This window comes from Synechococcus sp. MIT S9220 (genome assembly GCF_014304815.1).
In the GTDB taxonomy this organism is placed as follows: Bacteria; Cyanobacteriota; Cyanobacteriia; order PCC-6307; family Cyanobiaceae; genus Synechococcus_C.
Window position 1 is genome coordinate 112,772 of the sequence record NZ_CP047958.1, and the last position, 225,491, is coordinate 338,262.

General features: G+C 52.3%; 212 protein-coding genes, 3 tRNA genes, 1 other RNA gene, 1 pseudogene and 1 riboswitch (2 of these 218 running past the window's edge). Of the genes and pseudogenes, 116 read left to right on the forward strand and 101 right to left on the reverse strand.

Annotated features, from left to right (window positions below; all coding sequences use genetic code 11):
* Both lysS and SynMITS9220_RS00545 read left to right on the forward strand, forming a co-directional pair.
* A protein-coding gene (gene lysS / locus SynMITS9220_RS00540; RefSeq protein WP_186989987.1) for a lysine--tRNA ligase crosses the window boundary here: on the forward strand, nucleotides 1-569 show its end. It extends 901 nt beyond the left edge of the window; 569 of the gene's 1,470 nt are visible here — the last part of the coding sequence; the start codon falls outside the window, past its left edge; the stop codon is at nucleotides 567-569.
* A gap of 67 nt (nucleotides 570-636) precedes the next feature.
* Nucleotides 637-900, forward strand: a complete 264-nt coding sequence (locus tag SynMITS9220_RS00545) for a hypothetical protein (protein WP_006042532.1) — start codon at nucleotides 637-639, stop codon at nucleotides 898-900.
* A 12-nt stretch (nucleotides 901-912) separates the two neighbouring features.
* Here SynMITS9220_RS00545 and SynMITS9220_RS00550 read toward each other — a convergent pair whose 3' ends face one another.
* The 3 genes from SynMITS9220_RS00550 to egtB all read right to left on the reverse strand — a co-directional run bounded on the left by SynMITS9220_RS00550 (nucleotide 913) and on the right by egtB (nucleotide 3,648).
* On the reverse strand, nucleotides 913-1,398 hold the full coding sequence (locus SynMITS9220_RS00550) for a hercynine metabolism protein (protein WP_186989989.1): 486 nt from the start codon (nucleotides 1,396-1,398) through the stop codon (nucleotides 913-915).
* Between the two features lie 61 nt (nucleotides 1,399-1,459).
* Nucleotides 1,460-2,431: an L-histidine N(alpha)-methyltransferase gene (gene egtD, locus SynMITS9220_RS00555; RefSeq protein ID WP_186989991.1), complete on the reverse strand. Its 972-nt coding sequence runs from the start codon at nucleotides 2,429-2,431 to the stop codon at nucleotides 1,460-1,462.
* Entirely contained in the window at nucleotides 2,428-3,648 is a 1,221-nt protein-coding gene (egtB, locus tag SynMITS9220_RS00560) for an ergothioneine biosynthesis protein EgtB (protein ID WP_186989994.1), read from the reverse strand. Before egtB ends, egtD begins: the two co-directional genes overlap by 4 nt.
* Between egtB and SynMITS9220_RS00565 the strand changes: the two genes are divergently transcribed.
* Complete coding sequence (locus tag SynMITS9220_RS00565) at nucleotides 3,647-5,809, forward strand: protein kinase (protein ID WP_186989996.1); 2,163 nt, start codon at nucleotides 3,647-3,649, stop codon at nucleotides 5,807-5,809. The genes egtB and SynMITS9220_RS00565 overlap by 2 nt on opposite strands.
* Here SynMITS9220_RS00565 and smpB read toward each other — a convergent pair.
* Entirely contained in the window at nucleotides 5,803-6,297 is a 495-nt protein-coding gene (gene smpB, locus SynMITS9220_RS00570) for an SsrA-binding protein SmpB (RefSeq protein ID WP_067093316.1), read from the reverse strand. The two genes, SynMITS9220_RS00565 and smpB, sit on opposite strands and share 7 nt — an antisense overlap.
* A 64-nt stretch (nucleotides 6,298-6,361) precedes the next feature.
* On the opposite strand from smpB, the gene ruvB reads away from it, so the two are divergent.
* The 8 genes from ruvB to SynMITS9220_RS00610 all read left to right on the forward strand — a co-directional run bounded on the left by ruvB (nucleotide 6,362) and on the right by SynMITS9220_RS00610 (nucleotide 13,263).
* Entirely contained in the window at nucleotides 6,362-7,426 is a 1,065-nt protein-coding gene (ruvB, locus tag SynMITS9220_RS00575) for a Holliday junction branch migration DNA helicase RuvB (protein ID WP_186989998.1), read from the forward strand.
* 177 nt (nucleotides 7,427-7,603) lie between these two features.
* Entirely contained in the window at nucleotides 7,604-8,386 is a 783-nt protein-coding gene (locus tag SynMITS9220_RS00580) for a tetratricopeptide repeat protein (RefSeq protein ID WP_186991683.1), read from the forward strand.
* Nucleotides 8,383-9,555, forward strand: a complete 1,173-nt coding sequence (locus SynMITS9220_RS00585; protein ID WP_186990000.1) for an amidohydrolase — start codon at nucleotides 8,383-8,385, stop codon at nucleotides 9,553-9,555. The genes SynMITS9220_RS00580 and SynMITS9220_RS00585 overlap by 4 nt, the downstream gene beginning before the upstream one ends.
* On the forward strand, nucleotides 9,552-9,782 hold the full coding sequence (locus tag SynMITS9220_RS00590) for a DUF3188 domain-containing protein (protein WP_186990002.1): 231 nt from the start codon (nucleotides 9,552-9,554) through the stop codon (nucleotides 9,780-9,782). Before SynMITS9220_RS00585 ends, SynMITS9220_RS00590 begins: the two co-directional genes overlap by 4 nt.
* A gap of 4 nt (nucleotides 9,783-9,786) precedes the next feature.
* Entirely contained in the window at nucleotides 9,787-10,413 is a 627-nt protein-coding gene (locus SynMITS9220_RS00595; protein ID WP_186990004.1) for a HEAT repeat domain-containing protein, read from the forward strand.
* 31 nt (nucleotides 10,414-10,444) lie between these two features.
* A riboswitch (TPP riboswitch) is annotated at nucleotides 10,445-10,553 on the forward strand.
* Nucleotides 10,554-10,598: 45 nt separating this feature from the next.
* Entirely contained in the window at nucleotides 10,599-12,002 is a 1,404-nt protein-coding gene (gene thiC, locus SynMITS9220_RS00600) for a phosphomethylpyrimidine synthase ThiC (RefSeq protein WP_186990006.1), read from the forward strand.
* Nucleotides 12,003-12,245: 243 nt separating this feature from the next.
* A complete protein-coding gene (locus SynMITS9220_RS00605) occupies nucleotides 12,246-12,617 on the forward strand; it encodes a hypothetical protein (protein WP_186990008.1) in 372 nt (123 codons plus the stop codon).
* Nucleotides 12,610-13,263 carry a methyltransferase domain-containing protein gene (locus SynMITS9220_RS00610; RefSeq protein WP_255483259.1) on the forward strand — a complete coding sequence of 218 codons (654 nt, stop codon included), beginning with the start codon at nucleotides 12,610-12,612 and terminating at the stop codon, nucleotides 13,261-13,263. Before SynMITS9220_RS00605 ends, SynMITS9220_RS00610 begins: the two co-directional genes overlap by 8 nt.
* 13 nt (nucleotides 13,264-13,276) lie before the next feature.
* Here the strand turns inward: SynMITS9220_RS00610 and SynMITS9220_RS00615 are convergent, their stop codons facing one another.
* From SynMITS9220_RS00615 to acpP, 6 genes are all read right to left on the reverse strand, one after another.
* Nucleotides 13,277-14,410: a glycosyltransferase family 2 protein gene (locus tag SynMITS9220_RS00615; protein ID WP_186990012.1), complete on the reverse strand. Its 1,134-nt coding sequence runs from the start codon at nucleotides 14,408-14,410 to the stop codon at nucleotides 13,277-13,279.
* Nucleotides 14,411-14,490: 80 nt separating this feature from the next.
* Nucleotides 14,491-16,302: a hypothetical protein gene (locus SynMITS9220_RS00620; RefSeq protein ID WP_186990014.1), complete on the reverse strand. Its 1,812-nt coding sequence runs from the start codon at nucleotides 16,300-16,302 to the stop codon at nucleotides 14,491-14,493.
* A gap of 227 nt (nucleotides 16,303-16,529) precedes the next feature.
* Nucleotides 16,530-17,519, reverse strand: coding sequence for a UDP-glucuronic acid decarboxylase family protein (locus SynMITS9220_RS00625; RefSeq protein ID WP_186990016.1), 990 nt, complete (start codon nucleotides 17,517-17,519; stop codon nucleotides 16,530-16,532).
* Between the two features lie 79 nt (nucleotides 17,520-17,598).
* The gene (gene tkt, locus SynMITS9220_RS00630) at nucleotides 17,599-19,608 is read right to left on the reverse strand and encodes a transketolase (protein ID WP_186990018.1); all 2,010 of its coding nucleotides are present in this window, start codon (nucleotides 19,606-19,608) and stop codon (nucleotides 17,599-17,601) included.
* 87 nt (nucleotides 19,609-19,695) lie between these two features.
* The gene (gene fabF, locus SynMITS9220_RS00635) at nucleotides 19,696-20,943 is read right to left on the reverse strand and encodes a beta-ketoacyl-ACP synthase II (RefSeq protein ID WP_186990020.1); all 1,248 of its coding nucleotides are present in this window, start codon (nucleotides 20,941-20,943) and stop codon (nucleotides 19,696-19,698) included.
* A gap of 11 nt (nucleotides 20,944-20,954) precedes the next feature.
* Complete coding sequence (acpP, locus tag SynMITS9220_RS00640) at nucleotides 20,955-21,197, reverse strand: acyl carrier protein (RefSeq protein WP_066910276.1); 243 nt, start codon at nucleotides 21,195-21,197, stop codon at nucleotides 20,955-20,957.
* 168 nt (nucleotides 21,198-21,365) lie between these two features.
* Between acpP and psaC the strand changes: the two genes are divergently transcribed.
* Nucleotides 21,366-21,611: a photosystem I iron-sulfur center protein PsaC gene (psaC, locus tag SynMITS9220_RS00645; RefSeq protein ID WP_006850103.1), complete on the forward strand. Its 246-nt coding sequence runs from the start codon at nucleotides 21,366-21,368 to the stop codon at nucleotides 21,609-21,611.
* A 65-nt stretch (nucleotides 21,612-21,676) separates the two neighbouring features.
* A complete protein-coding gene (glmS, locus tag SynMITS9220_RS00650) occupies nucleotides 21,677-23,581 on the forward strand; it encodes a glutamine--fructose-6-phosphate transaminase (isomerizing) (RefSeq protein ID WP_186990021.1) in 1,905 nt (634 codons plus the stop codon).
* Here the strand turns inward: glmS and SynMITS9220_RS00655 are convergent.
* The 6 genes from SynMITS9220_RS00655 to rfbA all read right to left on the reverse strand — a co-directional run bounded on the left by SynMITS9220_RS00655 (nucleotide 23,568) and on the right by rfbA (nucleotide 29,624).
* Nucleotides 23,568-25,040 (reverse strand): mannose-1-phosphate guanylyltransferase/mannose-6-phosphate isomerase, encoded by a 1,473-nt coding sequence (locus SynMITS9220_RS00655; protein ID WP_186990023.1) that lies wholly within the window; start codon nucleotides 25,038-25,040, stop codon nucleotides 23,568-23,570. The genes glmS and SynMITS9220_RS00655 overlap by 14 nt on opposite strands.
* Nucleotides 25,041-25,104: 64 nt before the next feature.
* A complete protein-coding gene (gene rimM, locus SynMITS9220_RS00660; RefSeq protein WP_186990025.1) occupies nucleotides 25,105-25,686 on the reverse strand; it encodes a ribosome maturation factor RimM in 582 nt (193 codons plus the stop codon).
* A gap of 335 nt (nucleotides 25,687-26,021) precedes the next feature.
* Entirely contained in the window at nucleotides 26,022-27,134 is a 1,113-nt protein-coding gene (rfbB, locus tag SynMITS9220_RS00665; RefSeq protein WP_186990027.1) for a dTDP-glucose 4,6-dehydratase, read from the reverse strand.
* Between the two features lie 54 nt (nucleotides 27,135-27,188).
* Nucleotides 27,189-28,106 (reverse strand): dTDP-4-dehydrorhamnose reductase, encoded by a 918-nt coding sequence (gene rfbD, locus SynMITS9220_RS00670; protein ID WP_186990028.1) that lies wholly within the window; start codon nucleotides 28,104-28,106, stop codon nucleotides 27,189-27,191.
* The gene (gene rfbC, locus SynMITS9220_RS00675; protein ID WP_186990030.1) at nucleotides 28,103-28,693 is read right to left on the reverse strand and encodes a dTDP-4-dehydrorhamnose 3,5-epimerase; all 591 of its coding nucleotides are present in this window, start codon (nucleotides 28,691-28,693) and stop codon (nucleotides 28,103-28,105) included. Before rfbC ends, rfbD begins: the two co-directional genes overlap by 4 nt.
* Nucleotides 28,683-29,624, reverse strand: a complete 942-nt coding sequence (rfbA, locus tag SynMITS9220_RS00680) for a glucose-1-phosphate thymidylyltransferase RfbA (RefSeq protein ID WP_186990032.1) — start codon at nucleotides 29,622-29,624, stop codon at nucleotides 28,683-28,685. The genes rfbC and rfbA overlap by 11 nt, the downstream gene beginning before the upstream one ends.
* Nucleotides 29,625-29,815: 191 nt before the next feature.
* Here rfbA and SynMITS9220_RS00685 point away from each other — a divergent pair, with 191 nt between their 5' ends.
* Nucleotides 29,816-29,998: an NAD(P)H dehydrogenase subunit NdhS gene (locus SynMITS9220_RS00685; RefSeq protein WP_067093362.1), complete on the forward strand. Its 183-nt coding sequence runs from the start codon at nucleotides 29,816-29,818 to the stop codon at nucleotides 29,996-29,998.
* Nucleotides 29,999-30,003: 5 nt separating this feature from the next.
* Complete coding sequence (locus SynMITS9220_RS00690) at nucleotides 30,004-30,831, forward strand: ion transporter (protein ID WP_186990034.1); 828 nt, start codon at nucleotides 30,004-30,006, stop codon at nucleotides 30,829-30,831.
* On the opposite strand, the gene rnc is transcribed toward SynMITS9220_RS00690, so the two are convergent.
* Nucleotides 30,813-31,514: a ribonuclease III gene (rnc, locus tag SynMITS9220_RS00695; RefSeq protein WP_186990036.1), complete on the reverse strand. Its 702-nt coding sequence runs from the start codon at nucleotides 31,512-31,514 to the stop codon at nucleotides 30,813-30,815. The genes SynMITS9220_RS00690 and rnc overlap by 19 nt on opposite strands.
* Nucleotides 31,515-31,538: 24 nt before the next feature.
* An RNA gene (gene rnpB, locus SynMITS9220_RS00700) (RNase P RNA component class A) lies at nucleotides 31,539-31,924 on the reverse strand.
* Between the two features lie 22 nt (nucleotides 31,925-31,946).
* Between rnpB and SynMITS9220_RS00705 the strand changes: the two genes are divergently transcribed.
* The 3 genes from SynMITS9220_RS00705 to SynMITS9220_RS00715 all read left to right on the forward strand — a co-directional run bounded on the left by SynMITS9220_RS00705 (nucleotide 31,947) and on the right by SynMITS9220_RS00715 (nucleotide 33,080).
* Nucleotides 31,947-32,020, forward strand: a tRNA-Arg gene (locus SynMITS9220_RS00705).
* Between the two features lie 210 nt (nucleotides 32,021-32,230).
* The gene (locus SynMITS9220_RS00710) at nucleotides 32,231-32,587 is read left to right on the forward strand and encodes a hypothetical protein (protein ID WP_186990039.1); all 357 of its coding nucleotides are present in this window, start codon (nucleotides 32,231-32,233) and stop codon (nucleotides 32,585-32,587) included.
* A 37-nt stretch (nucleotides 32,588-32,624) separates the two neighbouring features.
* Nucleotides 32,625-33,080 (forward strand): hypothetical protein, encoded by a 456-nt coding sequence (locus tag SynMITS9220_RS00715; RefSeq protein WP_186990040.1) that lies wholly within the window; start codon nucleotides 32,625-32,627, stop codon nucleotides 33,078-33,080.
* A gap of 80 nt (nucleotides 33,081-33,160) precedes the next feature.
* Here the strand turns inward: SynMITS9220_RS00715 and SynMITS9220_RS00720 are convergent, their stop codons facing one another.
* Nucleotides 33,161-35,683, reverse strand: coding sequence for a glycogen/starch/alpha-glucan phosphorylase (locus SynMITS9220_RS00720; protein ID WP_186990042.1), 2,523 nt, complete (start codon nucleotides 35,681-35,683; stop codon nucleotides 33,161-33,163).
* Between the two features lie 189 nt (nucleotides 35,684-35,872).
* Between SynMITS9220_RS00720 and SynMITS9220_RS00725 the strand changes: the two genes are divergently transcribed.
* Complete coding sequence (locus SynMITS9220_RS00725) at nucleotides 35,873-37,267, forward strand: cation:proton antiporter (protein ID WP_186990044.1); 1,395 nt, start codon at nucleotides 35,873-35,875, stop codon at nucleotides 37,265-37,267.
* A 3-nt stretch (nucleotides 37,268-37,270) separates the two neighbouring features.
* Here SynMITS9220_RS00725 and SynMITS9220_RS00730 read toward each other — a convergent pair whose 3' ends face one another.
* The gene (locus SynMITS9220_RS00730) at nucleotides 37,271-37,579 is read right to left on the reverse strand and encodes a hypothetical protein (protein WP_186990046.1); all 309 of its coding nucleotides are present in this window, start codon (nucleotides 37,577-37,579) and stop codon (nucleotides 37,271-37,273) included.
* A gap of 70 nt (nucleotides 37,580-37,649) precedes the next feature.
* On the opposite strand from SynMITS9220_RS00730, the gene SynMITS9220_RS00735 reads away from it, so the two are divergent.
* The 3 genes from SynMITS9220_RS00735 to SynMITS9220_RS00745 are packed head-to-tail and all read left to right on the forward strand — an operon-like array spanning nucleotide 37,650 to nucleotide 41,008.
* Nucleotides 37,650-38,576: an alpha/beta fold hydrolase gene (locus tag SynMITS9220_RS00735; RefSeq protein WP_186990049.1), complete on the forward strand. Its 927-nt coding sequence runs from the start codon at nucleotides 37,650-37,652 to the stop codon at nucleotides 38,574-38,576.
* Between the two features lie 36 nt (nucleotides 38,577-38,612).
* The gene (locus tag SynMITS9220_RS00740; RefSeq protein ID WP_186990051.1) at nucleotides 38,613-39,470 is read left to right on the forward strand and encodes a galactose mutarotase; all 858 of its coding nucleotides are present in this window, start codon (nucleotides 38,613-38,615) and stop codon (nucleotides 39,468-39,470) included.
* Nucleotides 39,470-41,008: a four-carbon acid sugar kinase family protein gene (locus SynMITS9220_RS00745; RefSeq protein WP_186990052.1), complete on the forward strand. Its 1,539-nt coding sequence runs from the start codon at nucleotides 39,470-39,472 to the stop codon at nucleotides 41,006-41,008. Before SynMITS9220_RS00740 ends, SynMITS9220_RS00745 begins: the two co-directional genes overlap by 1 nt.
* A gap of 10 nt (nucleotides 41,009-41,018) precedes the next feature.
* On the opposite strand, the gene SynMITS9220_RS00750 is transcribed toward SynMITS9220_RS00745, so the two are convergent.
* The 3 genes from SynMITS9220_RS00750 to SynMITS9220_RS00760 all read right to left on the reverse strand — a co-directional run bounded on the left by SynMITS9220_RS00750 (nucleotide 41,019) and on the right by SynMITS9220_RS00760 (nucleotide 45,513).
* A complete protein-coding gene (locus SynMITS9220_RS00750) occupies nucleotides 41,019-42,194 on the reverse strand; it encodes an alpha-hydroxy acid oxidase (protein WP_186990054.1) in 1,176 nt (391 codons plus the stop codon).
* A 97-nt stretch (nucleotides 42,195-42,291) separates the two neighbouring features.
* Nucleotides 42,292-44,016, reverse strand: coding sequence for a D-lactate dehydrogenase (gene dld, locus SynMITS9220_RS00755; RefSeq protein ID WP_186990056.1), 1,725 nt, complete (start codon nucleotides 44,014-44,016; stop codon nucleotides 42,292-42,294).
* 72 nt (nucleotides 44,017-44,088) lie between these two features.
* A complete protein-coding gene (locus tag SynMITS9220_RS00760; RefSeq protein ID WP_186991686.1) occupies nucleotides 44,089-45,513 on the reverse strand; it encodes an NADP-dependent isocitrate dehydrogenase in 1,425 nt (474 codons plus the stop codon).
* Between the two features lie 91 nt (nucleotides 45,514-45,604).
* Between SynMITS9220_RS00760 and SynMITS9220_RS00765 the strand changes: the two genes are divergently transcribed.
* A complete protein-coding gene (locus SynMITS9220_RS00765) occupies nucleotides 45,605-46,543 on the forward strand; it encodes a glycosyltransferase family 2 protein (protein WP_186990058.1) in 939 nt (312 codons plus the stop codon).
* Here SynMITS9220_RS00765 and SynMITS9220_RS00770 read toward each other — a convergent pair.
* Entirely contained in the window at nucleotides 46,531-47,805 is a 1,275-nt protein-coding gene (locus tag SynMITS9220_RS00770; RefSeq protein WP_186990060.1) for a ChbG/HpnK family deacetylase, read from the reverse strand. The genes SynMITS9220_RS00765 and SynMITS9220_RS00770 overlap by 13 nt on opposite strands.
* 71 nt (nucleotides 47,806-47,876) lie before the next feature.
* On the opposite strand from SynMITS9220_RS00770, the gene SynMITS9220_RS00775 reads away from it, so the two are divergent.
* From SynMITS9220_RS00775 to SynMITS9220_RS00790, 4 genes are all read left to right on the forward strand, one after another.
* Entirely contained in the window at nucleotides 47,877-48,329 is a 453-nt protein-coding gene (locus tag SynMITS9220_RS00775) for a hypothetical protein (protein ID WP_186991688.1), read from the forward strand.
* 73 nt (nucleotides 48,330-48,402) lie between these two features.
* Complete coding sequence (locus tag SynMITS9220_RS00780) at nucleotides 48,403-49,116, forward strand: heme oxygenase (biliverdin-producing) (RefSeq protein ID WP_067093284.1); 714 nt, start codon at nucleotides 48,403-48,405, stop codon at nucleotides 49,114-49,116.
* Nucleotides 49,113-50,198 (forward strand): glycosyltransferase, encoded by a 1,086-nt coding sequence (locus SynMITS9220_RS00785; protein WP_255483164.1) that lies wholly within the window; start codon nucleotides 49,113-49,115, stop codon nucleotides 50,196-50,198. The genes SynMITS9220_RS00780 and SynMITS9220_RS00785 overlap by 4 nt, the downstream gene beginning before the upstream one ends.
* Nucleotides 50,199-50,266: 68 nt before the next feature.
* Complete coding sequence (locus SynMITS9220_RS00790; RefSeq protein ID WP_255483165.1) at nucleotides 50,267-52,096, forward strand: ABC transporter ATP-binding protein; 1,830 nt, start codon at nucleotides 50,267-50,269, stop codon at nucleotides 52,094-52,096.
* Between the two features lie 12 nt (nucleotides 52,097-52,108).
* Here the strand turns inward: SynMITS9220_RS00790 and SynMITS9220_RS00795 are convergent, their stop codons facing one another.
* Nucleotides 52,109-52,996, reverse strand: a complete 888-nt coding sequence (locus SynMITS9220_RS00795; RefSeq protein WP_186990062.1) for a glycosyltransferase — start codon at nucleotides 52,994-52,996, stop codon at nucleotides 52,109-52,111.
* Nucleotides 52,997-53,027: 31 nt separating this feature from the next.
* Nucleotides 53,028-53,876: a glycosyltransferase family 2 protein gene (locus SynMITS9220_RS00800; RefSeq protein ID WP_186990064.1), complete on the reverse strand. Its 849-nt coding sequence runs from the start codon at nucleotides 53,874-53,876 to the stop codon at nucleotides 53,028-53,030.
* A gap of 205 nt (nucleotides 53,877-54,081) precedes the next feature.
* Between SynMITS9220_RS00800 and SynMITS9220_RS00805 the strand changes: the two genes are divergently transcribed.
* Together SynMITS9220_RS00805 and SynMITS9220_RS00810 are read left to right on the forward strand one after the other, a co-directional pair.
* Nucleotides 54,082-55,365 (forward strand): O-antigen ligase, encoded by a 1,284-nt coding sequence (locus SynMITS9220_RS00805; protein WP_186990066.1) that lies wholly within the window; start codon nucleotides 54,082-54,084, stop codon nucleotides 55,363-55,365.
* 213 nt (nucleotides 55,366-55,578) lie between these two features.
* Nucleotides 55,579-56,826 carry a CCA tRNA nucleotidyltransferase gene (locus tag SynMITS9220_RS00810; RefSeq protein ID WP_186990068.1) on the forward strand — a complete coding sequence of 416 codons (1,248 nt, stop codon included), beginning with the start codon at nucleotides 55,579-55,581 and terminating at the stop codon, nucleotides 56,824-56,826.
* A 29-nt stretch (nucleotides 56,827-56,855) separates the two neighbouring features.
* On the opposite strand, the gene SynMITS9220_RS13235 is transcribed toward SynMITS9220_RS00810, so the two are convergent.
* The 3 genes from SynMITS9220_RS13235 to SynMITS9220_RS00815 are packed head-to-tail and all read right to left on the reverse strand — an operon-like array spanning nucleotide 56,856 to nucleotide 59,305.
* The gene (locus SynMITS9220_RS13235) at nucleotides 56,856-57,017 is read right to left on the reverse strand and encodes a DUF5989 family protein (RefSeq protein WP_222930434.1); all 162 of its coding nucleotides are present in this window, start codon (nucleotides 57,015-57,017) and stop codon (nucleotides 56,856-56,858) included.
* 24 nt (nucleotides 57,018-57,041) lie between these two features.
* Complete coding sequence (locus tag SynMITS9220_RS13240) at nucleotides 57,042-57,443, reverse strand: SxtJ family membrane protein (RefSeq protein WP_222930435.1); 402 nt, start codon at nucleotides 57,441-57,443, stop codon at nucleotides 57,042-57,044.
* Nucleotides 57,443-59,305, reverse strand: a complete 1,863-nt coding sequence (locus SynMITS9220_RS00815; protein ID WP_186990070.1) for a carbamoyltransferase — start codon at nucleotides 59,303-59,305, stop codon at nucleotides 57,443-57,445. Before SynMITS9220_RS00815 ends, SynMITS9220_RS13240 begins: the two co-directional genes overlap by 1 nt.
* Before the next feature lie 121 nt (nucleotides 59,306-59,426).
* Between SynMITS9220_RS00815 and SynMITS9220_RS00820 the strand changes: the two genes are divergently transcribed.
* The 3 genes from SynMITS9220_RS00820 (at nucleotide 59,427) to SynMITS9220_RS00830 (ending at nucleotide 63,327) form a co-directional block, all read left to right on the forward strand.
* Nucleotides 59,427-60,518, forward strand: coding sequence for an SGNH/GDSL hydrolase family protein (locus SynMITS9220_RS00820; protein WP_186990072.1), 1,092 nt, complete (start codon nucleotides 59,427-59,429; stop codon nucleotides 60,516-60,518).
* 362 nt (nucleotides 60,519-60,880) lie between these two features.
* A complete protein-coding gene (locus tag SynMITS9220_RS00825) occupies nucleotides 60,881-62,176 on the forward strand; it encodes a sugar transferase (protein ID WP_186990074.1) in 1,296 nt (431 codons plus the stop codon).
* Between the two features lie 14 nt (nucleotides 62,177-62,190).
* A complete protein-coding gene (locus tag SynMITS9220_RS00830) occupies nucleotides 62,191-63,327 on the forward strand; it encodes an SGNH/GDSL hydrolase family protein (protein WP_186990076.1) in 1,137 nt (378 codons plus the stop codon).
* 329 nt (nucleotides 63,328-63,656) lie between these two features.
* Here the strand turns inward: SynMITS9220_RS00830 and asnB (SynMITS9220_RS00835) are convergent, their stop codons facing one another.
* The 14 genes from asnB (SynMITS9220_RS00835) to SynMITS9220_RS00900 all read right to left on the reverse strand — a co-directional run bounded on the left by asnB (SynMITS9220_RS00835) (nucleotide 63,657) and on the right by SynMITS9220_RS00900 (nucleotide 79,636).
* Nucleotides 63,657-65,390: an asparagine synthase (glutamine-hydrolyzing) gene (asnB, locus tag SynMITS9220_RS00835; RefSeq protein WP_186990078.1), complete on the reverse strand. Its 1,734-nt coding sequence runs from the start codon at nucleotides 65,388-65,390 to the stop codon at nucleotides 63,657-63,659.
* 1 nt (nucleotide 65,391) lies between these two features.
* Complete coding sequence (locus SynMITS9220_RS00840) at nucleotides 65,392-66,447, reverse strand: glycosyltransferase family 4 protein (protein ID WP_370594351.1); 1,056 nt, start codon at nucleotides 66,445-66,447, stop codon at nucleotides 65,392-65,394.
* Nucleotides 66,444-67,565 (reverse strand): glycosyltransferase family 4 protein, encoded by a 1,122-nt coding sequence (locus SynMITS9220_RS00845; protein WP_222930436.1) that lies wholly within the window; start codon nucleotides 67,563-67,565, stop codon nucleotides 66,444-66,446. Before SynMITS9220_RS00845 ends, SynMITS9220_RS00840 begins: the two co-directional genes overlap by 4 nt.
* 71 nt (nucleotides 67,566-67,636) lie before the next feature.
* Nucleotides 67,637-68,500 (reverse strand): glycosyltransferase family 2 protein, encoded by an 864-nt coding sequence (locus SynMITS9220_RS00850; protein ID WP_186990082.1) that lies wholly within the window; start codon nucleotides 68,498-68,500, stop codon nucleotides 67,637-67,639.
* A gap of 25 nt (nucleotides 68,501-68,525) precedes the next feature.
* On the reverse strand, nucleotides 68,526-69,653 hold the full coding sequence (locus tag SynMITS9220_RS00855; protein WP_255483166.1) for a glycosyltransferase: 1,128 nt from the start codon (nucleotides 69,651-69,653) through the stop codon (nucleotides 68,526-68,528).
* 86 nt (nucleotides 69,654-69,739) lie between these two features.
* The gene (locus tag SynMITS9220_RS00860) at nucleotides 69,740-70,993 is read right to left on the reverse strand and encodes a hypothetical protein (protein WP_186990086.1); all 1,254 of its coding nucleotides are present in this window, start codon (nucleotides 70,991-70,993) and stop codon (nucleotides 69,740-69,742) included.
* 176 nt (nucleotides 70,994-71,169) lie between these two features.
* A complete protein-coding gene (locus tag SynMITS9220_RS00865) occupies nucleotides 71,170-72,276 on the reverse strand; it encodes a hypothetical protein (protein WP_186990088.1) in 1,107 nt (368 codons plus the stop codon).
* Between the two features lie 165 nt (nucleotides 72,277-72,441).
* Nucleotides 72,442-73,161: a class I SAM-dependent methyltransferase gene (locus tag SynMITS9220_RS13470; protein WP_186990090.1), complete on the reverse strand. Its 720-nt coding sequence runs from the start codon at nucleotides 73,159-73,161 to the stop codon at nucleotides 72,442-72,444.
* Complete coding sequence (locus SynMITS9220_RS00875; protein ID WP_186990092.1) at nucleotides 73,154-74,119, reverse strand: glycosyltransferase family 1 protein; 966 nt, start codon at nucleotides 74,117-74,119, stop codon at nucleotides 73,154-73,156. The genes SynMITS9220_RS13470 and SynMITS9220_RS00875 overlap by 8 nt, the downstream gene beginning before the upstream one ends.
* An 86-nt stretch (nucleotides 74,120-74,205) precedes the next feature.
* Nucleotides 74,206-74,901: a bifunctional 2-polyprenyl-6-hydroxyphenol methylase/3-demethylubiquinol 3-O-methyltransferase UbiG gene (locus SynMITS9220_RS00880; RefSeq protein WP_186990094.1), complete on the reverse strand. Its 696-nt coding sequence runs from the start codon at nucleotides 74,899-74,901 to the stop codon at nucleotides 74,206-74,208.
* Nucleotides 74,898-76,415, reverse strand: a complete 1,518-nt coding sequence (wzy, locus tag SynMITS9220_RS00885) for an O-antigen polysaccharide polymerase Wzy (protein WP_186990096.1) — start codon at nucleotides 76,413-76,415, stop codon at nucleotides 74,898-74,900. The genes SynMITS9220_RS00880 and wzy overlap by 4 nt, the downstream gene beginning before the upstream one ends.
* A gap of 19 nt (nucleotides 76,416-76,434) precedes the next feature.
* On the reverse strand, nucleotides 76,435-77,385 hold the full coding sequence (locus tag SynMITS9220_RS00890) for a glycosyltransferase family 2 protein (RefSeq protein ID WP_186990098.1): 951 nt from the start codon (nucleotides 77,383-77,385) through the stop codon (nucleotides 76,435-76,437).
* Nucleotides 77,385-78,587: a glycosyltransferase family 4 protein gene (locus SynMITS9220_RS00895; protein WP_186990100.1), complete on the reverse strand. Its 1,203-nt coding sequence runs from the start codon at nucleotides 78,585-78,587 to the stop codon at nucleotides 77,385-77,387. Before SynMITS9220_RS00895 ends, SynMITS9220_RS00890 begins: the two co-directional genes overlap by 1 nt.
* A complete protein-coding gene (locus SynMITS9220_RS00900) occupies nucleotides 78,584-79,636 on the reverse strand; it encodes a glycosyltransferase (RefSeq protein WP_255483167.1) in 1,053 nt (350 codons plus the stop codon). Before SynMITS9220_RS00900 ends, SynMITS9220_RS00895 begins: the two co-directional genes overlap by 4 nt.
* 41 nt (nucleotides 79,637-79,677) lie before the next feature.
* Here SynMITS9220_RS00900 and SynMITS9220_RS00905 point away from each other — a divergent pair, with 41 nt between their 5' ends.
* The 32 genes from SynMITS9220_RS00905 to SynMITS9220_RS01060 all read left to right on the forward strand — a co-directional run bounded on the left by SynMITS9220_RS00905 (nucleotide 79,678) and on the right by SynMITS9220_RS01060 (nucleotide 121,555).
* Entirely contained in the window at nucleotides 79,678-82,089 is a 2,412-nt protein-coding gene (locus tag SynMITS9220_RS00905) for a UvrD-helicase domain-containing protein (protein ID WP_186990102.1), read from the forward strand.
* Nucleotides 82,090-83,141: 1,052 nt separating this feature from the next.
* Complete coding sequence (gene pseB / locus SynMITS9220_RS00910; RefSeq protein WP_186990104.1) at nucleotides 83,142-84,161, forward strand: UDP-N-acetylglucosamine 4,6-dehydratase (inverting); 1,020 nt, start codon at nucleotides 83,142-83,144, stop codon at nucleotides 84,159-84,161.
* An 11-nt stretch (nucleotides 84,162-84,172) separates the two neighbouring features.
* Entirely contained in the window at nucleotides 84,173-85,354 is a 1,182-nt protein-coding gene (pseC, locus tag SynMITS9220_RS00915; protein WP_186990106.1) for a UDP-4-amino-4,6-dideoxy-N-acetyl-beta-L-altrosamine transaminase, read from the forward strand.
* A 5-nt stretch (nucleotides 85,355-85,359) separates the two neighbouring features.
* Nucleotides 85,360-86,442 (forward strand): N-acetylneuraminate synthase family protein, encoded by a 1,083-nt coding sequence (locus SynMITS9220_RS00920; RefSeq protein WP_186990108.1) that lies wholly within the window; start codon nucleotides 85,360-85,362, stop codon nucleotides 86,440-86,442.
* 6 nt (nucleotides 86,443-86,448) lie between these two features.
* The gene (locus tag SynMITS9220_RS00925) at nucleotides 86,449-87,411 is read left to right on the forward strand and encodes a Gfo/Idh/MocA family oxidoreductase (RefSeq protein WP_186990110.1); all 963 of its coding nucleotides are present in this window, start codon (nucleotides 86,449-86,451) and stop codon (nucleotides 87,409-87,411) included.
* Nucleotides 87,412-87,414: 3 nt separating this feature from the next.
* Nucleotides 87,415-89,475, forward strand: coding sequence for an aminotransferase class III-fold pyridoxal phosphate-dependent enzyme (locus tag SynMITS9220_RS00930; RefSeq protein WP_186990112.1), 2,061 nt, complete (start codon nucleotides 87,415-87,417; stop codon nucleotides 89,473-89,475).
* A 5-nt stretch (nucleotides 89,476-89,480) separates the two neighbouring features.
* Complete coding sequence (locus SynMITS9220_RS00935) at nucleotides 89,481-90,008, forward strand: GNAT family N-acetyltransferase (RefSeq protein WP_186990114.1); 528 nt, start codon at nucleotides 89,481-89,483, stop codon at nucleotides 90,006-90,008.
* Between the two features lie 178 nt (nucleotides 90,009-90,186).
* The gene (pseG, locus tag SynMITS9220_RS00940; protein ID WP_186990116.1) at nucleotides 90,187-91,299 is read left to right on the forward strand and encodes a UDP-2,4-diacetamido-2,4,6-trideoxy-beta-L-altropyranose hydrolase; all 1,113 of its coding nucleotides are present in this window, start codon (nucleotides 90,187-90,189) and stop codon (nucleotides 91,297-91,299) included.
* Entirely contained in the window at nucleotides 91,299-92,339 is a 1,041-nt protein-coding gene (locus SynMITS9220_RS00945) for an N-acetylneuraminate synthase family protein (RefSeq protein ID WP_186990118.1), read from the forward strand. The genes pseG and SynMITS9220_RS00945 overlap by 1 nt, the downstream gene beginning before the upstream one ends.
* A gap of 22 nt (nucleotides 92,340-92,361) precedes the next feature.
* Nucleotides 92,362-92,856, forward strand: a complete 495-nt coding sequence (locus tag SynMITS9220_RS00950; RefSeq protein ID WP_186990120.1) for a GNAT family N-acetyltransferase — start codon at nucleotides 92,362-92,364, stop codon at nucleotides 92,854-92,856.
* Between the two features lie 45 nt (nucleotides 92,857-92,901).
* Entirely contained in the window at nucleotides 92,902-93,966 is a 1,065-nt protein-coding gene (locus tag SynMITS9220_RS00955; RefSeq protein ID WP_186990122.1) for a DegT/DnrJ/EryC1/StrS aminotransferase family protein, read from the forward strand.
* Nucleotides 93,963-94,589 (forward strand): trans-aconitate 2-methyltransferase, encoded by a 627-nt coding sequence (locus SynMITS9220_RS00960; protein ID WP_186990124.1) that lies wholly within the window; start codon nucleotides 93,963-93,965, stop codon nucleotides 94,587-94,589. Before SynMITS9220_RS00955 ends, SynMITS9220_RS00960 begins: the two co-directional genes overlap by 4 nt.
* Nucleotides 94,586-95,275, forward strand: a complete 690-nt coding sequence (locus SynMITS9220_RS00965) for a WbqC family protein (protein ID WP_186990126.1) — start codon at nucleotides 94,586-94,588, stop codon at nucleotides 95,273-95,275. Before SynMITS9220_RS00960 ends, SynMITS9220_RS00965 begins: the two co-directional genes overlap by 4 nt.
* Entirely contained in the window at nucleotides 95,275-97,128 is a 1,854-nt protein-coding gene (locus SynMITS9220_RS00970) for an ABC transporter ATP-binding protein (protein ID WP_186990128.1), read from the forward strand. Before SynMITS9220_RS00965 ends, SynMITS9220_RS00970 begins: the two co-directional genes overlap by 1 nt.
* A 39-nt stretch (nucleotides 97,129-97,167) precedes the next feature.
* Entirely contained in the window at nucleotides 97,168-98,553 is a 1,386-nt protein-coding gene (locus SynMITS9220_RS00975; protein WP_186990130.1) for a hypothetical protein, read from the forward strand.
* 110 nt (nucleotides 98,554-98,663) lie between these two features.
* Nucleotides 98,664-100,013 (forward strand): hypothetical protein, encoded by a 1,350-nt coding sequence (locus tag SynMITS9220_RS00980; protein WP_186990132.1) that lies wholly within the window; start codon nucleotides 98,664-98,666, stop codon nucleotides 100,011-100,013.
* A 6-nt stretch (nucleotides 100,014-100,019) separates the two neighbouring features.
* The gene (locus tag SynMITS9220_RS00985; RefSeq protein WP_186990134.1) at nucleotides 100,020-100,679 is read left to right on the forward strand and encodes a hypothetical protein; all 660 of its coding nucleotides are present in this window, start codon (nucleotides 100,020-100,022) and stop codon (nucleotides 100,677-100,679) included.
* Nucleotides 100,652-101,704: a glycosyltransferase family 4 protein gene (locus SynMITS9220_RS00990; protein ID WP_186990136.1), complete on the forward strand. Its 1,053-nt coding sequence runs from the start codon at nucleotides 100,652-100,654 to the stop codon at nucleotides 101,702-101,704. Before SynMITS9220_RS00985 ends, SynMITS9220_RS00990 begins: the two co-directional genes overlap by 28 nt.
* A complete protein-coding gene (locus SynMITS9220_RS00995; protein WP_186990138.1) occupies nucleotides 101,701-102,759 on the forward strand; it encodes a hypothetical protein in 1,059 nt (352 codons plus the stop codon). Before SynMITS9220_RS00990 ends, SynMITS9220_RS00995 begins: the two co-directional genes overlap by 4 nt.
* Nucleotides 102,760-104,264: 1,505 nt before the next feature.
* The gene (locus SynMITS9220_RS01000) at nucleotides 104,265-105,365 is read left to right on the forward strand and encodes a glycosyltransferase (RefSeq protein ID WP_186990140.1); all 1,101 of its coding nucleotides are present in this window, start codon (nucleotides 104,265-104,267) and stop codon (nucleotides 105,363-105,365) included.
* 423 nt (nucleotides 105,366-105,788) lie between these two features.
* Entirely contained in the window at nucleotides 105,789-106,574 is a 786-nt protein-coding gene (locus tag SynMITS9220_RS01005; RefSeq protein ID WP_186990142.1) for a TylF/MycF/NovP-related O-methyltransferase, read from the forward strand.
* 12 nt (nucleotides 106,575-106,586) lie between these two features.
* Nucleotides 106,587-107,447 carry a class I SAM-dependent methyltransferase gene (locus SynMITS9220_RS01010; protein WP_186990144.1) on the forward strand — a complete coding sequence of 287 codons (861 nt, stop codon included), beginning with the start codon at nucleotides 106,587-106,589 and terminating at the stop codon, nucleotides 107,445-107,447.
* Nucleotides 107,448-107,496: 49 nt separating this feature from the next.
* Nucleotides 107,497-108,234 (forward strand): glycosyltransferase family 2 protein, encoded by a 738-nt coding sequence (locus SynMITS9220_RS01015; protein WP_255483168.1) that lies wholly within the window; start codon nucleotides 107,497-107,499, stop codon nucleotides 108,232-108,234.
* A 2-nt stretch (nucleotides 108,235-108,236) separates the two neighbouring features.
* Nucleotides 108,237-109,385, forward strand: a complete 1,149-nt coding sequence (locus tag SynMITS9220_RS01020; RefSeq protein ID WP_186990148.1) for a glycosyltransferase — start codon at nucleotides 108,237-108,239, stop codon at nucleotides 109,383-109,385.
* Between the two features lie 9 nt (nucleotides 109,386-109,394).
* Nucleotides 109,395-111,347, forward strand: coding sequence for an asparagine synthase (glutamine-hydrolyzing) (gene asnB / locus SynMITS9220_RS01025; RefSeq protein ID WP_186990151.1), 1,953 nt, complete (start codon nucleotides 109,395-109,397; stop codon nucleotides 111,345-111,347).
* A 47-nt stretch (nucleotides 111,348-111,394) separates the two neighbouring features.
* Nucleotides 111,395-113,461: a bi-domain-containing oxidoreductase gene (locus SynMITS9220_RS01030; RefSeq protein WP_222930438.1), complete on the forward strand. Its 2,067-nt coding sequence runs from the start codon at nucleotides 111,395-111,397 to the stop codon at nucleotides 113,459-113,461.
* Complete coding sequence (gene wecC, locus SynMITS9220_RS01035) at nucleotides 113,458-114,678, forward strand: UDP-N-acetyl-D-mannosamine dehydrogenase (RefSeq protein ID WP_186990155.1); 1,221 nt, start codon at nucleotides 113,458-113,460, stop codon at nucleotides 114,676-114,678. The genes SynMITS9220_RS01030 and wecC overlap by 4 nt, the downstream gene beginning before the upstream one ends.
* Before the next feature lie 116 nt (nucleotides 114,679-114,794).
* The gene (locus tag SynMITS9220_RS01040) at nucleotides 114,795-116,555 is read left to right on the forward strand and encodes a heparinase II/III family protein (RefSeq protein WP_186990156.1); all 1,761 of its coding nucleotides are present in this window, start codon (nucleotides 114,795-114,797) and stop codon (nucleotides 116,553-116,555) included.
* Nucleotides 116,555-117,781 (forward strand): glycosyltransferase family 4 protein, encoded by a 1,227-nt coding sequence (locus tag SynMITS9220_RS01045; RefSeq protein WP_186990158.1) that lies wholly within the window; start codon nucleotides 116,555-116,557, stop codon nucleotides 117,779-117,781. Before SynMITS9220_RS01040 ends, SynMITS9220_RS01045 begins: the two co-directional genes overlap by 1 nt.
* Nucleotides 117,778-118,662, forward strand: coding sequence for an SDR family oxidoreductase (locus tag SynMITS9220_RS01050; protein ID WP_222930439.1), 885 nt, complete (start codon nucleotides 117,778-117,780; stop codon nucleotides 118,660-118,662). Before SynMITS9220_RS01045 ends, SynMITS9220_RS01050 begins: the two co-directional genes overlap by 4 nt.
* Nucleotides 118,659-119,624 (forward strand): glycosyltransferase family 4 protein, encoded by a 966-nt coding sequence (locus tag SynMITS9220_RS01055; protein ID WP_255483261.1) that lies wholly within the window; start codon nucleotides 118,659-118,661, stop codon nucleotides 119,622-119,624. The genes SynMITS9220_RS01050 and SynMITS9220_RS01055 overlap by 4 nt, the downstream gene beginning before the upstream one ends.
* Entirely contained in the window at nucleotides 119,624-121,555 is a 1,932-nt protein-coding gene (locus tag SynMITS9220_RS01060; protein WP_186990160.1) for a nucleoside-diphosphate sugar epimerase/dehydratase, read from the forward strand. Before SynMITS9220_RS01055 ends, SynMITS9220_RS01060 begins: the two co-directional genes overlap by 1 nt.
* A 145-nt stretch (nucleotides 121,556-121,700) precedes the next feature.
* Here SynMITS9220_RS01060 and selD read toward each other — a convergent pair whose 3' ends face one another.
* Together selD and galE are read right to left on the reverse strand one after the other, a co-directional pair.
* Nucleotides 121,701-123,848: a selenide, water dikinase SelD gene (selD, locus tag SynMITS9220_RS01065; RefSeq protein ID WP_186990162.1), complete on the reverse strand. Its 2,148-nt coding sequence runs from the start codon at nucleotides 123,846-123,848 to the stop codon at nucleotides 121,701-121,703.
* On the reverse strand, nucleotides 123,845-124,909 hold the full coding sequence (gene galE / locus SynMITS9220_RS01070; RefSeq protein ID WP_186990164.1) for a UDP-glucose 4-epimerase GalE: 1,065 nt from the start codon (nucleotides 124,907-124,909) through the stop codon (nucleotides 123,845-123,847). Before galE ends, selD begins: the two co-directional genes overlap by 4 nt.
* Between galE and SynMITS9220_RS01075 the strand changes: the two genes are divergently transcribed.
* The 9 genes from SynMITS9220_RS01075 to SynMITS9220_RS01110 all read left to right on the forward strand — a co-directional run bounded on the left by SynMITS9220_RS01075 (nucleotide 124,903) and on the right by SynMITS9220_RS01110 (nucleotide 135,439).
* On the forward strand, nucleotides 124,903-125,109 hold the full coding sequence (locus tag SynMITS9220_RS01075) for a hypothetical protein (RefSeq protein WP_186990166.1): 207 nt from the start codon (nucleotides 124,903-124,905) through the stop codon (nucleotides 125,107-125,109). The genes galE and SynMITS9220_RS01075 overlap by 7 nt on opposite strands.
* Before the next feature lie 596 nt (nucleotides 125,110-125,705).
* Nucleotides 125,706-125,843: a hypothetical protein gene (locus SynMITS9220_RS13475; protein WP_370594384.1), complete on the forward strand. Its 138-nt coding sequence runs from the start codon at nucleotides 125,706-125,708 to the stop codon at nucleotides 125,841-125,843.
* 81 nt (nucleotides 125,844-125,924) lie between these two features.
* Nucleotides 125,925-127,421 carry a hypothetical protein gene (locus SynMITS9220_RS01080; RefSeq protein ID WP_255483169.1) on the forward strand — a complete coding sequence of 499 codons (1,497 nt, stop codon included), beginning with the start codon at nucleotides 125,925-125,927 and terminating at the stop codon, nucleotides 127,419-127,421.
* A gap of 1,039 nt (nucleotides 127,422-128,460) precedes the next feature.
* The gene (gene hisS / locus SynMITS9220_RS01085) at nucleotides 128,461-129,756 is read left to right on the forward strand and encodes a histidine--tRNA ligase (RefSeq protein ID WP_186990168.1); all 1,296 of its coding nucleotides are present in this window, start codon (nucleotides 128,461-128,463) and stop codon (nucleotides 129,754-129,756) included.
* A gap of 66 nt (nucleotides 129,757-129,822) precedes the next feature.
* A complete protein-coding gene (locus SynMITS9220_RS01090) occupies nucleotides 129,823-131,265 on the forward strand; it encodes a nucleotide sugar dehydrogenase (protein WP_186990170.1) in 1,443 nt (480 codons plus the stop codon).
* Nucleotides 131,262-132,284: an NAD-dependent epimerase gene (locus SynMITS9220_RS01095; RefSeq protein ID WP_186990172.1), complete on the forward strand. Its 1,023-nt coding sequence runs from the start codon at nucleotides 131,262-131,264 to the stop codon at nucleotides 132,282-132,284. The genes SynMITS9220_RS01090 and SynMITS9220_RS01095 overlap by 4 nt, the downstream gene beginning before the upstream one ends.
* A gap of 30 nt (nucleotides 132,285-132,314) precedes the next feature.
* On the forward strand, nucleotides 132,315-133,082 hold the full coding sequence (locus tag SynMITS9220_RS01100; protein WP_186990175.1) for a YdcF family protein: 768 nt from the start codon (nucleotides 132,315-132,317) through the stop codon (nucleotides 133,080-133,082).
* A gap of 183 nt (nucleotides 133,083-133,265) precedes the next feature.
* On the forward strand, nucleotides 133,266-134,423 hold the full coding sequence (gene gmd, locus SynMITS9220_RS01105; protein ID WP_186990177.1) for a GDP-mannose 4,6-dehydratase: 1,158 nt from the start codon (nucleotides 133,266-133,268) through the stop codon (nucleotides 134,421-134,423).
* Nucleotides 134,420-135,439, forward strand: coding sequence for a GDP-L-fucose synthase (locus tag SynMITS9220_RS01110; protein ID WP_186990178.1), 1,020 nt, complete (start codon nucleotides 134,420-134,422; stop codon nucleotides 135,437-135,439). Before gmd ends, SynMITS9220_RS01110 begins: the two co-directional genes overlap by 4 nt.
* A gap of 154 nt (nucleotides 135,440-135,593) precedes the next feature.
* Here the strand turns inward: SynMITS9220_RS01110 and SynMITS9220_RS01115 are convergent, their stop codons facing one another.
* From SynMITS9220_RS01115 to SynMITS9220_RS01140, 6 genes are all read right to left on the reverse strand, one after another.
* Nucleotides 135,594-135,794 (reverse strand): photosystem II reaction center protein J, encoded by a 201-nt coding sequence (locus tag SynMITS9220_RS01115; protein ID WP_115126958.1) that lies wholly within the window; start codon nucleotides 135,792-135,794, stop codon nucleotides 135,594-135,596.
* 10 nt (nucleotides 135,795-135,804) lie between these two features.
* Nucleotides 135,805-135,924 (reverse strand): photosystem II reaction center protein L, encoded by a 120-nt coding sequence (locus tag SynMITS9220_RS01120; RefSeq protein ID WP_066904825.1) that lies wholly within the window; start codon nucleotides 135,922-135,924, stop codon nucleotides 135,805-135,807.
* 23 nt (nucleotides 135,925-135,947) lie between these two features.
* A complete protein-coding gene (psbF, locus tag SynMITS9220_RS01125) occupies nucleotides 135,948-136,085 on the reverse strand; it encodes a cytochrome b559 subunit beta (protein WP_074160697.1) in 138 nt (45 codons plus the stop codon).
* Nucleotides 136,086-136,094: 9 nt separating this feature from the next.
* Complete coding sequence (gene psbE, locus SynMITS9220_RS01130; RefSeq protein ID WP_186990180.1) at nucleotides 136,095-136,343, reverse strand: cytochrome b559 subunit alpha; 249 nt, start codon at nucleotides 136,341-136,343, stop codon at nucleotides 136,095-136,097.
* 109 nt (nucleotides 136,344-136,452) lie between these two features.
* Nucleotides 136,453-137,463, reverse strand: coding sequence for a photosynthesis system II assembly factor Ycf48 (locus SynMITS9220_RS01135; protein WP_186990182.1), 1,011 nt, complete (start codon nucleotides 137,461-137,463; stop codon nucleotides 136,453-136,455).
* Nucleotides 137,464-137,541: 78 nt separating this feature from the next.
* Nucleotides 137,542-138,012 carry a rubredoxin gene (locus SynMITS9220_RS01140; RefSeq protein ID WP_186990184.1) on the reverse strand — a complete coding sequence of 157 codons (471 nt, stop codon included), beginning with the start codon at nucleotides 138,010-138,012 and terminating at the stop codon, nucleotides 137,542-137,544.
* Between the two features lie 102 nt (nucleotides 138,013-138,114).
* Here SynMITS9220_RS01140 and SynMITS9220_RS01145 point away from each other — a divergent pair, with 102 nt between their 5' ends.
* From SynMITS9220_RS01145 to SynMITS9220_RS01155, 3 genes are read left to right on the forward strand one after another with little or no spacing between them, the layout of a single operon-like run.
* The gene (locus SynMITS9220_RS01145; RefSeq protein ID WP_186990186.1) at nucleotides 138,115-138,477 is read left to right on the forward strand and encodes an NAD(P)H-quinone oxidoreductase subunit 3; all 363 of its coding nucleotides are present in this window, start codon (nucleotides 138,115-138,117) and stop codon (nucleotides 138,475-138,477) included.
* Between the two features lie 4 nt (nucleotides 138,478-138,481).
* Complete coding sequence (nuoB, locus tag SynMITS9220_RS01150) at nucleotides 138,482-139,255, forward strand: NADH-quinone oxidoreductase subunit NuoB (protein WP_186990188.1); 774 nt, start codon at nucleotides 138,482-138,484, stop codon at nucleotides 139,253-139,255.
* Complete coding sequence (locus SynMITS9220_RS01155) at nucleotides 139,252-139,800, forward strand: NAD(P)H-quinone oxidoreductase subunit J (protein ID WP_186990190.1); 549 nt, start codon at nucleotides 139,252-139,254, stop codon at nucleotides 139,798-139,800. The genes nuoB and SynMITS9220_RS01155 overlap by 4 nt, the downstream gene beginning before the upstream one ends.
* 49 nt (nucleotides 139,801-139,849) lie before the next feature.
* Here the strand turns inward: SynMITS9220_RS01155 and yvcK are convergent, their stop codons facing one another.
* Nucleotides 139,850-141,211 (reverse strand): gluconeogenesis factor YvcK family protein, encoded by a 1,362-nt coding sequence (gene yvcK / locus SynMITS9220_RS01160; protein ID WP_186991702.1) that lies wholly within the window; start codon nucleotides 141,209-141,211, stop codon nucleotides 139,850-139,852.
* Nucleotides 141,212-141,448: 237 nt separating this feature from the next.
* Here yvcK and SynMITS9220_RS01165 point away from each other — a divergent pair, with 237 nt between their 5' ends.
* Both SynMITS9220_RS01165 and SynMITS9220_RS01170 read left to right on the forward strand, forming a co-directional pair.
* A complete protein-coding gene (locus SynMITS9220_RS01165) occupies nucleotides 141,449-142,192 on the forward strand; it encodes an ABC transporter ATP-binding protein (RefSeq protein ID WP_255483262.1) in 744 nt (247 codons plus the stop codon).
* A gap of 3 nt (nucleotides 142,193-142,195) precedes the next feature.
* A complete protein-coding gene (locus SynMITS9220_RS01170; RefSeq protein ID WP_186990192.1) occupies nucleotides 142,196-143,125 on the forward strand; it encodes an MlaD family protein in 930 nt (309 codons plus the stop codon).
* Nucleotides 143,126-143,135: 10 nt separating this feature from the next.
* Here SynMITS9220_RS01170 and bchD read toward each other — a convergent pair whose 3' ends face one another.
* Nucleotides 143,136-145,265 carry a magnesium chelatase ATPase subunit D gene (gene bchD, locus SynMITS9220_RS01175; protein WP_370594352.1) on the reverse strand — a complete coding sequence of 710 codons (2,130 nt, stop codon included), beginning with the start codon at nucleotides 145,263-145,265 and terminating at the stop codon, nucleotides 143,136-143,138.
* 51 nt (nucleotides 145,266-145,316) lie between these two features.
* Between bchD and folK the strand changes: the two genes are divergently transcribed.
* Entirely contained in the window at nucleotides 145,317-145,826 is a 510-nt protein-coding gene (gene folK / locus SynMITS9220_RS01180) for a 2-amino-4-hydroxy-6-hydroxymethyldihydropteridine diphosphokinase (RefSeq protein ID WP_186990196.1), read from the forward strand.
* 157 nt (nucleotides 145,827-145,983) lie between these two features.
* Here the strand turns inward: folK and SynMITS9220_RS13480 are convergent, their stop codons facing one another.
* The 4 genes from SynMITS9220_RS13480 to SynMITS9220_RS01195 all read right to left on the reverse strand — a co-directional run bounded on the left by SynMITS9220_RS13480 (nucleotide 145,984) and on the right by SynMITS9220_RS01195 (nucleotide 147,749).
* Nucleotides 145,984-146,226, reverse strand: a complete 243-nt coding sequence (locus SynMITS9220_RS13480) for an SAF domain-containing protein (protein ID WP_370594353.1) — start codon at nucleotides 146,224-146,226, stop codon at nucleotides 145,984-145,986.
* Nucleotides 146,214-146,330, reverse strand: coding sequence for an N-acetylneuraminate synthase family protein (locus tag SynMITS9220_RS13485; protein ID WP_222930440.1), 117 nt, complete (start codon nucleotides 146,328-146,330; stop codon nucleotides 146,214-146,216). Before SynMITS9220_RS13485 ends, SynMITS9220_RS13480 begins: the two co-directional genes overlap by 13 nt.
* Before the next feature lie 88 nt (nucleotides 146,331-146,418).
* The gene (locus SynMITS9220_RS01190) at nucleotides 146,419-147,105 is read right to left on the reverse strand and encodes a PIG-L deacetylase family protein (protein WP_186990197.1); all 687 of its coding nucleotides are present in this window, start codon (nucleotides 147,103-147,105) and stop codon (nucleotides 146,419-146,421) included.
* Between the two features lie 380 nt (nucleotides 147,106-147,485).
* On the reverse strand, nucleotides 147,486-147,749 hold the full coding sequence (locus tag SynMITS9220_RS01195; protein ID WP_255483170.1) for a hypothetical protein: 264 nt from the start codon (nucleotides 147,747-147,749) through the stop codon (nucleotides 147,486-147,488).
* Between the two features lie 26 nt (nucleotides 147,750-147,775).
* Here SynMITS9220_RS01195 and SynMITS9220_RS01200 point away from each other — a divergent pair, with 26 nt between their 5' ends.
* Together SynMITS9220_RS01200 and SynMITS9220_RS01205 are read left to right on the forward strand one after the other, a co-directional pair.
* Nucleotides 147,776-148,336 (forward strand): NUDIX hydrolase, encoded by a 561-nt coding sequence (locus SynMITS9220_RS01200; protein ID WP_186990200.1) that lies wholly within the window; start codon nucleotides 147,776-147,778, stop codon nucleotides 148,334-148,336.
* A 14-nt stretch (nucleotides 148,337-148,350) separates the two neighbouring features.
* On the forward strand, nucleotides 148,351-149,829 hold the full coding sequence (locus SynMITS9220_RS01205) for an FAD-binding domain-containing protein (protein WP_186990202.1): 1,479 nt from the start codon (nucleotides 148,351-148,353) through the stop codon (nucleotides 149,827-149,829).
* A gap of 2 nt (nucleotides 149,830-149,831) precedes the next feature.
* Here SynMITS9220_RS01205 and SynMITS9220_RS01210 read toward each other — a convergent pair whose 3' ends face one another.
* Nucleotides 149,832-151,043 (reverse strand): DegT/DnrJ/EryC1/StrS aminotransferase family protein, encoded by a 1,212-nt coding sequence (locus SynMITS9220_RS01210; RefSeq protein ID WP_186990204.1) that lies wholly within the window; start codon nucleotides 151,041-151,043, stop codon nucleotides 149,832-149,834.
* A gap of 10 nt (nucleotides 151,044-151,053) precedes the next feature.
* Nucleotides 151,054-151,671 (reverse strand): thioredoxin family protein, encoded by a 618-nt coding sequence (locus SynMITS9220_RS01215; protein WP_186990205.1) that lies wholly within the window; start codon nucleotides 151,669-151,671, stop codon nucleotides 151,054-151,056.
* Nucleotides 151,672-151,743: 72 nt separating this feature from the next.
* Between SynMITS9220_RS01215 and SynMITS9220_RS01220 the strand changes: the two genes are divergently transcribed.
* Entirely contained in the window at nucleotides 151,744-152,301 is a 558-nt protein-coding gene (locus tag SynMITS9220_RS01220) for a hypothetical protein (protein WP_255483171.1), read from the forward strand.
* Here SynMITS9220_RS01220 and SynMITS9220_RS01225 read toward each other — a convergent pair.
* Together SynMITS9220_RS01225 and SynMITS9220_RS01230 are read right to left on the reverse strand one after the other, a co-directional pair.
* Nucleotides 152,259-152,687: a hypothetical protein gene (locus SynMITS9220_RS01225; protein ID WP_186990207.1), complete on the reverse strand. Its 429-nt coding sequence runs from the start codon at nucleotides 152,685-152,687 to the stop codon at nucleotides 152,259-152,261. The genes SynMITS9220_RS01220 and SynMITS9220_RS01225 overlap by 43 nt on opposite strands.
* 3 nt (nucleotides 152,688-152,690) lie before the next feature.
* Entirely contained in the window at nucleotides 152,691-153,632 is a 942-nt protein-coding gene (locus SynMITS9220_RS01230; protein ID WP_186990209.1) for an FAD-binding domain-containing protein, read from the reverse strand.
* Nucleotides 153,633-153,752: 120 nt separating this feature from the next.
* Here SynMITS9220_RS01230 and fabI point away from each other — a divergent pair, with 120 nt between their 5' ends.
* The 4 genes from fabI to SynMITS9220_RS01250 all read left to right on the forward strand — a co-directional run bounded on the left by fabI (nucleotide 153,753) and on the right by SynMITS9220_RS01250 (nucleotide 158,149).
* Nucleotides 153,753-154,535, forward strand: coding sequence for an enoyl-ACP reductase FabI (gene fabI / locus SynMITS9220_RS01235; protein ID WP_186990211.1), 783 nt, complete (start codon nucleotides 153,753-153,755; stop codon nucleotides 154,533-154,535).
* An 83-nt stretch (nucleotides 154,536-154,618) separates the two neighbouring features.
* Complete coding sequence (hisB, locus tag SynMITS9220_RS01240) at nucleotides 154,619-155,224, forward strand: imidazoleglycerol-phosphate dehydratase HisB (protein WP_115126944.1); 606 nt, start codon at nucleotides 154,619-154,621, stop codon at nucleotides 155,222-155,224.
* Between the two features lie 59 nt (nucleotides 155,225-155,283).
* Nucleotides 155,284-156,771 (forward strand): carotenoid oxygenase family protein, encoded by a 1,488-nt coding sequence (locus SynMITS9220_RS01245; RefSeq protein WP_186990213.1) that lies wholly within the window; start codon nucleotides 155,284-155,286, stop codon nucleotides 156,769-156,771.
* A gap of 124 nt (nucleotides 156,772-156,895) precedes the next feature.
* A complete protein-coding gene (locus tag SynMITS9220_RS01250) occupies nucleotides 156,896-158,149 on the forward strand; it encodes an MFS transporter (RefSeq protein ID WP_186990215.1) in 1,254 nt (417 codons plus the stop codon).
* Here SynMITS9220_RS01250 and SynMITS9220_RS01255 read toward each other — a convergent pair.
* From SynMITS9220_RS01255 to SynMITS9220_RS01280, 6 genes are all read right to left on the reverse strand, one after another.
* A complete protein-coding gene (locus SynMITS9220_RS01255; RefSeq protein ID WP_255483172.1) occupies nucleotides 158,064-159,638 on the reverse strand; it encodes a BCCT family transporter in 1,575 nt (524 codons plus the stop codon). The genes SynMITS9220_RS01250 and SynMITS9220_RS01255 overlap by 86 nt on opposite strands.
* Before the next feature lie 25 nt (nucleotides 159,639-159,663).
* Nucleotides 159,664-160,851 (reverse strand): FAD-dependent oxidoreductase, encoded by a 1,188-nt coding sequence (locus SynMITS9220_RS01260; protein ID WP_186990217.1) that lies wholly within the window; start codon nucleotides 160,849-160,851, stop codon nucleotides 159,664-159,666.
* Nucleotides 160,848-161,903, reverse strand: coding sequence for a Glu/Leu/Phe/Val dehydrogenase dimerization domain-containing protein (locus SynMITS9220_RS01265; RefSeq protein WP_186990219.1), 1,056 nt, complete (start codon nucleotides 161,901-161,903; stop codon nucleotides 160,848-160,850). The genes SynMITS9220_RS01260 and SynMITS9220_RS01265 overlap by 4 nt, the downstream gene beginning before the upstream one ends.
* The gene (locus SynMITS9220_RS01270) at nucleotides 161,903-162,940 is read right to left on the reverse strand and encodes an SAM-dependent methyltransferase (RefSeq protein ID WP_186990221.1); all 1,038 of its coding nucleotides are present in this window, start codon (nucleotides 162,938-162,940) and stop codon (nucleotides 161,903-161,905) included. Before SynMITS9220_RS01270 ends, SynMITS9220_RS01265 begins: the two co-directional genes overlap by 1 nt.
* Before the next feature lie 77 nt (nucleotides 162,941-163,017).
* Nucleotides 163,018-163,605, reverse strand: a complete 588-nt coding sequence (gene rdgB / locus SynMITS9220_RS01275; protein WP_186990224.1) for an RdgB/HAM1 family non-canonical purine NTP pyrophosphatase — start codon at nucleotides 163,603-163,605, stop codon at nucleotides 163,018-163,020.
* Between the two features lie 2 nt (nucleotides 163,606-163,607).
* Nucleotides 163,608-165,071 carry a phosphoglucomutase/phosphomannomutase family protein gene (locus tag SynMITS9220_RS01280; RefSeq protein WP_186990226.1) on the reverse strand — a complete coding sequence of 488 codons (1,464 nt, stop codon included), beginning with the start codon at nucleotides 165,069-165,071 and terminating at the stop codon, nucleotides 163,608-163,610.
* A gap of 53 nt (nucleotides 165,072-165,124) precedes the next feature.
* Here SynMITS9220_RS01280 and SynMITS9220_RS01285 point away from each other — a divergent pair, with 53 nt between their 5' ends.
* Nucleotides 165,125-166,690 carry a TM0106 family RecB-like putative nuclease gene (locus SynMITS9220_RS01285; RefSeq protein WP_186990229.1) on the forward strand — a complete coding sequence of 522 codons (1,566 nt, stop codon included), beginning with the start codon at nucleotides 165,125-165,127 and terminating at the stop codon, nucleotides 166,688-166,690.
* Here the strand turns inward: SynMITS9220_RS01285 and SynMITS9220_RS01290 are convergent.
* Nucleotides 166,591-167,445 carry a folate-binding protein YgfZ gene (locus tag SynMITS9220_RS01290; protein WP_186990231.1) on the reverse strand — a complete coding sequence of 285 codons (855 nt, stop codon included), beginning with the start codon at nucleotides 167,443-167,445 and terminating at the stop codon, nucleotides 166,591-166,593. The two genes, SynMITS9220_RS01285 and SynMITS9220_RS01290, sit on opposite strands and share 100 nt — an antisense overlap.
* Complete coding sequence (gene pyrE / locus SynMITS9220_RS01295; protein ID WP_186990233.1) at nucleotides 167,445-168,026, reverse strand: orotate phosphoribosyltransferase; 582 nt, start codon at nucleotides 168,024-168,026, stop codon at nucleotides 167,445-167,447. Before pyrE ends, SynMITS9220_RS01290 begins: the two co-directional genes overlap by 1 nt.
* A gap of 80 nt (nucleotides 168,027-168,106) precedes the next feature.
* On the opposite strand from pyrE, the gene SynMITS9220_RS01300 reads away from it, so the two are divergent.
* From SynMITS9220_RS01300 to SynMITS9220_RS01315, 4 genes are all read left to right on the forward strand, one after another.
* Entirely contained in the window at nucleotides 168,107-168,607 is a 501-nt protein-coding gene (locus tag SynMITS9220_RS01300) for an occludin/ELL family protein (RefSeq protein ID WP_186990234.1), read from the forward strand.
* Between the two features lie 13 nt (nucleotides 168,608-168,620).
* Nucleotides 168,621-168,693: transfer RNA gene (locus SynMITS9220_RS01305), tRNA-Ile, on the forward strand.
* Between the two features lie 13 nt (nucleotides 168,694-168,706).
* Nucleotides 168,707-170,020 (forward strand): hemolysin family protein, encoded by a 1,314-nt coding sequence (locus SynMITS9220_RS01310; RefSeq protein ID WP_186990236.1) that lies wholly within the window; start codon nucleotides 168,707-168,709, stop codon nucleotides 170,018-170,020.
* Between the two features lie 55 nt (nucleotides 170,021-170,075).
* The gene (locus tag SynMITS9220_RS01315) at nucleotides 170,076-171,080 is read left to right on the forward strand and encodes a Gfo/Idh/MocA family protein (protein ID WP_067093188.1); all 1,005 of its coding nucleotides are present in this window, start codon (nucleotides 170,076-170,078) and stop codon (nucleotides 171,078-171,080) included.
* Nucleotides 171,081-171,086: 6 nt separating this feature from the next.
* On the opposite strand, the gene SynMITS9220_RS01320 is transcribed toward SynMITS9220_RS01315, so the two are convergent.
* Complete coding sequence (locus SynMITS9220_RS01320) at nucleotides 171,087-174,275, reverse strand: glycoside hydrolase family 15 protein (RefSeq protein WP_186990238.1); 3,189 nt, start codon at nucleotides 174,273-174,275, stop codon at nucleotides 171,087-171,089.
* A 49-nt stretch (nucleotides 174,276-174,324) separates the two neighbouring features.
* Here SynMITS9220_RS01320 and SynMITS9220_RS01325 point away from each other — a divergent pair, with 49 nt between their 5' ends.
* The gene (locus tag SynMITS9220_RS01325) at nucleotides 174,325-175,071 is read left to right on the forward strand and encodes a WecB/TagA/CpsF family glycosyltransferase (RefSeq protein ID WP_186990240.1); all 747 of its coding nucleotides are present in this window, start codon (nucleotides 174,325-174,327) and stop codon (nucleotides 175,069-175,071) included.
* Nucleotides 175,072-175,076: 5 nt separating this feature from the next.
* Here the strand turns inward: SynMITS9220_RS01325 and SynMITS9220_RS01330 are convergent, their stop codons facing one another.
* Together SynMITS9220_RS01330 and tgt are read right to left on the reverse strand one after the other, a co-directional pair.
* Nucleotides 175,077-175,220, reverse strand: coding sequence for a photosystem II reaction center protein K (locus SynMITS9220_RS01330; RefSeq protein WP_067093186.1), 144 nt, complete (start codon nucleotides 175,218-175,220; stop codon nucleotides 175,077-175,079).
* Between the two features lie 29 nt (nucleotides 175,221-175,249).
* Nucleotides 175,250-176,368, reverse strand: a complete 1,119-nt coding sequence (gene tgt, locus SynMITS9220_RS01335) for a tRNA guanosine(34) transglycosylase Tgt (protein WP_186991710.1) — start codon at nucleotides 176,366-176,368, stop codon at nucleotides 175,250-175,252.
* Between the two features lie 34 nt (nucleotides 176,369-176,402).
* Between tgt and SynMITS9220_RS01340 the strand changes: the two genes are divergently transcribed.
* A complete protein-coding gene (locus SynMITS9220_RS01340) occupies nucleotides 176,403-177,218 on the forward strand; it encodes an adenosylcobinamide-GDP ribazoletransferase (protein ID WP_255483173.1) in 816 nt (271 codons plus the stop codon).
* Here the strand turns inward: SynMITS9220_RS01340 and SynMITS9220_RS01345 are convergent.
* Nucleotides 177,166-178,311 (reverse strand): sensor histidine kinase KdpD, encoded by a 1,146-nt coding sequence (locus tag SynMITS9220_RS01345; protein ID WP_186990242.1) that lies wholly within the window; start codon nucleotides 178,309-178,311, stop codon nucleotides 177,166-177,168. The genes SynMITS9220_RS01340 and SynMITS9220_RS01345 overlap by 53 nt on opposite strands.
* A gap of 390 nt (nucleotides 178,312-178,701) precedes the next feature.
* Here SynMITS9220_RS01345 and SynMITS9220_RS01350 point away from each other — a divergent pair, with 390 nt between their 5' ends.
* Nucleotides 178,702-179,070: a DUF3155 domain-containing protein gene (locus SynMITS9220_RS01350; RefSeq protein ID WP_067093332.1), complete on the forward strand. Its 369-nt coding sequence runs from the start codon at nucleotides 178,702-178,704 to the stop codon at nucleotides 179,068-179,070.
* Between the two features lie 26 nt (nucleotides 179,071-179,096).
* Here the strand turns inward: SynMITS9220_RS01350 and SynMITS9220_RS01355 are convergent, their stop codons facing one another.
* Nucleotides 179,097-179,738 carry an alpha/beta hydrolase gene (locus SynMITS9220_RS01355; protein ID WP_370594354.1) on the reverse strand — a complete coding sequence of 214 codons (642 nt, stop codon included), beginning with the start codon at nucleotides 179,736-179,738 and terminating at the stop codon, nucleotides 179,097-179,099.
* Nucleotides 179,739-179,761: 23 nt separating this feature from the next.
* On the opposite strand from SynMITS9220_RS01355, the gene purH reads away from it, so the two are divergent.
* Together purH and SynMITS9220_RS01365 are read left to right on the forward strand one after the other, a co-directional pair.
* A complete protein-coding gene (gene purH / locus SynMITS9220_RS01360; protein ID WP_186990244.1) occupies nucleotides 179,762-181,345 on the forward strand; it encodes a bifunctional phosphoribosylaminoimidazolecarboxamide formyltransferase/IMP cyclohydrolase in 1,584 nt (527 codons plus the stop codon).
* 81 nt (nucleotides 181,346-181,426) lie between these two features.
* Complete coding sequence (locus tag SynMITS9220_RS01365; RefSeq protein ID WP_186990246.1) at nucleotides 181,427-181,885, forward strand: DUF4079 domain-containing protein; 459 nt, start codon at nucleotides 181,427-181,429, stop codon at nucleotides 181,883-181,885.
* Between the two features lie 312 nt (nucleotides 181,886-182,197).
* On the opposite strand, the gene SynMITS9220_RS01370 is transcribed toward SynMITS9220_RS01365, so the two are convergent.
* The 9 genes from SynMITS9220_RS01370 to sfsA all read right to left on the reverse strand — a co-directional run bounded on the left by SynMITS9220_RS01370 (nucleotide 182,198) and on the right by sfsA (nucleotide 190,072).
* Nucleotides 182,198-182,416, reverse strand: a complete 219-nt coding sequence (locus SynMITS9220_RS01370; RefSeq protein WP_067093183.1) for a hypothetical protein — start codon at nucleotides 182,414-182,416, stop codon at nucleotides 182,198-182,200.
* Between the two features lie 593 nt (nucleotides 182,417-183,009).
* Entirely contained in the window at nucleotides 183,010-183,573 is a 564-nt protein-coding gene (gene fldA, locus SynMITS9220_RS01375; protein ID WP_370594355.1) for a flavodoxin FldA, read from the reverse strand.
* A 61-nt stretch (nucleotides 183,574-183,634) separates the two neighbouring features.
* The gene (locus SynMITS9220_RS01380) at nucleotides 183,635-184,051 is read right to left on the reverse strand and encodes a hypothetical protein (RefSeq protein ID WP_255483174.1); all 417 of its coding nucleotides are present in this window, start codon (nucleotides 184,049-184,051) and stop codon (nucleotides 183,635-183,637) included.
* Between the two features lie 142 nt (nucleotides 184,052-184,193).
* Complete coding sequence (locus tag SynMITS9220_RS01385; protein ID WP_186990248.1) at nucleotides 184,194-184,517, reverse strand: hypothetical protein; 324 nt, start codon at nucleotides 184,515-184,517, stop codon at nucleotides 184,194-184,196.
* Nucleotides 184,518-184,780: 263 nt separating this feature from the next.
* The gene (locus tag SynMITS9220_RS01390; RefSeq protein WP_186990250.1) at nucleotides 184,781-185,410 is read right to left on the reverse strand and encodes a hypothetical protein; all 630 of its coding nucleotides are present in this window, start codon (nucleotides 185,408-185,410) and stop codon (nucleotides 184,781-184,783) included.
* Between the two features lie 323 nt (nucleotides 185,411-185,733).
* Nucleotides 185,734-186,357, reverse strand: a complete 624-nt coding sequence (locus SynMITS9220_RS01395; RefSeq protein WP_255483175.1) for a DUF1997 domain-containing protein — start codon at nucleotides 186,355-186,357, stop codon at nucleotides 185,734-185,736.
* A 66-nt stretch (nucleotides 186,358-186,423) separates the two neighbouring features.
* Nucleotides 186,424-187,623, reverse strand: coding sequence for a 4-hydroxy-3-methylbut-2-enyl diphosphate reductase (locus SynMITS9220_RS01400; RefSeq protein ID WP_186990254.1), 1,200 nt, complete (start codon nucleotides 187,621-187,623; stop codon nucleotides 186,424-186,426).
* A 116-nt stretch (nucleotides 187,624-187,739) separates the two neighbouring features.
* On the reverse strand, nucleotides 187,740-189,212 hold the full coding sequence (locus tag SynMITS9220_RS01405) for an ammonium transporter (protein ID WP_186990256.1): 1,473 nt from the start codon (nucleotides 189,210-189,212) through the stop codon (nucleotides 187,740-187,742).
* 95 nt (nucleotides 189,213-189,307) lie between these two features.
* Nucleotides 189,308-190,072, reverse strand: coding sequence for a DNA/RNA nuclease SfsA (gene sfsA / locus SynMITS9220_RS01410; protein ID WP_186990258.1), 765 nt, complete (start codon nucleotides 190,070-190,072; stop codon nucleotides 189,308-189,310).
* Nucleotides 190,073-190,153: 81 nt separating this feature from the next.
* On the opposite strand from sfsA, the gene murJ reads away from it, so the two are divergent.
* Nucleotides 190,154-191,761 carry a murein biosynthesis integral membrane protein MurJ gene (murJ, locus tag SynMITS9220_RS01415; protein WP_186991719.1) on the forward strand — a complete coding sequence of 536 codons (1,608 nt, stop codon included), beginning with the start codon at nucleotides 190,154-190,156 and terminating at the stop codon, nucleotides 191,759-191,761.
* Here the strand turns inward: murJ and SynMITS9220_RS01420 are convergent.
* From SynMITS9220_RS01420 to SynMITS9220_RS01430, 3 genes are read right to left on the reverse strand one after another with little or no spacing between them, the layout of a single operon-like run.
* Nucleotides 191,748-192,011, reverse strand: coding sequence for a cytochrome-c oxidase (locus tag SynMITS9220_RS01420; RefSeq protein WP_115127034.1), 264 nt, complete (start codon nucleotides 192,009-192,011; stop codon nucleotides 191,748-191,750). The two genes, murJ and SynMITS9220_RS01420, sit on opposite strands and share 14 nt — an antisense overlap.
* 25 nt (nucleotides 192,012-192,036) lie before the next feature.
* Nucleotides 192,037-192,327 carry a DUF3181 family protein gene (locus SynMITS9220_RS01425; RefSeq protein WP_186990260.1) on the reverse strand — a complete coding sequence of 97 codons (291 nt, stop codon included), beginning with the start codon at nucleotides 192,325-192,327 and terminating at the stop codon, nucleotides 192,037-192,039.
* 30 nt (nucleotides 192,328-192,357) lie between these two features.
* On the reverse strand, nucleotides 192,358-192,612 hold the full coding sequence (locus SynMITS9220_RS01430) for a hypothetical protein (protein ID WP_115126921.1): 255 nt from the start codon (nucleotides 192,610-192,612) through the stop codon (nucleotides 192,358-192,360).
* 92 nt (nucleotides 192,613-192,704) lie between these two features.
* Between SynMITS9220_RS01430 and SynMITS9220_RS01435 the strand changes: the two genes are divergently transcribed.
* The 7 genes from SynMITS9220_RS01435 to SynMITS9220_RS01465 all read left to right on the forward strand — a co-directional run bounded on the left by SynMITS9220_RS01435 (nucleotide 192,705) and on the right by SynMITS9220_RS01465 (nucleotide 199,348).
* Nucleotides 192,705-192,778: transfer RNA gene (locus SynMITS9220_RS01435), tRNA-Arg, on the forward strand.
* Between the two features lie 105 nt (nucleotides 192,779-192,883).
* Entirely contained in the window at nucleotides 192,884-194,173 is a 1,290-nt protein-coding gene (glyA, locus tag SynMITS9220_RS01440; protein WP_255483176.1) for a serine hydroxymethyltransferase, read from the forward strand.
* Between the two features lie 88 nt (nucleotides 194,174-194,261).
* Nucleotides 194,262-195,407: an MraY family glycosyltransferase gene (locus tag SynMITS9220_RS01445; RefSeq protein WP_186990262.1), complete on the forward strand. Its 1,146-nt coding sequence runs from the start codon at nucleotides 194,262-194,264 to the stop codon at nucleotides 195,405-195,407.
* Entirely contained in the window at nucleotides 195,400-196,671 is a 1,272-nt protein-coding gene (locus SynMITS9220_RS01450) for a competence/damage-inducible protein A (protein WP_255483177.1), read from the forward strand. Before SynMITS9220_RS01445 ends, SynMITS9220_RS01450 begins: the two co-directional genes overlap by 8 nt.
* 43 nt (nucleotides 196,672-196,714) lie before the next feature.
* A complete protein-coding gene (leuC, locus tag SynMITS9220_RS01455; protein WP_186990266.1) occupies nucleotides 196,715-198,118 on the forward strand; it encodes a 3-isopropylmalate dehydratase large subunit in 1,404 nt (467 codons plus the stop codon).
* Nucleotides 198,119-198,179: 61 nt separating this feature from the next.
* Nucleotides 198,180-198,794 carry a 3-isopropylmalate dehydratase small subunit 2 gene (locus SynMITS9220_RS01460; RefSeq protein ID WP_186990268.1) on the forward strand — a complete coding sequence of 205 codons (615 nt, stop codon included), beginning with the start codon at nucleotides 198,180-198,182 and terminating at the stop codon, nucleotides 198,792-198,794.
* Between the two features lie 80 nt (nucleotides 198,795-198,874).
* Nucleotides 198,875-199,348, forward strand: a complete 474-nt coding sequence (locus SynMITS9220_RS01465; RefSeq protein WP_186990270.1) for a pentapeptide repeat-containing protein — start codon at nucleotides 198,875-198,877, stop codon at nucleotides 199,346-199,348.
* A gap of 12 nt (nucleotides 199,349-199,360) precedes the next feature.
* Here the strand turns inward: SynMITS9220_RS01465 and SynMITS9220_RS01470 are convergent, their stop codons facing one another.
* A complete protein-coding gene (locus SynMITS9220_RS01470; protein ID WP_186990272.1) occupies nucleotides 199,361-202,558 on the reverse strand; it encodes a DUF3769 domain-containing protein in 3,198 nt (1,065 codons plus the stop codon).
* A gap of 157 nt (nucleotides 202,559-202,715) precedes the next feature.
* Nucleotides 202,716-202,835, reverse strand: a complete 120-nt coding sequence (locus SynMITS9220_RS01475; protein ID WP_006172424.1) for a photosystem II reaction center protein I — start codon at nucleotides 202,833-202,835, stop codon at nucleotides 202,716-202,718.
* A 61-nt stretch (nucleotides 202,836-202,896) separates the two neighbouring features.
* On the opposite strand from SynMITS9220_RS01475, the gene SynMITS9220_RS01480 reads away from it, so the two are divergent.
* Nucleotides 202,897-205,887, forward strand: coding sequence for an alpha-mannosidase (locus tag SynMITS9220_RS01480; RefSeq protein WP_186990274.1), 2,991 nt, complete (start codon nucleotides 202,897-202,899; stop codon nucleotides 205,885-205,887).
* Here the strand turns inward: SynMITS9220_RS01480 and psbN are convergent.
* Nucleotides 205,875-206,015: a photosystem II reaction center protein PsbN gene (gene psbN, locus SynMITS9220_RS01485; protein WP_115126914.1), complete on the reverse strand. Its 141-nt coding sequence runs from the start codon at nucleotides 206,013-206,015 to the stop codon at nucleotides 205,875-205,877. The two genes, SynMITS9220_RS01480 and psbN, sit on opposite strands and share 13 nt — an antisense overlap.
* 86 nt (nucleotides 206,016-206,101) lie before the next feature.
* Here psbN and psbH point away from each other — a divergent pair, with 86 nt between their 5' ends.
* The 4 genes from psbH to SynMITS9220_RS01505 are packed head-to-tail and all read left to right on the forward strand — an operon-like array spanning nucleotide 206,102 to nucleotide 207,457.
* Nucleotides 206,102-206,302 (forward strand): photosystem II reaction center phosphoprotein PsbH, encoded by a 201-nt coding sequence (psbH, locus tag SynMITS9220_RS01490; RefSeq protein WP_066904734.1) that lies wholly within the window; start codon nucleotides 206,102-206,104, stop codon nucleotides 206,300-206,302.
* A gap of 22 nt (nucleotides 206,303-206,324) precedes the next feature.
* Entirely contained in the window at nucleotides 206,325-206,564 is a 240-nt protein-coding gene (locus SynMITS9220_RS01495) for a TatA/E family twin arginine-targeting protein translocase (protein WP_186990276.1), read from the forward strand.
* 6 nt (nucleotides 206,565-206,570) lie between these two features.
* On the forward strand, nucleotides 206,571-207,200 hold the full coding sequence (gene pth, locus SynMITS9220_RS01500) for an aminoacyl-tRNA hydrolase (protein ID WP_186991723.1): 630 nt from the start codon (nucleotides 206,571-206,573) through the stop codon (nucleotides 207,198-207,200).
* Entirely contained in the window at nucleotides 207,200-207,457 is a 258-nt protein-coding gene (locus tag SynMITS9220_RS01505; RefSeq protein ID WP_114993496.1) for a DUF3146 family protein, read from the forward strand. The genes pth and SynMITS9220_RS01505 overlap by 1 nt, the downstream gene beginning before the upstream one ends.
* Here SynMITS9220_RS01505 and SynMITS9220_RS01510 read toward each other — a convergent pair.
* The 4 genes from SynMITS9220_RS01510 to rph all read right to left on the reverse strand — a co-directional run bounded on the left by SynMITS9220_RS01510 (nucleotide 207,435) and on the right by rph (nucleotide 210,686).
* The gene (locus SynMITS9220_RS01510) at nucleotides 207,435-207,872 is read right to left on the reverse strand and encodes a resolvase (protein WP_186990278.1); all 438 of its coding nucleotides are present in this window, start codon (nucleotides 207,870-207,872) and stop codon (nucleotides 207,435-207,437) included. The two genes, SynMITS9220_RS01505 and SynMITS9220_RS01510, sit on opposite strands and share 23 nt — an antisense overlap.
* Nucleotides 207,869-209,080 (reverse strand): DUF3084 domain-containing protein, encoded by a 1,212-nt coding sequence (locus SynMITS9220_RS01515; RefSeq protein ID WP_186990280.1) that lies wholly within the window; start codon nucleotides 209,078-209,080, stop codon nucleotides 207,869-207,871. The genes SynMITS9220_RS01510 and SynMITS9220_RS01515 overlap by 4 nt, the downstream gene beginning before the upstream one ends.
* Nucleotides 209,081-209,138: 58 nt before the next feature.
* Nucleotides 209,139-209,873: a global nitrogen regulator NtcA gene (gene ntcA / locus SynMITS9220_RS01520; RefSeq protein ID WP_067098506.1), complete on the reverse strand. Its 735-nt coding sequence runs from the start codon at nucleotides 209,871-209,873 to the stop codon at nucleotides 209,139-209,141.
* Nucleotides 209,874-209,948: 75 nt separating this feature from the next.
* A complete protein-coding gene (gene rph / locus SynMITS9220_RS01525; protein ID WP_186990282.1) occupies nucleotides 209,949-210,686 on the reverse strand; it encodes a ribonuclease PH in 738 nt (245 codons plus the stop codon).
* Between the two features lie 143 nt (nucleotides 210,687-210,829).
* Between rph and SynMITS9220_RS01530 the strand changes: the two genes are divergently transcribed.
* Both SynMITS9220_RS01530 and dcd read left to right on the forward strand, forming a co-directional pair.
* Entirely contained in the window at nucleotides 210,830-211,438 is a 609-nt protein-coding gene (locus SynMITS9220_RS01530) for a cob(I)yrinic acid a,c-diamide adenosyltransferase (RefSeq protein ID WP_067098614.1), read from the forward strand.
* Nucleotides 211,438-212,031 carry a dCTP deaminase gene (dcd, locus tag SynMITS9220_RS01535; RefSeq protein ID WP_115126908.1) on the forward strand — a complete coding sequence of 198 codons (594 nt, stop codon included), beginning with the start codon at nucleotides 211,438-211,440 and terminating at the stop codon, nucleotides 212,029-212,031. Before SynMITS9220_RS01530 ends, dcd begins: the two co-directional genes overlap by 1 nt.
* A 28-nt stretch (nucleotides 212,032-212,059) precedes the next feature.
* On the opposite strand, the gene thyX is transcribed toward dcd, so the two are convergent.
* Nucleotides 212,060-212,785, reverse strand: a complete 726-nt coding sequence (gene thyX, locus SynMITS9220_RS01540) for an FAD-dependent thymidylate synthase (protein ID WP_067098514.1) — start codon at nucleotides 212,783-212,785, stop codon at nucleotides 212,060-212,062.
* Nucleotides 212,786-212,856: 71 nt separating this feature from the next.
* Nucleotides 212,857-213,399: pseudogene (locus tag SynMITS9220_RS01545) on the reverse strand (thioredoxin domain-containing protein); the annotation flags it as partial.
* Between the two features lie 121 nt (nucleotides 213,400-213,520).
* Between SynMITS9220_RS01545 and SynMITS9220_RS01550 the strand changes: the two are divergent.
* Entirely contained in the window at nucleotides 213,521-214,030 is a 510-nt protein-coding gene (locus tag SynMITS9220_RS01550) for a hypothetical protein (RefSeq protein ID WP_186990286.1), read from the forward strand.
* Here the strand turns inward: SynMITS9220_RS01550 and SynMITS9220_RS01555 are convergent.
* A complete protein-coding gene (locus SynMITS9220_RS01555) occupies nucleotides 213,992-216,073 on the reverse strand; it encodes a lytic transglycosylase domain-containing protein (protein ID WP_186990288.1) in 2,082 nt (693 codons plus the stop codon). The two genes, SynMITS9220_RS01550 and SynMITS9220_RS01555, sit on opposite strands and share 39 nt — an antisense overlap.
* Nucleotides 216,074-216,098: 25 nt before the next feature.
* On the opposite strand from SynMITS9220_RS01555, the gene SynMITS9220_RS01560 reads away from it, so the two are divergent.
* On the forward strand, nucleotides 216,099-216,302 hold the full coding sequence (locus SynMITS9220_RS01560) for a hypothetical protein (protein ID WP_186990290.1): 204 nt from the start codon (nucleotides 216,099-216,101) through the stop codon (nucleotides 216,300-216,302).
* A gap of 86 nt (nucleotides 216,303-216,388) precedes the next feature.
* Nucleotides 216,389-217,777, forward strand: coding sequence for a phosphoglucosamine mutase (gene glmM / locus SynMITS9220_RS01565; protein ID WP_186990292.1), 1,389 nt, complete (start codon nucleotides 216,389-216,391; stop codon nucleotides 217,775-217,777).
* On the opposite strand, the gene SynMITS9220_RS01570 is transcribed toward glmM, so the two are convergent.
* Genes SynMITS9220_RS01570 through SynMITS9220_RS01585 form a run of 4 tightly spaced genes read right to left on the reverse strand, consistent with a single transcriptional unit; the run spans nucleotide 217,764 to nucleotide 222,053 of the window.
* Complete coding sequence (locus SynMITS9220_RS01570) at nucleotides 217,764-218,747, reverse strand: BadF/BadG/BcrA/BcrD ATPase family protein (protein WP_186990294.1); 984 nt, start codon at nucleotides 218,745-218,747, stop codon at nucleotides 217,764-217,766. The genes glmM and SynMITS9220_RS01570 overlap by 14 nt on opposite strands.
* Entirely contained in the window at nucleotides 218,744-220,042 is a 1,299-nt protein-coding gene (locus tag SynMITS9220_RS01575) for an IctB family putative bicarbonate transporter (protein WP_186990296.1), read from the reverse strand. Before SynMITS9220_RS01575 ends, SynMITS9220_RS01570 begins: the two co-directional genes overlap by 4 nt.
* On the reverse strand, nucleotides 220,042-220,749 hold the full coding sequence (gene trmB / locus SynMITS9220_RS01580; protein WP_186990298.1) for a tRNA (guanosine(46)-N7)-methyltransferase TrmB: 708 nt from the start codon (nucleotides 220,747-220,749) through the stop codon (nucleotides 220,042-220,044). Before trmB ends, SynMITS9220_RS01575 begins: the two co-directional genes overlap by 1 nt.
* Nucleotides 220,749-222,053 carry an FIST N-terminal domain-containing protein gene (locus SynMITS9220_RS01585; RefSeq protein WP_186990300.1) on the reverse strand — a complete coding sequence of 435 codons (1,305 nt, stop codon included), beginning with the start codon at nucleotides 222,051-222,053 and terminating at the stop codon, nucleotides 220,749-220,751. Before SynMITS9220_RS01585 ends, trmB begins: the two co-directional genes overlap by 1 nt.
* Nucleotides 222,054-222,123: 70 nt before the next feature.
* On the opposite strand from SynMITS9220_RS01585, the gene SynMITS9220_RS01590 reads away from it, so the two are divergent.
* Both SynMITS9220_RS01590 and SynMITS9220_RS01595 read left to right on the forward strand, forming a co-directional pair.
* Nucleotides 222,124-222,735, forward strand: a complete 612-nt coding sequence (locus tag SynMITS9220_RS01590; RefSeq protein WP_115126898.1) for a DUF3177 family protein — start codon at nucleotides 222,124-222,126, stop codon at nucleotides 222,733-222,735.
* Between the two features lie 2 nt (nucleotides 222,736-222,737).
* On the forward strand, nucleotides 222,738-223,031 hold the full coding sequence (locus SynMITS9220_RS01595) for a hypothetical protein (RefSeq protein WP_186990302.1): 294 nt from the start codon (nucleotides 222,738-222,740) through the stop codon (nucleotides 223,029-223,031).
* Here SynMITS9220_RS01595 and ileS read toward each other — a convergent pair whose 3' ends face one another.
* On the reverse strand, nucleotides 223,032-225,491 hold the 3' portion of the coding sequence (gene ileS / locus SynMITS9220_RS01600; RefSeq protein WP_186990303.1) for an isoleucine--tRNA ligase. It continues 450 nt past the right edge of the window; 2,460 of the gene's 2,910 nt are visible here — the last part of the coding sequence; the start codon falls outside the window, past its right edge; the stop codon is at nucleotides 223,032-223,034.

Below are 225,491 nucleotides of genomic sequence, written 5' to 3' on the forward strand. Positions count from 1 at the left end.
AGATTGATCTGACCCCTCCCTGGAGGCGGGCAACCATGCATGAGCTGGTCCAGGACGCCACCGGCCTGGATTTTCATGCCTTCAGCACTCGAGAGGAAGCCGCAACAGCCATGGCGGCCAAGGGTCTGCACGTTCCTGCGTTGGCTGATTCCGTGGGACGGCTTCTGAATGAAGCGTTTGAACAGGCTGTGGAATCCACTCTGATCCAGCCCACGTTCGTGATGGACTATCCCTTGGACATTTCGCCCCTGGCTCGTCCGCATCGCAGTAAGCCCGGTTTGGTTGAACGTTTTGAACTGTTCATCGTTGGCAGAGAGCACGCCAATGCCTTCAGCGAGCTCACTGATCCAGTCGATCAGCGTCAGCGTCTGGAAGCACAACAGGAGCGCAAGGCCGCTGGAGATCTGGAGGCGCAGGGCTTGGATGAGGATTTCGTCAATGCTCTGGAGGTGGGCATGCCTCCCACAGGTGGTCTCGGCATCGGCATCGATCGATTGGTGATGCTGCTCACGGACAGCCCTTCCATCCGCGACGTGATCGCCTTCCCGCTGCTTCGCCCTGAGGTTTGAGTGTGTTGGGAGGTTGCCTTGTGCCCTCAGGGTGGATAATGGAGCACAGTGGCATGGTCCCTTTCCAATGAGTGGTGAGCGCGTAGGTTTCCGCTTCAAGCACGCCGATGCGGTGGTCAAGCGCAATCCCCAGGGGCGCTCCCGCCGCGGCTGGGTGATGGAGCCCGTTGAGCAGACCACCAGCCGAGGCACCAAGATGCCCGCTTATCGGATTCGCTGGCGCGACAGCGAGCGTCCTGAGATCGTGCTTCAGCACATGCTGATTGCCGATCCTGATCCGACCCCACCGCCCGAGAACGTCAGCCTTGAGCCTCCTGCTCCCAAGGCTTGATTGATCCAGGAATCAGCTCAGCCCTTGGCGTCGTCTGAGGTCCTCTAATTCTTGGTGGGCTTCAAACAAGGCCCAGTCCTCATCCAGGCTGCGATGTCCTCGTTGTTGTGACGCCCTCTGATTGAGACGGGAAATCTGTTGATCCAGATCTCGGAAATTCCGACCCAGCTCGTCAAGCTCATTCCAGAGATCTCTGCCCTGATCCATCAGGGTTTTGACATGCTGTTCAGCTCGCAATGCCAGGTCATCGGCTCCGGCATCGCGTGCCTTCTTGGTGCGTTCTCCCCAGGCCTGAACTTGCTCTGCCAGTGACAGCAGCTGCCGTCGCAGGTCTCTGGCCTGGATCTTCATCAGATCGCGCCGGCTGCTGAGATCGCGCTGTCGGTCCTGCAGATGCTGCTCCTGCAGCAGGCGGTCTTGATCGGGATTGGAGTGCAGAAAGGCATCCAACCGCTCTTCCAGGTTCTGTTCAAGCTGATCCAGCCAAGTCGGCGACATCAATCAGCCCTGGCAGCGTTGCTCATGCTCATGATGAAATCAGGGCTGAACGTGTCTCTGCTCAGTCTGCCGCTTCCAGCCAGTGCAGGGAAAGGTCATCAGCAGGATCATGCCAGCGCTGGCACCAGCGCCAGCCTGCGTCCTCGGCCAGCTCACGGGCCATCTTCACTGAGTATTTGACGCTGTATTCGGTCACAAGCGGTTGTCCTGCGCTGAAGGTCCATGGTTCACCAGCCACCGACACCGTTTGGTTGCCTTCGCTGATCAGGGCCATGCGCACTCGGCTCTCTGCTTCCTGCCAGACGGCCTCATAACGGAACATGTCTGGGTTGAAGTTTGCACCCAGATCCTTGTTCAGTCGTTGCAGCAGGTTATGGGCGAAGGCGGCGGAGATACCTGCGGCATCGTTGTAGGCGGCCTCCAGCCTGGACCTTGATTTGGGCTGATCAAGTCCCAGCAACAGCGGTCCTCCATCGAGCAGGTCCCGGAATCTGCACAGCAGTGCAATGGCTTCCTCACGAGTGAAGTTGCCGAGGGAACTGCCAGGAAAGAACCCCACACGCCTTGTCCCGCGGATCAACGGATGGTCTGGAAGCACATCAAGCTGACTGTGATCACAGCAGATTCCCAGCATCGGCACCCCGGGATGTTGGGTCTGAAGTGCCGACGTTGACTGGCGCAGGTGCTCGGAGCTGATGTCGAGGGCCACATAGGCGGAAGGCTGCATCGCCTCCAGCAGCGGACCCACCTTGCGGGCACTGCCTGCGCCGAATTCAACGATCACCCCTGATCCAATGGCACGGGCCATGTCCGCTGCTGCTGATTCCAGTAAGGCGATTTCCGTTCGGGTGAGGCTGTACTCCGGTTGCTGACAGATTTGATCAAACAGGCGCGAACCCTCGTTGTCGTAGAGAAACCACGCTGGTAGCTGACGTGGCTCGCGTTGCAGACCGTCCTGCACCAGTCGGCGCATGTCTGCGCTGGGCGGATGCAGATCGATCAGTTGAAGACGCGCAGGCGTTTGTGTTGTCATTGGGCCAGGCGTAGACCTGCCGCCATCCAGCGGCTGGCCGGGGTGAAAAAGTTCCGGTAAGTGTCGCGGGAATGGCCTCTGGGTGTGAGCTGGCTGCTGCCCCGCAGCACGAACTGGGAGGTCATAAATTTGCCGTTGTATTCGCCCACAGCTCCTGCTGCAGGTTGAAAGCCTGGGTATGGGCGATAGGGGCTTGAGGTCCATTGCCATAGCTGGCCATGGCTCTGTTGAAGTGATGCGCCGTGTTTATGGCTGGCTAATTCCCATTCCGCTTCGCTGGGCAAGCGGGCGCCGGCCCAGCGCGCATAGGCATCCGCCTCGAACCAACTGAGGTGTCGAACCGGTAGGTGATCCTCCAGTGGGCAGCGGCCAGCGAGGGTGAACTCCCAACGCCAGGGACCTTGGTCATCGGGATCACGTCGCCAGTAGCGGGGGGCTTCCCAGTTGCGCTGACTGCGCTCAGCCCAGCCCTCGCTCATCCAGAGCTCAGGGCGTCGGTAACCGCCATCGTCGATGAAGCAGCGGTAAGCACCGTTGCTCACCAGCCGAGACGCAATGCTGAAGGGCTCCAGCCAGGTTCGATGCCGCGGGCCTTCGTTATCGAAGTGGAAGGCATCACCGCTGTGGCCCACTTCCACCAGGCCCCCATGGCAGTCGAGCCAGGGTTCGTGCCGTTGGGATCCTGTCGTTTGGCCGGTTGTGATCGGCTGATCATCAAACGGTTCAGCCCAGTCGCTGCGATAGGCCGGTTCGAGCGGCTGACGGCTGAATCCATCCAGCAGGTCCATCAACATCAGTTCCTGATGCTGCTGCTCATGGTTAAGGCCCAGTTCCACCAGATCCAGCCACGGTGCTTCGCTGTGGCGCTTCAAAAGCTCTTCCAAAGCAAGATTCACCCGCTTCCGCCAGGCTGAGACTTCCTCCATCGGTGGTCGGCTGAGTAACCCTCGCTGAGGTCGCGGTTGGCGCGGGCCAACCGCGTCGTAATAGGAGTTGAACAGATAGCTCCAACGCGGGTCCGCGGGGACGTAGTCCGGATGGTTGGGCTTCAGCACAAAGGTTTCGAAGAACCAGGTGGTATGAGCCAGGTGCCACTTGGGTGGGCTGGCATCGGCCATGCCCTGCAGGTTGAGGTCTTCGGTATTGAGGGGCTCAATCAACGCCTCACTGGTCCGACGCACCTCCATCAGTCGATTCAGGAGTGAGCCGGAAGCCATGGAGGGGAATCATGCTGGCGGTGACGTTAGTGGGATCCCCGTCGGGTGTCAGCGCAAGACTGCCCCTACCATCGGCCCAAATCGCAACTCCTTTGTGATCGGCACGTTGCTGGCCGACCGGTATCGCCTAGACCGCTGTCTGTCGTCTGATCCAGATCATCCCCAGGGGACTCTCTGGTGTGCCGCTGATCAGTTGGCGGGTGATGCACCCGTTGCGTTGCGGCAACTCAACACTCAGGCGACTCAGGATCGCTTTCGCAGTTTGTGGCCGTCGATGCAGTCACTGCTGCATCCCCAGATTCCACGCTTTGGAGGCCTGCTTGAGCAACAGGGCAGTCTCTGGCTGGTGCGTGAGTGGCAGGAGGGTTCAACGCTGAGCCAGATCCAGACGCAACGCCTTCAGCGCCAGTTGGTGTTCGGCCCTGGAGAGGTGCTGCTGCTGATGAGGCAGCTGTTGCCACCTCTTGCTGTGCTGCACGGTCAGGAGCTGGTCCATGGCGATCTCAATCCCCGCAATCTGCTGCGGCGCGATCAGGATTGTCTGCCCGTGCTGTTGGATTTCGGCTTGCTGCAGCGCTGCGGTCAGCAGCCTCTCATCGCAGCCTCGCCGGCTTATGCGCCTCGCTCGCAGGTCCGGCAGGACCCTGCAGCTGCGTGGATGGATCTGCATGGTCTCGGTGTGTCGGCTCTGACCCTGCTCACCGGCCGTCCCCCTGCTCACTTGTTGCAGGCAGATGCAGAGGCATGGTTGTTCCCCAACGATCTCGATCTGGATCCTTCCTATCGAGAGGTATTGGAACGATTGCTGTCTGAACAGCCCGGGCACCGTTTTGAGCTGGCTGCTGATGCCCTCCAGGCTTTGCAGGCTGTGTCGATGCCTGAAACAACAGGGCCTCAGGCGCGGGCTGAGCGCACCCTGGTTCTGGCCCCAGTTGTTTCGGATGACTCGCCGCCCGTGGCAAGTGAGTCTCCGGATTTGCCGTCGTTCAACCCATCTCGCGCCACAGCTCGTGAGGAAGCACGGCGCCGACCTTCGGCGGAGCAGCGACAGCTTGCGGCGGAAGGCCGTCTCTGGCCTGTTGTCGGTGCCCTGTTGGTCTCGGCTCTGGTGGGAACAGCCATCGGTTGGTTTCTGCTCACTCGCGGCAATCCCCCCTCTGGGGCCCCCTCCACGGATCGCGATGTGATTGGGCGTTCCCCTTCCGCAAGCCTTCCTCCTGCGGAGGTTGATCAACGTCAGCAGCTGCTCAGTCGTCTACGAGCCCTGCAGGTTGATCGCAGTTGGTTTCTTCAGTTGGTGGATGCAAGCCTGATGGCCCGTTTCCCTGAGCGTGGCGGTCGCCTGCCCAGTGATTCCCTTGAAGACGCTCCTTTGAGGAGTGTCTGGAACGAACTCGCCGAGGAGTGGTTGGCCAGGGTGGAGCAACTGCCGCCGGCGCTGCGCAGTCGTCTAGGACAGCTCAAGCCTGCCGACTGGCAAAGGCAACGCCAGGCCCTTGTGTCGCAGGGTGTGAATAACAAGGTGGTGGAGCAGCTGGTCAGCGCTTCAGCTCAGGCGTTGCTTCCAGGAGTTCCGGCAGGGGTGAAGCCGCCTGATCCTTTCCGTCAGCTGTGGATCGCTGCCGCATTGCGCAGCCTTGAGGATGTGCAGATTGAACAGGTCAAAGCGCGTGCGCAGGCGCCCACGGTTCTGTCTAGCCGAGTCTCCGCTGGTGGTGCACGCCTGATCTCGATCTCGGTCCCAGCTGGTCGTCGCCTGGTGCTGGGCATCAACGGCACTCCTTTGATGCAGATGACTGTTTATGCCGCTGATGGGGAGGTCGCTGCCGATCGCGGACCGCTGCGTGTTGTGACCTTGCCTGTGGAAGCAGGTTCGCCTGTGCAGGTGCTGGTCACCAACGACGGCGTGTCGTCCGGCTTGTTGACGCTCTCCTGTCGCGCCGATGCGCCAGCACCGAAACCGTTGCCGGAGGTTGATCTCAACCCGATTCCCGATCCGGCCACTGGAGCTGAGGGCCCTGTTGAGGCGCTTCCGGAACCCCCCGGTCCCCGGCCTGCTGGTGCTGAGGATCCTCCCGGTGAAGAGGCTGATGCAGCCAATCCATTGACCAGTGACTCCCCCCCTGATTCCACTGCAGGACCCAATGAGGGCAGTCAGTAGCGGGCAATGGCAGCTCGGGTCTCTTTCTTGATCTGCTTGTCCTTTTCGGCAGCGCGCTTGTCGTGCAACTTGCGGCCTTTGCCGAGACCGATGGTGAGTTTGATCCAGGAGCCCTGCAGGTGCATGTTGAGCGGGATCAGCGTCAGCCCTTTTTGATCCAGTTGCCCACGCAGCTTGTCGATTTCGCGTCGGTGGGCCAGCAACCTGCGCACGCGCAGCGGATCATGGTTGTAGTACCCGCTTGCATGGGTGTGGGGTGAGATGTGCACGTTGTGCAGCTGCATTTCACCCTTGCGGATCAGACAGAAACCATCCCGGAGATTGGCTTGGCCAGCCCGAATGGATTTCACCTCTGTGCCCACCAGTTCGATGCCGGTTTCCAGCGTTTCCAGGATGTCGTATTGATGCCTGGCCAGCCTGTTGTCGGCCAGTAAGCGATTGGCCGCTGCGCGAGCTGCCGCGTTTTTCTTACCTCCACCTTTGGCCATTGCCTGTTTGGCCTTTCGGCCGCTTGATGCTCCGACCCTATCCAGGTCTCGGTACTCTTCCCACATGGCCATCGTTTCCTCAAGCGCAGGATCCCTACGTCCACGCAAGGAGCGTGAGCCCAATCGGGTGGTCGATGCGGCCAGGCAGCCAGGAGACGATCTCGATCCAGCGGCGCTGGCCTCTCGCGACGACGGCTTAAGGCCCAAGTGTCTGCAGGACTACATCGGTCAGCGTGAGCTCAAGCAGGTGCTTGGCATTGCGGTGCAAGCCGCGCTGGGCCGCGGCGATGCTCTTGATCATGTGTTGCTCTACGGCCCGCCTGGTCTTGGCAAAACGACCATGGCCATGGTGCTGGCCGAGGAGTTGGGAGTGAAATGCCGCATCACCAGCGCCCCGGCGCTTGAGCGCCCCCGCGACATCGTTGGTCTTTTAGTGAATCTGCAGCCTCGTGAGCTGTTGTTCATCGATGAGATTCATCGACTCAGCCGGGTGGCCGAGGAGCTGCTCTATCCGGCCATGGAGGATCGTCGACTCGACCTCACCGTCGGCAAGGGAAGCACTGCGCGAACCCGTGCACTGGACTTACCGCCGTTCACACTGGTCGGCGCCACAACCCGCGCAGGTGCTTTGAGCTCACCGTTGCGCGATCGCTTTGGCTTGATTCAGCGTCTTGAGTTCTACGGCTTGGACGACTTGCAGTCGATTGTCGAGCGGGCCGCCGGTTTGCTCGACCTCGATCTCACGGCCGATGCTTGCGCTGAGATTGCACTCCGCTGCAGGGGCACGCCTCGCATTGCCAACCGACTGTTGCGTCGGGTGCGAGATGTGGCCTGTGTCCGTGACTGCTCCGGAGCGATCGACCGCGGATTGGTCGATGAAGCCCTCACGTTGCATCGGGTGGATGGCCGCGGTCTGGACGCCAGTGATCGAAGGCTGCTGGAGCTGCTGCTCCAATCCCATGGAGGCGGTCCCGCCGGACTGGATACCCTTGCGGCGGCTCTTGGAGAAGATCCCACCACCTTGGAGTCAGTGGTTGAACCGTATTTACTTCAGCTCGGCTTTTTGCAGCGCACTCCACGTGGCCGGGTGGTGACGGCTGCTGGTCGTGACCATCTCGCTGCTGCTTGACAACTGTGCTGGGTGTTGTTCAGCTCTCTCGCAGAGGTGTTCACGCTCGATACGCTGACTGAAGACTTCGACGATTCAAGAAACGGTGACGCTGCTCTTTTGGTCGCAGCTTGATGGTCTTCAATGCACAGCGTGTTGACTGTGATGAAGACGAGGGCGTCATGGTGGTTGAGTTGGATGCAGGGCCTGATCGGTTGGTTCCTACCTCTTTGCTTGATCGCCTCTCCTGTCTCGGCATTGGCAGCCGAAGTTGATCACTTGCCGGAGCTGTTCGATCGTGCTCTTGCTCTCAGCCGTGCCGGCGATCCGCAGCAGGCACTTCCGGTCTGGGATCAGGTGCTCGATCTTGCTCCTAACGATGCGGCGGCTTGGAGCAACCGCGGCAACATACGTCTCATGTTGGGTGATCCAGAGGGAGCCATCGCCGATCAAACCCGCTCCATGGAGCTGGCCCCCAACGATGCTGACCCCCATCTCAATCGCGGTACCGCTGAAGAGGCCTTGCAGCGCTGGTCTGAGGCCGCAGCCGATTACGACTGGATTCTGGAACGAGACCCGAGTGATGCCTCAGCCCTCTACAACCTCGGCAATGTCCGTGGATCAGAGGGAGAATGGCAGGAAGCCCAGCGTCTTTATCGCTTAGCCGCTGATGCAAGGCCAGGATTTGCAATGGCGCGATCCAGTGACGCTCTGGCTCTCTACCAACTCAATGATCTGAAAGAAGCAGAACGAAATTTGCGCAATCTGATCCGGCGCTACCCCTTGTTCGCCGATGCCAGAGCAGCTTTGAGTGCTTTGCTCTGGAGTGAAGGTTCGCGCGGTGAAGCGGAAAGCCATTGGGCCGCTGCTTCAGGTCTTGATCCCAGTTATCGCGATGCCGCCTGGCTGGCCGAGGTGCGTCGCTGGCCGCCACGGCCGATTGCCGATCTCGAGCGCTTTCTCGCTCTGGAGGTGTCATGAATCTCACTGCTACCTGGTCCGAGCGTTTGGACGCGCTGTTGCCGGAGTTGATTGAGTTGCGTCGTCACCTGCATGCCCATCCTGAGCTCAGTGGAGAAGAGCATCAAACCGCTGCACTGATTGCAGGTGATCTGCGCCAGGCCGGTTGGCGTGTTCGCGAAGGCGTTGGACGCACGGGTGTGGTGGCTGATCTTGGCCCCGAGCAGGGTCCGAAACTCGGCTTGCGCGTTGATATGGATGCACTGCCGATTGAGGAGAAAACGGACTTGCCCTATGCCTCCCTGAGGCAGGGCGTGATGCATGCCTGCGGCCATGACCTTCACAGCACGGTTGGTTTGGGCGTGGCCAAGTTGTTGGCAGCTGAGTCGCACTTACCTGTTGGGATGCGCTTGTTGTTTCAGCCAGCAGAGGAAATCGCTCAGGGGGCTCGCTGGATGCGTGAGGCAGGAGCCACTGATGGTCTTCAAGCGTTGTTCGGTTTGCATGTGTTCCCCTCTTTGCCTGTGGGCAGCGTGGGTTTGCGTAGCGGCAGCCTCACAGCGGCGGCTGGCGAGCTGGAAATTGAGATCAACGGCCAGGCTGGCCACGGCGCCAGGCCTCATCAGTCGGTGGATGCGATCTGGATCGCCTCGAGGGTGGTCACCGGACTCCAGGAAGCGATCAGTCGCAGGCTTGATGCCCTGCATCCGGTGGTGGTGAGCTTTGGGCGTATCGAAGGAGGCAAGGCGTTCAATGTGATTGCCGACCGGGTCACTCTTCTGGGAACAGTGCGCTGTCTGTCCAACGATCTGCACGATCATCTCCCCCGTTGGATCGAGGAGACCGTGCGAGCTCTTTGTGAGGGTTTCGGTGCAACAGCAACGGTTCGCTATCGCTGTATTGCTCCACCGGTGGATAACGACACCAGACTCACGGCCCTGCTTGAGCGCTGTGCCATCGAGCAGCTTGGCCCAGATCAGGTCTTGCGCTTGGAACAGCCCTCTTTGGGTGCCGAGGATTTCGCAGAGTTGATCCGGGATGTGCCTGGCATGATGTTTCGACTCGGTGTGGCGGGCCCTGAGGGATGTGCCCCACTCCACAACGGTCACTTTCTGCCTGATGAACGCTGCCTAGGGGTCGGAATCCGGGTGCTCACAGCAGCGATGCTGGCTTGGGAACCGACGACATGAATCGTCCGCCTCGTACCCGTTTGCATGTGTTGTTGTCCTTGGCAGCGCCTCTGCTGGTGTGCCTTGGGGTTCTGGCGCTTGTCCAGCGAGAGGGTACCGAGCGTTGGCAGTCTGTTCCTGCCATCCTGGTTGGCTCTGGCTTGGTGATCCACGCAGTGGTGGGTCGTCGTCGACGGCGGCACAAGCTGCTGGTGGCCTTGCGAAGCAGTCGTTTTCTGGAGGATTGAATTGATGGCGTTCACACCGCAAAAGCCTCAGGGCGGTGAACCTGATCTCAAGGCCCTTAGAGAGGCGATCAGTTCTGGTGATCCTTTGCGAGCCATGCCGGCCCTCACCCAGTTGCGCTTCTGCAGTGATGAGGACGCTGTTCCTCTCTTGGTGCTGGGCAGTGAGCAGGAGGCTTTTCTCGTGCGTTCCTTGAGCTGCAGCGGTTTGGGCTACAAGCGCACCGAGCAGGGTTGGACCGTGTTGGAGCGGCGGCTGCGCAGTGATGGTGATGCGAATGTGCGTGCCGAAGCTGCCAATGCCCTTGTCAGCTATGGCGTTGCCCGAGCCTGGCCCTTACTCAAGGCAGCATTCGACGCCGACAGTGCATGGCTGGTGCGCTGCAGCATTCTTTCTGCTCTGGCGGAACAGCCTGAGATCGATTTCGGTTGGCTGCTCGACCTGGCCAGTGCCGCGATCATCGATGACGACGGAACGGTTCGTGTCAGCGGAGCCGAAATTCTGGGCCGGATTGTTCGTGAAAGGGCTGATCAGCAAATTGGTGAGCAAGCCAGAGCTCTGTTGTTGCCACTGCAGCAAGACGTAGACCATCGAGTCATTGCAGCTGCTCTGAACGGATTGCAGCTGCGTTGACGGTGTGTTCTCAATGGCGTTGCTAGTAATTGGGCACCACTAGGGGTGCCTTGGATCGTTCGCGATCCTTCTGGCTGAGATCACACCCTCTGAACCTGATCCGGGTCATTCCGGCGATAGGGAAGTGACCAATGTGATCCTCAGTTAGCTGGCTGGCCCCTGGCAGTTCCTTCGCTGAATGGATCATGCGTGCTTCCTGGGTTCAGTCCCGTCGCGGACAGTCCAACGTTTCCCAGATGCATTTCGCCCGTCAGGGCGTGGTGACCGAGGAGATGGTCTACGTGGCCAGGAGGGAAAACCTTCCTGAGACCTTGGTGATGGAGGAGGTGGCACGGGGCCGCATGGTCATCCCCGCCAATATCAACCATGAAAATCTTGAGCCCATGGCGATTGGGATCGCCAGCAAGTGCAAGGTGAATGCAAATATCGGCGCTTCACCCAATGCCTCGGACGCTGAGGAAGAGGTCAAAAAGCTGAATCTGGCTGTGAAATACGGTGCCGACACCGTGATGGACCTGTCCACCGGCGGTGTCAATCTTGATGATGTACGCACCGCGATTATCAAGGCTTCACCCGTGCCAATCGGCACCGTTCCTGTTTATCAGGCTCTGGAAAGTGTGCATGGGTCGATTGAACGTCTCTCGGAGGATGACTTTCTCCACATCATCGAGAAGCACTGTCAGCAAGGTGTCGACTACCAGACGATTCACGCTGGCCTGCTGATCGAACATCTGGTCAAGGTGAAGGGTCGCATCACCGGGATCGTCAGTCGTGGCGGCGGCATCCTCGCCCAGTGGATGCTTTATCACCATCGCCAGAACCCTCTCTACACCCGCTTCGACGACATCTGTGAGATTTTCAAGCGCTACGACTGCACGTTCTCGCTGGGTGATTCATTGCGGCCGGGGTGTCAGCATGATGCTTCGGATGCGGCGCAGCTGGCTGAGCTCCACACCCTCGGTGATCTAACGCGTCGTGCCTGGGAGAAAGATATTCAGGTGATGGTTGAGGGTCCAGGCCATGTGCCGATGGATCAGATCGAGTTCAACGTGAAAAAGCAGATGGAGGAGTGCAATGAGGCTCCCTTCTATGTGCTCGGCCCCTTGGTAACTGACATCGCACCGGGGTATGACCACATCACCTCGGCGATTGGGGCAGCCATGGCTGGCTGGCATGGCACGGCGATGCTCTGCTATGTGACTCCGAAAGAGCATCTGGGTCTGCCCAATGCCGATGATGTACGTGAAGGCTTGATCGCTTACAAGATCGCCGCACATGCAGCAGATATCGCCCGGCATCGCCCCGGTGCCCGTGATCGAGATGATGAGCTCAGCCGGGCGCGTTATGCCTTTGATTGGAATAAGCAGTTTGAATTGTCACTGGATCCCGAGCGAGCCAAGCAGTACCACGATGAAACTCTTCCTGCTGATATTTACAAGCAGGCTGAATTCTGTTCGATGTGTGGACCCAAGCACTGCCCGATGCAGACCAAGATCACTGATGAGGATCTTGAAGGTTTGGAGAAGGTGCTGGAAGTGAAAGGTGGTACCAGTTATATGGCAAGTGTGAAGCAACGTAAGGAACTTTGATGCAGAGGCGGATTATTCCCTGCCAGAATTTGTGTGCTTTGCTTTATGTTTTTTAAATCTAAAAGCCGCGTGCAATTAAATCACCTAATCTGTTCCTCGCCATGATTGTAGATTTTTATTTTTTTCAGGAAAAATTATCTGGAAATTTAACAATCTTTGATTTGCCGTTGTTCATGCTCATTGCGAGGGATTTTTCTATTACTTCTTGTGGTCAATACAATGGTTTTTTCAATGTTTAAAATAATGCCTTTCCTGTACCTTTTGTCTTATGGAATAGTTCTCGCCTTTGGGCAAGTTCTTTTTAAAATTTCATCCAATCAAGTAGATAATATTGATCTATTCTCGTTGGCTTCTATTAGTAAGATGGTTACTCAACCTTACTTTATTTTAGCATGTTTTGTTTATGGATTAAGTACACTGGCGTGGGTGGGAATTCTTGCACGTGTAAATCTTGCAATTGCATACCCATTTGTAATATCTACATCCATATTGGCAACATCTTTAATTGGAGTGTTCGCGTTTGGCGAAGAGGTAAACAGTTATACATTTGTATCCTATGGCTTGATTATCTGTGCTTTAGCAACTCTTTCGAAAGGCATTATTGGGAATGTCTAATTATATAGCCCCGAGACTAAATGGTATTGCAGAAAATCTTGCTCTTTATATAAGAAAAATTATTTATAAAAAAACCATAGGAGCTTTGTCGATCGATAAAACCTTAAAAGTTGGAGACCTAGGAGTGACAAGTGACAAAAGCAAGGATTCTAATTTCTTTGAGATGTTGTATCCTTACCCAGAGAATATTACTGCAATTGGTTTAGAAGATGCAAAGCATTTAGAGAAAATGTACCCTGGCCTGAAATTTGTTCATGCAGACGTGTGTAATTTACCTTTCCCCGATAAACTCTTTGATATTAGTTTTTGTTCGGCAGTAATAGAGCATGTTGGCTCTAGAGATAATCAATGCAAGCTTATTACTGAAGCCATGCGGACATCTCATATAGTTGTATTAACTACTCCTAACAGATACTTTCCAATTGAATTTCATACGTTAACACCTTTTTTGCATTGGTTGCCAAAAAGAATATTTCGCACATATTTACGCATAATAGGCAAAAAATTTTGGTCACTGGAGGAAAACCTGAATATTCTTTCTGATTTTGAAATAGTAAAAATGCTAGAATCCAATTCCATAAATTATACAAAATATCATGTTCGATTGCTTGGAATAGTTAGTAACTTGGTCTATATTTTAAGATAATCGCTAAAATATCTTATTTTTGCGAAATGAGGTAAAAAGATGAAAGTTTGCTTGCGAGTAAGTATATTGTTGCAGATACTATTATAAAGGAACACCCTAAAAATCCATAAGTTATAGACAATTGTCTTGAAAGTAAATCATTAAAGGCCTGAATCAATAGAAGTGAAAAGTTAAATAATGAAAACGTGAGGCTAATACCAGAAAGCTTGTAAAGGCGATCTGTTCCGCTTCTTAAGCCAAGCACTTTTCTCAATTTTTTGTAATGCTTGCTTCCGTAATTTAGTCTTGCGTATATCATTTCATTTGTAAATATGTAATCAGTAAACATTACGATCGATAGGGTTAAGCTGCAAGCTGAAAAAATTAGAGTATTAGCTCCTGTAAAAGGTTTTACTCCTGTTTGCTGAAATATAAACAATAAAACCGAGGCAAATAAAAATAATATTGAGGGAGATACTATATTATATTTAGGCGACAGAGAAAGCATAAATTTAAGATGGCGCCATCCATACCTCCATGTTTTTAAATGAGGCCTTCGCCCTGGAAAATCTTTTTGTAATGTTGTTGGTATTTCAGTCATTTTTAGATTTGATAGTCTTGCTTTGATGACCATTTCAGAAGCAAATTCCATGCCATTGGACTTTAAATTGAGGGATTCAATTGATGTTTTTCTAAATGCACGAATTCCACAATGAAAATCGCCAATTTTAATATCAAAAAACAGTCTTCCGAAAAAACTTAGGATTGGATTCCCAACGTAATAGTGTAGAAATGGCATTGCTCCTTTTTCTATATTGCCTTTAAATCTATTTCCCATAACTAAATCATACCCTTCTTCAATTTTACTTATAAATTCAGGGGCTTGTTGAAAGTTATATGTACAGTCCGCATCAGCCATGATTAAAAAATTCCCCTGCGCCTGTTGGATAGCAACTTTTAATGCTGCTCCATAACCTTTTATTTTCACGTGCTGCACTTTCGCTCCAGCCGACTCAGCAAGTTCAACTGATTTGTCAGTACTTCCATTATCTGCCACAATTATTTCATAATGTTTCTTACATAGGCGTCCGCCTTGATGACAATCAGAAATCACTGATTCAATTGTCTGTTCTTCATTGAGGCATGGAATCACAAATGAAATTTGCATGTAAATCTTGAACTAGGAAGTTAGTTAAATCTAGCATTGGCGCAAAATTTTTTTATCTTGAATTGTTTAAGTGCTTTATTTTACAGATCCTGATATTGACCGTTGATTTTTGTGGCATTGCAAATAAATATTATTTGCTTTCTGAGGTTGAAAGGATTACGCGAAGTTTTTTGCGTCATATGCTGATGGCATTGAAGGTTTTCATTGTTTTCGCTAAGATTATTTTGCGCTATAATATATTTTGTATTTAGCTTTTTCATGCAATTAAAATATGGCAATGTCTTATTAATGGTAGCCTGATTTTTTTGCGCTTGCCTTGATGGATTTCCTAGACATTTTTCAAATTTATCTTTGTCTACATAGTTTGCCCCTGAATAGTTTCTTAAATTTCTTCCTGCTAGATTAACGTATTGAGAATTTCCTATGTTTTTTTGGATTGTTTGATACAACGAAAATCCCCAAGCAAATCGATTCATAGCACTTTCATATTCAAGAATAGCATAGCTAGTTTGAAGTAAGCTTAAAGTTGAAAGCCCCAAGAATACAAGAATTTGGGTAGGGAGCAGGAAAAAATATAATAGCCTGTACCCTAGGCTCCTTACATGTTGATGAAAATTGATTGGTGAATAACTTTCGCAGTATATTAAAAGTAATATCGGTGTTGCGTAGTAATCAGCTCTTTTTGGGCCTAGGATTATCAAAAGTGTAATTTGCATTATAGCTACTATCCCAACGCTCTTTTGTGCGGAATACTTGATTGATGCTAAACATATAATGACTGCAACGACAATCGCTGGCCCAAGGACAATCCCTATATGCTGGATAGAAAATGGTATTGCTAATGATATTGGAAAATGAGCCGGATAAGAGTTGCTAGCTCCCAGCATATTCTCAAACCAACTTTTTTGCCAATCGTTAGGGGTAAATAATTTACTAAAGAGAGGATACATAGGGTTCCCTGTGATTTGATATCTAAATATTGCCAGAATTGTGATTGAGCTAAATGCATATATGAAGAGAAAGCCAGATGTGAATTTTCTTGTGAGTACCTTTGGCTTTTTGAAGTATTTAATGTTGGCCGAACATATATGTGTAAGTATCGGAAATATGATCAGTAAAGAGGTGATTTTGAACCCAAGACTTAATATGCAGCATGTGATTGCCAGTTTGGCATTTGATTGTGTCCGCGAGTCTATCCATGTTGCATAAGACACAAATAAAGATATATCTGTGAGTAGCAGGGGTTTTCCGATTGTCAGCCACTGCATAAATACAGGTAGCGATAAAAAGGTAATCAAAAGTGTTTTATTGCTTTTTCTTTGTATTAAAAATAAAATTGCTGGAAGAATATTTATAGCTTGCATTGTTCTTATGAGCCAGCCGTTGCTTTCTTGATAAAAAGAGTAATTTGATAAATCACCGAAGCCTAGTAAGCCCTCGGTTAATCCGCCATCTATTACCAATCTTTGTTGAAGCCAAAATTGAAATGCATAGCCTGTATGGTAATCAGCTGCGTCAGGGTGGTTTATTGGCCCAAATGAAGTGATTGCTAGAAGTAATAAGAGTAATAGGATTAGGGCATTAGCGATTGACTTTTCTTTTAGAGAGGAAGCATTAAGTAGTATTTGTTTTTTTGTAGCCTTTATTGCTGCATATAGATAATGTCTTTGATATATAATTATGTATATCAACAAAGCGAGACCTATGCTCCAGATGGGAGCCCATGCGAGCTTTAGGCTTAATGTAAGCAGTGATATTAGCCCGACTGCTGAAACCGAAATCAGCAATGATGTTGCAACTATTGAGTATATTGCCTGCTCGATTTTATTAGTATTTGTACTTGGAGTAAGTATTGCTATAGTTGAAATAGTAAATATAATTATTGCAAGCATTCTTAAATTGCTTTGATGGGCGATTCTAGCATTTCTTGCTTTATGCGCCTGTCGCCTCTTTTCTTTTTTTTATTATAGTCTAGGCACATGATGGTATGTTGGTGAATTTATTATTTGCATTTTGAATATAATGCCGGGTTCGATTCAGGCTATTGGGAAGCTTGGCTTTCCAAAAAACCACTTTCCTCAAAAGTAGTCTCCGGTCTTCCTTCGGTGAACATATCGGCTCATTCGCGGTTTTTATTGGGGTTTTTTTCTGGCTTTGACCTGCTTGCATTAATTTTTTGTGTTTTGGCGATTCCTTCGTTGAGTGAATTAATTGTCGGAGGAAGCCCTTCTCTAAGAGAAATCTTTGGCTCCCAGCCCAGTTCCTGTCTTGCAAGGTCAATGAACGGTTGTCGCTGGCGCGGGTCGTCCTTAGGTAGTGGCTTGAAAACAAATTTTAGATTGGGGTTGATTAGATCGCGTACGAGTTCAGCCAGCTGAAGGATGGTGAATTCATTGGGATTGCCAATGTTGATAGGACCGGTTTTGTCGCCATTCATCAGTAGCACCATCCCTTCGATCAGATCGTCCACATAGCAAAAAGATCTTGTTTGACTGCCATCTCCATAGAGCGTCAGTGATTTTCCCTGAAGAGCTTGAACAATGAAATTGCTTACAACACGTCCATCATCCGGAAGCATGCGAGGGCCATAAGTATTGAAGATCCGCATCACCCGGATTTCTGTTTCGTGCATGCGCTGGTAGTCGAAACAAAGGGTTTCGGCGATGCGCTTTCCTTCGTCGTAACAGCTGCGAATCCCGATTGTATTGACGCAGCCTCGATAGCTTTCCGGTTGAGGATGAACTTCTGGATCTCCGTAAACTTCACTAGTGCTAGCGAGTAAGAATCGCGCGCCAACGCGTCTTGCAAGCCCCAGCATATTGTAAGTGCCTAGAAAGCTTGTCTTCGCTGTTTTGATTGGGTTGAACTGATAGTGAATCGGAGAGGCGGGGCAGGCTAAATGCCAGATCCGATCGACTTCTAGCTTGATCGGTTCGGTGACATCGTGGCGAATTAATTCAAAGCTGGGATGCCCTATCCACTTGCTGATATTAGCTTTTCTTCCAGTGAAATAGTTGTCCAGGCAGATCACTTCTTCGCCGGCTTCCATTAAGCGATCAGTTAAGTGGGAGCCGAGGAACCCTGCGCCGCCAGTAATGAGATTGCGCATGTGATCGAAACGTCAATGTTGCTGATCAAAAAAAAGCGGAGGATGCATTCCTCCGCTTTTGCATTGGGCTGAATTGTGATTAGCCCAGCAGCGCTTTGGATTTAGCGACTACATTGTCCACGGTGAAGCCGAACTTCTCCATGCAGGTGCCGCCAGGAGCTGATGCACCGAAACGGTTCATCGTGACGCTGTCGCCATCGAGGCCGATGAAACGGTGCCAGCCAAAGGACTCTGCGGCTTCCACTACGATGCGCTTGCGAACAGAACCTGGAAGAACTTCTTCTTTGTAGGCATCACTTTGCTCGTCAAACAGTTCGACGCAGGGCATGGAGACGACGCGCACTTGTTTGCCCTCGGCGCTGAGCTGTTTGGCGGCTTGCACGCAGAGGTCAAGTTCGGTGCCGGTACCGATCAGGATCAGATCGGGCGTTTCATCGCAGTCTTCGAGAATGTAACCACCCAGTGCCACTTTCTCAATCGAGGAATTGGCTTGATTGGCCATGCCTTGCCGGCTGAGGCAGAGCGCACTGGGACGGTGACGGTTGCCGATCGCCAGTTTGTAAGCGCCACTTGTTTCGTTGCCGTCGCCAGGTCGGAACACCAGCAGGCCTGGCATGGCCCTTAATGAAGGGATGGTCTCGATCGGCTGGTGGGTGGGTCCGTCTTCGCCAACACCAATCGAATCGTGGGTGAGCACGTAGATCACACCCAGTTCACTTAGTGCCGAGAGGCGCATCGAGCCGCGCATGTAGTCGGCGAAGACCAGGAAAGTTCCGCCGTAGGGGATCAAACCACTGTTGTGATAAGCGATGCCGTTGAGTACAGCTGCCATGGCGTGCTCTCTCACACCAAAGTGCAGATAACGCTTCTCAGGGGTCTCTGGCTGGTAAGAACCTGTTTCGCCCTTGATGTCGGTGTAGTTGGAGTGAGTGAGGTCGGCAGATCCACCAATCAGTTCAGGCAGATTGGGGCCCAATGCACCCAGACAGATCTGGGAATGTTTACGGGTGGCAAGACCTTTGTCGTCGGCTGTGTAAGTGGGCAGATCTTTGTCCCAACCTTGAGGGAGTTCGCCGCGCAGCATGCGCTCAAACTCTGCTGATTCTGTCGGGTATTTGGAGCGGTAAGTCGCCAGGGTTTGATTCCACTCCGCCTCCAGGCTGGCGCCGCGATCGATGGCCTGACGGAACTGGTCGTACGCGTCCTGAGGCACTTCAAAGGGACCGTAGTTCCAGCCCAGTTGCTTGCGTGTCAGTTCGGTTTCTTCATCACCCAGGGGAGCGCCGTGCACCCCAGCGGTGTCGCTCTTGTTGGGTGAGCCGAAACCGATTGTCGTTGTGATCTTGATGATCGAGGGCTTGTCGGTAACAGCCTTGGCAGCTTCGATGGCCTTGGCGATGGCATCCACATCGGTGTTGCCATCAGCTACGTGCTGTACGTGCCAGCCGTAAGCCTCATACCGCTTGAGCACGTCCTCGGTGAAGGACACGTTCGTGCGGCCATCGATGGTGATGTGGTTGTCGTCGTAGAGGGCGATCAGTTTGCCCAGCTTCAGGTGGCCAGCTAAGGACGCTGCTTCGGAGGACACACCCTCCTGATTGCAGCCGTCACCCATGATCACGTAGGTGAAGTGATCAACAACAGTGGCGTCGGGCTTGTTGAACTTTGCAGCAAGGTGAGACTCTGCGATGGCCAGACCCACAGCGTTGGAAATACCAGCACCCAGGGGACCGGTGGTCACCTCGATACCGGGTGTTTCGAAGGTCTCAGGGTGTCCAGGCGTCTTGGAGCCCCATTGCCTGAATTGTTTAATGTCATCGATCGACACCGAGTCGTAGCCGGTGAGATGCAGCAATGCGTACAGCAACATGCAGCCGTGACCGGCCGACAGCACAAAGCGATCTCTGTTGAACCACTTGGGGTTCTTCGGGTTGTGATGCAGGAACTTGTCCCAGAGCGCATACCCCATCGGGGCACAACCCATGGGCAGACCTGGGTGGCCGCTCTTGGACTTGTTGATCGCATCAACGGCCAGCATGCGGATGCTGTTGATGCAGAGGGTGTCGAGAGATGCGGGCGCGGCGACCATGGCGTGAGATTCGAGAAGCAGTAAGGAGTTGGATCAGTCTGAAACAGCATGGTCAGAGTCACCGGTGGTGAACCTGACATCAGGGGTTCAATTCATGCGCTGGAAGGCAAGGCAGACGTTGTGGCCGCCGAAACCGAACGAGTTGGATAACACTGTTTCCAGTGTGTGCTCGCGGGCGGCGTTAGGCACCACATCCAGATCACAGTCGGGATCGGGATTGGTGTAATTGATGGTGGGGGGGACAACATTGTGTTGCAGCGCAAGCACGCAGGCCACGGCTTCGATGCCGCCGGAGCCACCCAAGAGATGTCCTGTCATCGACTTGGTTGAGCTCACAGGAATCTTCTGGGCGCGTTGGCCGAGAGCACTCTTGATCGCTGCGGTTTCGTTGCTGTCGTTTGCCGGGGTGCTGGTGCCGTGTGCATTGACGTAGTCGATGCTGTCAACATTCAGGCCTCCGTCCTCCAAAGCGAGGCGCATGGCGGCTGCTCCGCCGACACCACCGGGTGTTGGTGAGGTGATGTGGTGTGCATCACAGGTAGTTCCGTAGCCAACGATTTCGGCCAGGATCGTGGCGCCGCGGGCCTTGGCGTGACTAAGGGTTTCAAGCACTAATACGCCTGATCCTTCGCCAATTACAAAGCCGTCGCGTTCTTTGTCGAACGGTCGGCTGGCAGTTGCTGGATCATCGTTCCGGAACGACAGTGCCTTCGCACTGGCGAATCCGGCAACTCCCAGGGGAGTAATGGCGGACTCTGCGCCACCACAGATCATGGCGTCGGCTTTGCCCATTTGCAGCAGACGGAAGGCATCGCCGATGGCATTGGAACCCGCTGCACAGGCCGTGGCGACAGCTGAGCTTGGCCCTTTGGCTCCGAGGGCGATCGCTGCCAGGCCCGTGGCCATGTTGGGGATCATCATTGGCACCGTGAAGGGGCTCACTCGCCCTGGCCCCTTGCCCTCAAGCACATGGGCTTGGGTTTCCATGGTGAGTAGCCCGCCGACGCCGGAGCCGATGCTGACGCCAATCCGCTCCGCGTTGGTTTCGGTGATCTCCAGCCCTGCATGGGTAAGAGCCTGTTTGGCCGCAACAACACCGAACTTGCAGTATCGATCCCAACGCTTCGCTTCCTTGGGCTCAAGGAAACCAGTTGGATCGAAGTCTTTCACTTCTGCGGCAAACCGACAGGCGTGCCGAGAGGCATCAAACAATGAAATTGATGCCACCCCATTCCTGCCGGAGGTGAGACCGGACCAATAGTCGGCAACGCAGTTGCCGATCGGTGTCACCGCGCCGAGGCCGGTGACCACGACGCGTTGGAGACCCTCCACCATGCTGCCGATCCTCAGGCCTGCTTGTCTTCGATGTACTTGACGGCGTCGCCGACAGTGGCAATGCCTTCTGCGGCTTCGTCTGGGATTTCGATGTCAAAGGCTTCTTCCAATGCCATCACCAGCTCGACGGTGTCGAGTGAGTCGGCGCCGAGATCGTTCTGAAAATTCGATTCGGGCTTGACTTCGCCGGCATCGACGCTGAGCTGCTCAGCCACGATCGAACGGACTTTTTCGAGGATCGCTTCCTGGGACATGGCCGTGAAGACGGGACGCCGCATCTTACGGGCTGGCCAGAGTCTTTCAAATTTTTGGCTTGGAGAACCACCTGGCGTTAATAACGGTGACGGCCGAGAGCGCCCTCGGCCTCAGTGTCCCCAAGGCCCGTTACTTTGATACCAAGTCACCTGCTCCCAGAGGGATTCATGTCCCACGCTGTCAAGATTTACGACACCTGTATCGGCTGCACTCAGTGTGTTCGTGCCTGTCCTCTGGATGTTCTCGAAATGGTGCCTTGGGATGGCTGTAAGGCTGGCCAGATCGCATCCTCTCCACGCACGGAAGATTGTGTTGGTTGCAAGCGTTGTGAAACCGCATGCCCAACAGATTTCCTCAGCATCCGCGTCTATCTCGGTGATGAGACCACACGAAGCATGGGTCTGGCGTATTGATCATCAAAGTCGTTTTTTAGCTCAGTTACTCATAAGCTCGGCCTGGCATCGCCGGGCTTTTTTGTATGTGCGGAATCGTCGCGGTGATTGGCTCCCGAGAGGCAGCACCTCTCCTGCTTGAAGGGCTGCGGCAGCTGGAATATCGCGGATATGACTCCGCTGGCATCGCCACGATTGAAATGTCGGCGAACGATGCGACTGCAATGTTGCACTGCATTCGAGCCAAGGGCAAGCTCGTCAATCTCACCGCAAGGGTTGATCAGGAGGGTGCGCCCGGTTTCTGTGGTATCGGCCATACCCGCTGGGCGACTCACGGGAAGCCGGAGGTGCACAACGCTCATCCCCATTGCGATGGTGCTGGTGATGTGGCCGTGGTGCAGAACGGCATCATCGAAAACCATCGGGCCCTGCGTGAAGAGCTCACGAGCGGAGGGGTCAGCTTCCGCTCAGACACCGACACCGAGGTGATTCCGCATCTGGTCTCCGCGGAGCTGCAGCAACAGTGTGCCGCTGGCCAGCCTGCTGATGGCAACACGCTGTTGCGGGCCGTACAGGCCGTGTTGCCAAAGCTTCAAGGTGCTTATGCCTTGGCGGTGTTGTGGGCAGATGTTCCCGGTGCTCTGGTGGTGGCTCGCAAGGCTGCACCCTTGCTGATCGGTTTGGGGGAGGGCGAATTCATCTGTGCCAGCGATACGCCTGCATTGGCTGGCTTCACCCGCACTGTCTTGCCGATGGAGGACGGTGAGGTGGCCTTGCTTAGCCCGCTTGGCATTGAGCTCTACAACGATGTCGGTGAGCGTCAGCAGCGCAGTCCGTCGCTGCTCAGCGGCCAGGAGCATGTGGCCGACAAGCGCCAGTTTCGCCACTTCATGCTCAAGGAGATTCATGAGCAGCCTGAGACCGCCCGCTTGTGGGTTGAGAGGCACTTGCCGTTGCATTTGCAGGCTGCCAATCCCGTGGCTCTGCCGTTCGATGAAGGCTTTTACGCCGACATCGAGCGTGTCCAGATCCTGGCCTGTGGGACGAGCCGCCACGCGGCGCTAGTGGGAGCTCATCTTCTGGAGCAGTTTGCCGGTGTTCCAGCCAGCGTGCATTACGCCAGTGAATTCCGCTATGCCCCTCCACCATTGGCTGCCAATACGCTCACCATCGGCGTCACCCAATCCGGTGAAACGGCAGACACCCTGGCTGCTCTGGCCATGGATGCTGAACGGCGCCGGGCCCAGGTCGACCTGGCCTTCGCCCCGCGTCAGTTGGGCGTGACCAACCGGGTGGAAAGCTCTCTGGCTCGTCAGGTGCCCTACATCCTTGATATCGGTGCAGGTATCGAAGTGGGGGTTGCAGCCACTAAGACCTTCCTTGGCCAGCTTTTAGCGTTTTATGCCCTGTCCCTGGCCTTTGCTGCGCGGCGTGGCACCCGCAGCGAAGCTGAGATCGCTGCCTTGGTGAATGAGCTGCGCGGTTTGCCTGACCAGCTCAGTTCGCTTGTGGCTCAGCATGACCAGCTTTCTGAGGCGATGGCCCACCGTTTTGCTGAAACCCAGGATGTGATCTTCCTCGGGCGTGGCATCAACTACCCGATCGCATTGGAAGGGGCTCTGAAACTCAAGGAAATCAGTTACATCCATGCAGAGGGTTACCCCGCAGGTGAGATGAAACATGGCCCAATTGCCTTGCTCGACACGCATGTGCCGGTGATCTCCATTGCCGTACCAGGCTCGGTGTTCGAAAAAGTGCTCAGTAATGCCCAGGAGGCCAAGGCCCGCGATGCTCAGTTAATCGGTGTTGCCCCCATCTGCGCAGACACGGAATTGTTTGATGAACTGCTACCGGTGCCTGAGGTGAGCGAATGGATCAGCCCTTTGCTCACGGTGGTGCCGATGCAATTGCTCAGCTATCACATTGCTGCTCACCGCGGCTTGGATGTCGATCAGCCCCGCAACTTGGCTAAGAGCGTCACTGTCGAGTGATTGCAGCTCGAGCGGCTGCTTCCACATTGCTGCGCCCATAAACATCGTCGAAGCGCACGATGTCGTCTTCACCCAAATAGGCGCCGCTCTGGACCTCAATCAGCTCAACCGGTATCCGGCCGGGATTGGTGAGTCGATGCTTGCAGCCCATGGGGATGTAGGTGCTTTGGTTCTCGCCGATCAGCTGCGACTCGCCGTCTCGCTCAACGACGGCAGTTCCCTTAACCACAATCCAGTGCTCGGCGCGGTGGTGATGCATCTGCAGGGAAAGGCTGGCGCCTGGCTTCACTGAAATGCGCTTCACTTGCCAGCGGCTGTCTTCTACGACGCCTGTGTAGTGGCCCCAAGGACGATAGATCTTGCGGTGCGCTTTGCCTTCAGGGCTCCCATCAGCTTCCAGTTGCTTCACGATCGTTTTCACATTCTGTGCCTGATTGCGGTCAGCAATCAGCACCGCATCGTCGGTTTCGACCACGACAAGATTCTCCACACCGAGTCCCACCACCAGGCGGTGCTCGCTGCGCAGGTAGCAGTTGCGGCTTCCCTCACTGATCACTTTCCCGCGCAGCACGTTGCCGTCCTCATCGCGGTCGGCGGTTTCCCAGAGGGCACTCCAGCTGCCGACATCACTCCAGCCTGCAGCTAAGGGAATCACTGAACCGAGCTGGGTCTGCTCCATCACAGCCACATCAATGGCCACGTTGGGACACTTGGCGAAGGCTTCGCGCTCCAGTCGCAGGAAGTCGAGATCTGCCACATCCTGCTCAAGGGCGGCCCTGCAGCAGCTCACCACTTCCGGCGCCAGGCGTTCGAGCTCTGAGAGCATGGCGCTCGCCCTGAATAGAAACATGCCGCTGTTCCAGGTGAAGCATCCACTGGCCAGGAATTGTTCTGCGGTGGCCTGGTCTGGCTTTTCTACAAAGCGTGCGATCGGCACCGGCGTGAGGCTGCTCTTTTGCAGGGATTCGGCAGCCTCGATGTAGCCGTAGCCGGTTTCCGGAGCGGTGGGCACGATGCCGAAGGTCACCAGACGCCCTGCCTCGGCTGTACTGCGGCCGGCTTCGATGGCGCTGCGGAAGTGTGCGGCATCGCGAATCACGTGGTCAGCAGAGAGCACCAACAAAAGTGGATCTTCGCCGTCGGCTGTGGCTTGAAGAGCGGCCACCGCCACTGCTGGAGCTGTGTTGCGCCCCATTGGTTCGAGCAGGATGGCGCCCGGTTGGATGCCGATTTGGCGCATCTGTTCGGCCACGATGAAACGGTGGTCGTCGTTGCAGATCAGCAAAGGATCACCCAGTGCTTCGATGCCTTCTAAACGTTGCTGGGTCTGCTGCAGCAGGGTTTCATCGCCATTGCCGCCGAGTGCCCAGTACTGCTTCGGATAACTCGCTCGGGAGAGAGGCCAAAGGCGCGTTCCTGTGCCACCACAGAGGATCACCGGAATCAGAGAGGTGGTCACGGCACACGCTCGGTGTTTGGCGACATTGTTGCGCAGCTTTTTCGTTGCTGTCACCCATTAGGCGTCATAGGTCCAGCAGTCCTGGCGGTGGGGTGATCAGCAGCCAGCCTTCTGTTTGATGCACCTCTGGAACGATCTGCTCCACAAAGGGAATCAGCAACTTGCGTCCATCCGGCCGGGTGATTTCCAGCAGGTCGTTGCCTCCGCTGATCAGATCGCTCACGGTGCCGACCACAGCGTTGTCGTTTGCATTGAGACGAGCTTCCAGGCCCACCAGGTCGAGCAGGTGGAACTCTCCCTCCTCAAGCTCGGGTCGATCTGTGGAGCTCACGAGAAGCTTCTGACCCACCAGAGCTTCAGCAGCGCTTCGGCTGTCGATCCCTTTGAAACGCACCACGAACAGACTTCTGCCCGGGAGTTGGCGACCGCTGGTCAGCAGCATTGCCTGTGGAGTTGCGTCTTTGTGCCGAAGCCAACGAGGCCCTGGCTTGGTGAACCGTTCGGGGAAATCACTGGCTGGGTTCACGCGCAGCTCACCGCGCAGCCCCTGAGCACCCACCACCGTGCCAACGGCCAGCCACTCTTCCTTGGCTGATGCTGTTTGGGAATCGGAGTCTGAGGCCACGGATGACAGCTCTGGAGGCATTTGTCGATAATGACTCCACGACTGCCCCTTGATTCCATGGCCGCTCCGATCCTGCGGGGTGCCACGTTGACAGTGGTGGATGACCCCTCTAGCCAAGAAAGGTAATTGTTTTTTTGCCGTAAAATGTACGTATTTTGAGTTATTTATGAAGGCATAAGATGCGACAAGAAAGAATCTTTTTCTGCTAGTAATTTCCTCCTAATATTCCGCTGCAATGTTTTATGCGAATCAACGCAATGCAGTCTGCGGGAATAAGTTTCACATTAATGATGCAGGCGATTGTACTTAATTGGCTTTCCCGACGACTATTGCAACTGTTTAATTGGTAGTTAGTTTTATGCTAACCCTAGCCTTTCTCCATCGTAACCAGATTTTTTGAGAACAGTTTTGCACCAATCCTGATTGCTGAGATACCAGCGAATCGTTGTTGCTAGTCCTTCTATGAATTTGTGACGTGGCCTCCATCCCAGTTCTGTTGTGATTCGGGTTGGATCAATGGCGTACCGGTGATCATGGCCTGGCCGATCAGTGACGCGTTTGATCAGTTCAAGGTGGGAGTGTTCAACTCCTTGAAGTTGATCTAGCTGTTGACAAATCGTTTCGACAATGTCGCGATTTGTTTTTTCTCCATGGCCACCCACGCAGTAGCTGCGCCCATTCACTCCTTGGCATGCCGCCAGCAGGAGTGCATCCACATGATCTTCGACGAACAGCCAATCGCGGATATTTAAGCCATCGCCATAGAGCGGTATCTCCTCTCCCGATGAGGCTTTGAGGATCACAACAGGGATGAGTTTTTCAGGGAATTGCCAAGGCCCGTAATTATTCGAGCAGTTGGTGAGAATGACCGGCAAGTTGAAGGTGTGATGCCATGCCTGAACAAGATGATCACTGGCTGCTTTGCTGGCGGAGTAAGGACTTCGTGGGTCGTAGGGCGTTGTTTCAGAAAATCGTCCTTCGGCTTTTAGGGAGCCGAACACTTCGTCGGTGCTGATGTGGTGAAATCGAAAGTCATCCTTGCGATGACCATCGAGCTTTTCGTAGTGCTCTCGGGTGGCCTGCAGAAGGTTGAACGTGCCGATCACGTTGCTCTCTACAAACACCCCTGGCCCGGAAATGGAACGATCCACATGGCTTTCTGCAGCCAAGTGCATGACCATGTCGGGATCTGATGTGCGGACGGCTTGTCGGACGGCTTCGGCATCTGAGAGGTTTACCGTGAGGAGTTGGTGCCGCTGCTCTGCCCCTGCACCTAGCGACGCCAAGCTGCGTGTGATCGACGTGAGATCACTCGCATATCCCATCTTGTCGAGATTGAACACAGTCGCATCGCTCTCGCTTAGGAGTCGCCTAACGACCGCACCGCCGATGAAACCAGCTCCCCCCGTTATGAGAATGCGTTTGCGGCGTCCCAGGAGATCGCCGGCGGTGGGCATCGAGGTAGACATGAACGAGTTCGAGCAGGAGGGGGCGAAGGGACTGGGATTGGGCAATCAAGCGGATCAATGAGTTGCTTTTGCTGGTTGAGCGGTCGACCCCAAAACGGTTTTGAGGGCGTGTCGCCAGTGCTCTCCGTTGAGCTGTAGTGCTTTGCGTGTTCCGCTGCAATCCAGCAGTGAGTAGCTCGGCCGTGCAGCCGGTGTTGGATAGTCGCTGGTCTGGATTGGATGCACCAGCGCGGCAGTGTCGAGCAAGCCGAGTTCTTGCCCCAGTTCGCCTACAGCCACTGAAACGTCATACCAGCTGGCGGCGCCTGCATCAGACCAGTGCATCACCTTGGGCAGGTTGCCTTGAGAGGCCAATTTGATGCTTTGCCAGCAGGCGGTTGCCAGGTTGATTGTGCTGCTTGGGCAGCCAAGTTGATCGCTTACTACCCCGATGGTCTCGCGCTCACGGTGCAGTCGCAGCATCTTGAGCGCAAAGTTGTTCCCAACCGGGCCTATCACCCAACTGGTGCGAAGGATGAAGGCGCGAGCCTCGTCCTTGAACACGCGCAGGATTGCGTCTTCACCCGCTGCTTTGGATGCGCCGTAGACGCCGAGCGGAGTTTTGGTTTGACCAGGCTGATAAGGCGACCCTTGTGCCCCGTTAAACACAAAATCGGTGCTGATTTGGAGAAGGCTCCCCCCAATTTCTTTAAGGGCTGTTGCAAAGGCTGCCGGTGCTTCAGCATTGACGGCGTTGGCGAGCTCTGGTTCCGTTTCTGCCTTGTCCACAGCGGTGTATGCACCGGCATTGAGGACCCAGTCGGGACGATGTTCTTGCACAACGGCATGGCAGGCATCCGCATCGGCAAGATTGAGGGCGAGTCGACCATCCCCTCCGTTTCGACTCGTGGCAATGAGTGAGATCTCAGCTGGGGTAGACGCCCGTAGGGCCTGGCCCAGTTGTCCGGCCGCACCTGTGAGCAAGACCTTCATGAGAAGACATCTCCTGTCGTCGTTGCTGCTTGAAAACCTGGGGCATCTGCGTCTTTGCCGGAAAGACTTAGGCCTGCACCCTTGAGCCGTTCCAACGGCCAGGCAATCCCAAGATCGGAGTCGTTCCACAGAATGGCCCGTTCGCAGGCCTTGTTCCAGAAGCCTCGAGCCTTGTATTGCACCTCTGCAGTTTTGCTCAGGGTGAGGAAGCCATGGGCGAACCCTTCCGGGACCCAAAGTTGGGCCTTGTTCTCTGCATTGAGTTCGGCTCCCACCCATCGACCAAAGGTGGAGGAGCTTTGACGCAGGTCAATGGCCACATCGAAAATGGCACCGGCGCTAGCGCGAACGAGTTTGGCCTGAGGTTCTGGTGCCAGCTGGTAGTGCAGCCCTCTCAGAACGCCTTGGATCGAACGCGAATGGTTGTCTTGGGAAAAGACCACGCTCTCGCCAATGGCGTCGTTGAATTTGCGCTGGTTCCAGCTTTCAAAGAACCAGCCGCGACTATCGCCAAAGACGGAAGGTGTGATCAGTAATGGGCCTTCAACCGTTCCACCCACTTGGCTGCGCAGCTGTTCAACCTGCATGACTCGCTTTCAGGCTTCTTTGCAGAACGGTATGGTCGCTGACGCTTTCCTCCAGCATTTTCAGCAGATACGTTCCATAGCCACTCTTTTTAAGCGGAAGGGCGAGTGCTTCGAGGGTGCTGTTGCTAATCCAGCCCTGGCGCCAGGCCACTTCCTCTGGACAGCCGACTTTGAGCCCTTGACGGTGCTCGAGGGTGCGGATGTAGCTCCCTGCGTCATTCAGGGAGTCGCACGTCCCTGTATCAAGCCAGGCCATGCCACGGCCCATGAGCTCTACGCGCAGTAACCCGTCTTTCAAATACATCTGATTGAGATCGGTGATTTCCAGTTCTCCGCGGGGGGATGGTTTCACTCTTTTGGCGCGCTCCACCACGCTGGAGTCGTAGAAGTACAGACCCGTCACGGCATATCGGCTTTTGGGCTTGGCGGGCTTTTCTTCCAGGCTGAGAACCCTTCCATCCGAATCGAACTCAGCGACGCCATAGCGTTCGGGATCGCTCACCGGGTAGGCGAACACCGTGGCTCCTTCACCGCATTGATTACTGCTGACCAGTTGCGGGACAAGGTCATGACCATGGAACAGGTTGTCGCCCAGAACGAGTGCTGCAGCTGATCTGTTGAGGAAGTCAGCACCGATCAGAAAGGCCTGGGCCAGTCCATCTGGACTGAGCTGAACGGCATATTGAATCTCCATCCCCCAACGTGATCCATCGCCGAGCAGCCGCTCAAAGGCAGGTTGATCGTGGGGAGTCGTAATGATCAACACCTCACGGATTCCCGCCAGCATCAGCGTGCTGAGCGGGTAATAGATCATCGGCTTGTCGTAGACCGGCAGCAGCTGCTTGCTCACGGCTTGGGTGATCGGGTGCAGGCGAGTGCCGCTTCCTCCAGCCAAGACGATCCCCCGTCTTTTGTTTTCTGCGGAAACCATCTGATCGGCGATGACTGTAAGAGTCGTTGTTTCCTAAGACTCGCAAAGTAATTTCGCCACCTCTTTTTTTGCTCAGTGAAATCAAGCCTGATCGATGGACCTCGCAACGGCTGGATCAAAGGGGTTTGGGTTTTTCTGACGAACTATCCAGACGTTTGTCGATAATGACTCCACGACTGAAATGCGATTTCATGGCTTCCGCTGCTCCGATCCTGCCCGGTGCCACGGTCACGGTGGTGGATCAGCGCTCCATCTACAACGGCTACACCGGTTTCGTGCAGCGCATCAGTGGCGACAGGGCTGCCGTGTTGTTTGAAGGTGGCAACTGGGACAAGCTCGTCACGCTGCGCATCAAAGATCTCAGCGCTGACTGACGCCGATGCAGGTCGCTCTACGCCAGCGACTCCGGCGAGTCGTTCTCGATTCCGATACCCGTCCAGGCAGGCTCTACAACCTGGTGATTTTCGGCACGATCCTTCTGAGCGTTGCAGGACTGCTGGTTGAACCGCACCCGATGCGCGTGGCAATGCCCGGGGAAATTCCAGCCTGGGTGGACACGCTTGAACATTTCTGCCTGCTGGTGTTCATGGCGGATTACCTGCTGCATCTGTGGGTTTCGCCGAAGCCATTGGCCTATGCGCGCAGCTTTTACGGGCTGATTGATCTTTCAGCGGTTCTGTTTTTTTTCGTGCCGCAGATCCGCAGCGGCCTGGTGCTGTGGGTCTTCAAGTTCGCCCGTGTGCTGCGCGTGTTCAAGCTGCTGCGCTTTCTGGATGAGGCGCAGATGCTGGGCCGTGCACTGCGCGCCAGTGCTCGCCGCATCGGCGTGTTTCTGTTTTTTGTGGTGATGGCGCAGGTGGTGCTGGGTTATCTGATGGTGGTGATCGAGAGCGGTCATCCCGACACCCAGTTCCAGACCGTTGGTCAGGGCGTGTACTGGGCCATCGTCACCATGACCACGGTGGGCTACGGCGATTTCGTGCCCCAGACCGTGCTTGGCCGCTTGCTGGCGGCGGTGGTGATGTTGCTGGGTTTCGGGATCATTGCCATCCCCACTGGCATCGTCACGGTGGAATCGATTCAGCAGGCCCGGCAAGACAGGCGCCCCTGCAGCCGCTGTGGTCATCGCGACCATCGCCGCGAGGCCAGCCATTGCGATCAGTGCGGTGCTCAACTGCAGGGCTCCGCTCAGATGCCAGTCAGCTGATCCAGGGCGGCGCGGGCGGCCTGCTGTTCGGCGTCACGCCGTGAGCGGCCCCATCCCTCCGCTTTCAGCTGTGGCGGCAGGGTCACTCTGCAGCGAAAACGGAGCGGGTCACCATGGCGTTGGCTCATCTCTTCGCTGCTGTAGGTGGGCAGGCCCAGTCCCTCACCCTGACTCCATTCCTGCAGGGCGGATTTGCAGTTGCCGCGGTGCGGGTCGGAGAGAACCGCCTCAGCGCTGCGCTGCCAGTGGGGCGTCAGCCATTGCTGCACGGCGGTCAGCCCATTGATTCTGTACAGCGCACCGATCAGCGCTTCGCTGAGTTCTGCGCGGATGGTGGCTGCCGCAGTGGCGTCGCCGCTGGCTTTGGGGCCGATCTGCCACCAGCACTCGATCTCGATGGTTGAGCCCAGCTCCGCCAACCAGCGATCGCTCACCAGCTGGGCCCTGAGGCTGGAGCGTTCGCCCACGGGCATCTGGGGATAGGCAGAGGCGATGAATTCACTGGCGGTGAGCCGCAACACCGCATCGCCGAGAAATTCCAGCTGCTCGTGATGAGGGTTCAGACCGCTGGACGTGTGGGTGAGTGCTTCCTGTAATAGGGCCTTATCCCTTTGCTCGAGTGGCTTGGAGGGCTGGTTGAGCACATCCCAGAGCTCATCCAGTGGCCGTGGTGGTGGGCTCATGTGCTCTGAGCAGTTCCCTTAATAGTGTGAAAGCAGGTCATAAGCCGGGTTCTGTTCTCCTTCCCGAGGGAAGGGGGTGATCATCTATCTGGGACCGTCGTCTCCGGCGGCCTCTAGCGGCTCACTCATCGGAACGAGACAGATGGCCAGTCATCGTTCCTTGGCCTTGCTCCCGGCCGGGGTTTACCTAGCCAGCACCTCTCGATGCTGCTGGTGCGCTCTTACCGCACCCTTGCACCCTTGCCTGTGCCGGCGAACCAGCCATCGGCGGTGTGTTTCTGTGGCACTCTCCTCACGGTCACCCGCACTGGGCGTTACCCAGCAAGCCTGGCCATCGGGGAGCCCGGACTTTCCTCAACCGGATCTCAGCACTGGGCTGCAATTCGGTTGCGATCACCTCTCCTGCTTTCAAACCCCATAATGACTTCTAAAGGGGCTGTAGCTCAGCTGGATAGAGCGACGGTTTCCTAAACCGTAGGTCGTGGGTTCGAGTCCCGCCAGCCCCGTGATTCAGTCCTGCTTTTCCGGTCCTTGCGGGCGATTTGAGTGCCTGTTCAAGAGGTCTTGAGTTGCTTGGCGATCTGATCTTCGAGCTCTGATGCTTGTTAGGCGCTACACCTGGGTTCGCGCAAACGTATGGTGGTAGTTAGCACTACATTTAGTGGGGTAGCCAGGCTCGACGCCCTCGCTAGCGTTGTAGTAGTGAATCCGGCTCCATGACCCAGCTTCACGATTTACGGCTTCAGCTTCTGGTGCAACAGGAAAGCGAGCGCATCGCCGACTCGCAGCCCACTGAACTCGATCTTTCTGTGGTTCAGGCGCGTTGCCTCTGTTGGTTGGCTTTGCTGGCTGAAGCGCACGACGATCAAGCCAGTGATGCGGAGCGTCGTGGTGATACGGAGCAAGCCATGGGTTGGTTTGCCGATTCCATGCGCCTAAGAGATGTGATCCAAGTCGTGACTTCGATCGAAATCCCTTTGCCGGGTCTTGCTGAGGGAGATGCTGATAACCGTTTTGATGGAGGTGGCGATAGCGACGGTGGTTTTTCGTCTGAGCCGCCCCTCGCAGCCTGATCAGATGTCATGATGGTTCCCGAGCTTCGGGTTCCACGTGCCAGAAGAACCCTGCCAATGTCCCGACTGTCAACGCTTCTACAGGGAGCATGACCGGCTGATCCGCGAGAACCCCACCCTCCGCCAGCAGCAGGAATTGAGCTGGGCAGCTCTTCAATCCTTCCGCACACTTTCTGGCCGGGTGCTGGAAGACTTGCAAAAGCAGCATGGCCCTCGCTCCAGCGATAGCCAGGTGCATGCCACTCCAGTCGGTAGCGCTGATGAGCCCACGGATGCTCTTCAGCAGGCGATGGCTGATATGGAGAACATCAACGCGCATCTTTTCTCGATTGAGGCGCTGATGGAACGCATCTTTGACGTTCGCGTTCCTGAGGATATTGAGCAAAAATTCCGTGAATTGGCGGGCGAGCTAGCGCCTGATCCACTCAATGCTGATCGGCTGCGGTTAAACCGGCTTCTCCATCAAACTCCAGATTTACCTGATCACAACTGAGAATTTCAACAAGACGAATCTGAAGACGACAACGTTGAAGCCCCTCGTTGTTGATCAGGGCCTGATTGTTGTGAGAGACCTCAGTTGATGTCGCAGGTGATCTCGACAGGCATCGCTTCCACGTTCCAGATTTCCCGGCAGTAATCGCGGATTGAGCGATCTGAGGAGAAGAAACCCGTGCGAGCCACGTTCAGCACACTCATCCGGTTCCAGTGCATGCGATCCGTCCAGGCGCGGCTGACAGCATCCTGGGCCCGCAAATAGGCCGCAAAGTCGGCCATCACGAAGAAAGGATCGTTGCCGGTCAGATTGTCCAGCAGTGGTCTGAACAGTTCGCCGTCGCCATTGCTGAAGTGACCCATTTCAATCAGCCGGATGGCTTCCGCCAGCTCCGGAATCGCTCCGATCACTTCGCGAGGGCGGTAGCCGCTCTTTTTGAGTGCAGCGATCTCTTCCACTGTCTTGCCGAACAGGAAGAAGTTCTCTGAACCCACACGATCGCGAATCTCCACATTGGCCCCATCGAGGGTGCCGATGGTGAGCGCCCCGTTCATGGCAAATTTCATGTTGCCGGTGCCTGAGGCTTCCTTGCCAGCCGTGGAGATCTGTTCGGAGAGATCAGAGGCTGGATACACCTGCTCACCCAGCTTCACGTTGTAGTCCGGCAGGAAGACCACCCGCAGGCGACCGTCCATATCGGGATCGGCGTTGATCGTTTCGGCGATGCCGTTGATGAAGCGGATGATCAGCTTGGCCATGTAGTAACCAGGCGCTGCTTTGCCGCCGAAGATCACTGTGCGTGGAGCCAATCCGTCGGCCTGGCCGTTCTTGATGCGCAGGTACTGAGTGATGATCTGCAGCGCATTCAGGTGCTGGCGCTTGTATTCGTGGATGCGCTTCACCTGCACATCAAACAGGCTGGAGGGATCCACCAGAACGCCCGTGTTGCGGTGGATATAGCTGGAGAGCTTGCGCTTCACCGAGAGCTTGGTGTCGCCCCATTGTTCGAGGAATCCATGGTCGTGCTGACGTTCTTCAAGGCAGCGCAGCCGATCCATGTCAGTGACCCACTCCGGTCCCACGTGTTCATCGAGCAGTGCCGAGAGCTCCGGGTTGGAGAGGGCCACCCAGCGACGGGGCGTGACGCCGTTGGTCACATTGGTGAATTTTTCAGGCCATAGAGCTGCGAATTCCGGCATCAGCTGCTGTTTGACCAGGTCGGAGTGCAGTGCTGCAACTCCATTCACATGGTGCGCTCCGATGGTGGCCAGGTGGGCCATGCGCACGGCCTTGCCGCCATCTTCATCAATGATCGAAAGCTTGCGCTGGATGGCGTCATTGCCTGGATAGCGCAGCCGCACCTGCTGCAGGAAGCGACGGTTGATCTCGTAGATCAGCTCGAGGTGGCGTGGCAGCAAGCTGCTGAACAGGTCCAGATCCCACTTCTCCAGCGCTTCAGGCAGGAGGGTGTGGTTGGTGTAGGCCACCGATCGGCTGGTGATGTCCCAGGCTCTGTCCCACTCCAGGTGGCGGTCGTCGATCAATAGACGCATCAGCTCGGCCACGGCAATGGCGGGGTGCGTGTCGTTCAGCTGAACGGTCCAGTGCAGGGGGAAGTCCTCCACAGGCAGGCCGCGGCTGTCGAGACTGCGCAGCATGTCCTGCAGCGAGCAGGACACGAAGAAGTGCTGCTGTTTCAGGCGCAGGCGACGTCCCTCATCGGTGCCGTCGTTGGGGTACAGCACTTTGGACAGGGTTTCACTGCCTACCTTTTCTTCCACGGCGCCGTAGTAATCGCCGATGTTGAAGGCATAGAAGTCGAAGCTCTCGGTGGCATCCGCTCGCCATAGACGCAGGCGATCGCAGGTATTCACGCGGTAGCCGAGCACAGGTACATCGTGAGGCACGCCGATCGCATGTTCTGAGGGGATCCAGCGCGAGCGGTAATTGCCCTTGTCGTCGATGTAGCTCTCCGTGCGGCCGCCGAAGCCCACGAAGCAGGCTTCATCGGGTTGGGGCAGCTCCCAGGGCCAGCCACCCTTCAGCCACTTATCGGTGACTTCCACCTGCCAACCGTCACGGATCAGTTGGTCGAAGATGCCGAACTCGTAGCGAATGCCATAGCCGGTGGCAGGAATTTCGAGGCTGGCCAGCGATTCCATGTAGCAGGCGGCAAGACGGCCGAGCCCCCCATTGCCCAGACCGGGTTCTTCTTCCACCTCAAGAATCGGCTGCAGCGATTCGATCCCGAAGCGTTTGAGCGCCTCTTCCGCTTCCTTTTGGATGCCCAGGTTGAGCAAATTGTTAGCTAACTGCGGTCCGATCAGAAACTCAGCCGAGAGATAGGCCACGGTTTTCTGGGGTCTGGCGCGGATCGCTTCCTTGCTGGCCAGAAAACGCGTCATCAATCGATCGCGCACTGCATAGCTCAGCGCCATGTAGAGGTCATGGGGGCTGGCTGACGGTGCGAGTTTGCCGAGCGTGAAGAACAGGTGCTCGGTCATTCCATCGAACACGGAATCGGCATCGAGCCCAGCTCGTTCCGGATCCACGGAACATCCCGGAGTCGGTAATCGCAGGTCGAGGGGCTCGGAGGTGCTCATCGCTTCTCGGGAGATCACTTGAGGGTGGCTCGGATCGCACCCGTAATGCAGGAAATTCAGGGTTTCCAGTCAGAGTGTGGTGCCGTTGCGGCGGAAGTTTGCAGACCGTTGGCGCTGTATAGCTGCACTCTGAGCATTGCGGAAACCCGTTTAGGGATAAGGTCCCACCGAGAGGAATCAACATTTCTGATGCTCGCTGCTGCGATGCCGCCTTTACTCACGCCGTTGCTGGCTGAGATTTCGCCTCATGATCTGGAGATGGCGGAAACCCTGATCGGGGTGGCCCGATTTGTGCTGATCTTCGTGGCGGCCCGCGTCCTTGCCGAAGTGTTGGTGCGTTTGCAGTTGCCCACGATCCTTGGAGAGCTGTTGGCCGGTGTGCTGATCGGTGCTTCAGGACTGCATCTGCTGGTGCCGCCGGAAACCCAGGTGGAGCTCAGTCAAGGGTTGGTGGGGTTGGTCAGCGGGCTGGTCAATGTCCCCCCGGAAGTGGTTCCGGAGATTTACAGCGAGAGTTTTCCCTCGCTTGAGTCGGTGGCTGAGCTGGGTCTCTATGCCCTGTTGTTTCTCACCGGCCTGGAAAGTGAGCTGGAGGAGCTGATTGCTGTCGGTGCACAGGCCTTCACTGTTGCCGTCGCTGGTGTGGTGCTGCCCTTCGCTTTTGGCACCTGGGGTCTGATGGCGATTTTTCACGTGGATGCGATTCCGGCGATTTTTGCAGGTGCTTCCATGACGGCCACCAGCATCGGCATTACCGCCAGCGTGTTTGGTGAGCTGGGATACCTCAAAACCCGTGAAGGTCAGATCGTGATCGGCGCTGCCGTTCTCGATGACATCCTCGGCATCGTGATTCTGGCCATCGTGGTGGCCCTGGCTGGCGGGGGCTCCCTGGAGATCGGCCCGATCGTGAAGCTGGTCGCTGCTGCTGCCGTGTTCGTTGTGGCGGCCATTGGCCTTAGTCGTACGGCGGCGCCCGCCTTTGACTGGTTGATCGACAAGCTGAAGGCCCCTGGGGAAGTGCTGGTGGCCTCCTTTGTGATCTTGGCCATCAGTTGTTTCGCGGCGACGGCGATCGGTTTGGAGGCTGCTCTGGGCGCCTTCGCTGCCGGTCTGATTCTCAGCAGCTCCAAGCACAACCGAGCCATTCAGGAGGCGGTTCTGCCGATCGTGACGCTCTTCGCCACGGTGTTTTTCGTGCTGGTCGGCGCGGGGATGGATCTCTCTGTGATCAATCCATCCGATCCCTCCAGCAAGACGGCGCTGATCGTTGCCGGCTTTCTGCTGGTGGTGTCGATCATCGGCAAGATTGCCTCAGGCTGGGCCTTTGTCAGCAAGCAACCCACCCGGCGCCTGGTCGTGGGCCTGGGGATGATGCCCCGCGGTGAAGTCGGCCTGATCTTCTTGGGTCTTGGCACCAGCGCCAAGCTGCTGTCTCCGTCTCTCGAGGCGGCCATTCTGTTGATGGTGATCGGCACAACCTTCCTCGCTCCTGTGCTTCTGCGTCTGGTGATCGGCGACGACAAGCCAGATGATGACGACAAGGTTGATGACGAGGTGGCCGCAGCTCCTGTGGGTCTGCTCTGAGCCTCAGTCCTTCTGCGCCAGGGACAGAAACAGACACCAGCCAATCGTGATTAGCGCCAAGCTTGATGCCCAGCCCGGACCCAGAGCCCAACCCAGCAGCAGTTGAATCACCACGCCAACGGTGAGGGCCAGCAGCAAGCTGCTGATCACCAACGCGGCCTGACGCCATGGGGCGCTGAGGGGACCGCTTTCGAGGCTCGCTTCAAAGCGGCTGAGTGGTGCACTCAGTGGCAGATAGACGGCAATGGCCCAGAACAGGCCACCGCTGAGTGTGCTGCTTTGCAGAAGCAAGCCTGTGGTCTGATCGAGCATCGCGTCGATATCGGCCTGGCAGGTCGATGGCGAAAAAGGATGCTTAGCATCGCCACCTCAAGCAAAGGACGTGGTGAGCGAGGCCCAGCAGCCCTGGTGGCAGTTCCAAGGTCATGCCGTGCATGGTCTCTGTGTTGGGCCTGATCCAGAGTCGGGTCATCTCGAGCGGCCTGCTGTGTTGCTTGTGCATGGTTTTGGGGCTTCCACTGATCACTGGCGCCACAACATCCCTGTGCTGGCAAGCACTCACGAGGTTCATGCCATTGATCTGCTCGGTTTTGGTCGCAGTGCCAAGCCTGAAGGTCTGGCCTATGGCGGTGCGCTCTGGCGTGATCAGTTGGTGGCCTATGTACGCGAACGCATTGGCCGGCCCACGGTAATCGCAGGCAATTCACTGGGTGGATTCGCTGCTCTTGCCGCTGGGGCTGAGTTAGGGGATGAAGCGGCCGGCGTTGTCTTGCTGAACGCGGCTGGCCCTTTCAGCGATGAGCAGTCGGCGAAACCCAAAGGCTGGTGGCCGAGTGCACGGCGCTCGATCAGCACAGCATTGCTGAAGAATCCTGTCCTGCAGCGGTTGTTGTTTGAGAACCTCAGGCGACCCGCCACGATTCGCCGCACCCTCAATCAGGTGTACATCGATAAGACCAACGTTGATGACTGGTTGGTCGAGGCCATTCGCCGCCCCTCTCTCGATGCCGGTGCTTTCGGAGTGTTCCGTACGGTGTTCGATATCCCCCGCGGACAGCCTTTGGATGAGTTGTTCGCTTGTCTGAAGTCGCCTTTGCTGTTGCTCTGGGGCATCCGCGATCCCTGGATCAATGCTGCAGGTCGTCGGGCCAGCTTCCAGCGCCATGCGCCTGAGGCCACCACTGAGGTTGTGCTTGAAGCCGGTCACTGTCCGCATGATGAGGTCCCTGATCAGGTCAATGCGGCATTGCTGGAGTGGTTGTCGACTCTTGCTGGTGAAAACAAGCAGGATCTGCAGCCTTCCCGGTAGTTTCTGGCCAATCTTGGGTGTCCCGGTCCTGTGGCCATGACCTTTCGCCAACAGTCCGCTCCCTATGCCCACTGGGAGTATGTGCATCCCAGCAGTGGTGATCGCCTGCGGGTGGTGCCCGAGCGTGGTGGCCTGGTCACGGAATGGCTGTGCAACGGCCGCGAAATGCTCTATTTCGATCAGGAGCGCTACGCCGATCCAGCAAAGAGCATCAGAGGTGGCATTCCGGTGCTGTTTCCGATCTGCGGCAATCTGCCGAATGATTCTCTGCCGCTCGCCAGTGGTGACTTCACCCTCAAGCAGCACGGATTTGCTCGTGACCTGCCCTGGCAGATTGCGTTGTTGGCTGATCAGAGTGGTGTGATGCTCAGCCTCGAGGACTGTGCTGACTCCTGGAAGGCCTACCCCTTTGGTTTCAGAATCCAGATGGAGATCAGGCCGCTCAGTGCTGCGCTTGAGATCACCATCACGGTCAGCAACACCTCCGAGTCTGAAAGCGAGCCGATGCCCTTCAGCTTCGGGCTTCACCCCTATTTCAAGGTGACTGATCTTTCCTGCATCGATTTAGAAGGTCTGCCTGGCCGTTGTTTCAATCATTTGGAGATGGCTGAAGCCGAGACTGCCGTCCAATTGAGTTGCCTGGCTGAGGGGGTCGACTTCCTCGCGCACGCCGCTGGAGCGGTGACGCTGGTGGATGAGCAAGCAGGCACCCGGTTGCAGCTTCAGCATCACGAGCCCATGGATCTCACGGTGGTTTGGACCGAGCCTCCTCGAGCCATGGTCTGCCTTGAGCCCTGGACAGGCCCGCGGCAGGCTCTGATCAGTGGTGATCGCAGGCTGCAGCTGGGCATTGGCGAGAGCACCACGCTCTCCTGCCGCTACAGCGTTAGCTGATGCATGCTCATGCACAGGAACAGGCTTTGGCGAAGTCCAGTGGCCATTTGCAAAACGCTGTCGTGAGCGTTGCCGAAGCTGCAGTGGCTGAGGTTGCCAGGAAGATTGTGGTGATCGACGACGATCCCACCGGATCCCAAACGGTGCATAGCTGTCCCTTGCTGCTGCGCTGGGATGTACAGACCCTGCGCCAGGGACTGCGTCACCCTTCTCCGCTGCTGTTCGTGTTGGCGAACACCCGTGCTCTGTTGCCGGAGGCCGCGGCTGCACGCAATCGTGAGATCGTTGCTTCGCTTGAGCAAGCTCTTGCAGCGGAGGGGATCAATGACCAGCAGTTGCTGCTGGTCAGCAGGGGGGACTCCACCCTGCGCGGTCATGGGGTGCTTGAGCCCGCTGTTTTGGCGGCGGAGCTGGGTGATCGCTTCAGTGCTGTCCACGCCACGCTGCATGTGCCTGCGTTTCTGCCCGGTGGACGCACCACCGTGGACGGGGTGCACCTGCTCCATGGTCAACCGGTCCATAGGACCCCCTTCGCACGCGACCGCAGCTTTGGTTTCAGCACCAGTTGTCTGGATGCCTGGCTGGAGGAAAAGAGTGGCGGCGCCATTGCAGCTGCTTCTGTGCTGCGCTTGCAAGGGCAGCAGCTCGACCGCGCTGCTGCTCAAAGGAAGGGCGAACCCTGCGCTCATGGCTCGAACGGTTTCACAGCACTGGTGAGCTGGCTGGAGGCGCTGGATGGCAATTGTTCAGTGGTTGTGGATGCCGAGAGACAAGAGCAACTGGATGCACTTGGGGCGGCAGTGCACCACTTGCAGGGAAGGCGCAGATTTCTCTTTCGCTCAGCTGCCAGCCTGATTAATGGGCTGGTAGACGGCGGCAGACAGCCCCTCGGTCCGCAGCCTTTCAAGGTTGATGATCTGGTCAAGCTGCGTCGTTGTGATTCAGAGGGCACGTTGCTTCCGGGGCTCGTCGTGGTGGGCTCCCATGTGCCTCTGGCAGACCAGCAGCTGGAGGTTTTGCTGAACGAATCAGGGACCACTGGCCTTGAGCTGCCGGTGGCCCGGATTGCCAGGCTGCTTGATGGGAGTACCCCAGATTTGTTGTTGGCTGATCTGGAGCTGGAATGGCTCGACTGGATTCGGTTGGTTTTGGATCGGCAACAAACACCTGTGCTCTACACCAGTCGTGGGGAGTTGCAGTTCGGTGAGGGGCCGGCCGCCGACCGTCGCCGTTTCCGTTTTGGCATGGCTCTTGCTCAGCTCACAGCACGGTTGGTGGCAGCGCTCGCGCCACAGCTGGGCTATCTGATCAGCAAAGGGGGGATCACCACCGGCAGCGTGCTGGCTGATGGGCTGGGCCTGGGGACTGTGCTGCTGGAGGGCCAGCTGATGCCTGGGCTCTCGATGGTGCGGCCCATGCCTGAAGACGGCAACTCTGATGTGAGTGGTCTGCCTGTGATTACATTCCCCGGCAATCTTGGTGATGGCCAAACACTCGCTACAGCCTGGAGAATGATGGAACAACTTGAAGCTACATAATGCTGCTTGTTCAGCACCCCCAAGATTGAGGGGTTTGAATGTATGAACTGTCAAGTTTGTGAACTGAATCGCAGCCCAGTAATTTCATCGTCCTGATGATGTCCGTTTTCAGAATTTCGATGGCACGGGCAACGCCAGGACCACCTCCAGCAGCAAGCCCATAGGCATAAGCTCTGCCAATTAACACTCCTTTGGCTCCTAAGCAATAAGCTTTCACAACGTCACTACCTCGTCGGATTCCACCATCCATCAAGACATCGATCTCCCCGTTCACAGCCTTCACGATTTCAGGAAGAACACGAATCGTTGGTGCAACACTGTCTAATTGCCGAGCACCATGATTGGACACAACCACTGCGTCGACTCCAAGGTCGACTGCTTTGCGAGCATCGTCACCAATATGAACTCCTTTGATGATTAATTTTCCTCCCCAGGCTTCGCGTATCCATTTGAGATCATCCCAGGTGACAACAGATTGCTCCAGTGCTGGTCCAATTTCGGTGTATCCCATCGGTCCATTCTCAAGGACCACATTGGGGAAATTCATTAACCCTCCATCGCCAAACCATTGACTTAACCAACAAGGCTTTGCCAGCATTTGTGGAAGAAATGGCAACATCGTCAGAGGATTCTGAGACAGTAGTTCTTTGGTTCCGTTGCGAACATCGAGTTCACGTAAGCCGGAGACCGGTGTATCGATCGTGAGTACGATCGCTGAAAATCCAGCTGATTTTGCGCGTTCAATTGTTTTCAGAGCAACGTCTCGGCCTCCAAGCAGGTAAAGCTGATACCAGGCAGGACATTCAGTGGCTTGTTTCACATCTTCCAGTCGCCATCCTGAAAGTGTCGAGAGTGTATATCCAGTACCTGCTTTACCTGCTTCTCTTGCGGCAACAACTTCTCCTTGCGGGTAAAACATTCTGCTGCTGCCAACAGGACCAAGCAGGAATGGCAAGTTGAAATTCTGCCCGAGTACTGAAATCTTTAATTCAACCTCAGGGGTCGCAACAGCACATCGAGGCCTGAATAGGATTTCATTGTAGGCACTGCAATTCTGTGCCAAGGTCTGTTCTCTGTCGGCACCACTGTCGATGTAGCCAAAAACCATTTTTGGCAAACGTTTCTTGGCAAGATCGCGGAGGTCCGAGACATTGACCACTCGTGGGGCGGAAACGTTTTGATTCATCCCAGGCAGTGGACAACATTAAGTCTGGTAATTTTACCCCTTAATGACGAATCAGAGATTTTGTGATGAAGTTCTGCATATTTGCTCTTTTCTCGAATTAGCCTGGGGTAGAGCGTTGCTGGTAGTTTTTTAACTTTGACATTTTGCCAATTCCGGGATTGAAGCTGTTGGTTGGATCTATTTTTTTATAAAAATTGGAGAGATCTGTTTCTGCTTTGTATAAATGACCAACATTGTGTTCAGCAGGGTATTTAGCGCCTGATTGATCGAGGAGATCTAAAATTTGCTTTTTTAGTTTTCCTGCATCGACTCCTTTCTTGACGACAAAGTCCCAGTGAAAGACCATGCAGAAGAAATGTGCCATTTGGAAGGATTCGGCCATCTGCGCGAGAATTTCTTCAGGCAGAATCTTGTGCCATGTTTCGCAGTTTCGGGGTAAGGCAACATCAAGTGGTAGTAATTCCCCAGAATCTTCTTTGTTTAAGATCTGGTAGCGAGCTGGTGCATTCCCGGCGACATAGCGGTGAAGCAAGGCTGCTTTCCCTTCAGCTTCGCTGCATTCAAAATAGGCATGATCTTCATTAGTTTTCCAGCACTTTTCGAGAAATTCTTGAGTTTCTTTGATTGACTGGTCGCTTGTAAGAAGAATCATATGATGTTCGTATTGGTTGCGAAATGCTCTCATTCTGGGTGGCAGGTGATCGGGCGTCATCCGGGAGATGCATTGCAGTGTTCTGTCGGAAAAGTGATTCTGAAATAGTGCTGTTGGCCATTGAGACATGATTCGATCAACGTTTCGCTTGATTCCGAATAGCTTCGGAATAAATCCAGTGCCGAAATATTTAATAGCTAGATAAGCATCCTTGCAATAAAGATCAGCACCATCGAAATAGCTGCGATGAAGATATTCGCCCATATCTGGCAGGACTTTGAAGTTGGTAAGGATCTGTTTGCGTAGTTTGGTTAGGTCTTCGGGTTTGTTGGTGCCCAGGTAAAAAACTTTCTCTTTCTTGGGTTTTGGAAAAGTGTCGAGGCGTACCGCAAAGACCGCCAGTTTTCCTGCACAACCACTGGCTTCGCGCAAGCGTCTTTTGTCAGCATTAAAGCGTGCTGGGATGGGAGATGTGATTTCTCGCACCCGTTCTTGGTAGTCGTGGTCAGAGGCCAGTCGTTTAGATTCTGCTAAGTCTTCTGTGTTGAAATCAGCTTGTTGCAGAGTGGTCAGTATCTCTTCAGGGCATGCACCAAGTTCGATGCCGAGATGATTCACGAGCTCCAGTGTTCCGTCTTGATTGACACGTGCAAAGAGTGAATATTCCGTGTAGGCCGGACCACGGTTGACAAGATTTCCGCCCGAGTTATTGCAGATTCCCCCGACGACAGATGCGCCAATGCAGGATGAACCAATCACAGAGTGAGGTCCTCTGCCCAGTGGTGAGAGCTTTTCTTCCAGTTGATATAAACTTGAGCCAGCAAAGGCAACAACCTGAGCTCCCCCTTTTAGTAAAATTAAGCGATTCAGATTTAATGTATTGATGATGACGATATCCCTTTCGTAGTCATCTCCGTCGGGAGTCGATCCACCGGTCAGGCCAGTATTTGCGGCCTGAAGAATGATGATTTTGTCGAGCTTGACGCAAAGTTCCAGGGTTTGCCAAAGCTGCAACAGATCTCTTGGGATCACGACTGCACAGGCTGCACCCTGGCCCACACGAATTCCGGTTCTATAGGGTTTCGTTTGCTCGGCGCTGGTTAGAACCTGCTGTTCCCCAACGATTCCAATGAGGCCATCACGCAGTTCTTCTAACCGGTCCTGTCTCATGTTTTGCAGGCCTCCTGTTGCAGCTTCACCCCGTTATTGATCATCGTTTGTGACGCAGGGCTTCTGCTGCGATCAGAAGTGTTGAATGACAGCATCAGCAAAACCACTGCAGCTCACAGGTTCGACCGGCGGGTCCATGAGTCGGGCCAGGTCATAGGTCACTTGCTGGTCAGCGATGGCTGCACTGAGGCCTTTGGTGATTAGATCGGCGGCCTCTTGCCACCCAAGAAACTCCAGCATCATTACTCCGCTCAGGATGACTGAGCCAGGGTTGATGCGGTCGAGGCCGGCATGTTTTGGTGCCGTGCCATGTGTTGCCTCGAAGATTGCTGCTGTTTCACCGATGTTTGCGCCCGGGGCCATCCCCAAGCCACCCACCATTGCGGCGGCTGCATCGGAGATGTAATCACCATTGAGATTGAGGGTGGCCAGAATTGAATATTCCTGAGGACGTGTCTGGATCTGCTGGAAGATGCTGTCGGCGATGCGGTCATCGACCATCACCATTTTCTTCCATTTTCCGCCTCCATGACTCGGCCCGATTGTGTCGATCACGCTCTGAACTTCTGAGTCGATTTCAGCCTTCTTTTCGGGTGTGAGGCTGTCGTAGCCGGGCTCGATCATGCGCGCGTTGGATTGCGCACTTAAATCAGGATTTTCATCCAGGTTTCCGAGGATCCAGCTTTCCCGCTCAGTGATGCAAACGTTGCGAAATTCGGTCGTTGCGAGCTCATAACCCCAGTCGCGGAATGCACCTTCGGTGAACTTCATGATGTTGCCCTTGTGCACCAGGGTGACGTGGCGTTTGTCGCCTTCCAGACGCAGGGCGTGTTGAATCGCTTTGCGGATGTGACGTTGGCTGCCGTGCTTGCTGACCGGCTTGATGCCGATGCCTGAGCCTTCAGGGATCTGCCGCTTGCCGAGTTTGCCATTGGCAGGAATCACCACTTCATTCAGGTGCTTGCGAAGCTCCTGACCCACAACGTCATCGGCCTCCCACTCCACACCCATGTAGATGTCTTCAGTGTTTTCCCTGTACACGATCACATCGAGATCCTGCGGGCGCTTGTGTGGACTTGGTGTGCCCTCGTAGTAACGACAGGGACGCACGCAGGAGTACAGGTCAAAGATTTGACGGAGCGCCACATTCAGTGAACGGATGCCTCCACCAACAGGGGTGGTGAGGGGGCCTTTGATGGCAACGCCGTAGGTGCGGATTGCTTCGAGAGTGTCTTCAGGCAGGTACTGGTAAGTGCCGTAGCGATCACAGGCTTCATCACCGGCGTAGACCTTGAACCATTCGATTGTTTTGGAGCCTGCGTAGGCCTTGGCTACGGCAGCATCCAGCACTTTCTGTGTCGCCGGCCAGATGTCGACGCCCGTTCCATCTCCACGGATGAAGGGAATGATCGGGTTGTCGGCCACCACGGGCTGTCCGTTCTCGAAGCGAATCGGCGTTCCCTTTGTGGGGGCTGTGAGCTTCTCGAACTGAGCCATGGCTGGGTTGTCGCCGGACGACATCACGTTGTCGAGAGCCTATGACTTGAAGGGTGATCCCTACAGTCATTTGCGATCCGACCTCCATCCCATGCCGAAGTCAGAGGGTGTCTGGGTCGTCGCGGCCTGTTTCAACGAACAGGAGGTGATCATGCGTTTTGTGGAGCGCGTGTTGGCAGTGCCTGGTGTGGATCAGCTGGTGCTGATTGACGATGGATCGTCCGACGCAACCGTTGAACGCATGCGCGCCTGGATTCAGGATCATGCGGGCTCGCCAGTGACGTTGCTGGAACTCACCCGCAATTTCGGCAAGGAAGCAGCGATGCTGGCCGGCCTTGACCATGTCAACGGTCGTTGCGGCGCAGCCGTGTTGATTGACTCAGACCTGCAGCACCCCCCCGAGCTGATTGAACAGATGGTGCGCCAATGGCGTGCCGGAGCCGAAGTGGTCACGGCGGTTCGTGATGACCAGGATCAGGAATCTCGCCTGAAGGTCGCCAGCGCGCACTGGTTTTATCGGGTGTTCAACAAAGTGGTCGATTCGATTGAGCTCCAGGAGGGAGCCGGTGATTACCGCCTGCTGGATGCCGCTGTTCTTGATGCAGTCACCCAGTTGCGCGAGTCCAGTCGTTTCTCCAAAGGTCTTCTTCCCTGGACGGGCTATTCGAGCGTCGAGCTGCCTTATCAGCGGGTTAGCCGGCAGGGAGGGCAGACCTCCTGGAGTCCGCTCAAGTTGTTTGGCTATGCGTTCGATGGGATCTTTTCGTTCTCTGTTCTGCCACTCAAAATGTGGACAGGGATTGGCGTTTTGGTCTCGTCTCTCAGCCTGTTTTATGCCTTGGTGATCATCCTGCGTACGGCTCTGTTTGGTGTGGATGTCGAGGGTTATGCCTCCTTGATGGTGGCGGTGCTGTTCATCGGAGGAATTCAGCTGATCGGTATCGGGGTGCTTGGTGAATATGTCGGCCGCATTTATGTGGAGGCGAAGTCACGCCCCCACTACTTCATCCGCCGGGTTCACAAGTCCTGAAGAGCACGCCATTCGCGCTGTCGCCAGACTGAAGCTGCGAATGTCTGGGATACGGAGAACCCTGCTTTCACCAGATCGAGCTTGAGTGGCGCGCCAGGGTGGGCCAGTAGCAGCGGCGGGGTGGCTCCAGGTTGTGGTTCCACACTGCTGAGCTCCCTCCAGGAAGCAAGGATTGGAGCTCCTGCCATCTGGCCGGTGAACAGCACGCCGGCGAAGCTCTGATTGCTGCTAAGTCCGCAGCGCCGGATGGCGGGCCGAGCTCTGCGGCTGAGAAGTTGCAGCACCAGCCACTTCAACAGTCCTGAGTGACGGATGGCTGCTCTCCAATAGCGCAAGGGCAGACCAGTGGGCAGCGGTTCCTCTGTCAGGCGCATCCAGGTGATGCTGTTGCCGCCAGCTCTGGCCAGAGCAGCCCTCAGCACGATCGGCACCAAGTGAATGTGTTGATGGCCATCCAGATGAATGGGTGCATCACCGCAGAAGCTGCGGAAGCGTTTGATCTGGGCGTCTAATTCCAGTCCCAGTTGGTCTTCGATTCGACGGCGGCCGGGATGTCGGCGCGGTAGCAGTGACAGCAACAACCACTCTCCGAACGATCGCTTCAGATAGCCGTGTGAATTCACAAGGTCAGGCAGCAAAGCGGGGTCAGCGCTCGACGGTCCTTCGGTGAGACAGAGGTGCAGACAGATCTGCAGCTGAGGATGGGTCTGTGTCAGCTTCTGCCAAGCGTGAAAGCCGTCGGCTGCCACAGGGCCATTGACCAGCAGGCTGCTGCTGTCCAGCCTTCCTTGGCTGGCGAGTTCGAGAATGGCCTGGTTGGTGGCTGGGCTGAGTCCGAGATCATCGGCATGGCGTCGTGGGGTGACGCGGCAATCACTCCGCCGCTGGCTGAACCGTGCTGCCCGGGACCAGATCAGGGCATTCAGTGCTGTGGGGGTAAACACCAGGATGACGACACGCACTGGCTCGCCTAGCGCGTTGGGCAGGGCGAGAGGCAAGACGCCGCTCACCGTGAGATTGACCACGTATTGAATGACCAGCCAGCGTCGGGCAAAGCTTTGGCCACCGGTTTCCGGGCGGAAGGTGAATCGTGCATGCCCCAGATAGCCGGCAAGTGATGCGGCAAGAAAGGCCAGGGGATTCGCCAGCCACAGGGGCATGAACAGGCCCAGTCCCACCAACACCAGGGCATGCACGGCTGCGGCCACCACGCCCACTAGTCCGTAGAGGCTGAGTCGGGAGCTGAGAGTGCTCGGAATCATGGTCGCAACCGTAACGGCGACTGGCGCTTCGGGCCGGCAGCCATCAACCTGTGGTCATCGACGATGAACTGGTGAACGCAGGAGAAGCGGTTGACAGCGTGCAGCTTGCTCAGGCTTTGGCTTCGGCCGTGACCCTGGTGAGAGATCGTTTCCCAGCTGCCAGCGTCAATCTCAATCCCTGGCGCGATGATCCCCAGACGCGCCGCTGGCAAGAGGATCAGACCCTGGATTTGGCCTTCCACTTCCCCGGTTGGAGTCCTCGTCTCGAGTGCCGCAGTCTTTTGTTGCAGTTACGGCTGCAGAAGCCTGATGCGGCTGAATCTCCCGCCGCCCCGGATCTGCTGGGGGTGTTGATGCGCGGGATGACCTACGACGGTGAACGCTGGCGTTTGGTGACCGTGGGCGATTGGCAGCCTGAGGGTTCGCACCTGCCTCAGCCCGAGCAGGTTCAGCAGCTGCGTTCTATCTGTCGAGACTTGTTTGATTTGTTCTCCAATCCGGCAGCGACGGGCACAGCGGCGTAACCCTTCGCAACCCTTCGGTCAATCAGGCGAAGATCGAATTTATGGTTGCCTACACCGATCAAGTGTTCAACCCATGTCCGTAGCTCTGGCTGCTCAGCTCCGTGAAGGCACCAAGAAAGCTCACACGATGGCCGAGAACACCGGTTTCGTTAGCTGCTTTCTCAAGGGTGTTGTCGATAAATCCAGCTATCGCAAGCTCGTTGCCGATCTCTACTTCGTTTATTCCGCCATGGAGGAAGAAGTGGGTCAACTCAAAGACCACCCTGTGGTCGGCCCTGTGGGGATGGAGCAGCTGAATCGACGTGAGTCGCTTGAGAAGGATCTTGTCTATTACTTCGGTGAAAACTGGAACGATGAGATCCAGCCCTCGCCTTCTGCAGTGGCTTACGTCGAGCGGATTCGTGAAGTGGCTAAGGAGTCACCAGAACTGCTGGTAGGCCATCACTACACCCGTTACATGGGTGACCTCTCCGGTGGTCAGATCCTGAAGAACATCGCTCAGAAAGCGATGAACATGGATGGAGATGACGGTCTGCGTTTCTACGTCTTCGATGAAATCGCTGACGAGAAGGCCTTCAAAACGACTTATCGCGCCACCATGGATGAGCTGCCGATCGATCAGGACACCGCTGATCGCATCGTTGAGGAAGCGAACAACGCTTTTCACATGAACATGCACATGTTCAAGGAGCTTGAAGGAAATCTGGTAGCGGCCATTGGCAAGGTGCTGTTCGGCTTCCTGACCCGCCGTCAGCGCAGTGGCAGCACAGAAACCGCCGCTGCTTGAACCAGCCTATCGAGACTGAAAATCAGCGTCGCTTTGACCGAGTAAGGGTTCTTGTACCTGGTACAGGAGCCCGTTTTCGTTGTGGTGGGCTAACTGTTGCTCTGCAAACAGCAAGGATTCTTTCAGGCCTTCTGACCACGGAGGTTGTGACTTATCGAGAAAGGAATCCAGACTGTTCTTTCCTCGAAGATCTTCTTTTATTGCCAGCTGATGATGATCGTTCTTTGTGGTTGGTCAGTTGGGGATTTGATGTTCCTAAACTTTTGAAGAAACTTCGTTTTCGTCAGGTTATTTATCAAGCCCATAGCACTGGTTATGGATTTGATCTTCCTCCTGGAATACCTGTCATTGCAGTAAGCCGAAATACTCTGGGTTATTGGGCTGATCGAGCACCGCGCAATCCTCTCCTCTTTCTGCCTAATGCTCTAGAGCCTCAGTGGATGATGTCAAATGATGCAGCAGTAATACGGTCTAGACCAATCGATGTTTTGGTTCAAGCGAGGAAAAGTAGTCCTTATGTGATTAATCAATTGCTGCCAGCACTTAGAAATGAGGGGCTTAATGTTTGCCTTCAGTCAGGTTGGGTTGATGATTTAGTTCAATTATTCAGAGACACCAAAGTATATATCTATGATTCTGCCGAGTATTGGCGTGGTAGGGGTGTTTCTGAAGGTTTTGGCTTGCCTCCAATAGAAGCAATAGCCAGTGGTTGTGTTGTTTTTACGAGCTTTAATCATGCTTTATCAGATTTACTTACTCCAGGAACTACTGCTCATCAGATAGGCTGTGGAAACCTCAAATATGATGTCAGCAGGATTGTGGCTTCCGTCAATGACCCACTCGAGTGGAGAGGGGATGATCATGAAATAAGTAGCATTTTGAATGAAGTGTCTGAACAACGTTTGATCGATGGCTGGTCATCAGTGATCAAGCAGTTGGAATCAGGATTTTATTTTTGGCATAGAAACTCTGATCTACTCCGCAGTTCATCCGCTGTTGTTTTACGCCAACGCCATCGGATCAGCAGGATTAAAGCAATACTGAAGAGAGCTCTAGCGACTATTGTTGGACGATCAGTTTAGTGTCTGGCTTGTCGCCGACTTAATTGGCTTATGCGCCAATAAATTGAAGAGACAGTGAAGCGTTCAACGTGGCGGGCATCGGTGGAAGCCAATCCATCAATCAGCTTAGGCAGATGCTGGGTTATCTCCCGAAGCGACGCATTAGGTCGATGCGAGGGCTTTTTTGGCTTTCCTTGGTGCCCGGTATTCTCGATTTTGCATCAATTGCTGTTGTGGGGCGGCTCTCCGGGGCCTTAGTGGGCGGCCGTCTAAGTAATGTTTTTCCTGGAATTCGTTTTTTTGGTGGTGGCGAGCTTGAACAATCTCTTTGGCTAGCGATTATCTTTATTGCCCTAATATGGCTGCAATCAATAGTCAAGATTATTCTTCGCTTCGTCCAGGAACAGATAGCTAGTGATATTTGGCTGGACTTGTCTGATCGCATTTTTTCAGGGATCATTCAGCAACCTTATGAGTATCACCTTTCTAATAACCTCGCTCGACTTTCATCTGAATTGCTTGGAAATTTAGAATGTTTATTGCGCGAAATTGTTACTCCAATATTGAGAGGCATCAGTAATATAGTAACAATTGTAATTTTGACAGTTGGAATCATCTATATCGGAGGGATAACGGCTGTTGGACTGTTGTTCGTCATGCTTGTTGCATATATCTTGATGACAGCATTAATGACTCCAACACTCCGATTGGCTTCGTCTCAGAAAGTTAGAACAAGAGATGTCTTTACTCAAACATTTTTTGAAGTGTTTAAGTCAATTAATGATGTCAAACTGGCTGGAGTTGAAAATTATTTTTCTAAACTTTTTAAAGACGCAACGTTGATGTTTAAGCAGGCAGATGCTAAATCAATTGTTCTCCCTGAAATCCCAAGGATGATCATTGAGCCCTTGGGCATTACTGCAATATTTGCAATAGGGGTTATTCCTAGACTTCTTTCTGAGGATAGATCCCAGATTCTTGAGATCTTGCCTTTCTTAGCAGTGTTGTCTGTTGGTGCTTTAAGGTTGGCTAAACCTTTGCAGGATCTTTTTACTGCAATTGCGAAACTGCGTGGTGGTTTGCCAGAGTTGTCGGTCATTAATCGATTGCTTGAATTAAAGGTCGAACAACCGCTCTCTTCACCTCTGTATGTTTCGTCAGCAGGGATATTGCCTAAGAGAACAGTTTCTCTTCAGCAAGTTTCCTATCGCTATCCTTCTTCTGATCGTTGGGTACTGAGTGATATCACTCTTTCAATACCGGTAGGTTCTCGAGTGGCTTTTGTTGGTCCTACTGGAAGTGGAAAAAGTACTGCTGCAAATTTGCTGCTATCACTATTGAAACCTCAAAAGGGTTCATTGTGTTTGGATGGTGTCGACGTCATATCGGCGCAAGAAATTGATGCATGGCATGGATGCTGCTCTCAAGTCCCACAAAATATTCAGCTACTTGATAATTCTGTTTTATCAAATATCGCCTTTGGTATTGACGAAGATGATGTTGATATGAAGTGTGTTTGGGAATGTCTTGAATCTGCTCAACTCGATGAATTTGTTGCTGACCTTCCTTATGGTTTATACACACAAATTGGTGAAAATGGTATTGCTTTATCTGGAGGGCAACGTCAGCGAATTGCCCTTGCAAGGGCATTTTACCGTCGATCCAAGTTTCTGATTCTCGACGAAGCGACCAGTGCACTTGATAATCAAACTGAATCAGATGTCATCCAAGCCTTAGATATAATCGGTCGTCGATGTACAACAGTAGTGATTGCACATCGTTTAACTACGATTCAACGTTGTGATCGTATTTTTGAATTTTGTGATGGTCGTATTGTTCACCAAGGTAGCTACCATGATCTTCAAGAAAAATCTAATACATTTAAGCGATTTGTCCAGTTGCAACAGTCAAACATATAAGTTTCAGTTAAACTATAGCCTTGAAGAGTTTTTCTTTTTTAGAAAAAGTTCTACCCACTCTGGAATGGTGGACAGTCTGATTTGATATATAAAAAATATCAGTCTTAGTCGTCTTTTGGCAGAAACTGGAATCATCAAAGACTCAAGCGTCTCTTTGATGAGAGGTCTAAGATGTAAAAATAATGCAGCAACCTCTCTCAAGGGCTTTCCATTACTTCTGTCAAACTGACCCCCAAGAAGACGTTTTGATTTAATGATTTGCTCCTTTTTGCTTCGAGCTGGATGGTAAACAATACAATCAGGGTCGTAAATAAGACTGGCATTTAATTCTTGTTGAGCACGAAGACAAAAGTCACGGTCTCCGCCTGACTTCAAGCTTTCGTTAAATCCAGAGAGTAAAAATATATCTTCGCTTCTAGCCCATAAATTCGCTGTTATTCCATAACGACCGCGGTTAACAAACTTTTTTTGTGTCATACCGAAGTGTATGTCTGCCAAATCCGCTGAGGTTTCTGGCTGTTTTGATGCAATGATACTGATTTTCCCAGCAAGAATGACTGGTTTGCTCAATTGTTTGCTTCTAATATTAATGTTTTGAATCCCAGTCTCAATCCAATTTGTATCAAGGATGCAGTCAGCATCGGTAAAAGCAACGATCTTGGAGTCTACTTTTGTAAGAGCTGTATTACGAGCTGCGTAAGATCCAGCTTGCGCACAGTGAAGAAGATGGACTTCGAAGCTAGTAGGGGGTATTTTTATGGCCGGGCACGAATTGTTATCAACAACTAACACTCGAATAAGTACTGTTGATACACTTTGATTTTCTATCGAAGATAAAATCGTATTGAGTCCATCTTGGTCATTGTAAACAGGAATGATAATGTCAAGCTCTCTAGTCATTGAATCTAAGATCTTTAAACGATAGATTTGATTAATGACGAATCAATCTGGTAAGGCCAGATCGTCCCAGCATCGTTGCTACGCAATATTGTAGTCCTTTAAGATTTGGGTGCTTGGCAAGCCTTATGAGAGGCTGTACAAGATTGATTAGGTAGTAAAATAAACCAAGTTTTTGACGTCTGATGAGTTCATAACGACCCTCCGCGTATTTTAGCGATCTTTTAAATGAAACCTGTGAAGAGTGATGTTCAATCAAAATCCCTTTACAATGGACAATCTTTGCATTTTCTCTAAGCATTCTGATGAGCAAATCTGTTTCTTCATTTGAGATAATGGATGTTTGATCACCGGGGCCAATATGTTCATTGAATAGCGTTGGCATTTTTATAACAAAGCTTTTTCTGCAGAATATATTTGATGTCTCAGCTTTTGCATTAAATAAATTTAAAACTGTTGTCAGGTGTTTCGGTTTAATCGTTTTAGTGGAAAATTTAGCTTGCCTGATTGGCTTTTGTCCGATAATGACGTCAAAGCTCGGATTGTTAAAAAAGGTTTGCTTAACCAGTTCAATGGTCCTTTCTATAAATATACAATCATCATCTGGGAATGCAATAATGTCAGTCGTTAGCTTTTGAGCTCCATAGTTTCTGGCTTTTGAGGCACTTCTGAACGCAACACTGCCATGTTGAATTGGTAGTTTATCTATCCATTCCTTAATGATTGAATTTAAAAATCCTGGCTCATTCTGATCAATAATTATAATTTGCTCTGGTAGTGAGGATTGTTTTGACAGGCTGTCTAGTAACCTAGCTAGCTCTCTTTTTCGGCCATAAGTAGGAATGCATAAGCCTACGCTCAACGCAGATACTCCGCTTTTCATTTTGGGCTATCGATCAGGCTTGAGGATTGCATAAGAGACGATTTGTTTGCTTAATTGTTCCCTGCTTAAATCTCTATCAAAGAATAGAACTCATAGTTTAGCATTTTTTGAATTCTGTCCGTTGCTTTCAATGGAATGATCGTGTCGTTTTGTAATCGAGTTTTGCTAATGGGATCTATAATCAGAAATTAAATTGATTTTTACTGTGCTTGCTTCAGTCCATAGAAGTGTGTCGTCTTTTGGTTTTACGGTTTGGCTTTGGGCTTTTGTTTTTGCACGTATTCCCTTAGCAGCCATCCAGCATTATTTAGGATTAGAATCGAGACCATTCGTTCTGGTAAACTTAATAAGTATTGCTCTGGCTTTTATTGCCTTCAATGATAGTGGGTGGCAGCCTATATCTTTCTTGAAGAGTCGATCTGCGCTGTCGGTTACAACCTCTTTCTTCGCTTTCTGGTTAATTTATTTTTTTCGCCTAGGATTTGATACTTTCATAGATCCAATTGAATTTATTGAGAGTAGTTTTACCCTTGTCAAGGGTTTTATTAATTCCACATTGATTCCAATTCTGTGTTTGCCTTGGGTTTTAATGATGCGACGTAGTTCATTTTCTATTGACCTATGTGCACTGTTGGGAAACATTTCTGTGTTTGTCGGTATTTTAGGATATCTGAATATACCGATCGATGAAGAAATTTATAATCCGCGCTTCAGCTTTGAAGACTTAAATCCAATCCCTGCGGGGCATTCCTCAGCATCTTTGCTAATCATAGGACTTTTATTATTTGTTATCCGTTATACAGAAGATCGCTCCTCTAGGTCTACCTTGCTTATTTTGAATGCCAGTTGCGCTGTTTTGCTCGGTCTCTGGGGTGTACGCCTTTCAATGACTAGGAGTGCATACGTAGCTTTGTTTCCACTGATTGTGTTCTGTCTTGTGTGGTTGTGGAGGAGGGGACTGCGATTTCGCTGGTTATTCTTCGCTGGATTCAGTACATTTTTAGTTTTGCTAGTCCCCAAAATCTTCAATATGCTCAGCAGTGGTTTGCCTTTTCAGGACGCTAGTTCATCAGGACGTCTGACGCGGTTTGTTGCTGTCTGGGATTGGATCTGCGCTAACCCATTGTGGGGCGTTGGTTTTCACGTTCAGAACTTGTTAAAGGCTTTGCCTGAGCCTGCAAGTCATTGGTATTCCCATAACATTTTTCTTGAAAGCTACGTTGTCGGGGGCTTGTTCATGTTTATTGCTTTAATCATATTCTTTGCTGTAGTTATTAGTTCAATTTGTATCACGTTGTCTTTCCAAGAGAGTGACTCTGTTTCCCATGTGATGGCTCTTGCACTCTCTTTCCTTTGGATTCAGGCATTGACTCTCGCTTGTTTCTCTGGGCATCCAGCTCTATTACCTGGTTTTTGGGTTGGTGGGTTCATGGTTGTTCTCTCTACTAAGCCTGCGATTGCGCTGAGTCAGCAATCAAATTTGAGATGAGAGTCATTGGTTTTCCATTAGGGTATCTGCTGTGGCTTATAAAATTGATGGGCTGTCGGTTTATTAGCTTTGTCGTGGAAATATTTCTAATAAAATTATAAAATTTGGCACTTGTTGGTTTTCTCTTGGCTATAGAATAGAATTCTAAACTGTTCAATTTTTGTTGAACATCATGGTGACGATTTGTTGAACTCTGAGCGATTTATTTAGCTAATGGCATCTATCAGTGAATTACAGCTCGAGGACATTCCTTCTGACTTGATTAATGCTTTCATCCAACAGGCTGTATGTCTTGGCAATGGTCGTTTGGCTTTAGTGGGAGGTGCGGTTCGCGATAGTCTGCTTTCGATTATTGACCCTAATTTTAGTCGACAATCTTCAGATATTGATTTTATATATGAGGGTGACATTCATTTGTTTTGTACTGGCTTACAGGCCTTTCTGGGATCTAGGCGTATTCAGGAATTGCGTTTCCATGATTCCTTTGGAACAGCGAATTTACTACTCGACGATTTACTGATTGACTTGGCGTCTGCGCGTCTTGAAACCTATCCGATCCTTGCAGAGAACCCATCAGTTGTTTTTAGTTCTCTTGAAAATGATCTTTCGCGTCGTGACTTTACTGTTAATGCAATGGCATTGGTCTTCAATGCCGATGGAGATCCAAATCTCTTGGATCCTCATGCAGGCACCCAGCATTTGATTTCAAGGCAGTTGGTTTTTCTTCATGATGAAAGTGTGGCAGAAGATCCCACTAGGGTCATCCGCGGTGCTCGTTATGCTGCTCGATTAAGGTTTCTTTTGTCTGATCAGTCACTCCAACAGCTGAAGTCAACATTGCAAGTCTGGCCTTGGTCTTGGAAGCCAGGTGACCCTACGGATTTGTGCCCACCTGCGTTAGGAACTCGGCTTCGAATGGAACTTGATTTGCTTTTTAACAATGAACCTTGGCCTCAGGCGCTGTCTTTTCTTCAGGATTGGTCGGCTTTGACATTGTTGGATAAAAGTTTACAAAAAGACTCTCGTCTTTTTATTCGTCTGCGCTCTGCCAAACGTCTTCAATTACCTTTGTTGTGCGCTTTGGTTGCAGCAGCTGCAGATCCTGTAGATCTTTCTCATCGTCTCCAGATTCCTGGACAGCATCAAAGTTGGTTAGAAGAGCTTTTGTTGTTTCGACGATGGATTCAAAGTGAAGTTTTGACCACCTCGTGGGAAGAGTGGGATGCTTTGAAGTGGACCTCTTCACTGGAGCAGCAATGTTGGACTCCGGAAGTTGTGGCGCTTGCGATTTGTGATCATAAAGCTTATTGGCGCCCGCTCTTGCGCTGGTGGGGACGTTGGCGACACGTATCTGCTCAGATCACGGCTAGTGACCTGATGAAACAAGGCTATGAGCCCGGGCCTCGATTGGGCCAGGAGCTCAAAAAGTCTCGCATGCAAGCTCTTGAGCGGATGCGTTAATCCATATGATTTTAATTTTATCGATTAATTTAGAATATTGTATATATGAATGGTGCAATCACTGACCCCTGTGTGAATACTAATAGTGCGCCCATAAGCACTAGAGTAATGATGAGTGGTGCTAGCCAATATTTTTTACGTATACGCATGAAATCCCAAATGTCCTTGGTAAGTTCTAAAAGTGCTTGCATGAGAATTCGTTTAGAGAGTGAGAATTAGAATGGTCGAGTGAGGTCTGTTGGGTTGCGTGTCACAGGTTCCCTATAGCTTTTTGTTGATTTTGTTCGACGACGAAGAGGGTCATATCCTGTTAACCGCATGATGGCAGCAATCGGCTGTAGAACAAGGACAAAGACTGCTCCCAGGATGATGTGACCATTGACCCAGCCGAGAGCATGACCCAGTCTCATCCAGCCTCGGTAGGGGATAGAAAGTAATTGGGGTGCTACAAGGCTGAGCATGAGAGATGGAATTGCTACCCATAGGGTCCAGATGTGAAAGCCGTGCCCACGGAGTGCTGGTAGCAGCAACCCAATGAGCACCGGAAATCCAAGTGCTATCAAAATGCCGAATTCACGCAGCTGTCTGGTAGTGGGGGATGGAATCTTCATCGTCATCAATCAAGTTCAAATTCTTGCATCCACTTTTCATCATATTCCTCTTTAGGCTGCAAATCTTTAAGGAGTAGGTGATTTTCGAGGACTAATACATCCATTTCCGTACGCATGAAACATCTGTATGCGTCTTGAGGAGTGCAGACTATCGGCTCCCCCCTAACATTAAAAGATGTATTTACTAAAGTAGGACAACCCGTAAGGCTTTGAAAGCTTTTAATTAAATTATAATAGCGTGGGTTTGTACGCTGGTTTACTGTTTGCACTCTAGCTGAGTAATCCACGTGAGTTATTGCGGGTAACTTTGAACGTGAAACCTTGAGTTTTTCGATACCGAATAATCGCTTTTCTTCAGCATTCATTGATCGGCAGAGTTCCTTTCTTAATGGCGCTACTAACAACATGTATGGGCTTTTGGTCTGTAAATCAAATTGATTGCTTGCCTCTTCTTCAAGTACTGATGGTGCAAACGGCCGGAAACTTTCGCGATATTTAATTTTTAGGTTCATTGTGCTTTGCATTTCGTTGCTTCGAGGATCTCCAAGAATCGAGCGTGCGCCAAGTGAGCGTGGTCCAAATTCCATTGCTCCATTGAACCAACCTATGACTTTGCCTTGGTTTAGAAGCTCAGCTACGTACGGGAAGAGGTCTGGGTCGGATATAAATTGGTAGGGAGCATTGATTTTATTCAGATATTTGCTGATCTCGTCATTACTAAAACTCGGTCCTAAATAAGTCCCATGCATGCCATCATTGGTCGGAACATCTCGTCTTTTATCGAAGTAATTATGTTCAGCTACTAATGCCGCACCGATAGCAGAGCCTGCATCTCCACTGGCTGGTTGAATCCATATCTTTTCAAAAATTTCTTCTTTCAATAGCTTGCCATTTGCAACACAGTTAAGTGCTACTCCACCTGCGAGACACAGATTACGAGCACCAGTTTCTCGCTGCAAACTTCGGGCAAGTTGGAGTACTATTTCTTCAGTAACTACTTGAATTGATGCTGCAATATCCATATGGAACTGGCTCAATTCAGTTTCTCCTCTGCGTGGTGGTCGTCCAAATAGTTTGTGAAATTTTCGCCCCGTCATTCTGAATCCGCGGTGAAATTTGAAATAACTCAAATCAAGTCGAAATGTTCCGTCTGGCTTGATGTCAACGAGGTGATTTTTGATTTTTTCTACGAAACGAGGTTCCCCATAAGGCGCTAGGCCCATAAGCTTGTATTCGCCTGAGTTAACTTTGAAGCCGCAGTATGAAGTGAATGCGGAATATAGAAGCCCTAGAGAATGAGGAAAATTAATTTCCCAGAGGGGTTTGAGGCTGTTCCCTTTTCCTGTCCAGGCTGAGGTTGTAACCCATTCTCCAACCCCGTCCATGCAGAGCACTGCTGCTGAATCGAAAGGGCTGGGATAAAATGCTGCACCAGCGTGGGACAGATGGTGTTCGCTGAAGAGAAGTTCCGGTAGATCCGTTCGTCTCTGTTGACATGCAGTATCTGCTAGTTCATCAGCTACCGACTGCAGTTGCTTCTTGAGTTCTGTTTTTAGGAATAATTTTTCTTTTAGCCAAACCTGCATAGCGGCTACGAAGGACCGTCCTCCGCGGGGAGCCGCTCCGAGATATGTCTCTAGTAAACGCTCAAACGTCAGCAGAGGTTTCTCGTAGTAGACAACGGCGTCACAGTCTTCAAGCTTCAGGCCTTGGCTTTCCAGGCAAAAGCGCACAGCCTGCCTTGGGAAGCGCGCGTCGTGTTTTTTCCGGCTGAAACGCTCCTCTTGGGCAGCTGCTTGGGTGATCCCATCGACAACGAGTGCCGCTGCGCTGTCGTGGAAATATGCAGATATGCCGAGTATGCGCATCCAGTGCAAGCCTGTGCAGATATAGTCTCAGATACTCTAAGCTTTAGTCAAGTTTTAGAAGTGCTATAATTATAGACAATTCGAAAATATTTCCATATTTTGCTAATCGACTTTTGATTTTATGAAAAAAATCAAGCTAATTGGAGTCAATTTTGCTTTATTGGGATTTGCAGTCCTTTTTCTTGAACTTGTCTTTGGTAATTGGTTACAGCAGAATCCTGCCAAGCGAATTCCTGAAATATCCCGTCAAGCTGGACGCACTCATAGTTTTAGGACTTATGGTCTCACAGGTGAAGACGTTCTCGTAAATTTTACTCGCAATGAGCAAGGTTTTCGAGGTCAAGGAAATGCAGCTAATTCTAGGCAAATATTGGTTGTAGGAGGATCGACAGCTATTGAATACGTAGTTCCAGAGAGTCTGACTTGGGCTGAACAACTTCAGCAGGGTCTTAATAAAACCCTCTCCCAATCTTCAAGATATGAATTCGATGTTATTAATGCTGGTGTTGCGGGTCAGACCCTGTTGGGAAATCAATTCTCAATTGATTTATGGCTTAAGCATATTAAAAATTTAAATCCGGAGTTTGTGATTGTTTATTATGGCCATAATGATGCCATTTACAGCCTTGGAAAGGATAATAACGCTATTATTAGTGACCCAGATTCAAAGTCTATTGGTGTTAGAGAGTGGGTTTTAACTAGCAGCGCATTAGTTATGCTCTTGCGAGAAATAAAGGGGAATTTAGATTCATGGGCATTGAACAATAATAATCTTTTTGATTATGTTGAAGGGGGGCTTCCTGTTGATGGCGAGATATTCACTCGGGGTCAATCACATGCGCGAATTGCAAATAGTTCCTACTCTGATAAGCTTAATAACTTGATTTGGTCTATTCATCGGGCATGGCCAATCGCAAAAATCATTTTCGTTGCTCAATCAAATCCTAATTGCTATTTTCTTGATCATTATTCTTATCATTCATATTCTAAGAATCGCATTTGTGAAGACCTTTTGGCAGTTCACAGCTATACAAAAAGCACAATATTATCAATGAATAGTGACTTGAGTGGAAAGCTTTTCTATGAGCCTTTGTTTATGGATAATCCCTACGACCGCTCCGGATCTAGTGATGCAATTCATACCAACTCTCGAGGCTCGAAAGGTATTGCTGATAAACTTACTACTCGTTTGCGAAAGTATCTGGTTTTTTGATCTTGCGATCAGAATTTTCATAAAAGCTCCCATTTGAGCAGTTCCCATTTTTCTCTATGTTGGTTGAAATATCTAATAGCAATATAATTTACTACAATGGCTGCTATTAAGTGATTTGGCTATGCTTTGAGCCTTATTTATTTTTTTTAACTTATCTGTCTTGCAATTTCTGTCAGCTAAGTTGCTGAACCTCCGTAGCAAGCTGACCCCGGACTCTCCTGTTATGCTTGGAAGATGGTTTAGCTCTGCTTCATTATCGTAGGAGCAGATTTGGCTGGGAAGGATTTCGTATGCTCTGGAGAGCTCCCTGGATACAGGAACGTTTTGCATTAGTGGGTTTGGCGCTATGGGATTTGATTTCTATGGCGGTGAGTTACAAGTTTGTCTATTGGCGTCGCTTAGGAGACTGGCCTGGTCTTACGGGCAGTCTTTTGTTTCTGCTTCTGGTTTGGATCGGTGCTTCATATTTATTTGGCCGTTACTCTGCAAGGCCAATCAAAGGATGGCGGGAATCGAAATTCTTGCGTCTGGGACTGATCGTTGTTCTCGTGCTGTCAATTTTTGTATTTCATAGTTGGTTTTTTGTTATTACTGATGCTGGGACTCGTTTTCGGGGTTTCTTGATTCCTTTATTAGCAATGGCATCAATCCTGTCAATTACGGGCCAGATGTTAGTGCGACGTAGGGGACGCATGGTTCCTAACTGGCTGCTTGTTCTTGCAGATCATGAACGCTTACTTTTACAGAAAGAGTTGAAATGCTCTTTTTTGCATTCCTCTTCTATGCCGAGTTTTCTTAGTCCTGAAGAGTTTGAGTCCTTGCTTTTACAATCTGAAAAGATTTCTGAGGATTGGGTCGATTTGACACTGGCAATCAGTAGTCAAGTTGACTTGAATGGAGATGCGGTGGAACGTTTGCTTGCCTTGCGTGGACAAGGATTACAAATACATTCTCTGGTTGGTTGGTGTGAAATTGTGCTTCATCGTGTACCACCTGAGTTGATTGATCAGCGTTGGTTTATTGATGCGGAAGGTTTCAGTATTCAGCCTGGTCGCCTTGCATGGCGTGTAAAGCGTCTATTTGATGTTTTTGGTGCGTTGTTGTTGATTGTCTTGACATCACCTCTGATGATATTACTTATGTTTAGCATTCGAATTGAAGATGGTGGGCCAATCTTTTACTCCCAAATCAGAACTGGTCTCTATGGAGAAAAGATAAAAATATGGAAATTCCGAAGTATGCGTGAAAATGCAGAGTCTGACGGTATTCAATGGGCTTCAAAAAATGATGTAAGAATTACGCGATTAGGTGGTTTAATACGTCGCTTAAGACTCGATGAATTGCCACAGTTATTTGCAGTTTTGTCCGGTGAATTGAGTTTAATTGGTCCCAGGCCCGAGCGGCCTGAGTTGGAGCTGGAGCTGGTGACTCAGCTTCCTCATTATAGAATTCGCCATTGGATTCGCCCAGGTCTTAGTGGTTGGGCCCAAGTCAATTATCCGTATGGTGCCAGTGTCTCTGATTCTCGAATTAAGTTGAGTTTTGACCTCTTTTATATTCGTAATGCCGGTTTTTTTCTTGATCTTTTCATTCTATTGCGTACTATGCGTTTGGTGTTAAAGGCCGAGGGTTCACAGCCTATTTCAACTTCTAGCTGAGCAGGTAGTTACAGATGCGCTCTTCTCGTGTTTTTTTCAACATATGCCTTTTTATAGGTGCAGTCCTTGCTTCGTTTGCTTTAGTTGAGGTTGGATTGCGAATATTGGGTATTCACTACCCCGCTTTTTATATTGTGGATTCTAAGCGTGGTTACGGACTCCGTCCGAATGCACGTGGGCTTTATTCTCGCGAAGGCCAAGCACTTGTTGAGATTAACGAGGCAGGTTTTCGTGGATCTCTCCCCTCTAGCGAGCTAAGTGATTCGGTCTATCGAATTGCCGTGCTTGGTGATTCATTTACTGAGGGCCTTCAGGTTGACGAGGATGAGACCTGGATCAAAGTATTGGAAAAGCAACTTAATATGTTTAGTAGTTGCTCTATCTTGAATTATCGAAATGCAGAGGTTCTTAACTTTGGGGTTGGTGGATATGGTACAGGACAATCCCTTTTGACTTGGCGGTATCAGGCTAGTAAATTTCGTCCAGATTTGGTGATTCTTGCTGTTTACCCAGGTAATGATTTCAGTGATAATGAGCCAAATTCTCGCGATGACCGACCTACTTTTAGGATTTCGTCACAAGGACTTTTGGAGCAAGATGATAGCTTTAAATTATCTAAAGGTTATCTTTTTCGGACTTCCATTGTTGGCCGTGTTTTAGACCAGTTTGTTAATCATAGTCGATTTCTTCAGCTTTTAAATGAATCGAAGAATCGTGTTGCAGCATTTCGACGTTCACCTAACTCCTCTCAATCTGATTCTCTGTCAGTGGCTCCGTCACCACCTCCTAATGCCTCGCCTAACGCATGGATTTTGACAGAAGCGTTGATTATGCAACTTAATCGGGATGTGCAGGCATCTGGTGCAAGGTTGCTTGTTGTTAGCACTAGTAGTCCTGACCAGGTTTGGCCTATAGCGAGTCAACGATCTTCTGATCCGTTTCTGCAAGAGCGGCGATTGGCTGATTTTCTTGCATCAGAAAACATTCCCTATTTATCTCTTGGTCCTTTATTGCAGCATGAAGTGGATCAAGCTCCTGGGAGGTTGTTCTTGCATGGTTTCCATGAGACTTCGCTTGGTTTAGGTCATTGGAACTCGTCTGGACATAATGCTGCTGCTCGAATAATTTCGCCATGGCTATGTCAGCAGTGATGTTTCCCAAACTGAGCATTTACTTTAAATTTTGTTTTTAGTAATGTCATTTGTTTGTGCCAGCAATGTAAACTAATTCGTTGGCCTAGGTATTGGTATTAGGGCTTGTGATATTTAAGCCTTTCGCGTATCTTTGTTTGACTCTAGATATTGGCCGACTATTGTTGCTTTAGAGTTACTCCTGTTTTTACATCAATATTTTATACGCTTTTTCTTGGTCTTGCAGTCTTCCCTTTGAGCTAGTTTGCTTTGAATTTATTCGTATGTATGGCTGTGTCGATCTTTGTTAATGGTTTATAGTTGTTTTTCTAGGTTAGAACCTACTTGTTCTACGGCTTTGCCATTTGCAGCCATTCTGCTAGTACAACCCACCGCCAGTAGGGTGCAATCTTGCCAGATATTTTTAGCAACATCCAGCTTTTTGCAATAGTCCTCCTTGGTATTCGTAGGTTATGTCGTTCAAGGTTTTTCTCAAGAAGAGAGTTGATTCGCTGTGGTCGGAATCGTGGGTTGAGCTCCAGCCAAGGGGCTAAGGCAAGGTTGAAGCCCTGTTTTGGGGTAGTCAGCACGGCAGCGGGCACTAATGGGGCTGCTAGTCGTCTTAGTAGGGTTTTGTTTCCTTCCATCTGATGAATGTGCTGCGGTATCTGTAGCGCTAAGTCCACGATTCCTTGGTCGAGGAATGGCACCCGTAGTTCTAGCCCCTGTGCCATCGTTGTGGCATCGGCATCACGTAGTAATGTCTCTTGTAGGTAACCTGCGAGTTCTAATCTGCTGCAGTCTTGCTGGTTTGCATAGTCCTTGATTTTCGCCAACCCTGCTTTCTCGATCCTCTCGCAGTCCATGAGGTTTCGTTGGTGTTTAGTTAGGCCATGAAGGCGAATATGGCGGGCTTGATTGGCTTTCTTTAGTGAGCCCTTCAGCATGTGTGGATATCCCCCAAACAACTCATCAGCACCCAAACCAGAAAACGCAACACGCATTCCTTGTTCGCGTGCAGCCGTTGTGACTAAAAACGTGTTGAAACCATCGATGCTTGGTTGGTCGATCGCTGCAATAAAAGCATCGAAATGCTTGTCGAGCTCAGTGATACCTATTCGTAATGTTTTGTGTTTCAGTCCAAGATGCTTGGCAGTATGTTCAGCTCGTTCTGATTCATCTGAGGCTCCCTCTAGACCATTAAACCCGACTGAAACGCTATTTATTGGCTTCGACTGATGACGCTTGAGGGTTGCTGCCAATAGACTTGAGTCTAGGCCTCCGCTGAGATACATCCCCACAGGATGATCTCCGATACTTTGTTGTTCGATTGCCTGTTCTAATGCGTTCCCTATCGCAGACGTTGCACTCGAGAGAGTCCAGCTTTCTGGAGAAGCGCTAATAGGAGTTTGCACTGTAAAAGTATCTATTTCCCACGTCCCGTCTTGATGCCTCACCGCAGTATGTCCTGCTGGAAGGCTTTCTGTACCCTCAATTATGCTTAGCGGACCCGTGATTGCCCCCCATAGTCTGTAGCTATCAAGCGCATGGGCGTTAATCCGATCTGCTTCTATGCAACCTGAGGCTTTGAGTGCACTTAGTTCGGAGGAGAAGGTGCAGCGTCCTTCGTCATCTCGCTTCCAGAGCAAAGGCTTTATTCCAAATCGATCACGCGCCAGGGTCAGCCTCCGGCTAGCCGTCTCCCAGCAAGCCGCTGCAAAAATGCCGTTAATACGTGACCAAACTCCTTGCCTCCAATGTCGGAACCCATTCATTAGCACTTCGGTGTCGCATTCAGAGCGAAATAGATACCCCTGCTTCTCCAGTTGACTTCTTAGCTCTTTCTGGTTGTAGATCTCACCGTTAAACACCAGTACAAGGCTGTTATCGCTCGCCACCATTGGTTGATGTCCTAAACGTGAACAGTCTTGAATCGCCAGCCGAGTGTGCAGAAGTTCTAGCCCTTCTGGTTCACTGTCTTCTCGCCAACGGCCACGATCATCTGGCCCCCGCTCTTGTAAGGCTTCAAACACCGCTTCAGTGTTGATGGCCTCAAAGCCTAACGAGCCGAATAGTCCGCACATCTCAAAGCTCCAGTGCTTTTATGAGTTGTTGGTTGAAACGCTCGACTGAAAACTCTTTCAAGGCATAGTCGCGGGCTTTCGCTCCGAATGTTGATGCGAGGGCAGGTTGGTTGATAATAATTCTAAGCACATTTATAAGTGAAGTGGTGCTTGGTGGAATCAGCCAACCAGTTTCCCCGTCTTGGATTAAGTCTGTTTGACCGCCTTCGTTGCAACCAATTGAAGCTCTTCCAGCTAGTGCAGCTTCAAGATAAACAATTCCGAATCCTTCTCCGCTTGCGTTCCCTAGTGAATCGATTTTGAAGTTGCTGGGCATTAGCAAGATGCTGCAATTTTGAAATGCAGTTCGCAGCTCATTATCGCTGATTGAGCCGTGGAAGCAAACCCGATGTTCTAATCCAAGTTCTTGAACTCTCTTTGTTAGCTCTTGTAGCTGGTCTCCATCCCCGACCACATCCCAACGTAATGATTGAGGTAGTTCTCCTTGTTGATTTAGTTCATGCAGAGCATTGATGATCAGTTCATGTCCCTTGTATTTTTCCTGTCTGCTCATGCGTGCCACGGTAAGGAGTTTTAGGGACCCTGGCAGTGATTGGGGTTTTGTTGATGGGTCGAACAGATCGGCTATGGGGTGTACGACTTTGATCTCAGTGTTCAGAGCTGTTAGTTGATTTTTGGTGAAGCTGCTACTCGCGATCAAGCTCCGACATCCTCTAAGCGTATTTTGGTGTAGGGTTAAGTTATTTCCCCAGACTTCAATTCCATGTACCCAACAGTGGAGAGTCTGGTTGGGGCTCCGGCACCATTGAAGCCATTTAACGGGCTTCAGCAGTAGGACGTGCATGCTCAGAACCTTCTCGCTAAGTAGCAGAGCTGGCAACAGCGATAAGACAAAATAAAATCGGCCAAGTTGCCTTCCCCACCAACTTTTTCCCATGCGTTTTGGTGTTAACAGTTTTACTGAATTTCCCGACGTCTCTAGTGACTTCTTCACCTGCAGAGTGAGGCGTTCAATTCCGCCTTTCCGGCGCACGTCAAAGCTTAGTAAAAGGATCATCGAACTGACTTCAAAAGCGAGGAATAAGACAGAGTTGATCGTTCTCGTCCAAAGCGTTTTTCATAAAGTGAGCGTGCCCGTTTGCCCATATCTTGCACTTGTTGGGGATTCTTGCTGAGTTGAAGTAGTTTGTCAGCAAGTGCTTCGCTTTCGCCAGGTTCAACGACCAAACCAATGCCTGCTGTAAGTACGAGCTGTGCCAAGTCACAATTCTTTTTAGCTATAAGTAAGACCCCTTTCCCGCTGGCCAGGATTCCGTAGAATTTGCACGGTGCCATGCTGTTTTCGGCGCCTGGTATAAGGCCAATAACAGAGAGATCACATGCTCCGAGGCTGTATTTCAATGTGCTGCGGGGTTGATAGTGAAGCCGAATAACGTTACTTAGTGAGTGAAACTTGCAATAGTTGTCGATTTGGGACTGTTTAGCACCTCCACCTATGAATATGAATTGCATAGGATTCGCATGCAAGATCACTGCAGCATCAAGAAGTGTTTTCAGGTCATGCAAACGACCGAAATTCCCTGAGTATTGAACGGTGAAGCGATCTTGAAAACCATGTTGTATTGCAAATGGATTTTTGGCTAGGGGAATTGGTAGAGCTTTTTCGACCGCCCAATTGTGGATAACTGTTACTGATTCTGCTTGGCCCAAATTCTGCACTAGTTGTGTCTGCATAGAGTCACTCAGCACTACTGTTTTGGCGGCTTGTTTGCAAATCACATTCATTAACCATTGAAAGCTACTTGCGACCGGGCCTGAGGAAGGCAATAGCCCGCTTATTACTGCTGTTTGTGGAAATAGATCTTGAAAAAGGAAAACGTATGGCATATTTTTCAGCTTGCGTAAAATAGTTCCTAGTAGGCCTATAAAGGGAGGGTTGGACACGATCAACACCACATCGCCTCGATTGCCATGTTTGAGGCACCAGATCAGGCTGCTTATCAAGAAGTAAGTCCCTTTCATGGCTTTGCCAATGACACCATTGTTCGATTGGATGCTGCTGCTAAGGCGAATTACAGTTAGATCCTCCGTGGTGCTGTTTTCAGGTCCTCCAGTGGCTGTCAAGACAACCACCCGCCAATTTTGTTTAACCAAACCGCTGGCCAAATCATTCATTAGTTGGGCTGTGGCCCCAGTACTGGGCTGGAAATGTTCGCTGACTAGTAGTACTCGTCTTTTATTCAGAATCACAAGGCTTTGCCAGCGATCTGGCGTTTCTTTTCGATTACTTTAACGACGGTAATTAGGTCATACATTGCCATCATTAACGCGAATAGTAGACCCTGCCATCCTTCGCGAAAGCCACCCTGAACCACATATTTTTGTAGGAATCGCAGTAGTGGTCTTATTGGCCAAACTCGTGAGCTAAGGATTCTCAGCTGCAGTCCCCGCTTGGTTCCAATGGCTTCTTTATCACGAGTCTGCAGGTAGGTAATAATCTGTTCCGCCTCCCAGCTTGCATAGCGAATGTGCCGATCTAGCCAGTCATCTATGCCTTTGCTGAAGGCGTAATGCTCGTAGGGAGTGGTGATGCGACCCACTTTGCCTCCAGCTGCAAAACTTTCCCAGACTCCGCCTTCAAAGTTCAGCTTTCCACGTTGAATCAGTCGTGGATGCCAGTTGGGGTATCCCTGTGTGTGTCTGAGCCAGCGTCCCATGAACCAGTATCGCGGTGTTAGTTCAAAGCCGTCAGGAGTACTTTCCCGTCGGATTGCATGCTGGATTGCTTGTCGACAGTCACTAGAGATTTCTTCATCCGCATCAATAAACAACACCCATTCGCTTCGAAGTCCTCCATATTTCAGAGCCCAGTTACGTTGTTCCGTGATGAGGAACCGACCTGGCTGGTAATGCTCAATCACCATGGCGCCAGATTGGATTGCCACTTCTTGACTTCCGTCAGTGCTGCCTGAATCCACAATTAGTCTCTCATCACACCAAGTCAGAGAGGCCAGTGCGCGTGGAAGGTTAATAGCTTCATTGAGACACAATACTACTCCTGCAATTGAGGGCGTAGTTGAGGTTTGGTGAGGTAGGTTTTGATTTGTCATAGATAGAAGTATGAGTTCAGTACACTCAGGTCTGATTGCGTGAGGTTTGGAGGATAGATTGGTAGATCTCCAGTGCTTGTTTACTCACGGCTTCGATGCTGTATCGCTGAGCAGTCCAAGCTGCTACCTGTGAGCCAGCACGCTGTGGGTTCCTGAGCCAATTCGCTAGCCAAGAACACCAAACATCGCGATTTCGCGGCATTATTCTTCCGAATCCAGGAGGAGCGTCTTTTTGCAAATCTGCACCGACGCCAGTTTTATCACTGATGGCTACTGCACAACCGCAGGCCAGAGCTTCAATTACTACGTTCCCGAAGTTTTCATGTCGGCTGGGAAGTAACAGTAGATCGGAGCTGTTGTAAATGGTAGATAATGCTGAGGAGGGTTGAATCGGCATGTTGTGAATTCTGCTGTATAGACCTGCTGACATTAGTTTCTGTAGCAGTGCTTTGCCACTGCCATCATCATCTTGGCCAACTAATAAAAGTTCCCATGAATATTCTTTTAGGTTGTTCAGTATCGACGGAAGTAGATCGAGCCCTTTTTTGTGATGCTGACGGCCGCAGATCAGCAGCAACGGCGTCTCCAAACTTATTCCAAGTTTGGCTCTAAACGCAATCCTAGCCTCAGCATTCACCTGGAGTTCAGTCAGGTCCAATGGATTGGGCAATACCATACGTGGCGCGTGAAGCCCAAGACCATTAAGCTCGTTGTCTTCTTGGTATGTGGTTACGTGTAGAGCAGTCGTCCTTTGCAACCAAGGACGCTCGCGCAAGAGGTAATAAGGATATTTTTTCCACCATTTCTGCCTTCGGGAATATGGCCCAAGTGCACCACGCAGGCTTTGTATTAATGGAATCTTTTGTTTCCACGCATGGCGTTGAATTGTAATCCCTATTGGTTGCCAGATTGCACTGAGATGAATAAGGTCAACGTTGGTGAGAATCTGAGGGAGAGCAATCTCAAGTGCTTTCGATTTTATCGTTCCTTTGGGATGGTCCACTGGGAAGTACGTCACCTCAACCCCACGTAACATGACAGGCTTTCCCAATTGACTCTTTGGTAGTTCGGGTAAACCAGCGTTGGTTGTGATCACGTTTATTTGGTGCCCTTCAGCAGCTAGACCTTCACATAGTCTGCTGACGCTGAGCACTGGGCCACCGAAGTGCCATGCTGGTGCATATACTGGAATTGCATGTGTGATTCTTAATTGCATGATTTAAAGTACCTATGATTTCATTAGCTTTGCAGAGATCTTGGCCTTAAGCTTACGATAAATTTGTGATTAAGCACAATTGCTGTTGCAATGCAAATTATTAACCCTACGGTTTCGATTATGTTATTCATGGGGCTGAAGCATGTTAAGAGTAGAAAGGCTGAAATGCAAATTTGGGGGATGATTGGCGTGTCATCAGGGAATAGTTTATGTCTTAAAAAGTAAGGAAGACAAAGGACAATGATTAAAGGGCTTATAAGTCCAATGCTTGCATAGCTTACGAGTCCAGAAGTAGGATGTATTATTGTGATTGAAATAAATGCCGAAATAATTAAGCTCCCTATCTGTGTCAATGAAAGTTTTAGAAGAGAGCTTGTTGCGAATGGTCGCTGCATTGGTATTTGACTTAATCCCTGTAGGGCCGCAGCTGCTACCATGATCCGAGCAATAGAAAGTGCACTCTCGGCTGGACCTTGGCCGAAGATTAATGGCAGAAGGCGTGCATCGCTGAGTGCATAAAAGCAATAAATTATAATTGATAATATCCAGCATGCTTGAAAGGATTTTTGATGAAGCATTTTTCCTGATTGCTTGTCTTGACTAGATTTTATTAGAAGAATTGGGATCAACGAGGTGCCTATAATGCCCACTAGTTGTGCGCAAATCTGTGCAACTCTTAGGCCGTCTAATCTCTCAATCCCCTCGCTGCTTATAATTTCCATAAGTAATGGCCAGAGAATTAAATTGCTGACGAGCGGAACACTGAAGAAGGGAATTCCTTTCTTCAGAAGTTTAATTATGTCTCGCCATGAAAACAGCTTTAAAAATTCTAGATATTCAAAGTTACTAAATATATCTTTGAAAAGACTTATTGCAACAAAATTATTGATTATACAGGTGACGCATAGTCCTCCTATTACTCCTATCACCCCAAAGCTCAGGGCTCCGATCAATGGAATGAGTCCTTTTGCAAGGGACAGCCACACATCACGCAGAAATACTGATTTAAACTTTCCTTCTGCCAAGTGAATGCTCCATATTATCTCCGAAAGAGAATCTCCATATAAATAAATTATCCCTAGCAATACAAATAATCCGGTGGCACCATCTTGGATTGCCTCTGACGCAGGATTTTGTGCTACTTGTAAAAGTACTATTCCTGCAATTATTAGTGAGACAAGTGAGCTGAAGACTATATATGTAACTGTTAGTCTTGATTTTGATTCAGTATTTGTTCTATTCGGCAGCAGTATTGAGTAAGCATAGTTTGTGCCCATTCTTCCTAGTGAGCACACCATTTGTGCAGCAGTAATTAAGAGCGTAAAGTATCCAATGATTTCGGGAGATGCAAATCTTATAAATGTAATTGATAAGCAAAAGTTAATTGCCTTCGTGAAGACTTGTGTTCCAAATGACAAATATGCTGTCCGTTTTATTGAGCTTTGCATTGAGTTTAATTCTCCATTGGGAAGCCACTCGTTGGTTCAATCACTGTTGTTGGATCTATCGGATATTTTTGACTCTGGCTCAGTCTGGCGCGCAATGAACGCTGTATGCGACGTTTAAAAATCAGGGCTTTGTCTTGAATGCTGAAGTCCGGTGTGCAAACCTGACTTATATTTTTGGCAAAGACTTCCTGGAATATGGGAGCAATTGTCTCCTGCCGATATGGTAAGCAAGTTTGTTGACGATCTGATGTGGACCAGTCTCTAGGATCAAAAGCTAATAATTTTTTTTCTAGCTCTCTTGCTGTTGAGAAATTGAGTACTTCTGGACAGAATTTCTCCAGGTGATGGCGCTCAGGGGCATGTCTCCAAGCAAAGATAGGTTTGTTCGCTGCAGCATATTCAGCACATGCCAAGCCAAATGTTTCTCCCTGAGCTCTTCCGTGCAACATCGCATCACATGCATTAATGAATGATGATTTCTCATCTAGATTATTAGTTCCAGGTAAAAATAGTGATTGTTTGTTGTTTGTGAATTTTCTGTGATTTAAGGCCACAAAAAATAGGCTTGGGTTTTTATGGAGTGCCCTTTCTAGGCCATCTCTTGCCGGTTTGAGATCGAAAGTATGAGTGCCTCCCATGCTTCCTATGATAATTGAATTTTGTGGGATATTGTATTGCTTTAGCCAAGATTTTCGACTCACTAGGTTTTTTGTCGGGAAATTAACTATATGTGGTACAAACGGAATATTGTAATTAAAAGACTCTTTGGCGAGCCAATCTGAGATGCATGCATATTTGTTGCCGTGAATGTCATTCATTTTGCTTGGGAATACTGCATGAATCCACAATTGCGGAGTAATGTTTGCAAATTTCTTATCTTTCACTCCGGATGTCATCACGTAAAGTGCATCAATGCCTGAATTTACGAGTAATGAATCTAATTGCTCCTTATCTCTATACCGCAGTACTTCTATATCTTCTATCGTTTTTACACTATTGGGGTCATCTTGATCTTTGATCCATGGCGTTTGCCCTTCACTTTTGACAATTACACTTTCTTGCTTTAATTCTTCCCTCCACATTCGAGCATACGACAGCGTGGCAACTGTCACTCCTCTCAGCGATAAGGAATCGCAGTGGAACCCAACTTTCATGTACTCACAACTCTTTTGTCAATTCTACATCTCAGCTGTTCATATACTTTTCATGTTTGTGTAAATCGTGAAAGTAGTGATCTGTTAATTAACTAGCTCTTTCCCCTGAGTTTAATACGACGCTTAATGTCGACTATGTATATTTCTTTTGCGAGCTAAAAGATGAATTTCATACCCGAATAAATTTGGACGCCTATTAGTTGCTTGGTGGTCCAACCATTTGCACATTCGATTTGGAAGCACACTGCGAATGGGGCCAAGGATACTCCCTCCTACAGCCCAATTATCTAGCAACGCTAGTTCGGTGCACTCACTAACGAGCTCTATAGCTGACCAATAAGAGAAGAATCTGAGGTGAGTCCGATCAAGTATACCATCATTTTGATATTGAAATTTTCCCCTTGCAATTTGCATTCTTGTCCTCCAATGGCAAATATTCGGAAGTGCAATTAAAATTTTCCCGTTAGGCGATAATAAATTGCATATGCCATTTAGGACATTTAGTGGATCTTGGGTGTGCTCTAGTACGTGGCTTAGTAATATTAAGTCGTATTTTAAATCCTCTAACCCTGATTTTTGACGTTCTTTCTTGTTGTTTATATTGTTAAGATCAAAAATAAAAGTCTCTTGCGTGAGCTTCTTGAGCTCTAACGACTCCTGCCGTGAGCAAGTTATAGCTGCTGTTAACGCGTATGGGTGAATCCGTTGAAATTCCTTTAGGTTGTTGCCTGTGCCAGCACCAACATCAAGAAAGTTATGTACATTCAGTCCAGTTGTACGTTCGATTAGGCTTCGATTGGGAGGCGATGAATAGATATCACCTTGATTAAGTGCTCTATTCATAAGTTGCTGATTTGAGCATCTCCTCCGCACTCTTTATGGTTGTTTTGTTTTTAATCCAATCGTGGCTTTCGCCCAAAAGTTTATAGTATTCATTATCGCTAATTTGTTTTATTCGCGACTCTAAATCCTTGACATTCTCGTAGAGAATACAATTATTTTCATTTAGTCCATGTGGCGCTGATCTACTGGGTTTTTTCATTAGTTCACGAAAGCATGGAACTGTTCCAGCTGCTGCGATTTCGTAGTGTCGTAGGCAATCCCAGCCTGCCCTTTTTGTAGTGATTCCAAATCGAGCTAACGCTAGGTCGTCATAATATTCTTTCTGACTTTTGAATGCATAGTCAGATTGTCCGCATTTAAAGTACTCTCTGACTTCTTTATCTACTATATGTGCTTGAAACTGGTTTGTTTTATTACTTGGCTTTGGCTCTCTTATCCACTCTTTAGGAATTGAAAAACCGCATTCTTTAGGATTCATTTTTCCAAGGGAAAGACGTTTTCTCAACTTCATCCGTAGCGGACTAGGTATGATCATCTCTATCGAGCTTTGTGGTAAACTGTTATCAATTTCTCGCTTAAAGTAGTTTTTGTACTGTGAAGAATTAACGCCGAAGTCTGAAGGCTTGAAGCCATGCTCTTTAAGCTTGCTTCCGCTAAATGGGTAGATTCGCGCGTCATCATCACCATCTAAAATGATTAGTTTTGTATTTTCATGATTTATTGATTTTGTTATTTTAGACAGCAATGTAAACTGTCTCCAGATATTCGCAATAATTACAATGTCAAACCATCCAGATTCTAATCTTTTCCATATAAGGGCTCTATCAATCTTTCTATCTGGTAACAATCCATATAGTGTAAATCCATGCCCATATATTTCTTTCTTTAGTGAGCTTGACACTGCATTATTATATAAGATTTCTTTCTTTGGGTAATCGACGATTGTGTGCTTACCCATGCTGACTAATCCGTGCAGAATCGAGTCCGCTAAGTAATCTTCTCTATCATCCGTTAAGAATAATATTTTAAGCATATTGCGTTGTTTTAGTTTACTTTTTCGAATACAAATATACTGCCCATACTCCAGAATTGTGAAGTGCTTAGTAATTTCAATACGAGTAGGCCTGGTTGGATCAATCTATTTTTTGAAACCAAGGGCCTTAACCACTCTTCTTTTAAAGTAAAATTGTGTTTTCTAGCTGTTTGACTAAGTAGTATTTTCGCCTTGGCTATATTGATCAAGTATTGATGCTTAAATCCTTCTGGTTGTCCAATTAGGTCAAGAGAGTGAGCTGGATGCTCTTTCCCCATTAACAGCCTTAATCTGTCAAGAAAAAACAACTCATTTGGAAGACTTACGATAGAATAGCGCTTTGATCTCTTCAGAGCCTTTTCAAATAGATCCGTGAATTTTGCAGTATGTTCTAATACGTCAAGCATTAGACTAGCATCAGCTTTATTGCTATTTAGGATGGACTGATCTAAATTTTTTGGATTGCTATATGTAATCCTGACATCTTCTTTGTTCTGTTCGTAAATCGCTGCATTGCTTAGATCAATCCCTTGATAAATACAATTTTCAGGCATTAGCTTGCCAACAATGCCATCTCCGCAGCCGATGTCTAATATTGAGTTGATTTCTGAGAGCTCTGGTAATATCTCTGTGGCTATTAACGCAGCTAATCTTTCATCTGACCGATGCGGGAGGACTTTGATTGAGTTTTTTCTGGTGGTTGTCATGTTTTTTTAAATCGTTTTGCAATCAGTTGTGTCAATAATATTACAAAAATATATTTTGGTAAATCCCACATCCAAAGCCAAGCGGTTTCCCCAACGCTACCTGCCGGATACAGGGATAGGAATGTCGCTGGGAAGACGAGTAGTAATATCTGCCATGTTGAATCCCATTTTGCGTTTCTGTACCAAATGCTGCTCAGCATCCGGTATGAAATAGCTGCGATGGTTGAACCGATGATTACCCAGAGCCATCCACCTCTCCAATAAAGATCACCTCCTAGAGAGATGCAATTGAAGGAATTGTAATTCATGCTTTCTGCCTCACGGCGAGTACGACCACGAGCTTCTTCGGCAATTATATGTGAGTCACGCAATGGCACAGTTTTGGGGATCAGTAGCGAGGGAATCCATGCTGTTAGTAATGCTTCCATGCGATGAAATCCAGCTCTTGCTCTGCTTGTTGCTGGTTCTTCGAATAGGTAAGCATCTGAGCAAGCATAAAGAGATTGACCTGTGCTGCCTAATAGTGATGGGATATCTGCTTCCGAGATCAGCTTCTGAGCTACATTTGAAATTATGGATGCTTTTGCGATGTAATTTCCTCGATCAGCAGTCTGAAAATTTTGGTCGCTCCGGTAAATGGCCATGGCTGGGATGATAGTGATCGCCACTACAAGAATCAAAGAAAAAAGAATTCTGAAGGTTTTGATTGGGATCTTGGTGAGCCAGAGTCCTATTGCTGCGTATATAACTGGATACAAGATAAGTCCTCTACCCCCTAGTGGCAGAGCTAGAAGAATGTAGATTAAATAAATTCCACTGATTAATATGCTTTGTGTGATCTTTCTGGCTTTCATTACGGCCAGCGGCGCTAAGACGAAAAAAATATCTCGAAATCGTGAAAATGCCGTGAAAAATGTATCTGGCTGCCAGCGCTGTCTGATCCAGTAGAGATAATTCTCGGGGTTCCTGTCTAGGGTGCCAGCAAATACTCCGATTCCAATGCTTAGTAGCGCAAATAACCCACAAGTTATTGTGATGCTTAGCAGTGGTTGTTGTTTTGCCTCACGGCTAGTTATTGCATTTGTTGTGGGTGGTCTTGGTTGTTTGATGCTGAAGAGTGCGACAAGTAGACCTGTGAGGGTGAGCCAAAGTGTTTGGCTCTGTGGAAGTTTTGCCCACATGGCGTAGTAGTAGTCCTCCGGTTTCCCCAAGGCCAGCAGCAGTCCTCCTAAGCCACATCGCAACCAAGCTCCTAAGCAGACAATGCTTAGTGGAGCTAAGGGGGTTATGTCTAACCAGCATTCCTCAAGACGCACCGCCATGAGGAGCAAGTAAGTACTTAACGCTGCAAGTGGTACTCCTAGTGGCTGACTTGCAAAAGGCACTATTGGAATACAGGCCAACAGCAGCAGTAAGAGACTTTTTACAGGGTGAAGCAATACATCGGCACCGCCCAGCAATTCGCGAAGTCGTCCATTTTTGGTCATTTCTTGAGTTACGTCGTTCAGCTGCACATGAGCTCCGATTGACAATTCACTTTCGCAAACGCCTTGGAATTGATTTAAGCAATGATATTGTTGTTTGACGTAATCCGCTTGCTTTCCTAATAAATGGTAGTCCCTCGATTACTGCTCTAGTTCCACGGACTGGAATCTGTTTAATCAGATTCCACAGTTGATGCTGCATCACCTCTGCTGCCCATTTATGGCGGCGCGGCTCTTCGGTTAGCAAGGGATGCGAACGTAAGAGGCATACCACTTCAGCCACTTCTCTGAGTTCATGGCCAGAGCGGCGATTGCTGTTTGAAAGCTGCGCATCATGTGTACGAACAGATGCTATTGGAATACGGTTCAGGACTACTGGTCCGTGCGCTGCGGCTCGAACTAGCCACTCCCAGTCCGCTGCATGTCTCCAATTCTCACGGAATTTTCCCACGTCTTGCCAGAGGTTGCGAGAAAACGCCATTCCAGTGAGATTGCCGTTGAGACTGCCGAGCTCTAAAAGTGCTGGTATCAGTTGCTCAGGCGAAATCAGTGCTGAGCATCGGCTGACTTGATCGTGGTGCCAGGCACTGTCTGATGGTCTTGGGCTGCCATCAATGTTTATGGAGTCAAATGTGGATAGGATTAGTTCAGCTTCTGTCCAGCGCTGTCGGCATTCTTGAAGGGTTTTGATCGCTGTGGGGTGTAAATAGTCGTCGCTACAAAGCAGCAGTGCCCATTCGCTCTCTATTTCCTGAAGAGCTTTGTTCAAGTTGGCGAAGAGACCGAGGTTCCGAGGGCGGCGTACCCAATCAATGTCTACGTTCCTATGAGTTTTTTTCCACTGTTTCAGAAGCGCCTGGGTTTGTTGATCGGAGCCATCGTCCGCAATAAGTAGCCGCCACTGGGAACTTTCCTGGTGTAGCAAGCTGTTCAAAGCTTCCATTAGTAAAGCTGGGCGTCCATATACCGGCAGAACAACTGTGATGGTCTCCGAAGGCATCATTGTTGCTCCACCAGGTTTTTGTAGAGCGAGATTGCGCGTTGGCCATAGGCTTGCCAGTTCAACTCGCTATTCGCTAGTTCAATCGCAGCTTTTCGCTTCCGCTCCCAAAGCAGCGGCTCGTTTTGGAGGCGCTGCAGGCAGTGAGCTATGGCATCCGGTCGACGAATGGGTATGACGAACCCGGCAGGGAATTCCTGAATTTCAAGTGGGTTACCACCGCTTTCTGATCCCTGGAGTCGGAGCAAATCTTCACCACCAGTGTTGGTGGTACAGATCAGTGGCAGGCCGCAGGCCAGTGCTTGCATCTGGACCATGGCCATTCCCTCTTCGATTGAGGCAATCACAAAGCAGTGTGCTTCTTGGTAGTGCATGACCAGTTCCGTTTGAGGACGATGCCCTAGGTGCCTGACGCACGGAGGTTGTCGCTTCAGAAGGTCCTCGATTTCCGAGGTCTGTCCTCCTAACAAGGTAAGGCTGGCGTTTGGAAGGTTCGCGGTTTGGAACGCAGTTAGTAAGTCCGGAATGCCTTTACGCACCGATAGTGACCCGGCGTAGATTGCTTTTAGTCCTGTCTTGTCGGGTGCAGCTGGTGGTAATGCTGAAGGTTTGAACTTCGCCAGGTTCACGCCAAGGGCATTGCGAAATAAAAGGTTTGGATTTTGGTGCTGGGTTATGAAGCTGCGTTCCACAAAAAGGCTCGGGACTGCGATGGCAGTGCAGAGCTCGTATTCCCTTAGCTCCATAGCAACTATCTTTGGATGAGTTGCTGGCCAGCGCAGCCCTAATCTCTGATGTTCTTCCGTTAGTAATTGACTCTGTTCGAGTATGTGGGCAGAGGAGCGCTCAAGCACAGTTGGGATCTTTTGCTGTTGTGCCCATTTGAGGCTTGGCTCGCTCCATTGCGACCATCCATGAATTAGATCACTCCCTTTCAGGTGACGAGCGGCTCGTTGGGCGAACCATTGGTGCACAAACCACTGGCAGCGCATCATCAGGGCTTCGCCTCCAAGCTTGTAGATCGCCTTTACGACCCAAAAAGTGAAGGGCAGGCTCACTACTTTTTCTGCAGGGATGCCCCAGCGTGTGACAAACCATCTGGGGTAGTTGGTGACCAATCGGTGCAAATGACCATGAGAGTGCAGTTGCTGTGCCAAATCAAAGGCATGCCATCGACCACCTACCACGATGGTGATCTTCATTGGCTAGCCCCTTGCTGTTCAGACCACTTGAGCATGGTTTGCAGGCGTGCGGCGTATGTGTTTTCTGGTTTGCGCAATGCCTCAGATCCCAACTTTCGCAGGTGTTGACGCAACTTTGGGTGGATCATTAAATGCTGGACCTTTTCCCGTAGTTGCTTTGGGGTCTTAAAGAAACCTTCATTTGGATAATTGGGAAGTAGTTCGCGGTGTTCGCTTGAATCTTGGTATAAGCCACAACCGCCGATAGCTCCAATCTCATAGGAACGGTCAGTCGAGAGATCACGATTGGAATCACGGAGTAGACCCAGCACGATGTCAGCATTTTGAATGGCACTGCAGTATTGCTCTCCTGTTACAGCGGGTTGTTTATCCCAGCCTGGAGTACTTAATCCCTTCCAATTGTTTCCGTGGATGCGTCGCTTTAACCCAGGTAAATTTTCTAGGGTTGCTAGCCATGGGAGTCTTTCTGCTGCACCCGTGCCGACGAATAAAACATTTGGCTCATTTAAAGTTAAATTCCGTTCTGTTGCGTGATGCAGAGTGGGGTCGTAAGCAAATGGAAGCCAACTCGTGGAGGGGGTTCCAGCCATCTCCAGCCTGCTGCAGAGAGCTTTTTTTGTGCTGAAGATGTGGTCATACAACGGCAGGTTTCGCAGAAAGCTTCGCCGGCGATGGATGGGGTTCCAGGGATCATCTGTTAGGTAATTGATAATATGTGCTTTCTGGTTATGTAACTCATGGAATATCTCGCTTTTTAACGGGAGTACTCCTGTTACCAGGACAAGTTTTGGTTTTGAGAAACGGATTTGACGGAGTAACTCATTCTGAAATCTCCACCACTCCCAGCTGCGGCGATCAGCAAGGCGAAAGAACACTTTCCCTCTTAGTCGTTGCATCGAGGGAGAGTAAGTAACTGCCGGTGAGGTGTAGGCCACCTGAATATCTCTTCCGGGTTCAAGCCCCAGGCTCGTTGCGCCGTTCATCAGCTTGCTTCCAAGGGCTTCAGGGACACTTGTATCGGCGATCATGAGCAGGGGAAGTTGCTCCACAACTTGTCGTGTTTGGCTTGTTTGCTCGATAGTCTCGTGCAATGAGCTTCCTTGCAGGACTAAACGACGCCCAGCGGCGGGCGGTGGATCATCACGAAGGCCCCCTTTTGGTGGTCGCCGGAGCAGGTAGTGGCAAAACTCGCGCCCTCACCCATCGCATCGCCCATCTGATCGGTGAACACGGAGCGGATCCGTCTCAGATCCTTGCCGTGACGTTTACCAACAAGGCAGCCCGGGAAATGAAGGAGCGGCTTGAGCTGCTCCTTGCTCAACGCCTAGCCCAGAGTCAATTCGGGCAGCCCTGGAGCACGTTGCCTCCGGTCGAGCAGCGACAGCTGCGATCGCGGATCTATCGCGAGGTCACCAAGGAGCTTTGGATCGGTACCTTTCACGCGTTGTTTGCGCGCATGCTGCGCTACGACATCGACAAATTTAAAGACAATGAGGGACTCACCTGGACAAAGCAGTTTTCGATTTACGACGAAGCCGACGCGCAGAGCCTCGTCAAGGAGATCGTGACCCAGGAGCTGCAGCTCGATCCCAAGCGCTTTGAGCCCAAGAAGGTGCGTTGGGCGATCAGCAATGCCAAAAATCAAGGCTGGCTTCCGGACCAGATGGAAGCCAACTCTGAAGGGCAGCGGGGCAAGCTTGCAGCTGATGTCTACCGCCGCTACCGCAAGGCGCTGGCCGCCAATAATGCACTTGATTTCGATGATCTGCTGCTCCTTCCCGTGCAGTTGCTGCAGCAAAACGAGCAGGTGCGCAGCTACTGGCATCGCCGTTTCGCTCACGTACTGGTGGATGAATATCAAGACACCAACCGCACGCAGTACGACCTGATCAAGCTGCTGGTGACCGATGGCAAGGATCCACAGGTTTATGACAACTGGTCGGGGCGTTCGGTGTTCGTGGTGGGTGACGCCGACCAGAGCATTTACAGCTTCCGTGCTGCCGATTTCACCATCCTGATGGGCTTTCAGGACGACTTCGGCGACCAAGCGCCGGACGATTCCACGCGGACCATGGTGAAGCTGGAGGAGAACTATCGATCTACCTCCACGATCTTGGAGGCGGCCAATGCCCTGATTTCCAACAACAGCGAGCGCATCGATAAGGTGTTGCTTCCCACCCGTGGCGAAGGGGAACTGATTTCGCTGACCCGCTGCGATGACGAGATTGCGGAGGCCGAAGCTGTGGTGCATCGGCTACGCATGATGGAAGCTGCCAACCCCGAACTGAGCTGGGGTGATATGGCCTGCCTGTATCGCACTAACGCTCAGTCGAGGGCACTTGAGGAATCATTGGTGCGTTGGCGCATCCCCTACGTGGTTGTGGGCGGTCTGCGCTTCTACGACCGACGCGAGATTAAGGATGTGCTCGGCTATCTGCGCTTGATAATCAACCCGGCTGACACCGTCAGCCTGTTGAGAGTCATCAACGTTCCCAAGCGCGGCATTGGTAAAACCACGATCCAGCGGCTCACGGATGCGGCTAATCAGCTGGGAATCCCACTTTGGGATGTAGTTAGTGATCCTGAAGCGGTGCGCTCCTTGGGAGGCCGCTCTGCCAAAGGGCTATTGCAGTTCTGTGAATTGATTAATGATCTGCGCGAGTGCGTTCACAACAAGGCGCCATCAGAACTGATTCAGCAGGTGATGGAGCAGAGCGGCTACGTGAGCGAGCTGATCATGGAGGGCACCGATGAAGCGGAGGAACGCCGCCGCAATCTTCAGGAGCTGGTTAATGCTGGCCTTCAGTACCAGGAAGAGAACGATGAGGGTGATCTCGAGGGCTTCCTGGCCTCAGCAGCACTTGCCAGTGATGCCGACAGCAAAGACACGTCCGCTGACCGGGTGACGTTGATGACCCTGCACAGCAGCAAGGGCCTTGAGTTTCCTGTGGTATGTCTGGTGGGGATGGAGCAGGGACTTTTCCCCAGCTATCGATCGCTGGACGATCCAGCTTCATTAGAGGAAGAGCGTCGGCTCTGTTATGTAGGCATCACCCGTGCCAAAGAACGACTGTTTCTATCCCATGCCAGCGAGCGTCGTCTCTGGGGCGGGATGCGTGAACCGGCAGTGCCCAGTGTTTTTCTATCCGAACTACCGGAAGGGTTGGTGCAGGGTGAAATTCCTCGCTCTGGCGGGGCTGCGATCCGTCGTGAACAACGGCTGGAGCGACTCACTCGTGTGGATCGAGACGACAGTCGCCGCATCTATGCTGGCGGTGCCGCTGGATCTCCAGCCAATGCGGTACGGCGTCGCCAGGCTGGTCCTGCTCCTGGAAAGAGCTGGGAGGTTGGGGATCAGGTGAACCACGCCAGTTTTGGCATCGGCGAAATCACTCACACGTTCGGGAGTGGCGAGAAGGTGTCGATCGCTGTGAAATTTGCCGGCATGGGACCCAAGATTCTTGATCCACGTCTCGCTCCGATTGAAGCCCTCGACAGCTGATTCCGTACTGCATCAGCATGGTTTCACGTTGGCGATTTTCCTCTAAGGGGCGTGAGGTTGAGACCTCATAATTTTCGAGATGTTGGATTGCATGCTGATCAGGAGCGATCTACATGTCTGTGTATCCACCAGTAGCTCCAGTTGAGCTTGATGCTGCTCACAGACCGAATTGATTGTGGTCTGCTCTAGATTCACAAACTTCTCATCCAGCATGGCTCAGGCTCACTGGATTGGTGGTAGCCAGACTACTTATACAGCTCTTGGCAGATAGCAAGAGAGCACCTGAGAGTCTCGGGATCTCTGGGCTGCTGAACATCACTTCAAGTCCAAGGAGCGCAGAGGTTCTCGCACCGATTTCCCGACGTTTCAACCACGTAAAATGTATTGGTGATCCATTTGACCAATCTAAGGAGAGAACGTCACTTAATATTTCCCCAAGAATGTGAAGCACGTATGCCACCTTTGCGAACTACGAGTCGTTATCTCTAAAAGTCCTAGTCAGGAATAATGCCCGCCAATAAAGCGGCTTTGTAATTAAATCGCTTTGGTAGAGCTGAAGTTATCATTTATTCTAGATCGAACCTATGTCGATGAAAACCAATCAAGAAGAACTTCCAGCAAAAGATGATCCTCGGGCCGCAAATTTCCCCCTTGGCAATTATTATTTGACAAATAAACTACGCCGTGGCAAGGGATTTGCAGTATTTTTTAAATTTAACAGATAAAGCCTTTGGTTGGTCAATTTCAGGTTTCGAAAATGCATTAGAGAGTGGAATTAAATTGTTGACGCTGAAGTTTGGCTGGCATATTTAATGCGTAAGTAGTTGTGATCGTTAGGGCGTATAAAGACGTAACTAATGCAAGCGCTTAGCCGTGAAACAAAAAGAAAAAATAATGCTATTAATCAATAAAGGAAAAATCTTAAAAAATAATTAAAAATGCTTTTAATTTATTCAGATTTGAGCTAACAATAACAATTGCTTTAAAGGCATGCATGCAATGGTAATATTGCAATCTAGGCTACTACTGGTGAAATTCACTGCTTTTGCTCAATGCCATTTGATTCTTCGTCTAAAATACTTATTACTGGCGGTACCGGAAGTTTTGGAAGAGCATTTCTGGCAAGAATATTGTCCGATTGGCCAGATATAAAAAGAATTGTTATTTTCAGTAGAGATGAACTAAAGCAATGGGAGCTTCAGCAGTTATACCCATCAACTAAGTACCCACAATTACGATTTTTTTTAGGTGATATAAGAGATCAGGCAAGGTTGCGATTAGCTCTCAGTGGGATTGACACTGTTGTTCATGCAGCAGCTTTAAAGCAAGTTCCAGCTGCTGAATATAATCCAATTGAATTCATTAGGACTAATGTCCTTGGGGCAGAGAATATCGTACAAGCTTGTTTAGATACAGATGTAGAGAGGGTTGTTGCTTTAAGCACTGATAAAGCATCTGCACCTATTAACCTCTATGGCGCTACAAAGCTTTGTTCTGACAAGCTTTTTGTAGCTGCTAATAATATGAAAGGTAGACCTACTATTAAATTTTCCGTAGTGCGATATGGGAATGTAATGGGCTCTCGTGGTTCAGTTATTCCCTTCTTCATTGATAAAGCAAAAACCGGTGTCATCCCCATAACAGATCAATCTATGACACGTTTTAATATCTCACTAAAAGAAGGAGTTGATATGGTCTTATGGTCTTTAAAAAATGCAATTGGTTCTGAAATATATGTACCAAAGATTCCTAGCTACAAGATCTTAGATTTGGCTAACGCTATAGCTCCAAGTTGCGAAAAAAAACTAGTAGGCATAAGAGCAGGAGAGAAAATACATGAGGAAATGATAACTGCGGCTGATAGTCCGACTACATTTGATAACGGGAAGTATTATGTGATATTACCTCCTGGTGCTAATGCAGTTGATCCCTTTCGTGAGAAGGGATTGCAGCTGGACAGAGTAGATGAAGGATTTAGCTATAATTCGGGAACTAATCCGGAGTTTTTAACTGTTGATGAGATTAGATCTTTGATTCAACTCCATGTGGATCCAAACTTTAGACCTGTTTAGGTTGCATTTATATGGAAATTAATTCGGCTCATCTTCCTTACGGCAAACACTTGATCGATGAAGATGATCTTGATGCCGTTCTAAATGTTTTACGTGGATCAGCTCTTACTCAAGGTCCGAAGGTTAAGGAATTTGAGGATGAACTTGCAAACTTTATTTCGTCAGACTACGTAGTCGCTCTTAATAGCGCAACCAGCGGTTTGCACCTGACGTGTTTAGCCTTAGGTATCGGTCCAGGCGACATTCTGTGGACTACCCCAAATACCTTTGTAGCATCTGCCAACTGTGCTTTATATTGTGGGGCTAAGGTCGATTTTGTAGATATCAATCTACGCACAGGTTTAATCTCAATTGAAAAATTAGAAGAGAAGTTAAAAATTGCAGAAGAACGTTGTTGCTTGCCAAAAGCAATAGTTGTAGTTCATTACGCGGGCACTAGCTGTGACATGGAGTCAATTTCACGGCTTAGCAAGCAATACCAATTTTTCGTAGTTGAAGATGCTAGTCATGCTATTGGAGGAAGTTATAACGGCAGCCCAGTAGGGGCGTGTAAATTTAGCGATGCGACAGTATTTAGTTTTCACCCTGTTAAGATAATAACCTGCGGGGAAGGAGGAGCTGTCGCAACAAAATCCTTTTCTTTAGCAAAAAAAATACGTTTATTGCGATCACATGGAATAACAAAAATTTCCGAAGATTTTGAAGATTCATCCCCTGGTGATTGGAGATATGAACAGCAATATCTAGGATTTAATTATAGAATGAATGACATCGAAGCAGCTCTAGGACTTAGTCAAATCAAAAAACTAAAGAGATACGTCGATTGCCGAAATAAAATTTATCAAAATTATCTTTCATTATTGAATGAGCATGACCAGCTGCAAATGCTGGAAATCCCTCAAAAGGTATATTCAGCCCTTCATCTTTCAGTGGTACGCATCTCTGACTGCGACAGTAGAAGATATAACCATATTTTTAATTTCATGCGCTCCAACAATATCGGAGTCCAACTTCATTATATTCCGGTGCATACGCAGCCTTTTTATTTACGATTAGGCTTTAGATTGGGCCAGTTTCCGGCATCTGAAGAATTTTCTCATAGCTCACTTTCATTGCCAATCTACCCAGGACTATCCCTTGAAGACCAAGAACGTGTTATAATTACATTAAAAAAATCACTCACATTATTTTAAATCTCATGAATTTACAGCGTAATTTAAAAGTCGCCAATAAGGTTATTGGAGATAATCAACCAGTATTTATTACTTATGAGGCAGGTCCTACCCATAATGGCATTGAATCTGCAATAGCTCTTGTAAGAGAAGCTGCAAAAGCTAATGCTGATGCCATTAAGTTTCAAATTTTTGATCCTGATAAACTTGTTAGCGATAAAAATCAATTATTTAAGTATTCAATTTTAAAAGATAAAAATACGGGTCAAACAGAAGATATTAGTGAGCCTCTTTACGATCTATTGTTACGTAGATGTCTCACTCAAGATGAATGGAAAGTCGTTAAGAAAGAAGCAGATAATCTTGACCTTGCATTTTTTGCAACTATAGGTTTTGAAGAAGATCTTAAATTATTGCAAGACATTAAATGCGATTCCGTTAAAATAGCTTCCGCTGATGTAGATCATTATCCCCTTTTGAGGTTAGCCGCAAGATCAGGTTTAAATGTTCAATTAGACACAGGTAGTTCTGAACTGCCCGAAATTATCAACGCAGTTAAAATCCTTGAAGACGAAGGATGTAATTCAATTATAATACATCAATGCCCTAGTGGATATCCTGCAAGAATACCTAGTATTTGTTTGAGAATGATCCCTACTTTACGCGAAACCTTTCCTAATTATCCGATTGCATATTCTGACCATACGCCAGATGCTGATATGGATATAGCAGCTGTTGCATTAGGAGTAAATATGATTGAAAAGACTATTACTTTAGACAGAACCACAAAAAGTGTTGAACATATTTTTTCACTAGAGCCACCAGAAATGACTTCTTTTATTAAACGCATTCGTGATATAGAAAATGCTCTTGGATCTGACAATCGATTAATATCTTTAGATCAAAAACTCAACCGCAAAATGGTTAGAAGAAGTCCCTACGTGACCCAGTCCTACTCAAAAGGAACGTGTGTAGCAGAGATTAATGTCGAGTTTCGACGACCCGGTATTGGTATTTCCCCGGCTGAGTTTGAATCTATCCGCTCCCTCAAAACGGCGAATAATCTCGAGAAAGACTCGGTCATTAGAATCGAAGATATTCAATTTTGATTAAAGATGTTAGTTTTAGTAGATGGCTTTGGATCTATTGGAAAGAAATATGTTCAAATGCTAGGAAAGCTATGTGACGTACATATATATGACCCGTATATAAATCCAAGCCACTGCTCATTGCCATCTAATTGTCTATTTATAAATGAATTATATTCAAAATCAATTACCTATGATTATGTATTTATCTGCTCTCCTACAGGGACACATGTAGACAAACTTGACTTTTATCAGTCTGTGGCAAAGAAAATTCTTGTTGAAAAACCGTTAGCTATTAGTCTTAATGAAGTTAATAAGTGCCAACAGATGATAGAGTGCAACTCAAAATTATCTGGCAAAACAGTCGTATCAAGTCCACGCAGATTCTCTACTTCACTAGGGATACTCTCAGGTGAATATACCGATATTCTTAAAGATGCAAAATCAGGATTTTTCAGGTTTTCTCATTCCTTAAGAAGGATGAGGGGGCCTAAATGGAGAAAAAACTATATTTTTGATCCTGACTTGATGTACAGATATCCCTTGGCTTTTGATTGTATTCATGAGCTAGATATTGCTTCTAGTATATTTGGACAAATTGAATCTTTGGAAATCATTACCTCGAAGACTCATATTTCTAATACAGTTGACTTGCACTATTCTTTGCATGTAAATCATCATGGAGGCTCTAAAACCTTTCACACTTTTGATTATAATTCTGACGTCAAGATTAGAGAAATGAATATAGTCGCAGAATGTGGCACGTTTAGCTCATTTGAAATTGGCAAGGATTCTACAAATGTTCTTATAAGTGTGTGTTACGACCACGATGATGGAATTTCGGCTTCGCACTCAAATAGGCAGTTTGTAGCTAATGATACTTCTTTTGAGGCGCAATTTAATCACTTTATAGATTCATCTTTTGATATAAAACATTTTTCCACTTTAGATGATTCTTTGTCTATTTCAAAAGCACTCGTAAATGCTTGAATTATGAATGATCAAGCCTACTCTCCGACTTTTGAAAATCTGTCTGTGATCTTGCAAGCCAGAACAAATTCTTCACGTCTTCCGCGAAAAATATTTGCGAAAATTGGGAGTTTATGTGTATTAGAGATTATTGTATCCAGATTAAATAAATCAAAATATATCAATGACATTATTCTTGCGACAACTGATGACATTTCTGATGACTCATTATCAAATTTTGCAAGATCTCTTGGCCTAAGGGTTATTCGAGGATCCAAAGAAGATCTACTTGACCGATTCGAGCTTGCTGCGAATATTGCACAAAATGATTTATTATGTAGAGTAACAGGCGACTGCCCATTGATTGATAGCAGCCTTATCGACTCTGGTTTTGAATTATTTCAATGTGAAACACCTGATTATCTTTCTAACGTTAATCCTCCAACCTACCCAGACGGTTTAGATTTTGAATTATTGACAAAGTCGGCTTTTTATCGCTCTCTACCACTCGCCAAAAATTCTCAATTCTATTTTCACCCAACTGAATTTATAAGGAACAGTGATTTATTTCGACAAGTCAACATGTCTGCATCAAATGATAATTCTGAATTTCGACTAACTATCGATGAACCCGAAGATCTTTGCGTTATTCGTCAGTTAAGTGACTTGGCAGGCCCCTTATCTGAAATCTCTTATCATGATATTCTTAAACTGATACGTGATGATCATCCTATTTTTAGACACAATCTGATGCATGTTAGAAATGAAGGTGCAAATACAAGTCAAGGTCAAAAACTTTGGAAAAGAGCTAAGCAACTAATACCTGGAGGAAATATGCTTCTCTCCAAGCAACCTGATCGGTATTTACCTGATCATTGGCCTGCGTATTTTTCAAAGGCTAAGGGTTGTAATGTTTGGGACTTAGATCATAACAAGTTCACTGATATGTCAATTATGGGAATTGGCACAAATATCCTGGGGTACGGTCGTGCCGAGGTTGATGATGCTGTTTTAAACTCTGTGAAGAATGGAAATATGTCAACGTTGAATTGTCCAGAAGAAGTTTATTTAGCACAAAGGCTGGTAGACATTCACCCCTGGTCTGACATGGTTAAGTTTGCTCGGAGTGGTGGTGAAGCAAATGCTATTGCTATACGTATTGCTAGGGCTGCTACTGGTCGGGATAAAGTTGCCATATGCGGATATCACGGTTGGCATGATTGGTATTTGTCTACCAATTTGTCTTCGCCGACCGGATTGAAAGGACATTTGATGAGAGGTTTGGAGATTAGCGGTGTTCCCTCTGTTCTTAAAGGTACATCTATACCTTTCGAATATAATAAAATTGAACAATTAGAAGCTATCTTTTCTGACAATAAACTTGCGGCAGTTAAAATGGAAGTTGAAAGATCATTTCCACCTGAGCCTGGATTCTTAGAATCCGTGCGTAGTTTGTGTGATAAAAATAATACTATCCTCATATTTGATGAGTGCACATCTGGTTTTAGGGAATGCTTCGGTGGGCTTCACTTGAAGTATGGCGTTACTCCTGACATCGCTATGTTTGGCAAGGCTTTAGGTAATGGTTACGCGATTACCGCTGTAATTGGCAAGGAAGCTGTTATGCAGGCAGCGCAAGATACATTTATTAGTAGTACCTTTTGGACAGAGCGGATTGGCCCCTCTGCTGCCTTGGCTACATTAGACATAATGGAGTCTGAACAATCTTGGGATTATATTTCTCAAGTAGGCAAAGACTTAAAAGCATCATGGAAAAGCCTGGCTGCTAAATATCAACTAGATATTGATATTACAGGTATCAACCCCTTGCCTTCATTCAGCTTCAAAAGTGAAAAATCTCGCTTCTATACCACATATATCTCTCAAGAGCTTTTAAAGGAAGGCTTCTTGGCTTCTGATTGTTGCTATGTCTCAACTGCACATACTCAAGATATAGTAAATACTTACTTGTCATATCTTGAAAAATCATTCGCTAATATTGCTCTCTGTGAGACAGGAGAAGTATCTATTAAATCTCTACTTAAAAGTAGACCTGCTATTTCTGGTTTTGCTCGACTTAATTAAGGTAAATGCAAGATATATTCTCAAACAGGCTTGTTCTTCGTCCCTTTGGCACACATAACATTACTGTGTCTTATTTGAAGTGGATGAATGATACTGATGTTAATCAGTTTCTTGAATCACGATTCACCGACCACACCTTTGAATCTCTTAGAGAATATTACGATCTTGCTATAAAAAGTGGCAGTTTTGCATGGTTTGCTATTTATTTGGCTCAATCTAACCGACATATCGGAAACATCAAAATTGGTCCTATAAATAAGTATCATAACGTCTCGAGTATTGGACTCTTGATTGGAGAAAAGGATTGTTGGGGGAAAGGCTACGCGACTGAATCAATTTTGACAGCAACAAATTGGGCTTTTGAAAGCCTTGATCTGTTTAAAATTACAGCTGGAATTTATACGAATAACATTGGTAGTTTGAAAGCGTTTCAAAAAGCTGGTTTTCATGTAGAAAGTGTGTCTAAGTTAGAGGCTTTGTTCTGCAATAGTCGAGTTGATGTTATTAGTTTGGCTAAATTCTCATCGGGTTGATTTGTATTATGAATTCCCAGAGTATTCTTGTCGTTGCTGATCTTGCTGCATATTCCCAAGAGATGCGTGAATGGCTCCATAGTCGTTCGATAAAGGCAGTAGAGCACCTTGCTAGATATAGAGGCTCCCAAGTCGGTATAGAGGCGGCTGAGGCCTTTATGCCTTTTCGTAGCAGCCAATGATAACGGCTGTATTTAGATGTGATGCCAATGAAGTGGTTGGTAGCGGTCACTTATCAAGGTGCTTTAACCTCGCAACTTATTTGAAGACCAATGGTGTTCAGTCATTTTTCGTTTATTCGCAAACTGAATTCCCTCTTATAAATAAATTACAGTTTGAATTTAAATTTATTCCGCTTAAATCTTCGCGTGATTACACACTATCAGATAGTTCGTTGATATCCAAGGATCCGCTAGGTATTTCTGAAGAAGACGATGCCACGGAGACTTTCAATAACCTTCTTTTGTCTAATATCTCCTGCGTTGATATTCTTATCATCGACCACTATTCGATTTCTAAAGTCTGGGTCTCTAAATTTCTGTCTTTATGTTCTGCCAAAAAAATCAAATATCCTAAAATAATGATAATTGATGACTTGGCCAATCGAGACTACTTATGCGATATCCTTTTGGATCAAAATATCGTTAGCAAATCTGCAATGACACATTATGATTCTCATACTCAACATGGTACTGAAATACTTAGTGGACCTAAGTATGCTCTTTTATCTAGTGAATATCAATCCATACGAGCAAGTATTCCGATACGGAACTTCTTGTCGAGAATATTGATCTATTTTGGATCTACAGATCCTGACAATTTGCTTTTAAAGACTTTGCAGGTTGTTTCATCTGATTCTTTTTTGTCTATATGTTTCGATATTGTCATTCCTCTAGCTGATCTTGACAATAAAAATGTTTTAACTGCTTATGAGAATCATCCAAATTTTGTCTTTCATAATCCCTCTTCTTCCCTCGTCTCCCATATTGCAAGAGCGGACTTAGCTATTGGCTCCGCAGGTTTTACTTCATGGGAGCGATGTTGCTTGAAGCTACCTTCCATTCTTATTAAGAACGGCGATAATCAATCTAACAATATACTTGCTTTAGTTGATGCTAACGCCTCGATTGCTATTAATGACGATAGCTTCTTTTCCGTAAATCTCTTCAACAGCCTTTTCGCTCTTCTTAGCGATACTGATCAGCTGAAGTGTATGAGTAAAAATGCTGCTAATATACTAGAGGGAGTAGGATGTAAATTGGTGTCTCAAGAACTGCTCAAATCTCTCTGATGTTGCCCTCTTTGCTACAAAACTCAATTTACAAGAACCCACTTATAGTTGCGGAAATTGGTATTAACCATAATGGCGACATGGGTTTAGCCTTTGAAACAATAGCGGCTGCTTCTGAATCTGGCGCGCAGGCTGTTAAATTCCAAAATTATAAAACTGAGGATTTCATCACTGATAAATCAATACCGTTTGAGTATAAATCCCAAGGCAAAATTATTGTTGAGTCCCAGTATGAAATGTTCAAAAGATGTGAGCTTACCATTGATCAGCTTTCACGTCTGAAGGAAGAATGTGATAAATACGATCTATTATTTCATAGTACTCCTACAAGCATCCATGGATTGAATGATCTGATTTCTATTGGTTCTTCAATAGTTAAAAATGGATCTGATTATTTAACTAATATTCCTTTAGTCAGGGCTATGGCTGAATCTAATCTTACAGTTGTTCTTTCTACCGGTATGTCTACTTTGTCTGAAATTGATAAAGCTGTTAATGAGTTTCGTATAGCAAAGAATCCTAATCTTATTTTACTCCATTGTACTAGTTCTTATCCTACGAACCCACAAGATGTCAATCTTAGACGTATTAGATCCCTTGAAAATGCTTTTGGATTTCCAGTTGGCTTTAGTGATCATAGTGACGGATTAACGGCTGCCTTAGGTGCTTCAATATTAGGTGCTTGTTGGATTGAAAAACACTTCACTTTAAACAAGGATTTACATGGCCCAGATCATTGGTTTTCCATGAACCCAGACGAATTACGTACCATGATTGGAAGTATAGATACTTTAAAGTTAATGCTCGGTGATTCTTCAATTGTACCAACAACTGTTGAATTAAGGTCTAGGGAACAATATCGACTTTCTTGTGTTGCTTCTCGCGATTTACCCGAAGGTCATAAAATTTGCGAAGAGGACATAGTGTTTCATCGCCCAGGTACAGGTTTGCCACCGACATATTCTGATCTATTAATAGGTTTGACGTTAAAGGCACCCTTGGGCAGAGGTACTCAATTAACACTCAGCTGCTTCAATTAAACACTCTTGTATTCCAGTAATAATGAAAATTTCACTAATTAGAGCTGATAATAAGCATAAAAGAGTGCTATACGATTGGCGAAATATTCCAGAGATTGTAAAGCTTGGTAGTTCGAATAGTAAAGTGACTTGGGATGAGCATTCTGAATGGTTCGATGAGTTAATTGTTGACCCCCAGCGTCTTCAATTAATAATATTGTTGAATGGCAATATGGCCGGTCAAGTTCGCTTCACTTACGATTCTAACTATAAAGCTGCTACTATATCTATTTTTATTTTACGCAATTATCGTGGCCTTGGCTTAGGTAAGCTAATTATTAATCAATCTTGTCTCTATGCGATCTCCTACTTTGAGTCGCTGATGTATATTACTGCTTCTGTTCTTAACTCAAATCTTCGCAGTTTAAATACTTTTAAGAGTGTTGGATTTGTTGAAAATACAATTTTTGACTGTCAGCACAACCGTTCAACAGAGACTTGCTTTTTGTTGAAAGCCTCAGAAATTATAGACACCTAATGTTTAACAATGATTGCTCCCATCACTCGCTGACACCATCATCAAATGTCCTCTAGTCCAATTATTCCGCATAATTCAGTTCACGTTGACAGCAAACACATTGAATCTGTTATAGATACTGTTTCTAGTGGTTATTGGGCAGGTGGTGATAGGTTACTCTCACTTGAACAGTCACTCTCTCATTATTTTTCTGTCAGTTGTTGTGTTGGAGTTAAGAGTGGTTATTCAGCAATTAAACTTTCACTTATTGCTTTAGGTGCTGGTCCAGGTTCTTTAGTTCTTTTGCCAGCTTACTCGTGTGTTGCGTTAGTCAATGCTATTTTAGCTATCAATGCAGTTCCTATTCCCATTGACTGTAGTTTGCATGATTGGAATATTGATCCTTATTCAATACCATCTGAGCTGCATCATAAAAATCACTTCTTAATTGCTGTTAATACCTTCGGATATCCATCAAATGTTGATTGCTTGGTAAAACTAGGATTCAGAGTAATAGAAGACATTACTCATGGTTTTTCTTTTACTTATAATCGAAAACTAAAGCATTACTCTCCTTGCCTGAAAGGACACATATGCATTACATCTTTTTATCCGACGAAGCTAATTTCAAGTGCTGATGGTGGTGCTATTTTTACTAATGACTCAGCGGTTAAGTCAAAAATTTTAGAACTTAGGAATTATACAGATTTAATGCCATCAAAATATAATTCAAATGAGGTACTTAATAACCTTTCCGCTGCGTTAGCTTGTGTTAGCCTTGATCGCTTAGATCGTGACCTGAGATTGCGCAATCATTTATCTCAACAATATTTATATTCACTCAAAGCTAACCCACAAATCAATCATTATCCCCCCTCTGATATCCCTAGGGTTTGGTACCGTTTTGTCCTTCAATTAGTTCATTTTGACGTTGATGATATTATCAACCGATTACAAGAATATGGTGTTCTCGCAGCAAGACCTGTGGAGAATTGGATTGATGATGTAGAATATAAATATCCAAACGCGCACAAACTTCTTCAATCTTCTATATCTCTACCACTCTATTGTGGATTAACTATCCCGCAAATTCAACGAGTTTGTACCTCCTTAATTTCATCACTTAAATGAATAACTCTGACTGGTCATCTAGTGTTCAATCTATTCAGAAATATTACAGATCTTTATATGCCCAGTATGGCGATAATCCCCGCAGTTGTGATTACGGTTTGCCAGAGTCTCAGATCACAAAGTTTAAAGCTATAAGTGAAGTCGTCGATTTAAATAATAAATCGCTCTTAGATGTCGGATGTGGCTTGGGTAACTATTATGAGTTCATAAATTGTCGATTTGAAGGCGTTTCTTATAATGGAATTGACATCTGTGACTTTTTTATTGAAAAAGCGAAGATCAATAATCCAGGTGTTAACTTTTTCGCATCAGATATTTTTTCTGATCAATATCAACCCAATTCATATGATGTTGTCACAGCTAATGGTATTTTTTATCTACTTAAAAAATCCCCCGTTGATTTTATGAATTCGCTAATTTCACGGATGTTTTATATCGCTTCTACTGCTGTAGCTTTTAATTCTTTGTCAACTTGGTGTATTGATAAAGATGATAATGAATTTTATGCCGACCCATTTTTTACTCTAGATTTCTGTCGCACTCTTACTCCTTGGGTGACATTAAGATCAGACTATCACTCTCGGGACTTTACTATTTATATGTTCAAAAATCGTCAGTTATGAAAGTTTCAATTAATCAACCTGCATATTTGCCTTGGCCTGGTTATTTTGATCGCATCAACAAGGCTGACCTTCATATTGTTTTAGATCACGTACAATTTGAAAAGAATAGCTTTGTTAATAGAAATAAGGTTCTTCAAAAAAATACGCCTATTCTTCTTACAGTTCCTATTAAAACAAAGGGCTCTTTCGGTAATCTTGCAATAAATAATCTTGAGATCGACAATAGCAAGAATTGGCGCAGAAAACATCATCAAACAATCTATGCTTGCTATAAAAAGACTGAATATTTTGCAATTTACAAGGATTTTGTGGATAATCTCTTTTCATCATCTCATTCTACCTTTTCAGATATCTTGTCCTTCAGCCAAGATAATCTTCTTGAATATTTAGGGATTACTACTCCCATTGTCTACTCTTCAACTTTAGATGTTTCTTCAACTAAATCTAATCTCATCTTAGATTTATGTAAAATGTTTAATACTACTGAATACTTATCAGGGCCTTATGGTATTAATTACTTAGATGAAGATTCCTTTACTGCTAATGGAATTTCTGTTTCTTACCACCATTATATGCAACAGTCCTATCCTCAAGGCACGGGAAATTTTATTCCTAATCTTAGTATTTTAGATATGATATTTAATTGTGGACCAAATAGTTTTCAATACCTTCCATCATTAGATTAATGTCTCTTTTAAGAATTCTCTTTAGGTACCTAAAAAGAAAATCTTTGTCACCCTCCTTAGAAGTACTCTTAATTGTTGCAAAAGCTAATCAAGTTGCATTGTTTTGTATTTTTCTTGGCTCATTTTTAAGCGCACTGCTTGAGTCTGTAACTTTACTGGCAATTTATTCTCTTATCGAAGCTATATCCGTACCATTGAGTAATTATAACTCTACTTTTATTCTCAAGCAACTAACGTCATTACTTGGTAGTTTGTATTTTATTCCTTCAATTGCTTCTAACTTGCGTGCTTTTGTTATTGCTGCTGTTTTATTATTGCTTATTTTGGTGCTCATTTTACAGGCTGGTTTTAGCTATTTAAGTGAGTTTTCAACAGGTATTTTTGCAGCAAGATCCTCAGTGGCTGTAAGCAGCTCTATTTTTGCCGGAATATTGCATACTGATTTGTCATATATTAACAAGCTCAAAACTGGTGATTTGATATCCTACGTTGAAAAATCTTCACTTGCCATACAAACTCAGGTAAATTGTTATGGCAACATAATGACAAGTTTTCTGCTCTCTACAAGTTATATTATTATTGCTCTTTCATTGTCTCCATATATATCTTTAATTGTTTTAGTTATGGGGTTGGTGATTTATTCAATTCAGCATTTTGTGCAGCCTAAAGTCAATAAATTTTCTTCTAAAATGGTTTCCTCACAGGTTAAAGTATCAGAATCTCTAGTTGAATATCTTTCTAATCTAAAGCAGATATACCTGAATGACACTAGATTATTAGCTATAGAGGATTTTGAAAAATCATTGAGTGTCTATTGTAGATCACAAATTAAGCATTTTTCTTATTTTTCACTTCAGTCACCCTTAGTCAGCACTTTACCGCAGGTTTTAATTATATTCGTAGGCTTTGTCTATTTACTTAATTCGACAATTATTCCTTCATCAATTCTTCCTTTACTTGCGACCTTTCTGCTTTCAATTCAAAGACTTAACGGGAGACTTAATATCTTATTCAAGAATTTTACAAAATTAGCTAGTAATCTCCCAAGTATGGAAAGAATTGATGACATACTCAAGCTCTCTCACCAATATCCGTTTCGTTCTGCCGGCCTATCTCCTCCAATCTCTCCTAATATTTCGATATCATCATTGTATTTTACTTATCCATTATCTACACATCCTGCACTAACAGACATTAATCTGTCTATTCCTTTTAATACTACATTAGCTTTGATTGGTAAGAGCGGAGCCGGCAAATCAACTCTTTTGGAACTCATATCTGGTTGGTTTTTACCTGATTCAGGTCATGTTAATTTAAATGGTTGTTCATTGCTATCCATCAGTCAGGATCAATGGCTTAAGAATATCTGCTATGTTCCACAGTCACCATCTTTGTTTAACGCTACTATCGCTGAAAATATTTCTCTTTTAAAAGATTATGACGCAAACTTGCTATCTAAAGCATTAGCTTACGCCAATTTAGATGATCTAATTTCTTCGTTGCCTTTAGGTGTAAACACCATTATTCAGGAAAATTCTTCAAATTTCAGTGGTGGACAAGTTCAAAGAATTGCCCTTGCTCGAGCATTTTATAAGCAGCCAACTATACTTTTATTTGATGAACCTACAAGTGCACTTGATCAATCTAACCAATCCTTGATATTTAATTCACTATTAGAATACCATCAAAATCATCTATGTACTATCGTTGTGGTTACTCATGATATTAAAAGTGCCTCTAGATTTGACAATATCATTGGTTTAGATAGTGGTTCTGTAATATTTCAGGGCTCACATACGGAACTCTCCTCTTACTCACAAGAATATAGTCGCTTATGGCATGAATGTTCATAGCCCCTTTGTGTTATTATATCATCTAATCAGATTTGCTTTATGATAAATGCATTGGCTTGTCGATCGATTGATAATAATACCTATTATAGTCTCAAAGATAATGGAATTTTCATACGCTCTATTATTAGTGGATCGATATCGCCTAGCTTAATTACAGAGTTGGTATACGACGACCGAGAACTGTCAGGTAATTCTATCCAAGGTTCTGAAATTGAAGATTTTGATACTGATAAACTAGATGCATCCTTTCTTTCTTCATATTTTAAATATTTTTTGTATGCCGCCTTCCGTGAACCGATTTGTCAAGGCAAGTCCGATGAAGAGTTGTTTGAATTTTATCAATTCCTCGTTTTTAATATTTGTTGTTTAATTAAACGCAGGAACATAGACATTATCCTTTTCGGTACTGTTCCTCATCGAATTGTTTCCCTGGCAGCACATGTCGCATGTTTAATTACAAGTACGCGTCCTTTATTTCCTTATCATAATTCCCTTATACTGGAATCTTCTGATTTGAAAAGGCGTTTTGCCGCTTCTTTCATCTGCTCAGAATATAGTGATATATATCGGCTTCCTTTAAAATATCTGCAAAAAGTTTCCGGTTGTTATACACCGGAAGAAATTCTTAGCCTCTCGGTTAAGAGTAATAATTACACCAAAAATAGCACTTCTAGAGGTTTTCTTTTTCGCTCTTTGTGCCTCTTAATGCAGTTAAAGCGGTTATTCGTTTCATCAAATCTTTCTTACTCCTTTTTCCCTTTTTTAGCTCGCTTTAATTCTCTTTTTTCCATCTTGTACTCATTCTTTCAATACGAACGGGCATGTCGTTACTATATTCATCATTCTATTAGAGATATAACTGATCGTAACTATATTGTTCTAGTTGTTAATCGCAAGCCAGAAGCGACTCACAGTCCTCTTGGTGGCAATTATATCGATGAAGCTCGTGTTCTCTCTGTTTTATTAGAAGCTTCATCTAGACTTGACTGCCTTATTCTTCTCAAGGAACATCCCTCTACTATTAATTCTGGGTTTACTCTTGGCACGTGTTTGAGTACTACTAACTATATGAATTATAAGATGCTTAGTGATAGAATTGTTTTCGCTCATCCTTCTTTCAAGGATGCCCATTTGAGAGAAAATTGTATTGCTGTTGCCTGTACAACTCAATCAGCGGGCCTTGAAGCCTGTTTCAAAAAGAAGAAAGTAATAGTCTTTGGCTATACATGGTGGTCACGTGTGTTTAATGCTCATTGCTTTAAATCTGTAAGTTTACTGACTGAATACTTATTATCTTCGAATCCATCTGATTTACCACATACTGTTGCTGGTAGGTTTCCTGTTCCCGACCTTCGTTCTCTTGAGCCTTGTAAGTTTTCCGAAACATATTCCAAAATGATCAAACAATCATTGGATTTCTTATGATTTCCTTATTTCTTTTCTCCATTCCTGGTGAAGTCGTTCCTTCGTTTAGACATTATTTCCACCCTGTAAGGGATCTTGTTTTTGTTAATGGCTTTTTAACATCATCTCCGATGAAAGAGGAGAATGAATATTCACATTTGTGTATTGATGATCTTTATTTTCCCCATCGTCACCGTCTTTATATATCTGACCCTCATCAACCTCCATCTGGTTTTTGGAATTTTATATCCTCTAGAGAGGTAACTCTTTCACGATCTATTAGACGATTCATTTATTGTAAATCATATTCAGAAAGTCTTGAGTTGATTCGTATTTATGCGTCATTTTGGTTTACTTATTTTTCTGAGAATCATTCTGATATTTATATTTTCCCTTCCACTCCTCATCGTGGTGTTGACAATATTGCATTAGAAGTTCTTCTTTATTTAAAAAAGAAGGTAGTATTTCTTACCGATTTCTCAACCTTAGGTTCTGTTCTTGTTTCAGCTATTAAGATTGGCCCTCCAGCTAATAAGCCAGTTCTTAATGGTTTAGCTGCCTCTATTGCATCCTCATATATTGATCTAGTAAATACTAAGCATAGTGAGGCTTCGGCTAACAATCAGTACCACATGACATCATCTCCCAACAGTTTTAATTATATATTTTATTTATTTGATTCTTTATTTTACCTTTCAAAGTTTATCTGTCGGTCTGCCTTTTCTTTGTTTAAGCATTTGCTATGTATATTAGGGTTTATTAAACCTGTCAAGCCTAGGCGGTACTATTATTCTTCCCATTTTGGTGTTTGTAGGTACAGTGCTTTTTCAGTATCTGTTCAACGGCTTTTTGTCCATCTCAATAAGTGCTCTGTTCTAATCTCGTTGTTCTTTACTAAAAAGGCCGATGTAGAATCAGGTGATATACTTCTCTGTTCTCACGGCCAGCCTGAGGCCTGTGTTAACCCTTTATTATCAATTTTGGGTTATCCGTCAACACAATGTCTATTCTTACGTCTCGTTTTCCCTAGTAAACGAATAATCGTAAAACATCATCCTCGTATCTATAATTTTAAAATTCCTGAATTTAATTGGGACGGCTCTTCCCCTTCTCTCATCAAGAATTTTTCTAATGTGTATATCACCGAGCCTTCTTCTGTAATCAATTATGATAATAACAGCCTTATCATTTCTGGTTGTGGCTCATCCTCTGCTTTTTCAGCTGCTTATGGGCATAAATCCTATCACCTAGTCCATTCTCCTTTAAGTCTTATTTTACCTCAATTAAATGTGTTGTCTTTGGATAAATCAAACATTCAGCTTCAGCCCATCTCCAATTCACCTGTTTTCTTGACCAATTGTTCTATGTATAGCTTACTTAGAAATGTAAGAAATCATAGACCCATTTTTAACGATGATCAAATTATTAGTAATCTCTTAGGCTGTCCTCGTAAACTAGCTTCTATCCTTTCTACTATTTAATAAATCATGCTTAGTCGTCGTAGAAAAATGCTTGATATGTTGCTTAGCAAATACTCTCCCACGTTATCTCCTCCGATTCTTGATGCTGGTGGTAAAAAAGTCAATAAACGTGGTAGCTTTGATCTTTATGATTATTTTGATACCAGAGATATAACCACTGTTAATATCGATATATCTACTCACCCTGATATAGCATCGGATTTCTTATTGCTTGACTCTGATTTAGATAATTTCTTCAAGAGTGCCTTATGTATTGAGGTCCTCGAGCATGTTCAACATTATGATAAATTTATTTTTAAGCTCTCGGAACTCACTGCTTCCAGCTCTCGCATATTGATTTCTGTCCCTTGGCTTGTTCCCATTCATTCTGATCCTTTCGATTATTGGAGGTTTACTCCTTCTGCTCTTACTTTATTGTTTAATGATAGTTCTTTTGAAATTGAGTCTCTCTATTGTATGGGGAATATTTTCGATGTTTGTTTAGATCTACTTCAATTTTATTTGCATACTTTTAAGCATCGTCGATATATACTTCGTTTTTGGGCCATGTTTAAATCTTCTCTTGATACTGTACTGCCCCCTCGTGCGCTCAAAGTAGATGATATACATTCTACTAATAATTATTTTATTTCAACAGGTTGGTTCTTCGTTTTGAGGAAAAAATAGTTGTGATTTCTATTACCGATGGTGCGAGATGGTCTCTTGATCAAGATAAGATTCTTTTAACGAACTATTTTAATGGCTGGCTCAACTCTTTATCTCCATTCAATAAATTTAGGGCTTCTGTTTTCCCTTTAGTTTATTTTGTCAGCAGAGATTCATTATTCAAATTTCCCTACAAATACTTACCACGCTTCATGCCTTTTGCTTTAGATTATTATCATGGTGATCCTTTTTCCGACGATAAATATAAACAATATTCACGTTTTTTGCTTAGTCTGTATTCTCGAAAGAAAATACCATCTTTTGGGATCCGTGTTTCAAACAAATCAATGTTCCACAAATTTCAATCTTCCATCTTAGGTGACTTTACATATTGTATTCCTATACCTATCGATACTCAACTTTTCTCACCCTGTTCTTCTGAGTATAAGTATTTTTATCGTAGAAGCTTGTCAATTTCTGACAGAGAATTTGTCGTCGGTTCCTTTCAAAAAGATGGTGTAGGGTGGCAGAGTGGCCTTGATCCAAAACTAATCAAAGGTCCCGACTTATTTGTGAAGGCCATTCTTCATCTCAGTACAATTTCATCTAGACCCATCACTGTTTTACTTACTGGACCTAGCAGAGGTTATGTAATTAATAATCTTCGCGAAAATGACATTCGTGTTCTTCACTTTTATCCAGATGACTTTCGTCAGTTGCCTCCCTTTTATCATGCATTAGACGCTTATCTTGTAAGTTCCCGTGAGGAAGGTGGACCTAAGGCCGTTTTAGAGTCAATGGCTTCAGGTATACCTCTAGTATCTACAGCCGTAGGTCAGGCACCTGATGTTCTCTGTCATGGACATAACGGATACCTTACATCCTTGGATCCCATTGAGATGGCACAATGTCTTTTGAGTATCCAGCATAATGATGACATCGATCAGTTAACTTCTAATGCCTATTTTTCAGCCTCAAGATATAGTAACAAAATGATGCAGCCACTCTGGAACACGTTATTTAATTCTCTCATCTTTAGATCATGAGAATTCTCTATCCTTTGCGCAACAGGCCTTGGGGTGGTGGAAACCAGTTTTTGATCGCTCTTAATAAGTTCTTTACAGAGTTCACTGATCACTCAACAGACAATGTTTATCTTGTCAATAGTCATCAAATTTCTATAAGTATTCCATTATTAAAAGCAATTTTATTACCACACAAACGTCTTATTCATCGTATTGACGGTCCGTTATCTTCAGTTCGTGATTCCAATAATATTTTTACAGATCTTGCGATTTATATTTTTTCATTATTCGTTGCAGATGGCGTTATATTTCAATCTTCTTGGAGTAAACGTCAACATACAAGGCTACCTTTTGGCTCATTAGTTCCACGGCATGCCTGCACAATTGTCAATGGTGTCGATTGCGACATCTTTAATTCGAAGCTTAGAACATCTCACTTTTCCAGCAATGTAATAAAAATTGTTTGTAGTTCTTGGTCTCCCTCTCTCAAAAAAGGTTCTTATAAATTTTGTCAATTAGCATCTAATTTTTGCGGCACTAATACCCAATTCACTTTTATTGGCAACCTTCATCCCTCTTGTGATCAGTCAAGCATAATACATATACCACCTCTAACAAGTGCAAATTTATCTCTTGAGCTCCAGAAGCACGATCTTTTTGTTTCGTTTAGCCAAGACGATCCCTGCTCAAATGCCCTTCTTGAATCTGTTGCTTGTGGATGTTGCCCTCTTGTCCTTTCCAGCGGTGGTAATGCTGAAATCATAGAATTAACTGGTGGTTATATATTTACTTCCCCAGATGATATATGTTCATTTCTTCATGAATTCATTGATAACCCTGTCAATATTCCTTTGATCCCTCGTTATATCAACATTGTTGGTCGAGAGTATAATTTATTTATTTCTCAGGTCCTCTCAGCTAAACGTTCAAATTTTCTGCTATTGCGACTTTTATTTTTATGTTTATTTCTTATCTTAGTCAAATCTTGTACTTTGATCGCGCAAGCTTATGCTTTTTTCTCAGTTCTCAAGGCTCACTTTCCTAGGTTGTGGCAAAAGATATTTTTCAACTTATGAGCCTCACATCAAATTTATTCAATCCATTTTCCCTTCCTTATCTATATTTTCAATTAGTCGTAGATCGCCCTTCTCTATCTATGTCTTTCTTAAGCAAATTCTTTGTGATCGCGTTGGTAGTTTAATCATTGTTTCCACATCCTCTTCCAACCGCATAATTGATTGTCTCCCTCACCTTACCATCAATACTATCATTTTTGTTGATGGACCACCATTGTCTTTTATCGAGTTATTTATTGCTCTACCTTTATTAATCCTTGGCATCCAATTTTATCATACAGAAGACCAATGTTTTAAGACTGATCATATAGCATCATGCATATTATTTCCAATTTTATTGCCACACCGCAATGATCAACCGCATCATCCTTTCGTTAATAATGGCGTCGAAGATATTAATCATTCTATTATGCGGTTTTTTCACATTGCTTATACCTCGCGCTTATCTTTATTTTCTCTTGTCTTTTCTATTAAGTTGACACAATATTATTTTATTTTGAGCGCAAGATCTCGTTGTTTTTATTCTACTTATACAAAGACTCCTATCACATCTGATTGTTTTCCTGTAGATGCTATATCTATACCATTTGCTCCTTTTTCGCCCTCTAAGTCTCCTAGAACTCTTTTAATGCTTGTTTCTATTTTGTCATGTCACGACAATTATTCCACTTTCCCTAATCTATATGTTTCTGCTTGTGCTAGATTACTATTAACTCATCTACGCCTCAAAAAACTTTTTTTTAAATATTAGCGATGACTCAAGTGTCAACCATATCTCCCATTTCTAGCGCTGGGACAATATGGAGAAATGGTTTTTTACAATCTTCACTCGCAGATACTTCATCTTTTAACAAATTCTGTTCCAAGACTATTACAGCAAATAATAATATTTCATTATTTGAATCTCAAAGCAAACAGAATGGCACTCTTACACTGAAGCACTGCGTGCTTTCGCAGTCTTTGTATTTTATAGATTTATTATTCGAATCCTCAATTTTCAAGGATTTATATTCTATTTTTGGAACAACTCCTCTGCTGACTAATTTTAAGCACTTTCAGTCTATTGGTAAGCTTAAGTCTCTTCAATGGCATAGGGATACTTATGTCTCGAATAAAAATGATATAGGTAATATGCCCCCCGTACTAAAGTTAGCTGTCTATACTTCTGACATTCGTCCCTTTGATCCTGCACTTCAGCTTATAAAGTATTCACATCGAGTTAATTTTGACAACGCTATATTTGATAGGCTATTTTCGTTGTCTAACCTTAACAAGATTACTGTTAATGCTCGTATAGGTGATTATATAATTTTCGATTCTTCTTTATTGCATCGCCGGCGTCCCTGCCATTCTTCTAATGGGTATAGATCTGTTACTATCTATGCTTTTACGCCTCACACATTTATTCAGTCTAAATATTTAGCTTGCGAACATACTAATACTTATCTTAACTATTATAATAGTCTTATACCTCAATGAAATTAGCTTTATTCCTTACTTTTGGTATGTCTCTCTCAGCATGGGAGCGTTTAGGTTTATTAGAGCGTGAGCTTAAACCATATTTTCTTTTGTCACAACGAGGTGCCCATACTACTATTTTTTCATATTCATCATACGATTGTGAATTTGAATTTGCATCACAGTATCAAGTTAAGCTTGTGACCCTTTGTCCTCTTACTGGACGCTCGAATATTTTGTGGCTTAAGTTTATTGAATCTTTTTTTGTCGGCTTTTACCATTTCTTGTTCAATAAATACGATATTTTACGTTCCAATCAGATATTCGGATCTTGGCTGCCAGTTACTTATTCAATTCTATTCAGTATTCCAGTCATCGTTCGTGGTGGTTATGAATTACACTCTTTTTGGATTAGATCATATTCATCATCTATCAGGCATCATCTTTCTTTTCTTCTTTCAAATTTTGTTTATTCCCATGCTTCTTGCATTGAACTTACGTCAATAGCCGATATCCGCTATGTAAGACGTTTCTTCCGGCCCACCGCTCCGTTACTTTATCGACCTAATTGGGTAGACACTGATGTTTTTTGCCCCCAACATTTGCCTAAAAGGTACTCTTTTATTACTATTGGTCGACTAACTCCTCAAAAGAATCATTACCAAATACTTGATTCTATAGCCTCCTTAAATTTTGACTTTAGTTCTTCCGGACCTATTCTTTTTATCGGTTCTGGTTTTTTAAAAAAAGATTTACAAGCTTATGCCGATTCTCTCTCTATTCCCTTAGTAATTATTGATTGTGTTCCAAACTCTGATCTTGCACAATATCTATCTTCTTCATTATTTTATCTTCATTTTAGTCTGTTTGAAGGGCATCCAAAATCCTTGCTAGAAGCAATGTCAACTTCTATTCCTTGTATATGCCTCTCTTCTAATCGTGTTCATGATCTCGTCAGACATAATTCCACTGGTTTTATATGTCGACTTAGCGATTTTTCTTCTTTGGTAAATATTATCTCAGATCGTAGTGATTTGATTTCATCTGTTGGTTCTAATGCACGATCTTTTGTGGTATCCAATTTTTCACTTTCTACTAGAATTGACACTCTTCATTCTGATATTAAATTTTTCTCGACCTTTTGTTGATTATTGCTTGTTATAAAAAGGCTTTTTCGCCGCCTATTTTTTTCACCATACTTCTATTGTTTGCTTTTCCTTCAATTTCTAAGCTTTGATTGCGCTTCTATCTTGATTTTTGCCGACTTGCAATCATGAGACTACTTATTTTCCTATGTTTTAGAAATTGTACGTTTTCTTCTTGCTTTTCTGCTTTTGTTTGTTTGCCTATTGAAGGCTCGGTTGCTATTTCTTATTTCTCTTTTTTGTTTCCTTTCGCTTGCGTTCGTCATTGATCTCTTTAATCCATCGTTCCATTTATCCTCTAATTGCTATTTATCTTTGCTGATATTCTCTATCCCTGTCTGTTCAGATTTTCTCAACTCCTGCGACACTGCTCTTTGCTCTTCTCTTCTATGATAATATTCATACATAGTTTTTTGTTCATCGGAGATGCCATCATCTTTGAATTCTATTGTTAATAAAACTATATCTTTTTTTACCCGTCTCCCCCAATCTCGCTCTCTTCCTTTTCCTCCTGAATGCACTCCTGAAGATCGCGATTTGATTTTATCTATTTCATCCTCAAATGATCCCTCAAATCGGCTTTCTATGCTCTCCTTAGAGCGTTTATGGGCATCTCTCTCCTCTACTTCCTACGTCATTGATCGTCAAATACCAGGCCACATTGTTGAGTGTGGTGTATGGCGTGGAGGATGCTCCATTTTAATGGCTTCTAAAATTTTATCTAAAAAATCTTCGAAACTTGTTTATATGTTTGACACTTTTTCTGGTATGACTGAACCTACCTCCTTCGATATTACTTCATCTTCTGATACTTCGACAATTCAAAAGTTTAAATCTCAACAGAAGAGCGGATATAATGAATGGTGTTATGCATCCTTAGATGACGTTATATCTAATTTACATAATTTCAACGTCTACGATCAGTGTAAACTTATTCAGGGAGATGTCTCTGTATCCTTGAACCATGATGCCAATTTACCTGAATCAATTTCACTTCTCCGCCTCGACACAGACTGGTATGAGAGTACAAAAATTGAGCTGCGTATTCTTTATCCAAGGCTCTGCTCTGGTGGCGTCTTGCTTATTGATGATTATGGCCATTGGCAAGGTGCTAGAAAGGCAGTAGACGAATATTTTTCTTCCCTTTCAGTTCGTGATCGTCCACTTATGTTTTGTACTGATAGAACCGGACGTGCTTTGATCAAGCCTTGAATTTTGACTTTTATGAAGCCTATCCTTGCCCTACGCACTCGTATTTATATTGTCACACGGCCATTAATCGCTTTTATTGATTCACTTATTTCTTCTGTATGGCACGATTTCCCATTAGGTAGGTACCCAATTGGTTCTGAGCAGCTTTACCTAGAACTCGCCAACAAGGCTTCTTCTATTTCTTATCCTGAGATTGATTCTTATGAGAGAGATGTTGGGTACTCAATTGATTTAGAATGGCTCAATGATCTAGCATTACAAACTCAGGTTGTTTGCAAGACTTCCCCTGTTTGTTATGAACATGGTCGTTTACTTTATTCAACTATTCGTGCTTATTTAGCTGATAATAATTTCAGTCCTACTGAAAAACTTTCCATAGTTGAAACAGGAACTGCCCGAGGTTTTTCTTCTATATGTATGGCAAAAGCCTTGCATGATGCTTCGCATCCTGGAGTAATACATACCTTTGATCTCTTGCCCCATGATGTGCCTATTTATTGGAATTGTATTGCTGATCATCAACGCGGACCACTCTCGCGTTCCTCCTTGTTGGATAGATGGAACAACTTAATTTCCAATTACATAATATTTATTTCCGGTGATACCCGTAATCAGCTCCAAAAAATGCATTTCTCACGTGTCCACCTTGCTTTCTTAGATGGAGCACATACTTTTGATGATATTATATTTGAGTTTAATCAGATCAAGGATCACCAGAAATCTGGCGATTATATAATCTACGATGATTATACACCATCATACTTTCCAGAACTTGTCAAAGCTGTAGACTATATTTGTCTTACCTATAGCTATTCGTTTCTCAAGATTTCAGCTAGCACTAGTCGAGGTTATCTAATAGCCATAAAAAATTAATGTATATCTGCTCTTGCTTTATGTCTCCTTCTTTATTTTTTACATTAGTATGGTAATTCCATATTCGCAACCGAAAGCATCCGTTATAATGGCTGCTTTTAATTCTTCTTCTTTCATTTCTTACGCTATTGATAGTATCTTATCGCAAACATTTACTGAATTTGAGTTTATTATCGTTGATGATGGCTCCACAGACTCTACTCTTTCTATTTTAAATTCTTATGCTGAGAGAGATCAGCGTGTACGAGTTTACGCTAATAGTCATAATATAGGCTTAACTCAATCTTTAAATATTGCCGCTAATCTGGCACAGACGCCGATACTTGTTCGTCAAGATAGTGATGATCTTAGTCATCCTGATCGCCTTTCTATCCAAGTCTCTTTTATATCTAATGGTTTGTTCGATATGTGTTCAACTCGAACCCTTATCAGTTCTACTAATCGTGTGTCAGGTCGTATAGCCAGGTTCATCCCCAAGTCTTTGCTATTGTTATTCACCAACCCTTTTATTCATGGCTCACTTTGTTTTAAAAAGTCTGCATTCGACCTGTTAGGTGGTTATAATTCTACCTTTGTTTATGCACAAGATTATGATCTTATTGTCAGATGGTTGTATTATGGCTTTTCCATTAAATATTTTCATCATTGTCTATATACTTCCGTTGATTACCCTTCTAGCATATCAAATTTGCATCGTCATGAGCAACAGAAACAAGCCCTTTATTCACGAAATTTTTGGCGTAAAGCTTGTTTTATCAACCCCTTACTTTTGTTTAGCTGTTTCTAAGAATGACTGTGTCTAGGATTCTTGGTATTGATGCAAGTAACATTACATCTGGCGGAGGCTTAGTTCATCTATCTAGTATTCTCAATTCTAATAATATTGATAATTGTGGTTTTATTTCTGTTTTTGTCTTCTCCTCTTCTTCTACACTCAATCTTCTGCCTGATTTTCCTTGGCTTTATAAAGTTAGTCACCCTCTTCTTGATAAAAGCCCATTATTTCGCTTTATATGGCAAATATTTTATAGTCAGAAAAGCTGTAGGCAATTCAATGTAGACGTTTTGTTTGTTCCAGGTGGAATTTACCTTGGTTTTTTCCCTCGGATAGTTTCAATGTCCCAAAATATGCTTCCTTTTAATCTTTCTGAGTTATTTAGATACCGTTTTTCTAAGACTACCTTTCGTTTACTAGTTGTTAGGCTTTTACAGATATTTACTTTTTTGCGTTCTGCAGGTGTTATATTTTTGACTAAATTTTCCTCAAATGTTGTCACTTCATCTCTCCCATTTCCTCTGAATGACTACATAATCATTCCCCATGGAATTAACCCTATTTATTTCTCAGAGCCCCTTCTCCAGAATTCCATTCATTCATTTTCAACCACCTCACCCTTTTCCTTGGTCTATGTTTCTATTATCGATGTTTATAAGCATCAGGTCAATGTTGTTAAGGCAATATCTCTTCTCCGCGCTAATTTTAATTGGCCTTTGCAACTGAATTTGATCGGCCCTTCATATCTTCCAGCCTTTAAGAGGTTCTCTTCTGCTATCTACAGCCATGACCCAAACCATCAATGGATTTCATATCATGGTGCACTATCTCCCACCGAGATTTCTTTGTTTTACAAGCATTCACACTTAGCTTTGTTTGCTAGTAGCTGCGAAAACTTACCGATTATTTTACTAGAGAAAATGTCTTCTGGTTTACCCGTTGCCTGTGCAAACATCCGTCCTATGTCTGATATTTTTCCGGCTAATATCGGTCTATTTGACCCTTTGAATATTTTTTCTATTTATAAATCTCTATATTCGTTAATATCATCTCCAAGTTTGCGCGCTCATTCCTCTCGACAGAGTTTCAAATCATCGCTAGACTATTCATGGAACAAGTGTGCTAATGAAACCTTCGCATATCTAAGTTCCTTCACTAATTAAATTCCCTCTATGTGTGGAATTGCGGGTTATTTTTCGCTTATCGATTCACTTGATCACCATCACTGGTTAGGTTCGACTGTAGAGGCTTTAAGGCATAGAGGACCTGATGATGCTGGTATATATCATGCTCCTTTTCATTCGCTTGGCCTTTCTCATACTCGACTTTCTGTTTTAGACACTTCACATCTTGGACACCAACCCATGGTTTCTAAAGATGGTCATGTGGTTTTAGTCTTCAACGGTGAAATTTATAATTTCAAGGATCTTCGCTCTGATCTTTTTTCTCAAGGTTTTACTTTTTCTAGTGACTCTGACACTGAAGTATTGTTAAATCTCTACTTGCTCAATCGATCAACCCCAAACCCCCTATCTTTTTTGTCCAGTCTTAATGGCATTTTTGCTTTCGCTATTTGGGATTCATTAAAAGCTCAGTTGTTTTTGGTTCGTGATGCATACGGTGTTAAACCTCTTTATTACAGGGAATCATCTAGGGGCTTTTTCTTTTCTAGTGAGCTTAAAGCTTTACCTCTTGATTCACTTACTATAAACTCTAATTCTATTGATCATTACCTGTCTTACCTTTGGTGTCCTGGGTCAGGAACTCCTGTAAATGAAATTAAAAAGCTTGGACCTGGTGAGTCTATAACTATTTCCTCTGATCTTTCTGTAGATCGGTCTCCTTGGTATTCACTTTTATCATCTTATTCACGTCCTAATTCACATTCCTCCAAGGTGTTGAACAGCCCTGATTACTATATTGATGCCACTGAGTTTCATTTACAAAACGCTGTTCATCGGCAAATGGTCTCAGATGTTCCTGTTGGTGCCTTCTTATCCGGTGGTCTCGATTCAAGTAGTGTTGTAGCTTTTGCCAGGCAACTTCAACCCCAGCTTCAATGTTTTACTATCAACCCCCTTTCTGCCAGCAGTTCTGAGCTTAATTCCGACTGTTTCTATGCCTCGCAGGTCGCTGAACATTTGAATGTTCCTATTAATGTAGTAGACATTAATGCAACCGATTTTATATCGAGTTTAAATGATTTAATTGTCCAACTAGATGAACCTTTGGCAGATCCCGCGGCATTAAACGTACTCTATATTTCACAACTTGCTCGTCAGTCTGGGATAAAAGTTCTGTTATCTGGCTCTGGTGGTGATGATGTTTTCTCTGGCTATCGCAGACATTTAGCAGTTAATACAGAGTTTTTATGGGAATTCCTGCCCTTGCGTCTCCGCAACTACCTTCACCAGCTTGCTTCTCGACTTGATCAGCGTTCTTCATTCAACCGTCGTCTTTGCAGATTAACTAAAATTGGAACCTTCACTAGCGATAGTCGCATTATAAACTTTTTTAGGTGGATCGATAGATCCGATCTTATCAAATTATATTCTCCTTGTTTTCGTGAATGTTTAGAAGCCTTTCCATCTGACCCTATTGGTGATTTTTTCGCTTCAATTCCTACACATATTAGTCGACTTGATCAATTACTCTTGCTTGAGCAAAAGTTTTTCCTTCCCGATCATAATTTATTGTACACTGACAAGATGTCAATGGCATGTGGTGTCGAAGTACGTGTACCATTTTTAGATCATGATCTTGTGCGCTTCGCCTCTACCATTCCCCCTCGTTTCAAGCAGCGAAGAGATCACGGTAAGTGGGTTTTAAAGAAGGCTATGGAACGTCATCTACCTCATGATGTTATATATCGCCCTAAGGTCGGTTTTGGTGCACCTTTGCGACTATGGTTACGTTATGAGTTAAGGGATTGGCTTGATGATCTTCTCTCTCATGACTCTTTAGAGAAGCGTGGCTTGTTTGATCCTCTTGCTGTTCGTCATCTAATCAACCGTAATTTACATGGTTCCATTGACGCAACTTATACTTTGTTTTCTCTGGCATGTATAGAAATCTGGTTCCGTCAATATTTTGATATCTCTAACAATAGTCACTCTTTTGATTAGTAATTTTGAAGCAACTTTTCCTCTCTCTCTCCTCTGGTTCAACCTCATTGCTTGAACTGCCAGTACCTTCTACTAAAGATGGGCACATTCTTATACGTACTCACTGCTCTCTTCTTTCATCTGGAACAGAGCGTATGTTAGTTGAGTTTGGTAGATCTAATATTTTCGATAAAGCCCTTCAGCAGCCAGATAAGGTTAAGCAGGTTTTTGACAAATTGTCCACTGATGGACTACTTCCTACCTTTGACAGTATTCAATCAAAGCTAGATAGTCCCATTCCTCTGGGTTATTGCAATGTTGGTACTGTTATCTCCGTTGGAAAATCTGTTTCCTCTATATCTGTTGGAGATCGTGTTGTCTCAAATGGTCCTCATGCTGAGATTGTTTCAGTTCCAAGCAACCTCTGTGCAGTTATACCTTCAAATGTAAGCGACGAAGAAGCATCTTTCGTTGTATTGGCTGCTATTGGGTTACAGGGTATTAGGCTCCTTAATCCCACCTTTGGGGAAACATTTCTCGTAAGTGGCTTAGGTTTAATTGGTCTTTTAACTTCTCAACTTTTGTTAGCCAATGGTTGTCGAGTATTAGGAATTGATCCTGATGTAGAGAAGTGCCTCTTGGCTCAGTCTTTTGGTGTATCTACTCTTGATCTTTCGTCAGATATCAATCCAGTATCATGGTGTTACGACGAAACCGATAATGTTGGTGTAGACGGAGTTCTAATTACTGCTTCAACTGCTTCTTCTGAACCTGTACATACTGCAGCTATGTCTTGTAGGCAGCGTGGTCGTATTGTTTTAATTGGCGTATCTGGTCTTGATCTTCAGCGTGATCTTTTTTATAAAAAGGAGCTCTCTTTTCAGGTTAGTTGTTCATACGGTCCAGGTCGTTATGATCCTCTTTATGAGCAATCTGGAATTGACTATCCCGTTGGTTTTGTTCGTTGGACTGAAAACCGCAATTTTATCGCTATTCTACATGCTTTTGCCAAAAGATCTCTTTCAATCAAGGACTTAATTTCTCATCGTTTTGATTTCGATAATGCTTCTAATGCTTATGACTTGCTTATGAGTAAAAATAACTCATTTGGTATTCTATTACGATATTCATCCGATCATGATCTAGACCGTCGAACTGTACGGCTAAGGCCTGACGCCTCTGCAACTCACTCTTCTTTTGGTCTTGACCCTACTATTGCTGTATTAGGTTCTGGTAATTATTCTTCTCGTGTCTTAATCCCATCTTTTAAGAAGGCCGGAGCTCAATTTCATACACTTATCTCTACCAGTGGCGGTGGCCCGGTTCTTGTTGGCATGAAATACGGGTTTGTATGTGCTAGCACTGATGTTAATTCCGCTTTCCATAATCCTTCTATTAATACTATTGTTATTGCTACTAGGCATGATAGCCACGCATCTCTCGTTGTTGAAGCACTGGCATGTGGCAAGCATGTTTTTGTTGAAAAGCCCCTTTGCTTGACAACTGATCAACTCAATTGTATTGAAAAAGCTTATAATAATGAATCTATCTTGACTGTTGGCTTTAATCGTCGTTTTGCTCCTTTAATTCTTGAACTTAACAAGCAATTAAAATCTTTAAGCGGCCCTAAAGCTTTTGTTTACACTTGCAATGCTGGGTTTATACCATCGAATCACTGGACCCAATCTCCAGAATTAGGCGGTGGACGTCTTTTAGGCGAGGCTTGTCATTTTGTAGATCTACTTCGTCATCTGGCTGCGAGTCCTATTCAAGATCTCCAGGTCACCACTGCAGCCTCCCATCAGGACTGCTCTGATACCTTTTCCCTCCAATTGCGATTCGTTGACGGGTCTATTGGAACTGTCCATTACTTTGCAAACGGCAGTAGGTCTTTCCCCAAGGAGCGCCTTGAAGTGTTTGCTTCCGGAAAAGTTTTCTGTTTAGACAATTTCCGCAAGCTTAAGGCTTGGGGTATCCCCGGTTTTCGAACTCGTCGTTCCTTATCGCAGGATAAGGGTCACCAGAACTTGTGTGCTTCTTTTCTAAATTCAATTGAAGCTGGTCAACCACCCCCGATTCCTGTGTCGGAGATCTTTGAAGTACAGCGCTTTCTTCTTCAGTCCGTTAATCAATGAGTACTTGTTGCATTCTTGGTCTTGGTTACATCGGTCTCCCAACTGCAGTAGTTCTTGCTCGCGCTGGTCATCGGGTTATTGGCGTTGATGTGAATTCGGAGGTTGTCGCCAAGGTCAATCAGGGAATCATTCACATTGTTGAGCCAGATCTTGATGAGGCTGTGGCTAGTGTTGTTGCTTCTGGCACTCTCTTTGCTCAAGTGGTGCCAGCTCCAGCTGATGTTTTCATAATTGCTGTGCCAACGCCTTTTCGTATTAGTACACAACATATTCCTCAACCAAATATTGATTATGTTTTAGAGGCTGCCCGCTCAATATCGCCATACTTGCGCCCCGGCAATTTGGTTTTGCTTGAATCCACCTCGCCAGTCGGTACTACTGAGCAAATGGCAAATGAAATTTCTCGATATTGTGGTTTCAATCATGATCAGATTGATATTGCCTATTGCCCTGAAAGGGTCTTACCAGGCCGAATTCTAAGAGAGCTAATTAGTAACGATCGTGTAATTGGAGGATTAACATCTTCTGCAGCTGATGCTGGTCATAAATTTTATACCTCTTTTTGCAAAGGTAAGATTTTGAAGACAACTGCTCGTACGGCAGAACTTGTTAAGCTTTCCGAAAATGCATTTCGTGACGTCAATATTGCTTTTGCTAATGAGTTGTCTATTGTTTGTGAAGATTTTGGCGTTAACGTTCTTGACCTAATAGAGCTCGCCAATCATCACCCACGTGTTAATATATTGCGCCCAGGATGTGGCGTTGGTGGTCATTGCATTGCCGTAGATCCATGGTTCATTGCTTCGGCTGCGCCTGATTGCACCCATTTAATTCAAGCTGCGCGTCATGTTAATGACGCTAAAAGTCGTTGGGTCATTGAGCAGGTACAGCTGCGTGCTGGCGCTTTGCAGTTACAACTTGGACGTCCCGTGCGGATCGGTTGCCTTGGTTTGTCCTTCAAGCCTGATGTAGATGATTTACGCCAATCACCTGCTCTTCATATTACGACCGAGCTTCTCTTGGCTGGTTTGGATGTTATTGCTTGTGAGCCTAATCTTCTAGAACATCCTACGATCAACTTGCATTCACTACAAACGGTGCTTGCCGAAGCTGATCTTTTGGTCTTCCTTGTGGCACATAGCCCTTTCAAGGGTCTTCCTTTAGAAGGTAAGTCTGTTTTTGATCTTTGTGGAGTCACTCAACCGAGTGGTTTATGAAACTTCTACAAATATTTGCCTCACTCCCACGGCTACTTCGTACTTTATGTGATGTTGGTTTTCTGAGGCTTCAAAGTCGTGCTCGTCTTGAATTACGCCGGCGTCTTGATCGACTCTTGCCACCATATTTCTTTACCTGGCTTGCTACCACCAGTAACGATGTTGAATTTTGTACTTCCTACTTGCATTGCTTAGAAATTACTAATTCTTATGGTTCTCCATGTTCATTTCAGCTTCCAAAGTCGATTACATTTTCTTTTCTTAATCAGTCTCGCGAGTTGTTTTGGCCTATTCGTTGGAATGATAAACATTGGCCTCGCCTTTGGCAGTTTCATCTTCATTATTTTGACTGGGCGCGTGAATGGCTTGAAATAGCATTGCTAACAAGTCGATGGCCTCAGGAATCATCATCACTTGCATTGCTGATTGATTTATGGATATTTTCCAACCCTTTCGGCCGAGGTGATGGATGGCATAGTTATACTTTATCGCTTAGAATTCGTAATTGGGTATGGTTGTTTCGCTGTGTTCCTCAATTAGCTACTTCTATACGTGTGCAGTCCCTCTGGCATCAATTGTGTTGGCTTGAATCACATCCCGAATCTTGCTACGGAGGAAATCATTGGTTAGAGAATCTTCTTGCTATTGCCATCGGCAGCCTGCAGTTTTCTGGATCTAGAGCTGAAGCAATGCATCATCGTTCATTGCTTTTGTTAAATCAGGAATTGATCAGTCAGGTTTTGCCCGATGGAGGTCATGAAGAACGCTCAGCTGTCTACCACCTCTTGATTCTTGATCGGTTGGTTGAGTTGGCATGTGTATTAATTTCGATTCGTGGTTCGGCTCCGGATTGGCTTCGGCATACAATTAAAGATATGGCATCATGGGTAAGTGTTGTGCGTTTGGAAGGCGGGATACTTCCACGTTTTAACGATAGCGCCGAGGATGCTGCGCCACCCTTGGATGAAGTGCTTGCCTTTGCCCATTCTTACCTAACAGGATCAACACTGGATGATTCAGTAGATAGTTTTCCTCGCTCACCCTTACGTCGTAAGTTGTTGAGTTCTGCAATTGATTCAGTGAGACCTTCTTCTCCCATTTCAAACTTACAACCTACTTACCATTTTGGGATTAGTGATCTACCTGATACTGGTTGGACTTTTCTACGTCCAGGGTATGGTTGGGAATTGGCTTTCAAATCAGGCGTTCCTTGCCCATCTCATCTTCCTGCGCACGTCCATTCAGATCAACTTAGTTTTGAGCTAATTCAGAATGGTCATTTTGTTTTCTCCGAAGCAGGAACCAGTGTTTACGATAATTGTTCTCAGCGTGCATTTGAGCGGTCTGGATCTGCGCATAACCAGCTTCAATTAGGTGTCCCTAACGCCTCTTCTGGCGAAGTTGATTGGTTTGAGCCGGTAGAAGTTTGGGGTAGCTTTCGAGCAGGCCGAAAATCTCAGCCTCGTTTGCGAGAATTTGGTTCCCTGCCTAATGGTGGTTGTTTTGTTTCCGGCGCTCATGATGGCTTTGACCCTATAGGAGCTACGCATAATCGTAGGATTGAGATTCTCGATGTAGGGATTAATTGTCTTTCGCTAACTGTTATTGATACCGTCATCACCAATAATCTATTACATTTACGTCAGTGGTGGCACTTGGCTCCTGATCTGCATAGGAGTTATTTGAAAGACCTGCGTTTTGAATTCTCTGAGGTTGGACAAATTCAAGGGGACTGGTCGACCACAACATTTGCACATGGTTTTGGTAATCGAGTCAGTAGGCATAGTTTTTGTCTTCATGGTGTCTTATTACCTGGTGAACATTGCTTGCGTGTCCATCTTCCAGTTGTTTCTACCAACCCTTCTCTTTCGGTCTGATGCCCAAACTCTGGCTTATTAATCAGTATGCAAATACGCCAGATCTCCCCGGTCATACCCGTCAATATGAAGTTGCTGCAGGTCTTGTCGGTTTTGGTTGGCAGGTAGAGGTGTTTTCGTCTGATTTCAATCTTTCTCAGCGAGAGTACAGGCGACTTCGGTTTCCGCGTATATGGTCCGTTGAGCGACTAGCTGGGATTCGCTGGATTTGGTTGTGGGTATCTCCGTATCGCCGCAACAATTGGAAGCGTCATCTCAACATGCTCAGCTTCTGTTTGCATCTTTCTTTTCACCTGTTGCCTTCCGCTTTGTGGGGTCGGTTAGTGGGAAAGGGTCCCGATTTGATTCTTGCGAGTTCGCCGCAGCTTCCTGCTGCTTTCACTTGTCTTTGGATTGCTCGAATTATGGGTCTCCCCTTCGTGTTGGAGGTGCGCGACCTTTGGCCCCAGGTTTTGATTGACCAAGGAGGAAAAAGCCCCACGAACCCTATTGTGTTGATTCTCGGCTGGATGGAGCGTCAGCTTTACTGTCGTGCCTCATTAGTTGTTGTGTTGGCGAAAGGTGCAGAGTCTTTTGTGAGGCTGCGAGGTGCACAGCAAACGGTTTGGCTACCTAATGGTCCAGACCTTCACTTGTTCTCTCAGCGGCCATTGCCTCCTGACCGCTCTGTCTTCACTGTGGTTTATGCAGGCGCTCATGGTGCTGCCAATGCCCTCGACAATGTGCTTGCAGCTGCCCGTCTTTTGCAGCAGCGAGGTGTAGAGATACGTTTCCGCTTGATCGGCGACGGGCCTGAGAAGCAGTCTTTGATAAAGCGAGCCGTTGATTTGGACACGGTTACGTTCGAGAATCCAGTCTCAAAAGCTGAGATCCCTGATTTGCTGGCCGAATCCGATGCGGTTTTGTTGTCGCTGTCAAATGTTTCCTTATTCCGCTACGGGGTTTCTCCAAACAAGCTTTATGACGCTTATGCCTTAGGGCGTCCTGTTATTACAACGGTTGCTGGAGCCATCAATCAGGAGGTGGAAGAGTATGGACTCGGAGTGACAGCAACACCGGGGGATCCTCAGGCGCTTGCTGAAGCCATTGAGCGTCTTTCGAAGACACCGAGAGAAGAACGACTTGCAATGGCTAATAAAGCAATACACCTAGCGCAAACCATCTATTCGAGACAAAGAATCAATACTCAATATGACGCTTGCTTACGTGAGGTGCTCCTTAAATGATGATTGCTGTGTCCGGGGCTAATGGTTTTACGGGTCGATTTGTCTGCGCTGAATTGCAAAGGCGTCAGCAAGTCTTCGTTGCCGTTTTGAGGCCAGGAACTGATGTCAACTGGATGAAAACTCATCATATTCCGGTTCGCTTTGCTGATTTAAATGATGTACAACAGCTTACTAGTGCATTGAGTGGATGTTCTGTCTTGCTTAATGTCGCTTCCATCGGTTTTGGGTCAGCTCCATTCATTGTTCAGTCCTGTCGGCTTGCTGGTCTTAAAAGAGTTGTTTTTGTTAGTACCACAGCTATTTTTACTCAACTCAATGCTGGATCCAAGGCTGTCCGTCAAGCAGCCGAGTCCGTAATTAACAGCAGTGATCTGGACTTCACGATATTGAGGCCCACGATGATCTATGGAACGCCTGGGGACCGAAACATGATCCGTTTGGTGCGTTGGTTGGATCGTTTGCCTGTGCTTCCGGTTTTCGGTAACGGGCGATCATTGCAGCAGCCTGTGCATGTCACTGATGTGGCTTGGGCTGTGGTTGAAGCTGCAATGACAACAGCGGCGATTGGATGTTCTTTCAATCTTTCGGGTTCAGTAGCGGTGACTTATAACGAAGTTGTTCAACTTACTGCTCTTGCTTTAGGGAAGAAGGTTTATCGTATACATTTGCCATGCGGCATAATCGTTGCTTGCTTGCAAATGTTAGAGCATCTACATCTCGAGTTGCCAATTAAGTCTGAGCAGATTCGTCGTCTTAATGAAAATAAGGCCTTTAGCCACGAAGATGCATTTTTGGCCTTTGGCTATGACCCGATCAGCTTTGACCAAGGCATTCTTAATGAAGTAAAGCTTTTTCGCTCAGGTCCTGAGGTTTGGGAGTGATTCTTTTAATCATCTTGGCCTCTGCGCTTATAACTTGGTTGCTCATGTTGGGCTGCCTTCCTTTATTGCGTCAGCGTCTTCTTGATCAACCCAGCGCTCGTTCGTCCCATCTCCAGCCCACCCCCAGTGGTGGTGGTGTCTCTTTCGTGGCACTTTCCTGTTTGACTAGTTGTCTCTGCCTAATGACGGGGCAATTTCGCCTGTCTTTTTTGCCATTGTTGATGCTTCCATTAGCCATCGTGGGATTTTTAGACGATCGATACCAGCTTCCTGCAACCTGGCGATATGGAATTCAGGTTTTCACAGCCATCCTCATCATTTGGATGAGTCCTTTGTTCCGGTTGAGCGATCTCTCAGCCTTTTGGTCTATGGGTGTAGCGGTTGCATTGTTGGTGCTGATCACAGCAGTGATCAACTTCACTAATTTCATGGATGGTTTGGATGGTCTTGTGGCTGGCTGCATGGCAGTTGGATTTGTAGTGCTGTCAATAAAACTCGATGTACCTTGGTCGATCTGGACATTGGTTGGGTCTCTATTCGGATTCCTGATCTGGAACTGGTCTCCTGCCAGGGTCTTTATGGGTGACGTAGGAAGCACATTTCTTGGAGCCGTCTTTGCTGGTCTGGTGTTGCATGCGATCAGCTGGCCTCAGGCTTTGAGTTATCTGCTGGTAGTGACCCCCATACTTGCTGACGCTTGCTCCTGTGTGGTGCGTCGGTTTCTGGCTGGTCAGGCAGTGTTCAAGCCTCATCGGCTTCACCTTTACCAAAGACTTCAGCAAGCTGGTTGGACTCATGGCCAAGTCTCGATTACCTATATCACCGCAACGGCACTTCTTGCTTTTGCTGTTTTGTTAGGTGGGTTGCCTGCGGTCATTTTGATTGCCATGGCTGAAATCATTGCAGGATTTCTTTTGGATCGGTACGTCGCGATCCCTTTCATCATTGCTTCTGAATGTTGATGCGACGTCTATTAGATCCTTTGGGTCAGATTGAGATCTTCAGATGTTTTCTAAGCATCCCTCCGTTTCGTCGTCGACTGTTGTTGATAGGCGTTGATGCTTTGCTGCTTCCCTTTTCAGTTTGGTTGAGTTTCTGGCTCCGACTCTCCACTCCATTTTCTCCAAATTTTCTGGCAGCTGGTTTGTGGCTGGCCCCTATATCCGTGTTGGTTGGTTTGCCCTTGTATGCCTTCACTGGACAGTACAAAGGTCTTACCCGATACGTCGGGAGTTCAGCTTTATATCGCCTTGCTGGTCGGAACGGCCTGCTGGTGCTGTGTCTGGCTGCTGTTGGATTAATGCTGCAGCTGCCGATGCCACCCCGCAGTAGCTGGATTCTGCTTTGGTTGTTGTTAACCGGTTTCACAGGTGCGCTGCGTTTTGCTTTGCGTGATGTGTTGCTCAGTCTCAGCTCCGGAAGTTTTCAGAACGTTCTTCGGGTGGCGATTTATGGAGCTGGCGAGGCCGGTGCACAACTCGCCGCTGCTCTTCGACTGGCTGGTAAATACAAGGTTGTTACTTTTTTGGATGATGATCCGGGCTATTGGCAGCGGACTATCAATGGGATTCCTATCAGGCCTCATCAGGTGCTGAGTCAGTTCGTGGGTGCGATCGATCAGGTGTTGCTCGCGATTCCCTCTCTGCCTCGGAGTGATCGTCGTCGCATAGTTGCAGATCTCCAGTGTTTTGGAATCCCAGTACTACAGGTGCCATCAGTCGATGACCTCACTGCTGGGCGAGCTCGCATTGACGCCCTAAGACCTATTGCCATTGAAGACTTGCTCGGTCGTGATGCTGTGCCCCCTGATCCTCAGTTTTTGGGGCCAGGTATTTGTGGTGCAGTCGTGTGTGTGACCGGAGCGGGTGGCTCAATCGGTTCTGAGTTGTGTCGTCAGATTGTTGATTTACGTCCGAAGAGACTCATCCTGCTGGACCAGAGTGAACCGGCGTTGTACGAGATCGAGCATGAAATGCGTGCTCTTGTTCCAGAGAGTACGTCTTTGCAAGCGGTGTTGGGAAATGCTTCTGATCAGTTGATGGTTCAGAAGTTGTTTTTGACTCAGGCAGTGGATGTTGTGTTTCATGCTGCTGCTTACAAGCATGTGCCCTTGGTGGAGGCCAACCCCCTGGCTGGTTTGGAGAATAATGTTGGTTCGACCTATGCCGTGTGTCATGCGGCTGCGTCGGTTGGGGTCTCTCAGGTTGTGTTGATCTCCACCGATAAGGCCGTGCGTCCCACAAATGTGATGGGAGCGTCCAAGCGCTTGGCTGAATTAGTTGTGCAGGCCCATGCTCAGGAAGCAGAGCTTCTTGGATGGACGAATCCTCAGCCTTCCACCCGTTACTCCATGGTTCGGTTCCGCAATGTGTTGGGGTCTTCTGGGTCGGTGGTGCCTTTGTTTCGCCAACAGATTGCTAATGGTGGTCCGATCACCATTACTCACCCGGAGATCATTCGTTATTTCATGACCATTCCTGAGGCGGCGCAGTTGGTGCTTCAGGCTGCTGTGTTGTCCAAAGGAGGTGAAGTGTTTCTACTTGATATGGGTGATCCAGTACGGATTAAATCGCTCGCTGAGCAAATGGTTCGTCTTAGCGGTCTTTCGATTCGAAATGTTCGTAATCCTCAAGGAGATATCGAGATTGTTTGCATGGGACTTCGCCCTGGTGAGAAACTTTATGAGGAGCTTCTGATTGATGGCCAGAGCGAACCAACGGCTCATCCTCTGATCTATAAGGCTTGTGAGCGATCTCTGAAGCCTCATGAGCTTTGGTCTCAGCTCAAGGTTTTGGAGAAATCAATTGCTGCTAAAGATGTTGAGAATGCGCTGAATGTGTTACAGGCTTTGGTCCCCGAATGGCAGAGAAGTGAGGGTTGCAAGAGTACTTAATGGACTTCAAAGTAAATGTTTGCCAGCTTTTGGGTGTTGACTTTGAGGTTGAATAGCGTCTGGCAAGTGTTTTAATGAATCTTGTTAATGAAGTTGTGGATTAGCTGTTGTCCCCTGATTCTATTCTGATCTCGGCTGATTGAATTTAGGCTTGGCGTCTCTGGACATTTCCAATTTCAGTCCATTGGCTTTGAGCTTTGCAAACAAGTTTTTCTGCTATTTTCTTGTCGACGCTAATAAGCAGAGGGCCACATGTTTGCGGATCTACCAGTAGCTCAAGCATAGCTAGATGCTCCTTGCTGCCAGGATTGATTTCGTTCAGCTGTAAATCCAATGAGTTGCTATCCAGCAAGCTCCATGCCCGTCGGTTTGCGGGGGCGAGGCTGCTGGTATAGCCCTTTTCCAATAGCGGGAGAGTTCCCTTGATTGAGGGGATCGCGTGGCTTTTTAGTACCACTCTCAGGGCTGAATTGCGTAACATTTCGCCCAAATGACCCAGCAGCCCGAAGCCGGTGATGTCCGTTGCCGCATGGATGGCGCCTGTATGTTCGGCTTCAAGAAGTAGAAGTTCCTCCAGCAACGAGTGCTGACTTGTGGCCATCTGCTTAAGGGCGGTATCCAGAGCTGAGGTTGGGGCCGCACCGGTCATGGCCGCGGCAAACAGCACTCCTGTTCCTAGAGGACGACTAAGCAGCAGTCGGTCACCTGCCTGAACTCCTGCCTTTGGCCAGAACGTGTCAACGGCTTGCCCGCTGACGCTCAATGTCACCTGTATTGCCAGGTTTGGCGGTGGTTGGGCGAGACCACCGCGTGCCTCCAAAGTATGACCGCCAATCAACTTGGCGCCCTGGGGATCAAGGGCGGAGCAGATGCCCGCCAGGCTCTGGGCTAGCAGGGTCTCTTGGGTTGATTCACTGACCTGGGGAAGCGTAACCACGGCCTGGGCAGCAACCACACGAGCTCCGCAAGCCCAAAGGTCCGAGCAGGCATGTAGAGCCGTGAGCCGTCCGTTCAGCCAGGGGTCACTGACGAGGGCTGGAAAGCCATCCACGCTTTGCAGCACTGGAGCTGTGCCCTCGGCGGTATTCAACGGCAGCACTGAGGAATCTTCTGGATCTGTTCCCAGAGAGGCGATGCCGGCCTTCTGCAGAGCACGCTCCAGGGGCCCAGCTGGAAGCTTGGCTGCGCAGCCCCGGCAGGCCATTGCTTCAGTTCTGTCCATGGATCTTTTGCGCCGAAACATGGCCATGAACTGCTTATCAATGGCCGCTTTCCAAAGCCACAACAAGGGGTGGGGACCGATCAACCATGGTCCTCGCAGTGCCCAGGCTGTGGGTTGCCCTTTGTTGAAACCGCCTAGTAGTTGCAGTGCCTGTCGCTGGGGTCGCCAGTTTCGTAAAGGCTGACCATTGCAAGCGGCTTCCAGGTTTCGGGCCAATGGTGTGGCGGCCCGTACGGCCCAAACTCCTGATGGGGAACGGGGTTGTGCATCGATCACAGCGCAGTCGCCTGCGGCGAAGAGATTGGGCTGTCCGATCACCTGCAAGTTCATCTCGGTGCGGATCCTGCCGCTACTTGGGCAGCAAGGCAGGCCACTGGAGGTCAGCCAATGGGGTGCTCGACTTCCAGTACACAAAAGTCCCGGCGTTGTCTTGAACTTTTCTTTTTGATCCAGCTCGCTTGTTTCAAGAACCTGGATGGATGCTTTTTGTAGAGAGTTGATCAGGGCTGGTTTTAGATGCTTCGGGCGGATCCGCAGCACCAGAGGTCGCCTTGGCCAGCGCTGTCTGAGAGCTAAGACCGTCTCCACAGCAGCCAGGCCACTGCCCACCACCTGAAAAGGCGAGTTTGCAACAGCTAATTTGCTCATCTGTTGATCCTGGTTGGCCAGAAAGGCCAGTGCTGGCTCCAGCGGTTTGATTGGTACCACCCGTTCAAGGTTGAGTACTGGGTTGGTTGGAGTCTCGGCACCCAGGTTGAGGCTGAGGTGTTCGAAAGGCAGTGCTGGCCGCTGATCCAGTTGCAGCTGGTGGTCCTGAAGTTCCAGACCAGTGATCTCGGCAACTACCAGCGCAACGCCGGCTTGATTAGCTAGGTCGCGTAGATCGATAGCCACCTGGTCGCGTTGATAGATACCTGCGATTAGGCCAGGCACCATCCCGGAATAAAGGGCGGTGCTGGTTCGGCTCACCAGCGTGATCAGCTCGCTAGGCCGCTTACTGGGTTGCATGGCCCAGCTGCGTAAGACCAGCGCATGGCTATGCCCGCCACCGGCCAGGACAAGACAACTCATGGGGGGTCGTCGTAGCCAGCTGGATTGGCCGATTGCCAGGCCCAGCCGTCGCGACAGATGTCGTCGAGGCTGCGTTGCGTTTGCCAGCCGAGCTGTTGAAGGGCCAGTGAGGGATCGGCAACCGTGATGGGTGCATCCCCATCGCGGCGGGCCACCATCTCGTAAGGAACTTTTCTGCCACTGGCGCGTTCAAAGGCATGCACTACCTCCAGTACCGAAGCTCCCTGGCCACTGCCCAGATTGAGGGTGAGAAGCTGAGCCGGTTCAGAAAGCAAATAGTTCAGGGCAGCCAGGTGGCCCTCCGCTAAATCCATGACGTGGATGTAATCACGAACACCCGTGCCATCGCTGGTTGGCCAGTCGCCTCCAAATACCTTTAGAGATTTTCGCCTGCCCACGGCCACCTGACTTACAAAGGGGAAGAGGTTGTTCGGGGTGCCCAGCGGATCTTCTCCAATTTCTCCACTTGGGTGTGCTCCCACGGGATTGAAGTAACGCAGGCATGCAATGCGCCATTCATTCGGAGCGCTTGCGGCTAGATCATGCAGGAGCTGTTCAACCGCTGCCTTGGAGTGGCCATAGGGGTTGATCGGCTGAATAGGCGCTTCCTCCGGGATTGGTACGCATTCCGGGTAGCCATAGAGCGTGGCGCTACTGCTGAACACCAAGGTGCGGCAGTCATGGGCGTTCATGGCAGCTAGCAGACACCGGCTGCCTGTCAGGTTTACGTCCCAGTAGCGCAGAGGTTCTCGCACCGATTCTCCGACGGCTTTCAGCCCGGCAAAATGTATTACTGCGTCAACCGCAGCGTCCGCTGAAGCTGCGCTGGAGAACAGATCTTCAAGGCCGGCCGGATCGCGAATGTCTCCTTGTCGAACTTGCAGGCGGGCTTGTGATGACTGGGCATCAAGCCGGGCGAGTAGAGACACCCGTTCCAGGGCGAGTGGGGTGCTGTTGCTGAAGTCGTCGAGCACCAGCAAGTCGTGACCTGCCTGCAAAAGCACGACACATGTGTGACTACCAATGAATCCAGCCCCGCCTGTGATTAGCAGCCGTGCCATGGATCACACTCCCCAACGAACCGACTCTATTTGCCATGGATCAAGGCCAATGGGCAAGTGAGGAACTGGATTTTTTCTTTGACTGTGGGTCATCAGCCATAAACAACAGACAGGAGAGTCTGCTCAAGGTGAGGGTTTTGATCTCCACGTCCAGTGGTGGTAGTGACCATGACGCCGATTCCCATGCCATGAAGGCCTGACTTCAGCGTTGGGATCTCATCAGAAAGTTGTGAGTTGAGCATGTGTTGGAGAGTGCCAGCGTTTTTACCTGAACAGGAGTTGCTCTTTACAACTGGATTCAGCTCAATGGCCCCTGGATGCGTCAGGTCTATTGGCGCCTGATGGAGTGAGAAGACATCACCAAGCCAGGAACTCTCCTCGCCATATGTTTGTGTGTGATTTGTTTGTTGCGTTTTGGCGTCTGCTGTCGGAGCTGTTGATCTCCACGCACCCGCAGATCAATCACGGTCATTTCGATCAGGCGAGGCTGAGCGTCCCAGTTCTGCTCTGCATCACCTGCTCTACGTGGTTAAGGGGTGGCTTCTGATTAAGTCGTAACCTTGCTAATGAGTCGGGTTGAGGTGTTCTGGTCCCTTGCTTACGAGGTCAGCGATTAGGTGCGCTGGCGCGTCTACCGCGCCTTGCCAACCATGGAGCTAGGGCCGTTATTGGATCCTGCGTTTGAGTAGGAGCTGGAGCGAGAGATATCCGAGAGTGACGTCAAGCAGCCCCCCCCCCCCGGTGCTGGGAGCTGGCGTGAACGGTGCTAAGAACACCTTTGCTTGTAGGAGACCGCGTGATGCACAGCATTTTTGGAGAAGGAGAGTTGACGCACATTTTTGGGAGTAGTGAAAAACTTTCAATTGCAATTAAATTCCCTGGAACTGGCGCCAAGATTGGTTCCAATCAAACCATTTCAGGCTTGAACTGCTGAGCCCCTCATTGGAATAGATTTGTTGCTGGCTTGATTATTATTGCTTGGAAATGTTGAAACTCTTTATTGGAGATCTTTTAATTGATTTGTGATCGAAAGAAGAAAATTGCGGTTTTGGTGAGTCATTTATGGCCATGGCTTTTGGTGGCTTTCGTATGTGCTGCTTTCGCTCTCAAGGCTTTATTGCTGGTTGATGCCACAAGTTTATGGATCGATGAACTATTCAGTGTGGGAAAGAGTTTTCAGTCTGATTACGCTGAATTAATTGCTTGGCTTCGTCAGGATACTCATCCACCACTTTATTACACCCTCCTGTGGCTTTGGGGCGGAGTGGCTGGAAAATCCTCGGTAAGTCTAAGAATTTTTTCTTGGTTGGCCTATTTCTTGGCTGGAGTCCTGATCACATTGCAGTCCGGGGGGCTGGTACCTCGTGATGTTCGCGGAAAAGCGATGGCTTGGTCTGCATTGCTGGTATTTTGCTGTCCATACCAAGTGCGCTTTGCCGTTGAGGGCAAGAGTTATGCATTTCTTGTCTTATTAGTTGCTCTGGGTTGGCTTCTGCGCAGCTGCTGTATTCGTCAGCAGTATTATTCCATTAGTCTCTTAGGTTACGGATTTGCAGTCGCTGCTGCTTCGCTAACGCATTTTTATGGATTGTTCATATTTGGTGCTGCGGGTATTTGGGATTTTTTGCGACTTCGCTGGCGTCTTGGAGGCGTAGCTTTTTTAGCCCTTGTTCCTTCGTTTGCATGGGTGGTTTATGCTTCATCTTTTTTGTTTAGCTCCAGTGCTGGCAGTTGGATCGGTCATCCTGATTTTGCTTTATTTGAAGACACTTTGGCCAGGGCGATTGGTCCATGGCCGTTGCCAAAGTTGGTGCTTTTGCTCCTTGTGTCATGGGGTTTGCGCCGCTGGGGTTTCCAGAATTTGACTCGTGATTTAAAGAATCAAAGTCTCAATCGCCTCGCATTGATGGATGTGTGTGGGCTAACACCGTCAGTGTTGATGGTTGTGGGGTTGGTTGCAATCTCATTCATAAAGCCGATGACTTTCAGTCGTTATTTCGTTGTGCTTATGCCTGCCGTTATCCCTTGGCTTGCAGCAACTGGAGCCCAGCTCCCCTTCAGTCGTAGAGGAAAAAAGGTGGTTGTGTTGATGTCAACACTAATGTTGGCTCTTTGGTGGCAGCAGTCTTTCCAGGGGATCACACCGGTTTTGGGAGGCAGTCGAGAGTCGGATAATTTTCGGGCTGTGAGTCTGTTAACGGCTGGTCAGCAAGAGCGCTACAGCTCAAGGCCTCGTTTGCTGCATTTAAGCGATCAGGTGCAGTTGGCGTCAGGTCGCATCGCCAATCACCCCACCCCCTGGGGTGGTCCTCACGATTTGAATCGGCGTCTACAGCAATTGCCATTGCCAGAAGAAGTATGGCTCGCAACTAGCGGACCTGAGCAGATGCTTCAAAAGGGATTGTTGCCAATGGAATCAGAGGCTGCTCAAGCTGGTTTCTCCTGTGAAGCATTGGATGCTTCTCCGGCATTCACACGTGTGTTGCAGTGCCGATTAATCAATACCCATTAGCATTTTTCTTCGAAAGATTTTCCGCCATCTGAGTACTGACCCTGATCAGCAATGTTTCATAGCTCTGGGGGATAAGTACCAACTAAGTGGTTGCTCGTTGGTTTTATGCATAGGCTTTACCCATATTGAAACCCTCGAGCTCGAGCACATGATCTGTCTTTAAGAGCACTGCAGATATAAGGCTACACATTAATTCAGCCTCGCCTTTGATCAGTAGCCGTGCCGCAGATTATGCGCCCTGATAAAATGAATTTATCGCTGACGGATCAAAGCCAATGGGTGCGCGGAACTCAATCTCTCTTTGTCTTTGAGTTATCAGATAGAGACAAAAGGTATAAGCAACTGATCTGATGAGGGTTTTGATTTTTTATGTCTAGCGGTGGCATAGGCCATCATGCCGCTGCCAATGGTCTTTAAGCCTGGTTCGGGCGTTGGGATCCAACCAGTTAGGCATGGGTTGGACACGTGCTGGGAAATGCCACGGTTTCTATCCGTGCAGAAGTTGATTATGACACCTGGATTCAGTTCAATGGCCTTTGGACGCATCAGAGCTTCGACATGTTTTGGCGTGTGAAGACGTCACTAAGACAGAAACCCTTCTGGATGGCAGTTTTTAAGTGAATGGTTTTTTTGCGGCGTCTTCTGCTGCATCTGTTGGTTTCTATGCATCCGCACATTATCTGCTGTCTTTTCGCTGGTACTTGGCTCGACCCAATTCTGCGACGTGGTGAAAAGCGCTACGAAAAGTTGTCGATTGATGTTGAGAGTAAAAAACCTTTCATATTTTGATTTAAAAGCTCGCTAGCGATAGGTAACTCCTCAAGAGCTTTCTCCTCAGCTCATAGATGAGGGAGGTCGATGGTACGCAGTATGTTTAGGAAGCGCTGGAGGTGGTGTTTGGTTTGCTTCTTCAGTGGCAATAAGGTCCTTTGTATAAGCTATTGCCAGATTTCTGATTGCTTTCGGAGGGCCTGCTCAGGAATGATCAAATTTCTGAAGGCTTGAGCAGTCAGACTTGTTTCACTGAATCAAGAAAAGCGTGAGCCAGCTGCAAAGTCTTCGAGGGATGGTCGATTTGCTGCCGGCCCAGACCCAGCGTTGGCAGGCTGTTGAGGCTGTGGTTCGTGAACATTTCCAGCGTGCCAGTTTGGCCGAGATCCGCACGCCGCTGCTGGAAGTCACTGAGCTCTTCGCCCGCGGCATCGGGGAAGCCACCGATGTTGTGGGCAAGGAGATGTATACCTTTGCTGATCGCGGGGATCGTTCCTGCACTCTGCGGCCTGAGGGCACTGCCTCGGTTGTTCGCTCGGCTATTGAACATGGCTTACTGAGCCAGGGGGCCCAGAAGCTCTGGTATGCAGGGCCAATGTTTCGCTACGAGCGTCCCCAGGCGGGTCGTCAGCGTCAGTTTCATCAGATCGGCGTTGAATGCCTTGGCGTAAGTAGCGCTCGCAGTGATGTGGAGGTGATCGCTTTGGCCTGGGATCTGCTTCGCGATTTGGGTGTGTCGGGTCTGGAACTACAGATCAACAGCCTTGGCACTCTTGAAGATCGTCAGCTCTACCGCAAGCAGCTTGTTACTTGGCTGGAGGCGCGAATTGATCAGTTGGATGTCGATTCTCAGCAGCGACTGACGACGAATCCCCTGCGCATCCTCGACAGTAAGAACCCATCAACCCAGTCTTTGCTTCTAGATGCACCCACATTGCTGGAGGCTCTCAGCGAGGACAGTGCTCAGCGTTTTGAGTCTGTGCAGGTTTTGCTGAACAAGTTGGCCATTCCTTTCAAGCTCAATCCTCGGCTTGTGCGTGGTCTCGATTACTACGGGCACACCGCTTTCGAGATCACCAGCGATCAGCTTGGAGCTCAGGCAACAGTGTGTGGAGGCGGTCGCTACGACGGTTTGGTGCAGCAGCTTGGTGGCCCTCCCACTCCTGCGGTTGGTTGGGCTCTTGGGATGGAAAGGTTGATGCTCACTCTTGAAGCTGCGGCAGAGGCGGATCTGGAGGGGGCTGCTGCCAAGCTCACCGCTGAACGAGTTCCCGACATCTACCTCGTGAATCGCGGCGAGAATGCCGAGGTCGTAGCCATCGCTTTGGCAAGGCAGCTACGAGTTGCCGGCTTGACCGTTGAGCTTGATGGTTCCGGTGCTGCCTTTGGGAAACAGTTCAAGCGGGCTGATCGCAGCGGTGCTGCCTGGGCTGCAGTGATCGGTGATGAGGAAGCCGAAGCAGGTCAACTTCGTCTAAAGCCCTTGTTGGCAGATGCTGAAGAGCGTCAAGTTTCTCTGGATGATCCCTCTGCAGTGGTGGCTGTCCTCCAGACCACCACTTAGAGCCCTTTCGACAAACGCGATCAGCGATAACGTTCCACCGACTGATGGCTTAGATCCCCCCACTGGATGGTTGCTATTTCAATCCGCTCGATTTGTTGCATCGGTGCTGGCTACGTGGGGGGGCCGACCATGGCGGTGATTGCCGAGCGTTGCCCTGAAGTGCTGGTCACAGTTGTCGATATCAATCAGAACCGCATCGACGCATGGAATGACAATGATCTGAGCAAGTTGCCGGTGTATGAACCAGGCTTGGATACCGTCGTTGGGCGTGCTCGAGGCCGCAATCTGTTTTTCTCCACCGCTGTGGATCAGGCCATAGCGGCAGCAGACATGGTGTTCATCTCTGTGAACACGCCAACCAAAACTAAAGGGCTCGGTGCTGGACAGGCCAGCGATCTGCGTTGGGTGGAAGCCTGTGCCCGGCAGGTGGCCAAATCAGCAACAGGCCATACGATCGTGGTTGAGAAGAGCACCCTGCCGGTGCGCACCGCTGAAGCGGTGAAGGCCATTCTTTCCGCGGCTGAGCACTCCACGGATGGTGTCCAACGTAGTTTCGCCGTGCTTTCCAACCCTGAATTTCTGGCGGAAGGCACGGCGATTCCTGATCTTGAATCGCCTGATCGTGTGCTGATAGGTGGCGAACACCCCGAAGCGATCGACGCATTGGCATCGATCTATGCACAGTGGGTGCCTCAAGAGCGGATTCTGCGCACAAACCTTTGGAGTAGTGAACTCTCCAAGCTCACGGCCAATGCTTTCCTTGCTCAGCGCATTAGTTCTATCAATTCTGTTGCAGCCCTCTGTGAAGCCACAGGTGCCGATGTGCGTGAGGTAGCTGGGGCGATCGGAACGGACAGCCGCATCGGGTCAAAGTTTCTTCAGGCCGGCCCGGGCTTTGGTGGCAGCTGCTTCCAGAAAGACATCCTCAATCTTGTGTATCTATGCCACCATTTTGGACTTCCGGACGTTGCCGAATACTGGGAATCGGTGGTGACGTTGAACACCTGGCAACAGCACCGTATTGCACGAACAGTGGTGCAGAAATTGTTTGGCACAGTCACCGGTAAACGCCTTGCCATTCTTGGTTTTGCCTTTAAAGCTGACACAAACGACACTCGCGAAGCCCCGGCAATCCGGATTGCAAAAGATCTCTTGGAAGAGGGCGCCCAGCTCGCAATCCACGACCCCAAGGTTGATCCGGATCAAATAGCCCGTGACCTGAAAATGATGGCCTGTACAGCACCGGATGCTGAACCGGGTTCTACGCGCGCGGCACTGAGCGGAGAGGGTACCTGGTGGCCCAATCACGACATTGCCATGGCGTTGAGGGGGGCTGATGCTGTGCTCATTCTCACGGAGTGGGATCAATATCGAGAGCTCGACTGGTCTGCACTGGCCCCCTTGATGCGTCAGCCAGCCTGGGTCTTCGATGCTCGTTCTGTTGTGTCACCTGAAGAGATTCAGGCTGCTGGCCTGAATCTCTGGCGCGTCGGTGAGGGGCAGCCATGAGTCGCCCTATTCTCGTGACTGGTGCGGCCGGCTTCATTGGTGCTGCGCTCAGTTTGCGCTTGCTTGAGCGTGGTGAACGGGTCGTCGGTATCGACAACCTCAACAGTTACTACGACCCTCAGCTCAAGCGTGCTCGCCTTGCACGGATTGAGGCTGCTGCTTCTGCGGATATTTGGAGTTTTGAGCAGCTGGCGCTGGAGGATGGAGAAGCCCTAATGGCTCTTTTCGCTGCAGAGAAACCAAGGGTGGTTGTGAACCTGGCCGCACAAGCAGGTGTTCGTTATTCACTGGAGAATCCAGCGACTTACATTCAGAGCAATCTTGTCGGTTTCGGGCACATCCTGGAGGGGTGTCGTCACCACGGCGTGGAGAGTCTGATCTATGCCTCAAGTAGCTCTGTGTATGGCGGTAACCGCAACCTGCCGTTCCACGAGCGGCAGCCTGTCAATCATCCGGTGAGTCTCTACGCGGCGAGCAAAAAGGCCAACGAGTTGATGGCCCACACCTACAGCCATCTTTATGGTCTTCCAGCTACCGGGTTGCGTTTTTTCACTGTCTATGGGCCATGGGGGCGACCGGATATGGCACCGATGCTATTCGCCAAGGCGATCCTCGCCGGTGAACCGATCAAGGTGTTCAATCACGGCAGGATGCAGCGTGATTTCACTTATATCGATGACATTGTGGAGGGAGTTTTGCGTTGCTGCGACAAGCCAGCGGCGCTCAACCCCGATTTCGATCCCCTCCAGCCTGATCCTGCAACCGCTGCAGCACCTCATCGGGTGTTCAACATCGGCAATAGCCAGCCCACTGAACTGCTGCGCTTCATCGAGGTGATGGAGCAGGCGCTGGGCACACGAGCGAATAAGGATTTCCAGCCCTTGCAGCCCGGTGATGTCGTGGCAACGGCAGCCGATACGAAGGCTCTGGAGGATTGGGTGGGTTTCCGACCCAGCACTGGGATTGAGGATGGTGTGGGGCGTTTTGTTCGTTGGTATCAGGATTACTACGGAGTCTGAGCCTTACTTTCAGCTGTCTGAGCGGCTTATATGGCCTACTTGCTGAGCAAAATTCTTCCTCTCGTTCTGTTGCCGCTTGGTTTCAGTCTGATTCTGCTGCTGCTGGGCCTAATTGCTCGCTGGCGTTGGCCGGTGATCATGGCAGTGGCGTTGTTATGGGTGTTTTCGCTGGGGTTGGTGAGTCAGATGCTCTGGCGCTGGTTAGAGGCACCATGGCATCGGCATGCATCAGCTGAGGCTGCCACGGCTGATGCGATCGTCGTTCTCAGTGGGGGGCGTCACCCTGCGCCAGGTCGTGAGCGGATCAGTGAGTGGCATGACTCTGATCGTTTCCTTGCTGGGCTGGATCTGTATCGGCATGGCAAAGCACCAAGACTGTTGTTCACTGGCGGCGTCAGTCCGTTTCGACCTGGCCAGCGGCCGGAAGGGCAGCAGTACTTGGAAGAAGCACAGCAACTGGGCATACCTGCTGCGGTTATCAAGAGCACGCCTCCGGTGGTCAATACGGCACAGGAAGCGATCGCGATTCGTCAGTTGTTGCGGGTTTCGACTCGCGGAGCCAATAGCCCACGCATCCTTCTGGTCACCAGTGCATTTCATATGCGCCGCGCACAACGCTTGTTCGAACGACAGGGCATGAAGGTGGAGCCTTTCCCAGTGGATTTTCAGGCACTTGGTGGCTGGGCGGGACCGATCTGGCGAGACCCCACCCAGTGGCTGCCTTCAGCTGAAGCTCTTGATGGCAGCTCCAGGGCTTTCCGTGAAGTGTTTGGGCGACTGATTGACTGGGCCTGGTGAGCCAAGGAGGACTCTCCCTTGCAGATATCATCCCATCGGCCACTGGCTCAACCGTTTGAGGGAACTCGATCGAGTGCTCGGTGAAAAAATCTATTCCACAGACATTCTTTGGGTGATCAGCTCTGAAGGAGCATCGAATACTCCCGGCTTTTCAACAATCTTCGTTAACTCTTCATTGGTTCAATGTCTGACGTAAAAGCAATCAAAAAGGCCTTGATCACCGGCATCACAGGTCAAGACGGGAGCTATTTGGCCGAACTGTTGCTTGAAAAAGGCTACGAGGTGCATGGGATCAAGAGGCGTGCAAGCAGTTTTAATACCGCTCGGATCGATCATCTTTATCAGGACCCTCATGAGCAAGATCCGCGTCTGGTTCTGCACTATGGAGATTTAACCGACAGCAGTAATTTGATTCGGATTATCCAGCAGGTGCAGCCGGATGAGATTTACAACCTTGGTGCTCAAAGCCATGTTGCAGTTAGTTTTGAAGCACCTGAATACACCGCGAACAGCGATGCTTTAGGCACCCTACGGATCTTAGAAGCGGTGCGGATGCTTGGCCTGGCGGAGAAGACGCGGATTTATCAAGCGAGTACCAGTGAATTGTATGGCTTGGTGCAGGAGATGCCGCAGAAGGAAAATACACCTTTTTATCCAAGAAGCCCTTATGGGGTTGCCAAGCTATATGCTTACTGGATTACTGTTAACTATCGAGAATCATACGGAATGTATGCCTGTAATGGCATTCTTTTTAACCACGAAAGCCCAAGGCGTGGTGAAACGTTTGTCACGCGCAAGATTACAAGGGGCCTCGCGCGTATTGATGCGGGCTTAGAAGAGTGTCTTTATATGGGCAATTTGGATGCTCTGAGGGATTGGGGTCACGCAAGAGATTATGTGGAGATGCAATGGAGGATGTTGCAGCAAGAGGGACCCCCCGATGATTTTGTAATTGCCACGGGGCGGCAGGAAAGTGTGAGACGGTTTATCGAGCTTGCTGCTCAGGCGCTGGGATGGGGTGTGATCGAGTGGCAAGGCCAGGGATTGGAGGAAATTGGTAAACGCAGTACTGGAGAAATTGTGGTGAGAATTGATCCGCGTTACTTCCGTCCCGCTGAAGTAGAAACTCTGCTCGGCGATCCCGCAAAGGCCAGGGAAAAGCTGGGTTGGACTCCGACAACAACGTTGGAGGAATTGGTAGCAGAGATGGTGGCCACTGATCAACAAGAAGCTAAAAAAGAGGCTTATTTGAAGCTGAAGGGTTTCGATGTCGTGGGATCGATGGAGAATCCACCGACGAACCCAGATACTCTCCAGGGAGCCGGAGGAGGACAGCGATGAGCGGCTTGATCAAAGCTGAAGATCGCTTCTTTGTGGCTGGAGCGAGAGGGATGGCCGGCAGCGCGATTTGCAGGGCATTGCAACAGAGGGGGTATGGCGATGAAGGTCAAGGTGGTGCATTGTTCACCCCAACGCGCAAAGAGTTAGACCTTTCAGATGCTGATGCAGTGAGGTCTTGGTATGGAAAAAATAAGCCTGATGTCGTGGTGCTTGCAGCAGCCAAAGTGGGTGGCATTCATGCTAATGAGAGTTATCCGGCTGATTTCCTCCTCGATAACATCAAGATCCAAACCAATGTGATTGAGGGGGCCTGGAAAGCAGGAGTGCGGAGGCTGCTATTTCTCGGCAGTAGCTGTATCTACCCCAAGTTTGCTGAGCAACCGATTAAGGAAGAGTCATTGCTCACAGGATCATTGGAATCAACGAATGAGTGCTATGCGATTGCCAAAATTACAGGAATCAAGCTATGTGAATCACTGAGGAAGCAATACGGTTTTGATGCCATCAGCTTGATGCCAACGAATTTATATGGACCTGGAGATAACTATCATCCTGAAAACAGTCATGTGCTGCCAGCTCTGATTCGACGATTCCACGAAGCAAAGCAAGTAGGGGCAGAGTGTGTGACGTGTTGGGGGTCGGGTTCACCACTGCGTGAGTTTTTGCATGTCGATGATCTAGGGAATGCAAGCGTGTTTGCACTCGAGAAGTGGAGTGCTCTTGTCAGTGATGCCCCTAAAGATGATCAGGGACATGCGTTGGCGTTTTTGAATGTGGGAACGGGCTTGGATCTCACCATTAGACAGTTGGCTGTGATGGTGGCTGAAGCTGTGGGATTTACGGGAACAATCAAATGGGATAGTCATAAACCGGATGGCACTCCAAAGAAACAGCTGGAGGTCAGCCGCCTTGCCAGCCTGGGATGGCGGGCAAGGATTCCTCTCAATGAAGGACTTGTGAGTACTGTTGCCTTGTTTCGAAATGAGCTCGAGCAGCAAGCAGTGCGGCTTTCATGACAGCACCGGGTAGGCATTCATTATCTTTTCTTTCTGCTGAATATCTTGCCAGTTTGAGTTTAATCTTCTTCCAATGGGTTAAATCGCATTGAAAGAAAGGTCACAAAAAAACCGAGTAAAACTCGGTTACTTCGTCAAAATAATGATTTGAATGTCAGGCAGAACCAACACCTGTGTACGAACCGTAGAAGAACAATCCAACAACAAAGATGGCAGCCATGCCCCCTGCAGTCGCGATCAGCCATAGAGGCAATGTGCCCTCTGTCCAGCGTGAACGCCAAGCAACGGCTGGTCGACCGTCGGGAAGACGATCTGGAATACGACCGTCCGGAAGACCTGATTTCTTACCACTCATGATTCAGACCTCAGTTGAAGAAGTAGCTGGAGAACAAGATGCCTGTGACGAACACAAACAGAAGACCCAGATAAAGGCTGGTCCGGTTGAGTTCAACTGGCAAGGTATTGGGATTTTTGTTGCGCTCCATGGTGTCTCAGAACTGTTGGGGAATCAGCGGCGAATGAATTGCATGGCGGCCAAAGCGCCGATGAAGAACACCGCGGGAACTCCCAGGGTGTGAAGTGCAAGCCAGCGAACCGTAAAAATCGGATAGACGCGAGGCTTTGAGGAAGTGGGTGTTTGAGTCATGGACAGTCCTTATTTCAGGCGTGAGTCGAGGTTGGACTTGCCTTCGAAGCGCTGACCAACCACAGGAGCTTTGCTCTCACTGACTTGGTAATACGAGTCAGGGCGAGGGGTTCCAAAAGCGTCGTAGGCGAGGCCTGTCGACACGAACAGGAATCCTGCAAGAAAGATGGAAGGCAGTGTGATTGCGTGGATCACCCAGTAGCGAATGCTGGTGATGATCTCGAAAAACGGGCGTTCCCCGGTTGAGCCGGCGGCCATGACTTCGGGTGTATCAGCTCCGCGATCCTAAAGGCAGGAGTCTGGCGACTGCGCCAGACCCCTGCCAGTTGGTTACAGAGCGTTGTTCGCTGCTCGGTCTCAGTCGCTCTCAACTCAGCGCTGACCAGCGCAGCATCAGACCCCTCTCACCCAGCAGGAACGCATGCTGTTGGCGATCCGTGTCGTCGAAAACAAAGCGCGTGAAGTTGGTTGGGGCTTGAACGCTTTCTGGATCACGCTCCCAGCTGTTGCCCTCATCGCGGCTCACCAGCAAGGTGCCGTTGCCACCACTGGCCCAGATCGCTCCGTCGTCGGACCAGGCCATGTCCAGATAGCCATAGCCATTGGTGATGGGAATAATCGGCTTGCTCCAGTTTTCGTTGTCAGCAGCGTCTTCGTTGAAGCGAATCTGAGCGCCACGAGCCACCATCCAGAGTTTGCCGTTGGGCTGGTAGCCAATGCTCTGCAGTCGTTGGCTGCTCACGCGTTGGTGAACCTGCCACACCGGTTGTCCTGGATCCCAGGTGGCGTAGAAGTTCCCCAGGCTGCTCACGCTCACGTAGGCACCATCAGGGCTGCGGCGTAGATCACGGGTTGCACCCGCTGCATCGCTCACCTCGGCGTCCCAGCTACCCCCACCGTCGCTGGTTCGGTACACAGCGCCCACGTTGGTTGCCAGCTCTGCACTGTTCGGACCAAGTGCCGTGATCAGGTACGGCTCTCCTGGCAGCTTGGTGTCCAGAAACAGGCGCGTCCAGTTCTGACCACCGTCGGTGGTGTGCATCAGGAGGCCTGGCTGACCGGCGATCCAGCCGTCATCGCCATCAAAAGCGATGCTTATCAGGCGGAAATTCTCTTCCTCCGGCAGATCCAGGCTGCGTTCGTTCCAGCTCGCACCTCCATCGTTGGTCTCCAGAATGAGCCGGTTGCTGCCCACCAGAAATCCATGGTCGGCGCTGGTGAAAGCGATATCCAGGGGGTTGGCCTGGGTGTTGAGATCGATCACCTGCCAGGGACTGGCAGTGGCGGTAGGAACTTTGGTGGTCACGCAACCGCCAAGTCCAAAGCCGATGCAGACCACAAGTGCCAATTGGGCTAGGGATTTGATCAGGGAATTCATGCCGGATTGAGAACGAAGACAGGCTTGGAGCAATTCGGGTGATTCAGCGCAAAAGTCTTTGCGCCGATCAATCAGTCATTAACGCAGGGAATACAACGAGAGGAAGAAGGCGAATCCAAGAGCCAAGCTGCCGAAGATCAGTACATTCTTCTGCCCCGGGGTCAAACGGTTGACACCCAGACCGAAATCGAGATTCTCTTCAAAACCACTGGCCTTCGAGCGAGGTCCGATGTCTCGGAAAGCACCAACTCTGCTGCGGCATACCGGACAGCGGAACGTGAAAGCATCAAGTTGCTGAAACGCGGTGCCAGATTCGATCCGCAATTTTTTGACCCCTTCTTCAGGGTCGTAAACAAATCCGCAGCTTCGGCACTCGAAACGGTGCGTCAGTGGATCACTTGCTTGTTCCGCCAGGGTTTTTTCTGGGGTGCGCACTTTGACCTCTGTTGAGGTCTCGTCTGAACCAGTCTCTTCAGAAACCTGCTGCTCTTCTGAATCAGTAATCGTCGGATTCGCAGGGTCCTGCGGTGCTTGGATTTCGTCGCTCACCGCTGAAAGACCTGAAGGGAAAACACTCTATCGACGTCAGCTGGCCAAACGTCAGCCAGAGGCTGCAAATGCCAGACTGGCTCGCAGATCGGCTACGCCCAAATGTTTGTACTCCCGGGCTATGACGCATTCCTCGGCTTTCTGCTGATTGCTGGGGCAGTGCCCGTGCTGGCCTTGGTGACTAACAAGCTTGTGTCGCCGCGGAGTCAGGTTGGTGAGCGAGAACTCACCTATGAATCGGGCATGGAGCCGATTGGCGGAGCTTGGATTCAGTTCAACATTCGCTATTACATGTTTGCGCTGGTCTTCGTGATCTTCGATGTGGAAACGGTTTTTCTCTATCCCTGGGCCGTTGCATTCCACCGACTAGGTATTTTGGCTTTCATAGAAGCGCTGGTGTTCATCACCATCCTCGTGGTGGCTTTGGCGTATGCCTGGCGCAAGGGCGCCCTGGAGTGGAGTTGATCCCATGACCTCATCGATCGAACGACCCGCAAAAACTGGAGAAGCCCCCTCGATTCAGGCAGTCCGCGACCTGAGGGAATCCAGCTGCGGTCCCGTGGCTGGAGCTGCCGATGGCGTGCCGACGGTCACCCAGGACCTCAGCGAAAACATCATCCTTACGAGCTTGGATGATCTGCACAACTGGGCTCGACTGAGCAGTCTCTGGCCACTTCTCTACGGGACGGCCTGTTGTTTCATCGAATTCGCCGCCTTGCTGGGCTCGCGTTTCGATTTCGACCGTTTCGGTCTCGTACCACGCAGTTCACCGCGCCAGGCCGACCTTTTGCTCGTCGCTGGCACGGTGACCATGAAGATGGCACCTGCGTTGGTGCGTCTTTATGAGCAAATGCCCGAGCCTAAATATGTGATTGCCATGGGTGCCTGCACCATCACCGGTGGCATGTTTAGTTCGGACTCAACCACGGCTGTGCGCGGCGTGGACAAGCTCATTCCCGTCGACCTCTACTTGCCTGGTTGTCCACCAAGACCAGAAGCGATCTTCGATGCGGTGATCAAGCTGCGCAAGAAAGTGGCCAATGAATCTGTCGCCGACCGTCGTTTATTGATGCAGACCCATCGCTATTGCACGGTTGAGCATGCGATGACCCAGGTTGAGCCCATTGTCACTGGGGCTTACCTACGTGCTGAAACCCAGGTAGCTGCATTGAAGCCTGGCGCAGGTCTACCGATGCCCGCGCTTGAAACAGCCGAACCCGTCAAGATCCCTGAGGAGTCATGAGCCCAACTCCAGAGAAAGACACCAAAAAAGATTCTCCAGTTGCGACTGGTCCAGAGCCAGGCCCGGTCAGTCAATGGCTTAGTCAGCAGGGCTTTGATCACACTGTTCTGGATCCCGACCATGTTGGAGTTGAGCAAATCGGCGTTGAGGCACTGTTTCTGCCCGTGATTGCCGCGGCTCTTAAAAGCCATGGATTTGATCATCTCCAGTGCCAGGGCGGCTACGACGAAGGACCCGGCCAACAATTAGTCAGCTTTTATCACTTCATTGCCATGGCAGAAGTTGCCGATGGACGTGTGGATCAATTGCGCGAAGTGCGTCTGAAAGTGTTTCTATCCAGAGAGGGACAGCCCAGTATTCCCAGCCTCTATGGACTATTCCGAGGCGCCGACTGGCAGGAACGCGAAACCTTCGACATGTTTGGGATCAATTTTGAAGGTCATCCCCATCCCAAGCGTTTGCTGATGCCCGAGGATTGGACTGGTTGGCCCTTAAGGAAGGACTACGTCCAGCCTGATTTTTATGAGATGCAGGACGCTTATTGAGGGCAATCAAGAAACTTTTTCTTGGATTTAAACGTTTGATTGACTTGAATTAGCTCGTTATCGAAGATTTTTCAGTCTTGTGCTTTCTGTAAAAGCGCATCACTCCAAGGGCAAGGCTGCGAGGGTCATGACGCAGGGTCGCGGTGGGTCTGCTCCCTTGAAGTGGTGCTTCCATGACGTCGTAACCCTCAACCTCCAGTTCGCGGCGGTTGCAGGTCACCGGCTCAGCTCCGCGTGAGCGGTAATGCTTGATCAGTGGTGATTCCCCGATGGGCTCTTGAGCGAGCACGGCGTCAAACAGTCGATGACTGATGCCTAGAGAGGCCAGTTGCGCTTCGATGGCTCTGAGGTGTCCGCTCACATCGAGTCCATCCGTTTCTCCGGGCTGCGTCATCAGATTGCAGATGTAAAGCCTGGGTGCTCGGCTGCGCTGGATTGCGCTCACCAGCTCAGGCACTAACAGATTGGGCAGCAGTGAGGTGTAGAGGCTGCCTGGGCCCAGCAGAATTAGATCTGCTTGGGCGATCGCTTCTAAAGCCCTCGGCAGCGCTGGTGGGCGTTCCGGCAAGCAGCCCAGACGAACGATGGGGCTCGGTGCTTGTCCGATCGCCGATTCGCCTTCGATGCGGCGACCGTCCTCCAGTTCCGCCCAGAGCCGCACATCCACATTCGTGGCAGGTACCACCTGGCCCTGAACCGCCAGCACCCGGCTGGAGGCGGTGATTGCCGTTTCCAGGCTGCCGGTGATGGCAGTGAGCGCCGAAAGAAACAGATTGCCGAAGCTGTGACCTTCAAGGCCTCCTCCGGCGGAGAAGCGGTATTGGAAAAGTCTCGTCAGCAGCGGTTCTTCTGTGGATAACGCGGCCAGACAGTTGCGGATGTCGCCGGGTGGCTGCACGCCCAGTTCTCTGCGCAGCACGCCACTGCTGCCACCGTCATCAGCCACAGTGACGATGGCCGTGATGTGGCTGCTGTAACGCTTGAGGCCACTCAGCAGCGTGGACAGCCCGGTGCCGCCGCCGATGGCGACGATGTTTGGCCCACGGTTGAGGCGGCTTTTCGCCCGCAGTGCATCCACCAACACGGTGTCTTTTTCTGGGGCCAGGGCCTGCTGGATGGAGCCGAAGCTGCGGCTCTGCCCCCAGAGCAGCAGGCCGACGCCCACTAGCAGCACTAATGGCCCAGTAATTCCCCTCGGCAAAACGCGAGTGATCCAGCTCAGAGATTCCTGGATGGCCCAGAGCATCCAGTAAATCGGCTGTAAGTCGGCCCAGACGGCAGCGCCCAGAAGCGCCAACATCAGTCCAATTCCTGAGGTGAGCAGCCAGCGCTTCACCACCAAACCTGGCTGCAGCCAACGCACCGCTCGGCGGGAGCGCAGCACTAGATCACGCTGCCGTGCTTCCTGCATGGCCCGGATGCGTTGACGGCGTCCGCGGTGGCTGGGGCTGGTCAAGTGCAATCCGGGGCCAGGGTCGTCGCTTCCCTTGCGATGAGGGAACTGTACGGAAGTTGGTCCTGATGGCCATCCCCATTGGTGTAAACGAGGCAAGATGGGCGCGTAACGCGCAAAAGCCCCGTGCAGACCAGGCTGGACCCGACATCTCCAGCAACCCAGATTCCAGTGGTGGAGATGCGTGACCTCACGATGCAGTGGGGTTCTAAGCCGGTTTTGAACAATGTTTCGCTCTCGATGCAGCCAGGAGAGCGCATTGCTGTTGTTGGCCCTTCTGGTGCGGGAAAATCCACGGTTCTCAGGCTGCTAGCAGGACTTCAATTGCCGACGGCTGGGGAGCTGCGCCTGTTTGGCGAACCTCAGGAGTACCTGCGTCTCGATCAGCGCCGTCCAGCCGACGTGCGACTTGTGTTTCAGAACCCTGCATTGCTGGCCTCACTCACTGTTGAGGAAAATGTCGGCTTTCTATTGACGCGCCTCGGTCGCATGAGCCCTTCCCAGATCGGTGAGCGGGTTCAGCAGTGTCTCGAGGCCGTTGGGCTGAATGATGTGGCCAACAAATATCCCGGCCAGCTCAGCGGTGGCATGCAGAAACGGGTGAGTTTCGCAAGGGCTCTCATTGATGATCCCGATCGCGAAGAGGGGGCGATGCCCTTGCTGCTTTACGACGAGCCGACTGCAGGGCTTGACCCTGTTGCATCAACCCGTATCGAGGATCTGATAGTGAAGACCACGACCGTGGCCCGCGGCTGCTCAGTGGTGGTCAGTCATGTGCGTAGCACGATCGAGCGTTCAGCGGAACGGATTGTGATGCTCTACGGAGGCCGTTTCCAGTGGGACGGCACGGTTGATGAGTATCGCTCCACCGACAACCCTTACGTCGTTCAGTTCAGGACGGGTAACCTGCGCGGACCGATGCAGCCCTCCGATCAATGAGCCATGCGCCGTAGTGTCCGTGAAGCCTTAGTTGGGTTTTCGATTGTTGGAGCGATCGCAGGATTTGCCGGCACCATGCTATGGCTCAGAGGTGTCCGACTGGGGTCGGAGACTTGGACTGTCACCGCAGACTTCGCCAATGCCGGAGGACTGGCTGCTCGCTCCCCGGTGACCTTCCGGGGAATCATGATCGGCACGGTTCGATCCGTTGATGTCACTCCGATGTCGGTGAAGGCAACGTTGGAGATCAATGCCGATGATCTGCAGCTGCCTTTGCCCGTGAAGGCAGCGGTCTCCTCGGCTTCACTTCTTGGAGGTGATTCACAGGTCGAGTTGGTCACAAGCGGTGCCCCGCTCCCAAAAAATGCGCCCAAGCCGAAATCAGGCCGTTGTCGCAATAGCGGAGTCCTTTGTAACGGAGCAACCATCCAAGGAGAGTCAGCGACGAGTCTTTCCGCCGTGACAGCCTCCCTGGAGCAGCTGCTCAATGAGGCTCAGAAGTCAAACCTGATCCCAACACTGGTGGAGTCCACCAAGCAGTTCGGGATCACCAGTCAGGACGCTTCGAAGTTTCTCAACACAGCTGATCTGGCGGCTGAAAATGTCGACACGCTGGTCCACCAGTTGCGCGCTGAAGTAGCCAGAGCCAAGCCCACCATTGAAAATCTCAATAGGGCCACGGCTGAGGCTGCCGATGCTGCTGCCCATATCAACAACCTGGCAGGAGCGATCGATAACCCAGAAACGGTCAGTGATCTGAAGCAGACCGTTACCAATGCCCGTGATCTCACTGCTCGCATCGACTCGGTTGGTGGCGACATCGAACAGCTCACCGATGACCCGCGCTTCATGAAGAGCCTGCGCAGCGTGATGATCGGGCTCGGCACCTTGTTCGAGGAGGTCTACCCGGCACAGACCGGCGGATCGAAGTAGGTCTCCAGAGTCAAGTCACTGCATTGATCGCATCCATGGCAATGGCTGCGATGGCCTGATCGCTGGCCTTGGGTAGTTGCACGTATTTGCCACCGGCGGCTTCGGCTAGGTCTTTGCCCATGCCACTGCCTATGAATTTGCGCTCGGTGTCGATCACCAGCAGCTTGATGCCCAGCATTCGGTAACGCATCGCCACATCCAGCACTTCCTTTTTGAGATCAGGCTTCTCTTCACCTTCCAGTTCAGGCTGGCCCAGTGAGGTGCTCAGCGGCACGTTGCCGCGCCCATCGGTGATCGCCACTACCACCACCTGGCCCAGATCTCCTGTGGCCAGGGCATTGGCGCCAACCCGGGCTGCTTGGGTCAGTCCGTGGGCCAGCGGTGATCCGCCGCCGCAGGGCATCGATTCCAGGCGCCGGCGCGCTGCGGTGATCGAGCGTGTGGGCGGAAGCAGCACTTCGGCCTGGTCGCCTCGGAAGGGGATTAGCGCCACTTCGTCGCGGTTTTCATAGGCCTCGGTCAGCAGCCGAATCACAGCACCTTTGGCGCTCTGCATGCGGTTCAGGGCCATGGAACCGCTGGCATCCACCAGGAAGATCACCAGGGCTCCTGCCTGGCGTTGCAACAGCTTGGCGCGCAGATCGGCTTCCTCAACGATCACGTTGCGCCCAGGCTGGCGTTCGCGTCTTGCCTTCTGATAGGGCGCCGCTGCGCGCAGCGTGGCATCCACGGCGATGCGCCGTACGGGCCCTCTGGGCAGTATCGGTTTCACATAGCGGCCGCGGCTGTCGCTGAGCACCACCGAACGACTGCCGCTGCTGCCGCTTTTGCTCTTGGCAGCGTTGAACAGCAACAAGTCGGGATCAATGGAGACTGCCTCTGGATCGAGCATGAACTCCTCGGGGACCGAAGGCGGTGCTTCGTCTTGATCCAACTCTTCATTATCTGGGTTTTCGTCGTCGCTGTTGTCGTTGGAGTCTTCTTCGGGCGGGTCGTTCTGATCCTGATCCGAGCCTTCGGGCGGCGGCGGTTGGTTCTCAGGGTTCTGCTCGCCTGCCTCCGGCGGCGGTGGGTTCTGATCTTGAGGGGGTTCAGGCGGCGGCGGTGGCTCCATCTGCTGATCCGGCGGTGGCAGTTGCGATGCACGTGGCGCGATCACCAGGGCCACAGCCACCTGCAGGTCGTCCGCCTCCACCTGTTCACGGCCACTGAGTGCTGCATGGGCCTTGGCGACGCGCACGGCGTAAAGCTCGGATCGGTGCCCTTCCACGCCGCCGCGAACTGCTTCGGTCACGAGATACTCGATCTGTTCATAACTGATGCGCACGTCCGGCAGCCACTGACGTGCCAGTAGAAGCTGGGTGGCCAGAGCATCGGTTTCCTCTTTCCAGCGCTCGGAGAAACTGCGGCTGCACTGGCCATGGCTCAGCACCGCATTGGTAATTTCCACGCGTTCCTCAGTGCTCACCAACTGATTGGCTGAGAGGGCGATCGCAAAGCGGTCGAGCAGGTGGTCGCGGACGTTGCCCTCCTCGGGGTTGTAGGTGGCGATCAGCAGTGGCCTGCAGGGGTGGCTGAGGCTGAGGCCTTCCCGTTCCACCTGGTTTTCGCCGGCACCCACCGCGGCCAGCAGAAGATTGATGATGCCTTCATCGAGCAGGTTGAGCTCATCGACGTACAGCACTCCTCGGTGAGCTTCTGCGAGCAACCCCGGTTGGAATACTGTGCTGCCGCTGGCCAGTGATGCAGCTACATCCACGGCACCGACCAGCCGGTCCTCGGTAATGCCGAGTGGCACCTGTACGAAGGGAGCGGGAATCACCTTGGAGGGTGGCTCGGTACTAAGTCGCTCTCGCCAGCTCGCATCCCATTCCTCTGGTCGGGTCGGGTCGAGGTTGAGCCCCGGTCCTTTAGGGAGATCTGCGTTGTCTTGATCCAGCACCTCGATTGGTGGCAGCAGGGCATGCAGGCCCCGTGCCAGAACGGATTTGCCGGTGCCTCGGCCGCCGGCGATGATCACGCCCCCCAGGCCGGGGTCCACCGCTGCCAGCATCAGCGACAGTTTCAGCGTTCCATGGCCAGTGATGGCTGCCAGTGGGAAGGCACGGCTCGCCTGTTCTTGAGCAGCTGTGCTGGCCATGCCGCTAGCGACCCCTCCACCTGAAACCATGAATGTTTGCCAGCCCTGCGCGTGAGCGCCAGTCTCGCTGATCAGCCTCAGTCTCTTGCCATTGCCCTTGGGGCGAACCTGCCCAGTGCCGCAGGTGTGCCTCGCCAGACGCTGATCACGGTGCGTCCTCAACTGGAGCAGCTTTTGATCTCCTGGGGCAGGTCTGCATCAGCAGAGATCCGCTGCTCCTGGTCGCCCCTGCTGGAGACGGCTCCAGTGGGCGGGCCACCAGGACAGCCGCTGTACTGCAATGCCGTGGTGCTCTGTGCAGGTGTGCAGCGCTCCGCTTCCGAGGCTGCGGCGTTGCAGTTGCTCACGCAGCTACATCAGCTTGAGCGACGTTTCGGCCGAGATCGAGACCAGGAGCTGCCATGGGGTCCGCGCACTCTCGATCTGGATCTTCTCTTTTGGGGTGAGTGGCGTCTGGATCATCCGCAGCTGGTACTGCCTCACCCACGTCTGCATCTGCGCCAATTTGTTATGGAGCCCTTGCTGGCCGCTATGCAGCGCTCCGAGGATTGGTTTGGCTGATCGCTCACCTTCTGTGGCCTAAACGTTCAGCGGAATATGGTTTAGCTAATTTGGCCCTGGAACCTATGAAGCCAGTATCTGGGCTCTATCAATTGTGTAAGAAAAATTTACCTTAAACCGGGAAACTAGCTTTGGGTGGAGGGTGCAGAATCTACCTCTAAAGGAGTTGCTCTAGGCTAATAGGTGCGCCGGCAGAGTAATATTTGTGAGCAATTTTCCCAACTAGCTCTATATAGAGAGATGGTGATGCAGCCTTGCCAGGGCGAATAATTCGTATATTTGTCTCATCAAATAGAGCGCCTTTGGATATGTTCTTGTAAGTAGAGATTGAACGCCTGAGGGTACGACTTTTTTCTTCAGCCTTTCTGGGGCCATATGAAACAGAGCCTAGAGATTGCATGCTCTTTTGGTTTCAACAACAAGAGAGTGAAGTTCATGAGGCTCTAGGGAGAAAGCGCTGTCGACATCACCATCGGCACGGGCCAATGTGAAGTGCTTTTCCACAACTGAAGCTCAAGAGGCAGGGTGCGGCAACGCATTACGTGGTCACTCCAGATCAGTAGGGATGCATCACAGCGGATAAGAATGCGTGTCATACCAGCTGCCGCAGCAAGCAAAACGCTTCTGCTGCGTCGACGCCCAACTGAGCGCCGCGCCAGCGTGCCAAGTGCTCTACAGCCTTAAGGGAGCGGGCATGAGGCCAGTCGCGCATTTCACTTGAATAGATCACCAAAGCTTCTCGTTTGCGCTCCCATTGATCTGAAATATCCACGAACCAGTTGGGATGAAAGGCCGGGGCAGACCCCGGTGGCTGCCATTCCGTGCTGCTCGCCACCTCAAAACTGAGCAACCGCTTCACCACATGGCCAGGCGTGGGTCTGCATGCTGTCACCACCGCCTCATGCAAGCGACGGTGATCGACATTGACATCACCAGAATGATGGACGTAAACACACTCAGGTTGGTGCTGGTCGACGCGTTCTTCGATGCGCTTGATGAGATCCAGACGATCCAAGGAATCCAAGCGATTATCTGGAAAATCGAGGAGTTCCACACCAACTACACCAAGAATTGATCCAGCTGCTTGTGCAGCTTTGGCCAGGCCTGAGAGTTCATCTTGAGCTTTGGCTCGATCGCGCTCTGGCTGGCGTGATGTTGAGCCTTCCACGACGATCAGCACCTGAACTTGATCGCCGGAATCGGCATGGCGGGCAATGGTTCCGCCGCAACCGAGCACTTCATCGTCGGGGTGGGCGGCAACAACAAGAATGCGTGACATTTCAGGAACCAACTACCTCTTTCGCCAGACCTTGTCTTATCAGCTCGGCCCGGGACCAGTCGTCTTCCGTATGGATGACTTGCACGTGCCACCGGGGCAGGCGCAAAGGCTTATTGCCCTTTAAAAGGTTTGCAGCATGTAGCCATGCTTGCGGTCGACCCCAATAGAAATGGCCAGCATGGTCGAATGCAGGATCAAGATCCTGACTGCGCTTGCTGAATAACTCTGGCTGCAGCATTTGAGCTAATCCCGAAACTACGTAAATCTTTAGTGTCCGCTGAATTAGTGAGGCATAGCTCGAATCTATTCCAAGCTATCTGTTGTTCTCTCCAGGATCAAATCACGTTTGAAAATAAATATGTTCATTGAGCCAGGCGGGATTACAGGGACAGCCCTTTGAGCAGAGCTGGCGATGCAGCGGACTCTGTCCCCGAGTTCAGCAAGAGGCTGATGGCCAGCCCAAGTCCAGCAATGTCGAGCAGGCTGCTGAGCACGCTCAGCAAGGTCTGCAAGGCGAGATGTCGCCAGCCAGCCTCCCGCGCTAAGGCCTTGAGGAGCTGCAGCTGCTGCAGCCGTGCTTGATCAGTCAGTGCGATGCGGAAACAAGGGAAGGTCGTCCGTCGATCCTGACGCTCACCCGCCATGCTGGTGCCCACTGTCGTGAGAAGCCATGGCTCCGCTGCCGGCTCCAGAGCCCTACGAGCTGCTGGAGACCATCGATGCCCTGGATGCGCGAAAAGTGCGCTTCGAGCGCAACCGCATCAGGTTGCCTATGGGGGTGGAGGGCAGTTTCGGCATCATCAAGCATCCAGGAGCGTCACTGGCTGTGCCAATCACCGATGAGGGGCAGGTGGTGGTGCTGCGTCAGTACCGCTTTGCTGTTCAGGCCAGGCTGCTGGAGTTCCCGGCAGGCACGCTGGAGGACGGAGAAGATCCTTTGGAGTCGATGAAGAGGGAGCTCGGAGAGGAAGCCGGCTATAGCGCCGCTCGCTGGGATGCCCTTGGTCCCATGCTGCCTTGCCCTGGCTATTCCGATGAGGTGATTCATTGCTTCCTGGCCAGGGATCTCACGGCTCTGGAGAACCCCCCGGCAGGAGACGACGATGAAGATCTCGAGGTTCTGCAGATGAGTCCTGCCGAACTGGATGCTCGCCTGAGTTCCGGCGAGGAGTGGCTCGATGGCAAAAGCGTGACCGCTTGGTATCGGGCCAAGCAGTTGCTCGGTTTCTGAATTCGCGACCACTGATGAGTACCCCTCGCACGCTGTTCTGGCACCGCCGCGATCTGCGTTTGGCGGACAATTCAGGTCTTCAGGCGGCCGTGGCACTGGGCCAGGCTGTTACGGGCGTTTATGTGCTCGATCCGGATCTGATCACGCCACCACCCCAGCTGCCGCCGATGGCACCCGCTCGGTTGTGGTTTCTGGTGGAAAGCCTGGTTGAACTGCAACAGCGCTGGCGTCAGGCCGGGAGTCGCCTGTTGGTGCTGGCTGGTGATCCGGTTGTGCTGCTGCCGCAGTTGGCGGCCCTCCTGGACGCACCCACCATGGTTTGGAGTCGCGATGTAGAGCCCTATGCCCGCGAGCGCGACCGTCAGGTGGCCAAGGCTCTGCAGGCCGATGGGCGCAAGCTGCTGGTCGACTGGGACCAGCTGCTGGTGGCGCCGGAGTCTCTCAAAACCGGCGGAGGTGACCCTTACCGCGTGTATGGACCTTTTCTGCGCAATTGGCGTGGTCAGGTCGAACGGCTCGGCCCACGCACCACACCAGCTCCAGAAGGCCTGCAGGATTTAAACCAGTCCCAGCTTCAGCAGATCAGCTCTGCAGAAGGAGATCTTGGTCGGCTTTGTTCCCAGGGACAGTCCGAGCTTGAGCGTTTGCGCAGCAGCCATGGCTTCGCTGGCACCGACTTGTGTCCTTGTCGCCCTGGAGAAATCGCAGCAGCGGATCAGTTGGCAACGTTTGCTGACGGTCCTCTGCTTGGCTACGAGCCTGACCGTAATTTTCCTGGGCAGCAGGGGACCTCATTCTTAAGTGCGGCTTTGAGTGTCGGCACGATCAGTCCCAGGCAGGCATGGTGTGCTGCCCAGAGCGCCAAGGAGATCGTGCGCAGTGATGAACAGCAACATGCGATCACGGTCTGGGAGCAGGAGCTGGGCTGGCGTGAGTTTTACCAGCAGGCCTTGTTCCATTTCCCCGAATTGGCGGATGGTCCTTACCGCGAGCAATGGCGACGCTTCCCCTGGGAGAACAGCGAAGAGTGGTTTGGATTCTGGAGAGAGGGCCAAACAGGGATGCCGATCATCGACGCAGCGATGCGTCAGCTCAACCAGAGCGGATGGATGCACAACCGCTGTCGCATGATCGTTGCTTCTTTTCTGGTCAAAGACCTGATCTGCGACTGGCGCTGGGGCGAGCGAGCCTTCATGGAGCTGGAGGTGGACGGCGATCTTGCGGCCAACAATGGCGGTTGGCAGTGGAGTGCCAGCAGTGGGATGGATCCAAAGCCCTTGCGAATTTTCAATCCCGCGACGCAGGCATCAAAGTTTGACGCTGAAGCTGACTACATCCGTCATTGGTTACCTGAGCTGCGCCATGTGAACACCAAGGATCTGCTCAGTGGTGAGATCGGTGCACTGGAGCGACGCGGATACCCGGCGCTCCTGATTGATCACAAGAAACAGCAGGCCCACTTCAAGCAGCTGTACGCCACCATCCGTTCCTGAGTTCAGGCCGCAACGCTGCAGGTTTGCGAATCCAGAGGAGCGGTTTGGATGAGCAGCGAGCGAAGCACGGAAATCACCTGTTCCTGCTGTTCGCTGGAGAGCTCCGGGAAGATCGGCAAACTCAGCACTTCGCTACAGAGCTGTTCGGTCACCGGCAGACGGGTGTCTTGATGTTGATCGGCGTAAGCCGGTTGGCAATGGATGGGAATGGGGTAGTAGATGATCGTGCTCACGCCCTTCTCTTGCAGGCTCTGTTTCAACCAATCGCGGCAATGACTGCTGGGTAATCCGAACTCACTGGGGGGATGGTTGGGGTTGGAGGAGATGTCAGCCGGGCAAACCGTGACACGCACCACAAACTGATTCCAGCCATGGCCGTTGCCAGCGGATGAATCGGGGATGAGCAGGCCTGGCACATCTTGCAGCGCTTCGCGGTAGCGCTGGGCGATCTGCCGGCGGCGTTCTACCCATTGGGTCAGCCGGGGCAGTTTCACGTTGAGCACTGCGGCCTGCATGGCATCCAGTCGGCTGTTGTAACCGAGCTCCGTGTGCAGGTAGCGGCGGGGCATGCCGTGCACCGCCAGCTCGCGCATGCGCTGAGCAAGAGCTGCGTCGTGGCAGGTCACAGCTCCGGCATCACCCGCTGCGCCCAGGTTTTTGGTGGGGAAAAAGCTGAAGCAGCCAATGTCGCCCCAGCTGCCGACGGGTCGTCCATTCCAACTCGCCCCGGTGGCTTGAGCACAATCTTCAACAACGACAAGGTTGTGATCGTTGGCGATTGCCATCAACCGCGTCATGTCGACAGGCCGCCCAAACAAATGCACGGGGATCAGGGCTTTGGTTGAGGGCGTGATCGCAGCAGTGATTTGATTGAGATCGATCAGGTAAGTGCGTGGATCCACATCCACAAACACCGGCGTCGCACCCACAGCGCTGATCGCTTCTGCTGTGGCAAAGAAGCTGAAGGAGGCTGTGATCACCTCATCACCGGCTCCGATGCCAAGGGCTCTCAGGGCCAGGATCAGGGCATCGGTGCCGCTGTTGCAGCCAACAGTGTGGGCAGTGCCGACCACTGCCGCGAAGGCCGTTTCAAACGATTGGATTTCAGTGCCACCGATGTACTGCCCGCTGCGCAACACACGCAGCGCGGCTTCATCGAGTTCCGGCCCCAGGTCGGCGAGCTGCTGACTGAGGCTGAAGGGAGGCACCTGCATGGATGGCACCTTAAGCCGGTGCCCCGAACCACGGTGGCTCTTGTCCGGGATGCCACTTGATGTTGCAGCCAACCGATGGTTGCTGGTCTTGGTTGACAGGCTGGCCATTGAGGACCGCTTCCACTGCCCTGCGCAGATCGCGGCCATCCAATGGCACCTCGTTTCCTGGGCGGCTGCCGTCGAGCTGGCCCCGATAGTGCAAGGTCTGAAGGCCTGCCTCATCGGGGCTGAACAGATAGAACTCCGGCGTGCAAGCGCCCTTGAGGGCTTTGGCCAGGTTCTGCTGCTCATCGAGCAGATAGGGAAAACGCCACTGCTGCTGTTTTGCCTGATGACGTAAGCCTTCGGGACCATCCTGTGGATGGGTGGTGAGGCTGTTACTGGAGACGGCCAGCAGGGTCAAGGCTGGGCCGTAGTCCTCGGCGATCCTGCTCAGCTCGGGCTCCACATGCTTCACAAACGGGCAGTGAGCACAGATCAGCATCACCAGCAGCGGTTGTGCGGGCAGCTCGCTGTCGCTGAGAGTGGCTGCGTCAGTGCCATTCCTCAAGCTTCCGCTCACCACGGGCAACTGGAAGGCAGGCAGCACCTCGCCAAGGGGCAGCATGGTCGAGGGAGTGAGAGCCATGGCGAACGAGCAACAAATGGTGCGTCAGCTTTCATCCTGGTTCAGACTCCGTCCCTCCGGTGCAAAGAACGCGTGCTCAGGCGTGCCAAGGCAGGTCGGATCTCAGGTGTCACGCTAGTTCTGGTGCTGACGGCCTGTTCGGGACCACAGAGGCCCAGCTGGAAAGTATTTCCGCTGCCGCGGCAGATGCCCCATGACGGCCTGGCGGTTGTGAGTCAGCCCGACGGCTTTGGTCTTCATTTCTTTCTGGAAACCGACACGGACGATCCAGCGGAATGCTCGCCGCGTTGGTTTCCCGATGCTGCACGTCTGTTCAACGGCAACGGCACAGCGCCTTTCAGTGCAGGGCTAGTGCCGCGGGAGGAATTTTTCGCTGCTGTGCGTCGCAGCGATGTGCGCCGCGCTCTGCAGACGCAGTTAAAAGCTCTCTGTCAGCAGCGTGCTCCAGAAGCCCGCTGGCGCTGGACGCCTCCGCCCAACGATGCATCGGAGTTGAGGCCTGTTGAGCTGCCGGCTTATGAGCGGCGCGATCTACTGAGGGATCCCGCCGAAGAAAAGCGGCTTGAGAAGGAACTCCTTGGTGACGTTCAGAAGCCTTCCCAGACCACCGGTTCAGCCTCGCGCCAATAGCGACTGAAACGTCCAAGCCGTGGTGGTCGCGGCATGGTTACGAACGGCTCTGGTTCAAGCAGTTCCACTGAGTAGTGCTCTTCGATTGCTGCAGCGATGCGTTCCAGGCGAGGGTCGACGGGGAGGCTGCTCAAGATGCCATCGGCGTTGTGACGCTTGGCGAAGGCGATCACTTCTTTGACCACAACGCCCTTGCGCAGGGTGATGGGTAGATCCAGGGCGCTTTCGTACAAAAAGCCAAGTCGTTTGCGGCTGATGCAGGCTTCCTGGATCCATTCAGTGTCAAAGACAAAGACGCCTGGGCTGTCCGGCTGCTCCAGCAGCGCCGGGTTGCTGGTACCGAGGGCTTCCTCGTGCACCCAGATGACGGGTCGTTGAAGAGGCATGGTTTATCGCTTGGGTCGGGCCATGGCCGCATGACCGCTTCGATTCAGCCCCTGTTGTCGTCCTGAGCGTTGCTGCTGGTTGCGGTTGCGTCTGGCGGGAACATCACGAATGGCGCCTTGGCTTGCGAACAGCTGATCTTCCAGCTGCTCATAACTGCCCTCAAATGGACAGCGTTCGCTGCTGGAGCAGCTCCTGCAGAACTGGCCATCGCTAAACCGCTCAAGATTGCCTTTGTTGAAGAAGTAGGGCTTGTGGCTGAAGCTGCTGGCCACCCATTGCCAACTCAGATGGTTGCTGGAAGGGTCTCCATCAAGAAGATGCTCCAGAAACCAGTCTGCGCCAGCCTTCCAGTGCACTTTGCGCCAATGCACCACGTAAGCCGCCATCCACATGCGGGCGTGATTGTGCAGCCAGCCACGGGTGATGAGCTCGCTCTGGAATCCGTCCATGCAGGCCAGACCTGTTGTTCCATTGCGGATGTCCTCAGGGAGCTCTCGGGCGTAGGAGCCAGGATCATGTCCGGTTTTCAGCTCTTCCTGGCTGTCGTGGATGCCATCGCCGAGGTCGCGCCACATCCGCTGCCAGAAATCGCGCCATCCCAGCTCATTGATCAACTTGCTTCCCTCGTCGCGGTTGCGAATGCGCTGGAATACGGCGTCACGCACTTCCGCAAGGCTGAGCACACCGTGGCGGATGTAAGGGGATAAGCCAGTCACCGCGCCTTTGAGGTGATTGCGGCTTTTGGTGTAACGCCGCGGGTCGATTCGACTCAGTGTTGTCTCTGCGGCGTCTCGACCTCCGCGCAGCGGGCTGAGCCTGCCGTCAGCTTCTGGAAACTGTTCAGCCAGCAGGCGATCGAGGGCTCTGCGGTCCACAAGGTCTCTGGGAAGATCCCCTGGCTGTTCAGACCATGACAGAGAAGTTGGGCTGGGTTGCGGGGGCACCGGACGATGGATTTCAGGGTGTCATCCTGTCGATCCAATGGCTCAAACGCGACCATTCCTGGAAGTTCGGGTCGGGGATGGTGGAGAATCCCCCCAAACAGTTCAGCGAAGACCGGTCCGATGCTTCTCGATCTCACGGGCAAGAAGATCCTCGTTACCGGCATCGCCAATAATCGATCGATTGCCTGGGGCATCGCGCAGCAGCTCAAAGCGGCGGGTGCCGAACTGGGCATCACCTATCTGCCCGACGACAAAGGTCGTTTTGAGACCAAGGTGCGTGAGCTCACTGCGCCGCTTGAACCCTCCTTGTTTCTGCCTCTGAATGTTCAGGATTCCGATCAGATGGAATCCGTTTTTGCAGAGATTCAGCAGAAGTGGGGCGTCCTCGATGGATTGGTGCATTGCCTCGCTTTTGCGGGCAAAGAGGAGCTGATCGGTGATTACAGCGCCACCAGCTCCGAAGGATTTGCTCGTGCACTCGAGATCAGTGCCTATTCCCTGGCTCCCCTTTGCCGTCATGCCAAGCCGTTGTTCAGTGAGAAAGCCGGCGTGGTCACGCTCACTTACCTAGGCGCTGAACGAGCCATTCCCAACTACAACGTGATGGGTGTGGCCAAGGCCGCTCTGGAAGCGTCCGTGCGCTACCTCTCCGCTGAGCTCGGTCCTGACAAGCAGGTGCGAGTGAACGCCATCAGTGCAGGACCGATTCGCACCCTGGCCAGCTCCGCGATTGGCGGCATTCTCGACATGATTCACAACGTGGAGGAGAAAGCACCGCTGCGCCGCACCGTCACACAGACGGAAGTGGGTAACACCGCTGCATTCCTGCTGAGCGAGTTGTCGAGCGGAATTTCCGGCCAAACCATCTATGTGGATGCCGGCTACTGCATTAACGGCATGTGACTCTGCGCTGATGGGCCTTGGTCTGCGCCGTCTGTTTCGGCATGATCGGAACAGCGAAGTCGCCGCCTCCGGAGCTGAACAGCATGCGTACGGGTGAGATCCATCGAGTCACCGGTGAAACCGATGTGAAGGTGTGCCTGGATCTGGACGGCAGTGGCAAGTGCCAGGCCAGCACCGGCGTGCCCTTCCTGGATCACATGCTCCATCAGATCAGCAGCCATGGCCTGATCGATCTGGAGATCAATGCGGTGGGTGACACCCATATCGATGATCACCACTCCAATGAGGATGTGGGCATTGCTGTCGGACAGGCCTTGGCACAGGCGTTAGGTGATCGCCGCGGCATCGTGCGTTTCGGCCACTTCGTCGCGCCGCTGGATGAAGCGCTGGTGCAGGTCGTGCTCGATTGCTCCGGTCGACCCCATCTCTCCTACAACCTCACGATTCCGAAAGAGAAGATTGGTCGCTACGACACCGAACTCGTCAAGGAATTTTTCGTTGCGGTGGTCAATAACAGCGGCCTCACCCTCCACATCCGTCAGCTGGATGGAACCAATTCCCATCACATCGTTGAAGCCTGTTTCAAGGCCTTCGCAAGGGCTTTGCGCATGGCGACAGAGATCGACCCCCGGCGCGCTGGCGCGGTTCCGAGCAGCAAGGGTGTGCTCGAACAGGCTGGAGCGAACTGAGTCTTCGCCGCGCTTCACAGTCCGTTACGAGAGGATGGGGACCACAGCAGTTGTTCTCCGTGACCGTCGCTACCGCCGCTGAACGTTTCAACCGGTCCGAATGGGCAAGCGCCTTCCGCAATGTGGAGCAGGAGCTCACCGATGTTGCGCTTCAGCCGGCGAGGGGCGAGGTTCCCTCCGAGCTACTGGGAACCCTCTACCGCAATGGCCCTGGGCTGCTGGAGCGTGACGGTCAGCGCGTGCACCATCCCTTTGATGGTGACGGCATGATCACCGCGATTCAGTTCAATGCTGAGGGGGTTTCGCTGACCAATCGGTTTGTGCGTACCGCTGGTTGGCAGGCCGAGGAAGCGGCCGGCAAGGTGCTGTATCGAGGCGTGTTCGGAAGCCAGAAACCCGGAGGTCCGCTGGCCAATGCCTTCGATCTGAGGTTGAAAAACATCGCCAATACCGGCGTTGTGCAGCTTGGCGACCAACTGCTCGCGCTCTGGGAAGCTGCTGAACCCCATGCACTCGACCCCCACACCCTCGAGACCCACGGCATCAGCCTTTTGGGTGGTGTTTTGAAGAAAGGCGAGGCCTTCAGTGCCCATCCTCGCTTCGATCCCGGTCATCACGATCGGCCGCGCATGGTCACCTTCGGGGTCAATACCGGCCCTCGCAGCACCATCCGCTTGATGGAATTCGCCACCGAAGATGATTCCGCCGCCGGGATCAAGGCAGGAGACCTTCTCAACGACCGTCGCGACAGCTTCAACGGCTTCGCTTTCTTGCACGATTTCGCCATCACTCCTAACTGGGCGGTGTTTCTTCAAAACGCGATCGACTTCAACCCGCTGCCTTTTGTTCTCGGCCAGAAAGGTGCGGCCCAGTGTCTGCAGTCGAAGCCGGATGGTCAGGCCAAGTTCTGGCTGATTCCACGGGACAGTGGCGCCCATGCTGGAGAGGTCCCACGGATTGTGGATGCACCCGAGGGCTTTGTGTTTCACCACCTCAATGCCTGGGAACAGGAGGGAGATGTGGTGGTGGAGAGCATCTACTACAGCGATTTCCCCTCGATCGGTCCCGATGTCGACTTTGCCGCTGTTGACTTCGATCTGATTCCTGAGGGGCTGCTTGAGCAGTGCCGCATCAACCTGCAGAACGCCACGGTGCAGACCACGCGCCTGAGCGAACGCTGCTGTGAGTTCGCGATGGTGAATCCCGAGAAAGAGGGGTTGCCCTGCCGTTTCGCCTGGATGGCGGCAGCAGCGCGTGAGCAGGGCAATGATCCGCTTCAGGTGGTCAAGAAACTTGACCTGGTCAGCGGTGAGCGCCAGATCTGGAGTGCTGTTCCCCACGGCTTTGTGAGTGAGCCACTGATGGTTCCCAGGCCTGGTGCCAGCGCTGAAGACGATGGCTGGGTGCTGGAACTGGTCTGGAACGGTGATCGCGAAGGGTCCGATCTTGTGATTCTTGATGCTGCTGATCTACGCGAGCTGGCGGTGTTCGAGCTGCCGTTGGCAATCCCCCATGGCCTTCATGGCAGCTGGGTTGATGCCCGCTGAATCAGTTCGATGTGGTGGCGACTGAAGCGGCGCCGCTGCCCAAAGCCAGCCTCAGTCTTGCGTTGGATGACTGCCTCAACTGCGCGATTCCCCCACACTGACGTTGAGCTGTCGGCAGTCAGGCATGGAAGCAAGACGCAGCGATCGACTGCTCTGGGTCACGAGCCTGTTGTTCGTGGTCTGGCTGGTGTGGGTGGAATCCAGCTTTCAGTATTTCGAGGGTTCCCTGGGATCGGATCTGCGTCTGGATTCGGCAGGGGTGGCGCTGGTGGCCGGCAGCTTTCTGTTGCCCTATGGCCTGGTGCAAGTGCCCGTTGGTCGCCTGATTGACCGGGGCAAGGTCGAGCTTTGGCTGCTGCTGGCTGCATTGGCCGCTGCCTGTTGCAGTCTGGTGTTTGCCAGCAGCAACAGCCTGCCGGGGCTGCTGTTGTCGCGCATCGGCACAGGCATGGCCTGTGCTGTGGCGTTCCCGGCATCGGCGGTGCTCGCACGACGCAGCCTGCCAGCAGATCGCTTCGCTCTGGCGATGGGATTCACCGATGGCCTGTTGGGCGTCGGCGCCGCATTGGCGGCCGTGGTGCCCCTGCTACTGGGTCGCTCCGGCTGGCGTGATCTGGTGTTGTTTCAGGGGCTCTCAGTGGCCCTGATGGTGGCCCTGCCAATGCTTCTGCTCGGAGGCCGCCGGCGCGCGCCGGCTCAGTTGCCAACGGCAGAGCAGGACATGCGTGTGCAGCGCTGGACCAGGGCAGGAGTGAATCGCCTCATTCAGTGCTGCTTGCTCTACGCGTGGGGGCTTGGCTTCGTGTTCGGGATGGCGCAGTACGGCCTGCTCTCAAGCCTGAGGGGCTGGCCCAATTCATTGATGGAAGGTCTCACCCTGATCATGTCGATTGGCCTGGTGGTGGGGATGGTGGCCAGCGGGGCTCTCGGCGGACGCCCTCAGCAACGTGGTGGTCTGCTTCTAGCTGGCACCGTGATCACGCTGCTCTCGTTGTTGCTGCTGATCAAGACCTCGCTGCCGCAGGGGGTTCTGATGCTTCCTGCCTTCAGCTTTGGTGTTGGCATCGGTACGTCCGTGCTGGCCTTCCCGATCGCGGAAGCGTCTGCACCTCCCGGGCAGACGGCGATGACCGTTTCGATCGTCAACACCTCAGGAACAGTGATGGGCGGGCTGATGACGATCGTGTCTGGGTTGATTCTTCAGGCCTCTCCTCAGGGAGACCTGTCGCTGGTGCTGCTGATCTATGGCGCACTTGCCCTGTTTGGCGTTGCGATGGCCAGCTGGATCAGTTTCAGCTCTGAGCCGGCTGCCGCTGGCGCCATTCCTTCCAGGCCAGACGTGGTGCCGTCCAGAGACTCAGTAAAACCAGGGGAGTGACCGGCACGGCAGTGATCACAATGAAGGCCTGCAGAGCGTTGATCGAGGTGTTGTCGCCCAGGCTGGTGCCGATACGCAGCAACACCAGGGTGAGGCTGCCGATCATCAGAGCCCAGAACAACCGCAGCAGCGCTGGTGGTGTGCTCTTGGCACTGACCACCATGGCTGCGGCATAACTCATGGAGTCGGCACTGGTGGCCATGAACAGGACCACCAACACAAGGCCGACCGGAATCAGGAGCCAGGACAGGGGAAGCTGGCCGAGAATCGCCAGTAGTGCTCCCGATTCACCGCTGGCTGTGAGCGGGCCGCTGATGGAGCCGGGGTTGGCGAGTTCCAGTTGCATGCCAGAACCGCCGAGCAATGTGAACCAGATGTTGGTCACGATCGGGCAGAGGATGGCCACTGCCAGCACCAGTTCGCGCAGAGTGCGGCCGCGGCTCACCCCTGCCGTGAACAGACCCATCAGCGGTGCATAGCCGAGGAACCAGCCCCAATAGAACACGGTCCAGCCATTCACCCAGTTGCCTGGACTGCTGTTGGGGGCAAGAGCCATGCGCGGCAGGTTGGTGAGATAGAGCCCGAATGCGCTGATGAAGTGCTGAACCAGCCAAAGCCCTGGGCCCAGCAGCAGCAGAGCTGCGGCAAGACCAAGGGTCAGCCAGACGTTCAGCTCAGACAGCCACTTGATGCCTCGCTGGATTCCACTCACGGTGGACGTGGCAAACACTGCAGTGAGCAGCACCACCACCAAAGACTGGAGCCCGGCGCTGTCGGTGAAAGCAGGCAGCATCCCTGCGGCGTTGCTCAATTGAAGAGAGAGGAACCCCAGTGGTCCCACGGTTCCTGCGATGGCCGCCACCACGTAGAGGCCATCCGCGAGGTCTCCCAGGGGACCTTCCACCCAGCGGCTGGGAAGAATGCCAACCAGCAGCGTGCGTGGGCGCAAAGGTTCGCCGCGTTGCTCCTGGATCGAGAGTGTGATCGTCACCGTTGTTGCCACCAGAGCCCAGGCCAGGAATCCCCAGTGCAGGAAGCTCACGGCCAAAGAGGGATCAACTGCAGCTGCGGTCGATCCGTCAACTCCAACGAAATAGGGCGCGGGATCCCGGAAGTGGAACAGCGGTTCGGCTGCAGACCAGAACACACCTCCGCCGGCCAGCAGCGTGCAAATCAGCACAGCACACCAGTCGAAGAACTTCAGGCTTGGTTTGGCTTCAGCTCCTCCCAGGCGCAAGCTCCCGATCGGGCTGATGGCCAGCACGATGGCAATCACAAACAGCAGCAGCACCATCCACTGCCAGAGGCCGCCGAGAGCGTTGCTCACAATGGCTTTGCCTGAGCTGGTGAAATGCTGCGCCAGTTTGAGGTCAACGGCTGCGACCACCAGAAAGACCAGCAGCGGGCCTGCGCCGATCCACAGGGGCTTGCGTTGCCACCACGCGCTGGTTTCAGACGTGCCGTCCTGGAGGGTTGATGGGTCGGGCAAGGGAGATCTCTGGGCGAGAGGGGCTTTAGGCGCTGACGGCTTCGCGCTGATGACTCCAGCAGGAAAGATCCACAGCAGGAGTTTCACCGCTGGCCAGTTGTGCCAGCGAGTCGCCGATCAGGGGCGCAAATTTGAAGGCTTGGCCTGAGCCGCCGGCAAACAGGCTCAGCTTTGGGCCTAGACGGTCCAGCACGAAATTGACGTCGCTGGCCATCGAGTAGGGACTGATCACGGTTTCGACCCGTTCCTGGACGCCTTCGACTTCGTTGAACAGGAATGTATCGAGAAGTTCGACCAGCCTTGCCGGTGGCTCGGTGGTCATGGCATTGGGTTCTGCGACACGCAGCTCCCTGGGTGCCCAGTCGATTCCCGCCTTGATGCGTGGCCGACCATCGCTGGTGTGGCTGAGCACCGGGAAGCCGTAATACAGGCCTCCGTCATCGCCGCGTTCCTTCTGGAAGCAGAACCATTGCGGATAACGATCCGCCAATGCAGGGTCCACGGTGTAATGAGCCCAGAGCATCGGCCACACCTCGAGTTTTGGCGCGAGTCCAAGCGGAGCCAGCAACAGCTGGCTCCAGATGCCACAGGCCACGACCAGCTGTCCTGCGGCGATGTGGTGGCCATCCTCGAGAGTGACGCCACCACCGTCGGCATCCAGGTTCGCCACCGGGCAGTGTTCCACCAGTTGATGGCCAGCATGACGGGCCGTGCTGATCCAGTGAGCAACAACCTTGTCGCTGCGCACTGCCCCAGCGGTGGGCTCAAACAGTCCGGTGAAATCGCTTTTCGGTTTTAGAGGAAAGCGGGTTGAAATCTGATCGGCATTCATTGCCTCATAGGGGATGCCCTGTTCGTCCATCACCCGGCGGGCCCCTGGGATCGACCCTTCGATCGTTTCCTCATCCCAGCTTTCGCCGTAAAACAGCAACCCATGGGTTTCGCGCAGCTGTTCTCCTGCGTAAATCTCTTCCTCACGCCAGAGCTTGTTGGCCTCCTGAGCCAGACGACAGAGCACGGGATCGGAATACATCTCCCGGAACATCCGGGTTTCGCCATAACTGCTGGCCTTGGCGTGCGCAAGGGTTTTGGCCTCGAGCAGCACCACGTCAGTGATGCCTCGACGAGCCAGGGATGCTGCACAGCTGAGACCAGCCATGCCGCCGCCGACAATCACCACCGAGGCCTTGGAAGGAAGAGCGGCCGAGCTCATGCCACGTCTCCGAAGCTGAGGCCGATCGGATCGGTCTCCCGTTCGGCGGTGACTTCCACAAGAGCTGCTCCAACCGAGAGGCCCTGATCGCGCTGATTGAGATAGTCAGTGGCTCTTTGGCGCACCTCGCTGCGCACGAAGGCGTAGACATCCTCCGCGCCTGCACCTTTCCAGGCGTCGGGTGAGAAGCGCTCGATCGAGTCGGCGATCACGGCACCGGCATTGACCAATGGATCCGGCAGCACACGGATGCCGCGCCGACGCAGGTCGTCGGCGAGCTGAGTGCTCTGGAAGGGAGCATTGGCTGCTGGAACAACAGATTTGACCCTCAGGCCAGAGGCGATCTCAGCATTGATCAGACCTGAGATCGAGCAGGGCAGCAGCAGATCCAGCTTCAGCTCCCACCAGGGACAGTCCTGATGCAGAGGAGTGGCACCAGGGAAGCCTGCACGTTCTGGACTGAGATCCACGGTGAACACTGTCCAGCCATGTTGAACCAACACGCGAGCCACGGTGCCGCCGACGGCGCCACAGCCATGCACCAGCGCGCGGCCGGGTTTCGCTTCAGCCAGGGTCGATTCGAGCACGGCTTCAACGGCGCCGAGGGTGCCATGAGCCGTTGCTGCGCTGGCATCCACAGGACTGCCGACGGCTGCCAGCACGTGGGGAGTGAGCTCCGTCAGGCGCTCCATATCCTCCAGGCTGGTATTGAGATCACAGCCGGTGATCATGGCTCCGTCCAGAGACTCCAGAAGCTCTGCGGTAATGCTGATCAGTTCGTCCTTCACCGCCTCCGGTTCGGCGGCGCGCGCCACGATCTTGCCGCCGGCGAAACCGGTGCCATAGAGGTCGTGCTTGTGGGTCATCAGCCCGGCAAGTCTCTGTCCGTCAGCAATGCAGGCCTCATCGCTGGGGTAATTGAGGAGACGCAGGCCACCGTTGGCCGGGCGGCGCGCATCGGTGTTCTCGGCCACCACGAACACCGACAGATGCTCGGAGACATGTTCAGCTAGCACCGAGACATCCGGCGCGGGTCGTGTTGTGGTTGTCATCAGGCCACTTTCTCCATCATTTGGTGGTGCTCCACGTAATCCAGGCTCCACTCAGAAGGGGCGTCCGCGATGCGTTGCTTAAGGCGCTTGTACACCTCATCTGCCACGGCATCTCCAGCAGTGCTGGCAAAGCTGTGTCGGCTCCAGCTGCGGATCGTGGCCATCAGTCCAGCCGCGAACGCTGCCGTATCGCCGTTCTCCTCCCAGCGGCGGCGGTAAGGGCACTTGACGTACACCGTGCGCTCATCCACCAGACGCAGGCCATTGCGGTAAGGCGCCGAGCTCTGATCTTTCAGCGGCGCCATGAACTCCTCGGGTGACTTGTAGAAGTTCAGCACCGTTCCCTTGCGGTACTGCTCTTCAGTGATCACGCCTTCGTCAGCAAGGCTCTTCCAGATCTGATGCAGCTGGTCGTGCACGTTGCGGGTTTCACCGCCGTTGTGGCCGAGGTATCGACCCTCTCCGTCGCGAGACAGGTTCACCGTCAGCAGGCGTCCACCCACTTTCAGCTCTTTGCTGCGCAATTCCAGAACGTAAGTCCAGTCTTTGAGCGCCTGCGCCGTGAAACGCTTCAGAGCATCGGCATCACCGGATGCCAGCACGTGGGTATGGGTATTCAGCGGTCCTGGCGACTCGCTCAGCCAGTGCATCGCGGTGGCGGAAAAGCCAAAGCTCACCGTGTTGGGACCCACCGATGGCTCATAGAAGCTGCGGGCGCTTACCAACACGGTGGGCTTGGGAGTGCGCGGAATCTGCAGTGCCAGATTTTCAGCAAGGGCAACGTTGTCGTTGCTGGGCAGATCATTGCCGATCAGGGTGAGGTGGGCCTGGGGCTGGTTGGCATGCAGGCGATCCAGCACCTGGTGCCACAGACCCACGGCCGTGCCGCCATCGGCAGCTCCGTAATCGATCAGGACATGGCTGTCAGCGGCAGCAAGTTGGTCAACACAAGTCAGGGCCCAGTCTGAGGCGGCTTCGATGCAAAGCAGAGCGCCTTCAGTCTGTGCGCTGTAACCGGTGGTCATGGCGATGGCCATCGACCTCGTCAGCGACAGATCACACCGTACAGGAACTGTTTGTCAGCACCTCGTCACAATCCGTGCATTGGCGGGTTTCACTGCTGAGAAAGCAGTTGGCGCAGGCGTGGTTCCAGCAAGCTGAAAGCACGACCACGGTGACCGTGGGCTTTTTTCTCCTTCAGAGACATTTCCGCGAACGTTTTTTGTGTGCCTTCAACTTCAAAAATCGGGTCGTAACCGAAGCCCTGATCACCCCTCGGTGATCGAGTAATCCAACCCTTGCACTGGCCCTCCACTTCGAGCAACACCGTGCCGTCCGGTGCCGCCATACAGAGGGCTGCACAGAAGCGGGCGGTGCGGTTGTCTTCAGATTCGAGCGCTTGCAGCAGTCGTGCGATCCGTTCTGGATCGCTGGGTGCGTAGCGGGCGGAGTGAACACCTGGAGCTCCCTCCAGAGCATCCACGCTCAGACCGGAGTCGTCTGCAAGAGCCCACTCCCCGGTCTCTGCAGCCACGGCAAGCGCTTTGATGCGGGCGTTGGCGGTGAAGGTGCTACCGGTTTCCTCGATCTCTAACCCTTCAGGCTGTGCTTTCACAATCAGTGGTAGTCCGCTGAGGAGACCTTCGAATTCCCGCACCTTGCCGGAGTTGCCGCTGGCGATCACCAGGCTTTGCGTCTGCATGCTCAAGCGCTCTCGGCAAAGCTGCGGGCCCAGGCGAGCACGGCCTCTACACGATCGCTGTCGGGTGCTTCGCAATACAACCGGAGTAGGGGTTCAGTGCCGGAGAAGCGCAGCATCAACCAGTGGCTGGGTCCAAGCCTCAGTTTCACACCGTCCGTCGTGATCACTTCCGACACGGTCTGTCCTGCGACTTCAGCCGGAGGCTGGGTTGACAGCAGATGCTCCAGGCGTCGGCGGGACTCCATATCGGCCAGGCGCAGATCAAGCCTGTCGTAATGACTCGAACCTCCGCAGCGCAGACGCAGAGCCTGCATTCGAGCTCCCAGTGGCTTGCCGCCCTGAACGAGAGCCTCCAGCACGAGCATGGCTGCGAACAGTGCATCGCGTTCAGGCAGGTGCATGCCGAAGCCAACGCCTCCCGACTCCTCCCCGCCGATCAGCACCTCACCCGCCAGCATCTCGGCTGCGATGTATTTGAAGCCCACAGGAAGCTCCAGCACCTGCCGGCCATGGTCTTCCGCCACCAGACGCATCAGGTCGGAGCCACTCACGGTTTTGACCACGGTTCCAGGCAATTGCCTTGCTCCGGCGAGGTGATCGATCAGCAGTGGCATCAGTTGCTGGGTGCTGCAGAAACAACCGTGCTCATCGACTGCTGCGATGCGGTCGCCATCACCGTCGAAGACCAGACCCACTGCTGGCTGCCCGTTTCGACTGGAAGCCTGAACCGCAGCAATCAGTTCCTGCAAGTGAGCAGCGAGCGGTTCCGGAGGACAGCCACCGAAGAGAGGATCACGCTGGCTGCGGATCTCGCAAACGAGGCCCTCGGCATCGGTTCCGAGCAAATCAGACACACAACCTGCCGCAGAGCCATGCATCGGGTCCACGATCACCCGCAGGCCCATGGCCTTCAGCCCAGAGCTGATGGCGCCCAGATTCAGCTGGGTTCGCAGCCCCTCAAGGTGTTCGCTGCGGGCGTCAAAGCGTGGCAGCTCTCCCGCAACCGGCGCGTTGATGCTGCCTGCAGCCAATCGCCGCTCCACCGCGGCAGTGAACGTGCCGTCCACGGATCCGCCGAACGGTCCTTTGATCTTTAAACCCAACCATTCGGGCGGGTTATGGCTGGCCGTGATCACAAGGGCTCCCAGTGCCCGGCGCTGCACCACGGTCCAGCTGCATGCCGGTGTGGGAACAGGAGTGCTCGTGACTAGGGGTTCCAAGCCAACCCCGCGTACGGAAGAAGCGATCGCCTCCGCAAGTTCCGGTGCCAGGAAACGTCGGTCGTAGCCGATCACCACCGTCTTGCTGTTGAGCTGATCCGGTGCTTGATGGGCGAGTTCCTGGGCCGCCGCTGCCGCCACCGGCAGCAACCGCTCCACGGTGATGTCCACCCCGAGGATTCCTCGCCATCCGTCGGTGCCGAAACGGATCGGAGCTGCGCTCAGAGGGAGGGGAGCCGACGCCATGGCATGCCTGCAGTCCATCTGGATTTAGCAGTTGGCCGCCTTAACCTCGGGCCATGGGTGACACCCCTTCTGCTGACAAGCCACTCACCGACCGACTGCTGCGCAGCTGGTCCCGCTGCCGGCGTCGGGCCTGGCTCGATCGCCATGGTGATCAGGGCAAGAGGGTTTACACCGCCCATCGCACCCTCCAGCTTGATGATCAGCAACGCAGTTTTGTTGCGTTACTGCCGCACAAGCCTGGACATGGGCTCGCTGCCTGCGAGCGGGGTGAAGTCGGTGTGGTGGGACTGCGGCTGCGTGGACGCACTGCGGAGGGATACAGCATCGAGGCGCATCCAGCTCTGCTGCAGCGCCAGCCCGGACGCAGTCGCTGGGGTGATTACATGTATCGCCCCGTCTTGGCCAGGCAGGGGCGACGACTCACCAGGGAGCATCGACTGCAGCTGGCGTTGGCAGCTCGTCTGCTCGCTCTGTTTCAGGACGCTCCTGTCAAGGACGGGCTGGCTCTGGCGGGAGCAGGCCGCTACCTCGAGAAGGAAACTGTTGCTCTCGGTGAGTCCCTGCAGCGTCAGCTGGATGAGGCACTGCGCAAACTGGCATCTGATCTGGAGCGGGCCGAGCCACCTCCGCTTGCTTCTGATCGGCGTAAGTGTTCGTTGTGCAGCTGGCGAGGTGTGTGCAACGCCGAGGCCCGCCGGGTTGGACATCTCAGTGAGGTCAGTGGTATTGGCGCCAAGCGACGGGAGATGCTCCTCGAGCTGGGGATTGATGGCCTGAAAGCACTTGCTGATGCTGATCCGCATCGTCTGGCGGAGCAGCTGCAGCGATTTGGAGAGCAACACGGAGCCGTGGCGGCTCCCCTCGTAGCTCAGGCTCGAGCCCAGCGGGATGGGCAGGCGCAGGCTTTGGCCGATTCCTTCGCCTTGCCAGAACTAAGGAATGCGCCTGGGGTACTGCTCTATGACATCGAATCAGACCCGGATGCCCGTGATGACTTTCTGCATGGATTTGTCTGTCTACCCCGGGATCCCGACGGCTGCTGGGCTCTTGATCGAGCCAGTTATCACCCTCTGTTGATGCTGCAGGAGCATGGTGAGAGGCGTTGCTGGCAACGCATCAAGCGATTTTTGAACCGTTATGAGGGCTGGCCCGTCTTGCACTACGGCGAGACGGAGTCACTGGCTTTGTGCAAGATGGCCCAACGCCAGGCCGTCAGTGATGAGGAACGACAGGCCCTGCGTTGCCGGCTGGTCGATGTGCATGCCCGCTTGCGCACTCACTGGCGACTTCCCCTCAATAGTTATGGGTTGAAGACAGTCGCCGATTGGCTTGGATTCAGCTGGAGTCAGGCTGGGGTGGATGGTGCAAGGGCGCTGCTCTGGTGGAGGCAGTGGCGTGGCACCGGACCGCAAGACCGTGGGCATGTCCAGGCTCTGCGCTGGATCTTCACCTACAACCGTGATGATGGCTTGGCTACCTGGGCGGTGGCTGCATGGATGCTCGAAGTTGACAGTCGCTCTCAGCCTCGAGCGGGCGGGTCGCAGAAGCCACTGGGTCGTGTGATGGAGACCTCGACACCACTGTCTCCCGCTTGCAGTGTTTCCGCGTCGAGCGCCTGACGCCTGACCAGGGCGAGGCCGAAACTGCTCCCTGTTGCCGTGTCTTTGGAAACGCTGGTGATAATTCCGGCACGCGAGTCATTCAGCTTGAGCTGATCGCCGCTTGTCAGGACCTTTTGAATCTCAGAGGTGCTTCGCCAGCAACGCAGCTGCTGTTTCACACCACCCCGTGACGCCAGCTTGGCCACGGTTTCCTGTCCGAGATAACAGCCTTTGTTCAGCTCGACCCAATCGGACAAACCCAGTTCAAAGGGATTGGTGTCGCCAGTGAGCTCCTGATCTCCCAGCGGCCAGCCCTGCTTGTTCCGCCAGCATTCCAGTTCTGTGGCGTTGCAGGCTCTGAGTTCTGCCCAGGAGGTCGGTGGCTCGCTGGCTTCACTCAGCCAGATCACCTGGGTGAAGTCGGGCGCCTTTCCAGCTTCAAGGCGTTGCATCCGGCGCTGCTGGCGCTGCTCTCCCAGCCGCACTTGGTCTGCGGGAAAGATCACCCGATCAAACCCGCCAGCGACGCTGCTGCTGTCTCCGTTGAGCACGAGCACATCGGCGCCAGCCGAATCCAGGCGAATTTCAAGCAGGGCCTGCACGCGGCCTGTGGCATTGAGCCAACAGGCCTGGATCAGATCGCCGTGGGTGGAGCCATCCACCCTGGCGCTGGTCTGGCCATGCAGAAAGCTGCTGCATCCTTGGCCCTCAAGACGGATGAGGGGGAATCGCGCATCCCAGATCAATGCTGTTGCGTCCTGATCCCTGCTCATCACTGTTCAAGCTCCTTGGCTCTGGCAGCCACCTCGCTCAGTCGAAACAAGCTGACCAGCTCCAAGCCCGCTTGATCCATGGTCTCCTGACCACCTTCTTCACGATCCACGATGGTGACCACGCGCCGAACGGAATATCCGGCTTCTTTCAGCTGGTTAACAGCCTGGATCGAGGACCCACCGGTCGTGACGACGTCCTCCAGCACCGTCACGAGGGCACCTGATGTAGGCAATGGGCCTTCCAGCCAGGCACCAGTGCCATGGCCTTTGGCCTGTTTGCGCACAATCAGTGCATTCAGATCACGGCCCTCCTGCGCCGCTGCCATGGCCACCCCGCTCACCAGGGGATCGGCCCCAAGCGTGAGCCCTCCAACGGCCGCAGCATCGTTGTCCACCAGGGCCAGCATGGCGGGACTGAGCAGCGCCAGGCCGCTGCCACTGAGGGCCACCGGTTTGCAATTCACATAGTGTTCGCTGCTGCGACCCGATGCGAGGGTGAACTGCCCGTGCCGATAAGCCTCCCGGGCCAGTCGGTCCAGCAGGGCCTGGCGATCCATGGATGGGTCGGAATTGACGGGCATGGGGCTGGTGCTTCGCGGATCCTCTGCCTAGTTTGCGCTCAGTGGTGCCTCCTCCCTTGGACAGGCTTCGATTCAGAACTTTGCTTCTGCTTCTGTCACTGAGTTCGTTTCAGGCAGCTGCAGTGGCTCGACCGGTGGTCTGCTCCACCACATTGGAGGCTCCTTCGACTGCGATCTCTGCAGGAGATGTGACTCCATCTCCGGTTGAGGTCACCCGTTGCGGGCCGGTGCAGAGCACTTCAGCCTTGATGGAAGAGCGCTTCTACAGCTGGACAGCTCCTTATGCCAGCGGTGTGGATCTCCTGCACCAGGTCACGGACCTGCTGGGTATTGCAGTTGCCGGGCCTCAGGGCAACCGCTTCATGGGATTCGGTTTCCCTGATCAGACGATTATTTGGGACGGGACTGCTATCGAGAACACCTACACGATGCTGCTTGAGGATCAGAGTGATCCGATTCCCTGGCGCACGGTTGATATTCCCAATGGCTTCAGTGGCAGCCTTGCCGAAGACATTGGCAGCCCATCCCCTGATCTCATTCAGGACGAGGATGCCTTTCAGCCGGTGCGTGCCCTGTGGTAAATCCACGGATCAGGGGGGTCTAGCAATCTGGTGAATGCAGCGAACTCATAATTCGCCTAAGGCGGGTTCGATCCCCGCGACCCCCATCGTTTGGTTCCAATGCGCACCCTGCTGCTGATCGCGCTGCTGGTTCTTCCGGCTCTGTTTTCAGCTGCTGAGGTGGCTCTCCTGCGGCTCAGGCCAAGTCAGGTGCAGGCTCTCAGCGAGGAGGGCCGCCCTGGTGCCCAGTCGGTGCAGCGACTGCAGCGGCATCTGCGCATTGCTCTGCTGATGACACAGTTCGGGGCTTGCCTGTCGCTGGTAGCCCTGGGCTGGATCGGTCGTGGATTCGGTCAGCGCTGGTGGCCCCTGGAGGTTCCTGCTGGACGCTGGTGGGATCTCGCCTGGTTTTTGCTGCTGGTCGTGCTGGCCACCCTGGTTGCCGGCTTGCTTCCACGGGCCTGGGTGCTCAGCCGTCCCGAGTTCGCTGCCTTGCAGCTTGGACCTGTGCTCGAGGGCGCGATCCGGGTGCTGAGTCCACTGTTGTCGGCACTCGACAGCCTGGCTTCGCTGTTGCTGCGATTCGTAGGGCTCACCCAGCGCTGGGATGCACCAGTTCCTGCCCTCACGGCCGGCGAGCTGGAAACCCTGATCGAGAGTGGCGCGGTGACCGGTCTCAAACCCGACGAACGCAACATCCTCGAGGGTGTGTTCGCTCTGCACGACACTCAAGTCCGTGAGGTGATGGTGCCGCGATCCGGCATGGTCACCCTCCCCGTTGAGGTGCGTTTCGCGGAGCTAATGGAGGCGGTGCATCGCACCCGCCATGCGCGCTTTCCCGTGATCGGTCAGTCATTGGATGATGTGCGGGGAGTTCTTGATCTGCGCCGTCTTGCCGAGCCGATCGCTCGAGGTGAGCTGCGCGAAGACTCCTGGCTTGAGCCCTACCTGATGCCTGCGCAGACGGTGCCGGAAACCAGCAACCTTGCTGATCTGCTGGCCATCATCCGCTCGGGTAACCCGTTGCTGCTGGTGGTTGATGAACATGGCGGAACGGAGGGCCTGGTGACCGCAGCAGACCTCACCGGAGAAATTGTTGGCGATGAACCTGACGATGAAACCGATGAACCAGACCTGATGCCGATGGAGGGCCAGCCGGGAACCTGGCTTGTTGCAGGAGATCTGGAGATTGTTGAGCTGAATCGCCAGCTGCAGCTGGATCTCCCGGAAGCCAGTGACCATCACACCTTGGCCGGCTTCCTGCTGGAACGGCTCCAGCACATCCCTTCACCGGGCGAAGCATTGCGCCATCACAACATCCAGTTCGAGATTGTTGCCATGGCTGGTCCCCGCATTGTGAGGGTGCTTTTGGTCCTCATTGAGGAGCCAGATTCGCTGATCGACCCCGACAATCCTGACCAGGGATTGATGTAATTCACTCCCTATTGCACTGATCACCGATAATCAGCCGGTTCGTGCAGTCCCACTGATGACCGACGCCATGGTTCCGGTGAAGGTCGGCGTGATCGGGATCGGCAACATGGGTTGGCATCACGCGCGCGTGCTCAGCCTGCTCAAGGACGCGGATCTGGTTGGTGTTGCCGACCCTGACGCTCAACGTGGGGCTCTGGCCACCGAGCAGTTTGGATGTCGCTGGTTTTCTGATTACCGCACCATGCTCGAGGAGGTTGAGGCGGTCTGCATCGCGGTGCCGACCCTCCTGCATCACTCCGTTGGTCTGGCTTGCCTGGAGGCTGGCTCTCACGTGCTGATCGAGAAGCCGATCGCCGCCAGCCAGGAGGAAGCCGCTGCTCTGATTGATGCTGCCAGCCGAGTGGGCCGCTTGCTTCAGGTGGGCCATATCGAACGCTTCAATCCCGCGTTCCGTGAGCTCACCAAGGTGGTGGCCAACGAAGAGGTGGTGGTGCTCGAAGCCCGTCGTCACAGCCCCCATGCCGATCGGGCCAACGATGTGTCCGTGGTGCTTGATTTGATGATCCACGATCTGGATCTGGTGCTCGAACTGGCCAGCTCCTCGGTGGTGCAACTGGCGGCGGCGGGTGGTCGCAGCTCGGAGGGCCCGATCGATTACGTCAACGCCACGCTCGGGTTTGAAAACGGCGTGGTGGCCAGTCTCACGGCCAGCAAGATGAGTCATCGCAAGATCCGAACGCTTAGTGCGCATTGCCGGGCCAGCCTCGTTGAAACCGACTTCCTCAATCACAACCTGCACATCCACCGCCGGGCCCACGAGTGGTATTCCGCGGATCACGGAGAGCTGCTCTACCGCAACGACGGCTTCATTGAGGAGGTGAGCACCACCTCGATTGAGCCTCTGTATGCCGAGCTCGAACACTTTCTGCAATGTGTTCGCGGACGAGAGACTCCGGCAGTCGATGGTCAGCAGGCTTCGAGAGCCCTGCGTTTGGCTGATCTGATTGAACAGGCTGTGGAGCAGCCCGGCGTTGGTGTTGCGATCGAGACCCCCATCTGATTGGGATCAGTGCAGTCTTTCCTGATCCGCGAGTTCCCTCAGGGCTTCGATCTGCCACTGCCGGCATTCGGCCGGAGATGACCGGTAGAACTGATCCCAGGCAGCGGCTTTGTGCTGGGAATAGTCCACGGTGTTCTGCTCGGGATGACGATTCCTCCAGCCCACTCTCACGGCGTGGCCGATGACCACATCAAGGGCGATGTCGTCGTCGAAGCGCATGTCGGGATTGGCGGTTGAAAAGGCCATCAGCGAGAGCAGGCTTTCCGTGCAGAGCTGCCGGTATTCCGGAGCTCCAATGCGACTGAGCAGATGCTCCACCTGAATGGCGAAGTTGCGTTCGCCCGGGGTTTTCTCGCGAACCAGCGCGCTGGTCAGACGGTTGCGGCGCTCCAGTTTGTCGCCGATCACCAACCCACGGCAGTGGTGCAGCAGTGACCAGATCCCTGCATAAAACTCTTTGGGCACCTGTTGCAGTGAGCCCAGGCGGATCCGGTGTTGCAGCCAGTCGCTACCGCTGGGGCTTTCATCCAGGGGTTCGGGGATGTTCCATTGCACCTTGCCGCTCAGGTGCAACAGTTCCCGACGTTGCAGCGCGGCTCTGGCATGGTCAACGTCGGCCAGCACCGTGCGTAGGCGCAGGCTGATGCGGTGAGGAGGTTCATCGCACAGGGCTTCGAAGGCTTCGTCCTGACTGCTTTGCTGCTCGGCGGCCAGCTCTGATGTCAGCAGCAGCAGCAACTGCCCGAGCTGGAAGGTCAGAGAGCCTCGGATCATGCTCGGTTCGCGCCTGGCAATCCCGTCCAGTGCAAGCAACAACTCCTGCTGGAGCATCCGTTCGCGTCCGTCACTGCCGCAGGTGCGGTCGATCAGTGCTGCGATCGACTGGCTGGAGACAGGACTGGTCAGCCGGGAGTCGCTGCTGTAGTTGCGGCCGATCACGACCTGTTTCTGGCGGCTCAGCAGGTCCGTGAGTGCGTCTTCCAGTTGAGGATGAACCAGACCCATGGCCCCGGCGCAGCGTCTGGCCACGTTCCAGTCCTCCTGGCTGAGGCCGCGGCGATAGATCTCCTGCAGCAGGGTGGACAGCTCAACTGGAGTTCCCTTGGGTCCGCTGAGGATGGCTTGCTGACCGAGTCGTTGCGTCAACAGCTCCAGGACTTCCGCTTGTTCCCTTAGAGAATGGCTGCTCCACAGCCTCTGGCGTAGCTCTTCCAGGGGAATGTCATCTAGTTCCTGCTCCTGGGCCGCTGTCAGGTCACTCAGGTCTGTGGAGGCCTGCAGCAGTTCAGCTGCCTGTTCTGCCTTGTGAGGCTCGTTCGTGTTCTCTCTCTCATCTGGCAGTGTTAACCACTGGGCTTTGCTGGCCAGGGTCTCAAGATCAGCGAAATCCACAGCAACGTCTTCGACGCTGCCGCTCTGCAGGCGTTGGGTGAGTTCCAGCAGAAGCGTTTGGTGTCTTTCCAGCAGAGCAGCTTGCACGGGGATCAGCAGCAGGGGTGCTCCCTGGCCCTGCCAATGCCGTTGGAGTAGATGCAGCTCGTTGACGATGCTTTCGATCAGCTGTCGTGGGTCATGGCTGAGAAAGAACGTGCCCTCCTCCAGTACTGCCGGCAGAAAAGCCAGTTGTTGTTCGCCTTGGCGATAGAGGCGAGCCGTCACCGCTGTTTCCGGTCGCAGTGGTGGGTGACCGCTGAGCCCCAGGGCGTCGTCGGCGCCAACGTTGCCTAACCGTTCTCGTAGGGCCTCAGATGGCAGCACTGGTAGGTCAGCGGCTTCTGGATCGCTGACCGGTAACCCGAGCTTCTGCAGTTGTCGCGCGACGGCATCAGTTGCAGGAACCAGCGACACCAACACTGTGTCGGCTCCCAGCGTGGCGGGTAGTCGCCGTCCGCAGGGGTCAAGATCCTCCGCCTTGATCAGTCCATCCAGCAGCATCTCTCCAATCCAGGCAAGGCTCTGGGTCCAGAGCAGCGGCACGTTCTCGTTGGCAATGCGGCGCTGACTACCGGGTGCCCGCCGTTCCAGCTCCAGCTGTTCGGCGGGCACGAGGTAGAGCTCTGGGAACAGTCGTTCTCCATCGCGTTCCACCTGTAGTGCCTGCAGACGTTCACGCCAGAGGTTGGCCTCGTCCCAGCGCTGCTCGAAGCAGGCGGTGACCAATTCGTAGGCGAGAAACAGTGGCCATTCCGATTCGATTCCTTCAAAGGTGGCCAGTTCTTCACGTTCGTAGTGCAGCCGGGTGATGTCTTCCACCACCGTTTGATGACCATCCCTGCGAAAGCGTTTGTAGCCGTAGGGACCTCCCAGTTCGCGCCTGATCCGTCTGTTGGTGCGCTCCACCAGCGCCCGGTCTTCCACCGCCCAGGCGGGGTAGCCGATCACCGAGAGGCAGGCGCTGTCGACCTCTTTGCTGGCTGATTCACGCGGCAGCAGCCCCGTCAGGGCTCGTCTCAGACGCACCACAGCACCGTGGGGAATCAGCACCTGCATGCTTCCGTCTCCGTGGGACGCGCAGAGGTCAACCCCGTCCAGTGCCTCCAGTGCGGCTTTGGCCATGCCGATCGAACTGGCATTCCGTTCCGGCAGGCCGTGATTGCCCTTGTCGCCCCGCTCCCAGATCCCGTAATCGGCAACGCGGTAGGCCCTGGCCACGTAGTACACCAGGTTCTGGATGAAGGATGCTTCGTGGTGGTTATGGATCACAGCCAGACCACTGGAGCTCAGCTGGGCCAGCTGCAGCAGGAACAGTGATGTGGCATCCAGCTGCAGATGCCCCCATCCATCATCAGGAACGACCGGGGATCCACTGGCACTGTCGTATTTCGCATGCAGAGCATCCAGTGGATCGAGGCTGCTTTTGAAGCGCTCCACTTTTGCGGCCTGACGCATCATGGCGTTCAGTAATCCGCGCATCAGGTCGATGACGCGCTGTTCGAGCTCCCAGCAACGTTGACAGCTGCCTTGTTGGCGCCGGTGGGCGATCGCCAGCCCCCAGACGCACTGAATCGAATAAATGCAGTCGCGAACCCAGGCATCACCGTAATTGCCATGCACGGTGTGGGCCGTACTGGCAGGCAGCAGCCCACTGATCGGGTTCTGTCGCTGCAGCACCACCCGTTCGATGGAGCGGTCGAGCTGTGTCAGTCGTTGCGCCCGCAGCTGATCCTCTTCACGGGTCGGGTTCGACAGAACCATGGTGGCTAACGCGACCGGATCTAGATTCTCTCGTGCAGCGGACACGCGGATGGAAGTACTGACAACGGGTCCGCGCGATCAACGTCGTTGCCACGTTCTCGATATTCCCGTTGATGCCTGCAGGGATGTCACCGCCGCAGCCATCGGCCTGCATGCGGAGGGTGGTGGTCAGATCGTCACGCTGAATGCAGAGATGACGATGCTTGCCCGCCGCAACATCGACCTGGGTGCTGTCATCCGCGCCGCGGATCTTGTGGTTCCTGATGGGGCAGGGGTGGTCTGGGCTCTCGCTCGCCAGGGCGTCAGGGTGAAACGCAGTCCAGGAATCGAGCTGGCCTGGTCGTTGCTCAATTACGCCGAAGCCCATGGGTGGCGCGTCGCACTGGTCGGAGCGTCGCCTGAAGTGATGGACAGGCTGTGTGACCGCCTTGCTCAACAGAGTCCTGAACTGCAGCTTGTCTTCGCAGAACACGGATATCAGGACGCCAGTGCCTGGCCGGAGCTTGAAACAAGGTTGCGGCGACTCAGCCCTGATCTGGTGCTTGTGGCACTAGGGGTGCCACTGCAGGAGATCTGGATTCAGAGAATGCGCGACCAGCTGCCCGGTCTTTGGATGGGCGTCGGCGGCAGCTTTGATGTCTGGTCAGGTTTGAAGCAACGTGCCCCAGGTTGGACCAGCCGTTTGCAACTGGAATGGCTTTACAGACTGTTGCAAGACCCAAGCCGCTGGAGGCGCTACCTCGCACTGCCTCACTTCGCCTGGTCGGTGCTGTGTCGCGGAAAGCGACAGCGCTGAACGCTTCAGCGGAAACCGACGGAGGCCTGCCAGACGAAGGCCAGCAACAGGAAAAACAGAGGAATGATCGGGAGGATGTCGACCAGCGGACCGAAAGCCTGATAGGCCTCTGGAAGTTGGGCCAGCAGATCAAGTGAGAAAGCAGCCATCCCGGCGGAAAACGGTCAGTGAGCGGACGCTACCACGTGTGATGAGCCGGGGAGTCCTCTTCCCAGGGAGCGAAATCCTCTGAAAAACAGCCGTCCTTGATCGCCTGCCCCATGGCGGTGGTGAAGCGGATCAGATGCGTGAGGTTGTGCAGGCTGAGCAGGGTTAGCCCCAGCAGCTCATCACTGCGGATCAGGTGGTGCAGATAGGAGCGGCTGTGTTGACGGCAGGCCTGGCAGGGGCAGCTTGGATCCAGCGGTGTGTGGTCGTGGCGGAAACGGGCGTTGCGCAGATTCCAGCGTTCCCCACCCACCAGGGCTGTGCCGTGCCGGCCAAGCCGTGTCGGCAAGACGCAGTCGAACAGATCGATCCCGTTGGCGACGGCAACGCTCATTTCCCTCAGAGTTCCGATCCCCATCAGATAGCGAGGGCGATCATTCGGCAGCAGGGGAGTGACCTGGCGCACGATCCGATGCATGTCGTCCACCGGCTCGCCCACGCTGACTCCGCCGATGGCAATTCCCGGCAGATCGAAGCCGGCAACCGTCCTGGCGCTGGCGTCACGCAGGTGTGGGAAACATCCTCCCTGCACAATGCCGAACAGGGCCTGATCGGACTTCTGATGGGCGCTTACGCAGCGCTCCAGCCAGGCATGGGTTCGACGACTGGCCTCCTCCACATCGTTCTCAGTTGCTGGATAAGGGGGGCATTGATCGAAGGCCATGGCCACGTCCGCCCCGAGTGCCATCTGGATCTCCATCGATCGCTCCGGGGTGAGCAGGATGCGGCTGCCGTTGCGTGGATTGCGGAAATCCACGCCGTGGTCATCGATGCGATTGAGATCGCCAAGACTGAAGACCTGAAATCCACCGGAATCGGTGAGCATCGGTCCGTTCCAGCCCATGAACCGATGCAGCCCACCCGCGGCCTCCACCACCGCTTCGCCCGGTTGCAGATGCAGGTGGTAGGTGTTTGACAGCACCATCTGGGCACCGGTGGTTGCCAGCTGGTCCGTGCTGACCCCCTTCACGGTGGCCAGGGTCCCCACCGGCATGAACCGCGGCGTATCGACGACTCCATGCGGGGTTGAGAAGGTTGCACAGCGCGCTTCCGTGCGCGAACAGTGAGCGCTGATCTTGAAGTCGAACACGCGCACCTCCGCCCGACCTCTGACCCTACGGTGAGTGAACTCCCTGATCTGCGCTGCTCTGCGGTCTGCCTCTCCCAATTGGTTGCGTGACCTGGCCGGTGCCTGGGTGTTTTATTCAGTGCTCCCTGGCTTGCCATGGCCCGTACCCCGTTTCGAGCGCATTGCCCGTTTTGCTCCCTTGATCGGAGCCGTGATCGGTGGGCTGATGGCAGCCCTCTGGCTGTTGCTCAGTGCTTTGAACTGGCCACCTGTGGCGATCGCTCCTGCGGTCTTGGCTCTTGGTCTCTGGCTCACAGGTGGGCTTCATCTGGACGGACTGATGGACACGGCCGACGGTTTGGCTGCCGGGAACAGTCGTTGTCTCGAGGCCATGGATGACAGCCGTGTCGGGGCCAGTGGGGTTCAGGCGGCGTTCATCGCGCTGCTGCTCCAGTTTTCAGCGCTGGTTCAGCTGGGTCGGTTCGCTCCTGCGGCCCTGGTGGTCTCCGCGATTTTCGCGAGGGTCTCGCCGCTTTGGGCCATGGGCCGCTTCCCTTACCTACGCCAGCAGGACACGGGGACTGCGGCGTTCCATCGCAGCAACTGGGGTGGTTGGCGTGAAGGCAACCCGACCCTGTTGCTGTTGCTTGCTACAGGCCTGCTGGTATGGGGGCTAGAGCCTCGGCTACTCATCGCGTGGGCCGGTGTTGCGTTGCTTGGGACCTGTGCAGCTCTTGGTCCTGCTGAGTGGCTGGGCCGGCGTCTGGGGGGACATACCGGCGACAGCTATGGCGCCACATTGATGATCTGCGAAACGCTCACGCTGCTGGGTTTTGCGTTGCTTGTTCCTGCTCTGTTGTCGGCAGCTTGAGCAGAAAGGCATTGCCCTGCGCAGGCAGATCTGCATCCAGCGTCTTCGGTTCGGTGTGAAGGTTCAGTGAGCCTCCGCGGTTTTCCGCCAGGCGACGGGCCAGCGAAAGACCCAGTCCAGAGCCTGGACGATCGGTGCTGTTGCTGCCACGTACTCCTTGCTGGAAAATGCGCTCATGCTCCGTGGCGGGAATGCTGGGGCCTGCGTCCCAGACGCAGATGGCATGGTTCAGGAGCTTCAGGCCCAGTGCGCAGCCGGGCGGGCTGTAGCGGAAGGCGTTTTCCAGAAGGTTGGCCACGATTTCAGCCATCACGGCATCGGCGGCCGGGCGAGCGGCTTGGGTCCAGGCAGTCCACTGGTCAGGGCCATGCCAGGGCCTGTTTTGCAGGGTTGCTGTGGCAGAAGCCCTCTGGATTAGAGGATTGAGCAGGTCAGCCACGGTCAGGTCAGGAGCATCCACGGGAACGGGTGGTAGCAGCAGAGGTGTGGAGGCATCCGCCTCCAACCTGAGCTCGCCCTGGCCGATCCGGTCCAGGGACTGGAGATAACGATTCAGTTGATCCTGTTCCTGAATCAGGCTTTCCACCAATGAGCGCTGCTGATCGTCTGGGCCGATGCGACGCAGCAGAAGCTGGGCGTAAGTGCGCAGTGCTGTTAAAGGGTTGCGCAGCTGGTGCACCACCAGGTTCAGTTGCTGGCGTTGCTCGTCCAGCTGGTGGTGAAGCTTTCGGCGATCTTGTTCCAGACCGAGAATGCAAGCGAGCGTTTCCGCGCAGATCTGGAGGCGAGGGTCATGGTCGACGGGCCGGCCTGGCAGCGGTTGCTGCTCGGCACGCAGCACGCCTAGAAGCATGTTCTCGTGGCGTAAGGGGTACCAGCGACGTTCCTGAGCCACGCTGCGCAGGCTGGGGTCTTCGGCAATGGCTGGTGGCAGTGCTGAGTCGAGAGGCCACTGAGCCACAAGCGTCAGAGTCGGAGTGGAGCCCTGTTCACGGTCGGTGACATAAAGGGCAAGACGCGCCATGGCCGTCTCGACCCCAAGAGACTGCAGCTGCTGCTGCGCCAGCTCTAGGAACCGATCGGACAGTTGCATCAGCCGAACTGCATCACGGAATACAGACGGTCGTGCGGTACAGCATCTGGACTGCTTGCCAAATTGGGAAAAAGTCTTAAGATCGGAGATGCGACCGACAGCACGGCCCCTGGGAGGCCTTGCTCCTTCGTTGCTTCAATTGAGGTTGCACTTTCCGTGCCACCAAGGTTACAGCAGAGGTTGATGATCCCCTGTTGACATCGACATTTGTCGTTGCGAGCAATGGAGTGTGTCTTATTGCGAGCCGGCCTTCACCGGATTTCCGCAGTCCGAACGCTGATGACCTGAATTCTCCCCTTGCGGATCGATCAGGACATTGCTCGTCCAACGGCTCAGCCCAATAGCTCCCTTCAGTCCACCTCTCAGCTCCCGTCTGCGGGAGGCAACCTTATGTCTAAGAAGCGCAAGCGGATTAGCCGCCGCCGTCTTGCCGGTCAGCGTGTTCTGGCCCACGTGGCCACGTTCCATCTTGAAACCGGTGAACACAAGCCCGTGACAGCGGCCCGCCGCTTCATCGCTGAAGGCTGTCTTGTTCCTCCAGCGTTATTGAATGTGCGTCGCAATGAGCACACCACCGACCGTTTTTTCTGGGGTGAAAAGGGCTTGTTCAGCGCACAGTATGCGGAGGAAAATCACTTTCTCTTCCCTTCGCTGCGCACGATCGTCGACCGCGTCGGCGAAGAAGTGATCTTTGAAGGCCTGGAACTGTCTTCCGACGACTGGGAAGAGATGGAAGAGTACGAATACGCCTTCGTTTAATCAGGCGAGATGTTGTCCTGGTTGGGTTATTTCAACCAGGACGCGATCGATTCAGCCATGGCTTCCTGAGCTTCCAGTGGAATGGTGTGTCCACCGGCGAAGGTTTTCAGGGTGCATTCATTGGATCCCGGCTTGAGGAGTGCAAGCAGCCGCTCTGCTGCCGCAGCCGGTACAACGTCGTCATTCTGGCCGTGTAGAAGCAGCACAGGTGGGCGGGTCGACGGTGGTTGCCATCCCGGATGGGGGTAGCCACTGCAGCTGATCACTCCTGCTAGTGGCAGGTTGCAACCCACGTGCAGGGCCATGGCACCTCCCTGGGAGAAACCGATCAGAACCGTTTGAGAGAGAGGAATCGTCTCCAAGTCGAGTTCTTCGATGCGATGGCGTAACTGTTGCGTTGCTGACGGCACGGCCTGCCAGTCAGACGGGAACAGGCCGTACCACTGGCGCCCCTGACCGCTTGGGTGAGCTTCGGGTGCCTGCAGTCCAATGCATTCCGCAGGAACTGTTGCTGCTGCCGCCAGCCCATCGCCAAGCGGTAGCAAATCCTCGGCATCTGCCCCCCAGCCATGCAGAAGCACCAGGCGAATGCGTCCCGGTTCCCGACCGGCATGAATCACTGAATCAGGCATCAACTGGTTGACCTGCTGCTGCGTAGGTTGGCCCAAGGTCTCATTCCTGTCCTGCTGCCATGGCTCCCACTGCGCTGCTGAGCGTGTCCGATAAGCGCGGACTGGTGCCTCTCGCTGAGGCTTTGCATCACCGCTACGGCTACCAGTTGCTCTCCAGCGGTGGGACAGCCAAGGTCCTGAAGGAGGCTGGTCTGCCTGTCACTCCTGTGGCGGATCACACCGGCGCGCCCGAGATTCTTGGCGGACGTGTGAAGACGCTGCATCCCCGCATTCATGGCGGCATCCTTGCCCGACGTGGCGATCCCAGCCATGAAGCCGATCTGATCGCTCAGGAGATCGCACCAATCGATGTTGTGGTCGTCAATCTGTATCCGTTCCGGGAGACGGTGGCTGATCCAGCGGTGAGCTGGGACACCGCCATCGAGAACATCGATATTGGTGGTCCCACGATGGTGCGGTCCGCTGCCAAGAATCACGCGCATGTCGCTGTGCTCACTGCCCCAGATCAGTACGACCGCTTTTTGGCAGCGCTGGATGCTTCAGGTGGGGCACTTTCTGATGCTATTCGTCGCCAGCTTGCTGTGGAGGCCTTTGCGCATACGGCGGCTTACGACGCTGCAATTACCCGTTGGATGCAGGTCAGGCCGGAGCTGAGTGACACAGACGATCCAACTGCGGCAGATCTCCCCTGGCTCGAAGCTTTGCCATTGCGTCAACGCCTGCGATACGGAGAAAACCCCCATCAACACGCCAGCTGGTACAGCTCCAAGTCGGGCTGGGGCGGAGCGATCCAATTGCAAGGCAAAGAACTCAGCACTAACAACCTCTTGGATCTGGAGGCTGCCTTGGCAACGGTCCGAGAATTTGGCTACGGCACCACGGGTCGTCACCCCGCTAGTCGCGCTGCAGCTGTTGTGGTGAAACACACCAACCCTTGCGGGGTGGCGATGGGTGATGGCACTGCTGCCGCACTTAGTCGGGCTTTAGATGCGGATCGGGTCAGCGCCTTTGGAGGCATCGTGGCCTTGAACGGTTGTGTTGATGCAACCGCTGCCCGTGAACTCACGGGTCTTTTCCTGGAATGTGTCGTTGCACCGGCGTTTTCGCCCGAAGCGAGGGAGATCCTCGCCGCCAAAGCCAATCTGCGCTTGCTTGAACTCTCCCCAGATTCGATTGATTCCGCCGGCCACGACCATGTGCGCAGCATTCTTGGTGGAGTCCTTGTGCAGGATCTTGATGATCAGCCGGTGAGTTCGGATGATTGGACCGTGGCAACTGAGCGAGTGCCCACCGCAAGGGAACGCGAAGATCTCTGTTTTGCCTGGCAATTAGTCCGCCACGTTCGTTCCAATGCGATCGTCGTCGCCAGCGAAGGTCAGAGCCTCGGAGTAGGAGCTGGCCAGATGAACAGGGTGGGTTCGGCGCAGATCGCCCTCCAAGCCGCGGGTGAGCGCAGCCGGGGTGCGGTGTTGGCCAGTGATGGCTTTTTCCCCTTCGACGACACGGTCCGCATGGCTGCAGAACATGGAATTACGGCTGTCATCCATCCAGGCGGCAGCAAGCGTGATGGGGATTCAATCCAGGCCTGCAATGAACTCGGCTTGTCGATGCTTCTGACTGGGCGTCGTCACTTCCTGCACTGATGACCTGAACCGTCGGGAAGTTGAGGGAGTCCACGACCTGAGGGCTGCAGTTTTAGCCTTCGACCAGTCGTGTGATTTTTGATGCCTCAGTCCCTGTCTTTTGGCCTCAACTTCGTGCATCCGCTGATGATGTGGCTGTTGCTCGCCGCAGGCGGCTACGCCATGTACTTGGGAATCAAGGCCAAGAAAGTGCGCACTGGGACTCCCGAGCAACGCAAGGCTCTCGTTAAAGGAAAATTCGCTCAGAGGCACTATCTCTGGGGCAGCGCTCTGATGGCCGTGATGGTTTTCGGAACGCTGAGTGGAATGGCGGTGACCTATCTGAACAACGGCAAGCTGTTTGTAGGTCCGCATTTATTGGTTGGTCTTGTGATGACCGGAATGATTGCAGCAGCCTCAGCTCTTTCACCCTTAATGCAACGTGGCAATCTTGTGGCGCGCAAAGCTCATGTCGGGTTGAACATGGGAATGCTCACATTGTTTCTCTGGCAAGCTGTCAGTGGTATGCAAATTATGAACAGAATTTGGACTAACCGCTGAAGAGATTGATTGATGTTGATGGCATCAACGATAAAAATCTTCTCGGGTAAGAGGAGTTTTTCTATCGTTACTTCTAACGTAAAAGAAAACGGTTGTAGCAACAGCCAGAAGGGGTACTGCTGTTAATAACAGGATTGCAATTGCCGTATAGTCTTGATACATCGAAGCTTTGAGGTAATTTCTTGATTATACAATAACTAGGCTAAGTAGCTTATGTCGTTCATCTAAGTTATTTATATTACATAGATTGATGAGTTCAATTCTTTTTGGCAATGAAACCAAATCGTGCTGATCTGCGGTTGGTGAGCAGAATCACTTCTGCTTTGCTTGTTGCCGCCCTTCTCGAAACGCATCTAGATCTCTTCTGGCAGACCAATAAATACTGAGTTGTTCGCAGGTTTTGGTTTCCATCCAGTTGGCTTCTGCTGCAACAACTCGTGCGTGCAGGGCTCTCTCGGTTTTCGTTTCAAACCGAATGGTTCCTTGGTCCAATGGAGCGTTGATGAAATAATCCCAATTCGGTTCAACCATTGGTCACTTGAGGTTGATTTATTTTGGCGGCTTCTTCTCCACAAAGTCGTCCATTCTTTATTGGCAAAGGAGTAATCGGCTGCTTGAATCCCTGTAAAAAGATTGAGCCCAGGGCTCTTTTGATTTGGGTCTAAGTGTAGTTCAGGCGGCTTTATTAAAGTTAACTTCCCCCTGCCGTCGAAGTCGAATTGAGTTGAGCCATGTATCCGGGCTTGGCAATTGTTGTTTAAGGGTTGGGATTGGCGACAGCTCGCACCCTTTCCCAAGTGTCATAGAATTGATTCCAATCGAAATAATGTTCAAGTGCTAAAGCCGTTTTTGATATCTCTGCTGTACGTGAGCAGTTGTGTGCTGGCACTGTTTCAGGCAACGCGCGAATCAACACCGCAACCGATTGGACTTCTGATCTTTGCCATGGTGATGACGCCTGTACTGGTCAGCATCATTGCCGGACTTCCCGTGAATTGCATGTCTTTTCAGAGCAAGCAAATCGAATGAGTTTTATACGCTTCGAGAATGAAACAATCTTGTGTCTTGCAATGTTTTTGGCCGGTATAAGTAATTGATAAGTATTTAAGCCAATGCTCGTTATATCACTGATTAGACTCTTCTAAAATTGTTTTGCACCAGGATTCCAGGCGATCTTGCGTTTTTTCTGATTCATTGTCTTCGTCAATCGGAAGCCCGCAAAACATCCCGTTGATCATGCTTTTTGAATCATCGAAAATATAGTCTTCACCTGATACATGACCAATCGACTTGCCACCAGCTTTTTGGAAGGCTGTATAAAGCTCCTCCATTGCATCACAGAAAAATTTGCTGAATGCTGCTGAATCTCCAAGACCAACGATAGCCACAGGTTTTCCTGAGCAATTGAGGGTTGGGATCTGTTCAATGTGTTCGTCCCATGCTGTTCCTGACCGCTTGACGTCTGAGCCAGTGTTCCAAGTTGGAGTACAGCAGATCAGTGCCTCGCAGGCTTCAATATCTTTGATGTCCTGCAAATCACTGAGCTCTTTCAGCTCAGAATCTGGAAGCAGCTGGTCGAGCCTCTCAGCAATGTCTTCCGTGTGACCAGTCGCTGATGCAAAGACAATCGTAAATTTCATAGAGAAACCTATCAACACTATTTTTTCTCGCCCTGAGGCTTTGATCAAATAGTATTTAACAATGTATTGTCACTTACTATACAGCTGAGTCCTGTGTAGGGCATCCGATTCAATCAGCTTCTAGTCCGTTGAATAATTCTTGATGGACTGCAAAAGTATGATAGAGAGACGTTGCATTTTCGGGTTGTAATTTAGTACCGTCGCATGTATACGCGATTGCGCAAACTAAATTTCCCTGCCAAGCGATGTTGTCATCGCTTTGCTCTTCTGACCAAGCCATCATCGTTTTAAATTGATCAGGGAGTTGATCGCCAATCTTTTCGCATGCCTTGCAGAGTCGATATAAAGCGGGTGGCTTAGATGGCATCGACAACGCCTTCTTTAGGCTGAGTTCATTGAAGACCCCGATATACCGTATATACTCAAGAATTTCACTTTCAATGTCGCTGAGATCAGCCTGGCTGATGGCTTGATCGATCTCATTTGGATTGAGAGTTGGCCTCATGTTTGGTTTTGCGATGTTCATGGATCAACAGGCATCCGTTCATTGTGTTTGGCCAGCGTTATCTCAGGCCGTATGAACTGATTCTTGATTTGCAGTCATTTTGCTAAACTACAAGCCACGCGATCATCGAGTTTTCTTTGCTGAATTAAGCCTCGGTATGGGGTCAGTTGCTGATCTTCGACAAAAAGCTTGGCTTCAGGCTTGTTTGATAATTGATGTCTTCGATCATTTTTTGAGCACTTGTGTGAACGACGACGCTGATGTCTTGAGTCGTATTATGAATTTTCCAGAGACCAATTCGAATCTCTGATCTTGCGCAGGTCACTTGCCATGCATCGGGCGTCGGTGAGCCAACCTGCTTCACAGTGATTTTTGTCCAGTAATAGTCTCGTCGATGTCCAGTGATGAGCGTATAAGAGGTCGAACCATCTTCTTTTGTTTCTTTTTGGAAATTCAGCTCCAGAAGCTGCTGACTCCAGTCACCCATGTTTGTGCATCATTGCACTTTGATCTTAGTCGCCAATGAATTCATTCATGCATCTTTTTTGTCTTCAGTGCGATCCAATGATCACGGTTGTCCCGTGAATGGCTGAATCGGTGGTGGAGATTGGAGAATGCAAATCTCTATAAACTTTTTGCGACTTCAGTCGTGTTTTGATGAATTTATTTCTGTTTGAATGACTTAATCTGCGTCTTCTGATTTAAAAGATGCCGCATTGATCGGCCAAGGAGGAATTGCCTGGATGGCATTCATCCCTCTGTTGGACCAGCTTTCTTGTCAGCAGCAGGAGCGGCCTTCTTGTCAGTAGAAGGAGCGGCCTTTTTGTCAGCTGCGGGAGCAGCTTTCTTATCAGCAGCAGGAGCGGCCTTCTTGTCAGCAGAAGGAGCGGCCTTTTTGTCAGCTGCGGGAGCAGCTTTCTTATCAGCAGCAGGAGCGGCCTTTTTGTCAGCTGCGGGAGCAACTTTCTTGTCAGCAGAAGGAGCGGCCTTTTTGTCAGCTGCGGGATCAACTTTCTTGTCAGCAGCAGGAGCAGCTTTCTTATCAGCAGCAGGAGTTGCTTTCTTGTCAGCAGCAGGAGCGGCCTTTTTGTCAGCAGCAGGAGTTGCTTTCTTGTCAGCAGCAGGAGCAGCTTTCTTATCAGCAGCAGGAGCAGCTTTCTTATCAGCAGCAGGAGCGGCCTTTTTGTCAGCTGCGGGAGCAGCTTTCTTTCCAGCGGCAGGAGCGGCTTTCTTGTCAGCAGCTGCTGGTTTCTTTGGTTTTAGTTTGGATGTATCAAGGTTTTTCTCGCCAAAAGCTTTGTAGCCGAGTAAAACCAGGCCGCCCAACACTGGAATGGAAGTGATGCCGCCTACGGCAATCTCAAATCCTGACAATGCCATTGTTGATTGGCTGATGAAGAGAAAAGATAACACATTGCCGTTTTCACAATTTGCAACAAATCAGGCCATCTAATCAGGGATTGTTGGGATTGATCCGAAGGATTGTTGAGGGCCCTTTTATGGGAGATTCAGGGCTTCATGCTCGATTTGTTTCGTTCAGTGGCGACGACGATTGCATGTTTTTAAGAATGAATGGCGTTGGGTGAATACTGCGGAGCTTTAAGCATTTGAACGGAAATTTGGGAATAGCTAGGCAATATTCAGTGTTTGTTATCTGTCGTTGATTCTGTTGATGGTTTCTGCTGATCCTGGTAGGTCAACTGTCAGAAAGCAGCCCTTCGCCTTGGAGGGCATGCCAGTGCATGAGTGGCGTGGAAATCCTCTTGAACTTTCCAGGTCAGTCGGCGTGAAATCTGGCGCACGATCTGGCGCAGCAGGTGGTCGCCACTGGACTGAACTAGGCCGTTGGGGAGCATGGTGATCACTTTGGGGAGTGCAATCCAGACGGTGAGATCAAGAGACCAATTCACCCATGTTTGATCATGCTCCAAGTCGTTGATGGGTTGGTCAATCAGGCTCAGATTGGCTTGAAAATCAACGTCGTACAACTTCGCCAGAGCTGGATCGTGATCTGGAAGAGCAACGGTTTCAATTGCGTAACTCCTCTCTTGGCGCGGCAGCAGTCGTAGGCCGATGGTCGGCTCCACTTCGAAGCCGAAATTCCCAAAGCGTCCAAGGGTCAGCGCGTAAGCCTGGGGATCGAGAGCTTCGACCTCCATGGGCGACGCACACCTGCGGAACCAACCCTGGTGTTGATCCAGATATTTCGCAATCGTGTCGGGATCCGCCCGCATTTCCATGCGGTCACTGAAGTGGCTGCGATAGCAACGCACCTGTGGGTCCACGTCTTCCTGGTGACGTAGGGCTTCGTCGGATGGTCTCGACAAGAGCAGGACGGACGAGCCCCGATCAGGGGTATTGCTGTGATGAATCAATGTAAAGCTTCGCGGCGATCAATCTGCGTCGCTGATGGCGATCATGCGTTGGATCACGTGCTCTACCACTCGATCTGGGGTTGAAGCTCCAGACGTGATGCCAACTGTGATTGGCCCACTCGGTAAAAAGTCCGTGTCACGGGTTAAGTCTTCGCCGAGTGGTTTGTGCTCGATGCTGTTGTCCTCGCTGATTCGCTCCGGTGTGTCGATGTGGAACGAACGGATGCCACGACTAATGGCAATTTCCTGAAGGTGGGTGGTGTTGGAGGAGTTGTACCCGCCGATCACGACCATGAGATCAAGGGGTTCGTCGACGAGGGAGAACATCGCGTCTTGTCTCTCTTGGGTTGCGTCGCAGATGGTGTTGAAGGCCAGAAAGTGTTCGTTCAGTTGGATAGGACCGAACTTGGTCAGCATCGTGCGTTCGAACAGCCTGCCGATTTCCTCTGTTTCGCTTTTCAACATGGTGGTCTGATTGGCGACTCCGACACGCTCTAGGTCTCGGTCCGGGTCGAAGCCGGGAGAACAGGCATTGGCAAAACGGGCCATGAAGCTGTCTCGATCACCGTTTCCGAGGATGTAATCAGCGACATACTCAGCTTCCTCCAGATCCAGAAGCACGAGATATGTCCCGGCAAAGGAGCTGGTGGCGAGAGTCTCTTCGTGTTTCACCTTCCCGTGAATAATCGAGGTGAACACATGCTTCTTGTGCTTTTCAACGGTGTTCCAAACCTTGGACACCCAGGGACATGTGGTGTCAACGATGTGGCAGCCACGATCATTGAGCAATTGCATTTCCTGAACGGTGGCCCCGAAAGCAGGAAGGATCACCACATCGCCATATTCCACACCTGAGAAGTCCTTCACTCCCTGGTCGACAGGGATGAAATGGACATTCATCTTGCGCAGATGATCATTCACCGAAGGGTTGTGGATGATTTCATTGGTGATCCACAGCCGTTCACTCGGATAGTGCTTGCGGGTCTCGTACGCCATGGCGACGGCGCGCTCCACTCCCCAGCAGAAACCAAAGGCCTCAGCCAATCGAACGTTTAAACGTCCATGGCTGAGTTGATAGCCATTTTCTCGGATGGATCCGATCAGGCTGCTCTGGTAGGCCTGTTCCAGGCTTCCAGCCACCTCTTCAGCGCGCCCGAAGCCGCGACGGTTATAGCGGTCGGAATTATGAAGAGAGCGCTTGAAGGCGTGGGTATCCATGGCAGTGACTCTATGGGCTGTGGGTGGGAGCTGTCTTTTGCTGATGCCCGTACAGATCAAACCAAGAAAAATCCCCGGTCCTTGTGGACCGGGGTTCAGCGTCTTCCAGGAGGACTTCAGTTGCCAGCAGAGGCGAAATCGGGATACGCCTCCATGCCATGTTCACCGATGTCGAGTCCTGTTTTCTCCTCATCTTCAGTGACTCGGATACCGCCAAAGAGAGCGCCGATGATTTTCCAGACAAGGAACGTAGTTACAACAGCCCAGACTCCATAGGCGATGACGCCGACGAACTGGATGCCCAGTTGGCTGGGGCCATGACCAGTCAACAAACCCTTGTCGTTATTGAAAAGGCCGACTGCGAGGGTCGCCCAGATTCCGCAAGTTCCGTGTACGGAAAAGGCACCGACTGGATCATCAATTTTTAGAGAGTCAAGCCAGCCCACTGAGAAAACCACGAGCACACCAGCAACGAAGCCAACGACCCAAGCTGCTGGCATTGAAAATCCGTCGCAACCTGCCGTGACACCAACCAAGCCAGCCAAAATTCCGTTGATGATCATCGTGAGATCAGGCTTGCCGCTGGTGAATTGACTCACCACCATTGCACCAATGCCGCCGCCGGCGGCCCCGAGAGTAGTGGTTACGGCTACGAAGGGAACTGTTTCGTTCATAGCCAGCACCGAGCCAGGGTTAAATCCATACCAGCCGATCCAAAGGATCAAGCACCCCAAAGTTGCGATGGCAAGGTTGTGGCCAGGAATAGCCTGTGGGCGATCCCCTAAAAACTTGCCAATTCTTGGTCCAAGAAGTGCAGCTCCAACCAGTCCAGACCAAGCACCGAAGGAGTGAACGATTGTTGATCCAGCGAAATCAATAAAACCAAGACGCGCAAGCCAACCCCCACCAAGACCGGTAACTTCGTCAGGGAAGTTCCACTGCCAAGAACCGGCAATCGGATAAAGAATTCCGACCAAAATGAGTGAGAAAATAATGAACTCACCAAACTTGATTCGTTCTGCGACTAAGCCGGAAACGATAGTGGCTGCAGTGCCTGCAAAGGCTGCTTGGAAGAGGAAATCAATGCTTGGAACAAGCTTGCTATCCGTGACCATTTCCGCGGTCACGGTTGGATCAAAGAACAACCCGCCGAATTTGAATACCCCTGGGATAACCCAGTCGGCGTTGTACATAATTTTGTAGCCAATAAACCAGTAAGCCGTCACCGCAAGAGTGAAGACCACGAGATTTTTAGCGAGAATATTGACTGCATTTTTCTGGCGACACATTCCGGCTTCGACCATGGCGAAGCCAGCGTTCATGAAGATCACGAGGATGGCCGCGATCAAAAGCCACAGATTGTTGGCTAAAAACTGAGCGCTGAGTGCAGGTAAATTTGCTGCACGGGCCGAAAGACCGAAGATACCTAGCCCACACAATGCCAAGGGCACGCAGGCCAGCCAAAGCATTGAGCGACTGGACTTGAATCCTCGAATGCTCTGAAGGAGAAGCATTGGACCTTCGATCAGGCTTGCCTCTTGGAGGCGCGCTTTGCGCCGCCGCGATGGCGGATGCAGAGCAGTTGTCATGGAAAAAAAGCGAAACTGCAGTTCAGATAGTTCTGATAGGAACCATCAGACCTGCACAAATTGCAGAAAAGCGAACACTTCCCGAGTCGCCGTTGCTACCGAATCGCTGATTGGCTGGACTGGACAGGGCGCTGGCCCTCCCACAGGATTCGATCGATTTCGAAGCTGAAGGCACAGGGCAAGACTTCAACGCCTGCCTTGGATGCTTCACGGAACAGCTCGCCGTAGCGCGGATCAGCGCTGTCCCCTGGGGCAAAACACGACACATCGGGGCGGCTCAGGCAGGGCACCAACACCCCACGTGCATCAGGAAGCACAGCCATCAGCTCCTGCAGGTGTTTCTGTCCCCGTTCGGTGACTGTGTCGGGGAACAGAGCCAGCGCACCATCACACCAGGTGGTGTTTTTCACCTCCAGGTAGATCGGTCTTGGATCATGGGACTCCTCTTCGGGAGTGAGCAGCAGATCGATACGACTGCGGCGGTTCTCTCCGTAGGGCACTTCAGCGCGGATCCCCGCGATTGGCCCCAGGGCGTTGCGCAGGCAACCGGCCTCAATGGCGGCTCTGATCAGCCGATTGGGGAGAGCCGTATTGATTCCGACCCAACAGGAGCTCCCATCAGCGCTTGGTACTTCCGCCTGTTCCCAGGTCCAGGCCAGTTTGCGCTTGGGGGAAGGGGCGTATCGCATCCTCACCCGACCTCCAGGGTGGAGCACGCCGGTCATCGGTCCGGTGTTGGCACAGTGCGCCGTCACCACTGAGCCGTCCTTGAGTTCCACATCGGCCAGAAAGCGCTTGTAGCGCTTGATCAGCACTCCCTCCGTTAGACGAGTGAACTCAAGCAGAGGGGTGCCGGTCATGGAGGCGGGCTGACTGGCGCCATGGTGCCTGGCGATGGTCCGAAGATCTCTTCCATTGACGGCATGGTTCAGCAGGCATCGATGGGGAGATCTCTTAAGCGCATCGCTCTGGTGGTCACCTATGGCACCTTGCTCAGCAAAGCTGGAGGGCTGATCCGTCAGCTGGTGATCGCTGCGGCGTTCGGAGTGGGTGCGGCCTATGACGCCTACAACTACGCCTACATCCTTCCCGGTTTTCTGTTGATTCTGCTGGGAGGGATCAACGGCCCGTTTCACAGCGCCATGGTCAGTGTGCTCAGCCGCCGGCCGCGTGAGGAAGGGGCCCATATCCTGGCCACCCTCAACACCACCGTGAGTGCCTTGCTGCTCGTGGTCACTGCGGTGTTGGTGCTCGCTGCCGATCCACTGATCACGCTTGTGGGTCCTGGATTGCCCTCGGATCTGCATCAGATCGCCGTGGCGCAGTTGCAGGTGATGGCTCCCATGGCACTTCTAGCAGGTCTGATCGGACTTGGCTTCGGGTCGCTGAATGCTGCCGATGAGTTCTGGATCCCCGCCATCTCACCGCTGATGTCGAGCGTGGCTCTCGTTCTTGGTGTGGGCGTGCTGTGGTGGCAGCTCGGGGCCGAGATCGCCCTGCCTGTGAATGCCCTCTGGGGTGGCGTGGTCCTGGCACTCTCCACACTGGTCGGGGCTTTGCTGCAGTGGTTGCTGCAGCTGCCGGCCCTAGCCCGTCAGGGGATGGCGCGCCTGCGCCTGTCCTGGGACTGGAGTCATCCCGGCGTGCGCGAGGTCTGGCGGGTGATGGGACCCGCCACGTTGTCTTCGGGAATGCTGCAGATCAATGTGTTCACCGACATGTTTTTTGCTTCAGGCATCCTTGGTGCGGCAGCAGGCCTGAGCTACTCGAATCTGTTGGTCCAGACCCCATTGGGCCTGATCTCCAATGCTCTGCTGGTGCCATTGCTGCCCACGTTCTCCAGACTCACAGCTGCCGATGATCGGCTGCCGCTGATCGCCAGGATCCGGCAGGGACTGATGCTGTCGACCGCTTCGATGCTGCCGCTTGGGGCCTTGTTTCTGGCTCTGTCGACACCCATCGTCGCCCTTGTCTATGAACGTGGCGCGTTTGATCAGCAGGCCGTGCAGCTGGTGACCGGTCTGCTGATGGCTTATGGGATCGGCATGCCCGCTTATCTCGGCCGGGATGTGCTGGTTCGTGTTTTTTATGCACTTGGCGATGGAACAACCCCTTTCCGCCTCTCCATGGCGGGGATCGGCCTCAATGTGCTTTTTGACTGGGCGCTTGTGGGTGGCCCTTCCCCTTGGGGGCCTCAGTTCCCGATCAATCTCGGGGCTCCTGGGTTGGTTCTGGCCACTGTTCTGATCAATCTGCTCACCTGTCTTGCATTGCTCTTGGCGCTGCAGAAGCGACTGGGTGGATTGCCGCTGCGTGAGTGGGGGCTCGACGCACTCAAGCTCACCTTTGCGGCAGTGGCCGCAGGACTGGCGGCCTGGGCGCTCAGCCTTGGCGTTGCCTGGCCCGAGAACTTCGTTGGCCGACTGTTCCAGGTGGGACTTTCCGGTGCGTTGGGATTGCTGCTGTTTGTGCTATGCGCTCAGGCCTTGTCTGTCCCTGAGGTAAGCGAGATCAGCCGTGGGATTGCCAGCCGTTTCAGGCGTCGTTGAGACGCACCTCTCGTTCTTCCCGAACCTGGATGGGGAGCTCGATGTGCTGGCGTCCCACCAACTGAGGGCCTTGCACGGACAAAATCCTTGCCTCGATTCCGAACTCCCGGAAAGCAGTGTCGATCTCCTGAATCAGAGCCTTTTCCACTTGTGCTTCCGGATCGACCACTTTGCCGATTAGGCGCTCACCCAGGCGACCGATGCGCTGACGCACCACGTCGCGGGCATTGGTGACCTCGATGATGAGCACGCTCACTCCCTGAAGGTCAGCAACCTTATCGGCAGTGGTCCTCGAGAATCTGCTCCAGCTCGGAAAGTTGCGAGGACGGCAACAAGCGGGCCAACGGCAGTCGGCTGCTTCCAGCACCGATGGGAACTTGCACGGCCTCAAGTGCGCGTCGAGCGCAGACGGCTGGACCCTGGTCCAGCAGGGCACTGCATTCAATCGCCAGAGTCTCCGCTAAGCCAGCATCTCCGAGGTAGAGATGCCAGCCAGCAATCTGTAGATAGAGCCGTTCACTCAGGGTTGCAGAGAGGTCTTTTAGGTCAGCTGCATCCAGGGTCATGGCGAGAAGGTGTTTTGAACCATCGTGCCGTCAGGATTCACGGCTGTCCGCATCCGCAGGAGGACGTTGCTTGACCACTACAGCTAGGTGGATCAACAGGGCGACAAACCAGATTTCAGTGAAGAGATCCAGATGATTCCAGGGATGTCGCATCGACTGCACAAACCACAGACCGCTGCTGAGTGCGACGAAAGCCCCCGCATGCAGCGTGAAATTCACAATCCGGCTGTAGTGCCTGTACAAGGGATCTGTGTTGTCACCGGTGCCGTACCAGCGGATGGGCATTGGGAAGTGTCGTTGCAGTGCAACGATTCTGGCGCGCGGATGTGCCGCAGTTGACGAACGGCACCTTCGTGGGGTCAGATGGTGTGACGCAAGCGCTTGTAGCTCAGCGGATTAGAGCATCTGACTACGGATCAGAGGGTCGGGAGTTCGAATCTCTCCAGGCGCGTTTGTGAAACTGCCCCAGGGCAGTTTTTTTTTTGCTCACGTCCTGTCATGTCACGTCACTGCAGGGCTTGTTGCTTACGATTTGGGCAAAGCAATATTGCGACGCATGGCGGATTTCGCTACGGCCCCGATCAATGCATCCCTGGCATCATCCGACCCGACCATTGCCGGTCTGATTGATCAGGAGCAGAAGCGTCAGGAGACTCATCTCGAGCTGATTGCCTCCGAGAACTTCGCGTCAAGGGCGGTGATGGAAGCTCAGGGCTCCGTGCTCACCAACAAGTACGCCGAAGGGTTGCCGAGCAAGCGCTATTACGGCGGTTGTGAGCATGTTGATGCGGTCGAAGAGCTTGCGATCGAGCGTGCCAAGCAGTTGTTCGGTGCAGCCTGGGCCAACGTTCAGCCTCACAGTGGTGCTCAGGCGAACTTTGCTGTGTTTCTGGCACTGCTCCAGCCCGGCGACACGATCATGGGTCTCGACCTCTCCCATGGAGGCCATCTCACCCATGGTTCACCGGTCAACGTCAGCGGTAAGTGGTTCAACGTCGTTCAGTACGGCGTGGACAAGCAAACCCAGCGCCTTGATATGGAGGCGATCCGAGCGTTGGCTCTTGAGAAGAAGCCGAAACTGATTGTGTGTGGGTATTCCGCTTATCCCCGCATCATCGATTTCGCCGCCTTCCGCGCGATCGCCGATGAGGTGGGCGCCTATCTGCTGGCAGACATGGCCCATATCGCCGGTCTTGTAGCAGCGGGTGTTCATCCCAGCCCTGTTCCTCATTGCGATGTTGTGACGACCACCACGCACAAAACATTGCGCGGCCCCCGTGGCGGCTTAATCCTTTGCCGTGATGCTGAGTTCGCCAAGAAATTCGATAAAGCCGTGTTCCCCGGTACTCAGGGCGGCCCTTTAGAGCATGTGATCGCTGCGAAGGCAGTCGCCTTTGGAGAGGCGTTGCTGCCCTCGTTTAAGTCGTACAGCCAGCAGGTGGTCGCCAATGCTGCCGCCTTGGCGGAGCGCTTGATCGAGCGCGGCATTGATGTGGTGAGCGGTGGCACCGAGAACCATGTGGTTCTTCTTGATCTAAGGGGAATCGGCATGACCGGAAAGGTCGCGGATTTGCTAGTGAGTGATGTCCACATCACCGCCAACAAGAACACCGTTCCCTTTGACCCTGAATCCCCCTTTGTGACCAGCGGCCTGCGCCTGGGTACCGCAGCTCTCACCACACGTGGCTTTGATGTCGCTGCCTTCCGTGAAGTGGCGGATGTGATCGCTGATCGACTGCTCAATCCTGAGGACGATGCCATTCAGGCTCGTTGTCTCCAGACGGTTGCCAGCCTTTGCAGCCGTTTTCCCCTTTACGCCTCCGCCGCGGAGCCGGCGCTTGCCTGACTGGACTACGGAGCTGAATCCTGCATAGAGGTCTGCCTAGGATCCTGATGTTTCGGCCTCATCCTGGTCGCCACCTCCGGAGTTTTGTTTGACTCTCGCGAGTACTCCTCTCGCCGTTGCTGTCGGGATCTTCGTCACGTCGACGTTGATCACAACAGCAATCGCGCCATTGGTGAGGCGGCTCGGACTCAGGCACGGCTTCACTGATACTCCCGACGCTCGGAAACAGCACAGTGTTCCGATGGTGCGTCTCGGCGGCATTGCCATGGTGCTGGGGTTCTGTTTGGCGCTTGGTCTCACCTGGTGGTTCGGGGGGTTCGGGATGTTGACTCCGGCTCGCGACCAGCTCATCTGGACAACCTTGGCTGGATCACTGTGCTTTTTCGTAATCGGCCTGGCGGATGACCTCTTTTCTCTGTCTCCCTGGCCGAGATTGGCCGGTCAAGTGGCTGTGGCTGTGGTGGTCTGGTCGCAGGGTGTTCAGATCGGTGCAATTGATCTTCCCTGGCTCTCCAGCAGTGCCGAAGCCGTCATCCTTCCGGATGTGATCAGCCTTTTAGCCACGGTGATCTGGCTGGTTGGCATCACCAATGCGATCAACTGGTTGGATGGCCTCGATGGACTCGCGGCCGGTGTCGCCGGCATTGCTGCGGTCGGCCTGGTGTCCGTCAGCTTTTCTCTGCATCAGGTGGCCGCGGCTTTCCTGGCTGCAGCACTGGCTGGGTGCTGTTTCGGATTCCTGCGACACAATTTCAATCCGGCCCGGATTTTCATGGGTGATGGTGGCTCCTATTTCCTGGGATTCAGCCTCGCGGCAATCAGCATCGTCGGTCCCGCCAAAGGAGTGACCACGGTCAGCTTGCTCCTGCCTCTGCTGATTCTCTCCCTCCCTTTGGCGGATATGTCTGCGGTGATCATGGGCCGCCTGCGCTCAGGTCGTTCACCCTTTTATCCCGATCGTCGCCATCTTCACCACCGATTACTGCGCGCGGGTTTCAGTCACCGCCGCACTGTTCTGCTGATTTATGTGTTCACGCAATGGTTGGCCTCCATCGCCATGGTGGTGGCCAATGTGGAAATGCGGTTTCTCTGGCTGGGATTGGCCACGGCAATTCTTGTGGGAACCGTGATGGTGATGCAGCGACATCGCCAGAGCGACCTTTTTCTCGAGGCGACAGATCAAGAGCCTCATGAAGAATGCGCCCAGTCGTGCTGCTCGGATTCCCGTGGCTGATGCGTCCCCGCCTTCCGGGGTGGAGATTCTTTGCATTGGTACTGAGCTGCTGCTCGGCAACATCGTCAACGGCAATGCACGCTGGCTGGCTGAGCAACTGGCAGCTCTTGGATTGCCGCACTTCCGTCAGACGGTGGTGGGTGACAACCGTGATCGCTTGATCGCTGAAGTGCAGGCCATCTCGCGTCGTTCGCGGGTGTTGATCACCACGGGTGGATTGGGCCCAACGCCCGACGATTTGACGACGGAAGCCATTGCAGCAGCGTTTTCCACGCCGTTGGACGAACGTCCCGAGGTCTGGGACGACATCACAACCAAAGCGCGCAGTCGCGGGCGTACTCCTGGAGCCGAGACGCGCCGGCAGGCTCTTCTGCCGCGCGGTGCGGATGTGCTGTCCAATATCACTGGAACGGCTCCAGGAATGATCTGGTCCCCGATTGAGGGATTCACAGTGCTCACCTTCCCTGGGGTCCCCAGTGAGATGCGGAGCATGTGGCAGGCCACGGCAGTGCCCTGGTTTCAACGCTCGGGGCTGTCAAAAGGTGTGTTCAACAGTCGATTACTGCGTTTCTGGGGCATTGGTGAATCCACCCTGGCCGAACAGCTTCATGATCTGCTGGATCAGAGCAACCCCACGGTGGCGCCCTATGCGGGTCGTGGTGAGGTCAAACTGCGCGTCACAGCTCACGCCACTTCCGAAGCAGAGTCGCTTCGGCTGCTGGATGCCACCGAAGCTGAACTGCGTCAGCGCACCGGCTCGCTTTGTTTTGGTTGTGATGATCAGTCGCTGGCGTCGGTGGTTCTTGAACAGCTGCGCAAACAGCAACAAACCCTCTCGGTTGCGGAATCCTGTACCGGCGGTGGTTTGGGGGCCGAACTCACGGCGATCCCAGGATCCTCAGACGTTCTTCTGGGTGGTGTGATCGCTTACTCGAATGCCCTGAAACAACGTCTTCTTGGCGTATCAGCTGAGCTGCTTGAGCAGTTCGGGGCGGTCAGTGATCCTGTGGCTCAAGCCATGGCTGAGGGTTCACGACGCGTCACGGGAAGCGACTGGTCGATGGCGGTGACGGGCATTGCCGGCCCTGGAGGTGGTTCGGCGGAGAAGCCTGTTGGCTTGGTCTACATCGCCGTTGCCGGTCCCGATGGTTGTTTCAGTCAGCCCATCCGTCTCGGTGAAACGCGAGGACGAGACTGGGTCCAGACCGTGAGCGTTGGAGAGGCTCTCAATCGATTGCGGTTGCGTCTGATGGAGGCTACGTAATGGATGTCGGCGATTAGTGTTAGCTGTTGACGGCTGACATCAGATGAGCAGCGGAACCCTCTACGACAAGGTCTGGGATCTGCATTGCGTCGCGGATCTTCCCGGAGGTGCCACGCAGTTGTTCATTGGCCTTCATCTGATTCATGAGGTCACGAGTCCTCAGGCCTTCGCGGCCTTAGATGACAAGGGTCTTCCCGTGCGCTGCCCAGAACGCACAGTTGCCACCGTCGATCACATCGTTCCCACCATCAGTCAGGAGCGACCGTTTTCTGATCCTCTGGCCGAGGAGATGCTCAGCACCCTCGAGCGCAATTGCGCGCGTCACGGCATCACACTCAACGGACTGGGGAGTGGTCGGCAGGGAATTGTGCATGTGATTGCACCTGAACTGGGCCTCACCCAGCCAGGAATGACCGTTGCTTGCGGCGATTCCCATACCTCCACGCATGGAGCATTCGGGGCGATTGCCTTCGGTATTGGAACGAGCCAGGTGCGTGATGTGCTCGCCAGTCAGAGCTTGGCCATGAGCAAGTTGAAGGTCCGTCGGATCTGGGTCGAGAACCGACTCACTGATGGCGTCTTCGCCAAGGATCTGATCCTCCATGTGATTCGCACTCTGGGGGTGAAGGCTGGCGTCGGTTACGCCTATGAATTCGCAGGGCCTGCGATTGAGGCTCTCTCCATGGAGGAGCGGATGACCCTCTGCAATATGGCGATTGAGGGAGGTGCACGCTGCGGTTATGTCAATCCTGATCAGATCACTTTTGATTACCTCAACGGTCGCGCCGAGGCTCCAGCAGCAGACATTTGGGACCGTGCTGTTGCCTGGTGGAGTTCACTCGCGTCAAACGATGATGCGACGTTCGATGATGAAATTCGCTTCGATGCGGCTGCCATCGCGCCCACGGTGACCTGGGGGATCACACCAGGACAGGGCATTGGTGTTGATGAACGCGTTCCGGTCTCTGAGCAGCTTGATCCGGCCGACCGCCCGATTGCTGAAGAGGCTTATCGCTACATGGATTTGGCTCCCGGACAGCCGATTGAAGGAGTGCCTGTTGATGTCTGTTTCATTGGCAGTTGCACCAACGGTCGCCTCAGTGATCTTCAGGCCGCAGCTGCTGTAGCTCGCGGTCGGCACGTCGCTGAAGGAATCAAGGCCTTTGTTGTGCCTGGCTCAGAACAGGTGGCTCGTGCCGCGATCAAGGAAGGCCTCGATCAGGTGTTTCGCGAGGCAGGCTTTGAGTGGCGTGAGCCTGGATGTTCCATGTGTCTGGCCATGAACCCTGACCGTCTTGAGGGCAGCCAGATCAGTGCGAGTTCAAGCAACCGCAACTTCAAGGGTCGTCAGGGCTCCGCCAGTGGCCGGACTCTGTTGATGAGTCCCGCGATGGTGGCCGCTGCTGCCATCGCTGGTCGAGTGAGCGATGTGCGCCAGCTGAGCTGAGCGCGCATCGCATTCAGTTCCATTCCACCGCTGACCTTTCTCCCACGCTGATTGATCTGTGATGACTGAGACCATCGCCTTCCCTCAAGGCCCAATCGGCCATGTGTCGGGCCGAGGTCTTGTGCTTCGGGGTGATGACATCGATACCGACCGGATCATTCCAGCCCGCTTTCTTAAGTGTGTGAGCTTTGAAGCTCTTGGGGAACAGGCTTTTGCCGATGACCGCAAGGAACTGGCCGGTGAACACCCGTTTGACCAGGCAGAGCATCAAGGGGCTTCGATTCTGGTTGTTAACGACAATTTTGGCTGTGGTTCAAGTCGTGAACATGCGCCGCAGGCACTGATGCGCTGGGGGATTCGTGCTGTTCTGGGTGTGAGTTATGCCGAAATTTTTCAAGGCAATTGCCTCGCTTTGGGCATTCCCTGTGCCACGGCCACTCCTGATCAAATCTGCGCTCTTCAGGATGCGGTAGCAGCGGACCCCACTGCTGAATGGACGCTCGATCTTCAGGCCCTCACGTTCAGTGATGGATCAACGTCGCAGAGCATTTCTTTGGCTTCAGGCTCTCTGGACATGCTTCGCACTGGTCAGTGGGATGCCACGGGGCAGCTGGTGTCAAGAGACGCGGAGCTGACCCGCACGATGGCGGCACTCCCCTATCTGCATGGTTTTTAAGCTCGCTGAGACCTTGTGATCAAGGGTCCACGGCAGACAGGGACCAGATTGTCTAAGACTGAGACAGTGGTACTGCTGCCATGAACCAATTGCGACCGATTCAGCTCACCGCTGCCCTTCTGGTCAGCACACTGATTCCCGTTGCTGTGACGAAGGCTGAACCTGTTCAGTCATTGCTCGTGCAGCCTCATGGATCTGCCAGGGAGCGATTGCTGACCAGCGGTGCCTGTTCCGGCTGTGATTTGCGATCGGCTCGTTTGCAGGGAGCCCATCTGATCGGTGCTGACCTTCGTGATGCCGACCTCCGAAACGCCGATTTGCGTGAAGCCAACCTTGAAGGGGCAGACCTAAGTGGTGCGCGTCTCGATGGCGCTGACCTGCAAGGCGCGCAACTCAGTAATGCTGATCTCTCAAGAACCGACCTGCGTCGTGCTGATCTGCGTGGAGCTGTGGTGATTAATGCGTATGCGCCAGATGTGCGCACCGATGGCATGCGGTTTGCAGGTGCAGACCTCACCGGTAGCCATCTGATTTATGGGGGTGGTCCGAACTAAAGCGGGTTCTGTTTAGAACGGTCGCCTTTCCAGCTCGTTGGGCAGATTGCGTGGTGTGTAGGGGATGAACGGTCGCCCTGTTCCTGTGAAGTTGAAGTCATTGAGGCGGAAGCGGAAACCACCGATGCCTTCATAAGGATTGTAGTAAAAACCAACGTCATAGCTTCTCCTTTGCCAGCGGAATTCGATGTTTGAGTTGATGACGTCACCATAAAATTCTGAGTTGGGATCAACGTTGAGGCTTACGCCTGCGTTGAACACAAGCGGCCCCGCGAGTTGCTGTGTAATGCCTATCCCAAGAGTGCCTAGGTCGATTGCCTGATCGAAAGAGAAGGGACTTGCCCCTTGTCTGAGAGTGCCGCCTCCGGAGATGGAAATTTGGGTGTAGTCAAGAAAAGGTTTGCTGAAGGTGCCGAGTGTTAGTGTTGGGCCTCCGCTTAAGCTGACGGTGCGCTGATTCGATCCGTCCCCGAAAGCAGCAAGGGTTGTGTTGATGTTTGTATTCACTTTGAGGCCTGGAACGATGGCTACAGGTGAGTAGCGGTAGGCCGCATCAGGAGTGAGCGCTGCCGGTTTCCCAATCCATAGTGGATAACTGCTGTTCATCGACCCGTAGAAATTGGCACGCAGGGTGTCGATCAAGTTGGTGCTTGTGAAGCTCTCTGCTTGATAGTTGCCAAGGCCGAATCGCCAGATGTAACTGTTTGAGAGCTTGCCCCAATTCCAACCTCCTCTCTTTTCTAAGAAGCCTCCATACGCGCTATATACATCAGTTTCACCGAGAGAGCCATTCCATGTTCTGAAGCGATAGGCACCGAAAAGACGGCTCTTAACTGAGCCAATCCAGGGCAAGCTGAAATACCGACTTATATCCCCTCGGAAACGGCTGCCGTTCATGAAGTTACTGGGATTGAATGTGCTGATATCTGCTTCTGCTTTTGTTTCCCAGCCCAGCAATTCTCCACTGATTTTTGCTTCGAGGCCAAACAGGTCCCCAATTGCATTGTCTTGCGTCGCATTAGAGCTGTCAATGGATGTTCCTGGCGATACATAGCTGTTGTTGTTGCCGTCGATCGCACGTTGAACTAGGAACTGCGGTTCTAGATCTAGGTTGATGTTGTCGGTCAGCTTCATCGACTCGAGCAGGCGGCCAACGAAGAAGCCACTGCGATCACCGTTGTCGGTTCCCAGCACCCAGCGGTTCACAACTTCTTCTTCCTTCTCTATTCTTTGAGTCCTGGAAACGGGAATGGGTAGCTGTTCCTCAATGATTAAACGGTTGCGCTCGCTTTTAATTAGGATGTCGCCATTGTTCAGTTCAGTGGCTATTACATTTTCAGCGTCAATCCTTGTCTGAGCTGGAGTGTATGGATCGTTAGTAAAGCCCATTCTCTTGGCTGTCCATCCATCTGGTGTGATGAAAACCTGAGACGCCTGTACGCGCCAACGGCTAATCTGACCCTCGATTAGTTTGACTTTCCCAAAGTTAGATACAGCTTTAATCCCTCCGAATTCATTATCAGCTTCTACCTGTGAATTTTGAACTGCTTTGGGCACCCCCTGTCGGCGTTCAATTTTAAAAGATTGTCGAAATTGAATGCTGCTTATGCGTTGATCAATGCGAGCAATTGCCGCCTCGCGAAGCTGCTGCTGTTGCTTAGGTGTGAGGCTAGATTCTCGTGATTCTTGAGAAGTGGATTTGAATTCCGGATTTGAAGTGGCAGGTTTGGAACTATTGACTGGATTTCCCAACGCGATGTCTTCGAGTTGCTCGCTGAGGCTTTGTGGTGATTGTCGTGTACTACGAGCTGGGTCAGGGCATCCAAGCGGAGGAGGAACTTCGGCACCCGCAGGTTTGGGTTTTTCCTCACCCCAGCGATATCGCAAACCAATCAGGTAGGCATTGCTGCCTTCTTTCACGCCGCTGTAGGTGCCAAAGGCTCCGGAGCGGTGATGAATGCGTCCCACCATGGAGAGCTCGGGAGACACGGTCGCTTCAAGTTCAAAAGCGAGGTAATTGAGCAGGTTTGCGTAATTTTCGCGGTAGGTGCGCTCGTAATTACTGACCGACGAGTTGTAACTGATTCCTTCGACGAAGCCAAAGTTGAGCCATGGCTGGACCCAGAGTCGGGCACCAATACCGAGGATGCCTTCGCCGAAGGTCTGAGGAGGGGTGTTCGCGTTAGGAACGGTCTGATTAAAGGGGCCACCCTGTTGTTCTTGGGCCTGGTGGGCGAACAGATCAGCTTCGAGCTCCAGTTGTAGCGGTCCAGCCCGCCAGATGCGCTTTTGCATGCTGACGCCAAGCAGGTACTCGGGACGCATCCGGCCATTGAATAAGAACGTGTCTCCGAAGTTGGAATCAATCATCTGGCCTCCCCAGGCGGTGACGGCCCAGGGGTGCGGATGCCAGTCGGGAATGGCAGGGATTGCCGGCGGGCAAGCTATTCCTTCATCTGTCTTGCTCTCCGTTGGGGTGGTGTCCGATACCAGCCAGTCTTCAACTGACAGTGGCTGCTCTCTCTCCCAGAAGTTCGCATTCTCACCCTGGGGACTGATGCGATTAGCCGTGAACGCGTCCAGTTCGATGTCAATGGCAGTCGCGAATCCCAGCCCAGTGCTTTCGACTACTGGCAGCAACCTGTCTTGGCCAGGAACCTCTGTAGGGACCTGGCCTGATGGCGCTGCATTAGGAGCCAGGCCTGTTTGGTTGCTTTGTAGTGGGTTGAAATCAATAGCAGCGGTTTCGAGATCAAGAACGCCGTAAACGTCCTCCATCGATCCGGTGCCTTGGACCAAGCTGAACCGCAGGCTGCTGGCCTGGAAATACTGAACACCTTTCCGATAACGAACATTGCCGCGGGCGAACAGAGTGTTGAAACTCGTGTCGAACTCAAGGCGATCTGCCTGCAGTACTCCTCCATTGATCTCAGCACTGACGTTGCCTTCAGCTACGAATAACTGACGTCTGGCGTCAAAGGTCTGGCGGTCGCCCCTTAGGCGTAATTCGGATGGAGGGTCAATGACTGAACCAGATTCAGCAATTTCCTCTTCCTCTTCCTCTTCCTCTTCCTCTTGCTCGGTTGTCAACGCTTCAAGATTGACATCGTCATCGGAAGGCGATTCGAGTGGCGTGGGATGGATGACTCCAAACTCGATCAGGTCTTCAATACCTTCCGAACGAGCTGGTGCACAAAGAACTGCCGCCATAGCCAGCAGTCCCGTGATCGTGATGGGAGATCGGGAAGCTGGCAAATCCGCTTAAGAGTGGCCGCCGATCCTCACATGAGCAACCTCATCTTGAGTCCTGAAATGACCAGTGTTCGTCGTGACCCCTGAACGTCGTTCGTTCAGATCACTCCTGCACTCAATCTTCCAGGTCCTTGCGACTCGGGGTGCGGCTGGGGTCACTCGCCAGAAAACCAAAGACGAAGATCCCGATAAAAAAGAAGACGACCGAGTAAACGGAGATCTTGAGGGCGAGCATGGAGACCGACCGGCGTCTGGGATAGAGCCATCATCTTATGGGTCAAGGTTGTGAATTCACGATGCAGCCCCCTCTACAGCCCCGGCGATTGGCGTGGATTGAAACGTTTCGAAGTCGCAGCCGCCTCGATCTGCTCTCTTTTTGGCATCGATGCGGTGATTTCCACAGGCAATCCGTCCTTGAAGAGCCTTGGGGAGCGCAGCATCGACCTGACTGGGCGAAGCGTGGACTGTTGATCTGGCCAAGAGGGGGCGTCTGGTTGCGAATTGAGCAGACCATCACCTGGCCAAAGCACTGGCAGCACTGCGAAGACAGCCTTGAACGGCTTGTTCTCAGTTGGTGGGCAGACCAGGTGCGTCTCTGGGTGGATGGGGTTCTCGTGCATGAAGGGGACCTGTTCGACACCCGTTGCCGCTGGAAGCTGCCGGTTCACTGGAATGAGGGAGCGGGCCTGAGGTTGCTGCTGGAGCTGCGCAGTCCCTGTCATGACGATGGTGCACTGATCACAAGTGATCTGGTCCGGGAGCCCGCTGTGCCCTCTGTTGATCCCCAGGCATGTCTGCTTCCTCAGGCTCTTGATCTCACAGGCATCAAGGCAGAGACGCTGCCTGAGTCGTGGCTTGATTGCGATCCGCTATCCACTGAGGCGGTGGTTCAGGTTGATCAACACCTTGCAGGGCTGGCTCATGCCGCCGGTGGATTGCACTGGGTTGGGCATGCTCATCTGGATCTGGCCTGGTTGTGGCCTGTTGCTGATACCTGGCAGGCGGCGGAACGCACCTTCCACTCTGCTTTGGACTTGATGGAGCTCTTCCCGGAGCTGCATTTCGCCCACTCAACCCCAGCTCTTTATGAGTGGATCGAGCGCCACCGCCCTGCACTGTTTGTACGCATTCAGCAGGCCAGTCGTCTGGGTCGTTGGGAGCCCATCAACGGTCCCTGGGTTGAAACCGACTGTGTGCTTGTGAGCACGGCCTCACTCTGGCGGCAATTTTCATTAGGTCAGGAGGCCAGTCAGAGATTGTTCCCGGAGTGGTCTCACGATTTGGCCTGGTTGCCGGACAGTTTCGGATTTGGGTCCGGGCTGCCGGCCGTTGCCTACGCCACGGGCGTTCGCTGGTTCTGCACACACAAGCTGGCGTGGAATGCCACCAATGTTTTCCCGCACCGTCTGTTTCGCTGGCGCGGCCGCGGCGGCGCGGAGCTGCTGGCGTTGATGTTGCCAGGCATCGGCACAGATGCCGATCCAATGGCCATGCAGCAAGAGCAGCAGCGCTTTCAGGCCAACACGGGATTCGACCAGGCCCTGTGGTTGCCCGGGGTTGGTGATCACGGCGGTGGGCCGACCAGGGAAATGCTGGAAGAGATGCAGCTTTGGCAAGACCATCCACAGGCCGCCCCACGTCGCGCTGGGACGGTGCGTGACTACCTGAAGCAGCTTGAGCCGCTCAGGTCAGCGTTACCCGTCTGGAAGGACGAGCTGTACCTGGAACTGCATCGGGGTTGTGCCACGTCTCGCCCGGATCAGAAACGACACAACCGCACTCTAGAGCGGTTGCTGCGGGAGGCTGATCTGGTGGAGGCCCTTGGAGCAAAATCCACGCAGCGGCGGGACTGGCAGGTGCTGCTGTTTCAACAGTTCCACGACATTCTTCCTGGAACCTCGATTCCTGAAGTGTTTGATCAGGCGGAGCCCCAGTGGCGAGCTGCCCGCCGACGTGTGGCAGTGCTGAGGACTGCAGGTCTTCATCAATTGCTCAGTCGTGTGTCGCCCGCGGACTCAGCGCCTGATAAGGCTTGTCAGCGCTGGGCATGGTGCGGGCTGCAGCCACTGCAGCGCTGGTCTCCACTGGTGCGGCTGCCGCGCGGTCGGTGGTCGTGTGAGGGCAACAACCTGCCATCACAAGTTGCTCCAGGTGGTGATCTGTGGGTGCAGTTGCCGGAGGCCCAGGGGGTGATGGCACTGCCTCTGGAGTGTCATCCAGATGCACCAGCCGTTGCCTCAGCATCTGAGACAGCTGCTCCTGTTGTGCGGAATCCGGTTCGGGTTCAGCTCATCGCCCAGCAGAGCTGGCGCCTCTGCAACGGTCTGCTCACGCTTGAGCTGGACCGCAGGGGACTGACCCGCCTGCAGGACGAGCAGGGTGTTGATCAGCTTTCGGAACCAGTGCAGTTCCGGCGCTATCGCGACCGGGGTGAGTTCTGGGATGCCTGGGATCTGGCGGTGGATTATCCGCAGCACCCACTGCCGATGGATGCTGACTGGCAGCTGGAGTTGGTGGAGCAGGGCCCGCTGGTGGCCAGGGTCGTGATGAGCAGCTCGATCGAGAGCAGTGCGCTGCGGATGGATGTGCTGCTGCGAGCCGACAGCCCTGCCGTTGAATTGCAAGTAACGATCGACTGGCGTCAGACCCATGAACTGCTTCGAGTGGTCTGTCCCCTTGCCAGGTCAGCGGTGCGCTGGGCTGCGGACACCAGCGGCGGTGTGATCGAACGACCCGCTGTCGCCTTGACGCCCAGCGAGCATGCTCGCTGGGAGGTTCCTGTGATTTCCTGGTTGGCCAGTGAGGAAGCAGGCCCTGGTGGTGGGCTTGGCGTCTTGCTTGACGGTCCTCAGGGGGTTGATGCCGGCCCGCATCATCTGGGAATTTCATTGCTACGTGGGCCGACTTGGCCTGATCCATCGGCGGATCAGCGGCTTCATCGTCATCGCCTGGCACTGATGCCTGTTTCAAGCGGCTGGTATCGCGATGGTCTTGCGCAGGCGGCGATTCGCTTTCGTGAACCGGGCTGGCTGGGACCGATCGAATCCTGTGGTCGCTGGTATGGATTCCCTGCTCTGCCTCAGCAACTCGTACCGGTCTCGATCCGACCGGATCAATCCGCTAATGCGGTTCAAGATGCGGTTCTCGTTCAGCTGCTGAACCCTGGGAGCACAAGGGTGACCTGGTCGCCTGGCGATCAGGGCTGGTTGATTCAGGATGGACAACAGTCCACAACAATCAACCCAGGTGCGTTGCAAGAGCTGCGCTTAGCCCCTCAGTCGTCGTGATCATCGAAGGGATCGTCCAGACGCTTCGAGGGTGGTCCGAAGGCTGTGTAAACGCCAAAACCGGTTAGTCCAAGCAGGGCGGTTAACACCGCGATCGACACCGACAGCGCCGGGGAAGAGCTTTCCATCACATCTCTCGACAGGATCGGCCCTGATCAGGGCCGGGACCCCTACAGTATCGGGACTGAACTTCACCCGAGACCTCAGGGCCGCTATGGCACAACGCACTCGTTTGGGCGATCTGCTCCGTCCCCTCAACTCCGAGTACGGCAAGGTTGTCCCCGGCTGGGGAACCACCCCTGTCATGGGCATTTTCATGGTGCTGTTTCTGGTTTTCCTGCTGGTGATCCTCCAGCTCTATAACCAGTCTCTGATCCTTGAAGGAATCAACGTGAACTGGAACGGCGGCGCCTGATTCGGCACGCTCATCACTTTCCATGAACATCTTCGGCATCGGACTTCCTGAGATGGCCGTCATCGGAGCCGTTGCGCTTCTGGTGTTCGGACCGAAGCGTTTGCCAGAATTTGGCCGGACGCTCGGCAAAACGCTCAAAGGATTTCAGACAGCCTCCAAAGAATTCGAACGCGAAATCAGCAAAGCGATGGCTGATCCTGAGGAACTTCCACCTTCCTCGCCTTCAGACCCAGCCCCGTCTCCCAAGGCTTCTGAGGATTGATCGGTGATCGAGCGTGGTGACCTCCGTCTGGTGGTCGGTCTGGGCAATCCCGGTGAAAAATATGCCTCGACACGGCACAACGTGGGATTCATGGCTCTTGAGTTGCTCACAGCTCGTGAGGGTGGGCGTTTTAAGCCGATGTCAAAGCTTCAGGGTGATCTCGCTGATGTCGGCTCCGGTAGCGCTCGACTCAGGCTGCTGATGCCACAGACCTACATGAATGACAGTGGTCGTTCGATCCGTGCAGCGCTGGATTGGTTTGATCTTGGGATTCATCAGCTGATCGTGCTCGTCGATGACATGGACTTGCCGCTCGGACGGTTGCGCCTGCGTGCGCGAGGAGGTGCCGGTGGACATAACGGCTTGAAAAGCACTATTCAGCATCTCGGCACCCAGGAGTTCGCTCGCCTTCGCATCGGCATTGGTGCTCCTGGTCGCAATCCCGAGGAACGGCGTGCCCGCACGGTGTCTCATGTGCTTGGTCAGTTCAACCGGTCTGAGGAACCTCTGCTCCAAGACGTGCTGAGCGAAGTGTTGTCCGGCCTCAATCACATTCAGCGACAAGGCCTGGATCGGGCTGGGAATGCCATCAATGCTGTGAATCTGGTGCCTGATCTTGATGGCGATCCGGCCTGATGGCACGCCTGCCTGTCACGACGGCTCATCTTCGGGTGCACCAGCACAGCTTCCGAGACAAGTGTCTGCAAGGAGAGGTTCAGGCGGGTGGCTTCACCTGGACCTTTCACTGGTTGTTTGATCGGGGGGAGCTGAGTGTGGAGCCCTCCCTGGGCAGAGCCTTGATCCAGGACGCCTTGCTTCGCTTTCTTGTGAAATCCGACTACAGGTTGGAAGCCGGTGGTGACTACAGCTTCACTGTGCGGGCCCGTTTCTGAGTGGGGCGGGACCAGGCCAAAGGATCTTGCGGCCCAGCTCCGATTCAAGAATCACCAGGGCTGCAACGGCATCCAGTTCGCTGGGGGGTAGCAGCAGGCCTCGGGGCATCAATCGCCGCCATCCTGTTGGGGGCCATAGCTGCCAATAGCGCTTGCGTGCCTGAAGTGTGGTGCCGCGCTCATCCACCACTCTGACGGGAAGATCTTCAGGAAGCTGGTGTCTCAAACTGTTGCTGGCTGTGCCATTCCCCAGCACCAAGCATTCAATCGGTGCGTCTTGCCTCCAGCACTGCAGGGTGTCCAGCACCGATTCGGTTGCCACAACGTGCCCTTCGATGACGCAATCTCTAGTGCAATCGACAAGGACCAGGCCGCACTTGTTGCGCCCTGGGTCAACAGAGACGATCCGGTTCATGGACTGTCGTCCTGAAGCGTGGATGTTGGGCGCAAAGGGCGGCTTGGACGCAGCTCGATCGCAATGGGATCAGCGGTTTCACTACGCCGCACCGCAACTGCCTCGAGATCAACCCGTCCACCGCTGCGCTCGGTCAGTGCCCGAGCGAGTCTGTTGACGGCGTTGGCATCAAATTGAAGGCCTTGACTCAGGGACCCTCTTCGGCGCACCTCCGACAGAGTCGACGCCAGCAGAAGGTTGATGCGGTTTCGCACCGCTTCTGGATTCGTGTCCTGGCTGGCAAGAGTGGTTTTGGCCAGAACTTCTCCCTCAATGGTGATGGCCACATTGGGACGTACATCCGGGAAGGCGTACACCACGCTCTCACCGCGCAACACATTGGCCGCTGAGCGCAGTAGCACCACCCAGGTGCCCGGCTTTCGGATGGCTTGTTCCAGCCTTTCAATGTCCTGGCGGGGCACGAGGATGATCTGACGATCAGGAGCCTGTTCGGGCAGAACCTTCTGAAAAGCCTGCAGATTGGCTTCCCGCAGCACCTGGTCAATCACTTGCCGGGCTTGATCAGGACGATCCAGCTTGAGCGTGACAGTGGCCAGCGGCTGGCCACTGCTGATGGCCACATCTCCACGTCGCAGCGCTATCAGGTTCTTCTCCAATTGCTGGAGCTCCGCTTCGCCTGAGCTGATGCGTTGACGCACTGCTCGAAGTTCATCATCCGTGCGTTGGATTTCCGCATCGCGGTTGCGCACGTCCTGGCTGAGTCTCTGCCGTTCTGCCTCAAGTCGGCGTGTCTGCTCTTGAAGGGGTTGAAGTGTGCTGCGCAGTTCTCCTGCTCGTGCCTGCGCATCAGCCAGGATCTTTCTGGCTTTGATTTCATCGGCCCGAGCCTCTTCGAGTTGCTGCCGTGCCTTGCGCTGAGCCTTGCGGCTTCCCTTAAGGTCTAAGCGGCTGCTGCGCAGGCGGGCTTCGAGGTCATTGAGTTCAAACAGACCAACGCGCAGCTGGCGGCTCACCAGCAGCATCAGCCCAAGCGACAAGGCACTAATCAGGCTCCCCGTGAGCACAGTGATCACCACCGCGGTTTGACGTGGGCGAAGACCGAAAAGGCTCAGCCGGGCTTTGCCGACCCTCGAACCCAGTCGGTCACCGAGAGTGGAGAGCACGCCCCCGAGGATCAGCAGGGAAAGCAGCAGCAGCCAGCCGGTCACGGTGCGTCAAACATGCGGCAGGCCGCTGAGGTGCTGCCCATCTTCACCTGTCGCGGGGTTAACTGAAACGTTTGGCCAGTGCAATCGGATCCAGAACAGTGATCTTCTTGCGGTCAATTTCGACCAGGCCTGAATTGCGTAGATCGCCAAGCAGACGCGTGATCGTGACACGCGTGGATCCGATCGCTTCAGCGATGGCCTGATGAGACAAACGCAGGTCAATGGTGATGCCCTGGGGGCCAGGCATCCCGAAGTCTCTGCAGAGGACAAGCAGAAAACTCACCAGTCGGGAGGACATGTCCCGGTGCGTAAGGGTTTCAATCATCGTCTCGGTCTGCAGAATTCGGCTGGAGAGACCCTGAAGTAAAAGCAATCCCACGCTGGTGTTCGCTTCGATCGCCTGGCGTACAGAGCTCGCTGGGGCTGTCACCATTTCCACTCTGGTGAAGGCCACGGAGTGATAAAACCGATCGGAGCGATGTCCGGTGAGCAGTGAGAGAACGCCAAACAGGCTGTTTTCTCTCAGCAGGGCAACGGTGATCTCTTCACCGGACTCATAAACCCTCGATAAACGCACAGCTCCTCGTCGGATCAGATAGACGCGCTCGGCCGGGTCTCCTGGGAAAAAGATGGTCTTATTCCGTTCCACCATTTCGGTGCTGGCACCTTCCAGATCACGGATCACTTCCAGCAGGGTGCGGCTGGCGGGATTGGGCGCATTGGTCAGGCTTGTTTCTGCGGACCGCCCAGGCTGGGGAGCAGTCCGACTAAAGCCGCGCATCACTTCGGCCATGACCAACGCATCAATGCGGGGAAGTTAAGGAGCGATGCGCGGTCACCCTGTAGCAACGAACACGGTTCTCCTGGCTCAGTCTTCATGCAGTGCATCCAGCTGTGCAGCCATGAGCTGCTTCAACCCTGGTTCGGCAAGGTCCAGCAGGCTGTTGAGCTGCTGGCGACTGAATGGTGCACCTTCGGCCGTGCCCTGCAACTCCAATAGGTCGCCGGAGTTGTTCATCACCACATTGAGATCCACATCTGCCCGACTGTCTTCGCTGTAGTCCAAGTCCAGCAGAGCATGCCCATCGATCAGTCCCACAGAGACAGCCGCCACTTGGTTGATGACCGGATGAGTGCTGATGCGCCCTTGTGCAACCAGCCGCTCGCAGGCCTTTTGCAGGGCGAGCCATGCCCCCGTAATCGCTGCAGTCCGCGTTCCCGCATCCGCCTGAATCACATCGCAGTCGATCAGCAGGGTGTTCTCACCCAACGCCTTCATGTCGATTGCCGCGCGAAGGCTGCGGCCGATCAGGCGCTGGATCTCCTGGGTGCGTCCTGACAGTTTCATTAGTTCCCTTCGCTGGCGGTCAGGGGTGGATCCCGGCAGCAGTCGATATTCAGCGCTGAGCCACCCAAGGCCCTGATCCCGTCGCCAGCGCGGGACGCCTTCTTCATTGCAGACGCTGCAGAGCACGGTGGTGCGTCCGGTGCGCACGATCACAGAGCTCAGAGCGAAGCCCATGGGATCCCAGTCGATCGAGAAGGACCTGAGGTCGGAGGGTTGGCGGCCATCTGGGCGACCAACGTTGTGCTGGGTCTCGCTCATGGGGAACCGGATCGGGATCTTGAGCCTGCCAGTTGGCGTAGAGACACCAGGGATGGTGTCAAAGGGATTGTGATTTGCGCTTTCGCCGCTAGATTCAAATTCCGCTGGGTCGATTCGATTCCAGTCACATGGAAGCGACCGAGATGACTGCCAGCCTGAGCCCAAGCCATCGACCCCGCCAGCAGAGCGGTGCCGATCATCGGGTTCTGAACCGTGCGGGTTTGCATCCTCTGCCATCGCTCCAGCCACAGCAGCCCCTGCATCTGGTGGCTCCTGAAGGGCAGTTGCAGGTGCATACCGCCCCTTATCGAGGAAGTTTCGGGACAGTTTTGAGTCAAGCCTTGCGTTCTGCTGGGCTTGGCAGTCGTGTTGCAGTGATGCAGTTCCTTAAAGGTGGTGTGGCTCAGGGGCCTAATGCGGCGATCACTCTCTGCGATCGCATGGTCTGGATGAGACCTGCTGTGATGGGATGTCTTTCGGATCAGGCCAGCTCAGCTGACCCCACAACTGTGGATGCTGTCCAAGCGGTCTGGCAGATCTGTCGTCGCCACCTGGCTAGCGGCGATCTTGATCAGTTGGTTTTGGATGAACTTGGCTTGGCCATTGCTCTCGGCTACCTCAACGAATCTGAGGTGCGTGACAGCCTGGACGCACGTCCTGGTTCCATGGATGTGATCATCACAGGACCGTCGATTCCGGACTCTCTCATGGGATTAGCCGACCAAGTGACGGAACTGCGCAGGGGTTTCTGATGCTCAAAAATGACCGTTGGATCACTGAACAGGCTGCCGCTGGCATGCTCGAACCCTTCCAGAAAGGGTTGATTCGCCATCTCGACCCTGAGCAGAAGCTGGCACCTGTGCTCAGCTTCGGATGTTCCTCATATGGCTACGACCTGCGGTTGTCGCCTCAGGAATTTCTGATCTTCAAGCATGTTCCTGGAACTGTGATGAACCCCAAGCGGTTCAATCCTGGAAACCTTGAACCAACCGAGCTTCACCATGATGACGATGGTGACTATTTCATCCTTCCCGCTCATTCCTATGGCCTGGGAGTGGCTCTTGAAAAGATGAAGGTTCCGCCGAACATCACCGTGATCTGCCTTGGCAAGAGCACCTATGCGCGTCTTGGCATCATTGTGAACACCACTCCGGCTGAAGCCAGCTGGGAAGGGCATCTCACGCTTGAATTCAGTAACAGTTCAGGAGCTGACTGCCGCATCTATGCCAATGAAGGCATCTGCCAGCTGTTGTTCTTTGAAGGCGATCCCTGCGACACCACTTACAGCGATCGGCAGGGTAAATACCAGCATCAACCCGAGCGGGTGACACTGGCCAAGGTTTAAGTCAGGCGGGTTGCGATCGTTCTCCGATTCAGGGCGCCAGGCGCGCCTTGTGCAAGCGATTTTTCTCGTACCAGTCAGCAAACTCAGGTGCCCAGTTCTGAAGATGGGGCCACATCAAATCGCAAAGTTCTCTGATTTCCTGTTGCGCGTCGAGTTTGGAACGCAGGTCTAGGAAGTGAAGGAATGCTCGAAGACTGAAGCTGACAACAAAGTGCTGTCGATAGTCGAACGGGAGGATGCCACGGGCATGTTCCTCGGAGAAGCCATCGCGCAACAGATCGCGATAGCGCTCCGCGGCTTGTTGGCAGAGTTTGAGATCGATGAGTCGTTGCTCATCGACGTAGGTGTATTTCTTGCCTAGTCGGTCTCGGTATTCCCCGACCGGCCGCAGGTAGAACACTTCCTCGAGATCGAGTTTCCCTTCAGCAGCCCTGCAGATGCGCTCACCGGTGTAACGCATCGATTGCACATCAAAGCTCACGCCCACTCGGTGGGTTCGCGCCTGCTGCATGACCGAGTGAGGGAACCAGCCAACGTTCAACACGATCTGAGCATGTTCCAGTGGGCCGTAATGGCCCTTCATTCCACCCAGCAACCGCTTGATGCAAATTTCTCCAGCTCTCGTTTCGTTCGGCCACTGGTCGCGTTCCATCACCACGAACCCTTCGCTGTAGTCCTGGTGCATGCCGGCATACACGCTCTGTTGAGGATTGGGCGTGGCAGCGATCAGTTCGACCCGGAAGCGGGAATCCATGAGGTTTTGAGGTTGCGGGTACGGGATGTTCGGTCGATCATCGCCTTTCCGGTCAGCATCGACAGGATTTTGGAGTGGCTTCTTGGACCGGTGGAATCCGCCGAGGCGGTTTGAGGAAGAGCACTCGTGCTGCCCACGCCAGCGAGAGCTGGAATTGAGCTGCCGTCGATCAAAGCATTGGCGATCGAATTCAGCTCGTTTTCAGTGCGTGCTCCGAGCGAGCGGCCCCGCATTGTGCCGTCTGCGGAGAACAGATTCAGCTGAGGGATCCCAGTGACGTCATAGCGATCGGTCAGGTCAAGCCAGCGCGGATTGTCGATGTTGACCAGAACCACATCCAGGTCGGCACTGTGACGTTGTTCAACCTCCAGCATCGCTGGAGCCATTTCGCGGCAGACCTCACACCAGTCGGCATAGAACTCGAGGATTGTGGGCCGACCGTTGCTGAGTGCCACTTCTGGCGACAACGAGCGTCTGGCGAGCTGATCAAGTGGCGATTCGATGGAACCGCCGTTGCGCACCAGGAAGAGGCTGACAGCCAGGACCAGGGCTGAGACCAGCAGGAGAACTTTCTGCAGTGTGCTGAGGCTGGAGCTTGAAGCGCTGTCGGTCATCGCGGACTGACATCAATGCCACCACTCTGACAGGACAAACCGCTTGCTGTTGCTAGCGTCTGACCGCAGATGATCGCGTCGTTGATCGACGTTTGTCCGCCGCGAATCTGCCTCCAAGCCGATGTCCGTCTTGCGTTTCCTGCTGTTACCGCTTCGGGCTCCGCTGCTGATTGTTCTGTTCGTGGTGTCGCTGTTCTTGGGCCATCACTGGGCGATCCAGGAAGCTTGGCTGGCTGATGCCCATTCGATTTCGGTGAGCACGTTCTGGGCGTTGGAGATGATCCAGGCGGTCGTGGTGGTGGTGATCTGCACCATGCCCGATCTACTGCTCCGTCAGCTTTCCATGCTGATGGCATCGAGTCGCGTGCTCAGCCTGGTGGTCACGCTCACGCTGTTAATCACAGTGGGGCTCTACGTTCTCAGTCTGAGCTTGTTGTCGGATGTGTTGATTCTGGGGTCTGCGACATTGCTGGCACGCCTCGATCTGAGTCGCATCAAAGTGGTTCCGCCTCCGCAACTGATGGCGTTCTGGCTTGCAGTGATCGTGATCGGAGGCATCTGGATTGGCCATGGTCTGCCCGATCCCCCGACTTCACTGGCTGCAGCGATCAGTGCTGGCATCGTTGCCTGAACTGTTGTTCAGGTACGCCCAGAGATTGCCGAGCACCTTCTTGGTGTAGAGACGGGTTTCAGGGTATGGAATGCGTTCGACCCAAAGCTCAGGGTCCTGGTCCAGTTCAGCGCTCACCCAGGATCCTGCCGCTCCAGGCCCCGCGTTGTAACTGGCCACTGTTAACCAGGGGTTGCCCTGCCAAAGCTCCAGCAGATCGGCCAGATAGCGGGCTCCGAGAATCGCATTGCGCTCTGGTTCGCGTAGATCGTCGCTGCTGAGCTCTTCTCCTGCCAGTTCCGCGGCAGTGGCTGGCATCAGCTGCAGAAGTCCCACGGCACCCACGGGTGAAGTCACGCCGGGCGAGAAGCGAGATTCCTGGCGGGCAATGGCCAGCAGCAGTTCTAATCGCACCTTCTCCTGCTCTGAAGCGGCCAGGAAGAGAGGCAGCAGCGGTCTGGGGTGAAGACTGTTGTGGAGCAACTGGCGCGTGTTGCAGTCCGGGGACACCAGTCGCAGGCTGGCCCGCCACAGCCGGCTGAGACCGGTCCAGTGGTCATTCACCGCCAGTCGAAGCCGGCCTTCCCGCAGGAGCTGCTGTGGAGATGGATCGGAGTTTCCTGCGTCGCTGCGCCAGGTTTCCCAGGCTTCCTGATTCATCTCAAGGCGCCAGAGCTGGTCAACCAGGGGATTGCCGCTGTCGAGGGGGCTCCAGGTTTGACCAGAGTTCAGACGGTCAGCCTCTGTGGCCGTGATCACCTTGTCGCCTGAGAGAGCCGGCAGGTTTCCGGAACCCAGCCTGGCCTGAGCTCGCCAGGTGTAGTAACCGGGTGGCTGCTGACGCGTCAGCGTCTGCCAGATCTCTTTGGCAGCCTGGCGATCTCCGAGTTTGTCCAGGCTCATCCCCAGCCAGAACTGCTGGCGCGCCCGCAGGGGGTCAGGCAGCTGCTCCGCTGGGATCGCAGTCAGCCATGACCTTGCCGGTTCCCACTGACCTTTGAGCAGTGCTTCACGAGCCAGGTCCCACTGCAGTTGCCAGCTGGCGGGATGGCCGGGCCAGCGTTTCAGCACGACCAGCCCTCCTTCGCCCCCTGCCAGACGGACCCGGGCCGCGGCGACATCGGCTGATCGCTTCTGGAGAGATTCAGGCAAAGCGTTGATCAGTGCCTGTTTCGGCAGCAAAGGCTCGCTCAGCAGTGCTGCAGATTGCAGTGCCTCCTCGCTGTCCGGGTGATCCTTGGCCAGCTGCAGCAACATCGCTTCACCGCGTTGTTGCTGATCCTGGTTGCCTCGAAGGAGTGTGCGTCCGATCGTCAGCGCCTGCGACGGGGCCAGGGGGGTTCCCTGCAGGCAAAGTTCTGCGGATCGGCCATCGCCAAGTTCAGCCAGGGCCGCTGCCAGTTGCAGACGCTGCTGCTGTTCCAGTCCTTCGCCTGTGATGGCACCGCAGGCCTTGCGAAGCAGCCGTTGCGCCCCAGGCCAGTTCGCTCCCCAGCGGGCCAGATGCAGGGCACTGGACTGGACCAGGGCCTGATCGGCGTCGTCCGGCAGTTCGGCGGCGGCCGCCAGCGCGGCTGGATGGGCGGGTTGAAGCCTGAGCAGCTCCTCCCTCAGCTGCGGCTGGCGATCTGCAAGGTGATAACGGGCATCGGCACTGGCCGTTGACGTGGGAAAACGTCGGAGTAGATCCCGCCAGTGTTGTTGCTCCTCCCCATCGCGGCCCAGTGATTTTGCCGCCAGGGCTTGTTGTTTGAGGGCGACGGCGGCCATTGGAGCTGGCCCCCAGCCCTGTCCGCTCAGCAGGTGCCAGCGCCTTTGCGGAGAATCGTCGCTGCGGCTGCCCAGCATCAGGGCGGCTTCGCGCCGCTGCTCAGGGTTCCCGGACCAGCGGTAGTGCGTCCAGAGCTGTGCATCACTCAGCTCCGGCGTGATCGGATGGTGTTGACTGCGCAAGAGCACACGACCACCCAAGATCGCCAGAACAGTAAGAAGCGTGGTGCCGCCGAGAAGTAGCGGTCCGCGGGTCTCTCGAGTGTTCAAGCCGTGGCTGGAAACTGCTGGCATTCTGTGCCCAGCAGGATCGAACTGGATGGTTGCTCAGCGTCGGCAACCGCGACCTGGCCAGCGCCAACGCCTGCGCCTGGTTGTGGCCTTAGGACTGGCTTTTGTGGTTTGGGGCCTGCGCTGGCTCTGGCCGTTGCGGTGGTTGCCTGGCTGGGTGGTGCTGCTGGTGGGTTTATGGGCTCTGCTGGAACTGGCAGCTCTGCTGCTTATGCCTCAGCGATGGACTTGATCGGCATCGTGCGGCTGTAGCCCTGTCACTGGTTCAGTGATGGGTTGTCTCAGGGCTCTTAAGGTTCAGTCCACAAATGAGACCTCATGGCCTCTTCCGCTGCTCATCCGCTTGGTTCACTCCAGTCCCCGGAGGTCAGTTTCGGGACAGATGGGCTGCGGGGTCGTGTCGGTTCGGCGATCACGCCCGCTCTGGCTTTGCAGGTGGGTTTCTGGTGCGGTCGCGTCTTGCCGCCGGATGGTCCTGTTCTGATCGGAATGGACTCCCGCTGCAGCGGTTCGATGGTGGTGGCCGCTCTGACCGCAGGTCTGACTGCAGCAGGTCGTGAGGTCTGGACTCTTGGCCTTTGCCCCACACCGGCGGTTCCCGGTCTGATCCGTCGCTTTCAGGCATCAGGCGGGTTGATGGTGTCGGCCAGTCACAACCCGCCTGAAGACAACGGCATCAAGGTGTTCGGGCCTGATGGCAGCAAGCTGGGCTCCACGCTGCAGCGCCGCATTGAATCCGGTCTGCGTGGTGAGGCAGACGCCTCTGGGCCGATGGGCGCCTGTGGCGCTGCAATCCATCGTGCTGAGTTGCTTGAGCACTATCGCGACAGTCTGCTGAGCAGCGTTCAGCATCAGCGTCTGGACGGAGTGCCGATCGTGCTCGATCTCTGCTGGGGTTCAGCAACCGCATGCGGTGCAGAGGTTTTCCGCTCACTTGGGGCCGACCTCACCGTGCTGCATGGGGCGGCAGACGGTGAGCGCATCAACGTGGGCTGTGGGTCCACCCATCTGGGACCGCTGCGGGAGGCGGTGATCGAACGCGGTGCGGCCATGGGCTTTGCCTTCGACGGTGATGCCGACCGGATGCTGGCTGTGGACGGTCGCGGCCGGGTTGTTGATGGTGATCACGTGCTCTACCTCTGGGGCTCTGTGCTGCAAGACAGCGGTGCGTTGCCTGACCAGCGCCTGGTTGCCACGGTGATGTCCAACCTCGGATTTGAGCGGGCCTGGCAGTCCAGAGGTGGTCAGCTGGAGCGCACTCCGGTGGGAGACCAGCATGTGCACGCAGCGATGGTGAGCAGTGGTGCAGCCCTGGGAGGTGAGCAGTCCGGACACATCCTGTCCTCCGCCCATGGACTCGCCGGTGATGGGGTTCTCACGGCGCTTCAGCTCGCCACCCTTTGCCATGGCCAGCAGATGACGCTTGCGGACTGGCTGGACCGCAGCTTCCAGGCCTATCCACAGAAGCTTGTGAATGTGCGCGTGCCTGACCTCGAGCGGCGCAAGGGTTGGGCCGAGTGCGCTCCTCTGCGAGAGCTGGTCGACGAAGCTGAACGCTCGATGGCTGAAGACGGCAGGGTGCTGGTGCGGGCGAGCGGCACCGAACCTCTCTTGCGGGTGATGGTGGAAGCGGCCGAATCAGATGTGGTGGAACTCTGGACCGGCCGTTTGGCCGAGGCGGCCGATCGCCATCTCAATGTGGCCTGAGGGCGGAACGATCCAGAGCGCAGGCAAGCGCACCATCACAGGCATCCCCCGATCCTGATTGCCAGCTGCTCCCCGGCAGCAACTCGAAGATCGCCGTGTTGACGAGTTCACGGAACTCTGAAAGATGCTCCAGCGCTCCGCCACGCGCACACAGGGATGGAGTGGTCAGATCAAGGGCTTGAGCCGTGACTGCTGCTGCCTGCGCGAGTGCGGAGGCCGACTGCTGCAGGATGGCTCGAGCGGCAGGATCGCCTTGTGCGGCAGCGTCGTCGACCAGCGGCGCCAGCTTCGCCTCTGCGTCGGTGCCATGGCTTGGGCTCACCACGCGTGCTTTGAGCTCGAAGGCGGTGCGACAACCCATGACTTCCCACAGCTGGTGCCGCAGCGTGCCATCAGGAGCGCGGCCATCGGCCATTTTCAGGCTCAGCTGAAGCGCATCGTGGCCGATGTCGAAGGCAGACCCTGCACCATCCAGGCGCCAGCCCCAGCCGCCGCAGCGGTGTTCGCGTCCGTTGGCGTCCCGACCCACCACGATCATTCCGGTGCCGCTGATTAGCACGATGCCCGACTGATCAGGAAATGCGCCCCGCAAGGCGGTGCGTTCGTCGCCGGTTGCGATGCAGCACGTTTCGGGCAGTTGCAGTTCTGAAGCGAGTAGCGCTCCGCCCCTCTCCTGCAGGGGCGTTCCAGCCTCGATGCCACTGGCTCCAATGGCTGCAGCAAAGATTGGCTCTGACTTGTTGGGTTCCCGACCGCATCGCTGAGTCCAGTCGAGTCGGGCTCTGTCGAGGCTGAAGCGGATGGCAGAACGAAAGCGCTCTTCTCCGTCAGCAGCATCCAGATGGCTCACTCCTGGCCCTAAACCATCGCCGACCGTTCGAAGTTTTCCGTCCTCCCAAGCACTCAATCGGCAACGGCATTGGGTCTGTCCGGCATCAAATCCAGCAAAGATGGGAACTTGCTTGTTCAAGGCTCGCGGCGCATTTGGCTCAGGGTGGCCAGGCAAAACCAGCCGCTGATTTGCACTTCAGGACGGAAGAAGATGGTGTCGGCTGCACCCTGGATCAGCAGACCAGCGATGGCTGCGAGGCAGCCCAGGCAGGGAAGAGCAAGCTCTGCGTCTGCAGTCAGGGCACGCCAACCGTTACGAAGGCTGGCAACCCCTAGCCCCAGACAGGCGAGCAGGCCAGGGATGCCGGTCTCAACCAGGATTTCAAGCGGCACTGAATAGGCACTGAGAGCGTTGAATTTCGGTTGCTGGTACAGGGGGTAAACGCTGTTGAAGGCTGCATTGCCCGGGCCGATGCCCAGCCAAGGACGGTCTTGGATCATGTCGATCGCCGCGAGCCAGACGTTGATCCGGAAATTGTTGGAACTGTCGCCTCGACCTGCCATCAGGCTGGCGACTCGGGTGCGGATCGGTTCCACCTGTGTGGCGGCAACGGCCAGTACCACGCCAGTCATGACGAGCAGGGCCAGGGGAAGAAGCCGTCGCCAGAGCGCTGGCCAGTTTCGGATGTACCGAAGCAGCAGGAGCAGCATCAGCACACCGACTGAAGCCACAATCCCAAGCCAGCCACCGCGGCTATAGCTGAACAGCGTTGAAGCGCAGCCGAGGATCACTGCTGTGGCTGCGTAGAGCCTGGCACCCCAGCCACGCCAGCGAATCATTGCCACGACGGCAATCGGCAGGATTGGCACCAGGTACCCCGCCAGGAGATTGGGATTGCCCAGTGGCCCGTAGATGCGGATGGTGCCCTCCGCCACCGAGTTGGGATCGGCCCAGCGAGCCAATTCCTCTGTGGGGGCATACAGCTGGCGTAATGCCAGCAGGCTGCTCAGCAGAGATCCGCCCAGCAAGGCCGCCACCAAGCGGTCCCACCACTGAGGCCCGACACTCAGTAGCTGGCGCATCAGGGCATAGACCCCGAGGTAGCTGATCAGTTTGAGCAGACCTTTGGCGGCGGCGCTCGGGACCGGTGAAAGACCTGTGGCCAGCATGGCCACAGCCAGGAAGAGCAGCAGCCAGCCACTGATCGAGCCGATGTGAGCGGGAGTTCTGGTGAGTGACCAGAGCACCCAAAGGGCTCCGCAGGCCAGCACGATCAGGCCCAGACCAGCACGCGTGAGGACTGGAAGTCCGGCCATCAGCAGGATCAGGACGATCCCCGCCAGATCGCTTAGGCGCTTCTGCTGTGCCGCTGAACCTGGTAGGAGTCCTTGCCAGCGCAGCAACCAAGGGGTAGGGGCCGAAGCCTCAGCCATCAGTGATTGAGAGGAACATCAGCGGGATTATCGACCCGTTGCCAGGCGATCTCCAGTTCTTCCAGCTCTGGCAGTGGCTGTTCGTTGCGCCGGTAAAGCACTCTGTAGGCAGGAAGGCCCTTCTCTTGCACGTAGCGTTCGCGTTCGGTCGGCACCGGTAGAGGGTTGTTGGTGCGCCAGGGACGCGTGTCTTCGTCGGGGCGGTCGAAGCAACCGCTCAGTTCGACCAGTGTGACCATCGGTTCCACCACTTCCAGGACATCGCTTTGTAGAAACAGCTCGCGACTGGGACTGAGAGCGGCAGCGATGGCGAGCAGTAGCGAGGGTTGCATCACCCGGCGCTTGCGGTGTCGCCGCTTGAACCAGGGATCCGGAAACTGGATGCTCACCAGCTGCAGCTGATCCGCGGTCAGCTCCGCAAGCCAGCCCTCAAGGCTGATGTTGGCATTGCAAAAGAGGTAATGGAGATTGTGACGCTCGAGTTTGTCGCGGTCACGCTGGGCTGCCAGTACGAGCGGACGCCTGATTTCCACACCCAGATGATTCCAGTCTGGTTTCAGTGCTGACAGCTCCAGTAGACAGACGCCCCGGGCGCAGCCGATGTCCAAATGGATGGGGCGATTGGCGATGTCAAACAGCTGATCGGGACCGGGCAATTCCAGAGGCAGCTGAAAGAAGCGGCTGAGGGGATTGACGTGCTGCCGCATCAGGATCGCGTTGCACTTTCGGAAGGATCGCAGCGCAACAGGCCCCAGCAGGCGGTGTAGCCATGAAAATGCGTGGCTCCTCCGAGGGGACCGATTTCGCCGTTGCAGAAGCTGCCGGCAACCGGAAGTTGTGGAAAGACATCGCGAGCGATGTTGACATCGCCATCGGGGCTGCCAAACAAGCCGTTGCCCCGGCCCAGACAGGCGAAGAGGAGTCCCATTAACGGTGTGGCGTCGCTGCCTTGATCGCGTCTGGTCTGCAACAGCTGGCGGGCTTCCTGTCTTGAGGCCTGCGCTTCACGCAGCTGGAACTGCACGTTTTGTCCGGCACGTACGCGATCGGCAACGGCAACCGCGCCGTTGCGTGGATCCACGCCGATCAGATTGCGCACCAGAAAGGACCTTTCGGGGCGATCAGCTAAGACGCCACCCTGATTCAGGCCAGCGAGCATGGCATCCGCAATGAATTGCTCCCGCTCCACACCCAGAAACAGTGAGTGCTGCACCAATTCCCTGTCTTCGGCGCTGAGATCGGCAAGCACGCGCTGTAAGCAGGCCACTGGACTGGCCCTGCGATCACCGTCGCTCAGTTCGAGCAGAACGTTGCGTTGAGCCTGTTCGATGGCGAAGACCGGTCCAATCGGTCGACATCCCTGGGCGACCACTGGATCCAGGCTCCAGGTGCCGCCGATGCTCAGGCCTACCGCTCCATCGATGACCTGATCTCCATAGAGCAGAGAACCATGATCAGCGTTGTGAGGTACCGCGATGCCTCCGACTTTGGCGATGCCGGGGTAGGCGTAATCCAGTCCGCTCACGAGATCGTTGATGGCATGACAGCCGGGATCGAGCAGCAGCAGCATTGAACGGCTGTGGTCAGGGTTCACCCCCACCCAGTCCTGCCAGTTCTGGGCGGCTCCATCAAGATCGGGCAGTTGGCTGCTGTTGAGACGGAAGCTGTTCAGTTCAGCTCCAGGAAGGTTCAGGAGACTGACGCTGAGTGCTGGCGTGCGTTCCACTTCATGGGCTTCGCCTGCGGTTGTGGTGCCAACGACACCACCGCCCAGACATCCGAGCCAGTGTTTGGCGTTCAGGCGTTTTTGCAGCAGCGGCAGTAGGCGGGTCAGATCGCTCGCGAAATGACTCGAGATGAACACGAGGGCCAGATCGGCCTCATTCGAGCCCAGAGCACTGGTGACTTCCCTTGCAGCATCTTCAAGAGAAGGCTTGCTGGAAAGGGCATGTCGGCATTGAGCCTGCAGCCCGCGGCTCCGGAACCAGTCGAGAGGATTGAACGGAACCATGGATTGGACCTTACCAATCCTGTCGACCTGCTGGATGACCGTGATAATGGCCCTCTGATGTCCCTGGCCGGTGTCCGATTTCACAACACGCACCCTGGTGTGGCTCACCTATCGCCTCGGGGCGACGATTGCTCTGGGCATTCCGCTTGTGCTTCTGATCTGGTCGGGGCTTCGACGCGACCCTGCCTTGGTGAGGTTGCTCGGGATCTACTGGAAAGTGGCAAGTCTGCTGGCGATCAGCGTGCTGTTGCTGACTGATCAACGGCCGATCGGCTATTTCACGGCATTTCTGGCGCCTCTGCTGATGGCTGCGTCTCTTTGGTTCTGGGTTGACCTCAATGAGGAGCTGGCCGACAGCCCTCCGGGGCGCGCGCTGCCGTTCACCGTTCGGGTCTGGCGATGGGCCCTCACACTCTTTGCCTTGTTCGCCGCCGTGATGTCGGGTTCGGCACTGGGTTGCACCCGTCAGCTCGAGACCGATTCCTGTCGGCTTTGGCTGGAGGCGCCCCAGGGGCTGCATCGAGTCGCTGAGCGTGTGTTCGACTTCGTCTTCGGTGGTGAGTGGACGATGGCCGTGGCGGCCTTCATCGGCTACGTGGCTCTGGTGGCTTACGTCGTCGGCCTGCTGCAGTGGGCTCTGGTGCGTCTTCCCAAGCAGGGACGGGTCGCCGGGGATTTCTGATCATGGAATCCACCGCCCTCGTTCAGGAGCTGGAAGAGCGCACGCGTCTGAGCCCTGATCGGGTGGTGAGGTTGCACGGGTTTGTGTTGGATGAGCCGTTTGAACTGTTGATCTTTCGTGGCTTCAGCAGCAGCACGACCCATCCCACAGCCTTTGATCCAGATGCATCGGTTCTCCCCGATGGCACGCGCTTGGATTGGGCGGAATTGCTGCAGGGCCCGCTGGACCCCTCCGGCGAAACCAGGCTTGTCGGGCCTGTGAATCCGGAAGACCTGCTGGCTCAGGCCAGCTGGTGATCAGCGACGATTCAGAACATTGCAACAGCGCCCGCACAGGGTCGGATGCTGGGTGTGCTGGCCCACATCACTCTCGTAGTGCCAACAGCGTTCGCATTTGATCCCACGGGCTCTGCTCACCTCGATGATCGCGGTGTCGTCCGTCTGGTCGGCGAGGAGTTCGGCCCAGGGCTCTCCTCCTAATTGCAGCTGAGAGACCAGCAGCCAGTCGCGCAGACCATCAGCCTCCGCATCGCCGTTCTCGTTCAACCAGTTGAGGGCTGACTCCAGCTCTGGATTGCGAGTTTCGATTCTGACGGCTGCCTCCAGCGATGCCCCCAGTTCCTGTCTGCTTCGGCAGTCCTCCAGAACTCTGTTCACCGCAGCACGCAGCTCTCGCAATCGCTGGATCGGTTCACTGAGGCTGGGATTGCGCCAGTCGGCTGGAACAGTTGGCCAACCGCGCTGGAAAATCGATGTCTCCTCTACCTCGTAGGGCAGGTTCTGCCAGATGTCCTCGGCCATGTGGCACAGCACAGGAGCGATCAGACCAGCCAGTCGTTCGATGATCAGCGACATCACGGTCTGACAGCTCCTTCGTCGTCGGTCGGAGGGTGCGCTCACATAGAGCCTGTCCTTGGCGATGTCGAGATAAAAGTTCGACAGGTCGGTCACGCAGAAGTTCTGCAGTAGTTGGAAGAAGCGGAAGAATTCATAGCTCTCGAACGCTTCCGTGATCTCATCCATCACCTCCGCAGTTCGCTGCAGCATCCAGCGGTCCAGCAACGGCAGCTTCTCCACAGGAATGGCGTCGTCGGCTGGATTGAAGTCGTGGAGGTTGCCCAGTAAGTAGCGGCTGGTGTTGCGCACCTTGCGGTAGACATCCGCGAGTTGGCGAAGGATGCCGGCACCGATCGGCACATCAGCGGAGTAGTCAACCGAGCTCACCCACAGGCGCAGCACATCAGCGCCGTAGGCAGGTTCTTGCTTCTGGTTCTTGCCGCCCTCGATGATCACCATCGGGTCAACAACGTTGCCCAACGATTTACTCATCTTGCGACCTTTTTCATCCAAGGCGAAACCGTGGGTGAGCACTCGCTGGTAGGGAGCATGACCATTGACTGCCACTGATGTCAGCAATGAGCTCTGGAACCAGCCGCGATGTTGGTCAGAGCCCTCCAGGTACAGATCGGCGGGATAGCCAAGGCCCTCTTGTTGGTTGGAGACTGCGGCCCAACTGGAGCCGGAGTCGAACCACACATCCATGGTGTCGGTGCCTTTGCGCCATTGCTCAGCCTGATCGGCATAGGCGGGAGGCAGAAGATCAGCTTCGTCTTTTTCCCACCACACATCGGCACCGTGTTCGGCGATCAGCGCTTCGATGTGCGCGAGGGTGTCGGCGTTGAGCAGGACGTCGCCTCCACTGCGGTTGTAGAAGACGGGGATCGGCACACCCCAGGTGCGCTGTCGGGAGATGCACCAGTCGCCCCGTTCCTTGACCATCGCCTCGATGCGGTTTCGACCTGAAGCGGGTGTCCACTCGACTCGATCGATGGCATCCAGGGCCTGCTGACGGAAGCCATCGACGGAGGCGAACCACTGTTCGGTGGCACGGAAGATCGTGGGCTTTTTGGTGCGCCAGTCATAGGGGTAGCGGTGTCCGTAGGCCTCCTGCTTCAGCAGTGCTCCTGCCGTCTCGAGCGCGTCGATGATCACTGGGTTGGCGTCCTTCAAGACATTGAGACCGGCGAAGGGTCCCGCCTCGTCCGTGAGCGTGCCAGCTTCGTCGACAGGGCACAGAACAGGTAGGCCATTTTTCTGGCCTGTGTGAAAGTCGTCGACTCCATGGCCTGGTGCCGTGTGCACGAGGCCTGTGCCCGATTCCGTCGTGATGTATTCACCGCCGATCACAACGGGGCTGGTGCGGTCCAGCAAGGGATGGCGGTACGTCAGTCCGGAAAGCAGCGCTCCCTTCACCGTGGCTTTGCGGACGAGTGGTCGCTCCAGCGTTGTGGCGAGGGAGTCGATCAGGTCAGCGGCCACCACAAGCAGCCGCCCCTCACCATCGTCGACGAGGGCATAGTCCAGGCGTTCATTGACGGAGACCGCCAGGTTGGCCGGAAGCGTCCAGGGGGTTGTGGTCCAGATCGCCACCTGAAGGGTCTTCCCGAGTGCGTCGGCATCACCGGGCAATTCGATGCCCTCTGTGCTGAGGGCGTCGCGCAGCGGTGCGGGTAGTTCAACCGCCGGGAAGGCGACGTAAACGCTGGGGCTGGTGTGGCCATCGGGGTACTCGAGCTCTGCCTCTGCTAGTGCTGTCTGCGAGCTGGGGCTCCAATGCACCGGTTTGAGACCCCTGTAGATGTGCCCTTTGAGCACCATCTCGCCGAAGACCTTGATCTGGGCCGCTTCGTAGTTCTTTTGCAGGGTGAGGTAAGGCTCTTGCCAGTCGGCCCAGATCCCCCAACGCTGAAACCCTTT

Excerpts from the sequence above, each read along its gene's own strand:
- SynMITS9220_RS00545 (WP_006042532.1), top strand. The coding sequence starts at position 637 with ATGAGTGGTGAGCGCGTAGGTTTCCGCTTCAAGCACGCCGATGCGGTG.
- SynMITS9220_RS00550 (WP_186989989.1), bottom strand. The coding sequence starts at position 1,398 with ATGTCGCCGACTTGGCTGGATCAGCTTGAACAGAACCTGGAAGAGCGG.
- egtD (WP_186989991.1), bottom strand. The coding sequence starts at position 2,431 with ATGACAACACAAACGCCTGCGCGTCTTCAACTGATCGATCTGCATCCG.
- SynMITS9220_RS00565 (WP_186989996.1), top strand. The coding sequence starts at position 3,647 with ATGGAGGGGAATCATGCTGGCGGTGACGTTAGTGGGATCCCCGTCGGG.
- egtB (WP_186989994.1), bottom strand. The coding sequence starts at position 3,648 with ATGGCTTCCGGCTCACTCCTGAATCGACTGATGGAGGTGCGTCGGACC.
- smpB (WP_067093316.1), bottom strand. The coding sequence starts at position 6,297 with ATGGCCAAAGGTGGAGGTAAGAAAAACGCGGCAGCTCGCGCAGCGGCC.
- ruvB (WP_186989998.1), top strand. The coding sequence starts at position 6,362 with ATGGCCATCGTTTCCTCAAGCGCAGGATCCCTACGTCCACGCAAGGAG.
- SynMITS9220_RS00580 (WP_186991683.1), top strand. The coding sequence starts at position 7,604 with ATGCAGGGCCTGATCGGTTGGTTCCTACCTCTTTGCTTGATCGCCTCT.
- SynMITS9220_RS00585 (WP_186990000.1), top strand. The coding sequence starts at position 8,383 with ATGAATCTCACTGCTACCTGGTCCGAGCGTTTGGACGCGCTGTTGCCG.
- SynMITS9220_RS00590 (WP_186990002.1), top strand. The coding sequence starts at position 9,552 with ATGAATCGTCCGCCTCGTACCCGTTTGCATGTGTTGTTGTCCTTGGCA.
- SynMITS9220_RS00595 (WP_186990004.1), top strand. The coding sequence starts at position 9,787 with ATGGCGTTCACACCGCAAAAGCCTCAGGGCGGTGAACCTGATCTCAAG.
- thiC (WP_186990006.1), top strand. The coding sequence starts at position 10,599 with ATGCGTGCTTCCTGGGTTCAGTCCCGTCGCGGACAGTCCAACGTTTCC.
- SynMITS9220_RS00605 (WP_186990008.1), top strand. The coding sequence starts at position 12,246 with ATGCCTTTCCTGTACCTTTTGTCTTATGGAATAGTTCTCGCCTTTGGG.
- SynMITS9220_RS00610 (WP_255483259.1), top strand. The coding sequence starts at position 12,610 with ATGTCTAATTATATAGCCCCGAGACTAAATGGTATTGCAGAAAATCTT.
- SynMITS9220_RS00615 (WP_186990012.1), bottom strand. The coding sequence starts at position 14,410 with ATGCAAATTTCATTTGTGATTCCATGCCTCAATGAAGAACAGACAATT.
- SynMITS9220_RS00620 (WP_186990014.1), bottom strand. The coding sequence starts at position 16,302 with ATGCTTGCAATAATTATATTTACTATTTCAACTATAGCAATACTTACT.
- SynMITS9220_RS00625 (WP_186990016.1), bottom strand. The coding sequence starts at position 17,519 with ATGCGCAATCTCATTACTGGCGGCGCAGGGTTCCTCGGCTCCCACTTA.
- tkt (WP_186990018.1), bottom strand. The coding sequence starts at position 19,608 with ATGGTCGCCGCGCCCGCATCTCTCGACACCCTCTGCATCAACAGCATC.
- fabF (WP_186990020.1), bottom strand. The coding sequence starts at position 20,943 with ATGGTGGAGGGTCTCCAACGCGTCGTGGTCACCGGCCTCGGCGCGGTG.
- acpP (WP_066910276.1), bottom strand. The coding sequence starts at position 21,197 with ATGTCCCAGGAAGCGATCCTCGAAAAAGTCCGTTCGATCGTGGCTGAG.
- psaC (WP_006850103.1), top strand. The coding sequence starts at position 21,366 with ATGTCCCACGCTGTCAAGATTTACGACACCTGTATCGGCTGCACTCAG.
- glmS (WP_186990021.1), top strand. The coding sequence starts at position 21,677 with ATGTGCGGAATCGTCGCGGTGATTGGCTCCCGAGAGGCAGCACCTCTC.
- rimM (WP_186990025.1), bottom strand. The coding sequence starts at position 25,686 with ATGCCTCCAGAGCTGTCATCCGTGGCCTCAGACTCCGATTCCCAAACA.
- rfbB (WP_186990027.1), bottom strand. The coding sequence starts at position 27,134 with ATGTCTACCTCGATGCCCACCGCCGGCGATCTCCTGGGACGCCGCAAA.
- rfbD (WP_186990028.1), bottom strand. The coding sequence starts at position 28,106 with ATGAAGGTCTTGCTCACAGGTGCGGCCGGACAACTGGGCCAGGCCCTA.
- rfbC (WP_186990030.1), bottom strand. The coding sequence starts at position 28,693 with ATGCAGGTTGAACAGCTGCGCAGCCAAGTGGGTGGAACGGTTGAAGGC.
- rfbA (WP_186990032.1), bottom strand. The coding sequence starts at position 29,624 with ATGGTTTCCGCAGAAAACAAAAGACGGGGGATCGTCTTGGCTGGAGGA.
- SynMITS9220_RS00685 (WP_067093362.1), top strand. The coding sequence starts at position 29,816 with ATGGCTTCCGCTGCTCCGATCCTGCCCGGTGCCACGGTCACGGTGGTG.
- SynMITS9220_RS00690 (WP_186990034.1), top strand. The coding sequence starts at position 30,004 with ATGCAGGTCGCTCTACGCCAGCGACTCCGGCGAGTCGTTCTCGATTCC.
- rnc (WP_186990036.1), bottom strand. The coding sequence starts at position 31,514 with ATGAGCCCACCACCACGGCCACTGGATGAGCTCTGGGATGTGCTCAAC.
- SynMITS9220_RS00710 (WP_186990039.1), top strand. The coding sequence starts at position 32,231 with ATGACCCAGCTTCACGATTTACGGCTTCAGCTTCTGGTGCAACAGGAA.
- SynMITS9220_RS00720 (WP_186990042.1), bottom strand. The coding sequence starts at position 35,683 with ATGAGCACCTCCGAGCCCCTCGACCTGCGATTACCGACTCCGGGATGT.
- SynMITS9220_RS00725 (WP_186990044.1), top strand. The coding sequence starts at position 35,873 with ATGCTCGCTGCTGCGATGCCGCCTTTACTCACGCCGTTGCTGGCTGAG.
- SynMITS9220_RS00730 (WP_186990046.1), bottom strand. The coding sequence starts at position 37,579 with ATGCTCGATCAGACCACAGGCTTGCTTCTGCAAAGCAGCACACTCAGC.
- SynMITS9220_RS00740 (WP_186990051.1), top strand. The coding sequence starts at position 38,613 with ATGACCTTTCGCCAACAGTCCGCTCCCTATGCCCACTGGGAGTATGTG.
- SynMITS9220_RS00745 (WP_186990052.1), top strand. The coding sequence starts at position 39,470 with ATGCATGCTCATGCACAGGAACAGGCTTTGGCGAAGTCCAGTGGCCAT.
- SynMITS9220_RS00750 (WP_186990054.1), bottom strand. The coding sequence starts at position 42,194 with ATGAATCAAAACGTTTCCGCCCCACGAGTGGTCAATGTCTCGGACCTC.
- dld (WP_186990056.1), bottom strand. The coding sequence starts at position 44,016 with ATGAGACAGGACCGGTTAGAAGAACTGCGTGATGGCCTCATTGGAATC.
- SynMITS9220_RS00760 (WP_186991686.1), bottom strand. The coding sequence starts at position 45,513 with ATGGCTCAGTTCGAGAAGCTCACAGCCCCCACAAAGGGAACGCCGATT.
- SynMITS9220_RS00765 (WP_186990058.1), top strand. The coding sequence starts at position 45,605 with ATGCCGAAGTCAGAGGGTGTCTGGGTCGTCGCGGCCTGTTTCAACGAA.
- SynMITS9220_RS00770 (WP_186990060.1), bottom strand. The coding sequence starts at position 47,805 with ATGATTCCGAGCACTCTCAGCTCCCGACTCAGCCTCTACGGACTAGTG.
- SynMITS9220_RS00780 (WP_067093284.1), top strand. The coding sequence starts at position 48,403 with ATGTCCGTAGCTCTGGCTGCTCAGCTCCGTGAAGGCACCAAGAAAGCT.
- SynMITS9220_RS00795 (WP_186990062.1), bottom strand. The coding sequence starts at position 52,996 with ATGACTAGAGAGCTTGACATTATCATTCCTGTTTACAATGACCAAGAT.
- SynMITS9220_RS00800 (WP_186990064.1), bottom strand. The coding sequence starts at position 53,876 with ATGAAAAGCGGAGTATCTGCGTTGAGCGTAGGCTTATGCATTCCTACT.
- SynMITS9220_RS00810 (WP_186990068.1), top strand. The coding sequence starts at position 55,579 with ATGGCATCTATCAGTGAATTACAGCTCGAGGACATTCCTTCTGACTTG.
- SynMITS9220_RS13235 (WP_222930434.1), bottom strand. The coding sequence starts at position 57,017 with ATGCAAGCACTTTTAGAACTTACCAAGGACATTTGGGATTTCATGCGT.
- SynMITS9220_RS13240 (WP_222930435.1), bottom strand. The coding sequence starts at position 57,443 with ATGACGATGAAGATTCCATCCCCCACTACCAGACAGCTGCGTGAATTC.
- SynMITS9220_RS00815 (WP_186990070.1), bottom strand. The coding sequence starts at position 59,305 with ATGCGCATACTCGGCATATCTGCATATTTCCACGACAGCGCAGCGGCA.
- SynMITS9220_RS00820 (WP_186990072.1), top strand. The coding sequence starts at position 59,427 with ATGAAAAAAATCAAGCTAATTGGAGTCAATTTTGCTTTATTGGGATTT.
- SynMITS9220_RS00825 (WP_186990074.1), top strand. The coding sequence starts at position 60,881 with ATGGCGGTGAGTTACAAGTTTGTCTATTGGCGTCGCTTAGGAGACTGG.
- SynMITS9220_RS00830 (WP_186990076.1), top strand. The coding sequence starts at position 62,191 with ATGCGCTCTTCTCGTGTTTTTTTCAACATATGCCTTTTTATAGGTGCA.
- asnB (WP_186990078.1), bottom strand. The coding sequence starts at position 65,390 with ATGTGCGGACTATTCGGCTCGTTAGGCTTTGAGGCCATCAACACTGAA.
- SynMITS9220_RS00840 (WP_370594351.1), bottom strand. The coding sequence starts at position 66,447 with ATGATCCTTTTACTAAGCTTTGACGTGCGCCGGAAAGGCGGAATTGAA.
- SynMITS9220_RS00845 (WP_222930436.1), bottom strand. The coding sequence starts at position 67,565 with ATGAATGATTTGGCCAGCGGTTTGGTTAAACAAAATTGGCGGGTGGTT.
- SynMITS9220_RS00850 (WP_186990082.1), bottom strand. The coding sequence starts at position 68,500 with ATGACAAATCAAAACCTACCTCACCAAACCTCAACTACGCCCTCAATT.
- SynMITS9220_RS00860 (WP_186990086.1), bottom strand. The coding sequence starts at position 70,993 with ATGGGCACAAACTATGCTTACTCAATACTGCTGCCGAATAGAACAAAT.
- SynMITS9220_RS13470 (WP_186990090.1), bottom strand. The coding sequence starts at position 73,161 with ATGAATAGAGCACTTAATCAAGGTGATATCTATTCATCGCCTCCCAAT.
- SynMITS9220_RS00875 (WP_186990092.1), bottom strand. The coding sequence starts at position 74,119 with ATGGGTAAGCACACAATCGTCGATTACCCAAAGAAAGAAATCTTATAT.
- SynMITS9220_RS00880 (WP_186990094.1), bottom strand. The coding sequence starts at position 74,901 with ATGACAACCACCAGAAAAAACTCAATCAAAGTCCTCCCGCATCGGTCA.
- SynMITS9220_RS00890 (WP_186990098.1), bottom strand. The coding sequence starts at position 77,385 with ATGCCTTCGGAGACCATCACAGTTGTTCTGCCGGTATATGGACGCCCA.
- SynMITS9220_RS00895 (WP_186990100.1), bottom strand. The coding sequence starts at position 78,587 with ATGAAGATCACCATCGTGGTAGGTGGTCGATGGCATGCCTTTGATTTG.
- SynMITS9220_RS00905 (WP_186990102.1), top strand. The coding sequence starts at position 79,678 with ATGAGCTTCCTTGCAGGACTAAACGACGCCCAGCGGCGGGCGGTGGAT.
- pseB (WP_186990104.1), top strand. The coding sequence starts at position 83,142 with ATGCCATTTGATTCTTCGTCTAAAATACTTATTACTGGCGGTACCGGA.
- pseC (WP_186990106.1), top strand. The coding sequence starts at position 84,173 with ATGGAAATTAATTCGGCTCATCTTCCTTACGGCAAACACTTGATCGAT.
- SynMITS9220_RS00920 (WP_186990108.1), top strand. The coding sequence starts at position 85,360 with ATGAATTTACAGCGTAATTTAAAAGTCGCCAATAAGGTTATTGGAGAT.
- SynMITS9220_RS00925 (WP_186990110.1), top strand. The coding sequence starts at position 86,449 with ATGTTAGTTTTAGTAGATGGCTTTGGATCTATTGGAAAGAAATATGTT.
- SynMITS9220_RS00930 (WP_186990112.1), top strand. The coding sequence starts at position 87,415 with ATGAATGATCAAGCCTACTCTCCGACTTTTGAAAATCTGTCTGTGATC.
- SynMITS9220_RS00935 (WP_186990114.1), top strand. The coding sequence starts at position 89,481 with ATGCAAGATATATTCTCAAACAGGCTTGTTCTTCGTCCCTTTGGCACA.
- pseG (WP_186990116.1), top strand. The coding sequence starts at position 90,187 with ATGATAACGGCTGTATTTAGATGTGATGCCAATGAAGTGGTTGGTAGC.
- SynMITS9220_RS00945 (WP_186990118.1), top strand. The coding sequence starts at position 91,299 with ATGTTGCCCTCTTTGCTACAAAACTCAATTTACAAGAACCCACTTATA.
- SynMITS9220_RS00950 (WP_186990120.1), top strand. The coding sequence starts at position 92,362 with ATGAAAATTTCACTAATTAGAGCTGATAATAAGCATAAAAGAGTGCTA.
- SynMITS9220_RS00955 (WP_186990122.1), top strand. The coding sequence starts at position 92,902 with ATGTCCTCTAGTCCAATTATTCCGCATAATTCAGTTCACGTTGACAGC.
- SynMITS9220_RS00960 (WP_186990124.1), top strand. The coding sequence starts at position 93,963 with ATGAATAACTCTGACTGGTCATCTAGTGTTCAATCTATTCAGAAATAT.
- SynMITS9220_RS00965 (WP_186990126.1), top strand. The coding sequence starts at position 94,586 with ATGAAAGTTTCAATTAATCAACCTGCATATTTGCCTTGGCCTGGTTAT.
- SynMITS9220_RS00970 (WP_186990128.1), top strand. The coding sequence starts at position 95,275 with ATGTCTCTTTTAAGAATTCTCTTTAGGTACCTAAAAAGAAAATCTTTG.
- SynMITS9220_RS00975 (WP_186990130.1), top strand. The coding sequence starts at position 97,168 with ATGATAAATGCATTGGCTTGTCGATCGATTGATAATAATACCTATTAT.
- SynMITS9220_RS00980 (WP_186990132.1), top strand. The coding sequence starts at position 98,664 with ATGAAAGAGGAGAATGAATATTCACATTTGTGTATTGATGATCTTTAT.
- SynMITS9220_RS00985 (WP_186990134.1), top strand. The coding sequence starts at position 100,020 with ATGCTTAGTCGTCGTAGAAAAATGCTTGATATGTTGCTTAGCAAATAC.
- SynMITS9220_RS00995 (WP_186990138.1), top strand. The coding sequence starts at position 101,701 with ATGAGAATTCTCTATCCTTTGCGCAACAGGCCTTGGGGTGGTGGAAAC.
- SynMITS9220_RS01000 (WP_186990140.1), top strand. The coding sequence starts at position 104,265 with ATGTCTCTCTCAGCATGGGAGCGTTTAGGTTTATTAGAGCGTGAGCTT.
- SynMITS9220_RS01005 (WP_186990142.1), top strand. The coding sequence starts at position 105,789 with ATGCCATCATCTTTGAATTCTATTGTTAATAAAACTATATCTTTTTTT.
- SynMITS9220_RS01010 (WP_186990144.1), top strand. The coding sequence starts at position 106,587 with ATGAAGCCTATCCTTGCCCTACGCACTCGTATTTATATTGTCACACGG.
- SynMITS9220_RS01015 (WP_255483168.1), top strand. The coding sequence starts at position 107,497 with ATGGTAATTCCATATTCGCAACCGAAAGCATCCGTTATAATGGCTGCT.
- SynMITS9220_RS01020 (WP_186990148.1), top strand. The coding sequence starts at position 108,237 with ATGACTGTGTCTAGGATTCTTGGTATTGATGCAAGTAACATTACATCT.
- asnB (WP_186990151.1), top strand. The coding sequence starts at position 109,395 with ATGTGTGGAATTGCGGGTTATTTTTCGCTTATCGATTCACTTGATCAC.
- wecC (WP_186990155.1), top strand. The coding sequence starts at position 113,458 with ATGAGTACTTGTTGCATTCTTGGTCTTGGTTACATCGGTCTCCCAACT.
- SynMITS9220_RS01045 (WP_186990158.1), top strand. The coding sequence starts at position 116,555 with ATGCCCAAACTCTGGCTTATTAATCAGTATGCAAATACGCCAGATCTC.
- SynMITS9220_RS01050 (WP_222930439.1), top strand. The coding sequence starts at position 117,778 with ATGATGATTGCTGTGTCCGGGGCTAATGGTTTTACGGGTCGATTTGTC.
- SynMITS9220_RS01060 (WP_186990160.1), top strand. The coding sequence starts at position 119,624 with ATGCGACGTCTATTAGATCCTTTGGGTCAGATTGAGATCTTCAGATGT.
- selD (WP_186990162.1), bottom strand. The coding sequence starts at position 123,848 with ATGAGTTGTCTTGTCCTGGCCGGTGGCGGGCATAGCCATGCGCTGGTC.
- galE (WP_186990164.1), bottom strand. The coding sequence starts at position 124,909 with ATGGCACGGCTGCTAATCACAGGCGGGGCTGGATTCATTGGTAGTCAC.
- SynMITS9220_RS01090 (WP_186990170.1), top strand. The coding sequence starts at position 129,823 with ATGGTTGCTATTTCAATCCGCTCGATTTGTTGCATCGGTGCTGGCTAC.
- SynMITS9220_RS01095 (WP_186990172.1), top strand. The coding sequence starts at position 131,262 with ATGAGTCGCCCTATTCTCGTGACTGGTGCGGCCGGCTTCATTGGTGCT.
- SynMITS9220_RS01100 (WP_186990175.1), top strand. The coding sequence starts at position 132,315 with ATGGCCTACTTGCTGAGCAAAATTCTTCCTCTCGTTCTGTTGCCGCTT.
- gmd (WP_186990177.1), top strand. The coding sequence starts at position 133,266 with ATGTCTGACGTAAAAGCAATCAAAAAGGCCTTGATCACCGGCATCACA.
- SynMITS9220_RS01110 (WP_186990178.1), top strand. The coding sequence starts at position 134,420 with ATGAGCGGCTTGATCAAAGCTGAAGATCGCTTCTTTGTGGCTGGAGCG.
- SynMITS9220_RS01115 (WP_115126958.1), bottom strand. The coding sequence starts at position 135,794 with ATGAGTGGTAAGAAATCAGGTCTTCCGGACGGTCGTATTCCAGATCGT.
- SynMITS9220_RS01120 (WP_066904825.1), bottom strand. The coding sequence starts at position 135,924 with ATGGAGCGCAACAAAAATCCCAATACCTTGCCAGTTGAACTCAACCGG.
- psbF (WP_074160697.1), bottom strand. The coding sequence starts at position 136,085 with ATGACTCAAACACCCACTTCCTCAAAGCCTCGCGTCTATCCGATTTTT.
- psbE (WP_186990180.1), bottom strand. The coding sequence starts at position 136,343 with ATGGCCGCCGGCTCAACCGGGGAACGCCCGTTTTTCGAGATCATCACC.
- SynMITS9220_RS01135 (WP_186990182.1), bottom strand. The coding sequence starts at position 137,463 with ATGAATTCCCTGATCAAATCCCTAGCCCAATTGGCACTTGTGGTCTGC.
- SynMITS9220_RS01145 (WP_186990186.1), top strand. The coding sequence starts at position 138,115 with ATGTTTGTACTCCCGGGCTATGACGCATTCCTCGGCTTTCTGCTGATT.
- nuoB (WP_186990188.1), top strand. The coding sequence starts at position 138,482 with ATGACCTCATCGATCGAACGACCCGCAAAAACTGGAGAAGCCCCCTCG.
- SynMITS9220_RS01155 (WP_186990190.1), top strand. The coding sequence starts at position 139,252 with ATGAGCCCAACTCCAGAGAAAGACACCAAAAAAGATTCTCCAGTTGCG.
- yvcK (WP_186991702.1), bottom strand. The coding sequence starts at position 141,211 with ATGCAGGAAGCACGGCAGCGTGATCTAGTGCTGCGCTCCCGCCGAGCG.
- SynMITS9220_RS01165 (WP_255483262.1), top strand. The coding sequence starts at position 141,449 with ATGCAGTGGGGTTCTAAGCCGGTTTTGAACAATGTTTCGCTCTCGATG.
- SynMITS9220_RS01170 (WP_186990192.1), top strand. The coding sequence starts at position 142,196 with ATGCGCCGTAGTGTCCGTGAAGCCTTAGTTGGGTTTTCGATTGTTGGA.
- bchD (WP_370594352.1), bottom strand. The coding sequence starts at position 145,265 with ATGGCCAGCACAGCTGCTCAAGAACAGGCGAGCCGTGCCTTCCCACTG.
- SynMITS9220_RS13480 (WP_370594353.1), bottom strand. The coding sequence starts at position 146,226 with ATGCAATCTCTAGGCTCTGTTTCATATGGCCCCAGAAAGGCTGAAGAA.
- SynMITS9220_RS01190 (WP_186990197.1), bottom strand. The coding sequence starts at position 147,105 with ATGTCACGCATTCTTGTTGTTGCCGCCCACCCCGACGATGAAGTGCTC.
- SynMITS9220_RS01195 (WP_255483170.1), bottom strand. The coding sequence starts at position 147,749 with ATGGCGGGTGAGCGTCAGGATCGACGGACGACCTTCCCTTGTTTCCGC.
- SynMITS9220_RS01200 (WP_186990200.1), top strand. The coding sequence starts at position 147,776 with ATGGCTCCGCTGCCGGCTCCAGAGCCCTACGAGCTGCTGGAGACCATC.
- SynMITS9220_RS01205 (WP_186990202.1), top strand. The coding sequence starts at position 148,351 with ATGAGTACCCCTCGCACGCTGTTCTGGCACCGCCGCGATCTGCGTTTG.
- SynMITS9220_RS01210 (WP_186990204.1), bottom strand. The coding sequence starts at position 151,043 with ATGCAGGTGCCTCCCTTCAGCCTCAGTCAGCAGCTCGCCGACCTGGGG.
- SynMITS9220_RS01215 (WP_186990205.1), bottom strand. The coding sequence starts at position 151,671 with ATGGCTCTCACTCCCTCGACCATGCTGCCCCTTGGCGAGGTGCTGCCT.
- SynMITS9220_RS01225 (WP_186990207.1), bottom strand. The coding sequence starts at position 152,687 with ATGCCTCTTCAACGACCCGTCATCTGGGTGCACGAGGAAGCCCTCGGT.
- fabI (WP_186990211.1), top strand. The coding sequence starts at position 153,753 with ATGCTTCTCGATCTCACGGGCAAGAAGATCCTCGTTACCGGCATCGCC.
- hisB (WP_115126944.1), top strand. The coding sequence starts at position 154,619 with ATGCGTACGGGTGAGATCCATCGAGTCACCGGTGAAACCGATGTGAAG.
- SynMITS9220_RS01250 (WP_186990215.1), top strand. The coding sequence starts at position 156,896 with ATGGAAGCAAGACGCAGCGATCGACTGCTCTGGGTCACGAGCCTGTTG.
- SynMITS9220_RS01260 (WP_186990217.1), bottom strand. The coding sequence starts at position 160,851 with ATGAGCTCGGCCGCTCTTCCTTCCAAGGCCTCGGTGGTGATTGTCGGC.
- SynMITS9220_RS01265 (WP_186990219.1), bottom strand. The coding sequence starts at position 161,903 with ATGACAACCACAACACGACCCGCGCCGGATGTCTCGGTGCTAGCTGAA.
- SynMITS9220_RS01270 (WP_186990221.1), bottom strand. The coding sequence starts at position 162,940 with ATGGCCATCGCCATGACCACCGGTTACAGCGCACAGACTGAAGGCGCT.
- rdgB (WP_186990224.1), bottom strand. The coding sequence starts at position 163,605 with ATGCAGACGCAAAGCCTGGTGATCGCCAGCGGCAACTCCGGCAAGGTG.
- SynMITS9220_RS01280 (WP_186990226.1), bottom strand. The coding sequence starts at position 165,071 with ATGGCGTCGGCTCCCCTCCCTCTGAGCGCAGCTCCGATCCGTTTCGGC.
- SynMITS9220_RS01285 (WP_186990229.1), top strand. The coding sequence starts at position 165,125 with ATGGGTGACACCCCTTCTGCTGACAAGCCACTCACCGACCGACTGCTG.
- SynMITS9220_RS01290 (WP_186990231.1), bottom strand. The coding sequence starts at position 167,445 with ATGAGCAGGGATCAGGACGCAACAGCATTGATCTGGGATGCGCGATTC.
- pyrE (WP_186990233.1), bottom strand. The coding sequence starts at position 168,026 with ATGCCCGTCAATTCCGACCCATCCATGGATCGCCAGGCCCTGCTGGAC.
- SynMITS9220_RS01310 (WP_186990236.1), top strand. The coding sequence starts at position 168,707 with ATGCGCACCCTGCTGCTGATCGCGCTGCTGGTTCTTCCGGCTCTGTTT.
- SynMITS9220_RS01315 (WP_067093188.1), top strand. The coding sequence starts at position 170,076 with ATGACCGACGCCATGGTTCCGGTGAAGGTCGGCGTGATCGGGATCGGC.
- SynMITS9220_RS01320 (WP_186990238.1), bottom strand. The coding sequence starts at position 174,275 with ATGGTTCTGTCGAACCCGACCCGTGAAGAGGATCAGCTGCGGGCGCAA.
- SynMITS9220_RS01325 (WP_186990240.1), top strand. The coding sequence starts at position 174,325 with ATGGAAGTACTGACAACGGGTCCGCGCGATCAACGTCGTTGCCACGTT.
- SynMITS9220_RS01330 (WP_067093186.1), bottom strand. The coding sequence starts at position 175,220 with ATGGCTGCTTTCTCACTTGATCTGCTGGCCCAACTTCCAGAGGCCTAT.
- SynMITS9220_RS01345 (WP_186990242.1), bottom strand. The coding sequence starts at position 178,311 with ATGCAACTGTCCGATCGGTTCCTAGAGCTGGCGCAGCAGCAGCTGCAG.
- SynMITS9220_RS01350 (WP_067093332.1), top strand. The coding sequence starts at position 178,702 with ATGTCTAAGAAGCGCAAGCGGATTAGCCGCCGCCGTCTTGCCGGTCAG.
- purH (WP_186990244.1), top strand. The coding sequence starts at position 179,762 with ATGGCTCCCACTGCGCTGCTGAGCGTGTCCGATAAGCGCGGACTGGTG.
- SynMITS9220_RS01365 (WP_186990246.1), top strand. The coding sequence starts at position 181,427 with ATGCCTCAGTCCCTGTCTTTTGGCCTCAACTTCGTGCATCCGCTGATG.
- SynMITS9220_RS01370 (WP_067093183.1), bottom strand. The coding sequence starts at position 182,416 with ATGGTTGAACCGAATTGGGATTATTTCATCAACGCTCCATTGGACCAA.
- SynMITS9220_RS01380 (WP_255483174.1), bottom strand. The coding sequence starts at position 184,051 with ATGAACATCGCAAAACCAAACATGAGGCCAACTCTCAATCCAAATGAG.
- SynMITS9220_RS01385 (WP_186990248.1), bottom strand. The coding sequence starts at position 184,517 with ATGGGTGACTGGAGTCAGCAGCTTCTGGAGCTGAATTTCCAAAAAGAA.
- SynMITS9220_RS01390 (WP_186990250.1), bottom strand. The coding sequence starts at position 185,410 with ATGGCATTGTCAGGATTTGAGATTGCCGTAGGCGGCATCACTTCCATT.
- SynMITS9220_RS01400 (WP_186990254.1), bottom strand. The coding sequence starts at position 187,623 with ATGGATACCCACGCCTTCAAGCGCTCTCTTCATAATTCCGACCGCTAT.
- SynMITS9220_RS01405 (WP_186990256.1), bottom strand. The coding sequence starts at position 189,212 with ATGACAACTGCTCTGCATCCGCCATCGCGGCGGCGCAAAGCGCGCCTC.
- sfsA (WP_186990258.1), bottom strand. The coding sequence starts at position 190,072 with ATGACCGGCACCCCTCTGCTTGAGTTCACTCGTCTAACGGAGGGAGTG.
- murJ (WP_186991719.1), top strand. The coding sequence starts at position 190,154 with ATGGGGAGATCTCTTAAGCGCATCGCTCTGGTGGTCACCTATGGCACC.
- SynMITS9220_RS01425 (WP_186990260.1), bottom strand. The coding sequence starts at position 192,327 with ATGACCCTGGATGCAGCTGACCTAAAAGACCTCTCTGCAACCCTGAGT.
- SynMITS9220_RS01430 (WP_115126921.1), bottom strand. The coding sequence starts at position 192,612 with ATGCCCATCCGCTGGTACGGCACCGGTGACAACACAGATCCCTTGTAC.
- glyA (WP_255483176.1), top strand. The coding sequence starts at position 192,884 with ATGGCGGATTTCGCTACGGCCCCGATCAATGCATCCCTGGCATCATCC.
- leuC (WP_186990266.1), top strand. The coding sequence starts at position 196,715 with ATGAGCAGCGGAACCCTCTACGACAAGGTCTGGGATCTGCATTGCGTC.
- SynMITS9220_RS01460 (WP_186990268.1), top strand. The coding sequence starts at position 198,180 with ATGACTGAGACCATCGCCTTCCCTCAAGGCCCAATCGGCCATGTGTCG.
- SynMITS9220_RS01465 (WP_186990270.1), top strand. The coding sequence starts at position 198,875 with ATGAACCAATTGCGACCGATTCAGCTCACCGCTGCCCTTCTGGTCAGC.
- SynMITS9220_RS01470 (WP_186990272.1), bottom strand. The coding sequence starts at position 202,558 with ATGGCGGCAGTTCTTTGTGCACCAGCTCGTTCGGAAGGTATTGAAGAC.
- SynMITS9220_RS01475 (WP_006172424.1), bottom strand. The coding sequence starts at position 202,835 with ATGCTCGCCCTCAAGATCTCCGTTTACTCGGTCGTCTTCTTTTTTATC.
- SynMITS9220_RS01480 (WP_186990274.1), top strand. The coding sequence starts at position 202,897 with ATGCAGCCCCCTCTACAGCCCCGGCGATTGGCGTGGATTGAAACGTTT.
- psbN (WP_115126914.1), bottom strand. The coding sequence starts at position 206,015 with ATGGAAAGCTCTTCCCCGGCGCTGTCGGTGTCGATCGCGGTGTTAACC.
- psbH (WP_066904734.1), top strand. The coding sequence starts at position 206,102 with ATGGCACAACGCACTCGTTTGGGCGATCTGCTCCGTCCCCTCAACTCC.
- SynMITS9220_RS01495 (WP_186990276.1), top strand. The coding sequence starts at position 206,325 with ATGAACATCTTCGGCATCGGACTTCCTGAGATGGCCGTCATCGGAGCC.
- SynMITS9220_RS01505 (WP_114993496.1), top strand. The coding sequence starts at position 207,200 with ATGGCACGCCTGCCTGTCACGACGGCTCATCTTCGGGTGCACCAGCAC.
- SynMITS9220_RS01510 (WP_186990278.1), bottom strand. The coding sequence starts at position 207,872 with ATGAACCGGATCGTCTCTGTTGACCCAGGGCGCAACAAGTGCGGCCTG.
- ntcA (WP_067098506.1), bottom strand. The coding sequence starts at position 209,873 with ATGGCCGAAGTGATGCGCGGCTTTAGTCGGACTGCTCCCCAGCCTGGG.
- rph (WP_186990282.1), bottom strand. The coding sequence starts at position 210,686 with ATGAGCGAGACCCAGCACAACGTTGGTCGCCCAGATGGCCGCCAACCC.
- SynMITS9220_RS01530 (WP_067098614.1), top strand. The coding sequence starts at position 210,830 with ATGACTGCCAGCCTGAGCCCAAGCCATCGACCCCGCCAGCAGAGCGGT.
- dcd (WP_115126908.1), top strand. The coding sequence starts at position 211,438 with ATGCTCAAAAATGACCGTTGGATCACTGAACAGGCTGCCGCTGGCATG.
- thyX (WP_067098514.1), bottom strand. The coding sequence starts at position 212,785 with ATGGATTCCCGCTTCCGGGTCGAACTGATCGCTGCCACGCCCAATCCT.
- SynMITS9220_RS01550 (WP_186990286.1), top strand. The coding sequence starts at position 213,521 with ATGTCCGTCTTGCGTTTCCTGCTGTTACCGCTTCGGGCTCCGCTGCTG.
- SynMITS9220_RS01555 (WP_186990288.1), bottom strand. The coding sequence starts at position 216,073 with ATGCCAGCAGTTTCCAGCCACGGCTTGAACACTCGAGAGACCCGCGGA.
- SynMITS9220_RS01560 (WP_186990290.1), top strand. The coding sequence starts at position 216,099 with ATGGTTGCTCAGCGTCGGCAACCGCGACCTGGCCAGCGCCAACGCCTG.
- glmM (WP_186990292.1), top strand. The coding sequence starts at position 216,389 with ATGGCCTCTTCCGCTGCTCATCCGCTTGGTTCACTCCAGTCCCCGGAG.
- SynMITS9220_RS01575 (WP_186990296.1), bottom strand. The coding sequence starts at position 220,042 with ATGGCTGAGGCTTCGGCCCCTACCCCTTGGTTGCTGCGCTGGCAAGGA.
- trmB (WP_186990298.1), bottom strand. The coding sequence starts at position 220,749 with ATGCGGCAGCACGTCAATCCCCTCAGCCGCTTCTTTCAGCTGCCTCTG.
- SynMITS9220_RS01585 (WP_186990300.1), bottom strand. The coding sequence starts at position 222,053 with ATGGTTCCGTTCAATCCTCTCGACTGGTTCCGGAGCCGCGGGCTGCAG.
- SynMITS9220_RS01595 (WP_186990302.1), top strand. The coding sequence starts at position 222,738 with ATGGAATCCACCGCCCTCGTTCAGGAGCTGGAAGAGCGCACGCGTCTG.